The organism is Streptococcus xiaochunlingii (genome assembly GCF_006385805.1).
GTDB lineage: Bacteria > Bacillota > Bacilli > Lactobacillales > Streptococcaceae > Streptococcus > Streptococcus xiaochunlingii.
On the sequence record NZ_VFSG01000001.1, the window covers coordinates 689,488 to 920,173 of the forward strand.

General features: G+C 41.2%; 219 protein-coding genes, 9 pseudogenes and 1 other annotated feature (2 of these 229 running past the window's edge). Of the genes and pseudogenes, 86 read left to right on the forward strand and 142 right to left on the reverse strand.

Annotated elements, in window-relative coordinates:
- The 9 genes from galE to FJR71_RS03580 form a co-directional block, all read right to left on the reverse strand.
- Positions 1–742: the 5' portion of a UDP-glucose 4-epimerase GalE gene (gene galE / locus FJR71_RS03540; protein ID WP_023023679.1), read on the reverse strand. It extends 275 nt beyond the left edge of the window; the window shows 742 of its 1,017 coding nt (coding positions 1–742); its start codon is at positions 740–742; its stop codon lies beyond the left edge, outside the window.
- Positions 743–905: 163 nt separating this feature from the next.
- On the reverse strand, positions 906–1,976 hold the full coding sequence (locus tag FJR71_RS03545; RefSeq protein ID WP_140814113.1) for an ABC transporter substrate-binding protein: 1,071 nt from the start codon (positions 1,974–1,976) through the stop codon (positions 906–908).
- The gene (locus tag FJR71_RS03550; RefSeq protein WP_048687979.1) at positions 1,973–2,746 is read right to left on the reverse strand and encodes an ABC transporter permease; all 774 of its coding nucleotides are present in this window, start codon (positions 2,744–2,746) and stop codon (positions 1,973–1,975) included. Before FJR71_RS03550 ends, FJR71_RS03545 begins: the two co-directional genes overlap by 4 nt.
- A complete protein-coding gene (locus tag FJR71_RS03555) occupies positions 2,743–3,549 on the reverse strand; it encodes an ABC transporter permease (protein ID WP_048687974.1) in 807 nt (268 codons plus the stop codon). Before FJR71_RS03555 ends, FJR71_RS03550 begins: the two co-directional genes overlap by 4 nt.
- Positions 3,530–4,687, reverse strand: a complete 1,158-nt coding sequence (locus tag FJR71_RS03560; protein ID WP_048687968.1) for an ABC transporter ATP-binding protein — start codon at positions 4,685–4,687, stop codon at positions 3,530–3,532. The genes FJR71_RS03555 and FJR71_RS03560 overlap by 20 nt, the downstream gene beginning before the upstream one ends.
- Before the next feature lie 205 nt (positions 4,688–4,892).
- Positions 4,893–5,795 (reverse strand): UDP-N-acetylmuramate dehydrogenase, encoded by a 903-nt coding sequence (gene murB / locus FJR71_RS03565; protein WP_048687964.1) that lies wholly within the window; start codon positions 5,793–5,795, stop codon positions 4,893–4,895.
- Between the two features lie 133 nt (positions 5,796–5,928).
- A complete protein-coding gene (locus FJR71_RS03570; protein WP_048687963.1) occupies positions 5,929–6,855 on the reverse strand; it encodes a hypothetical protein in 927 nt (308 codons plus the stop codon).
- Positions 6,856–7,012: 157 nt separating this feature from the next.
- A complete protein-coding gene (gene thrB, locus FJR71_RS03575) occupies positions 7,013–7,888 on the reverse strand; it encodes a homoserine kinase (protein ID WP_048687960.1) in 876 nt (291 codons plus the stop codon).
- Between the two features lies 1 nt (position 7,889).
- Complete coding sequence (locus FJR71_RS03580; RefSeq protein WP_048687957.1) at positions 7,890–9,176, reverse strand: homoserine dehydrogenase; 1,287 nt, start codon at positions 9,174–9,176, stop codon at positions 7,890–7,892.
- Positions 9,177–9,422: 246 nt separating this feature from the next.
- Between FJR71_RS03580 and FJR71_RS03585 the strand changes: the two genes are divergently transcribed.
- Positions 9,423–10,313: a polysaccharide deacetylase family protein gene (locus FJR71_RS03585; protein ID WP_140814114.1), complete on the forward strand. Its 891-nt coding sequence runs from the start codon at positions 9,423–9,425 to the stop codon at positions 10,311–10,313.
- Positions 10,314–10,371: 58 nt separating this feature from the next.
- Here FJR71_RS03585 and FJR71_RS03590 read toward each other — a convergent pair whose 3' ends face one another.
- The 8 genes from FJR71_RS03590 to FJR71_RS03625 form a co-directional block, all read right to left on the reverse strand.
- The gene (locus tag FJR71_RS03590; protein WP_048687951.1) at positions 10,372–11,328 is read right to left on the reverse strand and encodes an ABC transporter permease; all 957 of its coding nucleotides are present in this window, start codon (positions 11,326–11,328) and stop codon (positions 10,372–10,374) included.
- 2 nt (positions 11,329–11,330) lie between these two features.
- Positions 11,331–12,386, reverse strand: coding sequence for an ABC transporter permease (locus tag FJR71_RS03595; RefSeq protein ID WP_048687948.1), 1,056 nt, complete (start codon positions 12,384–12,386; stop codon positions 11,331–11,333).
- Positions 12,379–13,911, reverse strand: a complete 1,533-nt coding sequence (locus FJR71_RS03600; protein WP_125335876.1) for an ABC transporter ATP-binding protein — start codon at positions 13,909–13,911, stop codon at positions 12,379–12,381. Before FJR71_RS03600 ends, FJR71_RS03595 begins: the two co-directional genes overlap by 8 nt.
- 137 nt (positions 13,912–14,048) lie before the next feature.
- On the reverse strand, positions 14,049–15,104 hold the full coding sequence (locus FJR71_RS03605; RefSeq protein WP_048687944.1) for a BMP family lipoprotein: 1,056 nt from the start codon (positions 15,102–15,104) through the stop codon (positions 14,049–14,051).
- A gap of 78 nt (positions 15,105–15,182) precedes the next feature.
- On the reverse strand, positions 15,183–15,572 hold the full coding sequence (locus tag FJR71_RS03610; protein ID WP_129269504.1) for a cytidine deaminase: 390 nt from the start codon (positions 15,570–15,572) through the stop codon (positions 15,183–15,185).
- Entirely contained in the window at positions 15,559–16,221 is a 663-nt protein-coding gene (gene deoC / locus FJR71_RS03615) for a deoxyribose-phosphate aldolase (protein ID WP_061564122.1), read from the reverse strand. The genes FJR71_RS03610 and deoC overlap by 14 nt, the downstream gene beginning before the upstream one ends.
- Before the next feature lie 22 nt (positions 16,222–16,243).
- Positions 16,244–17,521 (reverse strand): pyrimidine-nucleoside phosphorylase, encoded by a 1,278-nt coding sequence (locus FJR71_RS03620; RefSeq protein WP_125335879.1) that lies wholly within the window; start codon positions 17,519–17,521, stop codon positions 16,244–16,246.
- Positions 17,518–18,111 (reverse strand): class I SAM-dependent methyltransferase, encoded by a 594-nt coding sequence (locus tag FJR71_RS03625; protein ID WP_125335881.1) that lies wholly within the window; start codon positions 18,109–18,111, stop codon positions 17,518–17,520. Before FJR71_RS03625 ends, FJR71_RS03620 begins: the two co-directional genes overlap by 4 nt.
- 95 nt (positions 18,112–18,206) lie before the next feature.
- Between FJR71_RS03625 and coaA the strand changes: the two genes are divergently transcribed.
- The 3 genes from coaA to FJR71_RS03640 all read left to right on the forward strand — a co-directional run bounded on the left by coaA (position 18,207) and on the right by FJR71_RS03640 (position 20,079).
- The gene (gene coaA / locus FJR71_RS03630; RefSeq protein WP_129269509.1) at positions 18,207–19,127 is read left to right on the forward strand and encodes a type I pantothenate kinase; all 921 of its coding nucleotides are present in this window, start codon (positions 18,207–18,209) and stop codon (positions 19,125–19,127) included.
- Positions 19,128–19,234: 107 nt separating this feature from the next.
- Positions 19,235–19,483 carry a 30S ribosomal protein S20 gene (gene rpsT, locus FJR71_RS03635; RefSeq protein ID WP_023023719.1) on the forward strand — a complete coding sequence of 83 codons (249 nt, stop codon included), beginning with the start codon at positions 19,235–19,237 and terminating at the stop codon, positions 19,481–19,483.
- A 65-nt stretch (positions 19,484–19,548) separates the two neighbouring features.
- Complete coding sequence (locus FJR71_RS03640; RefSeq protein WP_140814115.1) at positions 19,549–20,079, forward strand: DNA topology modulation protein; 531 nt, start codon at positions 19,549–19,551, stop codon at positions 20,077–20,079.
- 26 nt (positions 20,080–20,105) lie between these two features.
- On the opposite strand, the gene FJR71_RS03645 is transcribed toward FJR71_RS03640, so the two are convergent.
- The gene (locus FJR71_RS03645) at positions 20,106–20,684 is read right to left on the reverse strand and encodes a TetR/AcrR family transcriptional regulator (protein ID WP_006596003.1); all 579 of its coding nucleotides are present in this window, start codon (positions 20,682–20,684) and stop codon (positions 20,106–20,108) included.
- A 127-nt stretch (positions 20,685–20,811) separates the two neighbouring features.
- On the opposite strand from FJR71_RS03645, the gene FJR71_RS03650 reads away from it, so the two are divergent.
- The gene (locus FJR71_RS03650) at positions 20,812–21,654 is read left to right on the forward strand and encodes a DegV family protein (protein ID WP_129269513.1); all 843 of its coding nucleotides are present in this window, start codon (positions 20,812–20,814) and stop codon (positions 21,652–21,654) included.
- A 235-nt stretch (positions 21,655–21,889) separates the two neighbouring features.
- Here FJR71_RS03650 and FJR71_RS03660 read toward each other — a convergent pair whose 3' ends face one another.
- The 4 genes from FJR71_RS03660 to FJR71_RS03675 form a co-directional block, all read right to left on the reverse strand.
- Positions 21,890–23,536, reverse strand: a complete 1,647-nt coding sequence (locus FJR71_RS03660) for a hypothetical protein (protein WP_140814116.1) — start codon at positions 23,534–23,536, stop codon at positions 21,890–21,892.
- Complete coding sequence (locus tag FJR71_RS03665) at positions 23,526–24,269, reverse strand: ABC transporter ATP-binding protein (RefSeq protein ID WP_140814117.1); 744 nt, start codon at positions 24,267–24,269, stop codon at positions 23,526–23,528. The genes FJR71_RS03660 and FJR71_RS03665 overlap by 11 nt, the downstream gene beginning before the upstream one ends.
- A gap of 105 nt (positions 24,270–24,374) precedes the next feature.
- Entirely contained in the window at positions 24,375–25,949 is a 1,575-nt protein-coding gene (locus tag FJR71_RS03670) for a M20/M25/M40 family metallo-hydrolase (protein ID WP_140814442.1), read from the reverse strand.
- Between the two features lie 120 nt (positions 25,950–26,069).
- Positions 26,070–29,162: a CocE/NonD family hydrolase gene (locus tag FJR71_RS03675; protein WP_140814118.1), complete on the reverse strand. Its 3,093-nt coding sequence runs from the start codon at positions 29,160–29,162 to the stop codon at positions 26,070–26,072.
- Between the two features lie 473 nt (positions 29,163–29,635).
- Here FJR71_RS03675 and FJR71_RS03680 point away from each other — a divergent pair, with 473 nt between their 5' ends.
- On the forward strand, positions 29,636–31,087 hold the full coding sequence (locus FJR71_RS03680) for an alpha-amylase (RefSeq protein ID WP_140814119.1): 1,452 nt from the start codon (positions 29,636–29,638) through the stop codon (positions 31,085–31,087).
- 365 nt (positions 31,088–31,452) lie between these two features.
- On the opposite strand, the gene trxA is transcribed toward FJR71_RS03680, so the two are convergent.
- The 12 genes from trxA to FJR71_RS03745 form a co-directional block, all read right to left on the reverse strand.
- The gene (gene trxA, locus FJR71_RS03690) at positions 31,453–31,767 is read right to left on the reverse strand and encodes a thioredoxin (protein WP_006595996.1); all 315 of its coding nucleotides are present in this window, start codon (positions 31,765–31,767) and stop codon (positions 31,453–31,455) included.
- Between the two features lie 93 nt (positions 31,768–31,860).
- Complete coding sequence (locus FJR71_RS03695) at positions 31,861–34,932, reverse strand: CocE/NonD family hydrolase (RefSeq protein WP_140814120.1); 3,072 nt, start codon at positions 34,930–34,932, stop codon at positions 31,861–31,863.
- A gap of 114 nt (positions 34,933–35,046) precedes the next feature.
- A complete protein-coding gene (locus FJR71_RS03700; RefSeq protein ID WP_048789164.1) occupies positions 35,047–37,047 on the reverse strand; it encodes a peptide ABC transporter substrate-binding protein in 2,001 nt (666 codons plus the stop codon).
- A 109-nt stretch (positions 37,048–37,156) separates the two neighbouring features.
- On the reverse strand, positions 37,157–37,942 hold the full coding sequence (gene trpA, locus FJR71_RS03705) for a tryptophan synthase subunit alpha (RefSeq protein ID WP_140814121.1): 786 nt from the start codon (positions 37,940–37,942) through the stop codon (positions 37,157–37,159).
- A 2-nt stretch (positions 37,943–37,944) separates the two neighbouring features.
- On the reverse strand, positions 37,945–39,147 hold the full coding sequence (trpB, locus tag FJR71_RS03710) for a tryptophan synthase subunit beta (RefSeq protein ID WP_140814122.1): 1,203 nt from the start codon (positions 39,145–39,147) through the stop codon (positions 37,945–37,947).
- On the reverse strand, positions 39,144–39,725 hold the full coding sequence (locus FJR71_RS03715) for a phosphoribosylanthranilate isomerase (protein ID WP_140814123.1): 582 nt from the start codon (positions 39,723–39,725) through the stop codon (positions 39,144–39,146). The genes trpB and FJR71_RS03715 overlap by 4 nt, the downstream gene beginning before the upstream one ends.
- Positions 39,712–40,479, reverse strand: coding sequence for an indole-3-glycerol phosphate synthase TrpC (gene trpC, locus FJR71_RS03720; RefSeq protein ID WP_140814124.1), 768 nt, complete (start codon positions 40,477–40,479; stop codon positions 39,712–39,714). The genes FJR71_RS03715 and trpC overlap by 14 nt, the downstream gene beginning before the upstream one ends.
- Positions 40,476–41,480: an anthranilate phosphoribosyltransferase gene (trpD, locus tag FJR71_RS03725; RefSeq protein ID WP_140814125.1), complete on the reverse strand. Its 1,005-nt coding sequence runs from the start codon at positions 41,478–41,480 to the stop codon at positions 40,476–40,478. Before trpD ends, trpC begins: the two co-directional genes overlap by 4 nt.
- Positions 41,481–41,544: 64 nt before the next feature.
- Positions 41,545–42,111, reverse strand: coding sequence for an aminodeoxychorismate/anthranilate synthase component II (locus tag FJR71_RS03730; RefSeq protein WP_140814126.1), 567 nt, complete (start codon positions 42,109–42,111; stop codon positions 41,545–41,547).
- Complete coding sequence (gene trpE / locus FJR71_RS03735; RefSeq protein WP_140814127.1) at positions 42,108–43,463, reverse strand: anthranilate synthase component I; 1,356 nt, start codon at positions 43,461–43,463, stop codon at positions 42,108–42,110. The genes FJR71_RS03730 and trpE overlap by 4 nt, the downstream gene beginning before the upstream one ends.
- Before the next feature lie 498 nt (positions 43,464–43,961).
- Entirely contained in the window at positions 43,962–44,999 is a 1,038-nt protein-coding gene (locus tag FJR71_RS03740) for a M42 family metallopeptidase (protein ID WP_140814128.1), read from the reverse strand.
- A 184-nt stretch (positions 45,000–45,183) separates the two neighbouring features.
- Positions 45,184–45,786 (reverse strand): hypothetical protein, encoded by a 603-nt coding sequence (locus tag FJR71_RS03745; RefSeq protein WP_140814129.1) that lies wholly within the window; start codon positions 45,784–45,786, stop codon positions 45,184–45,186.
- A gap of 236 nt (positions 45,787–46,022) precedes the next feature.
- Between FJR71_RS03745 and FJR71_RS03750 the strand changes: the two genes are divergently transcribed.
- Positions 46,023–46,718, forward strand: a complete 696-nt coding sequence (locus FJR71_RS03750; protein ID WP_140814130.1) for a VIT1/CCC1 transporter family protein — start codon at positions 46,023–46,025, stop codon at positions 46,716–46,718.
- Between the two features lie 183 nt (positions 46,719–46,901).
- Here FJR71_RS03750 and FJR71_RS03755 read toward each other — a convergent pair whose 3' ends face one another.
- From FJR71_RS03755 to FJR71_RS03875, 24 genes are all read right to left on the reverse strand, one after another.
- Positions 46,902–47,441 carry an NADPH-dependent FMN reductase gene (locus FJR71_RS03755; RefSeq protein WP_140814131.1) on the reverse strand — a complete coding sequence of 180 codons (540 nt, stop codon included), beginning with the start codon at positions 47,439–47,441 and terminating at the stop codon, positions 46,902–46,904.
- Positions 47,442–47,589: 148 nt separating this feature from the next.
- Positions 47,590–48,441: a VOC family protein gene (locus tag FJR71_RS03760; RefSeq protein ID WP_140814132.1), complete on the reverse strand. Its 852-nt coding sequence runs from the start codon at positions 48,439–48,441 to the stop codon at positions 47,590–47,592.
- A gap of 147 nt (positions 48,442–48,588) precedes the next feature.
- Positions 48,589–50,190 (reverse strand): type I restriction-modification system subunit M, encoded by a 1,602-nt coding sequence (locus FJR71_RS03765; RefSeq protein ID WP_140814133.1) that lies wholly within the window; start codon positions 50,188–50,190, stop codon positions 48,589–48,591.
- Between the two features lie 29 nt (positions 50,191–50,219).
- The gene (locus FJR71_RS03770; protein WP_140814134.1) at positions 50,220–51,041 is read right to left on the reverse strand and encodes a hypothetical protein; all 822 of its coding nucleotides are present in this window, start codon (positions 51,039–51,041) and stop codon (positions 50,220–50,222) included.
- Position 51,042: 1 nt separating this feature from the next.
- Entirely contained in the window at positions 51,043–51,429 is a 387-nt protein-coding gene (locus FJR71_RS03775; protein WP_246040093.1) for a hypothetical protein, read from the reverse strand.
- A 162-nt stretch (positions 51,430–51,591) separates the two neighbouring features.
- Positions 51,592–52,752: a restriction endonuclease subunit S gene (locus FJR71_RS03780; RefSeq protein ID WP_140814136.1), complete on the reverse strand. Its 1,161-nt coding sequence runs from the start codon at positions 52,750–52,752 to the stop codon at positions 51,592–51,594.
- A gap of 38 nt (positions 52,753–52,790) precedes the next feature.
- Entirely contained in the window at positions 52,791–55,016 is a 2,226-nt protein-coding gene (locus FJR71_RS03785; RefSeq protein ID WP_140814137.1) for a S8 family peptidase, read from the reverse strand.
- A gap of 3 nt (positions 55,017–55,019) precedes the next feature.
- Complete coding sequence (locus FJR71_RS03790) at positions 55,020–56,063, reverse strand: AAA family ATPase (RefSeq protein WP_140814138.1); 1,044 nt, start codon at positions 56,061–56,063, stop codon at positions 55,020–55,022.
- A gap of 140 nt (positions 56,064–56,203) precedes the next feature.
- Positions 56,204–56,737: a hypothetical protein gene (locus tag FJR71_RS03795; RefSeq protein ID WP_140814139.1), complete on the reverse strand. Its 534-nt coding sequence runs from the start codon at positions 56,735–56,737 to the stop codon at positions 56,204–56,206.
- Between the two features lie 19 nt (positions 56,738–56,756).
- Positions 56,757–59,750, reverse strand: coding sequence for a type I restriction endonuclease subunit R (locus FJR71_RS03800; RefSeq protein ID WP_140814140.1), 2,994 nt, complete (start codon positions 59,748–59,750; stop codon positions 56,757–56,759).
- A gap of 126 nt (positions 59,751–59,876) precedes the next feature.
- Entirely contained in the window at positions 59,877–60,242 is a 366-nt protein-coding gene (locus FJR71_RS03805; protein WP_140814141.1) for a TIGR02328 family protein, read from the reverse strand.
- Positions 60,243–60,620, reverse strand: a complete 378-nt coding sequence (locus tag FJR71_RS03810; RefSeq protein WP_048690044.1) for a YbgA family protein — start codon at positions 60,618–60,620, stop codon at positions 60,243–60,245.
- Between the two features lie 505 nt (positions 60,621–61,125).
- The gene (locus tag FJR71_RS03815) at positions 61,126–62,994 is read right to left on the reverse strand and encodes an ABC transporter ATP-binding protein (RefSeq protein WP_140814142.1); all 1,869 of its coding nucleotides are present in this window, start codon (positions 62,992–62,994) and stop codon (positions 61,126–61,128) included.
- Positions 62,984–64,732 (reverse strand): ABC transporter ATP-binding protein, encoded by a 1,749-nt coding sequence (locus FJR71_RS03820; protein ID WP_061564150.1) that lies wholly within the window; start codon positions 64,730–64,732, stop codon positions 62,984–62,986. The genes FJR71_RS03815 and FJR71_RS03820 overlap by 11 nt, the downstream gene beginning before the upstream one ends.
- Before the next feature lie 337 nt (positions 64,733–65,069).
- Complete coding sequence (locus FJR71_RS03825; RefSeq protein ID WP_246040094.1) at positions 65,070–66,752, reverse strand: glycerophosphoryl diester phosphodiesterase membrane domain-containing protein; 1,683 nt, start codon at positions 66,750–66,752, stop codon at positions 65,070–65,072.
- A 231-nt stretch (positions 66,753–66,983) separates the two neighbouring features.
- Complete coding sequence (locus tag FJR71_RS03835) at positions 66,984–68,129, reverse strand: FtsX-like permease family protein (RefSeq protein WP_140814143.1); 1,146 nt, start codon at positions 68,127–68,129, stop codon at positions 66,984–66,986.
- A 3-nt stretch (positions 68,130–68,132) separates the two neighbouring features.
- Entirely contained in the window at positions 68,133–68,813 is a 681-nt protein-coding gene (locus tag FJR71_RS03840; RefSeq protein ID WP_140814144.1) for an ABC transporter ATP-binding protein, read from the reverse strand.
- Positions 68,810–69,385, reverse strand: a complete 576-nt coding sequence (locus FJR71_RS03845) for a TetR/AcrR family transcriptional regulator (RefSeq protein ID WP_140814145.1) — start codon at positions 69,383–69,385, stop codon at positions 68,810–68,812. The genes FJR71_RS03840 and FJR71_RS03845 overlap by 4 nt, the downstream gene beginning before the upstream one ends.
- Positions 69,386–69,533: 148 nt before the next feature.
- Positions 69,534–70,457 carry an aldo/keto reductase gene (locus FJR71_RS03850; RefSeq protein WP_140814146.1) on the reverse strand — a complete coding sequence of 308 codons (924 nt, stop codon included), beginning with the start codon at positions 70,455–70,457 and terminating at the stop codon, positions 69,534–69,536.
- Positions 70,458–70,560: 103 nt separating this feature from the next.
- Positions 70,561–71,775: an ABC transporter permease gene (locus FJR71_RS03855; RefSeq protein WP_129269565.1), complete on the reverse strand. Its 1,215-nt coding sequence runs from the start codon at positions 71,773–71,775 to the stop codon at positions 70,561–70,563.
- Positions 71,772–72,665 carry an ABC transporter ATP-binding protein gene (locus tag FJR71_RS03860; RefSeq protein ID WP_140814147.1) on the reverse strand — a complete coding sequence of 298 codons (894 nt, stop codon included), beginning with the start codon at positions 72,663–72,665 and terminating at the stop codon, positions 71,772–71,774. Before FJR71_RS03860 ends, FJR71_RS03855 begins: the two co-directional genes overlap by 4 nt.
- A gap of 11 nt (positions 72,666–72,676) precedes the next feature.
- Positions 72,677–73,399 carry a DUF3169 family protein gene (locus FJR71_RS03865; protein ID WP_172605093.1) on the reverse strand — a complete coding sequence of 241 codons (723 nt, stop codon included), beginning with the start codon at positions 73,397–73,399 and terminating at the stop codon, positions 72,677–72,679.
- A gap of 53 nt (positions 73,400–73,452) precedes the next feature.
- Positions 73,453–73,662, reverse strand: coding sequence for a helix-turn-helix transcriptional regulator (locus tag FJR71_RS03870; RefSeq protein ID WP_003002675.1), 210 nt, complete (start codon positions 73,660–73,662; stop codon positions 73,453–73,455).
- A 12-nt stretch (positions 73,663–73,674) separates the two neighbouring features.
- The gene (locus FJR71_RS03875) at positions 73,675–73,983 is read right to left on the reverse strand and encodes a hypothetical protein (protein WP_140814443.1); all 309 of its coding nucleotides are present in this window, start codon (positions 73,981–73,983) and stop codon (positions 73,675–73,677) included.
- 234 nt (positions 73,984–74,217) lie between these two features.
- Between FJR71_RS03875 and FJR71_RS03880 the strand changes: the two genes are divergently transcribed.
- Complete coding sequence (locus tag FJR71_RS03880) at positions 74,218–74,688, forward strand: GNAT family N-acetyltransferase (protein ID WP_140814149.1); 471 nt, start codon at positions 74,218–74,220, stop codon at positions 74,686–74,688.
- 56 nt (positions 74,689–74,744) lie between these two features.
- On the opposite strand, the gene pheT is transcribed toward FJR71_RS03880, so the two are convergent.
- The 5 genes from pheT to trpX all read right to left on the reverse strand — a co-directional run bounded on the left by pheT (position 74,745) and on the right by trpX (position 80,734).
- Positions 74,745–77,150 (reverse strand): phenylalanine--tRNA ligase subunit beta, encoded by a 2,406-nt coding sequence (pheT, locus tag FJR71_RS03885; protein WP_140814150.1) that lies wholly within the window; start codon positions 77,148–77,150, stop codon positions 74,745–74,747.
- Between the two features lie 157 nt (positions 77,151–77,307).
- Positions 77,308–77,823: a GNAT family N-acetyltransferase gene (locus tag FJR71_RS03890; RefSeq protein WP_140814151.1), complete on the reverse strand. Its 516-nt coding sequence runs from the start codon at positions 77,821–77,823 to the stop codon at positions 77,308–77,310.
- A 2-nt stretch (positions 77,824–77,825) separates the two neighbouring features.
- Positions 77,826–78,872: a phenylalanine--tRNA ligase subunit alpha gene (gene pheS, locus FJR71_RS03895; protein ID WP_140814152.1), complete on the reverse strand. Its 1,047-nt coding sequence runs from the start codon at positions 78,870–78,872 to the stop codon at positions 77,826–77,828.
- 313 nt (positions 78,873–79,185) lie between these two features.
- Positions 79,186–79,605: a chromosome partitioning protein ParB gene (locus tag FJR71_RS03900; protein ID WP_140814153.1), complete on the reverse strand. Its 420-nt coding sequence runs from the start codon at positions 79,603–79,605 to the stop codon at positions 79,186–79,188.
- A 124-nt stretch (positions 79,606–79,729) separates the two neighbouring features.
- Positions 79,730–80,734 carry a tryptophan ABC transporter substrate-binding protein gene (gene trpX, locus FJR71_RS03905; RefSeq protein WP_140814154.1) on the reverse strand — a complete coding sequence of 335 codons (1,005 nt, stop codon included), beginning with the start codon at positions 80,732–80,734 and terminating at the stop codon, positions 79,730–79,732.
- A 132-nt stretch (positions 80,735–80,866) separates the two neighbouring features.
- Positions 80,867–81,101, reverse strand: a binding site (T-box leader).
- 179 nt (positions 81,102–81,280) lie between these two features.
- Between trpX and FJR71_RS03910 the strand changes: the two genes are divergently transcribed.
- Positions 81,281–82,942 carry an Rqc2 family fibronectin-binding protein gene (locus FJR71_RS03910; protein WP_135782538.1) on the forward strand — a complete coding sequence of 554 codons (1,662 nt, stop codon included), beginning with the start codon at positions 81,281–81,283 and terminating at the stop codon, positions 82,940–82,942.
- Between the two features lie 40 nt (positions 82,943–82,982).
- Here FJR71_RS03910 and budA read toward each other — a convergent pair whose 3' ends face one another.
- From budA to FJR71_RS03925, 3 genes are all read right to left on the reverse strand, one after another.
- Positions 82,983–83,699: an acetolactate decarboxylase gene (gene budA, locus FJR71_RS03915; RefSeq protein WP_048789215.1), complete on the reverse strand. Its 717-nt coding sequence runs from the start codon at positions 83,697–83,699 to the stop codon at positions 82,983–82,985.
- A 147-nt stretch (positions 83,700–83,846) separates the two neighbouring features.
- A complete protein-coding gene (locus FJR71_RS03920) occupies positions 83,847–85,085 on the reverse strand; it encodes a tetratricopeptide repeat protein (protein ID WP_140814155.1) in 1,239 nt (412 codons plus the stop codon).
- The gene (locus tag FJR71_RS03925) at positions 85,075–86,244 is read right to left on the reverse strand and encodes an AI-2E family transporter (protein ID WP_140814156.1); all 1,170 of its coding nucleotides are present in this window, start codon (positions 86,242–86,244) and stop codon (positions 85,075–85,077) included. The genes FJR71_RS03920 and FJR71_RS03925 overlap by 11 nt, the downstream gene beginning before the upstream one ends.
- A gap of 177 nt (positions 86,245–86,421) precedes the next feature.
- Here FJR71_RS03925 and FJR71_RS03930 point away from each other — a divergent pair, with 177 nt between their 5' ends.
- Positions 86,422–87,429: a lactonase family protein gene (locus FJR71_RS03930; protein WP_140814157.1), complete on the forward strand. Its 1,008-nt coding sequence runs from the start codon at positions 86,422–86,424 to the stop codon at positions 87,427–87,429.
- Between the two features lie 76 nt (positions 87,430–87,505).
- Positions 87,506–87,691 (forward strand): hypothetical protein, encoded by a 186-nt coding sequence (locus FJR71_RS03935; RefSeq protein WP_023023803.1) that lies wholly within the window; start codon positions 87,506–87,508, stop codon positions 87,689–87,691.
- 101 nt (positions 87,692–87,792) lie between these two features.
- Here the strand turns inward: FJR71_RS03935 and eno are convergent, their stop codons facing one another.
- Positions 87,793–89,097 (reverse strand): surface-displayed alpha-enolase, encoded by a 1,305-nt coding sequence (gene eno, locus FJR71_RS03940; protein ID WP_140814158.1) that lies wholly within the window; start codon positions 89,095–89,097, stop codon positions 87,793–87,795.
- 186 nt (positions 89,098–89,283) lie between these two features.
- Between eno and FJR71_RS03945 the strand changes: the two genes are divergently transcribed.
- Positions 89,284–89,727, forward strand: a complete 444-nt coding sequence (locus FJR71_RS03945; protein WP_140814159.1) for a DUF1694 domain-containing protein — start codon at positions 89,284–89,286, stop codon at positions 89,725–89,727.
- A gap of 309 nt (positions 89,728–90,036) precedes the next feature.
- Here FJR71_RS03945 and FJR71_RS03950 read toward each other — a convergent pair whose 3' ends face one another.
- From FJR71_RS03950 to FJR71_RS03985, 8 genes and pseudogenes are all read right to left on the reverse strand, one after another.
- Positions 90,037–91,170 (reverse strand): glycerate kinase, encoded by a 1,134-nt coding sequence (locus tag FJR71_RS03950; protein ID WP_140814160.1) that lies wholly within the window; start codon positions 91,168–91,170, stop codon positions 90,037–90,039.
- Between the two features lie 92 nt (positions 91,171–91,262).
- A complete protein-coding gene (ezrA, locus tag FJR71_RS03955) occupies positions 91,263–92,987 on the reverse strand; it encodes a septation ring formation regulator EzrA (RefSeq protein ID WP_140814161.1) in 1,725 nt (574 codons plus the stop codon).
- Between the two features lie 86 nt (positions 92,988–93,073).
- Positions 93,074–95,023, reverse strand: coding sequence for a DNA topoisomerase (ATP-hydrolyzing) subunit B (gene gyrB / locus FJR71_RS03960; protein ID WP_006595946.1), 1,950 nt, complete (start codon positions 95,021–95,023; stop codon positions 93,074–93,076).
- A 12-nt stretch (positions 95,024–95,035) separates the two neighbouring features.
- Positions 95,036–95,599, reverse strand: a complete 564-nt coding sequence (locus FJR71_RS03965) for an HAD-IA family hydrolase (protein WP_006595945.1) — start codon at positions 95,597–95,599, stop codon at positions 95,036–95,038.
- Between the two features lie 179 nt (positions 95,600–95,778).
- A complete protein-coding gene (locus tag FJR71_RS03970; RefSeq protein WP_006595944.1) occupies positions 95,779–96,336 on the reverse strand; it encodes a DJ-1 family glyoxalase III in 558 nt (185 codons plus the stop codon).
- Between the two features lies 1 nt (position 96,337).
- A complete protein-coding gene (locus FJR71_RS03975; RefSeq protein ID WP_140814162.1) occupies positions 96,338–97,582 on the reverse strand; it encodes an FtsW/RodA/SpoVE family cell cycle protein in 1,245 nt (414 codons plus the stop codon).
- A 16-nt stretch (positions 97,583–97,598) separates the two neighbouring features.
- Positions 97,599–98,606, reverse strand: a pseudogene (locus FJR71_RS03980) (YeiH family protein).
- A 1-nt stretch (position 98,607) separates the two neighbouring features.
- Positions 98,608–101,067: a bifunctional DnaQ family exonuclease/ATP-dependent helicase gene (locus FJR71_RS03985; protein WP_140814163.1), complete on the reverse strand. Its 2,460-nt coding sequence runs from the start codon at positions 101,065–101,067 to the stop codon at positions 98,608–98,610.
- 158 nt (positions 101,068–101,225) lie between these two features.
- Between FJR71_RS03985 and FJR71_RS03990 the strand changes: the two genes are divergently transcribed.
- Complete coding sequence (locus FJR71_RS03990; protein WP_061564175.1) at positions 101,226–101,867, forward strand: MBL fold metallo-hydrolase; 642 nt, start codon at positions 101,226–101,228, stop codon at positions 101,865–101,867.
- Between the two features lie 38 nt (positions 101,868–101,905).
- Here FJR71_RS03990 and ftsX read toward each other — a convergent pair whose 3' ends face one another.
- The 3 genes from ftsX to prfB form a co-directional block, all read right to left on the reverse strand.
- Complete coding sequence (gene ftsX, locus FJR71_RS03995) at positions 101,906–102,832, reverse strand: permease-like cell division protein FtsX (RefSeq protein ID WP_048789353.1); 927 nt, start codon at positions 102,830–102,832, stop codon at positions 101,906–101,908.
- Positions 102,825–103,517, reverse strand: a complete 693-nt coding sequence (gene ftsE / locus FJR71_RS04000) for a cell division ATP-binding protein FtsE (protein WP_006595938.1) — start codon at positions 103,515–103,517, stop codon at positions 102,825–102,827. The genes ftsX and ftsE overlap by 8 nt, the downstream gene beginning before the upstream one ends.
- A gap of 42 nt (positions 103,518–103,559) precedes the next feature.
- Positions 103,560–104,655 (reverse strand): peptide chain release factor 2 gene (gene prfB / locus FJR71_RS04005; RefSeq protein WP_129821903.1). Its coding sequence is split into 2 segments (ribosomal slippage): positions 103,560–104,582 and positions 104,584–104,655, totalling 1,095 coding nucleotides; the frame shifts between segments, so codons are not numbered across the junction.
- Between the two features lie 129 nt (positions 104,656–104,784).
- Here prfB and FJR71_RS04010 point away from each other — a divergent pair.
- A complete protein-coding gene (locus tag FJR71_RS04010) occupies positions 104,785–105,642 on the forward strand; it encodes a metallophosphoesterase (protein WP_140814164.1) in 858 nt (285 codons plus the stop codon).
- A gap of 56 nt (positions 105,643–105,698) precedes the next feature.
- Here FJR71_RS04010 and FJR71_RS04015 read toward each other — a convergent pair whose 3' ends face one another.
- The 3 genes from FJR71_RS04015 to FJR71_RS04025 all read right to left on the reverse strand — a co-directional run bounded on the left by FJR71_RS04015 (position 105,699) and on the right by FJR71_RS04025 (position 109,754).
- Positions 105,699–106,367, reverse strand: a complete 669-nt coding sequence (locus tag FJR71_RS04015) for an MIP/aquaporin family protein (RefSeq protein WP_006595935.1) — start codon at positions 106,365–106,367, stop codon at positions 105,699–105,701.
- Positions 106,368–106,490: 123 nt separating this feature from the next.
- Positions 106,491–109,175 (reverse strand): cation-translocating P-type ATPase, encoded by a 2,685-nt coding sequence (locus tag FJR71_RS04020; protein WP_140814165.1) that lies wholly within the window; start codon positions 109,173–109,175, stop codon positions 106,491–106,493.
- Between the two features lie 195 nt (positions 109,176–109,370).
- Positions 109,371–109,754, reverse strand: coding sequence for a YwiB family protein (locus FJR71_RS04025; protein ID WP_140814166.1), 384 nt, complete (start codon positions 109,752–109,754; stop codon positions 109,371–109,373).
- A gap of 110 nt (positions 109,755–109,864) precedes the next feature.
- Between FJR71_RS04025 and FJR71_RS04030 the strand changes: the two genes are divergently transcribed.
- From FJR71_RS04030 to FJR71_RS04045, 4 genes are read left to right on the forward strand one after another with little or no spacing between them, the layout of a single operon-like run.
- A complete protein-coding gene (locus FJR71_RS04030) occupies positions 109,865–111,175 on the forward strand; it encodes an HD domain-containing protein (protein WP_140814167.1) in 1,311 nt (436 codons plus the stop codon).
- Complete coding sequence (gene yidA / locus FJR71_RS04035) at positions 111,165–111,974, forward strand: sugar-phosphatase (protein WP_140814168.1); 810 nt, start codon at positions 111,165–111,167, stop codon at positions 111,972–111,974. The genes FJR71_RS04030 and yidA overlap by 11 nt, the downstream gene beginning before the upstream one ends.
- Positions 111,974–113,188: an aminoacyltransferase gene (locus FJR71_RS04040; RefSeq protein WP_140814169.1), complete on the forward strand. Its 1,215-nt coding sequence runs from the start codon at positions 111,974–111,976 to the stop codon at positions 113,186–113,188. Before yidA ends, FJR71_RS04040 begins: the two co-directional genes overlap by 1 nt.
- Positions 113,189–113,196: 8 nt before the next feature.
- Positions 113,197–114,372, forward strand: coding sequence for an aminoacyltransferase (locus FJR71_RS04045; protein ID WP_140814170.1), 1,176 nt, complete (start codon positions 113,197–113,199; stop codon positions 114,370–114,372).
- Between the two features lie 234 nt (positions 114,373–114,606).
- Here FJR71_RS04045 and tpiA read toward each other — a convergent pair whose 3' ends face one another.
- The 4 genes from tpiA to ftsW all read right to left on the reverse strand — a co-directional run bounded on the left by tpiA (position 114,607) and on the right by ftsW (position 121,130).
- Positions 114,607–115,365 (reverse strand): triose-phosphate isomerase, encoded by a 759-nt coding sequence (tpiA, locus tag FJR71_RS04060; protein ID WP_006595928.1) that lies wholly within the window; start codon positions 115,363–115,365, stop codon positions 114,607–114,609.
- A 163-nt stretch (positions 115,366–115,528) separates the two neighbouring features.
- Positions 115,529–116,725 (reverse strand): elongation factor Tu, encoded by a 1,197-nt coding sequence (tuf, locus tag FJR71_RS04065; protein ID WP_048689446.1) that lies wholly within the window; start codon positions 116,723–116,725, stop codon positions 115,529–115,531.
- A gap of 312 nt (positions 116,726–117,037) precedes the next feature.
- On the reverse strand, positions 117,038–119,863 hold the full coding sequence (gene ppc / locus FJR71_RS04070; protein WP_140814171.1) for a phosphoenolpyruvate carboxylase: 2,826 nt from the start codon (positions 119,861–119,863) through the stop codon (positions 117,038–117,040).
- A gap of 28 nt (positions 119,864–119,891) precedes the next feature.
- Positions 119,892–121,130 carry a cell division peptidoglycan polymerase FtsW gene (gene ftsW, locus FJR71_RS04075; RefSeq protein WP_140814172.1) on the reverse strand — a complete coding sequence of 413 codons (1,239 nt, stop codon included), beginning with the start codon at positions 121,128–121,130 and terminating at the stop codon, positions 119,892–119,894.
- 256 nt (positions 121,131–121,386) lie between these two features.
- Here ftsW and FJR71_RS04080 point away from each other — a divergent pair.
- The 3 genes and pseudogenes from FJR71_RS04080 to FJR71_RS04090 all read left to right on the forward strand — a co-directional run bounded on the left by FJR71_RS04080 (position 121,387) and on the right by FJR71_RS04090 (position 123,448).
- Positions 121,387–122,250 (forward strand): annotated as a pseudogene (locus FJR71_RS04080) (GH25 family lysozyme).
- Positions 122,251–122,336: 86 nt separating this feature from the next.
- Complete coding sequence (locus FJR71_RS04085) at positions 122,337–122,810, forward strand: aminoacyl-tRNA deacylase (protein WP_048689458.1); 474 nt, start codon at positions 122,337–122,339, stop codon at positions 122,808–122,810.
- A gap of 14 nt (positions 122,811–122,824) precedes the next feature.
- Positions 122,825–123,448: a histidine phosphatase family protein gene (locus FJR71_RS04090; protein WP_140814173.1), complete on the forward strand. Its 624-nt coding sequence runs from the start codon at positions 122,825–122,827 to the stop codon at positions 123,446–123,448.
- A 36-nt stretch (positions 123,449–123,484) separates the two neighbouring features.
- Here the strand turns inward: FJR71_RS04090 and lysS are convergent, their stop codons facing one another.
- The 4 genes from lysS to FJR71_RS04110 all read right to left on the reverse strand — a co-directional run bounded on the left by lysS (position 123,485) and on the right by FJR71_RS04110 (position 128,335).
- Entirely contained in the window at positions 123,485–124,975 is a 1,491-nt protein-coding gene (gene lysS / locus FJR71_RS04095; RefSeq protein WP_061564191.1) for a lysine--tRNA ligase, read from the reverse strand.
- Positions 124,976–125,158: 183 nt separating this feature from the next.
- Positions 125,159–126,499, reverse strand: a complete 1,341-nt coding sequence (locus FJR71_RS04100; protein ID WP_140814174.1) for an ABC transporter permease — start codon at positions 126,497–126,499, stop codon at positions 125,159–125,161.
- Complete coding sequence (locus FJR71_RS04105) at positions 126,499–127,194, reverse strand: ABC transporter ATP-binding protein (RefSeq protein WP_006595919.1); 696 nt, start codon at positions 127,192–127,194, stop codon at positions 126,499–126,501. The genes FJR71_RS04100 and FJR71_RS04105 overlap by 1 nt, the downstream gene beginning before the upstream one ends.
- Positions 127,178–128,335 carry an efflux RND transporter periplasmic adaptor subunit gene (locus FJR71_RS04110; protein ID WP_140814175.1) on the reverse strand — a complete coding sequence of 386 codons (1,158 nt, stop codon included), beginning with the start codon at positions 128,333–128,335 and terminating at the stop codon, positions 127,178–127,180. The genes FJR71_RS04105 and FJR71_RS04110 overlap by 17 nt, the downstream gene beginning before the upstream one ends.
- A gap of 200 nt (positions 128,336–128,535) precedes the next feature.
- On the opposite strand from FJR71_RS04110, the gene gorA reads away from it, so the two are divergent.
- The gene (gene gorA / locus FJR71_RS04115) at positions 128,536–129,885 is read left to right on the forward strand and encodes a glutathione-disulfide reductase (protein ID WP_048689474.1); all 1,350 of its coding nucleotides are present in this window, start codon (positions 128,536–128,538) and stop codon (positions 129,883–129,885) included.
- Between the two features lie 211 nt (positions 129,886–130,096).
- Here the strand turns inward: gorA and FJR71_RS04120 are convergent, their stop codons facing one another.
- Positions 130,097–130,828: a cyclase family protein gene (locus FJR71_RS04120; RefSeq protein WP_048689477.1), complete on the reverse strand. Its 732-nt coding sequence runs from the start codon at positions 130,826–130,828 to the stop codon at positions 130,097–130,099.
- Between the two features lie 338 nt (positions 130,829–131,166).
- Entirely contained in the window at positions 131,167–131,379 is a 213-nt protein-coding gene (locus tag FJR71_RS04130) for a YdbC family protein (protein ID WP_006597402.1), read from the reverse strand.
- A gap of 90 nt (positions 131,380–131,469) precedes the next feature.
- Here FJR71_RS04130 and FJR71_RS04135 point away from each other — a divergent pair, with 90 nt between their 5' ends.
- Positions 131,470–131,799: a hypothetical protein gene (locus FJR71_RS04135; RefSeq protein ID WP_172605094.1), complete on the forward strand. Its 330-nt coding sequence runs from the start codon at positions 131,470–131,472 to the stop codon at positions 131,797–131,799.
- Positions 131,800–131,841: 42 nt separating this feature from the next.
- On the opposite strand, the gene FJR71_RS04140 is transcribed toward FJR71_RS04135, so the two are convergent.
- Both FJR71_RS04140 and FJR71_RS04145 read right to left on the reverse strand, forming a co-directional pair.
- A complete protein-coding gene (locus tag FJR71_RS04140) occupies positions 131,842–133,128 on the reverse strand; it encodes a peptidase U32 family protein (RefSeq protein ID WP_048789336.1) in 1,287 nt (428 codons plus the stop codon).
- 162 nt (positions 133,129–133,290) lie between these two features.
- Positions 133,291–134,220 carry a peptidase U32 family protein gene (locus FJR71_RS04145; protein WP_048689487.1) on the reverse strand — a complete coding sequence of 310 codons (930 nt, stop codon included), beginning with the start codon at positions 134,218–134,220 and terminating at the stop codon, positions 133,291–133,293.
- 131 nt (positions 134,221–134,351) lie between these two features.
- On the opposite strand from FJR71_RS04145, the gene FJR71_RS04150 reads away from it, so the two are divergent.
- The gene (locus FJR71_RS04150; protein WP_048689491.1) at positions 134,352–134,648 is read left to right on the forward strand and encodes a DUF3270 family protein; all 297 of its coding nucleotides are present in this window, start codon (positions 134,352–134,354) and stop codon (positions 134,646–134,648) included.
- Positions 134,649–135,023: 375 nt separating this feature from the next.
- On the opposite strand, the gene FJR71_RS04155 is transcribed toward FJR71_RS04150, so the two are convergent.
- The 7 genes from FJR71_RS04155 to FJR71_RS04185 form a co-directional block, all read right to left on the reverse strand.
- Positions 135,024–135,455: a YtxH domain-containing protein gene (locus FJR71_RS04155; RefSeq protein WP_048689494.1), complete on the reverse strand. Its 432-nt coding sequence runs from the start codon at positions 135,453–135,455 to the stop codon at positions 135,024–135,026.
- Between the two features lie 15 nt (positions 135,456–135,470).
- A complete protein-coding gene (locus FJR71_RS04160; protein ID WP_006595909.1) occupies positions 135,471–135,854 on the reverse strand; it encodes a DUF948 domain-containing protein in 384 nt (127 codons plus the stop codon).
- 11 nt (positions 135,855–135,865) lie between these two features.
- A complete protein-coding gene (gene lgt, locus FJR71_RS04165; RefSeq protein ID WP_140814177.1) occupies positions 135,866–136,648 on the reverse strand; it encodes a prolipoprotein diacylglyceryl transferase in 783 nt (260 codons plus the stop codon).
- A complete protein-coding gene (gene hprK / locus FJR71_RS04170) occupies positions 136,645–137,577 on the reverse strand; it encodes an HPr(Ser) kinase/phosphatase (RefSeq protein WP_048689500.1) in 933 nt (310 codons plus the stop codon). Before hprK ends, lgt begins: the two co-directional genes overlap by 4 nt.
- A 243-nt stretch (positions 137,578–137,820) precedes the next feature.
- Entirely contained in the window at positions 137,821–138,096 is a 276-nt protein-coding gene (locus tag FJR71_RS04175; RefSeq protein ID WP_048689503.1) for a PspC domain-containing protein, read from the reverse strand.
- A gap of 60 nt (positions 138,097–138,156) precedes the next feature.
- A complete protein-coding gene (locus tag FJR71_RS04180; RefSeq protein ID WP_140814178.1) occupies positions 138,157–138,609 on the reverse strand; it encodes a SprT family protein in 453 nt (150 codons plus the stop codon).
- Positions 138,596–140,722, reverse strand: a complete 2,127-nt coding sequence (locus FJR71_RS04185; protein ID WP_140814179.1) for a Tex family protein — start codon at positions 140,720–140,722, stop codon at positions 138,596–138,598. Before FJR71_RS04185 ends, FJR71_RS04180 begins: the two co-directional genes overlap by 14 nt.
- Before the next feature lie 119 nt (positions 140,723–140,841).
- On the opposite strand from FJR71_RS04185, the gene FJR71_RS09950 reads away from it, so the two are divergent.
- From FJR71_RS09950 to FJR71_RS04435, 48 genes and pseudogenes are all read left to right on the forward strand, one after another.
- Positions 140,842–140,988: an SPJ_0845 family protein gene (locus tag FJR71_RS09950; RefSeq protein ID WP_172605095.1), complete on the forward strand. Its 147-nt coding sequence runs from the start codon at positions 140,842–140,844 to the stop codon at positions 140,986–140,988.
- Positions 140,985–141,890 (forward strand): permease, encoded by a 906-nt coding sequence (locus FJR71_RS04190; protein ID WP_140814180.1) that lies wholly within the window; start codon positions 140,985–140,987, stop codon positions 141,888–141,890. The genes FJR71_RS09950 and FJR71_RS04190 overlap by 4 nt, the downstream gene beginning before the upstream one ends.
- Positions 141,887–142,702: a TIGR03943 family putative permease subunit gene (locus tag FJR71_RS04195; RefSeq protein ID WP_140814181.1), complete on the forward strand. Its 816-nt coding sequence runs from the start codon at positions 141,887–141,889 to the stop codon at positions 142,700–142,702. Before FJR71_RS04190 ends, FJR71_RS04195 begins: the two co-directional genes overlap by 4 nt.
- Positions 142,703–142,867: 165 nt before the next feature.
- A complete protein-coding gene (gene zwf / locus FJR71_RS04200) occupies positions 142,868–144,334 on the forward strand; it encodes a glucose-6-phosphate dehydrogenase (RefSeq protein ID WP_140814182.1) in 1,467 nt (488 codons plus the stop codon).
- Between the two features lie 131 nt (positions 144,335–144,465).
- On the forward strand, positions 144,466–145,110 hold the full coding sequence (locus FJR71_RS04205) for an Imm43 family immunity protein (RefSeq protein WP_140814183.1): 645 nt from the start codon (positions 144,466–144,468) through the stop codon (positions 145,108–145,110).
- Between the two features lie 16 nt (positions 145,111–145,126).
- Entirely contained in the window at positions 145,127–145,810 is a 684-nt protein-coding gene (locus tag FJR71_RS04210) for a hypothetical protein (RefSeq protein ID WP_140814184.1), read from the forward strand.
- A 176-nt stretch (positions 145,811–145,986) separates the two neighbouring features.
- Complete coding sequence (locus FJR71_RS04215; RefSeq protein WP_140814185.1) at positions 145,987–146,391, forward strand: immunity 22 family protein; 405 nt, start codon at positions 145,987–145,989, stop codon at positions 146,389–146,391.
- 105 nt (positions 146,392–146,496) lie between these two features.
- A pseudogene (locus FJR71_RS04220) lies at positions 146,497–146,715 on the forward strand (RHS repeat domain-containing protein); the annotation flags it as partial.
- Between the two features lie 32 nt (positions 146,716–146,747).
- A complete protein-coding gene (locus FJR71_RS04225; RefSeq protein WP_140814186.1) occupies positions 146,748–147,032 on the forward strand; it encodes an HNH endonuclease in 285 nt (94 codons plus the stop codon).
- A 44-nt stretch (positions 147,033–147,076) separates the two neighbouring features.
- Positions 147,077–147,562 carry an SMI1/KNR4 family protein gene (locus tag FJR71_RS04230; protein WP_140814187.1) on the forward strand — a complete coding sequence of 162 codons (486 nt, stop codon included), beginning with the start codon at positions 147,077–147,079 and terminating at the stop codon, positions 147,560–147,562.
- A gap of 102 nt (positions 147,563–147,664) precedes the next feature.
- Positions 147,665–148,072 carry an RHS domain-containing protein gene (locus tag FJR71_RS04235; protein WP_246040095.1) on the forward strand — a complete coding sequence of 136 codons (408 nt, stop codon included), beginning with the start codon at positions 147,665–147,667 and terminating at the stop codon, positions 148,070–148,072.
- Between the two features lie 55 nt (positions 148,073–148,127).
- Positions 148,128–148,403 carry a hypothetical protein gene (locus FJR71_RS04240; RefSeq protein WP_140814188.1) on the forward strand — a complete coding sequence of 92 codons (276 nt, stop codon included), beginning with the start codon at positions 148,128–148,130 and terminating at the stop codon, positions 148,401–148,403.
- A gap of 524 nt (positions 148,404–148,927) precedes the next feature.
- A complete protein-coding gene (locus FJR71_RS04250) occupies positions 148,928–149,359 on the forward strand; it encodes a DUF4265 domain-containing protein (protein ID WP_140814189.1) in 432 nt (143 codons plus the stop codon).
- Positions 149,360–149,547: 188 nt separating this feature from the next.
- Entirely contained in the window at positions 149,548–150,048 is a 501-nt protein-coding gene (locus FJR71_RS04255) for a hypothetical protein (protein ID WP_140814190.1), read from the forward strand.
- Positions 150,049–150,130: 82 nt separating this feature from the next.
- Complete coding sequence (locus FJR71_RS04260; protein WP_140814191.1) at positions 150,131–150,604, forward strand: hypothetical protein; 474 nt, start codon at positions 150,131–150,133, stop codon at positions 150,602–150,604.
- 414 nt (positions 150,605–151,018) lie between these two features.
- Complete coding sequence (locus tag FJR71_RS04270) at positions 151,019–151,690, forward strand: growth inhibitor PemK (protein WP_140814192.1); 672 nt, start codon at positions 151,019–151,021, stop codon at positions 151,688–151,690.
- Between the two features lie 312 nt (positions 151,691–152,002).
- Positions 152,003–152,419 carry a CTP synthase gene (locus FJR71_RS04275; RefSeq protein ID WP_140814193.1) on the forward strand — a complete coding sequence of 139 codons (417 nt, stop codon included), beginning with the start codon at positions 152,003–152,005 and terminating at the stop codon, positions 152,417–152,419.
- A 257-nt stretch (positions 152,420–152,676) separates the two neighbouring features.
- Entirely contained in the window at positions 152,677–153,537 is an 861-nt protein-coding gene (locus FJR71_RS04280) for a hypothetical protein (protein ID WP_246040096.1), read from the forward strand.
- A gap of 154 nt (positions 153,538–153,691) precedes the next feature.
- Entirely contained in the window at positions 153,692–153,757 is a 66-nt protein-coding gene (locus FJR71_RS10080) for a hypothetical protein (RefSeq protein WP_236127928.1), read from the forward strand.
- A gap of 32 nt (positions 153,758–153,789) precedes the next feature.
- The gene (locus tag FJR71_RS04290) at positions 153,790–154,254 is read left to right on the forward strand and encodes a hypothetical protein (RefSeq protein ID WP_246040097.1); all 465 of its coding nucleotides are present in this window, start codon (positions 153,790–153,792) and stop codon (positions 154,252–154,254) included.
- Between the two features lie 84 nt (positions 154,255–154,338).
- Positions 154,339–154,953 (forward strand): RHS repeat-associated core domain-containing protein, encoded by a 615-nt coding sequence (locus tag FJR71_RS10085; RefSeq protein WP_281281318.1) that lies wholly within the window; start codon positions 154,339–154,341, stop codon positions 154,951–154,953.
- 9 nt (positions 154,954–154,962) lie between these two features.
- On the forward strand, positions 154,963–155,295 hold the full coding sequence (locus FJR71_RS04300) for a hypothetical protein (protein WP_048789323.1): 333 nt from the start codon (positions 154,963–154,965) through the stop codon (positions 155,293–155,295).
- Positions 155,296–155,727: 432 nt separating this feature from the next.
- Entirely contained in the window at positions 155,728–156,207 is a 480-nt protein-coding gene (locus tag FJR71_RS04305; protein WP_246040098.1) for a hypothetical protein, read from the forward strand.
- A gap of 152 nt (positions 156,208–156,359) precedes the next feature.
- Positions 156,360–156,512, forward strand: coding sequence for a hypothetical protein (locus FJR71_RS09955; RefSeq protein WP_172605082.1), 153 nt, complete (start codon positions 156,360–156,362; stop codon positions 156,510–156,512).
- Between the two features lie 4 nt (positions 156,513–156,516).
- Positions 156,517–156,846, forward strand: coding sequence for a hypothetical protein (locus FJR71_RS04310; RefSeq protein WP_140814195.1), 330 nt, complete (start codon positions 156,517–156,519; stop codon positions 156,844–156,846).
- A gap of 11 nt (positions 156,847–156,857) precedes the next feature.
- Entirely contained in the window at positions 156,858–157,205 is a 348-nt protein-coding gene (locus FJR71_RS04315; protein ID WP_140814196.1) for a hypothetical protein, read from the forward strand.
- Positions 157,206–157,479: 274 nt separating this feature from the next.
- The gene (locus FJR71_RS04320; protein WP_140814197.1) at positions 157,480–158,178 is read left to right on the forward strand and encodes a hypothetical protein; all 699 of its coding nucleotides are present in this window, start codon (positions 157,480–157,482) and stop codon (positions 158,176–158,178) included.
- A complete protein-coding gene (locus FJR71_RS04325) occupies positions 158,165–158,563 on the forward strand; it encodes a cytochrome C biogenesis protein (RefSeq protein ID WP_246040099.1) in 399 nt (132 codons plus the stop codon). Before FJR71_RS04320 ends, FJR71_RS04325 begins: the two co-directional genes overlap by 14 nt.
- A 148-nt stretch (positions 158,564–158,711) precedes the next feature.
- Positions 158,712–159,275 carry a DUF4303 domain-containing protein gene (locus FJR71_RS04330; RefSeq protein ID WP_006155751.1) on the forward strand — a complete coding sequence of 188 codons (564 nt, stop codon included), beginning with the start codon at positions 158,712–158,714 and terminating at the stop codon, positions 159,273–159,275.
- Between the two features lie 237 nt (positions 159,276–159,512).
- The gene (locus FJR71_RS10165; protein ID WP_216363962.1) at positions 159,513–159,899 is read left to right on the forward strand and encodes an RHS repeat domain-containing protein; all 387 of its coding nucleotides are present in this window, start codon (positions 159,513–159,515) and stop codon (positions 159,897–159,899) included.
- Between the two features lie 337 nt (positions 159,900–160,236).
- On the forward strand, positions 160,237–160,773 hold the full coding sequence (locus tag FJR71_RS04340) for a hypothetical protein (protein WP_246040100.1): 537 nt from the start codon (positions 160,237–160,239) through the stop codon (positions 160,771–160,773).
- 603 nt (positions 160,774–161,376) lie between these two features.
- On the forward strand, positions 161,377–161,661 hold the full coding sequence (gene relB, locus FJR71_RS04350; protein WP_033629679.1) for a type II toxin-antitoxin system RelB/ParD family antitoxin: 285 nt from the start codon (positions 161,377–161,379) through the stop codon (positions 161,659–161,661).
- Positions 161,651–162,004, forward strand: a pseudogene (locus tag FJR71_RS04355) (type II toxin-antitoxin system RelE/ParE family toxin). Before relB ends, FJR71_RS04355 begins: the two are co-directional and overlap by 11 nt.
- Before the next feature lie 397 nt (positions 162,005–162,401).
- Positions 162,402–162,977, forward strand: coding sequence for a DUF416 family protein (locus FJR71_RS04360; RefSeq protein WP_140814200.1), 576 nt, complete (start codon positions 162,402–162,404; stop codon positions 162,975–162,977).
- Between the two features lie 278 nt (positions 162,978–163,255).
- Positions 163,256–163,606 (forward strand): hypothetical protein, encoded by a 351-nt coding sequence (locus FJR71_RS04365; RefSeq protein WP_140814201.1) that lies wholly within the window; start codon positions 163,256–163,258, stop codon positions 163,604–163,606.
- Positions 163,607–163,794: 188 nt separating this feature from the next.
- Complete coding sequence (locus FJR71_RS04370; protein WP_048789313.1) at positions 163,795–164,247, forward strand: tetratricopeptide repeat protein; 453 nt, start codon at positions 163,795–163,797, stop codon at positions 164,245–164,247.
- Between the two features lie 92 nt (positions 164,248–164,339).
- Positions 164,340–164,651, forward strand: a complete 312-nt coding sequence (locus FJR71_RS04375) for a hypothetical protein (RefSeq protein WP_045615712.1) — start codon at positions 164,340–164,342, stop codon at positions 164,649–164,651.
- Positions 164,652–164,945: 294 nt separating this feature from the next.
- Positions 164,946–165,422 carry a hypothetical protein gene (locus FJR71_RS04380; protein ID WP_140814202.1) on the forward strand — a complete coding sequence of 159 codons (477 nt, stop codon included), beginning with the start codon at positions 164,946–164,948 and terminating at the stop codon, positions 165,420–165,422.
- 71 nt (positions 165,423–165,493) lie between these two features.
- Positions 165,494–165,811: a hypothetical protein gene (locus FJR71_RS04385; RefSeq protein WP_140814203.1), complete on the forward strand. Its 318-nt coding sequence runs from the start codon at positions 165,494–165,496 to the stop codon at positions 165,809–165,811.
- Positions 165,812–166,024: 213 nt separating this feature from the next.
- Positions 166,025–166,378 carry a hypothetical protein gene (locus tag FJR71_RS04390; RefSeq protein ID WP_246040101.1) on the forward strand — a complete coding sequence of 118 codons (354 nt, stop codon included), beginning with the start codon at positions 166,025–166,027 and terminating at the stop codon, positions 166,376–166,378.
- A 160-nt stretch (positions 166,379–166,538) separates the two neighbouring features.
- Positions 166,539–167,090, forward strand: a complete 552-nt coding sequence (locus tag FJR71_RS04395) for an RHS repeat-associated core domain-containing protein (protein WP_246040102.1) — start codon at positions 166,539–166,541, stop codon at positions 167,088–167,090.
- Entirely contained in the window at positions 167,090–167,368 is a 279-nt protein-coding gene (locus FJR71_RS04400; protein WP_140814205.1) for a hypothetical protein, read from the forward strand. Before FJR71_RS04395 ends, FJR71_RS04400 begins: the two co-directional genes overlap by 1 nt.
- 70 nt (positions 167,369–167,438) lie before the next feature.
- Positions 167,439–167,819, forward strand: coding sequence for an SEL1-like repeat protein (locus tag FJR71_RS04405; protein ID WP_140814206.1), 381 nt, complete (start codon positions 167,439–167,441; stop codon positions 167,817–167,819).
- A 416-nt stretch (positions 167,820–168,235) separates the two neighbouring features.
- Entirely contained in the window at positions 168,236–168,298 is a 63-nt protein-coding gene (locus tag FJR71_RS10100; protein WP_246040122.1) for a hypothetical protein, read from the forward strand.
- 197 nt (positions 168,299–168,495) lie between these two features.
- Positions 168,496–168,882 carry an ankyrin repeat domain-containing protein gene (locus FJR71_RS04415; protein ID WP_140814207.1) on the forward strand — a complete coding sequence of 129 codons (387 nt, stop codon included), beginning with the start codon at positions 168,496–168,498 and terminating at the stop codon, positions 168,880–168,882.
- 57 nt (positions 168,883–168,939) lie between these two features.
- Positions 168,940–169,233 carry a hypothetical protein gene (locus FJR71_RS10105; RefSeq protein ID WP_246040104.1) on the forward strand — a complete coding sequence of 98 codons (294 nt, stop codon included), beginning with the start codon at positions 168,940–168,942 and terminating at the stop codon, positions 169,231–169,233.
- Between the two features lie 681 nt (positions 169,234–169,914).
- Entirely contained in the window at positions 169,915–170,430 is a 516-nt protein-coding gene (locus FJR71_RS04425) for an SMI1/KNR4 family protein (protein WP_140814208.1), read from the forward strand.
- A 365-nt stretch (positions 170,431–170,795) separates the two neighbouring features.
- Complete coding sequence (locus FJR71_RS04435; protein WP_140814209.1) at positions 170,796–171,236, forward strand: SMI1/KNR4 family protein; 441 nt, start codon at positions 170,796–170,798, stop codon at positions 171,234–171,236.
- Positions 171,237–171,255: 19 nt separating this feature from the next.
- On the opposite strand, the gene FJR71_RS09960 is transcribed toward FJR71_RS04435, so the two are convergent.
- Entirely contained in the window at positions 171,256–171,519 is a 264-nt protein-coding gene (locus FJR71_RS09960) for a hypothetical protein (protein ID WP_172605096.1), read from the reverse strand.
- On the opposite strand from FJR71_RS09960, the gene FJR71_RS10240 reads away from it, so the two are divergent.
- The 6 genes and pseudogenes from FJR71_RS10240 (at position 171,500) to FJR71_RS04470 (ending at position 175,093) form a co-directional block, all read left to right on the forward strand.
- Entirely contained in the window at positions 171,500–171,787 is a 288-nt protein-coding gene (locus FJR71_RS10240) for a hypothetical protein (RefSeq protein WP_172605097.1), read from the forward strand. The two genes, FJR71_RS09960 and FJR71_RS10240, sit on opposite strands and share 20 nt — an antisense overlap.
- Positions 171,753–172,025, forward strand: a complete 273-nt coding sequence (locus tag FJR71_RS10200) for a YwqJ-related putative deaminase (protein WP_425471121.1) — start codon at positions 171,753–171,755, stop codon at positions 172,023–172,025. The genes FJR71_RS10240 and FJR71_RS10200 overlap by 35 nt, the downstream gene beginning before the upstream one ends.
- A 1-nt stretch (position 172,026) precedes the next feature.
- Complete coding sequence (locus tag FJR71_RS04450) at positions 172,027–172,527, forward strand: hypothetical protein (RefSeq protein WP_140814210.1); 501 nt, start codon at positions 172,027–172,029, stop codon at positions 172,525–172,527.
- A 296-nt stretch (positions 172,528–172,823) separates the two neighbouring features.
- A complete protein-coding gene (locus FJR71_RS04460; RefSeq protein ID WP_246040124.1) occupies positions 172,824–172,988 on the forward strand; it encodes an RHS repeat-associated core domain-containing protein in 165 nt (54 codons plus the stop codon).
- A gap of 69 nt (positions 172,989–173,057) precedes the next feature.
- Positions 173,058–173,333 carry a hypothetical protein gene (locus tag FJR71_RS04465; RefSeq protein WP_140814211.1) on the forward strand — a complete coding sequence of 92 codons (276 nt, stop codon included), beginning with the start codon at positions 173,058–173,060 and terminating at the stop codon, positions 173,331–173,333.
- Positions 173,334–173,787: 454 nt separating this feature from the next.
- A pseudogene (locus FJR71_RS04470) lies at positions 173,788–175,093 on the forward strand (transposase).
- Positions 175,094–175,568: 475 nt separating this feature from the next.
- On the opposite strand, the gene FJR71_RS04475 reads toward FJR71_RS04470, so the two are convergent.
- Both FJR71_RS04475 and FJR71_RS04480 read right to left on the reverse strand, forming a co-directional pair.
- The gene (locus FJR71_RS04475) at positions 175,569–176,885 is read right to left on the reverse strand and encodes a PrsW family glutamic-type intramembrane protease (RefSeq protein WP_140814212.1); all 1,317 of its coding nucleotides are present in this window, start codon (positions 176,883–176,885) and stop codon (positions 175,569–175,571) included.
- Between the two features lie 18 nt (positions 176,886–176,903).
- Positions 176,904–181,916 carry an SEC10/PgrA surface exclusion domain-containing protein gene (locus tag FJR71_RS04480; RefSeq protein ID WP_172605098.1) on the reverse strand — a complete coding sequence of 1,671 codons (5,013 nt, stop codon included), beginning with the start codon at positions 181,914–181,916 and terminating at the stop codon, positions 176,904–176,906.
- A 181-nt stretch (positions 181,917–182,097) separates the two neighbouring features.
- Between FJR71_RS04480 and FJR71_RS04485 the strand changes: the two genes are divergently transcribed.
- The gene (locus tag FJR71_RS04485; protein WP_140814214.1) at positions 182,098–182,406 is read left to right on the forward strand and encodes a helix-turn-helix domain-containing protein; all 309 of its coding nucleotides are present in this window, start codon (positions 182,098–182,100) and stop codon (positions 182,404–182,406) included.
- A gap of 199 nt (positions 182,407–182,605) precedes the next feature.
- On the opposite strand, the gene ftsY is transcribed toward FJR71_RS04485, so the two are convergent.
- The 9 genes from ftsY to yycF all read right to left on the reverse strand — a co-directional run bounded on the left by ftsY (position 182,606) and on the right by yycF (position 193,456).
- Complete coding sequence (ftsY, locus tag FJR71_RS04490; protein WP_140814215.1) at positions 182,606–184,150, reverse strand: signal recognition particle-docking protein FtsY; 1,545 nt, start codon at positions 184,148–184,150, stop codon at positions 182,606–182,608.
- Complete coding sequence (locus tag FJR71_RS04495; RefSeq protein WP_140814216.1) at positions 184,150–184,971, reverse strand: Cof-type HAD-IIB family hydrolase; 822 nt, start codon at positions 184,969–184,971, stop codon at positions 184,150–184,152. The genes ftsY and FJR71_RS04495 overlap by 1 nt, the downstream gene beginning before the upstream one ends.
- Positions 184,968–185,765, reverse strand: coding sequence for an HAD family hydrolase (locus FJR71_RS04500; RefSeq protein ID WP_140814217.1), 798 nt, complete (start codon positions 185,763–185,765; stop codon positions 184,968–184,970). The genes FJR71_RS04495 and FJR71_RS04500 overlap by 4 nt, the downstream gene beginning before the upstream one ends.
- Positions 185,755–189,300, reverse strand: coding sequence for a chromosome segregation protein SMC (gene smc / locus FJR71_RS04505; protein ID WP_140814218.1), 3,546 nt, complete (start codon positions 189,298–189,300; stop codon positions 185,755–185,757). The genes FJR71_RS04500 and smc overlap by 11 nt, the downstream gene beginning before the upstream one ends.
- Positions 189,291–189,992 carry a ribonuclease III gene (rnc, locus tag FJR71_RS04510; RefSeq protein ID WP_140814449.1) on the reverse strand — a complete coding sequence of 234 codons (702 nt, stop codon included), beginning with the start codon at positions 189,990–189,992 and terminating at the stop codon, positions 189,291–189,293. The genes smc and rnc overlap by 10 nt, the downstream gene beginning before the upstream one ends.
- Before the next feature lie 158 nt (positions 189,993–190,150).
- Positions 190,151–190,540, reverse strand: coding sequence for a YbaN family protein (locus FJR71_RS04515; RefSeq protein ID WP_006595894.1), 390 nt, complete (start codon positions 190,538–190,540; stop codon positions 190,151–190,153).
- 57 nt (positions 190,541–190,597) lie between these two features.
- Positions 190,598–191,407: an MBL fold metallo-hydrolase gene (locus FJR71_RS04520; RefSeq protein ID WP_048689535.1), complete on the reverse strand. Its 810-nt coding sequence runs from the start codon at positions 191,405–191,407 to the stop codon at positions 190,598–190,600.
- A gap of 8 nt (positions 191,408–191,415) precedes the next feature.
- Positions 191,416–192,762, reverse strand: coding sequence for a cell wall metabolism sensor histidine kinase VicK (vicK, locus tag FJR71_RS04525; protein ID WP_140814219.1), 1,347 nt, complete (start codon positions 192,760–192,762; stop codon positions 191,416–191,418).
- The gene (gene yycF, locus FJR71_RS04530; RefSeq protein WP_048789362.1) at positions 192,755–193,456 is read right to left on the reverse strand and encodes a response regulator YycF; all 702 of its coding nucleotides are present in this window, start codon (positions 193,454–193,456) and stop codon (positions 192,755–192,757) included. Before yycF ends, vicK begins: the two co-directional genes overlap by 8 nt.
- Positions 193,457–194,032: 576 nt before the next feature.
- On the opposite strand from yycF, the gene FJR71_RS04535 reads away from it, so the two are divergent.
- The gene (locus FJR71_RS04535; protein WP_140814220.1) at positions 194,033–195,082 is read left to right on the forward strand and encodes a DUF389 domain-containing protein; all 1,050 of its coding nucleotides are present in this window, start codon (positions 194,033–194,035) and stop codon (positions 195,080–195,082) included.
- 360 nt (positions 195,083–195,442) lie between these two features.
- Here FJR71_RS04535 and thrS read toward each other — a convergent pair whose 3' ends face one another.
- From thrS to ccpA, 5 genes are all read right to left on the reverse strand, one after another.
- Positions 195,443–197,386 carry a threonine--tRNA ligase gene (thrS, locus tag FJR71_RS04540; protein WP_140814221.1) on the reverse strand — a complete coding sequence of 648 codons (1,944 nt, stop codon included), beginning with the start codon at positions 197,384–197,386 and terminating at the stop codon, positions 195,443–195,445.
- A 56-nt stretch (positions 197,387–197,442) separates the two neighbouring features.
- Complete coding sequence (locus FJR71_RS04545) at positions 197,443–197,766, reverse strand: nucleoside triphosphate pyrophosphohydrolase family protein (protein ID WP_172605099.1); 324 nt, start codon at positions 197,764–197,766, stop codon at positions 197,443–197,445.
- 329 nt (positions 197,767–198,095) lie between these two features.
- Positions 198,096–199,418: a glycosyltransferase family 4 protein gene (locus FJR71_RS04550; RefSeq protein ID WP_125329073.1), complete on the reverse strand. Its 1,323-nt coding sequence runs from the start codon at positions 199,416–199,418 to the stop codon at positions 198,096–198,098.
- A 1-nt stretch (position 199,419) separates the two neighbouring features.
- Complete coding sequence (locus FJR71_RS04555; protein WP_006597024.1) at positions 199,420–200,418, reverse strand: LTA glycolipid anchor biosynthesis glycosyltransferase, IagA/BgsA family; 999 nt, start codon at positions 200,416–200,418, stop codon at positions 199,420–199,422.
- A 95-nt stretch (positions 200,419–200,513) separates the two neighbouring features.
- On the reverse strand, positions 200,514–201,518 hold the full coding sequence (gene ccpA, locus FJR71_RS04560; protein WP_006595886.1) for a catabolite control protein A: 1,005 nt from the start codon (positions 201,516–201,518) through the stop codon (positions 200,514–200,516).
- 160 nt (positions 201,519–201,678) lie between these two features.
- On the opposite strand from ccpA, the gene FJR71_RS04565 reads away from it, so the two are divergent.
- Positions 201,679–202,761, forward strand: coding sequence for a M24 family metallopeptidase (locus FJR71_RS04565; protein ID WP_061564210.1), 1,083 nt, complete (start codon positions 201,679–201,681; stop codon positions 202,759–202,761).
- A gap of 93 nt (positions 202,762–202,854) precedes the next feature.
- Positions 202,855–203,124 carry a cytochrome O ubiquinol oxidase gene (locus tag FJR71_RS04570; protein WP_231911649.1) on the forward strand — a complete coding sequence of 90 codons (270 nt, stop codon included), beginning with the start codon at positions 202,855–202,857 and terminating at the stop codon, positions 203,122–203,124.
- 95 nt (positions 203,125–203,219) lie between these two features.
- On the opposite strand, the gene FJR71_RS04575 is transcribed toward FJR71_RS04570, so the two are convergent.
- From FJR71_RS04575 to FJR71_RS04590, 4 genes are all read right to left on the reverse strand, one after another.
- The gene (locus tag FJR71_RS04575) at positions 203,220–203,669 is read right to left on the reverse strand and encodes an Rrf2 family transcriptional regulator (RefSeq protein WP_125329075.1); all 450 of its coding nucleotides are present in this window, start codon (positions 203,667–203,669) and stop codon (positions 203,220–203,222) included.
- 143 nt (positions 203,670–203,812) lie between these two features.
- A complete protein-coding gene (locus tag FJR71_RS04580) occupies positions 203,813–204,655 on the reverse strand; it encodes a metallophosphoesterase family protein (protein ID WP_140814223.1) in 843 nt (280 codons plus the stop codon).
- Between the two features lie 68 nt (positions 204,656–204,723).
- Entirely contained in the window at positions 204,724–207,441 is a 2,718-nt protein-coding gene (locus FJR71_RS04585; protein WP_140814224.1) for an FtsX-like permease family protein, read from the reverse strand.
- Between the two features lie 11 nt (positions 207,442–207,452).
- Positions 207,453–208,154: an ABC transporter ATP-binding protein gene (locus FJR71_RS04590; RefSeq protein ID WP_140814225.1), complete on the reverse strand. Its 702-nt coding sequence runs from the start codon at positions 208,152–208,154 to the stop codon at positions 207,453–207,455.
- A 544-nt stretch (positions 208,155–208,698) separates the two neighbouring features.
- Here FJR71_RS04590 and FJR71_RS04595 point away from each other — a divergent pair.
- Both FJR71_RS04595 and nt5e read left to right on the forward strand, forming a co-directional pair.
- On the forward strand, positions 208,699–209,259 hold the full coding sequence (locus FJR71_RS04595) for a TetR/AcrR family transcriptional regulator (RefSeq protein WP_048789594.1): 561 nt from the start codon (positions 208,699–208,701) through the stop codon (positions 209,257–209,259).
- A gap of 165 nt (positions 209,260–209,424) precedes the next feature.
- Entirely contained in the window at positions 209,425–211,593 is a 2,169-nt protein-coding gene (gene nt5e, locus FJR71_RS04600) for a cell surface ecto-5'-nucleotidase Nt5e (protein WP_140814226.1), read from the forward strand.
- Between the two features lie 81 nt (positions 211,594–211,674).
- Here the strand turns inward: nt5e and FJR71_RS10205 are convergent.
- Positions 211,675–212,229, reverse strand: a pseudogene (locus FJR71_RS10205) (transposase); the annotation flags it as partial.
- A pseudogene (locus FJR71_RS10110) lies at positions 212,218–212,324 on the reverse strand (IS30 family transposase); the annotation flags it as partial. The pseudogenes FJR71_RS10205 and FJR71_RS10110, both read right to left, overlap by 12 nt.
- Before the next feature lie 293 nt (positions 212,325–212,617).
- Here FJR71_RS10110 and FJR71_RS04610 point away from each other — a divergent pair.
- Positions 212,618–212,923, forward strand: a complete 306-nt coding sequence (locus FJR71_RS04610) for a rhodanese-like domain-containing protein (protein WP_048689571.1) — start codon at positions 212,618–212,620, stop codon at positions 212,921–212,923.
- Positions 212,924–213,017: 94 nt separating this feature from the next.
- On the opposite strand, the gene FJR71_RS04615 is transcribed toward FJR71_RS04610, so the two are convergent.
- Complete coding sequence (locus FJR71_RS04615) at positions 213,018–213,275, reverse strand: metal-sensitive transcriptional regulator (protein WP_048689573.1); 258 nt, start codon at positions 213,273–213,275, stop codon at positions 213,018–213,020.
- A gap of 86 nt (positions 213,276–213,361) precedes the next feature.
- Positions 213,362–213,967 (reverse strand): annotated as a pseudogene (locus FJR71_RS04620) (VOC family protein); the annotation flags it as partial.
- Here FJR71_RS04620 and FJR71_RS10210 point away from each other — a divergent pair.
- Positions 213,967–214,473, forward strand: a pseudogene (locus tag FJR71_RS10210) (transposase); the annotation flags it as partial. The pseudogenes FJR71_RS04620 and FJR71_RS10210 sit on opposite strands and share 1 nt — an antisense overlap.
- 99 nt (positions 214,474–214,572) lie before the next feature.
- On the opposite strand, the gene FJR71_RS04630 reads toward FJR71_RS10210, so the two are convergent.
- From FJR71_RS04630 to FJR71_RS04710, 17 genes are all read right to left on the reverse strand, one after another.
- A complete protein-coding gene (locus FJR71_RS04630; RefSeq protein ID WP_140814227.1) occupies positions 214,573–215,403 on the reverse strand; it encodes a PrsW family glutamic-type intramembrane protease in 831 nt (276 codons plus the stop codon).
- Positions 215,396–217,057 carry a C69 family dipeptidase gene (locus FJR71_RS04635; protein ID WP_048689579.1) on the reverse strand — a complete coding sequence of 554 codons (1,662 nt, stop codon included), beginning with the start codon at positions 217,055–217,057 and terminating at the stop codon, positions 215,396–215,398. Before FJR71_RS04635 ends, FJR71_RS04630 begins: the two co-directional genes overlap by 8 nt.
- Positions 217,058–217,269: 212 nt before the next feature.
- Positions 217,270–217,965: an LrgB family protein gene (locus FJR71_RS04640; RefSeq protein ID WP_048689583.1), complete on the reverse strand. Its 696-nt coding sequence runs from the start codon at positions 217,963–217,965 to the stop codon at positions 217,270–217,272.
- On the reverse strand, positions 217,965–218,336 hold the full coding sequence (locus tag FJR71_RS04645) for a CidA/LrgA family protein (RefSeq protein ID WP_061564218.1): 372 nt from the start codon (positions 218,334–218,336) through the stop codon (positions 217,965–217,967). Before FJR71_RS04645 ends, FJR71_RS04640 begins: the two co-directional genes overlap by 1 nt.
- A gap of 135 nt (positions 218,337–218,471) precedes the next feature.
- Positions 218,472–219,332 carry an SAM-dependent methyltransferase TehB gene (gene tehB / locus FJR71_RS04650; protein WP_048689588.1) on the reverse strand — a complete coding sequence of 287 codons (861 nt, stop codon included), beginning with the start codon at positions 219,330–219,332 and terminating at the stop codon, positions 218,472–218,474.
- 159 nt (positions 219,333–219,491) lie between these two features.
- The gene (locus FJR71_RS04655) at positions 219,492–221,237 is read right to left on the reverse strand and encodes a C69 family dipeptidase (protein ID WP_140814228.1); all 1,746 of its coding nucleotides are present in this window, start codon (positions 221,235–221,237) and stop codon (positions 219,492–219,494) included.
- A gap of 184 nt (positions 221,238–221,421) precedes the next feature.
- Positions 221,422–221,889, reverse strand: coding sequence for an SsrA-binding protein SmpB (gene smpB, locus FJR71_RS04660; protein ID WP_048689598.1), 468 nt, complete (start codon positions 221,887–221,889; stop codon positions 221,422–221,424).
- Positions 221,852–224,209 (reverse strand): ribonuclease R, encoded by a 2,358-nt coding sequence (rnr, locus tag FJR71_RS04665; protein ID WP_140814229.1) that lies wholly within the window; start codon positions 224,207–224,209, stop codon positions 221,852–221,854. Before rnr ends, smpB begins: the two co-directional genes overlap by 38 nt.
- Before the next feature lie 126 nt (positions 224,210–224,335).
- Positions 224,336–224,569, reverse strand: coding sequence for a preprotein translocase subunit SecG (gene secG, locus FJR71_RS04670; protein WP_048689602.1), 234 nt, complete (start codon positions 224,567–224,569; stop codon positions 224,336–224,338).
- 43 nt (positions 224,570–224,612) lie between these two features.
- A complete protein-coding gene (gene rpmG / locus FJR71_RS04675; RefSeq protein ID WP_081453577.1) occupies positions 224,613–224,762 on the reverse strand; it encodes a 50S ribosomal protein L33 in 150 nt (49 codons plus the stop codon).
- Entirely contained in the window at positions 224,752–225,951 is a 1,200-nt protein-coding gene (locus tag FJR71_RS04680; protein WP_281281321.1) for a multidrug efflux MFS transporter, read from the reverse strand. Before FJR71_RS04680 ends, rpmG begins: the two co-directional genes overlap by 11 nt.
- Before the next feature lie 16 nt (positions 225,952–225,967).
- Complete coding sequence (gene coaE / locus FJR71_RS10045; RefSeq protein WP_048689609.1) at positions 225,968–226,564, reverse strand: dephospho-CoA kinase; 597 nt, start codon at positions 226,562–226,564, stop codon at positions 225,968–225,970.
- Positions 226,565–227,389, reverse strand: a complete 825-nt coding sequence (gene mutM, locus FJR71_RS10050) for a DNA-formamidopyrimidine glycosylase (protein ID WP_048689612.1) — start codon at positions 227,387–227,389, stop codon at positions 226,565–226,567.
- Between the two features lie 45 nt (positions 227,390–227,434).
- Complete coding sequence (gene era, locus FJR71_RS04695) at positions 227,435–228,334, reverse strand: GTPase Era (RefSeq protein ID WP_048689615.1); 900 nt, start codon at positions 228,332–228,334, stop codon at positions 227,435–227,437.
- Positions 228,335–228,363: 29 nt separating this feature from the next.
- Positions 228,364–228,762, reverse strand: a complete 399-nt coding sequence (locus FJR71_RS04700; protein ID WP_048689618.1) for a diacylglycerol kinase family protein — start codon at positions 228,760–228,762, stop codon at positions 228,364–228,366.
- Positions 228,743–229,240 carry an rRNA maturation RNase YbeY gene (ybeY, locus tag FJR71_RS04705; RefSeq protein ID WP_048689623.1) on the reverse strand — a complete coding sequence of 166 codons (498 nt, stop codon included), beginning with the start codon at positions 229,238–229,240 and terminating at the stop codon, positions 228,743–228,745. Before ybeY ends, FJR71_RS04700 begins: the two co-directional genes overlap by 20 nt.
- Before the next feature lie 91 nt (positions 229,241–229,331).
- Positions 229,332–230,686, reverse strand: partial view of an ABC transporter ATP-binding protein gene (locus FJR71_RS04710; RefSeq protein WP_061564223.1) — the 3' portion only. 382 nt of this gene lie beyond the right edge of the window; 1,355 of the gene's 1,737 nt are visible here — the last part of the coding sequence; its start codon lies off the right edge, out of view; its stop codon occupies positions 229,332–229,334.

Genomic DNA, 230,686 nt, shown 5'->3' on the forward strand with positions numbered 1-230,686 from the left:
AAGCAGCAACGTGGCCTTTTGCCAGGTCAACTACGTGAATATAATCGCGTACACCAGTTCCATCAGGTGTTGGATAATCGTTCCCAAATACATTAACAGACTCTAACTTTCCTACTGCTACTTGTGTTACATATGGTAATAGGTTATTAGGAATACCATTTGGATTTTCACCAATATTCCCGCTTTCATGAGCCCCAATTGGATTAAAATAACGTAACAATACAATATTCCATGTAGAATCCGCTTTGTAAATATCCTGAAGGATTTCTTCAGTCATAAGTTTTGTTCTACCATATGGATTTGTAACAGATAATGGAAAATCTTCCAAGATAGGAACTGTATGTGGATCTCCATAAACAGTTGCTGATGAACTAAAGATGATATTTTTACATTGAACTTCTTTCATGACCTGAAGTAAAGTCAATGTTCCACTAATATTATTTTCATAATAAGTGAGTGGGATTTGTACTGATTCTCCAACCGCTTTTAATGCAGCAAAATGGATCACACCAGTCGGTTTTTCTTTTAGAAAAATTTCTAGAAGTTTTGATTTATTTCGAATATCTTCATGATAAAAAGTTATCGATTTTCCAATGATTTTTTCTACTTCTTGTATACTTTTCTCATTACTATTTACTAAATTGTCTATAATCACAACTTCATGACCTGCATTGACCAATTCAATAATAGTGTGGGAACCAATAAAACCCGCTCCACCAGTTACTAATATTTTATGCTGCATGTAATCTATCTCCCGACTGAATCAACTTTTTTTCATTATCCCACAATTAAAAAAAAATTTCAAAATTTTTCCTATAATAATTTTCTTCTTTTCACACAAAAAAGCAAGTTTTAATCCGGTTTTTACCGGTAAAAACTTGCTTTAGCTTTTGTAGAATTTTATCCTACTTCCGATACATCTTCACTTGTAGGTAGAGGTCGTTATAGACACCCAACCACTTCTTCCCAAGTTGTTCATAGACTTCTAAGTTCTTTAGCGTGTCATCACTTGGGTAGAAGGCCTGGTCCTCTTGGACCTCTTTTGGTAGCATCTTCTTAGCTACTTTGTTCGGTGTGGAATAACCGACATAGAGAGCGTTCTTATATGCATTTTCTGGGCGAAGCATGAAGTTGATAAAGGCATAAGCTGCTTCTTTATTCTTCACGGTCTTTGGAATGACAATATTATCAAACCAAAGGTTGCTGGCTTCTGATGGGACGACGTAACGAAGGTCCTCATTGGCATCCAGCATTTGACGAGCTTCACCAGAGAAGGTCACCCCAATAGCCGCATTGTTCTGGATCATGTATCCTTTCATTTCATCGGCTACAAGGGCCTTGATATTAGGCATCAAGGTATAAAGCTTATCGACAGACTCTTGCAATTGCTGAGGATCCTTGGAGTTGAGGCTGTAGCCTAAGCTATTGAGTCCAATCCCCATGACCTCACGCGCCCCATCGTACATCATAATGTCATTCTTGTACTCTGGTCTCCATAGATCAGCCCAGTGTTCTGGAGCCTTGTCGACCATCTTGGTGTTGTATATGATACCAAGGGTCCCCCAGAAGTAAGGAACTGAGTACTGATTGTCCGGATCAAAATCCAGGTTCAAGAAGCGTGGGTCGATATTGTCTAAGCCTTTCAGTTTAGACTTATCTAATTTTTCAAGCAGATTCTCGTCCATCATCTTGGCGATCATGTATTCACTTGGAATCGCTATATCGTAAGCTGTTCCCCCTTGCTTGATCTTGGTGTACATGGCTTCATTGGAATCAAAGGTATTGTATTGGACTTGAATGCCTGTCTCCTTGGTAAATTCCTTAAGCAATTCTGGATCGATATAGTCTCCCCAGTTGTAGATGACCAGCTTGTCACTGTCTTTTGGATTGGTCTTGGCTTCAAGACGGGCACTTAACCCTGCTAAAACAAGGATGACCACGACAATCCCTAGCAAGAATGAATAGAGTTTTTTCATACTGTCTCCTCCTTCTCTCTAGTGATGAAGTAATAGCCGACCACCAGTAAGATACTGAAGAGGAAGACCAAGGCAGAAAGGGCATTGATATTCAATGAAATCCCTTGACGAGCCCGTGAGTAGATCTCAACAGACAAGGTTGTAAAGCCGTTCCCTGTGACAAAGAAGGTCACCGCAAAGTCATCCAAGGAATAGGTAAAGGCCATAAAGTAACCAGCGATGATGGCAGGTGTCAAATAAGGAAGCATGATTTCCTTCAACATCTGTACCTGAGTAGCTCCTAGGTCATAGGCCGCATTGACCATATCACGGTTCATTTCCTTCAAGCGTGGCAAGACCATCAAGACCACGATTGGAATAGAAAAGGCCACGTGACTCATCAAGACAGAGGCAAAGCCCAGCTGGAACTTGATGGTCGTAAAGAGGATCAGGAAGCTAGCGCCGATCATCACGTCAGGTGCCACCATAAGGATGTTATTGATGGACAAAAATGGTCCTTCAAACTTCTTCTTAGACTGGTAAATGTAGATCGCCCCAAAGGTCCCAATAATGGTCGCAATCAAGGCTGACAAGAAGGCTAAGAGGAAGGTCTGTGAGAGGATCAACATGAGACGCGTATCCTCAAAGAGACTCTGGAAATGCTCCAAGGTAAAGCCTGTAAAAGCATTCATATCCCCGCCAGCATTAAAGGCATAGGCAATCAAGTAGAAGATTGGCAGATAAAGGAGAAGGAAAATCAATCCTAAATAGATACGTGAAATCTTTTTCATCGTTCACTCCTTTCTCTCGTTACCCACATGACTAAGAGCATAGCAAGGATCAAGACTACCCCAATGGTGGATCCCATTCCCCAGTTTTGCGTCGTAAGGAAGTGCTGCTCGATGGCAGTCCCCAGGGTAATAACTCGGTTTCCTCCAATCAAACGCGTCAACATGAAGAGACTCAAACTTGGAATAAAGACTGACTGGACACCGGAGCGAACCCCGTTCATAGACAGTGGAAAGACAACCCGACGGAAGGTATCCCACTTGTTAGCTCCTAGGTCATAGCTGGCATTGATGAGGTTTGGATCCAAATCATCCAAGACATTGAAGATAGGAAGGATCATAAAAGGCAACTCAATGTAACTAGCAACAAAGATGAAAGAAAAGTCCGTAAAAAGGATCTGTTGCGGACCGATTCCGATGAAACTCAAGAATTGGTTAATAGATCCCCCTTGACCAAAGATCCCGATAAAGGCATAAGCCTTGAGCAAGAGGTTGACCCAGGTCGGAAGGACAATCAGCATGAGCCAGAGTTGGCGGTGCTTAAGCTGGGTCAAAAAATAAGCTGTCGGGTAAGAAATCAAGAGCGTCACAAAGGTGACGATTCCAGCATAGAGAATGGAGTTAAAACTCATCTTGAGGTAGGTCCAATTCTGCGCTGTAAAAAAGGTTTGGTAGTTCTCTAAGGAACCCTGTCCCTGGACATTGACAAAGGATTGCCAAATAATCAAAACTACAGGAGCCAAGACAAAGAGGAGGATCCAGAGAAAGTAGGGAACCACAAAGAGGTTAGAGGTTGTTTTCTTCATCTCTTTCCTCCTCGATGGCATTGATCAATCCAGCTTCTTGCTCTTCCACTTCGACGTACTCTTCGATCCGAGCATCAAACTCTTCTTCCGTTTCATTGAGACGCATGACGTGGATATCTTCTGGCTCAAAGTCCAGACCGATTTCCTCTCCTACGATAGCCTTACGGGTTGAGTGAATCATCCACTCATTACCCAATTCATCATAGGCGATGATCTCATAGTGAACCCCACGGAAGAGTTGGGTATCTACTTTCACCTGGAGCTTACCTTCTTCGGGCAGGGTGATTCGCAAGTCTTCGGGACGAATGACGACTTCGACCGGTTCGTTTGCTCTCATCCCTCCATCGACCGACTCAAAGCGTTTGCCGTTGAACTCTACTAGATAGTCCTCTATCATGATCCCTGGAAGGATATTGGACTCACCGATAAAGGTCGCAACAAAATGGTTAATGGGCTCATCGTAGATATCAACTGGCGTTCCTGATTGGACGATTTCTCCTTCGTTCATGACAAAGATCCAGTCACTCATCGCTAGCGCTTCTTCCTGGTCGTGGGTTACAAAAACAAAGGTAATACCCAAGCGTTGTTGCAATTCACGGAGCTCATACTGCATGTCAGTCCGTAACTTCAAATCAAGGGCAGACAAGGGCTCATCCAAGAGGACTACTCGCGGTTCATTGATAATCGCCCGTGCAATGGCTACCCGCTGGCGTTGACCACCAGAAAGTTTCTGGATGGACCGTTTCTCAAAGCCTCCCAATTGCACCATCTTGAGGACTTCTGTTACTCGTCTCTCGATTTCAGACTTGTCAACTTTCTTCAAACGGAGAGGGAAAGCAACATTCTCAAACACATTCATATGTGGGAAAAGGGCATAGGATTGGAAGACGGTATGGACGTCCCGTTTATTGGTCGGTACATCATTGATCCGAACACCATCCAAGAGGACATCTCCTGTCGAAGCGTCTAACAAACCAGCAATGATGTTCAGAATCGTTGATTTACCAGATCCTGAAGCACCGAGGAGGGTATAGAATTTCCCTTCTTCCAACTCAAAGTTGATGTCTTTGAGAACCACTGTATCACTGTCTTCAAATACTTTTGAGACATTTCTAAACTCAATAATTGGTTTTTTCAATTCACATAAATTCCTTCTTTTTCATGCGTTTCCTTCTGAGACCAACCATTAGTCTCATAGGCTGACGAGCAGACTCGTCAGGCCACCAACACCTCTCGGGGACTTATAAGACTGCCCCACCTATTTTCGGTATCGATAGGCACTCACCCCCCTTCTAAAGTAGGAAGGGTCTACCCTAGAGTAGCCCCTATTCCATCTCGAACCGTTAAACTTTCCCAATAATACGGACTTCTCGCTCCAAGGTCACCCCAGCTGATTTTTCAACTGTCGCAATGACATGGGCAATCAAGTCTTCATAATCTTTGGCAGTACCATGATCAACGTTAATCATAAAGCCGGCATGCTTTTCAGAAACCTCCACACCACCAACTCGATGCCCTTTCAGTCCTGCTTCACTGATCAATTGACCCGCAAAGTGCCCGACTGGTCGTTTAAAGACCGAACCACAAGACGGGTATTCGAGGGGTTGTTTCATCTCTCTCAAATGCGTCAAACGAGCCATTTCTTGATCGATCTGATCATAATTACCAGGTGCTAAGGCAAACTTAGCCGAAATCACTACGTCACCGGTTTCTTGGATCTTGGAATGGCGATAGCCAAAAGCTAATTCTTCTACTGTTAAGGTTTTAATTTCTCCTTCTGGCGTCAAGACCTTACACGATTGGAGAATATGGGCAATCTCACCACCATAGGCGCCAGCATTCATATAGACTGCTCCACCGATGCTACCTGGAATCCCACAAGCAAATTCAAAGCCTGTTAAGCTATGGTATCGGGCTACATGAGTCACATCGATGAGCTTAGCTCCTGCCTCTGCTTCAATCACATAGCCATTGACACGGATGTCATGGAAATGATCAAACATGATCACAAAACCTTCAATCCCACCGTCACGGACGATAATATTGGAAGAATTCCCCAAGACCATCCAAGGAATTTCCTGAGCATTAGCAAAGGTGACAATTCGTTTTAATTCATATTGATTGCGAGGGAAGGCTAAATAATCTGCCGCTCCTCCAACCTTGGTATAGGTATATTGTTTAAGTGGCTCATTGAACAAAATTTCAATACCAGCCAACTCCTCTTTGATTTGCTTTAGGATTTCCATCTCACAACTCTCTTCTATACGTTATCTTATCCATTATAACAAAAACCAGCTCACTTTTCGACTCAGAAGTAAAAAAACAGAAGCAGTCAAAGGACCGATTCTGTTTTAATTTTTTTAAACAATTGTTAATTTATTAGCCAATCTTACGTGCAATGCCACGTGATTTTTGAGTAGACAAGGCTGAGCTAATCGCTCCCCATGCTCCAATACCCGTAAATACAGCCAGCAAGAGGAAGTTAATGAAATATTCTTGTGGAGCATCCCCATTTAAGACTGTCGCGTTAACCGCATCAAAAGAATCAGCGAAGCTCAATTCATATTCACTCATAAGATGTAGAGTATAGTCAAATTGGTGAACTAATACAATGGTCAACAACATCAGAACTGTTGAGATCACAGCACCTTTTTTGCTAAATTTCTTTCCTAAGATCTCATAACCTTTGACAACGCAGACACCCAGAACCAGGCCAGCGATATAGGATACATAGCCCATACGAGCGATAAATAGTGCTACTGCCCCTCCAATAATGGCCCCAATAAAAGCTCCTACTGTTCCAATAAGAACATTTTCTTTCTGACTATTATACGAATCGGTTTCGATCTTTAGTTGAGTACTTAACTCTTTAAAGCATTCTTCGTTCATCAAGAAGAGGGAGTCATCGATTTGGTAGAGACCAACCGGTCCTTTTTCACCAGAGTAGCCACAAACAGTGTAGAATCCATTGGTTTGTAGGAATTGCAATATTTCTGTTAAGGCTTGACGAATGTTTTCAATTGTTTTTGCTTTAGTCATTCCAGCTTTAGCAGTGAAAGTTGTGACATATTGGTTGAGGCTAATGCTCTTCAAAACAGAAGAGTCTTTCACCATTTGATGCAATTGAGCAGCTGCTTCTTCTGCATCATCACGCGACACAGAAAGCGCAATGGTAAAAACATTTTTTGTGTCTGTTTCTCTCAGTAAGAAGAAATAGCCAGAGTTTTCCCCATAAATAGATGATGTTTCAGGATCATACTGGAATCCAAGTTCCGTAGCAAGTTGATGACGTTCAAAGTCTTTCATTAGAATTACAATCTCCTTTACAATTCTATCTATCTTTCGAATAATTGTTTATTATCCTAAAATAATTTGATAGACAAATGATTTATAGAACTATTTTATCATAGATAAATAAAATTAGATAGACTAATTTAGCCTATCTAATCATTTTTTTATTAAATCAAGATTCGCTGTTCTCTACCTTCACACCAGTTGTGTCAATATTTAAAGAAAAGACCTGACCATTTAAGCCCTTAGATTTTAAGTCTTTGGCAAAGGCTTCTGCATGTTCAACAGGGAGCAAGGTCATAATAGTTGGACCTGCACCAGAAAGGTAAGTGGCATAAGCATCGTGTTGATGTGCAACTTCTTTCACCTGAGGGAACTCTGCAACCAACTGTTGGCGGTAGCGTTCATGGAAGCGATCTGCTTCAATAGCTTTTCCTGCGACTCTCAAGTCTCCCTTAGCAAGGGCAGCAATGGCCACGTTTGCGATTGAACTAGCTGCAACAGCCTCCTTATAAGTCCACTCACTTGGAAGGACATTTCGGCTATCACTGGTCTTGAGTTCGTAATTCGGAACAAAGGCTACCAAAGCACATTCAGGGAAGGGAAGGACCAAATGATTGGTCTGCTGATCCACATAGCTCGCTACGACCAGATTTCCAAAAATGGCTGGCGCTACGTTATCTGGATGGCCTTCGATTTTTGTCGCAATTTCTAGTTTATCTTCATCACTTAGGGATAATTTGCCCAGTTGATTGGCCAACTCAATCCCCGCTACGATAACAGAGCTGGATGACCCCAAACCACGCGCCAAAGGCACTTCACTGGTCATCTTGAGACGATGAGGAGGCATATCTGGCGCAACTTGGAGAGCAGTTTGAAGCAAGAGATTCTCTTCATTGCTTGGTATCTCCTCCCCCAAGTCATGTTCAATCCACCAGTTTTCTTGCGCTTCTAGCACATCAATGGTCAAATAGCGAGTCACGGCAATCCCAACAGAATCAAATCCTGGACCGACATTGGCACTGGTCGCTGGTACTGTAATTCTCATCTTATTCTCCCAATACTTTAAAGGTATTCAACAAGGTGAAGTCAGCTTCGGCATCAATTTTCTCAATGATATGGTGCAATTGTGTTTGATTCAATTGGTGAGTGATAATCACAACACGAGCCACAGAATCTTTGGCACCTGCTTGGAGAACCTGCTTAAAGGAAACATCTTCTTGGTTGAAAATTTGTGCCAACTTGAGCAATTGTCCCTTCATATCTGGAGTTTGAATAGAGAAGTAATAATCACTCTTCACATCTTCTGGTTTAGCCAACTGCACAGGACGGCTGTATTCGTTAAAGGCTTTTCCAATTGTTCCCTCATTGAGGCGACGAACAATGCGAATAATGTCAGCGACTACACTAGTGGCTGTTGGTTTTTGACCTGCTCCAGGACCATAGTACATGGATTCCCCGATTCCAATAGACTCCACATAAACGGCATTCATGACACCATTCACGCCAGCTAGTGGGTGTGCTTTTGGTAAGAAGGTTGGAGTTACTTCTGCTGAGAGACCTGAAGGAGTTTCTTCGATAGATCCCACCAATTTGATTACATAGCCTAAACTTTGAGCCACAGCAACATCCTCAGGAGTAATGTTGCGGATCCCCTTATGACCTACTTGGTCAAATTGGACGTTCATCCCAAAAGCAAATTGGCTCAAAATCACCATTTTGTAGGCTGCATCAATCCCATCTACGTCATTGGTTGGGTCACTTTCCGCATAGCCCAACTCTTGAGCCTTAGCTAAAGCATCTTCATAAGACCAGCCCTCTTCGACCATCTTGGTCATCATAAAGTTGGAGGTTCCATTGACCACACCGAGGACACGAGTCACCTTATCTGCAGCGAGAGAGTTAACCAAGGTCCGAAGAATTGGAATTCCACCAGCTACTGCTGCTTCATAATAGAGGGCAATGCCATGCTCCTTGGCAATCGCAATCAACTCAGCTCCATGAACTGCAAGCAAATCTTTATTAGCTGTTACGACATGTTTTCCAGCTTGAAGAGCACGTGTAATAAAGGTCTTAGCTGGCTCAATTCGACCCATCAATTCAACAACGATGGCAATGTCTTTGTCTTCAATGATCTCATCAACATTGGTCACAAAGTTATAGTCATGACCAGCAGCTAATAAGCGGGCTTTCTCTTCTTCATCTTTGACAAGAACTTTAGCTACTTCAATTTCAGACTGAGCAGCTTGGAAGATCTTATCACCATTTTCTTTTAATAGAAACGGCACACCACTTGCTACCGTCCCAAATCCTAGTAAGGCAATTTTTACAGACATGTTGGTCTCCTTAAAATCTAATATAGTCTATTATATCAAAAACTAGCCCCTTCTGACTAGTTCTATGGTTCTCTTCCACTAGAAGAATACTTCATTTTCAGATTTAAACCTCCACATCAACTCACTAGCAAACCATGCCTTCAAAAGTCAAGGAGATTTCCCAAAATTTTACTCTATTTGTTACTTTGTCTTGAAGAGATTTCCTGCCCCTATGATATAATGATAATGAATTAGAAAGGGGTCTCTATGAATCACCGAAAAAGACGTGTCCCAAAGAAAATACGATTGCTACTAATTTTAAATGCTTTTCTGCTATCCTGCATCTTTATTTTAGGCTTTCTCCTATTAAAACGAGCTACTAGTACTCCCGTTGCTGACAAGCAAGAAACAAATACAAGTCAGACTGTGAATCAGCAAGGCTCCACCACTAAATGGGTAAAACAAGATCAACCTGTAAAAATTCCAATTCTCATGTACCACGCTGTTCACACGATGGCTCCCTCTGAAGAAGCCAATGCCAATCTCATCGTGGCACCAGAAACTTTTGAGAGTCATCTCAAAGCTCTTAAAGAAGCCGGTTACTATACCTTGACGCCTGAAGAAGCTTATCGGGCACTTACTAAAAATGAACTGCCTGAAGGGAGAAAAGTCGTTTGGTTAACCTTTGATGATGGAATTGCAGACTTCTATACCATTGTCTATCCTCTCCTAAAAAAATACCAAATGACCGCAACCAACAATATCATTACTTCCTTTTCTGACGAAGAAAGACCCAGTGTTTTAACCTTCGATCAGATCAAAGAAATGAAAGCGCAAGGTATGACCTTTGAAAGTCATACGGTATCTCACCCAGACTTGGCTCAATCAGATAGCTCTCGTCAGGAATCTGAACTCGCAAATTCCAAACAAGTACTAGATAAGAAACTCCATCAAACCACTACCACCATTGTTTACCCTTCCGGCCGCTACTCTGATCTCACCATGGAACTAGCAAAAAACAATGGCTACAAAATGGGCTTAACGACCAATAATGGACTAGCCAGTCTAGACGATGGCCTCTACTCACTAAAACGCCTGCGGATCTTACCGACTACGACAGCAGAAAACCTACTTGCCGAAATGCAACCTTATCCATAAACATGTAAAAAGCACGAGTCCGAATGACTCGTGCTTTCTTTCTCCATAATGGAGGCTTTTATTTCGATTTGATGTAGTTCACACCATCTGCTTTCGGAGCAACCGACTTACCAAAGAAGGCTGCTAAGACGATGATGGTCAACACATACGGAGCAATACGGAGGTACACTCCTGGGATGTGGGCAAGGAAAGGAATCTGCGTAGACACAACCGCCAAGGCTTGTGAAAGTCCAAAGAATAGACTTGACAGCATGGCTCCGATTGGGCTCCATTTACCAAAGATCATTGCCGCTAGGGCGATAAATCCAGGTCCCACAATGGTAGTGGCAGAGAAATTGACAGAAGCAGATTGTGCATACAAGGCACCCCCAACTCCTCCTAAGAATCCAGAGATGAGCACACCATAGTAACGCATGAGGTAAACATTGATACCGAGAGTATCCGCAGCTTGAGGATGTTCACCAACTGAGCGAAGGCGAAGACCAAATTTCGTTTTAAACATGATAAACCATGCTACAAATGAAAATGCAATCGCTACATATCCCATTAAGCTAGTATTCTTAAAGAAGATATCGCCAATAACAGGAATATCAGACAAGAAAGGAAAATCAAATTTACCAAATGATAAATCGATATTGTTGGTTTGACCTTTTCCGTAGATGGCTTTTACCAAGAAGACGGCTAAGGCAGGAGCCAACAAATTCAATACCGTACCACTCACCACATGGTCAGCACGGAAGTTAATAGTCGCTACCGCATGGATGGCAGAGAAAATAAGACCAACCAAACCTCCTGCAAGGAGAGAAAGCCAGATTGTCATGCCTCCAAGAGAGCCAGCAAAAGTCAAGTTAAACACGACTCCTGTGAAAGCTCCCATAACCATGATTCCTTCCAAACCGACATTAACGACACCAGCATGTTCGGAGTAGGCACCTCCGATACTAGTGAAAATGAGGGGAGCAGCATAGACTAGCATATTCGATACAAGAATCGTTAGTATAGCAACAATATTCATCCTTACTCTACTCCTTTCATTTGTTTTTTAGGCTTGATGTATTTTTCGATAATATAGTGAGCACTTACAAAGAAGATGATCGAAGCTGTCACAATATTGACAAGTTCTGGTGGAATAGTCGCTGTGGTCATACCTGGCGCGCCTGTTTGCAAGGTTCCAAGCAAGAAGGCAGCAAAGACAATCCCAATAGGGGAATTGCTAGCAAGGAGAGCCACTGCCATCCCATTAAATCCAACAGCCAAGGAACCAGCTTGAACATAAACGTTCTGGAAGGTACCAATCCCTTCTACAGCTCCTCCAATCCCACAAAGGGCACCTGAAATCACCATGGAAAGGATGATGGTACGTTTAGCTGACATCCCTGCATAGTCTGAAGCATTCGGGTTAAGACCAACGGAACGGATTTCAAAACCAAGTGTTGTTTTCTTAATAATGAACCAAATAACTGCAACAGCAATCAAGGCGATAAAGATACCGATATTCATCCGTGACTTAGTCAATTCTGTCAAGAACCCGAGGCGGTAACTTGCATTTGCTCCTACTGTGATACTAGATTCAGAATCGACCATGAACTTTTTAGGGAAGTTCCGGATAATTTCATTTCCAGCAAACAGTACGATGTAGTTCATCATAATAGTAACGATGACTTCACTCGTCCCCAAAAATGCTCGCAGAAGTCCTGGAATTAAACCAATGAGACCACCGGCAATTGCAGCCACAAGGACCGTCAAAGGAATCATTAGGATACGCGGAATATCAGGGAAGGACAAAGCAAACCATACTGCCGCAATCCAACCAGCTAAGGCTTGTCCTGGTAAGCCGACATTGAAAAATCCAGCTCGACTGGCTACCGCAAATCCGAGAGCGATCAAAATCAGCGGCCCCATTGTACGGAAAATTTCACCCACATTTTTAATGGAACCAAAAGCTGTCTTGAAGAGTTCTTCATAACCCCAAAGAGCATCATAACCAAAGATCCACATGATAATGGCTCCGAGGATGATTCCTAGGATTACAGAAATAAAAGGAATAGCAATTTGTCTTGTATTTTTATTCATTTGAAGCCTCCTTGATTTCTCCACCAGCCATTAGAATACCAAGCTCTTGTTTGTTGGTCTCAGATGGCTTCACAATACCTTGGATTTTTCCATCATGAATAACAGCAATCCGGTCGGATAGATTTAGAATTTCATCTAATTCGAAGCTGACTACGAGGACGGCTTTCCCTTTATCACGTTCACCAATCAAACGTTTATGGATGTACTCAATCGCACCAACGTCCAATCCACGTGTCGGTTGGCTAACGATCAACAAATCTGGATTCCGATCAACTTCACGAGCAATAATGGCCTTTTGTTGATTCCCTCCTGATAGAGCACTTGCTGGCACAATCTCGTTAGCTGCACGAACGTCAAATTCTTCCATCAACTTGCGGGCATAGGAATTAATTTGATTGTAATTCAAAACACCATTTTTGCTAAGTGGTTCTTTGTAGTAAGTTTGAAGTGCGATGTTTTCAGAAAGCATCATTTCGAGCACAAGACCATCACGATGACGATCTTCAGGCACGTGGCTGACATTCATTTCAGTAATCTTACGTGGGGAAAGGCCAACAACTTCTTGTCCCTTAATTTTGATACTACCTGATTTGACTTTGCGAAGTCCGGTAATAGCCTGGATCAATTCACTCTGACCATTGCCATCAATCCCTGCAATCCCGACAATTTCACCTGCGCGAACATCAAGAGATAGCTCTTTAACCGCAGGGACACCACGGTTTTCATTCACGACCAAGTCAGAAATTTGCAGAACCACTTCTTTAGGCTGCGCTTCTTCTTTTTCTGTTACGAAGGAAACTGAGCGCCCAACCATCATTTCCGCCAAATCTTTATTGGTAGCACCTTCGATGCCAACGGTTTGAATGGATTTCCCACGACGAATAACTGTGACACGGTCCGCAACGGCACGAATTTCATCCAGTTTGTGAGTGATAAGGATGATAGATTTCCCTTCTTTAACAAGGGTTTTCATGATTTCCATCAACTCCAAAATTTCAGCAGGAGTTAGCACTGCTGTAGGCTCGTCGAAAATCAGAATATCAGCTCCGCGATAGAGTGTCTTCAAGATTTCTACACGTTGTTGAGCCCCAACAGAAATATCTTCAACTTTTGCTGTAGGATCCACAGCCAAGCCGTAGCGTTCAGATAACTCTAGAATATCTGCATTAGCTTTTTTCAAATCTAATACACCCTTGTTCGTTACTTCGCTACCAAGAATGATATTTTCTGCAACAGTGAAAGCTTCCACCAACATGAAGTGCTGGTGAACCATTCCAATTCCTAGAGAAGCAGCCTTAGAAGGAGAATCTAGTTTTTCAGACTTCCCATTGACCACAATTTCTCCGCTCGTTGGTTCCAAAAGACCAGCCAACATATTCATCAGGGTTGATTTCCCAGCTCCATTTTCACCAAGAAGTGCATGAATTTCACCTTTACGCAATTCGAGGTTGATTTTGTCGTTTGCGACAAATTCACCAAAGATTTTGGTAATTTCACGCATCTCAATGACGTTTTCGTGTGCCATTCGAATATTCCTTTCTAGAAAACTATATTTTATTTCAGTAGGACCTGCTAAACGAGTTAGTAAGTTCTATTGAGACAAAATGTCCCAACACCTCATAAAAAAGCGACCCAAGAAGGATGGATCGCTTCCGGAAGGTTTTATTTCTCAGGTGCTTTTACACTACCATCGATAATTTGTTTTTTAGCATCTTCTACTGCTTTTTTAGCATCTTCAGAAAGATTAGAAGTTGTCAAATCAACACCACCATCTTTCAAACCAAATGTGATCACTTTTCCACCTGGGAATTTGCCATCAGCAGTTTGAGTTGCGATTTCTTGAACAGTTTTACCAACTTGTTTTAAAGTTGAAGCCAATACGAAGTTAGATTCTTTACCATCTTTTGAAGTGTATTTACCTTCGTCGACTTGGTCACGGTCTACACCAATAACCCAAACTTTTTCGTCTTCATTTTTCTTCTCGTTCAAGTCTTTAGCTTCCTTGAAGACACCAGCTCCTGTACCACCAGCAGCTTGGTAAATAACGTCAGCTCCTGCAGCGTATTGTGTCGCTGCAATAGTTCTTCCTTTTTCAGGGTTGTTGAAGTCTTCAGCATATTGTACGTCTACTGAAATGTCTTTGTTTACAGACTTCACGCCTGCTTCAAATCCTTTTTCGAAACGAGTGATAACTTCACCACGTGCTCCACCGATGAAACCAACTTTGTTAGTCTTAGTTGTTTTGGCAGCAGCAACCCCTGCAAGGTAAGCAGCTTCATTATCCGCAAAAACAGCAGATGCTACGTTCTTTTTATCACCTACAACAGAGTCAATGATAACGTAGTTGATATCAGCATTTTCATCTGCAGCAGCTGTAACAGCTGGAGCAAGTTTGTAACCAACACCGTAAACTAATTTGTAGCCGTTTGTAGCAGCTTGGCTAAAGTTATTCGCAAAATCTGCTTCACTTGTAGATTGGAAATAAGTGAATCCGTTATCTTTAGAAAGACCGTTTTCTTTACCCCAAGCTTGTAGACCTTCCCATGCAGATTGGTTAAATGATTTATCATCAACACCACCTGTGTCAGTAACGATAGCAGCTTTTAAATCAGTTTTTGCATCTGAAGAATCTTTGCGAGACGCACGATTTCCACATGCAGCAAGTCCGATTGCAGCGACAGTTACTAGACCTAGGCCTAACCATTGTTTCTTGTTCATTTCTGAACCTCCTAAATAAGATATGCAACTAAGTTGCGGATTAATGAAAGGGTCAATAGACCGCCTTTACAGATGTTACTAGGTAAGATCTGTAAAGGAATATGGAAGCAATTCCTTGACCGTCATCACGACCGTCGATTTATCTTTGGCTACCAGAGTAACCGGTAGGTCTGGCTCGAAAAATTCAGCCATCACCTGGCGACAAGCACCACAGGGTGAAACTGGTTTTTCCGTCTGACCATAAATAATTAATTCCTTAAATGAACGCTCTCCTTCTGAAACAGCCTTAAAGATGGCTGTCCGCTCGCCACAATTGGTCAAGCCGAAGCTCGCATTTTCAATATTGACGCCTGTATAAATCTTCTCATCATCTGTCACAAGAACAGCTCCAATTGGAAAATGAGAATAAGGTACATAAGCATTCTCACTTGTTTTTACAGCTAGGTCAATCAACTCAGTAGTCGCCATGGGCTACTTCTCCCTTCATGATGGCTACTCCAGAGGAAGTGCCGATTCGGTTAGCACCCGCTTGGATCATGGCTTGTGCATCCTCATAGCTACGAGTACCTCCAGATGCTTTCACTCCCATATCCGGTCCAACAACCTGGCGCATGAGGGCAACATCCTCAACAGTTGCTCCTCCAGTAGAGAAACCAGTTGAAGTTTTGACAAAGTCTGCTCCTGCCAATTTGGCAATCTGGCAAGCCACTACTTTTTCAGTTTCAGTTAACAAGCAGGTTTCGATTATCACTTTTACCAAGCGATCACCACTTGCATCTACAACAGCCTGAATGTCCTCTTCTACTAATGTCAGATTTTTTGATTTCAAGGCACCGATATTGATGACCATATCAATCTCATCGGCTCCATTTTGGATGGCATTTTGAGTTTCAAATGCTTTAACAGCTGGTGTATTTGCGCCAAGAGGGAAACCAATCACTGTACACACTTTTACATCTGAATCCCGAAGTCCTTCTGCAGCGAAGTTGACCCAGGTCGGTTGGACACAAACACTTGCAAAATCATATTCTTTCGCTTCTTCGATCAAAGCCTCGATTTGTTCTTGTTGTGCATCAGGTTTTAATAATGTGTGGTCAATATATTTGTTTAATTTCATTAATAAATCTCCCCCAAATGAATTACGAAACAATTTCAATAATTTCTGAAACGCTTACAACCTTGTCTAGTATTTTAACATTTTTTTGGAATTCTGCAATGGTTTTTTGACTAATTTCTAAATTTGTATAAATAGTTGCAACAAGGTCGCCTTTTTGAACAGGATCCCCAACTTTCTTAGCAAAAACAATCCCTGTTTCATAATCTAAATCATCTGATTTGACTGCTCTGCCAGCCCCAAGACGCATAGCGAAGAGTCCGTGTTCCATCGCAGGCAAGGCTGCAATATAGCCATCCTCTTCTGCATAGACAGGCACTTGTTCTTTTACCTGAACTGGACGATAGAGATCGTCTAAATCTCCACCTTGAGCAAGGACCATTTCTTCAAACTTCTTCAGTGCTTTGCCGGCTGTCAGATGCTGCTTGATTTCTTCCAAGCTGGCCGTTACCCCGCCGAGTTCCAGCATAATTTGAGCCAATTCACAAATGAAGTGAGTCACATCTTCTCTGCCTTTGCCTTGAAGAATATCTAAGGCTTCAAGAATTTCGAGACGGTTCCCGATGCTGGTTCCTAAAGGCTGGCTCATATCTGTCAAAACAGCTATGGTCTTACGACCAACAGCATTACCAAGATCCACCATGGTACGAGCCAGTTCACGCGCCTCTTCAATGGTCTTCATAAAGGCTCCTTCTCCAACGGTGACATCGAGAAGGATGGCATCCGCTCCAGCCGCAATCTTCTTACTCATGACCGAGCTGGCAATCAATGGAATTGTATCAACCGTCGCTGTTACATCCCGAAGTGCATAGAGAAGCTTATCCGCCATGACCAATTGGTCCGACTGTCCAATGACAGAAAGACCAATCTCTTGTACTTGTTTAATGAACTCTTCCTGGGTCCGCTCAATTTGGAATCCTTTAATGGATTCTAGCTTATCGATGGTCCCCCCTGTATGTCCAAGACCACGACCGCTCATCTTGGCAACCGGGACGCCAAAACTAGCCACTAGAGGTGCCAGTACAATTGTTACTTTGTCCCCTACACCACCTGTTGAGTGTTTGTCCACCTTGATGCCTTTAATAGCGGAAAGGTCGAATTGCTCCCCTGTCTCCACCATCTTCATGGTCAAATCTGAAATTTCTCGGGTCGTCATCCCCTTGAAATAAACCGCCATGGCAAAGGCAGCCATTTGATAATCAGGTACTGTTCCAGCCACATAGCCTTCGATCAACCAATGAATCTCATCTTTACTCAACTCAATGCCATCACGTTTTTTCTGAATGATATCTACAGCTCTCATGTGACTTTTTCACTCCTTAAAATATAATAACCTTTGTCTTTTTTGAGAATTTCACAATTCCCAAAGACTTCCTCCATTTTGGCCTTCGCACTTGGAGCTCCCTGTTTTTTCTGGATGACAATGGTTAAGTCTCCACCAGGATTCAAATGGTCAAAACTCCCAGAAAGTACTTGATGGACTACCTTTTTTCCAGCCCGAATGGGAGGGTTACTGATAATATGATCAAAACTTCCCTCAACCTGATCATAAACATTGGATTGGAAGATCTTTGCTTCAACTTGATTTAAATCTGCGTTTTTCTGAGCTAGATCTAAAGCCCGTGTATTGACGTCTACCATAGTCGCATGGACCCCTTGGGCCTTAACCAAAGAGAGACCAAGTGGACCATACCCGCAACCAACATCCAAAACCGTCTCTCCTTGCTGGAAGGACAAACAAGATAAAAGGACCTGGCTACCAAAGTCGATCATTTTCTTACTAAAAACACCGGCATCCGTCAGAAATTTCATCCGCTCCCCTAAAAGAACCACCTGTAACTCATGGATATCATGTTGGGCATCTGGATGTTCGTCATAGTACATTTTACTCATATTAGCATTATAGCATAATTTAACCTATTTTTAAATCGTTTACAGAAGATCTCAAAACTGATATACTAAAGGTCACTATGGAGGAAAGGCTTGCAATGGATAAAGAATTTCTACACTTCGAAAAGATCAATCGACAAACTTGGCAAAATCTCCACCGGAAATCAACCCCTCCTCTATCTGAAGAGGAATTGAATTCAATCAAGAGTTTTAACGACCTCATTAGCTTGCAAGATGTAACAGATATCTACTTACCCTTGACACATCTGATTCAAATCTACAAAAAAGCGAAAGAGGATTTAGCATTCTCAAAAGGCATTTTTCTCCAACAGGAAAGTAAAAAACAGCCTTTTATGATTGGAATTTCAGGGAGCGTGGCTGTCGGCAAATCAACGACTAGTCGTCTCCTTCAAATCCTTCTTTCTCGGACCTTTTCAGATTCTACTGTTGAATTGGTGACCACCGATGGTTTCTTGTATCCCAACGCCACCTTGATTGAACAAAACATTCTCAATCGCAAGGGCTTCCCTGAAAGTTATGATATGGAGCTCCTTTTGGATTTCCTCAACCAACTCAAAAATGGTCAAAGTTATCAAATCCCCGTCTATTCTCACGAGATTTATGATATCGTCCCTGACCAGAAGCAAACCATCCAAGCTGCGGACTTCATTATCGTGGAAGGGATCAATGTCTTTCAGAACCCCCAAAACGATCGGCTCTATATGACAGACTTCTTTGACTTTTCCATCTATGTGGATGCTGAGGTTGCCAATATTGAGTCCTGGTATATCGATCGCTTTAAAAAGTTGTTAGACCGTGCGAAAGATGACCCAAGTAACTACTACCACCGCTTTACTAAGCAACCTGAAGAAGAAGTCCTCGCCTTCGCTCATCAGGTATGGGAGTCGATCAATCTCTTAAATCTAAAAGACTATATCGAGCCCACCCGTAACCGAGCCGAACTGATCCTGCACAAATCTGCCAACCATGAGATCGACGAAATCTATCTCAAGAGATAAGAGTTTTAAGACAAAATGATCTTTAAAAAAATAGCGATTCGAAGAAAAATTAGTTTGGGCTTGTCAAAAGAAAAGTTTTCAGATATAATAAGAGAGTTAGATTATCATTGGAGGTGAAAAAATTGGCAAACATTAAATCAGCTATCAAACGCGCTGAATTGAACGTTAAACAAAACGAAAAAAACTCAGCTCAAAAATCAGCTATGCGTACTGCAATCAAAGCTTTTGAAGCAAACCCATCTGAAGAACTTTACCGCGCTGCTAGCTCAGCTATCGATAAAGCAGAAACTAAAGGTTTGATCCACAAAAACAAAGCTAGCCGTGATAAAGCACGTCTTGCAGCAAAACTTGGCTAATCAAGCATTGCATACAAAATGAGCTCCTCGGAGCTTTTTTTGTTACTTCCAAATAAGGAGAAGAGATGAAAATTACGATAATCGGCTATTCTGGATCAGGTAAATCCACCTTGGCTAAAAACTTAGCTCGTTACTACTCCATTCCAAAGCTCCACATGGATACCCTTCAATTTCAACCGGGTTGGATAGACAGTGACCGGGATTGGATGGAGAAAGAAATGAAACAGTTTCTCAGCGAGCATAGAGACTGGGTTATTGACGGCAATTACTCTTGGTGCTGCTATGAGGAGAGAATGGAGCAAGCCGACCAGATCATCTTTCTCAACTTCTCACGTTGGAACTGCCTCTATAGAGGGTGGAAACGATACCGCCGTTATAAAGGACGCGTCCGTGAGAGTATGGCAGTAGGATGCCCTGAACGCTTTGACTGGGAATTCATCCGTTGGATTCTCTGGGATGGCCGAACAAAAACTGCCAGAGAAAGGTATCAAAATATCCACTCCACCTACCCCGAAAAATTCATCTCTCTCAAGAACCAAAAGGAACTGGACCGTTTCCTGGATAACGTAAAAAATGATCTACTGGAATCGAAGTAAACACTCGATCTAGTAGATCATTTTTCTTATTTTCTTTTCTTTTGAGGAAACAAGGGAAGACCTAAGGAAGCCATCTTCTCCGCCGGCACCTTCATGCCATCCTTAATCCACTTGGCTAGGACAGAGACAATAGCTGAGCTGAGGAAGGAATTCAAATAACTAGCTGGGCCTTGTGAGGATTTTTGACTTTTACTCCTCTTTTCCAGAAATTCATAAACGGCCTTGGTGAGCAGTTTCTCAAAATTATAATCGACGGCCAAGCTGATAATGCGGGCTTCCTTCTTGGCCTCTTTAAAGAGATAAACCCATATCTGGTACAAATCGGTCTTGAAATTATAGCCTTCCAAAGACTTGGTAATCTTCGAAACAGTTGATTGGAAGATGGATTCGAGCAATTCTTCTTTTGACTCATAATTTCGGTAAAAAGCTGCGCGAGAAACTCCTGCTCTCTCCACCAATTCTGAAATGGTAATCTTTTTCAAGTCCTTTTTATCCAACAACTGAAGTAAGGAAATCTCCAAGGATTCGCGTGTGATGGCATTGCTTTCTTGGTTAGACCGTTTTAAATTTTCTAAGGATTTTTCGGATATCTTTCTTTCTGCCATAACACTTACTTTCTATCTGTATCATCTGAATGTATCTGCTTTCAGAGAATGCAACTTCATGATATAATTGTAAAAAAAGACTAACTACTTGTCAATGTACAATTTTTTACATTTTGAGGTAATAAAAATGAAATGGAAAATTATTGCAGATTCTGGCTGTGATTATCGTACTTATGAAAGTGCTGCACCAGATACTAGCTTTGTTTCAGTTCCCCTTACCATCCAGATTGGTGAGACCATCTATACAGACGACGCCAACTTGGATACAGACAAAATGATGGAAGATATGTATGCTACTACTACTGCTTCCAAATCAGCTTGTCCTAGTCCTGATGACTATATGAAAGCCTTCGAGGGTGCTGATAATATCATCGTTGTTACCATCACTGGTACTTTGTCTGGTAGCCACAATAGTGCTCAGGTCGCTAAAAAGCTTTATCTAGAAGACCATCCTGCAAGCAATATCCATGTGATCGATAGTTTATCAGCTGGTGGTGAAGTGGATCTCCTCGTCCGCAAACTCCATCAACTCATTGCCCAAGACCTTGACTTTGATCAAGTGGTCGAAGTCATCACCAAATACCAAGAAAAAACCAAACTGATTTTTGTCCTGGCTAAAGTCGATAATTTGGTTAAAAACGGTCGACTCAATAAAATTATCGGAGCGGTTGTCGGCCTCTTAAACATCCGTATGGTCGGCCAAGCTAGCGACACTGGAACCCTTGAGCTCCTCCATAAAGCCCGTGGCCAAAAGAAAGCTATTTCCACAACTTTTGAAGAAATGCTCAAAGCAGGCTATAAAGGTGGACATATCACCATCGCTCACCGTCGCAACGATAAATTCGTAGAACAACTCTCAGCCTTGGTCCATGAAAAATTCGCCAATGCGGATATTGAAATTCTTCCGACCTCTGGCCTCTGTAGCTTCTATGCTGAAGAAGGTGGCCTCTTAATCGGCTATGAAATTTAACAACAAACTATAAAAGAGGCTGGGACAAAAGTCCTAGCCTCTCAATTGTCTTTGGATTATCGAGCAAGACGAAGTGGTTGAGTGGGCTCTACTACGCTGATTTCATCAGATTTTACAGCCCTACTCAACTGTGCGGAGGTGGGACGACGAAATCGAATTCTAACGAATTACCGATTTCTGTCCCACTCTCTTTTACCATAGAGATTCCCTTCGGTCAGGACCAGAGGGAATTTTTTTATTCACCAATCTCTTGGTTAAATTTATAAAAAGTATGTTTATATATATAAACAGTTGCAAAAGTTCCTATAGCTGCAATGAGAAGATAAATTACACTAGCAATCAAGGTGGTGAAGGCCACAGCGGATAGATAGAAAGCAAATCCTATCAAAATCAGCATGACGATAATAAAGATAAAGATTAATAATCCTCTCAGGGCAGCATTTCCTCTATTACGGTTCATCAGATCTGTCACAGTCGACCAATTGGTCGTTAAGAGCTTGTAGTCTCGTCTAAAAGCGATCACACTCAAACTCAAACTGGTCAAAAACCAAATCAAAAGCATGGCTAGAAGGGAAAGGGGATGGACTCCAAAGTAGAAAGATACCCCTACTAAGAGTACAATCGGCAAAGCAGACTGAACCGAAAAGAGGATCCAAAATTTTTTCAAACAATAGCGTTTAAAGTCAATCGGAAGGGCACGGAGATAAGCGAAATTTTCCCGCTCCAAGGAGATTCCAATACTGGTCAAGCTTTCCACAGAGTTGAAGACTCCAATCATAAAAGCAATCAGCGATAAAGGAAGCAGGTATTGGGGCGTGAGGTAGTTTTCAATTTGGAGGGAAGCTCGCGATGCTCCTAAAAACAAGCCAAATGTGAACAGATAAGGGAAAATTGCCATCATGAAGATAACCTGCGTCAGCAAGGTACCATCACTCAGAAGCCGTTTATGGTAGGAAACGGTAAAGCGATGAAAGGCCTTCTGATCTCCTAGCTTCATCTGACTGACCCGCTCCTTGACCGCATGGCTAGAAGAAACCTCAAGGGCAGCATCATAGAAATGAGGCAAGACCTGACTTTTTACCAGCCAAAGGAGGACTGCTAGAACCAATACCCAAGCCAACATCCCCACTAGTGCAGCTGAATCCAAAGGATTCAAGATAAAGGTATGGAAGACCTCTATCGGAGGAAAAATGCTGGGTTGAGTGACCAAATCACCAGCTACCGAGTGCTCTGACTGGAGCATATTGATATAGAGATAGGCTCCAATGGAAATGAGACTACTCAATCCAATGATGAGGTTAGACACCAAACTCGTGTGTTTCTTAAAGACAGCTGATTTGGTAATCAGATGGGATAGGAACAAGGTGCCTAAAAAGAGGATGGAGAGGAGAATCATGGCACAAAGAAGGCCAAGAAGGAGCCCCACCAAAACATTTCCCCCTGCTTGGATGGGCAGAATGATGAAATAACTGATCATTGGAAGCAGGGCCATCAAGAGCACTAAAATGACCGAGATGCTCTTTCCTGCAATCACTTCTGCATCCGAAAAGGCATAGGGACGATAAAATTGCAAATCCTTGCTCTCGTAAAAGACATTGTAAAAACTCATCAAACCTTGGGATATGGCTAAGAGCGCAAAGAGCGTAATCATATTGACAAAGGGACCAGGGCTAGAGACAAAATCATTGGTACTCGAGAGAATTCCAAAAAGGAAGAGATAAAGGAGACCGATAAAAATATAGGTCCGAATGGACTGAGCGGAAACATTGACTTTCCTAGTCGGATCCTTTTCCTGCTTCTTACGAAATTTCGCTAATTGGGCTGGCTGAGTAGCATAAATGATGTTGACATCCACTAGGCGACGAACCATCTTAAGACGCATCTGGACTCACCTCTTCTCTTCGACCAGCCAGTCCAAGATAGATGGACTCTAGGCTTTGTTCTGGGTGTTGCCCCTTCAGCTCCTCGATAGTTCCATAAAAGATGAGGTTCCCCTTCTTCAGAATGGCAATCTTATCACAGAGTTGCTCTGCCACTTCGAGGACATGGGTAGAGAAGATGACAGTGTTGCCCTTGTCCGCATGCTCCCGCATCATCTGCTTCAGATCGTAAGAGGCTTGGGGATCCAAACCAGTCATGGGCTCATCTAGAACCCAGATGTCTGGATCAGATAGAAGAGCCCCGATGACAAAGACCTTCTGCCGCATCCCATGAGAGAAAGACTCGATGACCTCATAACGATGACTAGCAAAGTCAAACAGATGCAACAACTGCTCCAAGCGGTCATCACATTCCTGCTGGCTCATATCATAAGAAGTAGCGACCAACTCCCAAAATTCATTGGCCGTCAATCGAAGAAAGAGATCTGGTGAGTCCGCTACATAGCCAATTTTCTTCTTTATTTCTAAGCGATTGCTATAGAGGTCCTTTCCATCTACTAGGATGCTACCGGTCGTCGGGGTGATGACACTGACTAGGCTCTTAATGGTCGTTGATTTCCCAGCTCCATTATGGCCGATCAAGCCGACAATTTGCCCATCTTCAATGGTTAAGTTCAAATGGTTCAATGCCAGTTGACCATCGTAATCCTTGGTGACTCCTTGAAATTCAATCATAGATTCTCCTTCTCCTATTCCACTTCCCTAATGAAAGAAAGTGGTTACTTATTTTGCCTATATTTTAGTCCTCTTTTCCTCATTTGTCAATGGAAAACTTAAGTATTAAAGCAATTCATCAAAGCGATAGAGAAGGCCAAACAGATAACTAGGAATGGTATCTAGGAGATCCTCCATAAAGACCCGTTCCCCTCTTTGATGGAGTTCCTTGCCCCAAGGTCCCAAATTGACTGCCGGCACTTGGATCTGGGCAATTTTTTCCAAATCCAACTCGTAGACTTGAGAAGGGGTCGCCAAACTATCCAAGACGACTTGATAGCTTGCTAGGTCTCTCTCCAAGGCGCAATAACTGGTGTCACAAATGCCCATGAAGTATTCCTCCACCTTCAGGCTCAGGCCACGTCTTCCTAAATAGTGGCGGTAATCATCCACCAGGGTGCCAATTTTGAGACTGGTGTTTGGTAAATAGCGACAGTTCATGGATGGGTAATAGGGAGGTGCAAAGCCAATAACGACCAATGGAGTCTTCTCCGCTAGGAAGTCTAAGTAAGCTTGGATCTGCTGGATGGCAATGGCCTGATAGCTGACTCCAGCTAAGAAAGCTTGGTAGGCCCTTTGCTCACATTGCTCTTGGAAGCTTGAAAATCCTTCCTTCTTTTGGCAACGATCCAGCAATTCTTGATAGCTGATCACCCTTGGTTGACCTATCACATGTTCTTGTCCTGCTTGGTCCTGGAGGGACAGGTATTTGGCATAAAACTCATCAACCGCTTCCTGGCTCAACTCCTTGATGCGTTGCAGCAATTCCTGAGGGGTCTTTTTCAGATGCAGCACACTGAAATAGCCAACAGCGTAGAGGACAGTCGATACATCATACTGGTCCTTCAAATCTCGCAGATAAGACCAAGAAGGGAGAGGAGACTGCTCTCCCAGAGCTTGGTCGGATAGGTCTGGATGGAGGTCCAATTTCGATGCGACTGCTATCAGAAGAGAGAGGGCGTTGATTCCTTTAAGTGGCTCCTTCATATGGGATAAGACCCCTTGGGCCACGACGACTGGCATGAGCTTGCCGACAGTACCGATGTGCAGGACCTTCTCCTTGTCACTAGTGGCTTCAAAGGGTTCTGAATCGACCGCTAAGACATAATCCAAGTCAAACTCATCTTTTAACTGACAGAGCAAAGCCAAGGCTCCTCTCATCCCACGTGAATAGGACTCCTCATCTCCCACAGAAAGGTAGAGGAGGTTGACCTGACCCCCTTCTGGATCGGAGGCGTAGGCTTCTAAGACACCCAGTTGGAGCGCTAAGGCCGCCTTCATGTCACAAGAACCTCGTCCAAATTGCCATTGGCCAGAATCTAGGTCCTCCTGCATTTCTGATCGAAAATCAATGCCCTTCAAGGCATGAACCAGTGCCTCGGAATCCAAAGCTATAGGGGCTAGGGGGCCGTAATCTTCTAGATCTACCGTATCGTGGTGGTGAAAAAGGATCACTGTCTTTTTCTTGCCCTTATCGACCAAGGCCCAATTGACACTGCGATGAAGATGGTCATTGGGAAGAGGGTAGCGACCAAAGTGCTGGGGGTGACTCTTGAAATATGGAATAGACCCAATTCGTTGGTCTAGATAGTCTTCTATCTCCCTTTCTGTCTCGGTATTAGTAAAGCTCGGTATGGACATTGCCTCTTGAAAAATGGTGGCAATTTGTTCTTGGAAATGTTCTATGGATCTCAATGGAAGCCTCCTTCTGATGGACTGGATCCTTTGATATGCTATCACCCTTGGGCGATCAGTCTGGTATTATTGATCTTCTTTGCGACGGTAGACAACTTTCCACAAGCTAGTCGCAAGGACGGTTAGCAAGCCATAAACTGTCCAGATATTTACTGTTTCTCCAGTTTCAGGCAAGTGAGCTTCCTCCTTTTCAGGCAAGCGAGCGACACTTTCCTCTCCTTGACTTTTGCTTTCGCTGACGTGTGCTAATTGAGCCAATTCTTCTTTCTGTTCTTTACGGAAGTCCATTTGGTCTCGTCCAACTGGTGGTTGTTGTTCCAGATGACTAGCTTGATCAACAACAGAGACCTTACCGGCTTCTTCCACTACAGTAGGCTTCTTCTTAGCAATTGGGAGAATACGATCTGCCAAGCTTGCATATTCAGTATCCTTTTCACTTGGCTGGTAGCGGAATAAGAGCGACCGACTAGCTTCGACAGTTGGGATGGTTGTTGAAATAGAGTCTGTCTTGAAGGTCACTTCATATGGATCCGCAAAATAGATATAATCCGGATCATAGGTGTGTAGGCTCAAGACCAGACGATGACCTTTCTTCACTGTGTACAAGTTTGGTTGCAAGTACATGGTGTAATCATGGAATTCATTTTCTTTGACATCAATAGAATGACTAGAACTTGCTGAGTCATAGCGAGATGCTGGATTAGCCAAATTCATCCAACCACGCGCAATCACCACACTCTTAACCTTGTGGGTCTTATAACGTTTGAGAGGCAGAGTCTCTAGGTTGCTACCGTTCCAGTAACCTGTCTCATCGATGGTTTCTTTTTCCAGTGTGCGCGTGCTGTAGCCATCTTTATCATAGGTGATTTCTTCCTTAACGACATCAAATTCCTCATCGGAAACATCCATCAGGGTCGCACTGACATGGGCATGGTTCTTGTCTCCCTTGACAAAAGCTGCGCTAAAATGCACCGGAATATGACCTTTAATGGTCGTATCTTGGTCGACGGTGGCTGCATAGGAAGCTGCCACTTCGGAAGAATGGAAGGCTGCATCCTGGTTGCGTGTGGTCCAGTTGTTTCCCGTGCCATAATAATCCCCCGTTACTGTTACCTCTTCCCGCTTAGAGTAGATCCGACCTGAGATAGCTTGATCCGTATCCCATTTGTCAAAACGGTGCCACTTGCTAGGATCCAAATTGTCCTGAGCCGTTACTTGTGGGAGATTTTCAATGCCATTTTCGATACCGTAGAGGTAATGGCTATACCAGAGATTCATCAGGTCATTAAAAGCTTGTCCTGCCACTTCTGTCCCTGACCAACGCGTGGATGGATAGATGTGATTGCCCTGGTGGAGCAAGACCTTGGGATCGATTCCTGCCTTCTTATAGGCTTCCAGCATAAGTTCGAAATGTTTAGGCTTGACGTTGTCATCATTGAGCCCTTGGATAATGAGAGGAGTTGCCTTTAAGTTGGCTGCGTTGAGCGTGTAGTCGCGTTTCGCATATTCTTCGTTATAATTATGACCATCCTTGTGTTGGAGTTCATTGAGCTTGGTGATGTAGGCTGCATAGTAATCCTTGACCTTGTCCCAATCTTCCTTGTCAAGGATACGACCAGAGGTATAGACAGATAACCAGGAAAGGTCATTGGAAGCACCTGTATCAAGGGGAGATCCTTGGCTGTTGAAATGGTCATACCAACTGGCAATCCCTGCTGCTGGCACAATGGTCTTGAGACCTTCCACTCCAGTAGACGCCACTCCAAAAGTTGTCGTACCTGCCCAAGACAAGCCTGTCATGGCTACATTTCCATTGGACCAGTCTGCCTTGACTTCATGGTTGCTAGTCTTATCTGAGTAGGCTTTACGTTTGCCGTTAAGCCACTCCACGATATTCTTGTAAGCTGCCACTTCAAGGTCTGAGCCGGTCGTATTGATCCCATCGGATCCTTTTGAGCCCAAGCCACTGCTGGTCACCACTGCATAGCCACGAACCAAGTAGTAATTGTACCAGTTGAGATTTTCATAGTCATAGTGTGTATAGTCATTCGAGCTTTCACGAGGATTGACATAGTACCATTCTTTTGGATCGGTCGCTTTGGCTACTTCTTCTGTCGTTACAGTTTTGCTGGCTTGGCGTTTGGCAGGTTTTTCATAGAGCTTGGCCATCTCGAAGTTTCCACCTTCTTTGAGACCAATTCCCTCTAAGGTACGCTCTTCGGTCGTCCCTGTTACATAAGGGCTAGCTTCAAAGATACTGGCAGCCTTATAGTCCCCATTGACAGCAGCTTTTGGCACCTGTACAAAGGTCTTGACTAAATCCGGTTTGCCATCTCCATCCGTATCATAGTCAGTTTCAACATAGACAATATAGCGGACGATGTCACTCTTATCATAGGAATAATGCTCAATATCATCCCCAGGTGAAAATGGGAAGATGGGCTGGGCTCGTCCATTCAAAAAGAGAGGTTTCTTCCGCTCTGCTCGGTATGCAGTATGGAGCTTTTTAGCCACTTCTACCATGCTGGAGAGATCCGTGACCGGTGCAGAACCCTCTACTCCCTCCTTGACCATTCCTAAGCTCTTAGCAAATGCCAATCGATCTTTATCGGTAGACCCGACTTGATTCTCCTTGGTCGAGGCCCAGTTCAAGAGCTGGTTGACAGCGTCTATCACTGTAGCTTCCTTCTTCACATCTGACTCTGCTACTGGTTGACCAGTCACTTCTGAAAGTTCTCCTAGAGTCACTTTAGGAGCGCTAGAAACTGGAGAAGGATTCTTCTCTGCAACAGACACTTCTGCTGATTGAGGAGCATCACTAGTAGGCTGGACTGGAGCTTTTTCTGCTACAGCAGTCTCCTTGGTCGGAGAGGATTCATTTCCCGTTGTCGGCTGAATCGTTGTAGGACCTGTTTCAGCAGTCGCTTGGTCCAAGTTAGGTTGATTCGTAAGCTCCTTCTTAGGAGACAGCTCCCCACTTGCTGGAACTGCATCTGAAATAGGAGTGGCTTCAGCTGTACTTGGCTGTCCCACCTGGGTAGTCAAGGCTGGTTCTACACCATTCGTAGCTACTTCCTCCGCCTGGACATGGCGCGCCAAAACAACTGGACTCAGTAACAAACTTGCAAAAACAATCGAAACAAGGCTAGATTTTTTCATATACAAACTCCTTTGAAAGGTGTCGTTTTAACGGTTTATCCGAAACGACAATAAGTAGACAAGATCATTTTTCAATAGATGCAGTAAAAACGAACCCTCCTTTCAACAACGGCATCTCCTCCTGTCCGCAAGCTAGAATTCCTCTCATTTGGTATACAGCTAGCTTTCAAACAGGATAACAACTTAACTGACAGCAGGGAAAATCCTACAGACATTCCTTCCTGTCAATCAAATGATGGAGACACTTCTTCGACTGATAGTCCCTTTTTAGACAGATTGAGCCAACTTGAACAAAACCGAAAAAAATAGTTCCTATTCATGAGGGCAAATTCCTCATTTTTCTCATGCGAGAGCTCGTTTCCAGCCCATTTATCCTTAATCCAATAAAGACAGCGTTTTCGAGAGTGCAAACCTTTGCCCTATCCTGTCATTTTTGGTAAAATAAGGCATTATTCACGAAAGATGAGAACAAAATGGAAAATCAAACCTTAATGCAATATTTTGAATGGTACCTACCCTCAGATGGCCAACACTGGTCCCGCTTAGCTGCAGATGCTCCTCACCTGGCAGATTTGGGCATTCGTAAAATCTGGATGCCACCTGCTTTTAAAGCAACATCTGCCAATGATGTCGGCTATGGCGTCTATGACCTCTTTGACCTTGGAGAGTTTGACCAAAAAGGGACTGTCCGCACCAAGTATGGATTCAAAGACGACTACTTGCAAGCCATTCAGGCCTTAAAAGAAGCTGGAATCCAGCCTATGGCTGATGTGGTCCTCAACCATAAGGCAGCAGCCGATGGTTTAGAAAAATTTGAAGTGGTCGAAGTGGACCCTAACGATCGGACCATTGTCTTGACAGAGCCCTTTACTATCAAGGGCTGGACCAAATTTACCTTTGATGGCCGAAATGGAGCCTACAATGACTTCCACTGGCACTGGTACCACTTCACCGGTACCGACTACGATGCTTCCCGCAATAAGAGTGGCATCTACCAAATCCAAGGGGAAAACAAAGGTTGGGCACAGGATGATCTGGTCGACAGCGAAAACGGCAACTATGATTACCTCATGTACGCTGATATCGACTTCAAACACCCAGAAGTGGTCGAAAACCTCAACCAATGGGCTGAATGGTTTATTGAAACAACTGGGGTAGAAGGCTTCCGTCTCGATGCGGTTAAACACATCGACTCCTTCTTTATGAAGAACTTCATCCAGCAAATCACGGACAAATATGGAGACGATTTCTACGTATTTGGTGAGTTTTGGAACGGGGATGAACAAAGCAACAATGACTACCTAGCTAGCATTGACTATCAGTTCGACTTAGTCGACGTTGCCCTCCACCAAAATCTTTTTAGAGCTAGCCAAGAAGGGGAAAACTTTGATTTAACCACTATTTTCAATGGTACGCTCGCAAGCAATCATCCAGAAAGTGCTGTAACCTTTGTCGATAATCACGATACCCAGAGAGGACAAGCTTTAGAGTCCACTGTTGGTGAATGGTTCAAACCTGCCGCTTATGCCCTCATTCTCCTCCGCGAGGCCGGACTTCCATGTGTCTTTTATGGAGACTATTACGGCATTTCAGGGGACTTTGCCCAGCAGGATTTCCAAGCGGAGCTTGATCAACTCCTTCGTATCCGCAAAGACTTATCCTACGGTGAACAAAGGGACTACTTTGACGATCCTAACTGCATTGGTTGGACTCGCTCTGGAACGGAAGAGTCTGCTCCTATCGCCTGCGTCATTTCAAATGCGGCTGCATCTGCCAAACGCATGGAAATCGGCCAAGCATATGCAGGACAGACCTACTACGATGCCCTAGGAAATTACCAAGAACCCGTTCAAATCCAAGAAGACGGCTGGGCTGATTTCCCAGTCTCAGAACGCTCCGTCAGCGTATGGATTTTAGCAGACTAACTAGAAAATTTAATTGACTGAAGAGGCTAGGACAAAAGTTCTAGCCTTTCAATTGTCTTTGGATTGTCGAGCAAGACGCAGTGGTTGAGTGGGCTCTACTACGCTGATTTCATCAGCTTTTACAGCCCTAATCAACTGTGCGGAGGTGGGACGACGAAATCGAATTCTAACGAATTACCGATTTCTGTCCCACTCTCTTTCTTATATTTTATGGCAAACCACAGGTTCATTCTAACACCTTAGGAAAGCGCTGTCAATTCCTTATCTTATTCTGTTAACAAATTCATAAAAAGAAAAAACTCGCCCACTTCCAACATCGGAAATGAACGAGTTTGATTCGCTAAGAAGCAAGGGCTTCTTTTATCTTAGCTTAATTCCGCAACAATCGCTTTGAGTTGTTCTTTGGTGTGAACACCAGCGACTTGTTTCACCACTTGGCCATCTTTTTTGAACAAGAGTGTTGGGATGGACATGATGCCGAAGTTACGAGCAGTGTTTGGATTTTCATCCACATCCATCTTAAAGATTTTCAAGTCATCTTCATGGATTTCTTCTGCTAACTGTTCCAAGATTGGGGCCTGCATCCGGCAAGGACCACACCAAGTTGCCCAGAAGTCCACCAAGACCAAGCCTTGGCTAGTTTCTTGTTCAAATGTTGCATCTGTTAGTACGTGTACCATAGTTCCTCCTTTGATCAGTGCTTTCCACTAATCTCTCATTGATAGTTCTATTCTACACCAAAATTCTAGTTTTTAGAAATATTTGCTACGTTCTCAGCCTTGGACATCTTCTTTCTTTTTCTTCCAGAAAAGAAGGCTAGACAAGAGGAGGGTACCTAACCCATAGAATCCTATCCATTCCTTTTCAGTGCCTGTTTGAGGAAGCTGACCTGCTTTTTCTTGCGCTGGAACTACTGCTTTACCCGTCTCATAGACAAATGTTTGTCCATAAGCAACAGATAGAGATTCTGGTTTTGCAGTTTCTTTCTCAGCCGTTTTGACGAGTGGACGAAGATTTGTACCAGCAGGAAGCTCTGATCTACCATATCTTTCAGGCTCTGGAAGGACTGGCAGATGGTATTCTTCGATGTAATGAACTGCTGGTTCTACCAATTTGGCTCCTTGAATCTCTGGAAGGGCAGCATATGCTGTATCAGCCGCGTTAGGAAGATAAGTAGCTACTTGCGAACGCGTCCCTTCTACAATCGGAATGGTCGCACGGATAGAATCTGTCTTGAAGGTGACTTCGTAAGGATTTTCAACGGTTAAGTCAGATGGATCATAGGTATTGAAGACTAGGGCTAATTTGTGGCCCTTTTTAACCGTATAGAGGTTTGGTTGGAGATGGACCGTATAGTCGTGGAATTCTCCAACTTTTGGCTCGATACTATTTCTTGAGCTGGCTGAATCATAGCCAGACTCAGGGTTGGCCAGGTTGATCCATCCTTTAGCAATGACCTTGTATTTAGTCTTAATGGTCTCAAACTCTGCTACAGAGAGATTAGAAAGGTTACTTCCCATCCAGAAGCCGTCTGCTTTTTTTTCTGCTTTGACGCCACCGTTGCCGACCACATCAAATTCCTCATCAGAGACGTCGACTAAAAGGGCATTGATCTGGAAGTTCTTGCCTTTCCCCTTAGCCAGGGCTGCCTTGAAGTGCACTGGGATATGCCCTTTGATGGTAGTATCTTCTGTCACTTCTGACACAAAGGTCATGTTGGCTTTTGAAGAACCTTGGCTCACAGTTTCGTTGCGTTTAGCAATCTCTATGCCAGCTCCTGCGTAATCACTTGAAATCGTCTCTTCCAAGCGTTTCGACTGGGCATTGAGGAAGAGGCGTTGTGAAGTCTTCCAGTTATCATAAGTGGTCCACTTGCTTGGGTCATAGTTGTTTTGAGCCAAGACAGCTGGTAATTTGTCAACTTGATTCTCTACCCCGTACAAGTAATGACTAAGCCAGGTATTCAAAAGATCATAGAAATCTTGGCCATTGGCCTGAATACCATAACCACGAGACATGGCTGCTGGATAGACGTGGTCTCCCTGGTGGAGATAGAGCTTGACATTTTGGCCTGCCTTCTTGAGGGCATCGTACATGAGTTCAAAATGCTTGGTTTTAACGTTGTCATCATTCAAGCCGTGAACCAAGAGGGCACTGGTCTTGAATTTTTCAGGATGAAGGGTATAATCCCGCTCCTTCCAGACATCGCTGTAATTGCGTTCGTGCGCATTTTGGTCCTTGTTTAGCTGGTTTATATAGTTGGCATAATTTTGCCAAATCCCTGCCCAATCGTCTTGATCCAGCATCCGCGTGCTAACATAGAGGGAGAGCCATGAAAGGTCACTATAAGGTGCATTGCCAAACTGGGTTCCTTGACTATTGAAATAATCATACCAAGAGGCGATTCCTGCTGCCGGAACGATAGTCTTTAGGCCTTCTACGCCTGTCGCTGCCACACCAAAGGTCGTGGTTCCAGCCCAGGATAGACCGGTCATGGCAACATTTCCTGTAGCCCAGTCTGCCTTGATTTCGACATTGCTAGTCTTATCGGTGTACGCCTTGCGTTTGCCATTGACCCACTCGATGATATTCTTGAAGGCATTGATTTCGAGGTCAGACCCTGTGGTGTTAAATCCTTCTGATCCCTTGGTACCAAGTCCTGCACTGGAGATAAAAGCATAGCCTCTGACCAAGAAATAGTCGTACCAGTTGAGATTTTCGTAGTCATAGATATACTCGTAGGGACTGTAGTAATACCAATCCGAAGCCTTGGCCTTCTTAGCTGCATCTACAGTTGACGAGTTTCCAACTGCTTGTCGTTTAGCCGGTTGCTTCCGCAATTTCTTCATATCATAGGAGCCATCTGTCGGCAAGCCCAAACTTTCAAGGGTCACATAGTTCTCATCCAAGGTTCCTGCTACATAAGGACGTGCTTCAAGAATGGTCGCTGCCTTAAAGTCTCCCCTGGCAACTGCCTTAGGCAACTGGACAATGGCCTTGACTAGGTCCGGCTTGCCATCCGCATCTGTATCGTAATCGGTCTCCACATAGACTGGGAAGCGGACGATTTCGCTATCCTCATAGTGGTAGTCTTCATCTGATTTTTCCCCAGTTGTATAAGGGAAGATGGGTTGAGCCCGCCCATTTAGAAAGAGAGGAGCTTTCTTTTCAGACCGATAGGCATCATAGAGTTTCTTAGCAATGCTATACATATTGGTCAGCTCTTCTTGACTGACCTTGCGGTTCAAGTCTTCTTGAGTACTGATCATTCCTAGACTCTTAGCAAAGCGTTCCCGATCCGCCGCCGATTGACCGACCTGTTTGGAATCCGTCGCAGCCCACTGAAGCAATTCATCAACAGCATTTTGAACCGTTAATTCCTTATCCTTGAGCTCACTATTTGCCAAGCTTCCTGTGTAAGAGGTTAAGGCTTGTCCTGTCGCTGGAGTTGATGTTCCCGTCGAAGCCACTGGACTAGTTGGGACACCTGCCCCCTGAGGTGCCTGCGGGAGGTTTGTTTTTTCAGTTACTGTCACGGTCTTTTCTTGTCCGACTGGCTGGTCAACCTTCTCCGTCTCTGCCGGAGCAATTGGACTCGGTCCTGCAGGTTCAGAAGTTTCTACTTCCTTCTTAGGTTCCACACTTGGAGCGGATGCAGACTGGTCTACTTGAGATGGGGAAGCTACCCCTTCAGAAGCTACAGGCTCCGGAGCCACCTGAGTCACCACGTCTTTCGTTGGAGCAAGCTCTGCTAGGTTCTCATCTGCTGCTACCACTTGATTTAAGACAAAGGGAGCTAGCAAAAGGCTTGAAGCCACCATGGACACCACTGTTTTCTTTTTCATAAAAGAGACCTCACTATTTTGTAATCAATACAGCTATTATACTATGTAAGCGTTTTTATAGCAAATTCTGAACAAGAAAAAAATCGAGGCAAATTTGCCTCGATCAAAAGATATTTATTTCACGTGATCTTTTAATTCTTCTTGAGCTTTTTGGTTAGACTCTGCTTGCTCTTTCTTCCATTTTTCAAGAGCTTTGTTGTAGTCTTCGGTTGTTACAGCCTTGTCTTGAAGTTCCATACCTTTGTAGACAACGTTGTCTTTCCCTTTACCACCGGTCCAGCCAAATGGTGCTGAGAATGGTACGACACGAGTCAAGAATGGACGACCAGTCTTAGAAGTGGTTGGGATGACCAAAGCACTATCCGTCAACCAAGCTTGAGCTGCAGCATATTTCTCATAACGTTTGTTAAGGTCTTGTGTTTCAGCTCCTGCTTCTGTTACCATCTTCTCAAAGTCGTACAAGCCAACTTTCTTAGCTGCCTCATTGTTTTCGCTTGGGTCAAATCCAAGGAAGGTACGAGTGTTTTCACCAGAAGAAGCTTTCAAGATATCAAGGTAAGTTGATGGGTCTTGATAGTCTGGGCTCCATCCGACGTTATCTGAGATATCCCAGTCTTCGTCTTCTGCTTTAGCAGCAAAGAGGGTTACGTTCAAGAGATCTTCTTTTGATACCATATGGATATCGACAACGACATTTTCTTTTCCAAGCGTACTTTCAACCGATTGTTTGAAGGATTGAGCACGTTGAACCTTAGATTGAGTCGTTTGGTCTACTGGCATATCCAAGTGGATTGGGAACTTCACGCCATCTGCTTCAAGTGCAGATTTCGCTTTGGCAAACTCTTCTTTGGCTTGTTTTTCGTTGTAAAGACCATTTTGACCATCGTCAAGATTTGCATCTTTCCACTCGTCTCCATAAGTCACCAACTCAGATTTAACCATCTCACCGAAGGTCTTACCATCTGCTTGAACGAATGTAGGTGGGATGTACAAGTTACGGATCAGTTTGCTTGCTCCATCTTTACCATTTGCTTGGGCAGCATAGGCTTCACGGTCAAAGGCAAAGCTGATTGATTGACGGAAGTCTTTGTTCAAAAGAGCTTTCTTAGTAGATGATTTTTCTTCATCTGTTGTTTTTGCAGTGTACTTGTAAGACTGACGGTCGATATTCACACCGATAACGAAGGTGCTGGCATCTTGAGGTGTGTAGATAATTTCATCTTTAAATTTCTTAGCTTGGTCTGTAAACCCAGGTCCAGTTGGGAACAATTTAGCAAGGCTAAGAGCATTGTCCTCAAATGAGTTCGCCAATTTACTTTGGTCTTGACCATCATAGTACTCGAGCTTAACATCTGTGATGTGAACATTGTCCTTATCCCAGTAGTTTTCATTCTTGCTCATCTCGATAGATGATTTAGAAGTGAAGCTCTTCAAGATGTATGGACCATTGTAAAGAAGAGAGCTAGTGTCACTTGCTTGGGCAAATTTATCCCCTTTTGATTCAACGAATTTCTCGTTGATTGGGAAAGTGATCCCAAGAGTCAACTTAGAATTCCAGAAAGGCTCTGCTTGGTTCAAAGTGATTTGAAGGGTATGATCATCAACTGCTTTAATGCCTACATTTTTGAAGTCTGAAGTCTTACCTTCAACATAATCATTCAAGCCCTTGATAGAGTTTTGAATGATGTAGAGCATTTCAGACTTGTGGTCAGCGGCATACTTGATCCCTGCAACGAAGTCATCTGCTGTCACATCCGCATACTCTTCCCCTTCTGAATCATACCATTTGGCATCATCACGAAGTTTGTAAGTATAAGTCAAGCCATCTTGAGAAACTGTCCAATCTTTAGCAAGTGAAGGAATCAAATTTCCATACTTGTCGTTTTCAAACAAACCATCAATCAAGTTTCCTGTGATTTCGTGGGTTGCAGCTTTACCAGATGTGATGTAGTTCAAGTTTTCAGGTTCTGTCTCATAGACGTAAGAGAATTTTTGACCTGCTTCACTTGATTTTGAGCTTGAGCTTGATGATTTAGAACCACCAGAACATGCTGCAAGAATACCTGCTGAAAGAAGAGCTACTCCTGCAAGAGCAATGACATTTCTTTTTTTCATTGTTTACTCCTAATAAATTTTTAAGGTTGTCTTAAGATTATACCACAAAGATTTTCAGAAGAGAAGTAATTTTCTGAAAATTTATTAAATTTTGTAATTTTTCTTATCCTTAGCATTTATTAAAGTGTGAACCATAGTCTACAAAGTCCTTAACATCGCTGGTTTTGCCCTCATGAAGGTCCCGAACAATTTTTGACCCCACGATGACACCATCTGATACCTGATTAAAGCGTTGGATATCTTCTTGGGTGGAGACCCCAAATCCTGTCAGAACTGGAATAGTGGCCAGGTCTCTCAAGGTCGCCAAGTGCTGATCCAAGTCGTCCCGGTAATTGCCCATCTTTCCAGTAACCCCATTGATGGCTACCGCATAGATAAAACCTTCTGCTTCTTGGATCAAGGCCTTTTGGCGTTCGATGCCTGTGGTCAAGCTGACCAAGGGTACAAGGGCAATATCACTCCCTTCCAAGTAAGGTGCTATCATATCCGCATGTTCATTTGGCAAGTCGGGAATGATCAAGCCTTTGACGGAGGTAGAAGCCAATTCTTTTATAAAAGCCTCTATACCATATTGGAAGACTGGATTGATATAGGTCATGATGACCAGAGGAATCTTGGTCTCTTGTTCTTGGAGTTTTTTTACAATAGCGGTTAAGGTCACTCCCTTGGCCAAACTACGTTGCCCAGCCATCTCGATGACTGGCCCATCCGCTACAGGATCCGACCAAGGAATCCCCACTTCAATAGCCGAAGCTCCACTTTCTTCCAAGAGCTGAATGGTGTCAAAGAGGCCATCCAGTCCCTTCTCATGATCCCCCGCCATAATGTAAGGGACGAAAATTCCACGCTTGCTGTCTTTAATAGCTTGTAAATGCTGAGTTAGTGTTTTGGTCATCTCTACTTCCCTTCTGCTTCAAACCGTTCTTTCACCTGCATGACATCCTTGTCTCCACGACCAGATAGGCAGATGATGAGATTTTGGTCCGGAGTCATTTTTGCTGCGACTTTTTGCGCTAGAGCGATAGCATGACTGGACTCCAATGCTGGAATGATTCCCTCCAAACGAGAGAGCAACTTAAATCCTTCGAGGGCTTCTTCATCCGTGATGGAATCATAGCTTGCCCGGCCAATTTCATTAAAATAGCAATGTTCTGGCCCCACACCAGGATAATCCAATCCAGCTGAGATAGAGAAAGCCTCCATAATCTGTCCATGGGCATCTTGAAGCACTTCCATCAAGGCTCCGTGAAGGATTCCTGGACGACCTTTGGCAAAGGTCGCTGCGTGTTTGTCCGTATCCAAACCAAGACCAGAAGCTTCTGCTCCGTACATGGCTACAGATTCGTCTTCTACGAAGGGGTAGAACATGCCAATGGCATTGGAGCCTCCACCGATACAAGCTAGGACCGCATCAGGAAGTTTTCCACCTGAGACTTCAGCAAACTGACGTTTGGCTTCCTTACCAATCACGGATTGAAAATCTCGGACAATCTCTGGGAAGGGAGCTGGTCCAAGGGCAGATCCCATGATGTAGTGAGTATCATCAATCCCAGCTACCCATGCACGAAGGGCGGCATTGACCGCATCTTTCAGCACGCGCGATCCGTCTGTCACACTATGGACTTTTGCTCCCAAGAGTTCCATCCGAAAGACATTGAGAGCTTGGCGTTTGACATCTTCTTCCCCCATGTAGATGGTACACTCCATCTCAAAGAGTGCTGCTGCCGTCGCTGTTGCAACTCCGTGTTGACCAGCTCCTGTCTCCGCGATGATCTTTTTCTTGCCCATCCGTTTAGCCAGCAAGACCTGACCTAGGGCATTGTTAATCTTGTGAGCCCCTGTATGGTTGAGGTCTTCCCGTTTCAGGTAGATTTGCGCTCCACCGATATGCTTGGAGAGACTTTTGGCGTGGTAAAGTGGAGTCTCCCGACCTACATAATTCTTGAGCAAATCATCCAATTCCGCTTGAAAGCTTGGATCTGCTTTGGCTTCTCTATAAGCCTTATCCAGTTCAATCACGGCTGTCATCAGGGTTTCTGGGACAAACTGTCCTCCAAATTTTCCATAAAACCCTTTTTCATCCGGTAGTTGATAGTTCATGCTTTCGCTCCTTCTATAAATGCTTTTATCTTTTCTATATCTTTGTGTCCGTCTGTTTCGACCCCCGAAGAGACATCCAGGGCATAGGGCTGAAAGGTCTCTCGAGCTTGGCGGACATTGTCCACTGTTAAGCCCCCTGCAATAAAGAAATCCTGCTGGATCTTCTGATCTTTCAGCAAATCCCAATCAAAGGTTTGCCCACTCCCAGCTACGGGAGCATCAAAGAGCAGATAATCTGCCTGGCTTGACACTTGGGCTTCCCCACCTCTGAGCTGGATGGCTCGAATGACGGGAACTGAGATCTTTGGAATCAGAGTTTCATCAAACATTCCATGAATCTGAACGATGTCTAAGGGAACCTGAGCAATGGCTTGCTCCAAGTCCTCTAGACTGGGTGAGACAAAAACTCCGACAATTTTGGTCTTGCCAGTCACCAGTTTTGCTAATTCGTGGGCTTGCTCCAGACTGACTTGTCGCTTGCTCTCAGCGAAAACAAAACCGATATAGTCTGCGCCTGCTAGGACAGCCGTCTCCACTGCTTCCACTGTAGACAGGCCACATATTTTAACCTTTGTCAATTTGCAACTCCTTGACCTTTTCTGCTACATCCCCTGCTGTCATGAGGGCAGTCCCTACCAAGATCCCATTAAAGTAGGGAGCGACTAGAGCCGCATCTGCACCATTAAAAATAGCGGACTCCGATATATAAACCGGCTGGTCTTTAAAATGTGTAGACAATTCAAGACTAGTATTCAGATCCGTTTCAAAGGTGACCAGGTTCCGGTTGTTGACTCCGATGATGTCAGCCCCGATCCGATGAGCTATTTCGAGCTCGGGTAAGTTATGGGTCTCTACCAGCACCTCCAAACCAAGTCCCGTCGCAAAATCATAAAGCTCCTTGAGCCGGGCTTCTGGCAGAGCTGCTACAATCAAGAGAATAACCGTCGCTCCGGCATTACGAGATCGGATAATCTGTTTCTCATCAATGATAAAATCCTTGGCCAAGGTTGGAATCGTCACCTGGGAAGAAATCTCACGAAGGTAGTCTAGATCTCCCTTGAAGAAAACTTGGTCCGTCAGAACCGAGATCATGGCTGCCCCATTTTCTTCATAGGTCTTGGCTTGGGCGACAATATCTACATCCAGATTGATATCCCCCATACTAGGACTTGCCTTCTTCACCTCGGCGATGATCTGCAAGTGCTCTTGATGGCTCTTGAGAAAATCATAGAGGCGATAGGTCTGACGGAGAGGCTGGAGATCTTCCATGACCATTTGCGCCACTTCTTTTTCTTTTTGTTCTAGGATCGTCGGTAGAAAGGCTTTACTCATACTTGAACCTCTTGTAAGTGTTGCAATTTAGCAAGGGCAGAACCATCTGCAATCAATTGACGTGCCAGCTCTACACCTTCTTTGATGGTTGTGACTTTTCCATTTGCATAGAAACCAAGACCTGCGTTGAGAACCGTTGTTTCCAGATAAGGGCTGGCTTCATTCTTCAAGACACTAAGGAGAATCGTAGCATTTTCCTTGGCATCACCACCAGTAATTTCGGACAACTCCACCTTGTCCATACCCAGATCTTCATAGGTAAAGGTATGCTGGCTGATCTTGCCATTTTCTAGCAGGGTGTAGGTATTGGTTCCATAAAGAGCCGCTTCGTCCATATTGTCAGGACCTGTGATAACGACGGCACGTTTACGTCCCAACTGTTGAATGGCACGTGCGACAATCTCTTGCAATTCGGCACGATAGAGACCCATGAGTTGCGTTTCTAGATCCAACGGATTAGCGAGAGGGCCGACCAGGTTCATAATAGTTGGAATCCCCATAGCTTGGCGAGCTGGGCCAATGAAGCGCATAGCCGGATGCATGGTCTGCGCAAAGATAAAGGCTAAACCAACCTCATCCAAAGCTTTCGAAAGGATCTCTGGTGAGGCAGCCACGTTGATGCCAAGTTCTTCTAGGACATCTGCAGAGCCCGACTTAGAAGAAACAGAGCGATTGCCGGCCTTGGCCATGCGGATCCCCCCAGCAGCCAAAACGAAGCAAACGGTCGTTGAAATGTTAAAGCTATAGGATTGATCGCCACCAGTCCCGCAGTTGCACATAGCATCTGAAAAGGTCTCGGGTAAAACCGTTGCATGGGCCTTTAAGGCGCGAACGATCCCCGTAATTTCGTCTGCTGTTTCCCCCTTGGTTTTGAGTCCCATCAAAAAGGCAGCGATTTGACTTTCTGATAGTTGGTTCTGCAAGATTTGATCAAAGACTTCTTGGACTTGCTCTTGCGTCAAGTCTTGGCGATTAGAGATTTGTAAGAATAGTTCTTTCATAAGGGTTTCCTCTTGTCTTTTCTACACGATTCAATTGAAATTTTATCTGGTTGGAACTGCTGGTCTAGTCTAGGACGAGTTTCACAAAATTTTCGATCATTTTTAGACCATCTGGACTACCGATACTCTCAGGATGATACTGAAGTCCGTAGATGGGCAGGCTCTTGTGTTGGATAGCCATGATTTCTTGGTCGTCCGTGGTAATGGCTGTTACCTCAAATTCTTCTGGCATTTGGTCAACGACGATAGAATGGTAACGCATGATGGGCACATCATTCTCAATATCCTCGAAAATAGGAGATGGTGTTTCAAAGGTAATCTGGCTTTGTTTGCCATGCATGACATTCTTAGCCAGGCGCAACTTGCCACCAAAGGTCTCCGCCAGGGCCTGGTGACCTAAGCAAATCCCCAACATAGGTTTCTTACCTGCAAAGTCTTTGATCATGGCTTCCATTTTCCCAGCATCTGCTGGCCAGCCTGGACCTGGGGAGAAGACGAGGGCATCTGCCTTTTCCGCTTGCTCATACAAGCGCTCATCATCATTTCGCAAGACCTCAACCTCTGTAAAAGTTCCCAAGTATTGGGCCAAATTATAGGTGAAGGAATCGTAATTATCCACTAATAAAATCATTGAACATCTCCTATTCTTGTCATTGATTTTGCCTTGTTAATCGTTTCGTAAAATTCATTCTCCGGAATACTGTCGTAGACAATCCCTGCTCCTGCTTGGACATAGGCCTTTTGATTCTTGAGGATCATGGTCCGGATGGCAATGGCAAAGTCCATATCTCCAGTCGCTGAGAGGTAGCCGATAGCCCCTGCATAGACACCACGTTTTTCCTGTTCCAATTCATAGATCCGACGCATGGCCCGAATCTTAGGAGCCCCAGAGACTGTCCCAGCTGGCAAAGTGGATTTGAGTGCATCGAGAGCTGTTAGGTGTGGCAGGAGTTGCCCCTTGACCACACTGGTCAGGTGCATGACATAGCGGAAATACTCCACTTCCATATACTTGGTCACTTCGACCGTCCCGTTTTGAGCGATTTTCCCGATATCATTTCGTCCCAGATCCACTAGCATGCGGTGCTCGGCTGTCTCCTTGATATCGTGAAGGAGTTCATGAGCCAGGGCTTGGTCCTCTTCTTCCGTCGCTCCACGAGGTCGGGTTCCAGCGATTGGATTGGTGGTCACCTCTCCCTTCTTCACCGATACCAGGCTTTCAGGACTGGCCCCAATAATCTGATAGTCGCCAAAGTCATAGAAATAGAGATAGTTGGATGGGTTGGTCACGCGCAAATTCCGGTAATAATCTAAAGGATCTCCCTCGAAGTCTGCAGAGAAGCGTTGACTGAGGACACATTGGAACATATCGCCTTCACGGATCAGCTTCTTGGCCTTCTCCACCATCTCCATAAAGACTTCCTTCTCGATATGGTTGGTGAAGTGGAGGGCCTGCAAGGCCTGAGGGGTGAACTCGTTGGGTGCTTGGGTTTGCAGATTGGTCACCACTTGCCCCAGTGATTGGCGGACCGCATCATTGCTTCGACCAGAGTAGATATTGTCTTCCACCACATAGACTTTTTCCTTCTTGTGGTCAAAAATCACATAGGACTCGTAGATGAAGAAATGCATATCTGGCGTCCCGATGGTGTCCTGAGGAATGGATCCAATCTCCTCATAGACTCCAATCATATCGTAACCTGCAAAACCGATGGCCCCACCAGCGAAAGGAAGATCAGACGTCAGCCCCTTGACCGTTACCTGGTGGAGGTAGTCAAAAGGATCTTGCTCCAGCACCTTGCCATTCTCATACAGGATGCCATCCTGATAGGTCACCTCAAATACTGGATTGTAGGCCACGATAGAAAAGCGGGCATTCTCCTTCTCACGCGGGATCGACTCAAGGATGACCTTATGGTCTCCTTGGACACGCATGTAGGCTAGAATGGGGGTTAAGGTATCAGCTGGTAAAACTTTTTTCATAGGAATTCCTTTCTTTTCCTAGGGACTAGGGACAAAGCGATGCAAGTCCTGATCCAAGCACATCCAATACTCTTCGAAGTTAGCAAGCTGACCCAACTTCAACAGAATACAAAAAACCTCACAGAGTAACACTCTGTGAGGGCATTAAATCGGGTTTAACACGGTACCACCTCAGTTAATGGTCAAAAGGGTAGAAAGCGACCATTATCTCTATCTCCTCTAACAAGGAGTTGCACGATAAGGGGTGCCTACCGAGAAGAATATGTGTTATCCTCTCCTAGTCTAAACAATCAGCCCAATGTTCACTAATCCCGACTACCTGCTCACAATACCCGCAGGCTCCCTGAAAATCTTAAACTAGTTACTTTCTGATTTACTACATATTTTACTACATTTTTTAGGCTTGTCAAGAATTTTTTGACAGTTTCTCCTAAAAAATCTGCCTAGACTACTTGACCAGGCAGATTCCATCCTATGTTTTAATCTTGAAAACGAAGCTTATTTGACCAAGTCACTCTTGAGATAAGCATCGACCATGCGCTCTGTCGCCACGACAGAATCCACGTGGGTCCGCTCATAAGAGTGGCTAGACTCGATCCCTGCTCCGAGAAGACCATGTTTGACTTCTGCACCTGCGCTCATGGCTGCAGAGGCATCTGAGCCATAGAAAGGATAGATATCCAGTTTGTAAGGGATGTTTTGCTCCTTGGCCAAGGCCACCAAGTGCTGGCGGAAACCATAGTGGTAAGGACCAGAAGCATCTTTGACACAGATAGAAACCGTGTACTCATCTGTCTGCTGGTCATCTCCCATAGCCCCCATGTCTACTGCCAGGTATTCGACCGCTTGAGCTGGGATGCTGGAATTGGCCCCATGTCCCACTTCTTCAAAGACAGAAAAGGCAAAGTGAGTCGTCACTGGTAGGGTCACGCCTTCTTCCTTGTAGACGCGAAGGAGGTTAAGTAAGATGGCAGCGCTGACCTTGTCATCCAAGTGACGAGACTTGATAAAGCCTGTATCTGTGACGATGGTCCGAGCATCAAAGCTGATAAAGTCTCCGACTTCAATCCCCAAGTCACGGGTTTCTTTTTCAGAGGTCACTTTTTCGTCCAAGCGCACTTCCATGTTGTCCTGGGTCCGCTCCACAGTTCCCGCATCCTTGTAGACATGGCAAGAGGTTTGGTGGACAAGGATAGTACCCGAATGAGTCTTTCCTGTATTGGCCACATGGACGGTACAGTTTTCCCCTTCAATCATGTTCCAAGGGAAGCCCCCGATGCGATCCAGTTTGAGACGGCCATCTGGCTTAACTGCCCGTACGATCGCTCCAAGCGTATCCACATGGGCTGTGATGTAGCGGTGTTGCTCGTCATTTTCACCCTTGAGAATGACTGTCACGCCTCCCTTAGCTGTCCGAACAGGACTGTATCCCATGTCTGTCAAAGTCTTGACCAAGTAAGCTGCCACTTCTTCCGTATAGCCTGTCGGTGATGCGATGGCTGTGAGTTCTTTTAGATATTCAACTGTTTGATTCATGAATTTCTCCTTCAATAATCTGCTAGTACGATTATAGCACGACTGCCTTTAAAAGACTAGCAAAGCAAGACAGCAAAAAAGAGTCAGCAGATGGAAATTGCAATCTGCTGACTCTTTTCTTACTTTCGATCTTGATCCAATCTATAGCTGCAGAAACTGAGTCCCCACAGAGAAGACAGAAACCTTAGCTAGTTAAACCTCCAACCAACTTATAAGCAGTTACCAAAGCATTTGTCATGGTATCACGGGTTGCTTTAAAGGATTCAACAAAGGCAGCACGGTGCTCATCTGGGAAAAGCGTTGTATCGTCTCCAAATTGAGCAAGAGTTTCATTCAAAGAAGCCAACTCTTCATCCATCTTCTTGATACCAGGTTCCAAGGCCTTGAAATAAGATTCTTGTTCAGATTTTGGCAACTTTTCTCCCAATTCATTGGCATGCTTCTTATAATTTTCAGCTAGTTTAGCATAAAGCGCCTTGATTTCACCGATTGTTTTCGCATTTTCAATTTCTTGATCTGTTACCAAAACAACTTCTGGAGCTGTTGCTTGAGCGCCAGATCCTGATGAAGATTGACTGGAAGAACTACTTGTATCATCCGTCAACTCGAATTTCTTTGAAGAAAATGATTTCTTCTTAGATGAGGAAGACTTCTTAGAAGAAGATTTCTCCACCTTGCTTGAAGACTTCTCTGAAGAAGCCTTTGGTTTTGCAGTTTGATTTCCCGAACATGCGACCAAGGTTAAGACCGAGAGAAGGGTAATACCGCTTGCGACTAATTTTTTCATGGTTGACTCCTATTCATAATTCATTTATAGAATTATATCTAAAATTATTTCGAATGTCAAAGCATTATAATATCTTAGCTCCTTCTGCTGACGGTACATTTTTTAGAATGAGATAAACCTTCTACCCTCCATAGTTCTTTCTTAAATTGTCGGACTTTTATAATTTGACACAAAAGACTTGCAAACTGATGAATATTTAATTATAATCATTCTAAATAAGAAATCAGGAGACAAGTATGACTGAAACAAAACATGGGGTTGATGCCTCTTTTAACGACCGCTTAAATATCTTACGGGCTGGAGTGCTCGGTGCCAATGATGGCATTATCTCAATCGCTGGAGTTGTCATTGGGGTTGCCAGTGCGACCAGTAACCTCTGGATCATCTTTCTATCTGGCCTTTCTGCAATTCTAGCTGGTGCCTTCTCTATGGCAGGTGGTGAATACGTGTCTGTATCGACTCAAAAGGATACAGAAGAAGCCGCTGTGAGCCGAGAACAAGCCCTTCTGGACCGCGATCCAAAAGCTGCACGCGACTCCCTCTACGCAGCCTATATTCAAAATGGGGAATGCGAAACAGCTGCTCAAATCATGACCGAGCGGGCCTTTCTCAAACACCCTCTCAAGGCCTTGGTGGAAGAAAAGTATGGCCTGGAGTTTGAAGAGTTTACCAATCCATGGCATGCGGCTATGTCTAGCTTTGTTGCCTTTGTCCTCGGATCTCTTCCTCCCATGCTGTCCATCCTTCTCTTTCCCAAAGAAATCCGAATTCCCGTAACGGTGATCATCGTAGCCCTTTCCCTTCTCTTTACTGGCTACACCAGCGCCAAGCTAGGAAAAGCCCCAACCAAGCAAGCCATGATCCGTAACTTGGTCATTGGACTACTTACCATGGGTGTTACCTATCTCTTTGGACAATTGTTTAGTATCTAAAAAGAGGCTGGGACAAAAATCCTAGCCTCTCAATTGTCTTTGGATTGTCGAGCAAGACGCAGTGGTTGAGTGGGCTCTACTACGCTGATCACATCAGCTTATACAGCTCTACTCAACTGTGCGGAGGTGGGACGACGAAATCGAATTCTTACGAATGACCGATTTCTGTCCCACTCTCTTTTCTTATGCTTCCAATAAAGCTTGGGCTTGTTTTTCCAATCCTGCGATTGCTTCGTCTGTCAAGACCAATTCGCCTGTTGCCCAGGCTTCTGGGTTAACGGTTGTTCCAGTGAAGTCTCCCACTACTTGGGTACGAACGAATGGTAAGAGAGCTTGGTAGGCTGCAAACATTGGCTCGTATCCAGCATTAGCGACTGAAGAGACTGTTACGATCTTGTCTTGAAGAGCAGATGGGCCACGAGTTTCTGAAAGATCAAGGGCACGGCTGAGCCAGTCGATCAAGTTTTTCACCACACCTGGAATGGCAAAGTTATAGACTGGTGAGAAGATCCAGATGGCATCCGCTGCAAGGACTGCATCACGCGCCGCTTGCACTGCTGGCAAGGTTGGTGTTTCCAAATCTTGGTTCATCATAGGGATGTCCTTGTAGTCCAAGTAAGTCACTGTTGCTTTTCCTTCAAGAAGGCTTTCTGCTTTCTTAGCCATTTGGTGGTTGAATGATCCTTGACGAAGAGATCCGACGATAAATAAAATGTTTTTCATAGATGTTTCTTCTTTCTGTTGTAAGATTATTTATTACAAGTACTATTCTACACGACCCAGATGTAAAGTCAAGAATTACATCTTGAATATTACTAATTATTATTATTTTTTTATCTCTTCTCTCAAAAAGACAGATTTATCAAGCTTTCTAACCCTTTCTGACACGTGTTACAATCCCATCTGGGTCTGTAAACTCGAGCTCGCTTGAGGTCAACCATTTGACAGCTGCCTCCTGCTCTTTTGCTCGCTCTGCGATGGCAACCAAGTCTTCTTTCTTTTCTACTTGGATGACGTAATAGGCAAGTCCAGGAAGCTGGGCTTCTCGTTTGGCCAAGTGCTTGCCACCCCACTCATTGACTGCCAGGTGATGGTGGTAGTCTCCAGAAGCGATCCAGCTAGCTGATGGAATGGTGAACTTATCCGATAGGTCTAGCACAGCTTGGTAAAAGACTGACGCTACTTGGCTATCACTCACCGAGAGGTGGATATGCCCCATGCGGGTAGCGGACGCTATCTGGAAAGGCTCCACCTTGCGGCCCATCTCATAGATCTCTTGGGCAGAGAGCTCCTCCGTCACCCCAATGATGCGACCATCCTCACGGATATCCCACTCCGCCACTGGCTTATCCCGGTAAAGCTCAATGCCGTTGCCCTCTGGATCTTCAAGATAGAGAGCCTCACTGTAGCCGTGGTCGGCAGCTCCGACAAAGGGAAACTTCAGCTCAGCGATATGCTTGAAGACATCCGCTAGGTCCTCCCGACTAGGTAGGAGAATGGCCATGTGATAGAGACCATAGCTAGCCTTAACAGACTCAGTCCTATCCGTTTGGATCAGGTGCACCAAGGGATTGCCTCCAGCCCCAAGAAGGACTTCCTCCTCAGTCTGAGACAAAATCTCCAAACCCAGAATCTGGGTGTAAAAAGCTGTCTGGCGAGCCAGATCCTTCACATTGAGGACTGCTTCTGCTAGGTAAATCTTGCTATTGTAGGCGTAGGTCATAGATGACTCCTTTTCGGTTTTGTTTTGTTGTAACTTTTTGTATTACATCATTATACACTCTTTTTCCAAGGAAGCAAGAAAAACAACTCGACAAAAAACCCTCCTTAGAAAACTAAGGAGGGAATTGTCTGTTAAATGTATTAAGAACTAACCCTTAAACTCTTGGACAAATTTCTTGAGTTCGGCATCGGATTCTGGTGTCGTTCCATGAAGCTGGCTGAGCATGTCTAGAAGAGAGGCTGTCTGGGCCTCAATGGTTGCGTTGGTTTGGTTGATCTTAGCCACGATCTCTGTCAGTGGCTCCACTTCTTCTTCCTCAAAGGTATCCACATAGCGTGGGATATTGAGGTTGTAGTCATTCTCGACGATCTCCTCAAAACTAGCCAGATGGGCAAACTTATCCATGTTCTCTCTGCTCTTATAGGCCTTGAGGATCTTCTCGATATGGGCATCCGTCATGATGTTCTGGTTCTTGCCCTTGTCAAATTCCTTAGAAGCATCGATAAAGTAGACGTCCCGATTGGTCCGGTTCTTCTTGAGAATAATGACCGTCGTTGGGATGCTGGTATTGAAGAAGATATTGGCAGGAAGACCGATCACCGTATCAATGGCTCCTTCTTCTAACAAGGCCTTGCGAATGGTTCCTTCAGCATTGCCACGGAAAAGGACTCCGTGAGGAAGGACGATGGCCATGACTCCTTTGTCCTGCTTGAGGTGGTAATATCCATGCAAGAGAAAGGCAAAGTCAGCCTTGGACTGGGGCGCCAGTTTCCCAAAAGGAGAGAAACGAGGGTCATTCAGGAATCCAGAGCTTGCTGACCACTTGGCAGAGTATGGCGGGTTCATGAGAACACCGTCAAAGTTAGTCGGCTCTTGAGTCGGCCAGTCTTCATCCAGTGTATCGGCATTGTGGAGAAATTGATTTTCAACCGGAACGCCATGTAGGATCATGTTCATCCGAGCTAGGTTATAGGTCGAGGTATTGAGCTCCTGACCAAAGTAGACAACTGTCTGCGGTTTATTAGAGTATTTTTTTGCATTGAGCAAGAGAGAGCCAGACCCCATAGTCGCATCATAGATGGTAAAGCCCTCCTGGTCTTCACGACCTAAAAAGGCAATCTGAGTCATGAGCTTGGCAACAGGTTGAGGTGTATAGAATTCACCAGCTTTCTTGCCCGAGTCAGTCGCAAACTGACCGATCAGATACTCATAGGCATCCCCCAGCATATCACCAGCATGACCAGCCACATCTAGCACAGCCAACTCTTTCATAACTGCTGCCACCGTTTGGTTTTGCTTTTGTGGAGTTGCCCCTAGCTTTTTAGAGTAGAGGTCGATATCTTCAAAGAGATTTTCATAGAGGTCGTCATTCTGCTCGATATCACGAAAACCTTGAGCCAAATCTTCCAGCTGGAAAGTCCCCTCATTGACACGTGCTACCAGAGCCGTAAAAGTCAAGTCAGGCTTGATGATATAGTTGAGCTCATCGTTCATGACAGAGAGCAGATCCTCATGAGTATCCGCATCCTCGTAGTAGTTGCGATAGACCTTAAGGGCATCCTCAAGACTATCTGTTCCCTCTTCCATAGTCTCAGCCACGAAAAAGAGCATCTTGTCTGACAGATACTTATAAAAGACCATACCCAAAAGATAGGACTTGTAGTCGTTGGCATCCATCTTAGAGCGGAGAACATCCGCTGAGTTCCACAGGGCTTGATAGAGCGACTGGGAAGTTTGTGTTGTTTCCATAGTGTTTCTTTCTAAATCATTTTCTTACTTTAATTTAATTTTTTTGCATGGTTAGCTTCCATTTTATGGTGGGTTATTGGATTAGTATATAGCCGTCCAAGTGCTAACTTTAGTAAACATGTTAATTTTCTATTACTATCAATTATGAAATTTTGATTATCGTCTAACTCAAACTCTTGATTAGGATACTGACTGTACGTTCTCAACAAAGTATTTTTAACAGCTATATCATTCAAATCTATTCCATAATCTTTTAAAACAGCTAACATCTTTAAATTATTGGTTTTTATCTTAAATTCCTTAATAAAACGTACTAGATTAAATTCTTTAAACTCATCAACTTCTGCCTGACTTGCTATACGATAGTAATCATCAATCCCCTTAAATAAGCTACGAATCGTTCTAAAATTTTTGAAATACAATTTATCATTTCCATCAAAATAGGCATCGTTCTCAGATTTTAATTCTATACCATTTTCAATAATTGTTCTTTCAGCTCTTCTATGTCTCCATTTCAAGATTGACTTATCAACCAGTCTCTTTGATTGTGTAATTTTTTGAAAAACTAACCCATCATTTTCAACTTTACGAAAAATCAACTCAATTTTCGAGAACTCTTCTTCATTCACATCATTTAGACCCGCAGTATTTAAAAACTTGTCCCCATATTCTTTGACCATAGATATATGAACATCATCAAGTTCAATATAGAACCATTCCTCATGTTCTAACTTTATTTCTGGATCAAATTCTCTACTATTTTCAGGATCAATCTCCGGAGCAACTAATTCAGAAATATCATCCGTGTTATCCAATTTTCTATACGTTCGACCTACTTTTACTAAAAACATACTATTCCTTCTCCAAAAAAGTAAAATTATTTATTCTAACTAGTCCTTTTATAGTCCCAGTTTCTTTAACATCTTTTTTCTTGCTATAAATAATAAAGACATTACCGTTTTTATCAGTGACTCTGTAATAACGATACGAGAGTAACCATATCAAATTGAAATAATACGATCTCTCCATAAGAATCCACCATATTAGAAAAATGAGGACTATTACTACAATCTGATATAAGAAAGTTAATTCACCTAAACCCAGCATAATTACAAAAAGGCCTAAGTAAGTTGGAATGATTTCATTTTCTACCGGCTGTATACTTTCAACTTGAGCAGTATCATTTGCTTCTTTAAATCTTATCAAATACTGCAAGACTCCAAAAGAAAAAGAAAGCATCAGGAAAGTCAACACTCCTATTTTTAGAAAACTACATACATAAGTATCATGTGAGGGAAAAATGTCTATCGTAAATAGATACAAGACTAAACCTGGCGAAAAAGAACAAATTGATAAACAAAATGACAAACATAATCTTTTAAATTTTTTCATAACAAAATTTTATATAAACATATCCTGCAAGAGTTTCTTTTTCAGTGTTTCTAGCTGAGAAATTTTTTCTTGGTGAGAGTTAATGAGGTTATCGAGGTTTGAAAAAAATGAGCCTATGGCTTGTTGTTCAGCAATTGTTGGTAAATAAAATGGAATCTCCGAAAAAGTTGGAAACTGTACACGTTGTTTTTCAATTAAAGTTCCTGTAGCAAACTGTTTATATTGATAGATTGCGTACGTAGTTTTCAATAGAATTTTTAAAAAATCATTATCGAACTTTTCTATATCTATATTTTTCATCACAACATAATAGCCAGAAACCGAAATAGTAACGTCATTATTGTTTAGATCTAAGGCACCTAATGTAAGATTCATTGGATTATAAACAAACTCATTTACATCAACCTTTTTAAATTTATCATTCTTTTTTACCAAAAAATCTCTTTTATAACGTTCTGTTTTAGGTGTTAATCCCTTCTCAACTGTTAAACTCCATAACTCGTTTTCTACAGAAGGTTCAATATAATTTGATACTTGTTCAAAAATATCACCTAGGTAATACTTTCCCCACTCACCTTCAAATCCATCCAAACGAATCTCAGGAACCGTCTGACCAGCTTTGGGAAACATTTTGGTAAGCATGGTCGCCTTGAGAGATTGGTAGTTGGCAAGATTATCCTTGTAGCTAGCAAGAAGGTCGTCGAGGGTACGGAAGAGGGAGCCGATGGCGGATTGTTCGTCAATTTCGGGATGATACACTTTATAGTTTCCAAGTTGAGGAGCTGTCAGTTGAGGAACACCCGTAGATTCATTTAAAATTCTCATTGAATTAATCTGATTTTCAAGATAATCAACATCAATATTATCTGATTGAAGAGTCAAAAGTCTTACAATTGGAGTAAAATTTTCATGTCTTGCCACTGCATATCCAACATCTCCACGACCTGTAACAGTCACTGCAGGAGCTTTCACTTTATAATCGTCATAAAAGCCAACGATTCCTTTGTTTGTCAAAGAATTTGCAACAACGGGATATTTCCCACTTTCCTTCAATCTTTCTTTATCTACATCACCACCAGCAGATATTTTGACAATATCTGTAATTTTATTTTCTGTCCAAGCACCTTGATAGGAATAAAATCTTATTTTAGGAATATCTTGCTTTATCATATTTTTATCTAACCTTCATCAAGCTTTTTTTAATAAAATTAATCTTCAAAATGAATTTCTCCCTCAGCAACATTATAAATATCAATCATTTCCTGAATGTCAATTCTATTCACAAGCCAACCACGCATAGAACATTGACTAATGAAATCAGAAATCCTATTTATCCCTTTCATTTCTTTAAGTGTTACAACTATTCCAAACCTAAGTTCTCTACCATCACCATTGTTAAGTCGTTCCTTAGTTTTAAGACTAAACCCCCACAAACCATCACCATATGCCTTTTTAGCTCGCCCATTTGGCTTAACGTACTCTATAATTGATTTGATATTATCCCATTTTCTAAACAATCCTCGAGCATCTGTTTCAGAAAGAGACACATTATCATTTTGTTTATTATCATTCACAGTAATTATTTTCTGTCCATTAAGTCTACCAAAATAAATATCTAATTCTGTATTTGTATAATCAACTCCTTGATTCCTAGAACACTTGGGAAAATAACACAACGTTGCTTTAGCAATGTAAGGGTGCTTATCATCAACAACAGGCACTGGAAGATTATAATTGTATGTATCAAACATGATTGATTCTCCAGATATAACAAACTTAATCTCATCATCTTGGGCGTTAAGCACATTTTCGATTTTTTGAGGTACTACACCATACCCGATTAAATTCATAGAACTATTTGGTTTTGACCATGATATTGCAGAATCAATAATTAAAGCTTTCGCTACCTCCCTACTTAACCCTATCTTATGAATTAAATATGCCATTTTTCTAGTAATCCAAGGTGCTGCAAAAGATGTTCCTGCTACAAAATATTCTCCTGTAGGCATACAAACTCTTATTTTGTTTTTCCCATCCCCTCCAAAATAAGAAATGTCAGGTTTATTAAAGAAGGACAACACTTTACCTTCTCTAGAGTATGTCGCTGGTTTATTATCCTTATCAACGGCATTCACAACTAGAGAATTTATTGAATCTGCTGGTGCCCCTATTTTCATTCTAGCTTTATCGCTCACTCTTTTATTTGTTCCTGCTATCACAAATATAACATCAAATTCATATTGTATTTTATCTAACAAAGCAGCTTCTGGAGAAATGAAATTTTTTTGAATTTCTAATGCTGAACCTAATGATAAATTCCATACCTTAATATCTCTATTATCTGCAACTATTTCTTTAATTGACTTAAGTATAGAAAATGAACTAAACTTGCTACCCCTTGCAACTCCAAAATGTTTAACTCTAAAACGGCCACAACCATCATCTAATTCTGGATTAATTGAAGCACCGTCAACTATTAACGAAGATACAGCTGTACCGTGTTCATAATCAGTTGAATTAATTGGAATATCGGCATTTACCTTATCTTGAAATGTCACCCATTCGGAAAAATAAACACTAGTATCAAACATAGTATCAATAACTCCGACTACCGGTTCATCAGCAGGTGAAGGAATTGTCATTCTATGCCCGCTATCAAAAATCTCAAAATTCTGAGTATCCAATTTCGATAAATCGGTAGTAGCCATAGAAATCAGATAAGGAGCCTTTTCATTTAAGATTTCTAACTGATCCGGAGTCAATAATATCGTTGTCTCATCAATCACTCTGTAATCAGGAACATTTAAACCAACCCTCTTTAACAATTCACTTGTAGGTACTTTTGTATCAAAGATACTAATAATTGATGTTTTTAGTTCATCAAGTTCATTTTTGGGTATTGCAAAATTTTCAATCGAACTAATGTCTACAATAGCTTGTAAAAATTTTGTTCTAGCAATTATTCCTGGTTCATAATTATCTGTCCTGTCACTAATCGAATTTAATTTTTCTGTAGAAATTTCTCCATTAAAATCTTTAATAAGTAATGATGCAACTATATTCAAAGTATTAATCGATTCATCCAAAACATCTAAATCTACGTAGTAAGTAATAACATGTTGCTTCTCTGTAGAAGTTTTATCAATAAATTTAGCTCCAACAACGCAATCATTTGGTTGAATTCTACTATTTTTTTTAAACAATTCTCTCATTCTTCTACTTTTTGCAACAACATCTACATAAGTTACTGAAATTAAAGCTCCTTCAAAATATGAGATATTTAACCAATATTCTTTAAGTTCTTCGAGCTCTTTTTTTAATTTTAATATTTTTTTTTCACTTACAATTTGATTAGCCAACAACTTTGGAGAACCTGGTCGACCACTACTTGATTTTTGCTCAAAACGCCCCTTTAATTGCAATAATTCATTCATTCTTTAACATCCTTTTAACTCTCTTGAAACCTGACTTTTTGAAATACCTTTCAAAATCTCTATTTCACGTACTGTGAAACCAAGCTCTTTTAATTCTTCAATTGAAACTTCATCTATCGATTTATATGCATTTGTAAAGATTCGCCTCAAATAATCGTATTTATCAGTTAAACTGCTAAAAGCTACTGCACTCTTTAAAATATTCTTTAGTTCACCTGGATAAGGAATAGGTTTCATCAGAGAGATAATCTTTCTCAATAATTTACTATTTTTCCCAGATTGTTTAAAATCTTTTAAAATATCACTCATTAAAACAATCGAAATATCCAATAAATCATCTTGACTATAATTATTAAAATTAATTACCGCATCAAAACGTCTTATTAAAGCCTTATCAAAAACATCAAACAGATTAGTCGTGGCAATTAAAACAACCTCATCGTTTAGTGAGTCGATTCCCTTCAATATCGCAGAAGTTGCTCTCCCCATTTCTCTCAAGTCATTGGTATCTAATCTATTTAAAGCGATAGCATCTATTTCATCAAACAATATAACTACTCTGTTTGGTTTAGAAAAACTATTTATTTCCTTAAAGAGTGAAGCAATATTCTTTGACGTTTGTCCTAATTTACTATCAACTATTGTTTCAAAATCTACAATATATAGTTCTCGTTCCAATAAGCGAGTTATTTGTTTTGTTGTCTCTGTCTTCCCAGTCCCTGGTGCCCCTTCAAAGAGAAACTTATTTACTCCAATATTCCTCCGAACAGCATTCACGATTCCAATCACATCTTTAGAGATAGGTTCTGGCAAAGGCAATGATTCTAAATTCAGCAGTGATACCTTCCTTAACGATTCAATATCTTCTTCATTCATTTGTGGAACAAAAGTATTAGCATCTGAAAGTAATGCCATTATATATTCAGCTAATTGATAGTCTCCATTTTTATCAAAAGATTTTGCTATCTCATACGCTTCGGTCCTGAATCCCGACTCATTCTTCTCTGTAAAATACTTAATTAAGTTAATCACTTGCTTTTTTTTCATTGCTAGACCTCCATTTAAAATACTAAACTAAGTATAACACTATGGGACAAAAATGTCAATTTAGGGACAAAAAAATAAAAATAACAGGTGTTGTACTTTACTATACAACACCTGTTATTTTATAACTTTGAGAACTTAAATTAGTTCTCCACCTCTAGTTTTGCTTTCACCCATTCCTCTTTCATATAACAAGAAAATTTATCAGAAACTATATTCAGCATAGCTTTATATTGTTCAGGCACATCATATCTTTGCAATTCCTGAAAACTTGGTACAAACTCCGAAAAAGTGATATCTCTATAGGAATACTCTAATTTTTCTTCCAGAAAATTAACTAATTCATTAAATATACTTACAATCTCAGAGTTTCTTCCATCACTGTCTTTTTTTGGGAAATAAGAAATTAATTGATAATAACTTGACCACAAATTTCCCCTCACCATATTAAAATTTTTTTCGTTATCACAAACTCTTAAAAACAATAACTCATTATGAAACTCTGTACTTAATTTAATAAAATTCGAGTAGATTTCTCTAACTTCCTTAATCCACTGAACACGAGAACTTGAGATAATCTGGGCTTGTATTTGAGCCTTATTATTTCTAATAGTTACAAAAACATTCACAAGTGAAACAAATGCAGCAACTCCTGCAAAAATCGTAGTCCAATTCATACTTTTTCTCCAAAACTACCTACCTCCCCACTCTCAGTGGTTCAATCACCTCTTCGATCAGTTGGGTATAGGCTTCTTTGATTTGTTTTTTGTAGCTGAGTGGGTTGAGGGCGTCTGCTACTTCTGCCTTGTAGTCTTTGTAGCGTTGGCTCTTGGTCAGCTGGCTTTCACCGGCTTGTTTTTTAGCACCTTTGCGGTAGTGTTGGATATAGTAGCGCAGCTCGTCGGCTCCGATATACCATTTTTTGGCAAAGCTTACGATATGGCTATCGATGATGGATTCGATCATCTGGTCCAAGACTCCGGTGATGGATTGTCCTCGGTAGCGTTCGGGCTCTTCTTGGACTTGGGTCCAGAGGTTTTGGATGATCTCGGCTAGGCTTGGATTGGTCCGGTTCAGGCTCTCGATATAGCTATCCACAGTTGCGATATCCTTGTCACTCAGGGTCTGCTCGTCATTTTCCTCCTGCTGGATCATACTCTGGATCAGCATCAGGATATAGGCATAGTTGATCTCATCGACTTGGACAGACTCTAGCTCATAGTGGATGTCCAACTCGTCTTGGCTGTCCACTTCTAGATCCCTGCTCTTGATCTCCGCCAGGATATTTTGATAGAGGCCTAGATAGGCTTCGAGCTGGCTGTCGCTGAGACCTGTTTCCCGATAGATCTCTTCCTTATCATACTCTGAGTAGACGCGGATCGAGGCTTGGTACTTGTCAAAGACCTGATAGGCTTTAGCCACCTTTCGGAGCTGGGCTGTTGGAGCCTGCTCGAGGGCGACTCCTTCTTCTTCAAAGTCTGTGACTTGTCCTTTAAACTCTGCCCAGGCTTTTAAGAAGTTGCGCTTCTCTTCTTCCCAGCTTGGTGCTAGGACCTCATTTTCTCCTCCATTGGAGTAGAGCTTGAGGGCATTGTCGACTGCTTCCTTGAAGGCTTGAGGACGCTGGAAGGTGATGATATGGCCGAAGTGCTTCTTGTCATCAAAGATCCGATTGGTCCGGCTAAAGGCCTGGATCAAGTCCTGTGGGCGCATGGGCTTGCGATCAATAAAGAGCGTAGAAAGACAAGGAGCATCAAAGCCGGTCAAGAGACGGTCAACCACGATGACCAGGTCCAACTGCTCATTGCGGTAGAGGTACTTGTCCTGCTTTCTGGCCAGGCGATTGTTGACATCAGTGTTAAAGCCCCGCAGATCCGCTAGGCTAAAATGCGTACCAAACTCTTGATTGTAGTCCTCCATGACCTGCTTCATGTGGTCTTGGTAGCCGATGGACTCTTCCTCATTTTCAGACACTGAGTAGGTGATGGTGAATTTTGGAAAATCTGGCAAATGGCGTTTGACCCGCTCGGAGACCTTGACCCGCTCCTTGCCAGCGAGAATGCTTTTGAGCAGATTATAATAGGCCTGTGCTCGTGGGATGGACTTAACCGTCAAGATAGCTTCATAGCTCTTTCCGACCCCTTTTGGGATATTAAGCTGTTGCTGACTCTTATTGAGGATGGCATCGAGAACTTCTAGCATGTGCTCCTTGTCCTCATAGGCCTGGTCTGGGATCTCTTCTTCTAGCAGATCAGAAATGATGGTGTTGCGGTAGTCAACCTTAAAGCCCAGAACCGCTCCATCATGGATAGCTTCCTTGACGGTGTATTCATGCAGGCGATCACCATACTGTTGGTGGGTAGTCTGAGCCAGGTCTCCCACTTGCTTGCGTTTGTTTTCCTTAAAGATCGGAGTCCCTGTAAAGCCATACCAAAGAGAGTTCTTGAAGTAGGCCTTGATCTCTTTTTGCGTCTGTGGGGTGACCGCCCGGTGACACTCATCCACAACAAAAGCCACGCGCAGGTCCTTGATCTTCCCAGCATCCCGCTGGTACTTCCCTTCTTCAAACTTGCGCATCATGGTTGTAATTTTCTGGATGGTCGTCACCACCACGCGCTTGTCATTGCCCCCTAGGCGCTTGACCAGTTCATGGGTATTGTCCGTCTCGTCGATGTCGATGACATCATTGGCCGCATAAGAGAGGAAAGACGAAGTCGTCTGCTGGTCTAGGTCTCTGCGGTCGACGACAAAGATGGTCTTTTGGATAGCAGGGATCTGCAAGAGATTGCGCGCTACCTTGTAAGAGGTTAGTGTCTTACCTGATCCGGTTGTATGCCAGATATAGCCCGACTCTTGACGACGAGAGGCTTCCTGTACAGCCTCGATGGCATGGATTTGATAGGGACGCAAGAGGATGAGGGCTTTCTTGCTATCGTCGATGACCGAGTACTGCATGACCATCTGGTGGGCCCGAGGAATAGAGAGGACCTCATGCGCAAAGCTATTGAGATCGATCATGGGTTGGTTGTCCTTGTCCACCCACTTGGTCAGGAATTGCTTGTTTAGCTTGCTTTCACGGGCTGCAGCGATATAGCGTGTGTCGATCTTATTGGTCACGACAAACATCTGCAAGCTGGAGTAAATCCCCCGGAACTTGCCTTCACGGTCGTACTTTTTGATCTGGTGAAAGGCATCTAGAAAGGCTACTCGTGGGCTCTTGAGTTCGATATGGATGAGAGGCAGCCCATTGATCAGAAGGGTCGTATCGAGCCGTCGATCCTGGTCTAGTGGATAGGCCTTGTCGCGTTCGACTTGATTGACCACTTCATAGCTTGACTTACCAGCAGCGATATTGTCCCGCCAGATGACCGCGAGACGGATGGTGCCTAGACTGGCATCCTCACGTTGAACTTCAACCTTGGCGATGCCATTTTCACCAGCAAGCCACTTGGCTGCTTCATAGTAGCTGACAAAGTTGAGCTGGTTCTTGATCTGGCGCTTTTCTTGGTCGGTCAAGGGATGGTCCGCTAGTACGGTGACATTGTTTTGCGCCAGCTTGTCAAAGAAATTGTCCCACAACTGGTCTTCATTCTTGAGATCCTCGCGGTAGGTCCACTGACTCTCTCCTGATGTCAACTGCTGGATCAACTGTCTTTCGATCTCAAGTTCTGGAGTTGCTACTGCCTTCATCCGTCTATCCTTTTCCTGTACATAATCTCCTATTATTATAGCATGTTTGGGAAAGAAATTAACGCTTTCAAAGCATTTTGTTGGTTTTTCGCGCAAAAAAACGAACCTGGTTTGGTTCGTCTTTTCTTAGTCAAGTTGAATCCCTTTTTCTGCTAGATTGTCTAAACATTCTTGGAGGTAAGTAGTCCGGTGCTCGGGATAGATGGGAGTATTCAAAACTTCTTCTTCTAGCTCTGGGTAGGCTGGGCAGGTTTTGCCTCGGTAGGTCGGCTCCCACCATTCTGGGCTGACCTTGTAGCCACGAGCGGTCATCTCCTCCATGATCAGGCGGTGATAGGCATAGAGGCGATAGGGCGAGTAGTCAAAGACATAGTTGACCGTCGCGTGCTTCTTGCCCCAGCCATTGCCTCGAAGGGCGCAGCATTCCCGGTGTTGCCCTAGGAGCTGGGGTCGAGGGAGTTTGGGAATCAAATCTTGGTGCCACAGTCTCATCTATTGACCTCCTAGTAGTGTAGAGTCTTGCAAGTAGTGATTGGGGTAGCGCTCAAGGAGCGTTTGGATCCCCTTGATGAGATCTTCTTGGCTAACTTGCCCATGCTGGTATTTCTCAAGTAGCAGCATGAAGTCAGCCTTTTCCTCAGGAGTCGCCTGCTTTTTGAAATAGCCCCAGATATGCTGGAAGGCATTGGAGACCTGGCCACGATTTTCCGGCAAGGCCAGCGCTTGCTGGATCAAGTCCTCGACGTGACTGACCTCAACCTGGTCTTGCTTGAGGTATTCCCGGATCTCCTTGTAAATGTTGCTGGAATGACTCAGCACCAGGTATTTATTTTTCGCCCATAGGACTTGGCAGTGATGTTTTTGATCCACTCGTATCTCCTTTTGATCTTCTCTATCAATAGTCCTCCCATTATACCATGGAAATGAGTTAAGTCATAGAAAAAGTAGACCTACAAGGCCCGTTTTTCTCTCTGTTTTATTTATCAAAGGGAGGCTTTTAACTGTTCCAGCCTGAGACTAGAAAATAAAGAGGAAGGGGCTCAAAACGAATTGAACACGGGTGCGGATTGTGTAAAAAGCGCAAAATACATTATTACTATATCCAAGACAGACTAGCTGATTGAATCCTTCTCTCTCCTTTTAGCTCGGAAGAATCCTAATCAGCCTTGTGGGTGCAGGACAACGAAGCAATCCCATACAATAGTGCTTCTGTCCTGCTCCCTATTTTGACTTTATCCGCAGGCGCCCTTTGTATCTTGATTTAGTCATGGAACTTCTTCGAAGTTCGCTGACGTCCGATCTCACCTAAGGAAAGTTTCAAAGACAACATTATCCATAAGCAAAAAAGCCTGAGACCCGCTCAGACTTTTTTGTATTAATCAATTTCAAGGCCACCGGTGTAGAGGCGGTAATAAGTCCCACGTTCTGCCATCAAGGAAGCGTGGTTGCCTCGCTCGATGATGCGTCCCTTGTCCATGACCATGATCACATCCGAGTTGACGATGGTTGAGAGACGGTGGGCGATGACAAAGACAGTCCGTCCTGCCATCAGGCGATCCATCCCCTCTTGGACCATCTTCTCTGTCCGTGAGTCGATTGAGGAAGTCGCTTCATCCAGGATCAAGACTGGCGCATTGGCCAAGGCTGCACGCGCAATAGCGATCAGCTGACGTTGACCGTTTGAGAGACCGGCTCCATCATCGTTCAAGACGGTATCATAGCCTTGGTCCAAATGTTTGACGAAGGAATCCACATTGGCAATGCGGGCTGCTTCCAGGATTTCCTCCCGGGTCGCATCTGATCGACCATAGGCGATATTTTCTGCGATAGTTCCAGTGAAGAGGTGGGTATCCTGCAAGACGATCCCTAGCGAACGACGGAGCGAATCTTTCTCGATCAGCTTCACATCGATCCCATCATAGGTGATAGATCCTGATTGGATATCGTAGAAACGGTTGATCAAATTGGTAATGGTGGTCTTCCCTGCTCCTGTCGCGCCGACAAAGGCCACCTTTTGCCCCTTGTCCGCGTAGAGGTTGATATCGTAAAGGATTTGGTTCTTATCATTGTAGGAGAAGTCTACATTTGTAAAGACGACATTTCCGACCAGTTTGACCAGTTCGTAGTCGCCATTTTCCCGAGGGTGTTTCCAAGCCCAGAGGTTGGTCTTCTTATCAGTGATGACCATGCGACCATCGACCTCTTCATAATTGACCAAGGTGACTTTCCCTTCATCCACTTCGACTTCTTCATCCAAGAGATCAAAGATCCGATCTCCCCCAGCAAGAGCCATGAGGACAAAGTTCAACTGTTGCGATACTTGGGTGATAGGACCGTTAAAGGAACGGTTGAGCTGAAGGAAGGCCATGAGTCCACCAATGGTAAGGCCACTGATGCCATTCAAGGCGAAGATCCCTCCGACCAGCGAGGTCAAGACGAAGGAAACATTTCCCAGGTTCCCCAATATAGGCATCAAGACATTGGCATAGCGGTTGGCCTGATAAGATGACTCAAAGAGTTGGTCATTGATCCGCTCAAAGGCTTCAATGCTTTCTTCTTCATGGACGAAGGCCTTGACCACCTTTTGACCAGACATCATCTCTTCGATAAAGCCGTTTTCAATCCCTAAGTTCTTTTGCTGATCGGCGAAATAGCGACCAGATTTGCCAGAGATATCCTTGATGACATAGGCCATGACTCCGACCATCAAAAGAACGAGAAGGAAAAGGAGAGGGCTGATCATGATCATGCTGACTGCTACCCCGACAATGGTGATAGCAGATTGCAAGAGCTGCGGGATAGACTGCTCGATCGCTTGGCGAAGAGCATCGATGTCATTGGTGTAGATCGACATAATATCCCCGTGTTGGTGGGTATCGAAGTACTTGACAGGGAGCTTTTGCATGCGGGCAAAGAGCTGGTTCCGTAGCGAGCGAAGCGTATCCTGAGAGACTGTCGCCATAATGAGGGAGAAACCATAGTTGGCCAAAACTCCCAAAATACCAACTACTGCTAGCATCATCAAGAAGCTGAGGAGAGGACCAAAGTCCCTGCTTCCAATATCCAACATGGGTTGGATGTATTGGTCCACCAAGGCCCGGATAGAGGAGGTAATATAAACCGTAGAGAGGGAGGCTGCCACAATAAGGACTGCTGCTAAGATGAGAACGAACTTATATTGTTTCCACATATAGTCTAGCAAGCGCACGAGAGAGCCCCAGCTGGCTTTTTTCTTATTCTTCATCTGCTTGTCCTCCTTTCCCTTGGGTTTGCATGTCATAGACTTCGCGGTAGATGGCATTAGTCTCAATCAGTTCTTGGTGAGTACCGATCGCATCAATCTTCCCATCATTCATGACCACGATCCGGTCTGCATCTTGGATAGAAGAGATCCGTTGACCAATGATGATCTTGGTCGTGTCCTTGAGACTAGACGCTAGACCTTGACGGATCAGGCTATCCGTCTTGGTATCGACAGCTGAAGTCGAATCATCCAAGATCAGAATCTTTGGATTCATCAAGAGGGCGCGGGCGATACAGAGACGTTGGCGCTGACCACCTGAGACATTGGCTCCACCACGTTCGATCATGGTATCATAGCCATCCTTAAAGTTCTGGATAAATTCATCTGCTTGAGCGATCTTACAAGCTTCCACGATTTCTTCGTCCGTCGCGTCCTTATTTCCCCAGCGCATGTTTTCCTTGATGGTACCAGAGAAGAGGACATTGGTCTGAAGCACCATGGCAACTTGCTTGCGCAAATGGTCTAGATCATAGTTTCGCACATCTTGACCAGCTACCTTGACGCTACCAGACTCTACATCATAGAGACGAGGGATGAGCTGGACCAGACTAGACTTACCAGAACCAGTCCCCCCAAGGATTCCGATCACTTCACCAGAGCGAATGCTGAGGTTGATATCGGACAAGACATGGGCCTTGTCGCCATTTTCGTCTGTGTAGGCGAAGTTCACATGGTCGAAGGTAATAGACCCATCTGCTACTTCTGTCAGACCATTCTCAGGAGAGACGATGGTTGACTCTGTCCCAAGCACTTCATTGATCCGCTCCACAGATGCCATAGAGATCGAGAGCATGACGAAGATCATCATAAACATCATGAGAGACATGAGGATGGTCATAACGTAGGCAAACATAGACGTCAGCTCACCTGTCGTAAAGCTTCCAGCCACGATGAGTTGGGCCCCGATCCAAGAGATCAAGATAAAGGAAGCATACAAGGACAGCATCATGGCTGGACTACTCAAGATCACGATGCGAATGGCCTTCATGAACATGTTGTAGATCAAGCGAGAAGCCTTCTTAAACTTAACCGTCTCTTCTTCTTCTTTGACATAGGACTTGACCACGCGCATGTTGGTGATATTTTCCTGGATGCTATTGTTCAAGTTATCATAGGCCTCGAAGACCTTGGTAAAGAGTGGATAGACAATCTTAGTGATTACACCCAAAACCAGCCCCAAGAAAAGAGTGATTCCGACAAAGATCATGGCCATCTGCGGATTGATCAGATAGCTAGCAACAATAGCAAAAATCAAGTTAAGCGGTGCACGCACACAGATCCGGATGACCATCTGATAGGAGTTCTGCACATTGGTCACATCCGTCATCATCCGGGTTACCAGACCACCTGAGGAGAAGCTATCGATGTTTTCAAAGGAGAAGGTTTGGATCTTTTTAAAGATCGCCTTCCGTAGATTCTTAGCAAATCCGGCTGATGCAAAAGCCCCGTAGCGAGCCGACTGCATCCCACAGAAAAGAGAGAGAAAGGCGAAGACCAACATGAGGAGACCATAGGTCAGAACCGTGGTCATATCCCCCTTCTGAACCCCCTTGTCCAGAAGCGTCGCCATGATAAAGGGAATAGAAATCTCAAACATAACCTCAAACACCATATAGAGTGAGGCCAGAACTGAGGGTTTCTTATATTCCTTGATTTCAGCAATCAATGACTGAAGCATAGATACCTCCTAAAATACTAGTTAGTACAGTTTTCGTCAGCAAGACGTCCATTCCTAAACAAAGAAAAAATCATTTGAACAGAATCAGCCATCTCTGCATGCGAAAGCTATAGAAAGAGAAAGCGCCCTGACAGCGTGACTGTAGGGACGACTTTCGTTATTTGTAATAGTTATTATAGCTTAACAATGGATAAAAATCAAACTTTTAGTCAGTCCTTACCAAATAGACTGACATTCTTCTGGAGACAAGTTCCTACTCTTCATTGGTACTGAGAGACACCAAGCTCAGGAAGCGATCAAAGTAGGTCTTATTCTTCTTCAAGTTTTTCTTCAGGCTTTATGCCTCTGCTACTTCATCCGTAATGATTCCATCAACCGGTCGTTGAAGGTAGGCCGTTAACTTTTGCTCATCATTGATGGTCCAGACATAGAGCTCTTTTTTCATCTCATGGGCCTGGGTTACCAAATCCTCCTGATAAGAAAAGTCTTCGATTGCAAAGAAATCAACCGGGTAGTCCTCAAACTGTCCAAACTGAATCGGAATGACATAGCCGGTCTTAATCTCCGGGGCTTTCTTTTCCACCTTTTCCATCACCGACAGATCCAAGGACATGGTTGGATAGTCATTTTCAACTCCCAACTCCTTCATCTTTTGGACGAAGAGATCTACGTAATTTTCCGGTTCTGCACCATGAGGCTTGAGCTCGACCAAGAGGGGCATCTTCAGCTCCTTGGCCCGGGTGACAAACTCCTCAAAGGAGGGGATATGACTGGTATGACCATCCTGTTGGATCTTTAATCCCTGCACCTCAGCCAGCGTCATATCTTTGACATCCTTGTCCACTCCAGCCAAGCGTTTGAGATTGTAGTCATGCATGACGACGAATTGATGGTCCTTGGTCAAGAGGATATCCATCTCGACATAGGAAGCCTTCTCCTTGGCAGCTGCCTCGAGTGCTTCAAGGGAATTTTCTACACCCTTGGCCACATAGCCACGATGGGCTACGATTTTTACCTGGTCATTGACCTCTAAGGCCGCTAAGTCAAATGCTGCCATTCCTGACTGAGCCAAGAGGAAAAGAAAGGTCAGGACAAAGAGCCCCTTCATCTTGCGTGAACCTCGAGTCTTGATGACCGAACGACTTGGAGCCTCCCATCCATTGTCTAGGATGATTCCAAAGGTTCCCAGTTTAGACATGACAGAAAAGAGGAAAATGTAGAGGCGGATCAAGACCAAAAAGATAGTCTGCACCCAGATATGCTGGCCCGTTTTGTCCAGCTGACTAGACGCAAAGACCAGGCCAAGGATCAAGAGAATGCCCGTTACAGAAAGGATAAACTCAAAGGAGAAGATCCGCAGGATAAGGCGGATCCCACCCTTCTTGGTCATCTCCCAACTCTTGCGCATGGCAGCCCCAAAAGGAAGCTCTTCAATCACGATATTGGGTACCGTATAGATGAGACGCAGATTGAGATAGATTAGAAGCACTTGAACTATGAAGAGGCCGATGGTCCCAGCGGTCGTCTTGCTAAACTCCCCTGTGATAAAGTTAGGAATATAGAGACCGTCCGTCAGAGTGGAACCAATGAAGAGACCCGCTACAGGCAGAGTCAGAACCATATAAAAGAGAAAATGCAACAGATTCCAACCGCTAAAATCCTTTAAGCGACCAAAAGACTGGCGAAAGACCTTATTAAAAGATAGGTGCTGATCCGTACGAGACAGATAGATCAGGGCAATCATGGTCCGCATCTCCAGCATAAAGAGAAAGGCGAAGACGATGGCAAAGAGAATCAAAGCCACTAGACTCAATGGATTGGTCAAGGTCGTGAGGATATTGTTCTTGTCAATGTTGGACGCACCCGATAAGAGGAGAGCCAGTTGAAAGACCCAACTCAAGGCCGCAGCCCCTATACCAACCACAAACTGCAAAAGAATCCCCACAGAGATAAAGGACCATTTGTTGCGCCAGATCAAGTAAAAGGCCCCTTTCAGGTCCTGCCAATAACTCCGTTTCATGCTGTCTCTCTTTCATTTCTTTTATTCCCCTAGAATAGCGGAAAAGCCTCTCCCTGTCAATGATTCTACAAAAAAGGCTGGGACAAAAATTGTCGAGCAAGACGCAGTGGTTGAGTGGGCTCTACTACGCTGATTTCATCAGCTTTTACAGCCCTACTCAACTGTGCGGAGGTGGGACGACGAAATCAAATTCTAACGAATTACCAATTTCTGTCCCACTCTCTTTTCTATTTATTCTGCTAAGAGCACTTCTTTAATCGTTTGTTTTTGGAGTTTTCTGTTGGATAGATAAAAGAGGCTTTCGTAAACCACCACAAAACCGATCAAAGTCCAAAAGCACACATTCCCATCAAAGTGATGCTCAATCTTTTCAGGAACCGTATCTTTGATCACACCGATCAAGATTTCCATGATGCCATATTGATAAGCTGTCCCAAAAACAAATCCTAGATAGGCCCAAAAACGATAGGGAGCGAGAATATGACCTTGACATTCCCGATTGGTGTAGCCAAAAGCCTTCATAAGAGCCAAGGTTTCACGACTTTCTGAGACCACAATCCCCAATGACAACAAGAGAATCGAGAAAGAAAGGATCAAACCAATCATAATCATCATGGTTTGGATGATGTCATCTGTGTAATCCTTGAGGCCAAAGGACAATTGAACCATGGCCGCAAAACACATGGAGCCAAAGACCACAAAAAACAAGATAGATTTTCTCCCCCATATCAGTGACGAAGACAGCTCTTTTAGGAAGGCCTTCTCTTTCTTGGGAGCCTTCTTTCTCCTTTTGACCTTGATAGGACTTGGGGATTTTTTCAATAAGCGAAGTGCCGGCGTTTGGAGTTGTCTTCTAGCATAACCAATCGCGAGAAGCATAAAAAATGTCGTTGGCAGGATCACCAAAGCAAGCAAGAGCTGCCAATGAAAATGAATGGTGATTTCTGGCAGGATCCCCTTCTCATTACGAAAGTCATAAAAATGTCCCATCATGAGAAATGAAGCGAGATAGCCAAGAAGCGCTCCAGCTCCAAAACTGAGCCCAAAGGCCCAAAACCGTTTAGCCAACTGGCCATTGCTATAGCCCAAAGCCTTTAAAATCCCTAATTGTTCCTTGTGGTCATCGACAAATTGTTTGATATAAAAACACATGAGAAGGACCGACGTCAAAGACAAGACGACCCCACTGACCATGGCTACCATCCAGGAAAGCGAAACCTGGGCATCATAGTAGGTCTGAATCATGGGATTGGTTTTCGAAATCTCTAATTGCTCGATGTCCAAGTAAAAATTCAAGAAGAGATTGGCCACAAAGACCGCACAAGCCCCAATGATACTGACGACAACTAATTTTCGAATATCTTTTACTGAAAACATAGCTTACCATCCGATCTCATAGGCAGTCTGAGGTTGTTCATTGGTCACAACTTCTGTAATCTTGCCACTATTGACACGAATGATGGTTCTAGCCATATCCGCAATATTTTGGTTGTGTGTCACCATGATGAGGGTAAAGCCCAGCTTTTCCTTCAATTTCCAGATATAGTCGAGAATCTTGCGCCCTGTTTCTTCATCAAGGGCTCCCGTCGGCTCATCTAAGAAGAGTATCTCTGGCTTTTTGGCCAAAGCCCGAGCAATAGAGACTCTCTGCTGTTCCCCACCCGACAATTCACTCGGATACTTGTCTAGCTTATCGCCAAGTCCCAAATCTTCTATGATCTGCAAAAAATCATGATTGTTTGCCAGGTCAGCACCCATCTTTACATTCTGTCTGACCGTCAGATTCGGCAATAAATAATACTGCTGGAAGATAAAGGCAATCTTCTCACGTCTAAAGGCTGTCAATTGAGCATCCGTGAGTTGTGATAAATCTTGTCCTTGAATGAGGATATGCCCCTCGTCAACCTTTTCTAAGCCTGATAACACATTTAAGAGAGTTGATTTTCCCGATCCAGAAGGACCAAGGATAACCACATCATCCTGGTCTTGAATCTGCAAACCAATCCCCTTTAAAACCTTGGTTTGGCCGTAACTTTTGTGCACATTTTCTAGTTGAATCATTTCTTTCCTACCATTTCTTTGATGAGAGATTGACAAACCTCTGTCAGTAATCCAATCACTTCTTCCATGCTGAACTGGTAAATACCAGAAGCAACCATTGAGGCCATCCCGTGTGAGTAGATAAATAGATGCTGGTACAAGCGACCAGCCTCCTCAACAGTCAAAGGATAGTCTGCGACGATCGAATCCAGAACCAACTGGTAACTATGATCCTTCATGGGAAGAAAATCTTGAAAGCGACGAATCGGCTCTTTGCTAGGATTTTGGAAAAGCAACTGAAAAAGTTGGGGCTCTTTTGAGGCGAAAAGGATATAAGCAACCCCAACAGATCGAAAAGGCTTCTCATCTTCTAAGGCCTTGCGAATATACTCCACCACGACCATCTCCGCAGCACCAATAACCTCTGCTTGTAACTCAGCCATATTGGCAAATTGCCCAAAAATGACTCTCGGTGTGGCTCCTAGTTTCTCTGCTAATGCTCGAGCAGTTAAACTAGCCATGCCCTCTTCTCTCACCAATTGTAAAGCTGTCCCAATGATAGCCTCTTTACTGAATTTAACCTTTGGTGGCATAAGACTCCTTTCACGCAACATTTGTTGCGCAACACTTGTTGCATAAAGAATACCATAAAAAAGAAAGACTTGTCAAGAAAAATCTGAAAACTACAAAACAAAAAACCAGTCCACCGATAAGAGTGGAATCTGGTTTACTAACAAGATTCTAAGGCAAATCATTTCCCGCCACCAAGTAGATTTGGTACCATTCCTTGCGGGTCAAATTCACCTCTGCTGCTTTCCCTGCTTCAAGGACATGCTGGGGCTTGGTCGTTCCGATGACAGCCTGCATCTTACCCGGATAGCGGAGGACCCAAGCAAGGGCGATGGCTGTCGGAGTGACCTGGTATTTCTTCGCCAAGTCATTAAGGACATGATTGAGGGCCGCAAACTCTTCCTTACCGACAAAATTCCCCTTGAAATAGCCATGCTGGAGGACAGACCAAGCTTGAATCACCGTATCGGTTAAGCGACAATACTCAAAGACACTGCCATCTCGCACAGCTGCTTTTGGCCCTTCCATGTTGACATGAAAACCAGCTTCAAAGCTTGGTGTAAAGGCGGCACTCAACTGCAACTGGTTGACCTTGAGTGGTTGTTTGACAGCCGTTTTGAGCAATTCCATCATCATAGGATTTTGATTGGACACCCCAAAATGACGGACCTTGCCCGCTTGCTCCAAGTTATCAAAAGCTGCCGCCACTTCTTCCGGCTCCATGAGGGCATCCGGTCGGTGAAGGAGGAGACTATCTAAGCGCTCGATCTGCAGACGCTCGAGGATGCCATCGACGGAATCCAAAATATAGTCCTTCGAAAAATCAAAATAGGTAAAGCCATCTTTGCGAATCCCACACTTGGACTGGATCCACATCTGATCCCGAAGATCCGGACGGCGCTTGAGAACCTTCCCCAGTAGGACCTCACACTGGCCATCGCCATAGATATCCGCCAGATCAAAAGTGTTAATTCCAATCGACAAGGCTGCTTCCACCAAGGCCTCCACCTCATCTTCACTCATCTGACTGATCCGCATCATCCCAAGGACAATCGTGGACAAACGCTCATTTTCAGCAAACTCAATATAGTTCATGTCCGCCTCCTTTTCATTCTTCCTTCATTATAAAGGAAAGAAGATCAAACAGCAATGATTTCACAAAGTAAAACACCTTCAGCATCTACTGAAGGTGTCTCTTTTAACGATAGCTCAAGGCTTTTTTAACTGTTTTGACCAAGCCTAGGTCATCCGTTTGTAAGATGAGGCTAGAATAGATTTTTCCAATGATCATGGTGCCGAGGAGCGTGAAGGCCAAGGCGATTCCGAATGAACCCCATGATTCAAGTCCACTTGCATAGCCATTGATCGTACGGAATGGCATGAAGAAGGTTGAAATGAATGGAATGTAGGATCCAATCTTCAATAGTGGGACATCTCCTGCGCTACCCAAGGTAGTCACTCCAAAGAATCCAACCATCACCAACATCATCAGAGGAGAGAGGGCCTTCCCTGTATCTTCTGGACGAGCAACTGTTGAACCTAGGAAAGCTGAGAGTACCACGTACATGAAGATTCCAAGAATGATAAAGAAGAAGGTATTCAAGGAAATGGATTGTCCAATATGTTGAGTAATAGGAGAGTCTGGAGATAAAACATCTTTCACAAGCGGAATGGAATCTCTAAAGATCCAAACGCCTCCCAAACCTACTGCATAGATACCAATATGGGTAAAAATCACTCCGAATAGACCAATCATACGAGCATAGAAATAGTGAGTTGCGCGAATGCTTGAGAAGACCACTTCCATGATCTTGGTTCCTTTTTCACTGGCTACCTCTTGGGCAGTGATACTTGAATAAAAGATTAGAATCATGTAGAGAAGAAAACCGATTCCTCCAGCTACCATGGTCTGCACCATTTTCAATCCTTCTTTTTTCTCATCAATTTTTTCAGTCAATGAGACCTGTTGAGAAAGGGCTGTTAACTGCTCCTGGCTTAAGTCTGCCTTAGAAACATTGAGCATTTGTTGCACCTGACTCAATTTTGCCATGACGATTGATTTGAAATCTGGCTTCATGGCATCCTCACTCTGGTAGCGAGCCTCTAGCTGGCCATCCTTTTCTTCAACTGTGAGGATTCCCTTGATTTCTTCCTCTTTCATGGCCTTTTTAGCTGCTGCTTCGTCCTTATAGTCAAAGGTCAAGCCATCGGTGTCTTTCAATCCTTCCTTGACAGGAGCTTGATCTGTAATCAAGGCGATGTTGCTTTTAGCAGAGGTAGAAGAGCCAACGAAGTAGTTTATTCCAATCGTCAATCCAATGAAGAGAAAGGGAGAAAGAACCATCAGGAAAAAGCTCCATGATTTCACTTGGCGTAAATAAGTTTCTTTGATAACAATCAGCATCTGTTTCATACTTCTACTCCTGATTCTAATTTAAAGATTTCATCAATGGTTGGGGCTTGTTGGTCAAAGGTTGCTAGATAGCGACCCTTGGTCAACTGGTCAAAGAGGTCTGGACCTGCTGTCTCATCATCCAATACCAACTTCCATAGACCTTGCTTAGTCATAGTTACTTTAGTCACATGAGGCAAGGCTTCCAACTCCTCTTTACTGAAGTCATTGGATACGAAGAGACGAGTCTTGCCAAAGCTATTACGAACTTCTTGTACGGGACCTGAGAGAATCACTGATCCATCACGGATCATGACCAACTCATCACAGAGTTCTTCTACATTGGTCATGACATGGTCTGAGAAGATAATAGTTGCACCGCGTTCTTTTTCTTCAAAGATGACCTGCTTGAGGACTTCTGTATTAACAGGATCCAGTCCACTAAAAGGCTCATCTAGGATGATCAATTTCGGCTCATGGATCATGGTAATAATCAATTGAACCTTTTGTTGATTCCCTTTTGAGAGGCTCTTAATCTTATCGGTTAATTTTCCTTTTACTTGAAGTTTTTCCATCCAGATTGGAAGTTTCTCTTTGACCTCAGCAGTTGACATGCCTTTGAGATTAGCAAGGTAACGGACTTGCTCATAGATGGTCAACTTAGGCATGAGACTCCGCTCTTCTGGTAGGTAGCCAATTTCCTTGTAGGTTTCTTGACTGATTGCTTTGCCATCCAATTGGATATCGCCGCTGTAGTCAAGGAAGCGGAGGATACTATGGAAGATGGTGGTCTTCCCTGCTCCGTTCTTCCCGATCAAACCTAAGATGGATCCTTTTTTCGCAGTCAAGTCAATGCCGAACAAGACTTGCTTTTTGCCAAAGCTCTTTTCTAAATTTCTGATTTCTAACATAGAAAACTCCTCTACTCTTTATAGTAACGTTTGGTAATCTTGTACTGAGAGACCAAGATATAAACATAAATCAGTGATACAACTACTAATGCTAACAAGATATCTGCCTGGAAAGCAATGCCAACTAAGAATATCACCATCAAGGAAATCGGTAAGACATAATTGCTTAACTTGAAGACAATATCGTAATTCTCCTCATAGCAAATTTGTATCTCTGCCTCATCTATCATGCTCATTATTAGTTCACGGACTTCTGCCCCACTAGCATTGCGTGGGATTGCTTTTCCATAAATCTGTTTGAAGGTTTTTCGAAACTGATGTTCTAGCCCAAAAGTAAGAAGGAGCAAAGCAAGAAAAATAAGCGGGATGGTGTATTTCCCAAAAGCACCTGTTAGTTTTTCTTCATAGACTAGTTTTTGGCAAGAGAAGAAAATCACTAATAGATAGGGAACAATCATGACGCCTTTGAACATCGTAGCCAAGTCATAGATTCTTCTCGTTTGGCTTTCATAACGGTAGGCTTCGTCTTCATCTTCTGCCTCCTCCATCATCTGATAAGACTGGCGCGATGAGATGAGGTAGGTAGACACAATCCCGAAAATCACCAGATATAAAATGATTGACCCTATATAGAGCATATCTCGATCAAATAGCTTTTGGAATTCAATAGGATGGTCTGAACCAAAATAACCTGTCAAAAAACCAATGATTAATCCTGATAGGATCATGGCCATGTTTCTCCAAAAACGAAAACGGGCTGACCTCTCTTTTAATTTCTTTTTCACTTTTATTCCTCTCCCTCTACTAGACTAAAGACATTCTCCACCGGTTCCTTGAAAATTTGGGCGATGGTGATGGCAATAATAACCGAGGGGGTGTATTCCCCCCGCTCCAAGAGACTGATGGACTGGCGCGAGACCCCTGCTAGCTTGGCTAGCTCGGATTGATTGAGCCCATCACGCGCCCTCAGCTCTTTCAGTCGATTTTTTAAGATCATGGCTTTCGCCCCCTATAGTTGAATACCTTGAATATCTTCAATGCGAACTAATTTTGTCTCTCTTTGTTGTTTATTATTCACACGAGTCAGTTTGACCCAATCTTCGTCGATATCCAAAATTTCATACTCGAATCCAACACCACTCACTGTAACAGTGGCCGTTTTTCCTTTCAATTCTTCTAAAATTCTAGACATGTCTTGATTTCCTTTCACTTGTTTATCTAATCGTCTAATGCGTTTGTTCAACCTTTTTATCTTCTTTTCTGAGCTTGCATAAATGATAATCATAAAAGGGATAAAAAGAATCCACATGCCTCCCATAAGAAAACCTTCCCTTCTTTCAACTAAAATCATTGTAACACTTCTTTTTCTTTTTGACAAGTATATTTATCAAAAAAATAAAAATATTTGTCAAAAATAGAAGGATGGTTGACAAGATTATTTGAGGCAAAAAATTAAAAGCCTGCATTTGCGCACCTTTTAAGAATCCTTTTTCATTGACAAGCTCCATAAAAAATTTTTATAATGAAGAAAATACTACTAAGGAGAACCTAGATGTCGATTCGTTTAGCTCAACCAAAAGATATTCCCGACTTACTTCGCCTCTTGGAACAGATTCTTTCCGTTCACCACCAAGCTCGTCCAGATATTTTCAAAGGTAGTGGCGGTAAATATAGCGAAGAAGAATTGGAAAAGTTAATGGAGCAAGACAAGACACCGATTTTCGTCTATGAAAATGAAGATGGCCAAATCCTAGGGCATCTCTTTGTCACTATTAAAGAAGTATCTGACAATCCTATCCTTCATCCTATTAAAACCCTCTTTATCGAGGACTTGTGTGTCGAACAGGCAGCGCGTGGGCAAAAGATTGGCGATCAACTCTATCAATTCGCTGTCAGCTATGCGAAGGAGATCGGTTGCTACAACCTAACTCTTAATGTCTGGAATGACAACGAGGGAGCCCTTCGCTTCTACCAAAGACAGGGCATGAAACCTCAAGAAACCGTCATGGAAACAATTTTGTAAAATGAATTTTAAAAACCGTTGATGCATCTCATCAACGGTTTTTTTCTATACATATTTTAGCGCACTTCTGCATTGACTTTTTCTTCAAGTGAAGCTTGGATTTTTTCCATATAGCGAGCGACTTCTTCGTCGGTCAAGCTATCTTCTGGATTTTGGAAAGTCAAGCTGTAAGCCATAGATTTCATTCCGATACCCAGTTTTTCACCTGAGAAGACGTCAAAGAGTTTGATGTCTGTCAAACGTTTCACGCCCGCAGCTTGAATGGCATCAACCACCTCTTGGTGAGTCACTTCTTCTTTGAGGAGAAGGGCGATATCACGGCTGACTGCTGGGAACTTCGTAATTTCCACAAATGGAGCAGCTGGTTGAAGGGCTGCTTCGATAGCTGAAAGGTTAAGCTCGGCTACATAAGTTTCTGGAATATCATAAGCCTTAGCCGTCACAGGGTGTACTTGACCGAGGAAACCAAGAACTTGATCCCCGAGTGAAATCAAGGCTGTACGTCCTGGATGGAGGCTAGCGATTTCAGAGGTTGCTGTATAAGTCACTTCAAGACCCAAGCGAGCAAAGAGGGCTTCCAAGATTCCCTTAGCATAGAAGAAATCAACTGGAACAGCTGGAGTCTGGAAGTCTTTTTCAGCAACTAAGCCAGTCAAAGCAAAGGCAAAGCTGTTGATTTCATTTGGCAAGTCTTCTTTTGGATTACCTGTTTGCTCGAAGACTTTTCCAATCTCATAAAGAGCCAAGTCTTTGTTCTTACGCGCTACGTTGTAGGCAACTGTATCAAGGATACCAGAAACCATATTTTGACGGAGAACTGAACGGTCCACAGTCATTGGCCACATGAGCTCAGTTAAGTTGCTTGGTGCAGTCGTAAATTCAACGGCTTTTTCAGGAGTTGTCAGAGCGTAGGTAATGATTTCAGTCAAGCCTGCTCCTTCAGCAATCGTCCGAACTTGACGACGGAGTTTTTGAGTCGCTGTCAACTCACCTGCTGTCCCATCATCTTTTGGTAGACTAGTTGGCAAGCGGTCATAGCCATAGATACGAGCGATTTCTTCAAAGAGGTCCGCTTCGATAGTGATGTCCCAACGGCGACGAGGGACGCTGACAGTAAAGCTATCCGCATTTCCAGAAAGGCCAAATCCAAGACGACGGAAGACATCTTCGATATCTGCGTAGGAAAGCTCTGTACCGAGGACACGGTTAACGTCTGCAAGAGTGGAAGAAACTTCTACATCTGAAGTATCAAGCTGGCCTGCTGAAACAATACCTTTACGAACAGTTGCTCCGGCAAGTTCAGCAATCATGCTGGCTGCCGCATCAAGGGCTTCATTGACAGTAGCCACATTGATGCCTTTTTCAAAGCGAGAAGATGATTCAGAACGAAGGTTGAGACGACCGCTGGTCTTACGGATCGATTTGCCATTGAAGACAGCAGCTTCAAGGACGACACGACTAGACTTTTCAGAGATTTCTGTAGCCTGACCACCCATGACACCGGCAAGGGCTACTGGTTTATCAGCGACAGTGATGACGAGATCATTTGTTTCCAACTCACGCTCTTCCCCGTCCAAGGTCACCAATTTCTCACTAGCATGCGCTTCACGGACACGGATGTCAGTCCCTTCAAATGTATCCAAGTCAAAGGCATGCATAGGCTGACCAAAGTAAAGTAGGATGTAGTTGGTCACGTCAACGACATTGTTGATCGGACGAATACCTTCGTTCATGAGGAGGTTTTGCAACCATTGTGGACTTGGTGCGATGGTCACATTATCCAGGATACGGGCAGCATAGTAAGGAGCCTTATCTGTGTCAATGCTGACTGAAAGAGCATCCGCTGCAGCTTGGTCTGTTTCTGTTAAACTGAATTCCTTAAAGTTGACTTCCTTGTCATAGATAGCAGCTACTTCGTGTGCTACCCCACGCATAGAAAGAGCGTCTGCACGGTTAGGAGTGATGGAAAGTTCGATAATTTCATCATCCAAGTCGAGATAAGAGAAGACTTCATCCCCAGGAACAGCATCTTGAGGCAAGATTTGGATCCCATCTGCAAATTCTTTTGGTACAACTGAGTCAGAAATCCCTAATTCACCAAGGGAGCAGATCATTCCGAGTGATTCTAAACCACGGATTTTCCCTTTTTTGATCTTGTAGTTGTCCGCGATACGAGCACCTGGAAGAGCCACCATGACCTTGATGCCAGCGCGCACATTCGGTGCACCACAGACGATTTGACGGGCTTCTTCTTCACCCACATTGACTTGGCAGACATGCAAGTGTGTTTCTGGCACATCTTCACAAGACAGGATTTCTCCGACGACAATTTTTGAGAGACCGGCAGCTGGTGATTCCACACCTTCTACTTCGATCCCTGTGGTTGACATTTTTTCAGCCAACTCTTGTGATGGCACATCAATGTCCACCAATTCTTTTAACCATTTATAACTAACTAACATATGTAAGATACCAAGGGCCATGCTGAAATCTAGATAGCTTTCCTAAATCTCCATCCACCCTCGTTTTGATCCTTTCATTTTGTGTTTTCCAGCTCGAGGCTGGCTTAGGAAGGTCTAGTAACCTCCCCATCTCTAGAATAGAAGTTTCTCATTCCTTCTAGGTCAATTTCTTTCTCAACAACCAGTCAATATCAACCGTATCACCGGTAGGATACTCGTGTTCACTAAATCGTTCAAATCCAAAGCGGTAGTAAAAATCTTGTGCCTTAAAGTTGCGTTCCCAGACACCTAGCCAGGCCCACTCAAAGCCACGGCTCTTGGCTTGATCCAGCGCAAAGAGAAACATTTCCTTGCCAAAACCAGCCCCATGCCATTCCTTTTTGACATAGATCCGTTGGATCTCAAAGGACTTGTCCATCTCTACTGGCTCGGTCTGCGCTTGACCCCAGTTAATCTTGAGAAAACCACAGATTTCTTGATCTTCATTGAGGACAAAATAAGTTTCGGACTCTGGATCTAGCAGATCCTTCTCGACTTGCTCCAAAGAGAGCACGGTAGAGAAGTAATCTTCCAAATCTTTCTCAACAATATAGGGACCAAAGGTATCCCGGTAGGTCTCCACCTCTAAGTCACGCAGGGTCTGTGCCTGATCGATTTTTACTCTAACTAACATGATTATTTAAACTGTTCTGAGAAGCGAACATCTCCTTGATAGAAGCCACGGATATCATTGATTCCATAACGAAGCATGGCTACACGCTCCTGACCAAGTCCGAAGGCGAATCCTGAATAGACTGTTGAATCAATGCCACTCATCTCAAGCACGCGTGGGTGAACCATACCGGCCCCCATGATTTCGATCCAACCGGTCTTCTTACATACATTACATCCCGCTCCACCACATTTGAAGCAAGAGACATCTACTTCAACAGATGGCTCTGTAAATGGGAAGTAAGAAGGACGCAGACGGATTTGGCGTTCTGCACCAAACATCTTTTGCACGATCAACTGAAGCGTTCCTTGGAGGTCTGCCATAGAAATATTCTTCCCAACGACCAAACCTTCGATTTGATGGAACTGGTGGCTGTGGGTCGCATCATCTGTATCCCGACGGAAGACCCGCCCTGGAGAGATCATCTTCAAAGGCCCCTTGCTAAAGTCATGCGCATCCATAGCACGCGCCTGAACTGGTGATGTGTGGGTCCGAAGCAAGATTTCTTCTGTGATGTAGAAGGTGTCCTGCATATCCCGCGCTGGGTGATCTTTTGGAAGGTTCATGCGTTCAAAGTTGTAGTAGTCTTTTTCGACTTCAAACCCATCGACGACTTGGTAGCCCATCCCGATAAAGATATCTTCGATTTCTTCACTGGTTTGGGTCAAGACATGACGATGACCACTTGCGACTGGACGTCCTGGTAGGGTCACGTCGATACTCTCACTAGCCAATTTAGCTTGGACTTTCTTTTCTTCCAAGAGTTTAGCTGTTTCTTCAAAGGCAGCCGTCAAGACATCACGCGCTTCATTGACGTACTTTCCGATAACCGGACGCATTTCAGCAGAGACATCTTTCATCCCTTTAAGGATTTCAGTAAGGGAACCTTTTTTCCCAAGGACAGAGACGCGTAACTCTTGCATCTCTTTTTCGTTTTCAGCAGAGATCTGCTTCAAAGCTGCCAGCGTTTCTTCCCGAAGCGCTTTTAATTGTTCTTCAATCGTTGACATATTTCCTCCATCATGGTCTTCACTCAGACATAGAAAAAACCACGCGCCACACCCATATTCGGAGCGTTGACACGCGGTACCATCCGTCTTTTATCTGAAACTCAGACCTTAATTTCTAAATCCTTGCGCAAGTGAATTCACTCAGCTTTCATGCAAAGAGCTTTCAGTCACGGCTCTTCTCCCTGTTGCACTTCCCTTGAGGTACTAGTCTTGCAGATTTCTATTCAATTACTTTCTAGTTTATCAGATTTTTAGGTAAAAAACAAGTTAGATGAGACTAATTTCAATAGACAAAGGAACAAGACGCAGGGCATTATCTATTTGCCTTGTCTGTTTCATCTGCTTTCCTTTTCAATAGAAGAGTTGCTGCTTGGTTAAAACCATCACACCAGTTATACCATTTTGCTTCATACTCATCTTGAGGTAAGATATGATGTTTTAAATCCATAACAGAGGATATCTTTCTTTCCTCACAAGCTTGCGCATAGAGATGATAAATTTCATCACCACCATCTTTATCAAACTCAGCAGAAATCGTATCCCGACCTGCCAATAAAGCCTGATAAGCCCTGTGATGCCCGTCTGTAATCAAGAAGCAATTTCCAAACGCAAGAATACTAATTGGATCAACATTGATGATTTCCGCCGATTGATCAAGCATCTGGATATCATGTAACTTCTTTTCTGATAAATATAGTTGGGTCGGATGAAGATCTGTTATTTTGATTTTCAATTCTTTCTCCTCTACCAAGAGTAAAATAAGCTGGTCCTGGGCACTGGTGAACATTTTTAAAGGTCAGGATTTAAAGACCTGCCAAAGCCAAATTCCTCTGCCGTTCTTGTTATTCAATTTGTTTTTATTCGATGACTTGTCCAGCTTCTTTCAAGACAGATTCTGGAATGGTAATGCCTAATTCTTCTGCCACTTTTTTGTTGATGACAGATTTACCATCTGTAAAGATTTCGACTGGTGTATCCGCTGGTTTTTGACCTTTCAAGATTTTCGCAGCCATTTTACCAGTTGCCACTCCAAGATCGTGTTGGTCGACAACGACTGAACCTAAACCACCAGCTTCGACCATGGCTGTCGCACTTGGGAAGATTGGTTTTTTAGCTGTTTTGTTTGCTTCGACTACCGTTGAGAAGGCTGAAGCGATGGTGTTGTCGATTGGAACCCAGATGGCATCTACTTTACCAGTCATGACAGAAACCGTTGAAGCAATTTCATTTGTAGAAGGGACTGAATAAGGAACTACTTTGTAGCCTGCTTTTTCAGCCAATTTTGTAAATTCTTCTACTTGCGTTTTAGAATTATCTTCACTGGTTGAGTAAAGGACACCGATTGTTTTCACGTTTGGAGTCAACTCTTTGATCAACTTCAACTGTTGTTCCGTTGGGTTGTGGTCAGATACTCCTGTGATATTGCCACCTGGTTTTTTCAAATCTTTGACCAAGTTAGCGCCGACTGGGTCTGTGATAGCACCCATGATGATTGGTTTGTCCTTGGTTGCACTAGCTAAACCTTGCGCGGATGGGGTTGCGATTCCGATCAAGACATCGTTGTTGTTTTGAACCAATTGTTTACTCATGGTAGCAACCTTGTTTTGGTCCCCTTCTGCATTGAGGAATTCGATCTCAATCTTGTCCTTGTCATAGCCTTCTTCAGCCAAGCCATCTTGAATCCCCTTGTAGATTTCGTCTAGCGATGGGTGGCTGACCAACTGTAAGACACCGACTTTTACCTTTTTAGTTCCATCTGCTTTATTGGCATCATTTTTATTGTTTAACATTGGATAGACTACTGCTACTAAAATAATAGCTAGCAAAGCACCGATCATTCCCAATACACGTTTGTTTTTCATATTTTTCACCTCAATTATTTATTTTTTTCGTTTTTTCGCATCTTTGTTAAAGACTGAGTCGCCATCGTTTCTTCATCTTCTTTTCTCCCTTCTTTTTGAAACAAAAAACACGCCCACACATAGCTATAGCTATGTGAGGACGTGTCATCGCGGTGCCACCTCACTTATGGGAAAATGGATAAACTCCTCCCATCTCTCTGTCTTGTCTAGCAACAAGTTGCACGATAAGGTGTGCCGACCGAATTTTTATTGTTTCAAATTCATCTCATCATTAGTCCAATTTCATAAATGTCCACTACCCACTTCCACCAACCGTGAGCTCTCTAATAAATTTTCATTTATTACTTTTCTAATTGAATCCATTGTAAATGTTTCCGTAAGCCTTGTCAATACTTTTTTATGTTTTTTTTGAAAACGTTCGTCATTTCCTGAAATTCATTTTCTAACGGATGCTTTTACAAGGATTGAAAACCGCCTTCTTACTGGGTTTTCAGGCACTTTTTTGATATAATTTACTAGAATTAGTCTAGAATGTTGAGGAACCCCATGTCTTTTGATGGATTTTTTTTACACCATATGGTGAATGAATTACAAAGCGAACTCCTAAATGGTCGCATCCAAAAAATTAACCAACCCTTTGAACAAGAGTTGGTTTTACAAATTCGTAGCAACCGCAAGAATCAAAAACTCTTGCTCTCTTCCCACTCTGTTTTTGGTCGGATCCAACGGACCCAGACCAATTTTGAGAATCCTGCCTTCCCTAATACTTTTATCATGGTCATGCGCAAGTATCTCCAAGGGGCAGTCATTGAGCAGATTCAGCAACTGGAGAATGACCGTATTTTAGAAATTGCCGTCTCTAATAAAAATGAGATTGGAGATGATATATCTGTGACCCTGATCATCGAAATCATGGGCAAGCACAGCAATATCATTCTTCTGGACAAGACGACTGGAAAAATTATCGAAGCGATCAAGCATGTGGGCTTCTCTCAAAACAGCTATCGGACCCTCTTGCCAGGTTCTACCTATGTAGCTCCTCCAAAAACCGAAGCGGTCAACCCCTTTACCATTAAAGACGAAGCCTTATTCGCCTTTCTTCACCGAGAAGAGTTGACACCTAAAAACCTTCAAACCCATTTCCAGGGTATTGGTCGAGATACTGCTCAAGAATTAGCCAGTCGATTAGAAACGGGAGAAAAATTAAAAACCTTCCGAGCTTTCTTTGAAGCTCCAACAGATCCCCGTCTAACGAAAAAATCTTTTGCTGCTCTCGCTTTTGCTGATAGCCAGGAGGAGACCTTCGAGACCTTATCGGATCTACTTGACCACTACTACTTGGACAAGGCTGAGCGCGACCGGGTCCAACAACAAGCTGGGGAACTGATCCGCAAGGTGGACAATGACCTAGAAAAGAACCGGAAAAAATTGGCCAAACAGGAAGCCGAACTGGCAGCGACAGAAAATGCCGAAGAGTTCCGTCAAAAAGGCGAACTGCTTACTACTTTCCTCCATCAAGTCCCAAATGATCAAGACCAAGTCACCTTAGACAACTACTATACCAACCAGCCTATTACCATTGCCTTGGATAAGGCCTTGACCCCCAGTCAAAATGCACAACGCTACTTCAAGCGCTACCAGAAGCTAAAAGAAGCCGTCAAACATTTGACCTCTCTTATCCAAGAAACCAAGGAAAGCATCTCCTACCTGGAAACAGTCGAAACTGCTCTTGCCCAAGCCAGCCTTTCTGAAGTAGCCGAGATTCGCGAAGAGCTGATCCAAACAGGCTTTATCAAACGACGCAACCGAGAAAAGATCCACAAACGGAAAAAACCAGAGAAGTACTTAGCCTCAGACGGCAAGACCATTATTCTGGTCGGCCGGAATAATCTTCAAAACGAAGAATTGACCTTCAAAATGGCTAAAAAGGACGAACTCTGGTTCCACGCTAAGGATATTCCAGGTAGTCACGTGGTCATTACAGGTAACCTCAACCCTTCCGATGAGGTCAAAACCGATGCAGCTGAGCTGGCAGCCTATTTCTCTAAGGGACGCCTCTCCAATCTGGTCCAAGTCGACATGATTGAAACCAAAAAACTCAACAAACCAACCGGAGGAAAACCTGGCTTTGTAACCTATACCGGTCAAAAAACCCTACGGGTCACCCCTGAAGAAGAAAAGATCAAATCTATGCGCATCAGCGAGTAGACAACGTAAAAGGACTGAGATTCATCTCAGCCCTTTTGTTTTATTCTGATTTGTGGATATCCTCTTTGACCTGGTCAACATTAAACTTGGCAAAGAGATACTGGCGGTCCTGGACAGGAAAGCGTTGGTCCAATTGATCAATGGCTCCAACTTCGACGATGCCCTCTTTGATGACAAAATCCATGACATGCCCCCCGAAGGTATGGTCATCTGAGATAAAGTGAAGGTGATAGCCTGCTACACTGACCCCATGAAACATCTCTGGCGTCCAAAAACCAACAATGGTTCCTGTAACATTTTCTCGTGTAAATTCTGGCTGATGGGTCGCCACATCTGCAAATTTGGTTTCCGAGGTCGATTTGGGAATCATGCGCACATGCATTGTGGCAAAATCACCATGAATCTTAATCGAACGAAACAGATTTTCACCATCGTAATAAGATTCAATGCGAGCCTCTAACTCCTCATCTGTCATTTCAAAGCGTTGCCGAAAAATCACTTCGGCCTGATGGGGAACAATGGCCGCATAAGGAACGGTCGCATCTGGAGATACTTCCACAATCTCCGGCTCCTCTCCTGAACCCTTAGCTTGATAGGCCTTACCATCTAAGACAATCAATTCGCCATCGATTGAGTCCAAGGTCCCAATTCCTAAATCTCCATGCTCCAGTAATTCTTTAATGGTAAAGGATCCCCCATAGAGACCTGCCATCAAAGCCCCCAAGGTATTGTATTGAAACAATTTCACCGGTTCCATTTTTTCTCCCTCATTCATCTTGTCTTCTTTTTAGCCCTTCCAGTATACCATATTCTCAGGGACAATAACAGAAAGACTGATTAAAAAGAGTGGGATAGAACAATGATAAAACTTGTTCCTAGTCCCACTCCCACAAGAGCCAAACTCTTATTCTTCTAGCAAGCTCTCATAGAAAGCTTGCATTTGCCCATCATCTGGCACTAGCTGCAAATAGCCTTCTGCTACTTCCCGGGCTTTTGCAATATCCCCCAACTCTCTCAAGAGATAGCTATAGCTTTCTAAGAACTCTGGATTTTCTTTCAAATCTGGGTAGAGCTCTTCATAGATTGGATCTGCTTTTTCAACCTCTTCGAGTGCTACCAAGGCACGAGCAATATTCCAGCGGGTGACGACATTCTCCACTTCCACTTCTTGCCATTCAAGGACGTCTTCATAGCGTTCCTGTTCCAAATAAAGGGTTGTTAGGCGAAGGGCGATATCTTCGAGGTCCTCAGCTACTTCTTTGGCTTCTAGCAGATAATTTTCTGCCTTTTCTGGCTGATGTAACTCGTAGGCCAACTGGGATGCTAGAAGGAGGAGGTAAGCGTCAAAAGGATTCTTTTGGATCCCTTGCTCTGCGATCGCTAGCGCTGTTTCTCGGTCATTCTCAGCTTGTAGAGCCAAGGCATAGCCATATTCATATCCTTCAAAGTCTGGTGACAGTGTGTCAATCTGCTTGAAGTAGATCAGCGCCCGTTGATACTCTTCTCGGTCATAGAGAAGGGTTGCCAATTCAAAGGCAATCTGGTCATCAAACTCGATTTCCAAGGCCTTTTCTAAAAACTCAATGGCAGCCTCAAACCGACCTAGATTGGCATAAGCATAGCCGATCCGCTGATAGGTGGAAATGCCTGTTTCTTCTAAAATGAGACGGTTGTCTAATTGAGCATATTCTTGAATGGCTTCTTGGTAATTTTCGAGTTCCAGATCAATCTCTGCCAAGCCCAGCTGAATGATTGGATCATCTGAAAGCGTCGCTGCTTCCATCAGCTTTTCCCGAGCCACATCTGCAAGCCCCTCACTTTGGTAGAGATCTGCCTTGACTAGGAGACTGGCTAGATACCATTCCGAACTTTCAGGGATTTCTTCCAGATAAGCAAATGCTTCTTCCATAAGACCATCCTCGGCTACAATGGTCGCCAGACTCAGATAGACCTCTGGATAATCATCTTTTAGATGCAAGTAGGTTTGCTTGGCTTCAGGATAAAAGCCGATACTTTCAAAATACTGACCCAATTCTAACAAGGTTGCTGGATCGTCCTCTACCAAAGCCTTCTCCAAATAAGCTGGTAGGCGATCTAGCTCTTGTTTCTCAATTGCTTCTAGAATTTTTTGACTATTCTTCACGTTGAATTTCCTCAATTTCGTCCTTTTCGTACAAGCCACTGACATCTTTGTACCACTCAAATAGAGCACTGATGACTACTTTAGCTGAAGCGTAAACTGGGATTCCTAAGAAGACTCCCCAGATTCCAAACATAGAGCCAGAAGTAATCAATACAAACAGAATCGTGATTGGGTGGATATTGAGCTGACTACCCAAGACAAGTGGGGAGACGAAACGTCCCTCGATGGTTTGCTCAACAATAAAGACAATAACGACTTTGACAAACATCTCTGGTCCTGCTACCAGGCCTAAAACTAGGGCTGGGAGCATGGCCAGAAAGCTTCCTAGATAAGGAACCAGATTTAAGAATCCCGCCGTCACTCCTAAAGTCACTGCATAGCGTAAACCAATGATTTTAAAGAAGACAATGAACATAAGAGCCACTACAATAGCCACTGTAATCTGACCTCTGACATAATTGGCCAATTGTGTATTGACATCAGACAGCACCTTGCCTGCTGATTCACGAATCTTGGTTGGTAAAAAGCGAATGATCTGCCCTTTCAGGTTCTTTCCATCTCTCAAAAGGTAGAAGACGATGAACGGCATGATAATTAAAGCGATAATAACCTGAGAGGCGACAGCAATCAGATTGCTGACCCAGTTGACTGCACGGGCAGAGAAGGAACTCGCCCAACTAGTAATATTCTCTGACAACTGGCTGGTCCATTCATCCAGTTGAGGCTTGATTTCTGGCGACACTTTGTTGTCTAAGAAATCATCAATGGTCATATTGGCCTTTTCCAAGTAATCTGGCAGATTCTTCATAAAACTGAGCACCTGACGCTGAATGGCTGGAATAGCGACGGCCAAGCCCCATAAAATGAGAAGGGCAATCAAGATGAAGACGATGGAAATCGCAATAATCCGCTTAACTCGGTGCCTTTCCAAAAAGTCAACAATTGGATTTAACAAATAATAGAGGAGGCCTGAAATAATGACGGGTAGCATGACCGCTGCTCCAAACTCTAACAGCGGTGTAAAAATAAAACTAATCTTGCTCAGAACTAAAATATTTAATCCCATTAGCAAGGCTACTAGGAAAACAGTAATGGCCTTATTATCAACAAACCATTTAAAAAACCAGGATAAACTAAAATCTTTTTCTTTATGTTCCACAGGAATCTCCTTCATTTTCAATCTGTTTTTATTTTAGCATTTTTATTCTATAATTTCACGGTATAGCTGAATGTGAGCTTGTTTTTAATTCTTAACTTGTCAATCCTTCACCTAATCGTTTTCCATCCCCTTCTTTTCTGATATAATGGAGCTATCAACAAAGTCGAGGTGCATGTAATGCAAGATATTTATTTCGGAACCTATACCAAACGCGACTCCAAAGGAATTTACAAAGCTTCCTTCGATGAAAGAACTGGTCAGCTTAGCGACTTACAACTAGTCGCGCAAGAGCCAAATCCAACCTATCTTGCTTTTTCAAAAGCTGGTTTCTTATACAGTGTGGGAGCCGAAGAGGGTCTTGGTGGCATTGCGAGCTTTAACCCTGACCACCAGTTGATTAATCACGTGGTAGATGAAGGAGCTCCCCTTTGTTATGTCTCTGTTGATGAAGCGCGTGGATTGGTCTATGGAGCTAACTATCACAAGGGGCAAGTCCTCTCGTATCGCATTCATGAGGATGGTCATTTGACCTTGATCGATCAAGCGACTCATCAGGGTTCTGGACCTCACGAAAACCAAGCCAGTCCCCATGTTCACTATGCAGATCTCACTCCTGATAAACTGCTTATTACTTGTGATTTGGGGACTGATCAAGTAGTGGTCTACCAAGTCGATGATTTTGGAAAACTGACACAAGCTCAAACCTACCAAACTGCTCCAGGTGCTGGTCCGCGTCATATCATTTTCCATACTCATTACAAGACGGCTTACCTGATTAATGAATTAAACGCCACCATCGATGTCCTTTTCTATGATGGACTTGGCTACTTTGAACATTTCCAAACCATCTCCACCCTACCAGAAGATTATGAAGGTCAAAAATGGGCTGCTGCTATTCGCCTCTCCGAGGATGGGAAATTCCTCTATGCCTCAAATCGAGCTCATAACTCCATTGCAGTCTATGAAATCTTGGCAGATGGTAGCCTAGTGCTTCTTGAAATCGTTCCAACCAATGGACTCAATCCACGCGATTTCATTCTTAGTCCTGACCAAGAATACCTCATTGCAGTTCATCAAGATTCAGACAATGCCACTGTTTTTAAACGTGACAAAGAAACTGGTCGATTGACTGAATTGAGCCATGATTTCTACGTACCAGAGGCAGTTTGCGTCCTCTTCAACTAAGAATCAAAACGCTTGCTAGTTTGGTTGAAAAATGATTAAATAGTGATATTAATAAATAGTTTATAGGAGAAGCCTCATGAACCCAATGGATTTGTTTAACCAAGTCAAAGAAATGATCGAAAAGAAAGATTTCGATGCTGCTAAAAAATTTATTGATGACAACAAGGATAACCTTGGTGACTACTTAGAACAAGCCAAAGCCCTTGTTGCTGGAAACGATCTCGTCAGCGGTGCTGTTGATAAAATCAAAGGCTTGTTCTAATCAAACGATTCCTCAACTAGCTAGTTGAGGATTTTTGTTTGGCTCGATAACAAAAAAATCCTTGAGAAAACTCAAGGATCTTTTGTATCTAGTTAACTAGATTATTTCTTAAGGTTGTAGAATGATTTCAATCCACGGTATTCAGCTACTTCACCAAGTTGGTCTTCGATACGAAGCAATTGGTTGTATTTAGCGATACGGTCAGTACGTGAAAGTGAACCAGTCTTGATTTGTCCTGCGTTTGTTGCAACTGCGATGTCAGCGATTGTTGAATCTTCAGTTTCACCTGAACGGTGTGATACAACGGCAGTGTAACCAGCTTCTTTAGCCATTTCGATAGCTTCGAAAGTTTCAGTAAGAGTACCGATTTGGTTAACTTTGATAAGGATTGAGTTAGCAGCACCTTCTTGGATACCACGTGCAAGGTAGTCAGTGTTAGTTACGAAGAAGTCGTCACCAACCAATTGAACTTTCTTACCAAGACGTTCAGTAAGAGCTTTCCAACCTTCCCAGTCGTTTTCATCCATACCATCTTCGATAGTGATGATTGGGTATTTGTTAACCAATTCTTCAAGGTAGTCGATTTGTTCTGCAGATGTACGAACAGCAGCGCCTTCACCTTCGAATTTAGTGTAGTCGTAGACTTTACGTTCTTTATCGTAGAATTCTGATGATGCACAGTCAAATCCGATGAATACGTCTTTACCTGGTACATATCCAGCAGCTTCGATCGCAGCAAGGATAGTTTCAACACCATCTTCAGTTCCTTCGAAACGAGGAGCGAATCCACCTTCGTCACCTACGGCAGTTTCCAAACCACGTGATTTAAGGATTTTCTTAAGAGCGTGGAAGATTTCAGCACCCCAACGAAGAGCTTCTTTGAATGTAGGCGCACCAGCAGGTACGATCATGAATTCTTGGAAAGCGATTGGAGCATCTGAGTGAGAACCACCGTTGATGATGTTCATCATTGGAGTTGGAAGAACTTTAGTGTTGAATCCACCAAGGTAGCTGTAAAGTGGGATTTCAAGGTAGTCAGCAGCAGCACGAGCTACAGCGATAGACACACCAAGGATTGCGTTTGCTCCCAATTTACCTTTGTTAGGAGTACCGTCAAGAGCGATCATTGCACGGTCAATAGCTTGTTGATCACGTACATCGTAACCGATGATAGCTTCAGCAATGATGTTGTTTACATTGTCAACAGCTTTTTGAGTTCCAAGACCACCGTAACGAGATTTGTCACCGTCGCGAAGTTCTACTGCTTCGTGTTCACCAGTAGAAGCTCCTGATGGAACCATACCACGTCCGAAAGCACCTGATTCAGTATACACTTCTACTTCAAGTGTTGGGTTACCGCGTGAGTCTAGGACTTCGCGAGCGTAAACATCAGTAATAATTGACATTTCTTACTCTCCTTATGAGTTAAATTTTTTACACCTCTATGATACCTTAAAAATACGCGTTTTTCAAGAAAAAACGTTATCTTTGTGCAGATTTTCCTTAACTCCAATAAGAAATCGCTTTCTTTTTGTTTGGATCAGCCTTTATTCGTTTGGCATTTTCAACCTAAAGTATGATATACTATTCTTATGACTGATCTATCTAAAGAAATTATGGAAAAGGCAAACGGTGGCCTAAAATTAAATCCTGATGAACAACGTCGCTTTCTAGGTACGTTTGAAGAGCGCGTTCTAGGATATGCCGATTTAAAAACAAGCAATAGTCCTCAGCTTCAGAAGGGCTTTTTGAAGGTGCTGAAAAGTTTGTGTGAACAAGCTAGCCCTCTCTTTGTAAAGATCTCTCCAAATGTTGATTCTAGCGTCCAGTTGAGCTATCTAAAACAAGCAAAAGAATTTGGTTGCCAGGCTACTATTGTTTCGGAGGAACACGACTCCTCTCCTTTTGGGCTCGTGATTCATACAGATGCACCAGTGACCACTACTGACAAGGACCTCCGAACTGCTTTTTCGGATCTCTGGGAGGAAGAAAAGAAGCTGACCAAACCTTCTCTTTGGAAAAAATGGTTTGGGTAATCAGATCTGTCCCTTAGACATTTTATTAGTATTAAACATCAGATGGAAAAAAGCGGTTTAACCGCTTGAGTATGAAGACAAGCTATTGTTTTACATAAAACAGTTAGATGTTTATCAAAAAATGACTTTTAATTTTTAGTTATTTACGAAGATCAAAAACTTTCCGCTGTGAGAAAAATGCCTGAAACATAATTGTTTCAGGCATTCGGAATTATTGAGACCTTAGGCTCAATAATTAGTCATGGAACTTTGAAAAAGTTCGCTGACGTCCGTACTCACCTAAGGAAAGTTTTTCTGAAGACTTTATCTTCAATTTGAAGCGGTTAAACCGCTTTTTTCTATGCTTAATAGATTTCCGATATTTCTAGCTGTAAAGAGAAGATTTTCCCTCGCATTCTTCAGAAGTTGCTCTAAACTATCGGGATATTTCGTAATAGAAAAGGCACCGACTATATTTTCAAATGGGAGACTTGGTAAATCATCTGAAAGACTACCACAAATGGCTATTACTGGGATCCCCTTTGGGGTTCGTCTCGCAACCCCTATCGGAGCTTTTCCGGATAGACTCTGATGATCCAGTCGCCCTTCACCGACAATGACCAAGTCTGCATTAGCTACTTTGGAGTCAAAGTCAATCAAATCTAAACAGCTATCAATCCCTGATACCAGTCTTGCTTGCGCGAAGGCACAGAGTCCAGCAGCAAGACCTCCACCAGCTCCCATCCCTGCTTGAGTCAAAATACTTGGACAATGCTTTTCGTAAAAGCTGTTAATAGCTTGATCCACTTGTTCAAACATATTGGGACTGAGCCCCTTTTGTTTTCCAAAAATATAGGTCGCACCATCTAGTCCACATAAGAGATTGGATACATCTGCTAAGATCTGTATCTGGACATCATCTGGGATCTTGAACGCTTTCTCTTTACGGATGGAATCCCATTCTAAAAGACTTTGTCCACAGGCCTTTAATTCTCTTCCTTCTCGATCATAGAATTGGTAGCCTAGTCCTACTGCAAGTCCCAGGCCCCCATCATTGGTCGCTGTTCCTCCAACCCCGATATAAATCTCCTTTTTTCCCTGTTTGATTAAATAACAAATCAGTTCACCAATTCCTCGGGTTTCTAAGTCAAGTGGACGGCGTTGATCAACTGGAATCTTTCCTAAACCAATCAAGTCTGCTACTTCAAAGAGAGCCAGAGAATCCTTCTCCATATACCGCATTTCTACCGGCTCCCCAAATGGACCTGTGACAAGGGTATAAGTTTCCTTCAATCCCAATGAGTAGCTGATGGCATCCACTGTCCCTTCCCCACCATCTCCAACAGGACAGGTGAGCGGTTCTACATCGAGGAGAGACTGACGCAAGCCTTCTACAATAATTTCCGCTACTTCTTTCGCAGGTAAGCTTTCTTTGAATGAATCTGGAGCAATTAAAACTTTCATGGACTCATCTCCATTTTTCTATCCTTCCCTTTCCCATCACAGCTTCATTTCCATAAAAAAACATCCAGGAATGTTCTCCTGGATGTTTTGGATTAGAATCGGATGGATTCTCTTGTTTTTTCAAATGAGGTAACAAATCTCTCTGTTACTCCTGGTTCTACTGTTTCCAATGCTTCTGAAATGACTTTGAATGAAGCAGGATAGTCATACTCTTTTTCAAAGATATACAAAGCTTCATCAAACGCTGCTTGGACATGATCGTCGAATGAACGATAGCGATTTGAGTATTGAAGCAACTGCTCTGTTAGAGTAGCATATTGTACTAATTTGTAGGTTTCTTCCTCTAACTCTGTCATATCGTTGGTCAAAATATCCAGGAGACGGTTGGCGTTTTCAATATTGACACGACGACCTTCTAACTCAGCCAAGAGAGCTTCTGTGTTATCACTTGCAGTGAAGAAGATAGTAAGGAAGGATTGAGGAATTCCAGGTAAGTTACGCTTATCCATGTAACGCTTAATGGCATGTAAACGATTTGCGTAGATATTTACCTTTTGACGAGCATTGGTGTCGTCTTTCTCAATCTTAGACAAGGTTTCGCTCAATGCAATTTGATCATCTTCAATCTCTTTCAGACGTTCTTCAATCGCTTCTAACTCTTCTTGAAGGATAGAGTAGGCTTTTTGAGTTTCAGATGTATCCTTCAAGGCATCTTCTACAACGAGCTCTTGAGCTGTTAATTCAGCTTCTAACTCCTTCAAATGATTTTCCTTGAGTTCTTTGCTTTCAAATGTTTTGCTGAGACGTTCAACTTCTTCTGCTAAACGCTTGTTATTTTCCTTCGCATGGGCAAGGTAACCTGGTAAGGCTTTGACCAATTTTTCAACAACTTTGTGCGATTCAATTTCACGAGTGAAAATATCATACAAGGCGTTGATTTCTTCTTGAATCTGCTCATTTTCATAGAGCGCATTATCTAATTCAAGAGCAGCAACATTTTGTAGATTGGCTTTCAAAGCTGCATGCAATTGTTGGAAACGTGCTTCCAAATCAGTCTCTGTAAAATGATAACCAGATTCCAAAAGTTTGCGATGACCAGCTTCCAAATCTTCCAATTGATCAGGAAGAGTTGTTTGGACATCCTTCACAATTGCAGGAACTTTTTCAACAATATGCGTCAAGGCTACAATGTGGTTTTCAGCTGTATCCAAAATTTCAGCAGCTTCAACAGGGTCACCTGATGAATTCAAGGTTACAAATTTTGAAAACTCAACTTGAATATTTTCAGCTTGCTTCTCGATTTCGGGAAGCGCTGGGCCGTATGCGTCCGGATCAGAAGCTACTTGTTTTTGCAAGTTTTCAAACATATCCAAGGCATGAACAACCCGTCCACTATTCTTCTCTTCTTTTTCTTTTAATTCAGATAAAGCTTGACGGATGGCCTTGATGTCTTCATCAATCAATTGAACCTGACTCTCAATATTTCCAATCGCTTGCTTTGCTTTTAAGAAGCGGAAAGAATTGTTGTAGCCTTCTGCTTCAAAGAGGTTGTTCTCGATATCAGCAAAAGAATTGAGGGATAGGTCCACCCATTTTTGATTCCATTCACGAAATGCAACTTGACTTTGACCAATCAAATGCATATTCTTCACAGCCTCTACTTCATCATTTACCGGAAGGTTATACAACTCTTCTTTCCGTTCTTCCAGAGATGCCAGTAAGGCTTCGTTACGCTTTCTCAATAAGACTGCCACTACATATCCTAAAACCAAGAGGACCCCAATGACAATAATGAGAATAATTAGTCCACTAGACATATAAAAACTCCTTCATTAAATTACTTGAAAGTAATCGTAGTTATTATATCATAAATATTCGAATAATTGGCAAATATCGCAGAATTTTATACATCAAGTGTACTATATTCGGCATTTTCTTCGATAAATTCACGGCGAGGTTCTACTCGATCCCCCATGAGCATATCAAAGATTTTATCTGCTTCTGCTGCATCATCAACTGTCACACGCGCCATGAGGCGGTGTTCTGGGTTCATCGTTGTTTCCCAGAGCTGATGATCATCCATCTCACCCAAACCTTTGTATCGTTGAATCGTTGGTTTGGAACGACCTTCAGAATAGCGCTCCAAGGCTTCAGCCAATTCTGCTTCTTGGTTGGCTCCTGGTTGGATGTATTCTTTGATCTCACTACCGACTTTTACACCATAGATTGGTGGTTGGGCGATGTAAACATAGCCTGCCTCCAAAACTGGTTTCATATAGCGATAGATCAAGGTCAAGAGGAGGGTTCGAATATGAGCTCCATCGACATCGGCATCTGTCATGATGACTAATTTTTGATAACGAGCTTTCGATACGTCAAATTCTGCACCAAAACCGGTTCCCATAGCTGTGAAAAGGCTACGAATTTCTTCATTGGCTAAAATCTTGTCCATGCTGGCTTTTTCAACATTGAGGATTTTCCCACGAATAGGGAGAATTGCCTGGAATTCGCGGTTTCGACCTGATTTAGCAGATCCTCCGGCAGAGTCTCCTTCGACGATGAAGAGTTCTGTCTCAGCTGGATTGTTAGATGAACAGTCTGCTAATTTACCAGGAAGGTTTGAGATTTCTAAACCAGATTTCTTACGGGTGACTTCACGGGCGCGCTTAGCAGCAACACGTGCTTTGGCAGCCAAAATTCCCTTTTCGACAATTTTCTTGGCAATCTGCGGATTTTCCAACAAGAAATCAGAGAAGGCATCGCTGAACAAGCGGTTGGTAATCTTCACCACTTCAGAGTTTCCAAGTTTGGTCTTGGTTTGTCCTTCAAACTGTGGATTTGGGTGTTTGACAGAAATCACTGCTGTCAATCCTTCCCGGACATCTTCCCCTGTTAGATTTTCTTCATTGTCCTTGAGAAGCTTATTCTTACGCGCATAGTCGTTGATAACACGGGTCAAAGCTGTACGGAAACCTTGTTCATGAGTTCCCCCTTCATGGGTATGGATGTTATTGGCAAAACTCATAACGGTTTCGTGATAACCAGTCGTGTACTGCATGGCTACTTCAACCGTGATATCATCCAATTCTCCATCGGTATAAATCGGAGTTTCGAAGATGACATCCTTGTTTTCGTTGATGTATTCTACATAACTTGCAATCCCACCCTCATAGTGGTAATCTTTCGTTTGCTCCTGCCCTTCACGCTTGTCCGTGATCGAGATCCGTAAGCCACGGTTCAAGAAGGCTAATTCTTGAATCCGTTTGTTCAACTTGTCAAAATCAAAGACGGTTGTTTCTGTGAAAATCTCTGGGTCTGGAGTAAAATGAACGGTTGTACCAGTTCGATCAGTTTCACCGATCACTTCAAGATCTGCAACGACTTGCCCACGTTTGTATTCTTGGTAATGAATTTGGCCATTCTTATGGACGTGAACATCTAACTGAGTCGACAAGGCATTTACGACGGATGATCCAACTCCATGGAGTCCACCAGACACCTTGTACCCGCCACCGCCAAATTTTCCTCCCGCATGGAGAACGGTAAAGACAGTCTCAACCGCTGGACGGCCCGTTTTTTCTTGAATATCAACCGGAATACCCCGTCCATCATCGACGACTGTAATCGAATTGTCCGCTTCGATAAAGACTTCGATATGGCTAGCAAAGCCTGCAAGGGCCTCATCGATTGAGTTATCGACGATTTCCCAGACCAAATGGTGAAGACCTTCTTTAGAAGTGGATCCGATATACATCCCCGGACGCATCCGAACTGCTTCTAAACCTTCTAAAACCTGAATCTGACTGGCATCATATTCTTGACCAGTCGTTTCTTGCTTCAATTCTTCTGTCATTCTTTCCCTTTTCTAATTAAAAATATAGGCACTTAATTGATCCATTGAGTCGAACAAATAGGTCGCCATGCCAGCTCTCTGACCAGCTTCGATATCAATCGGGCGATCTCCAATCACCAAGCCAGACTCAATCGCATACTTGTCTTTTAGATACAACATGGACGTAGGATCTGGTTTACGTGGAAAACCATCATCAGCAGTCACAACTTCTGTAAAGTAATGACGAATCCCTGTTTTTTCTAAGATGGTCTCTACATGATGGTCACGGTGAGAAACCAAAAAATGACGGGCTCCTACAGCTGTTAGACGATGCAATAACTCCTCAGTCCCCTCGAATAAGCAGGGGATTTCAAGAGCTTCTTTCTCTCGCTGTTTATACTCTCCCAAAAAGTCTGGAAGGTCTGAGGCAAACTGCTGAACAGCATAATCCGTGGAAACCTTTAAAGCTGCATAAACGGAATCATGATCAGCCTCCCTTTGGAAATACTGTAAGGTCGCTACAAAAGCTTTTGTAGAGGTCTCATAATTGTCCAATAAAGTCCCACCAAGATCCCATATAAAATCATGATAATCCATAGCTTCAATTATACCATAATTTTCAAAAAATTGCTTGTAAAGTCAATGTTTTCACGGTTTTTTTACAGTCATCTCCCACCTGTTTTACTTTCATTCAAAAAGCATTTATATTTTGACAAAACTAGCCTATAAAAAAATGAAGACAGGAATTTTCCTACCTTCATTTTTCTTCTCAACAACTAAGGGGCCGATGTTCCAAAAACATCTTGATAGAGCATCCCTTCTCTCAATGCTGTGGCATCTCCACCAAAATGGTTGACCAGGGCATAGGAAAAAGCAAGTGCTGTCGCAGGACCCCGACTGGTCAAGATGTGACCATCCTGAACCACTGCTTCCTTCACATAATGCTCTCTTCCAATTTCTTTTTCGAAGCCATCATAGCAGGTATAGCGTTTTTCATCAAGTAGTCCAGCTCGATCCAACACAATCGGAGCTGCACAAATAGCTGCTAGACTTTTTCCTTGTTCATGGGCTTCTTTTAAAGACTGAATCAAGCCCTCATGGTCGCGTAGATTTGCTGCTCCCGGCATCCCTCCTGGAAGGACAATGCCATCAAAATGATCCAACGAACCGGACCAGACCTCATCTACCTTCACTGTGATCCCATGGGAACCTGTCACTTCTGGATCAAATCCAACCATCAAACACTCGATTGCTGCTCTTCGCAAAACATCGACAACGGTCAAGGCTTCGATTTCCTCGAAACCATTTGCTAACATCACTGCTACTTTTGTCATATCAAATTATTCCTTTCTCGTGTAGTCGACTCAATTGTTTCTGTCTCAATAGTCGACTTTCTTTTTTCCGTTCTTCACTCACCCTATTTTGATGGCTCATGGATAATAATAAACCAATCCCAATAAGGTTACTCACAATAGCGGATCCTCCTTGTGAGATAAATGGCAAGGGAATTCCAGTGAGAGGCAAGATCCCCGTTACAGCCCCAATATTCTCAAATATGTGGAAGACCAGCATCATGATGAAACCAGTTGAGATATAGGTGTAAAATTGATTATTAGATTTCAGGGTAATGCGCAACATCTTATAAACTAGAAACATGTATAAGAGAAGGAGGCACAGTCCTCCTACAAATCCAAAATCTTCCGCGATGACCGTAAAAATCATATCACTCTCCCTGACCGGGATCAACAGATTAGATACATTAAAACCTTGCCCCAATAGACCACCGCTGGCAATGGCCAGCTGTCCCTGAGCCTGTTGGAAGGTCATGGTTTGTGCATAATCAAAAGGATTCAACCAGGCTAAAATGCGGTTCATCTGATAGGTGGGCATCCCCAGAGTTTGATGGAGAAAGGCCCGCCCACCGTCGGATAGAAAGACGGCCAAAAAGAGAGCAATTCCACCTGCGAGGGTCAAAAAGACTGGTAAAATGATTTTCCAAGAGACCCCTGAAATAAGGACTACTCCTGAGAAGATAGCCATAAATACCAAGGAGGTTCCAAAATCATGTTGAAAGGCTAGAAGCCCTAGGACCGGTATGGTATAGGCAGCAATTTGGAGAATGAGAAAAAAGTCTTTTTTTAGCGTCCGATCTTCTTCCCTATTGTTTCGTAAAAAATGAACAATCGCACGAGAGACCATCAAGATATAAGAAATTTTCATAAACTCTGATGGCTGAAAAAGGCTGATCCCCTTGTAAGCCACCCAGTTTTTAGAACCGGTCGAAGCAACCAGGTTTGGGTTGTAAAAATAAAGGGGCAAGACCATTAAGACCAAGCCAAAGACATACAAATAGGGCGTTACTTTCCATAAAAATTCTGTATTAAAGAGCATAACGACAAAACTAATCATACATCCTAAAACAATCCAGGCAACCTGTTGGCCTAAAATAGACCAAACCAAGTCAGGATAATCATTCGAAACTGCAATGTAGACTGACACCACACCAAATGCTAATAATAACAAAACAGTGGTGATCAAGGAGAAATCTCCTTTAAGTTTGAAAGACTGACGTCTCTTCATTTTATCTCCCTTTCATTTAGATTCCTAAAACATGTTGAAGTAGCAAACTAGAAATGGATACAGCTACCCAGGCCACAAGGCCGATGAGGAGAGGAGCACCCCCCTGCTTACGGAAGGCCTGAATAGACACTTGACTTCCAATGCCAACCAAGGCCATAGCCATCAAATATTGTGACAACCATTTACAGAAGGGAATCCAAGAACTTGGAAACCAGCCAAAGGACGTCACTAAAGAAGCCAAAAGGAAGTAGAAAATAAACCAAGGAACAATTTTACTCAATGCCACTTGCTTGCCTTCTCGATCCTGTTACGACCGTCCTAGAAGTTTTAGTCCCAACATCCCAAAACAGATAGGAATTATCATCAGAGCTCGGGTCAACTTCACAACCGTAGCCACTTCACCCGCTGCTTTACTATAGGAAAATGCGGCCGCTACAACAGATGAGGTATCATTAATAGCTATTCCTGCCCAAAAACCAAATTGCCGATCCGTCATAGCAAGGAGGTGACCAAAGAAAGGAAAGAGGAAAACCGCTAGGATATTAAAGAAAAAGATGGTCGACATAGACAGAGCAATGTCATTTTCATCAGCTTCTAGAACAGGAGAGGCTGCCGCTATTGCAGAACCTCCACAAATAGCTGTCCCCATTCCAACCAAGGCTGTTAAGATCTTCGGAGCTTTTAAGAGGTAGCCCATTGCAAAAGCAGAGAAAAAGGCAATACTGATGGTCGGTAAACTAATGACCAAAGAAGATAGTCCCAATTGAGTCACCTTTTGAAAAGACATGGTAAAGCCCATCAAGATAATGGAATATTGCAAGAGTTTTTTCCCTGAATAGGCTAGTCCCGGCCTGCTATTTTGAGGCAAGAGTTGACTAGCATTCAAGAGGATGCCACATAGGATAGCAAAGAGACTAGAGCCAAGGATAGGTACTGCTTTTCCTAACACCATAGATAGTCCTGCTGTGAGAGCGGCTAGCAAGACACCGGGAACATACTGAGTTCCATTGGGTTTTTGATTCATGTTAACTCCTAAATTGTTCAACAACTTCTTTTACTTCTCCTGTCTTAGCAATGACAAGAGGAGCTATTTTCTCTAAACTAGCTTGAATCTGCGAACCATATTGACGATTTAATAAGCGTTGATCTAATAAAATGACCAGAGATTCTTGCTCGCTCGAACGACTCGAGCGTCCAAGAGCCTGTTTCAAGCGTAAGATAGCTAGTGGCAAACTATAATCATAGAAAGGATTTTTCCCTTCTAGACGCAAGGTTTCATGCAGCTTTTGCACGAAGAAATCACTTGGATTATCAAAAGGAATGCGAGGAATGACTTGAATGATTTTTGCTTGCTGGGCAAAATCGACCCCTTCCCAAAAACTACCGGATCCTAAAAGGACGGAAGCTTCCCCTCTATCAAATCGGCGTTTAATAGTTGCTGCTTCACCATTCTTATACTGAGCCAGATGACCCACTGTCATCAGCTGAGAAGTTGCTAAAAGCAAGTCCTTGGAAGTGAACAAGGCAAAGAGAGGCAAGCCAGTAGCTGCTAGATCATCCAAATAACTTGCTAAAGAGCCAGCTAATTCCTCTTGCGTCAAATTGGTCAAATCAGGAAATTCTCGATCGATGAAGATGGTTTGCCCTTGATGGTAGGACAGTTCTTTCCCAATGAATTGGTAATTCTCAATTCCTAAAATCGAGGCTAGATTGACCTTTTTACTAATGGATAAGGTAGCTGAGACCAAGAGAAGTCTGGTAGTTGTTGGAATAAAGTCTTGAAGGGAAACCAAGCCCTCTCTACCAGACTGCAAGCGAATTATCGGATGCTGATTCTCTTGTGTACGATCAATCCAAAAAATTTGAAAACGAGGATCAAAGACCGTTTTTAATGCAGCCAAGACTGGACTATCTAGTTCAGATAAATCCTGGCGAATTTTTTTCACCTGTTCCGGTGTTAATTCGACCTTTCTGCTACCTAATTCAAGATGTTTGAGTAGAGCATTCAATTCAAATTGGAGACTCTCAAGGATCCGTCGTTTCAACAAGGATTTTTCTATTTCAATCTCCCGTTGCAGATCTAGCATGAAATCCGATAAGGATAAGGAAGCCCTTGAAAACTGCTCCAATGAAAAATAAAGTTTTTGTGCTTCATCCACCACTAGAGTCCGATTTTCTACTAGAGAAGGATCATCCTCTAATCGAGTCAATAAATAGGCATGATTGGTGAGCAAGACTCGACTCATTTTGGCTTTTTCTTGACCGAGACGCCAAAAATCTTCTGTGTAAAATAAAGATTTTTTTGATAGTTTCCCATCATGACGGATTCGTTGAACAAAATTCCCGTAACGATGGAGCTGTCCTACTTCGTTTAGATCACCCGTCCTTGTTTGGGTCAACCAGACTAGCAATTGCATTTTGAACCGATTCCATAGACGATTTTCCTCTGGTTCATGCAAGATTCGAAAGAACTCATCCAGTTTTAAATAATTTTGAGGACTCTTTAGGCTATGAAAAGAAGTCTGAAAAACGTCCTCAATCGTCTTAGCTTCCTGTTGCATGATTTGGTCTTGTAAGACCTTGGTTGGAACACTGACAACAATCTGGTCCTTTGTATGCGCTAGTAAGGTAAGGAGGTAGCCATAGGTTTTTCCAATCCCAGTAGGTCCCTCGATAAAGGTTGCTACTTCTCTTGAAGACTGAAGACTTTCTTCAATTGACTGGGCAAACTCTTGCTGCAAGGGACGGGGTTCCATGCCCATTAACTGGATATTAATAGCAAACTGATCAGAAAAATTCTTGGCATCTCTTTTGATCAGAGGCTTACGAAGAAAAATCCCATGGTGAGATGTCAAGTCCTCTTTATGAAAAGCTCCCGCATCCTCGAATGTATCCTCTATCAAGAGTCTCGACTCGTAAATCAGATTATCAGAAAATGATAGCAAGGTTTCAACCAATTCTCTTGGTAAGGAAGCAATCGTTTCACGAAGCTTAAGAAATAGCTGGGCGGTTGCTTGCGCATCTGAGATAGCTGAGTGAGCATGGTCTAGAGGAATCGCCAATTCTTCACACAGGCTACTTAAATTGTATCTTTCTAATGTTGGGAAAAAGACTTGGGCCAATTCAACTGTATCGATCCGGGGGGTTATGAGCTCAAAGCCTTCCCAAAACAATGATTCTGCCAAGAGATTGGCATCAAATTTGACATTATGAGCCACAAAGACAGCATCTTCAATCAGTTCGTATACTTGTCTGGCCACCTGTGAAAAGTCAGGGGCCTTCTTTAGTTGCTGATTGGTAATCCCAGTCAGTTGGCGAATATGTTCGTCTAGTTCCTCATGCGGGTTGACGTCTGTCTCATAGGTCTCTACAATCTGCCCATCTTGAATGATGACAATCCCGATTTGAATAATTTTTGCATTGCTGCTTGCACTGGTCGCTTCCAGGTCCACGACAGCATATTTTCTTTTAACATTCGTCGTCATAGCACTTAAAATTATATCATTTTCCGACTCGCTTTGCTTGGTATTTTATGACATTGAAAGGACCAAATCCAGCCAAGCGACGATTCTTCGGTTTCAAGAGGCGTTTTAGTCAGCTATTTTACAATATTTTTGATAGACTAATAGAGAAAGGAGCTCTTATGAAAATCCACCGCATTGTCAATCCCATCGCTTATGAAAACACCTACTTGCTTGAAAACGAGGACTATCTTCTGGTCGTTGATCCTGGGAGTGCTTGGGAACAAATTCGCAGCCGCATCGATCAACTCGCAAAACCAATTGCTGCTATTCTCCTCACCCATACCCACTACGACCATATCATGAGTTTAGAGAAGGTGCGGGAAACTTATGGCCATCCACCTGTTTATGTAGATGCTCATGAAGCAGCCTGGCTTCAAAGTCCCGTAGACAATCTTTCCGGTTTAGACCGCCATTCTGATTTAATGGATGTGGTCTGCCAGCCAGCCGAAGAGCATTTTGACTACCGAACAGATTATCAATTAAAAAACTTCCATTTTTATGTTCTTCACACACCAGGACATTCCATCGGAGGGGTCTCCTTGGTCTTTCCTGATGACCACCTTGTCTTGACAGGAGATGCCCTTTTCCGAGAAACCATTGGACGGACCGATTTGCCAACAGGAAGCGGTCCCCAACTCCTTGAAAGTATTGAGACACAATTGCTCACTCTTCCATCCTCTTACGCAGTATACCCAGGACATGGGAATGATACCACTATCGGTCATGAAAAAATGTTTAATCCCTTCTTTCGAAATCGATAAAAAAGGAAGTTCATCTGAACTTCCTTTTTTGTATATTCTTAAATCTTCAAGAAACGTCTCATTGAAATAGAAGAGCCAATCGCTCCAATTAAAATACCGAGACCAAACAGTCCTCCGACCATAATCGGAACAAGAAGGTTTGGACTATATAAGAACAATTTCTGATCTTGTAGAGTATTGTACATAGACTTGTAGACAATATTATAGACATAATAAAGCAAGAGAGCTGGTGGAATTGCACCAATCAAGCCAATCCAGGCACCTTCCAAAAGGAATGGAGCACGAATATAGCCACTCTTAGCACCTACCAGACGCATAATCTTGATTTCTCGACTTCGTGAAATAATGGTAATCCGAATCGTATTAGAAATCAAGAAGACCGCGATAAAGATTAGTAAACCAGCACCAATCAAGCCCCAAATACGGATGAAGTTTCCGAGAGCAAAGAGACGTTGAGTATCAACTCCCCCATCTTTTACTTCAGATACCCCTTCGATCTTCTTAGCGGCTTTAGAAACTTCTTTTACGTACTTAGGAGCCGTTGTTTCTACAAAATAGGCATCATAGAGTGGATTGGCATCCCCGTCAAAAATTTTCCAGTTGTTACCGGCAGTCTTGATCAAGTTTTCATATTGTTCTTCCTTGCTGGAGAACTCAACTTTATCAACATTCTTCATGGCTGTCAACGCATTATAGACTTTCTTGTAGTCCTCATTATCAACCATCTGGCCTTCTTTTTCGATCTGCTGGCTTTGATCTTGGATATCCTTGCGCATATAGACAACAATCCGTACACTATTTTGAATATCATCTGATAGCTTGATCGTATTCGCAATAACTGAGGCAAAAATCGCTACAAGTCCAAGTGTAATCATCACCGAACTAACCGCAGCAATGGTCATCCAGCCATTCCGTTTTAAACTTTTAAATGATTCAATGAGATGGCGGAAAAATCTTCTAATCATCGTATCCGTACTCTCCTTCCGCTTCATCCCGTACAACACGGCCATTTTCAATGGCGATAACGCGGTGACGAAGTGTATTTACAATTTGGCTATTATGAGTCGCCATCAAAACAGTGGTACCTTGCAAATTAATTCGCTCTAAGAGGTTCATAATTTCCCAAGAGTTATCTGGGTCCAAGTTCCCTGTTGGTTCGTCCGCAATCAATACTTTAGGATTGTTGACGATGGCACGCGCGATAGCGATCCGTTGTTGCTCACCACCTGAAAGCTCATTTGGGAATGAACGAACCTTGTGTTTCAAACCAACAAGGTCTAAAACTTCCATTACGCGTTTTTTAATGTTGCGACGACGCTCTCCGATTACTTCCATTGCGTAGGCAATATTTTCATAAACGGTCTTTTTAGGAAGCAATTTGTAATCTTGGAAGACTACCCCAACGTTCCGACGCAACATCGGAATATCGCGTTTTTTGATTTTATCTAAATCAAAACCAGCAACTTTCAAGCTACCTTTATCATGCTTCACCTCACGGTAAAGCAAGCGAATAAAGGTTGATTTACCTGCACCAGAAGGTCCTACAATATAGGCAAATTCTCCTGGTTCAATATGAACGGTCACTCCTCGAAGAGCTGTCGTTCCGTTGTCATACTTTTTGACAACATCTTTCATTTCAATCATTGACATGTATTGAAAATTCCTTTCCACATTTTATATAGAAGGAGGACTTTAATTGAGACGCCATTTTAAATAGGCATCAATAAAGCCATCAATATCTCCGTCCATTACTTTATCAACTTGGGCTACTTCATAGCTTGTACGGTGATCCTTCACCATGGTATATGGTGTAAAGACGTAGGAGCGAATCTGACTTCCCCAGGTGATTTCTTTTTTATCACCCTTTAAGGAGTCCACTTCAGCTGCCTTCTTTTCTTGTTCCAATTGATAAAGTTTCGCCTGCAACATTTTCATTGCACGGTCACGGTTTCCGTACTGAGTCCGGTCAACCGTCGAAGCAACTACAATCCCTGTTGGGATGTGAGTCAAACGAACACCTGTAGAAACCTTGTTGACATTTTGTCCACCAGCTCCACCCGAACGGAAGGTATCCATCTTGATATCATCATCTCGGACTTCCACTTCAATGGTATCATCCAATTCTGGCATCACTTCAACTGACGTGAAGGATGTATGGCGACGTTTAGCTGAGTCGAATGGCGAAATCCGTACCAAACGGTGAACGCCCATTTCAGATTTCAACAAGCCATAGGCATGCGGTCCTTCAAAAGACAAGGTAACGGATTTAATCCCAGCCTCGTCTCCTGCCTGATAGTCCAAGACTTCCACCTTGAAACCATGAGCATTTCCGAAGCGGGTATACATCCGAAGAAGCATATCTCCCCAGTCCTGAGCCTCAGTACCTCCAGATCCCGGATGGATTTCCAAGATTGCATTATTATTATCATAGGGTTCTGATAAGAGAAGCGTCATCTCATAACTGGTCATCATCTTATCCAACTCTGTCAACTTCTCTTCTAGCTCTTCGTGAACGGATTCATCTTCTGAGAGAAACTCAAGAAGGATTTCGGATTCATCAAACAAGTCTGTCATTTGATGGAAATTCTCATAGGTTTGTTTCAACTCATTTAATTCCTGGGACGTTTTTTGCGCCGCAATATTATCATCCCAAAAATCAGGTTCTGTCATTTTGTTTTCCAAAATGGCAATTTCTTCTTCCAGACCCTCTAAGTCAAAGAGACCCCCTGAAAGAAGCTAATTTTTCACGATTCGCGTCAATTTTCTGACGGATTTCTGAAATATCCATAAGTACCTCTTTCTAAGTATCAGTCTATTATACCACAAACCCCGTCATTTGCACATAGTAAGAGATTGTTAGATTTGTTACATGTTGGTTACCTTTCTCTTTCTGATCAACTTATGATACACTAGTGATATGACACGTATTGGTTTTATGAGTGACCTGCACCTGGATTCCAATCAGTTGGGCGAGGCCGAACGCATGCAACTCCTGCAGGTCCTACAAGAAGAACAAATTGACCACCTTCATCTAGCTGGAGACATCTCTAATGACTTTAAACAGATAAGCCTTCCCTTCATTCAGGACCTCCAAAGACAGCTTCCTGTCTCCTTTAACCTGGGCAATCACGATATGCTATTTCTTTCAGAAGAAGAAATCAAACAGTACGATTTTCAGGTCCAGACCTTTGGGGATAACCATTTAGTATCTCTTGCTGGATGGTACGATTATAGCTTTGTTCCTGAAAAGAGCCAGGAGGCCCATCTACGTACCAAGAATACTTTCTGGTTTGATCGAAGATTGGAACGTCCTTTAGATGATCCAACCATCACCCAAGAAGTTCTCTTCCGATTGGATCAGGTCCTCGCTTCTTTAGATGGTAGAATCATCGTTGCTCTTCACTTTGTCCCCCACAAGGACTTCCTCGTTAGCCACCCCTACTTTCAGAAATTTAATGCCTTCTTAGGTAGTCAAGCTTTTCACGATCTCTTTGTAAAGCACGAGGTAGCGGATGTCGTCTTCGGACACTTGCATCATCGCCATCCTTCCAGAGCCATCGATAATCTCCATTATCACATGCGGCCTCTTGGCTATATTCGAGAATGGCAACTAACAGAAGACTTTTTCAAGGTCTATCCACAGTACAAGATCCCTCACATGTATCGTCTTCATAAACGCTACAACACTGTGAAAGACTTACCTGAATTTCATCAATACAAAAGACAGCAGTTAGCAAGCGAATTTCGTCAGGCTTTAACCATCCTTGACTGCTAAAAAGAAAAAGATTTCGACCCCATAGGGAATCGAAATCTTTTTTTCGTTAAAATGGCTTAAGCTTCTGTTTCAAGGAGATTCTTTGCAACAAGCGCTGCCAAGACACCACCAACAATTGGAGCAAGGATAAAGATCCAAATTTGTTGGAGGGCTGCACCACCTACAAAGAGTGCAGGAGCCAAGCTACGAGCTGGGTTAACAGAAAGACCTGTAATGTTCAAACCAACAAGAATAATCAAGGTCAAGCTCAAACCGATGACAAGACCAGCGATTTTCCCGTTTCCTTTAGAAGCTGATGTCACTGTCATGATGACCAAGATAAAGATAAAGGATGCAATCACTTCAAACAAAAAACCGCCAAATGGAGTTACTCCTTTAGCCAAGGCATTTTCACCAAGACTAGCGGTTGACATCCCTGAATTAGACAAAAGGAAGAAGACAGAAGCAGTCGCAAGGAAAGCTCCTACTACTTGCGCTACAATGTAGTTAACCAAGTCTTTAGATGACAAGCGTTTGTTGACAAACATAGCAATCGAAACAGCAGGATTCAAGTGAGCACCAGAAACAGTCCCAATAGAGTATGCAGCTGCAACAATGGACAAACCAAATGCCAAGGCAATTCCTAAATGCCCAAGACCTTCAGTCCCATTTCCAAAAACAACGGCGCCAGTCCCGATAAAGACGAGCATAAATGTGCCGATTACTTCAGCAAAAAACTTTTTCATAATATAAGTTTCCTTTCTTCAAACTGTTGTCTAGTGTATCAAAAATCTAGTCTTGCCTCAAGAAATATGCCCAGACATTTCTGTACACAAAAAAGCCATCCGAAGATGACTTTTGATACGCGATTAAATGGCGTTTTTATCCTTACCAAGTGCACGTTGAACGGCTTTGACAATCTCAACCAAAACAACAATCATAAGGGCACCTACAGCGACCACCATCCATTGAGTCAAACTCAAATGTGAAACGTGGAAGAGATTATTAAATCCAGGAACCAAAATTGTCACCACAAAGAGGACGAAGGCAACTGGGATAGACCAGTTAAATGTCTTGTTCTTGAAGAGCCCCACTTTAAAGATCGATTGGTAAACGGACTTGACGTTAAAGGCATGAAGCAATTGGATCAATCCAAGAGTCGCAAAGGCCATCGTCAAAGCATCTGCATGAATTTCTGCCCGAGTAGAGTGTTCAGGAGAAATCAAAGCCCAGCCATAGACACCAAGAACCAGCATAGTTTGGAAGATCCCTTGATAAAGAATAGCTCCGAAGACCCCACCGTCAAAGAAGTTAGATTTACGGCCACGAGGTTTGTGGGTCATGACACCTGGCTCAGCTGGTTCCACACCAAGAGCGATGGCTGGAAGCGTATCGGTTACCAAGTTGATCCAGAGAAGATGTACTGGTTGAAGAACATCCCATCCAAAGAGGGTTGCAAAGAAGATGGTGAAGACTTCAGCCATATTGGCAGACAAGAGGTATTGGATAGATTTTTGGATATTGGAGAAGACCTTACGTCCTTCTTCTACCGCTACGATAATAGTGGCGAAGTTATCATCGGCAAGGACCATGTCAGAAGCACCCTTAGAAACCTCTGTACCTGTAATCCCCATACCGATACCGATATCAGCTGTTTTAAGCGATGGCGCATCGTTAACCCCGTCACCAGTCATGGCAACAACTTTGCCTTCTTTTTGCCATGCTTTTACGATCCGAACCTTGTGTTCAGGTGATACACGTGCGTATACAGAGAATTGCTTGAAGACTTTTTGGAATTCTTCATCAGTAAGTTCATTCAACTCAGCACCCGTGAAGACATGGTCTTCTGTATCATTTGGATCGATGATTCCAAGACGTTTGGCAATAGCTTCTGCTGTATCTTGGTGGTCACCCGTAATCATGATTGGACGGATACCTGCTTCTTTAGCGACACGAACAGCTTCTGCAGCTTCTGGACGCTCAGGGTCAATCATGCCGACCAAACCTGAGAAGATGAGGTCAGATTCAACAATTTCAGATTCCAAGGTTGGGATTTCCTTGCTTGTCTTATAAGCCATCATCAAGACACGAAGGGCTTGTTTGGCCAAGTCTTTGTTGATTGCAAGGATAGCTTTCTTGTCTTCTTCTGTGATAGGGCGAACTTCCCCATTTACTTCAATACGTGTCACACGCTTGAGCAATTGGTCAGGCGCACCCTTGACAGCGATAAAGTATGAACCATCTGCTTCCTTGTGGATGGTAGACATGAGTTTACGATCAGAGTCAAATGGCAATTCAGCCACACGAGGCTCATCCTTCAAGACTTCACGAACGTCAAAATTGTGGTCCAAACCAAACTGAACAAGAGCTGTCTCAGTTGGATCTCCAATCAACTTGCCAGATGGGTCCACCTTGGTATCATTGGCAAAGTTCATGATACGAAGTGTATTGTTGCTAGCAGCAATTTCAGCTGCCGAACTTTGCAATTGACCGTTGGTATAGACTTTTTCAACCGTCATTTGGTTCATGGTCAAAGTACCTGTTTTATCAGACGCGATGATTTCTGTTGAACCAAGTGTTTCAACGGCTGGCAATTTACGAACGATTGAATTGCGTTTAGCAAGGGTTGTCGTTCCCAAAGATAGAACGATAGTTACAATGGCAGGAAGTCCTTCTGGAATCGCCGCAACCGCAAGGGCTACCGCCACCATCAAGCCTTCTAATGGATGCTCTCCACGAACGAAGACACCAACCAAGAAAGTGATAACTGCAATCACAACGATTAAGTAAGTCAGAGTCTTAGACAATTGGGTCAAGCTTTGCTTCAACGGTGTTTCCGTTTCATCGGCATTGGCCAACATGTCCGCAATCTTACCAACTTCTGTATACATACCAGTGTTAGTTACGACACCAATACCACGACCGTAAGTTACGTTTGAGTTTTGGTAACCCATATTGACGCGGTCTCCGATACCTGCATCCGCTTCGACAAGTCCTGTCACATCTTTTTCTACTGGGACTGATTCCCCTGTAAGAGCTGCTTCTTCGATTTTAAGGGAAGCTGCTTCAAACAAGCGCATATCAGCAGGTACAACATCCCCTGCTTCTAGCAAGACGATGTCCCCAGGCACCAATTCTTTTGAGTCAATCTCAATGACATGACCGTCACGACGAACACGAGCCATCGGGCTAGACATATTTTTCAACGCTTCAATAGCTGCTTCAGCTTGCCCTTCTTGGTAAACACCAAAGGCTGCATTCAGGACAACTACGGCCAAGATGATAATGGCATCTGTTAAGCCGTCCATTCCTTCTGTAATGACAGAAAGTGCCGCAGCCGCAAGCAAGATAATAATCATCAAATCCTTAAATTGATCAAGGAATTTAGCTAGTAGGCTACGTTTTTCGCCCTCTTCCAACTCATTTCGACCATAAGTCGCTAAGCGTTCTTGAGCTTGAGCAGTTGACAAACCTTCGATAGATGAGTCCAAATTCTTTAGGACTTCCTCAGAAGATTGCGTGTAAAACAAATCTTTATTTTGTTCTTTTGACAAAACAGTCTCCTCCTTTTTTGGTCTCTTTTTACAAAAAAAGAGACCTGTTTTTTTAAAAAAACAAGTCTCGCTGTTTAATATAGTGCCGGAAATAATTCGGAATGACGACACTATCGCGGTTAACCGCCAGCTACTCCCTTGAGTAGTTTCATTATACCACACCTTGTAAAAATATCAAGAAAAACTACTGATAAACTAGTCTCCCCATGTCAATTCTAAGCGATAGGTTGCGAATTGTTGACTTCCATCTGCCGTTAACAACTGATAGGACAAACCAAGCTTATTTTGCTCCAATCTATATTCCTGAGTATCAATCACAAACTGCTGCATGCCTAGGGGAGTTGGAATGAGCGCATGACCTTTCTCTGAAGCTATAAATTTCATGATGGATTTTGGCGTTGAAAAGCGAGTCATGGTCAATTCTTGATCATGAAATTTCAAAGCGACTTTTTCTCCTTCTTCGTTAACGTAAAGCAGATAGTAATAGCCGCCTTTTTCCTTCCATTCCCCTTCGTAATATTGGTCCATCACTTCCAGTTGATCATCAAATTGAATCTGATTTTGTATTCTAATCTTCAAAAGTTGCCATCCTTTCCCTCTTTCCTTTATTTTACCAAAAACTTCTTTCTTTTTCCTATTGCAACCATCTCTCGATACCAATTTAGGCCGTTTTCTGCTATAATAGAGGCATGAATGAAAAAGTATTTCGGGATCCTGTGCACAACTATATTCACGTGGATCACCCAGTCATTTACAAGCTCATTAATACAAAAGAATTTCAACGACTACGTCGCATCAAACAGTTAGGAACCTCTGGGTTTACCTTTCATGGGGGCGAGCATAGTCGTTTTTCGCACTGTCTAGGAGCCTATGAAATTGCTCGGCGCATCCTATCAATCTTTGATGAGAAATACACCGACCAATGGGACTCAAGCGAATCCCTTCTCACCATGGTTGCCGCCTTGCTCCATGATATCGGACACGGCGCTTATTCGCATACCTTTGAAGGGCTATTTGATACTGATCATGAAAAAATGACCCAGGAAATTATTACCTGTCCTGAAACAGAAATCTACCAGGTATTAATTCAAGTAGCACCAGACTTCCCTCAAAAGGTAGCCAGTGTTATCGACCACACCTACCCTAACAAACAGGTGGTGCAGTTAATCTCTAGTCAGATTGATGTCGATCGCATGGATTACCTTCTAAGAGACGCCTACTTCACTGGGGCTTCTTACGGTAATTTTGATTTAACTCGTATATTGCGTGTCATTCGCCCAGTAGAAAACGGAATTGCTTTTCAGGTAAATGGGATGCATGCGGTTGAAGATTATGTTGTTTCTCGCTACCAAATGTATATGCAGGTCTACTTTCATCCAGCCACCAGAGCAATGGAAGTCCTTTTGCAGAACCTGCTCAAGCGGGCACGTCATCTCTACCTTGCGCATAAAGAGTTCTTTCAAGTGACTTCTCCTCGACTGATTCCTTTTTTTGAGCACCAAGTTAGCCTGGCCGATTACTTGGCTTTGGACGACGGCGTTATGAATACCTACTTTCAATCTTGGATGGAGAGTCCTGACTCCGTACTCTCTGATTTGGCCCAGCGTTTTATCAATCGCAAGGTTTTCAAATCCATTCTCTTTCAAGATAAGGATGAAGAACAATTAGCTGCTCTCAAACAATTGATTCAAGAGGTCGGTTTTGATCCAACCTATTATACGGCTATTCATCGAAACTTTGACCTTCCTTACGACGTTTACCGACCAGATTCAGAAAAACCTCGTACTCAAATTGAGATCATCCAAAAGGATGGAAATTTAGCTGAGCTATCCCTTCTTTCTCCTATCGTTGCTTCCTTAGCCGGTAGCAGACAAGGGGATAATCGCTTCTATTTCCCAAAAGAAATGTTGCTTGAAAATAGCTTGTTTACACCTCAACTACAATTATTCCAGTCCTATATTGTTAACGATACCTTTACAGGAGAAAAAGATGAACATTAAACTCGTTGCACTTGATATCGATGGGACCCTTTTAACATCTGACGGCCAAGTAACCCCCGAAGTTTTTCAAGCCATCCAAGATGCCAAAGCCCAAGGGGTCCATGTTGTCTTAGCAACTGGTCGTCCTCGTTCGGGTGTTCTTCGATTGTTAGAAGAACTTCATTTGAATCAACCAGGTGACCTCGTCATCACCTTCAATGGAGGACTGATTCAAGACGTCCATACTGGCGAAACGCTCTATGAGGAACACCTCTCCTACAATGACTATTTAGATATTGAAGCACTCGCTCGTAAATTAGCGGTTCCTATGCACGCTAGTACCAAGTCTGGCATTTATACAGCCAATCGTAACATTGGTACCTATACCGTTCATGAAGCCAAATTGGTCCACTCAGATCTTTTCTACCGGACTCCTAAAGAAATGGAGCAGCATACGGTGCTCAAATGTATGTATGTCGATGAACCGGAAGTCTTAGAAAGAATCATCTCCTCTATTCCAGATAGTTTTTACGACCGTTTTACGATTGTTCGTTCTGCACCTTTTTACCTTGAGATTTTGCCTAAAACAGTTGATAAGGGTCAGGCCCTCTTACACTTAGCGTCCAAGTTAAACCTAAGTCCAGAACAAGTGATGGCGGTCGGCGACCAAGAAAACGATCAGGCCATGCTAGAAGTTGCTGGTCTCCCAGTCGCGATGGACAATGCTAGTCCTGAATTAAAAAAGATTGCGAAAGTTGTTACGCGATCCAACGATGAGTCGGGTGTTGCTTACGCCCTTAGAAAGTGGGTACTCCATTAATGTATACTTACAAAATCGGCATTACTGCCGAAGAACATGATGAATTCGTTAAAACTAGCCCCCAAACCAATTTGCTTCAGAGCGCCGATTGGGCAAAAATCAAGGACAACTGGGGCAATGAGCGCCTTGGCGTTTACCAAGATCACAAACTAGTCGCTGTCGCAAGTATTTTAATCCAGCCACTTCCACTTGGTTTTACCATGCTCTATATCCCACGTGGACCTATTATGGATTACCAAAATAGCGAATTAGTAGCCTTCATGCTCCAATCCATCAAAACTTATGCTAAAAGCAAGCATGCTGTCTTTGCCAAGTTTGATCCCTCTCTTTTCCTAAGAAAAGGATTAATCGGCCAAGAAACAAGTGATCAAGAGGCCACTTTAGCGATTATCCAATCCTTAAAAGAATGTGGAGCGGAATGGGTTGGACGGACAGAAGACATGGGAGAAACTATTCAACCACGTTTCCAGGCCAATATCTACAAGGAATACTTCACTGAGGACCAACTGTCCAAATCCACCAAGCAAGCCATTCGGACTGCTCGAAATAAAGGTGTCGAAGTCATCTTTGGAGGCACTGAACTCTTAGACGAATTTGCAGCTCTGATGAAAAAGACAGAAGCACGAAAAGGCATCCATCTTCGTGGAAGAGACTATTATGAGAAACTGCTAACAACCTATGCAGGACAATCTTATATCACTCTATCAAGAATTAACTTGGCTCAACGTCTTGCTTCACTCAAAGAACAGCTGGAAAAAAACCAAGCCGAAGCTAGTCGTTTTAACGAAAAAACAAAACCAGGCAAGATCGATAATAACCGTCAAGAAAAAGAACGCTTAGAAGAAGAAATCCAATTTCTCCATCAAGAGCTAAAAGCAGGCCAAGAGATTGTTTCTCTTTCTGGAACTTTAACTCTTGAATTTGGAGGCACTTCAGAGAATGTCTACGCAGGAATGGATGAGAACTTCCGCCGCTATCAACCAGCTATTTTGACTTGGTATGAAACAGCCCAGCATGCCTTTGACCGTGGAGCTACTTGGCAAAATATGGGAGGAGTTGAGAACCAGTTAGATGGAGGACTCTACCACTTCAAGTCAAAATTTAATCCAATGATCGAAGAATTTGTTGGCGAATTCAACCTCCCAACTAGCATGCTATATCCCCTTGTTAACAAGGCCTATCAATTACGAAAAAAACTAAGAAATAAACAGTAAGGTGACCTATGACATTCAAGATTATTAGTAGGGAAGATTTTTACCAACACTCTCTTACTACTTCCAATCACTCTTTTTTACAGAGTATTGAAATGGCTGATTTGCTTCATAAAAGAGGCGCAACCATTCACTATATTGGATGGGAAGAGCAAGGAACATTAGCTATCTCTGCCATTTTATACAGCCTACCTATGACGGGAGGCCTGCATTTCGAAATCAATAGCGGGCCAATCGTTACAGATACTCGTTACCTACCAGATTTTTACAAAGCAGTACAGGCTTATGTAAAAGAAAATGGTGGCATCGAATTCATTTTAAAACCCTATGACCACTATCAAGTTTTCGATAGCAATGGCAATCCGACTGAAGAAGAGCAAAAACAGCTTCTCCAATCATTACTGGATCTTGGCTATCAATTTGATGGCTTACAAGTTGGCTATCCTGGAGGAGAGCCTGTTTGGCATTATCTGAAGGACCTCACTAATTTCGATGCCAAATCTCTCCTAAAATCCTTCAATAAGAACTGTAGCCGGAATATCACGACTGCCCTCAACTATGATATTTCCATTCGAAATATTAGGAGAGAGGAAATCCCTCAGTTTAAACAAATTATTGAGGAAACTGGAAAACGTCAAGGCTTTGAAGACAAGAGTCTGAACTACTACTACGATCTCTATGATACCTTTGGAGATAAGGCAGAATTTCTCATTGCTGAAATCAATACAGCTGATGCACTCGCTTATTTAGACCAGAAGATTTCCTTGCTCAATCCTTCATCCAAACAATATGAGCAACAATTGCAAAAATTAGAGAAACAAAAGACAATTGTCCGGGAAACCTTGGCTAACGAAACAGTTGAAACAGTGCCCTTGGCCTGTGCCCTGATCATTTATAATCCATCAGAAGTGACCTATTTGTTTGGCGGTTCGTATACCAAATACCAGAAATTCTCTGCAGCCTTCTTGATTCAATACCATGCCATGAAGCGTGCCCTAGAAAAAGGAATCACCTTATACAATTTCCTAGGTATTCAAGGGGTCTTCGACGGCTCAGACGGCGTTCTTCGTTTCAAACAGAACTTTAATGGCTACGTAGTCCGTAAGATGGGAACCTTCCGTTATTACCCAAATCCTCTGAAATTCAAAGCCTTGTCCCTGATCAAACGAATCTTAGGACGCTCATAAAAAACAAAGAGGCTGGGACAAAAGAAGTCCTAGCCTCTCAATCGTCTTTGGATTGTCGAGCAAGACGCAGTGGTTGAGTGGGCTATATACGCTGATTTCATCAGCTTTTACAGCCCTACTCAACTGTGCGGAGGTGGGACAACGAAATCGAATTCTAACGAATTACCGATTTCTGTCCCACTCTCTTTTAATACAAGAAAAAGACGAGAAATCTCTCGTCTTATTCTTGTTCGATTAGTTTACGAAGTTCAACAATGCCAAGAAGCTTTCTGGATCAAGTGATGCACCACCAACAAGAGCTCCATCAACGTCTGGACAAGCCATGTATTCAGCAACGTTTTCAGGTTTCACTGAACCACCGTATTGGACACGTACTTTGTCAGCTACTTCTTGACCGAAGTCAGCAGCTACAACGTCACGAACCACTTTACACATTTTTTGTGCATCGTCTTGTGATGCAGATTTACCAGTACCAATCGCCCAGATTGGCTCATAAGCGATAACAGATGCAGCTACTTGCTCAGGAGTCAAACCAGCCAAAGCAGCAGATACTTGAGCACCTACGAATTCAGCCGCTTTACCAGCTTCGTAAGTTTCAAGACTTTCACCACAACAGATGATTGGAAGCAAACCATTAGCAAAGATAGCTTTTGCTTTTTTGTTGATGTCTTCGTCTGTTTCGTGGAAGTAATCACGACGTTCTGAGTGACCGATTACCACGTAGTCCGTACCGATTTCTTTCAAAACTTGTGGGCTAGTTTCACCAGTGAAGGCACCAGCGTTTTCAAAGTAACAGTTTTGAGCAGCAACTTTAAGGTTTGAACCTTTAGCAGCAGCAAGAACAGTTGTCAAGTCAAGTGCAGGAGCTGCAATCCCAGCTTCAACAAGATCAGATGAAGGAAGTTTTGATGCTACTGCTTCAACAAATGCTTTTGCTTCTTCTGGGTTTTTGTTCATTTTCCAGTTACCAGCAATAAATGGTTTACGTGACATTTCACATACCTCGTTTTTCTAATTTTATACTAACTATTTTACCATAATTTTCGTGATAATGAAAGGTTGCACAAACTCTTTTACTTTTTAAAACAATAAAAACCCCGTCTTCACGGGGTTTTCTGTCTGTCTATATAATTGTTAATCTGGGAACTAGATCGAATTAAGCTTCGATTTCAGTAACCATACCTGAACCAACAGTACGTCCACCTTCACGGATAGAGAATGTAGTACCTTGTTCAACGGCGATTGGGTGGATCAACTCAACGTCGATAGTCACGTTATCACCAGGCATTACCATTTCAGTACCTGCTGGAAGTTCGATAGATCCAGTTACGTCAGTTGTACGGAAGTAGAACTGTGGACGGTAGTTGTTGAAGAATGGAGTATGACGTCCACCTTCTTCTTTAGAAAGGATGTAAACTTCACCTTTAAATTTAGTGTGTGGGTTGATTGAACCTGGTTTAGCGATAACTTGTCCACGTTCGATTTCATCACGTTGGATACCACGAAGAAGCACACCAACGTTGTCCCCTGCAAGACCTTCGTCAAGTTGTTTACGGAACATTTCAACACCAGTAACAACCGCTTTTTGGATTTCTTCTTTAATACCAACGATTTCGATTTCGTCGTTGACTTTAACGATACCACGGTCGATACGTCCTGATGCTACAGTACCACGTCCAGTGATTGAGAATACGTCTTCGACTGGAAGAAGCAATGGCTTGTCAGTATCGCGTTCTGGTTCTGGGATGTACTCATCAACAGTGTTCATCAAGTCCATGATGATGTCTTCGTATTTAGCATCACCTTCAAGAGCTTTAAGAGCTGAACCTTGGATAACTGGAAGGTCATCACCTGGGAAATCGTATTCTGAAAGAAGGTCACGGATTTCCATTTCAACCAACTCAAGCAATTCTTCATCGTCAACCAAGTCAACTTTGTTCATGAAGACGATCAAGTGTTTAACACCAACCTGACGTGAAAGAAGGATGTGCTCACGAGTTTGTGGCATTGGTCCGTCAGTTGAAGCTACTACAAGGATAGCTCCGTCCATTTGAGCGGCACCAGTGATCATGTTTTTAACGTAGTCCGCGTGTCCTGGAGCGTCGATGTGAGCGTAGTGACGTTTTTCAGTTTCGTACTCAACGTGCGCAGTGTTGATAGTGATACCGCGTTCGCGTTCTTCTGGAGCAGCATCGATAGACGCATAGTCTTTAGGTTGGTTAACTGATGAAGGCAAGCGACGTGCCAAAACAGTTGTGATAGCTGCAGTTAGGGTAGTTTTACCGTGGTCAACGTGTCCGATAGTACCAATGTTAACGTGTGGTTTACTACGATCGTATTTTTCTTTTGCCATTTGAGTAAAAGCCTCCAATAAAATATATTTTATAGATAGACAGTAGGCAATACAGTCTAACTTTCCTTACTATTTTATCAAATTTCGTCTAAATTGCAAGTGTTTTACTAGCTTTTTTTCTTATTTCTTTTTTCTTAAAGGAATTTATCCAAATGAAAGTTTGTGAAATCTCCTTTCCACTTCTTTTTTGAAATAAACAGCTAGATATTTCATTATTTGTGACCTATTTTACGTGTTTTTTCACAATCATTTTCACTTTATTCCAGTAAAAAACCAATCCCTTTAATCGAGATTGGTTTTAAGGGTTCACGATTAACCAGAATTACGCAATCCTGTCGCGACACCATTGATCGTGATATGAATCAATTTGTCCTGATCAGTAGGCAATTCGCCACGTCTCTGGCGTTTAATTAATTCTAATTGAATATAGTTCAGAACATTAAAGTATGGCATACGATAATCTAAACTATCTTTTAGATAAGGGTTCTCAGCTAAGAGTTCATCATGACCTTCAATCTGTAAAATAACATCCTTAGTCAATTGCCACTCGTCCAGGATAATATTGAAGATGTCACGAACCTTCTCTTCCTCACACAGCTTGGCGTATTCAAAAGCAATGTTCATATTGGCTTTTGAGAGCACCATGTCTACGTTTGAAAGAAGAGACTTGAAGAATGGCCATTTTTGGTACATATAACGCAAGGTTTCAATGTTTTCAGGATCTGCATCAATAAATTCTTTAAAGCTAGACCCTACACCGTACCAACCAGGGAACATCACCCGGCTCTGTGACCATGAGAAGACCCAAGGAATGGCACGCAAGCCACCGATTTCTTTGATAGTCTTTCGGGCTGCTGGACGGGAACCAATATTGAAACTAGAAATAGCCTTAATCGGACTGGATTCGAAGAAGTAATCATAGAAATGGTCATTGCCAAACACCAGTTCACGATAAATATCGTAGCTACGATTGACAATCTGATCCATTATCTCATTGTACTGATCGGACATGCTCTTTTCACTCTTCTGCTTAGCAATCATCCGGTTAATCGTTGCAGATACCAACATTTCCAAGTTGTAATAAGCTGCATCCTTGTTCCCATATTTATTGCCAATAACCTCACCTTGCTCCGTCAAACGAATGCGGTCATTAATGGATCTCAATGGTTGGGAGGTGATGGCTTCATAAGTTGGACCGCCCCCACGACCAACTGTTCCACCACGGCCATGGAAGAAGGTAATCTTCACACCAAACTCGTCACCAATCGCTGTTAATTGTTGCTGGGCCTTATAAAGAGTCCAACAAGAAGATAGATAACCACCATCTTTGTTACTATCTGAATAACCAAGCATAATTTCTTGGTAGTTATTCTTAGAAGCAATCCAGCGTTTAGCAATTGGAAGTGATAGATACTTTCTCATTGTATCTTCAGATTGATCCAAGTCTTCGATGGTCTCAAAGAGGGGAACAATTTGCACACGTGCGCTTTCCTTGTCAATTAGTCCCACTTCTTTCAACATGATAGCCAACTCAAGCATATCCGATACACTGGTTGCGTGAGAAATAATGGTTTGGCGAATGACATCTTCTCCTAAGCGGTCTTTTAATTCACGCGCTGTTTGGAAAATAGCTAATTCTTTTTCAAGCAATTCTGATTTTTCTGCATGGGTAGCAGATAAAATCCGAGGATCTTCTAACAACTCTTGTAAAAGCAACTCGCACTTTTCGTCTTCTGACAAATCACTATAATGGTCATTGATTCCAGCTTCTTTGAGAAGTTCCGCAACACAGGCTTCATGGACACTCGAATCTTGACGCATATCGATCGAAGCCAAGAAGAATCCAAAGACTTCTACTGCTTCTAATAACTCAGCAAACTCACCTGAGATTAAAGCCTCTGCCTTATTTTCAATCAATGATTCTTGAATAAGGTTCAAATCCTGTTTAAATTCTTCAACTGTTTCGTAATAAGGAGGACGATCTTCTGCCAACTCTTGGATAGCTCCACTGATGCGATTACCAATATAATCAGAAACCACTCCTTGTTGATGGGTGTGAGCACCGAGAAGACGTTCAACCGGATGACGGTCATCTACTGTTGAGCCAACGACAGACCATTCCTTAATATTCAATAAGGTTTGGACCAACTTGGATTGAATATAATGGAAGGCCCGACGGTAAGGCTCCTTCTCTCTAAAGACAGATGTATCACTGGAACGGGCTGCCATCTCTTCAACCGCTTGACTGGTTTTTGAAAGATTGGTAGAGAGGGAGAAGTTCCGATAAAGACTAGAGATTTTCTGAATATAATAGTTCAGAATGACTTCACTTTGAATCGTAGCTGATCGCTTCAAGGTCTCTGCAGTTACAAAAGGATTCCCATCCCGGTCTCCACCGATCCACATTCCCATCGTAATCGGTTTGGGGTGTTGCAACTCAATCCCTTGCTCTTTGGCAAGACGTTTGTATTCCAACATTAAGTTGGGAACAGCCTGAAGGAAGGAGCTATTATAGTATTCCATGACGTTGGTAATCTCATTGGTTACCTTGAGTTTCTTTTCACGGATCATATCGGTTTGCATCATAATTTCAATATTACGACGCAAATTATTGTACCATTTGGTCTCGTTCATCAAGCCAGCTTTTACATCCCGGTGTTGGCGCAAAAGACTGTGAATGTGAGTGGTTAAGTCCAACATGGTTTTCCGTTGTACTTGAGTCGGATGAGCGGTCAATACCGGTACCACATTGAGGTGTTCCAAGATTTCCTGAGCATTTTCAGTCTCAGCCACCTGGCGAATGGTGGACGACAGTTTTCCAAGATAGTCTTGACCCACATTATTTTGATGATTGATTTCAAAAGCCAAATCGACATCTTCAGAGATATTAATCAACAAGGGGAGAATGGCAAAGTAGCGAGAAATCACGGTCATCTCTTCATTTGATAGCTCTTTGACAATTTGATCCAATTTTAAATAGTCTTTTGAAACAGATAGTTTTTTCAATTCAAGAATCTTATCAAAGGTTTCTGGACTCACCAAATTTTTAGCAATATCTTCTAAAATAGTGGTTAAAATCTCTGCTTCTTCTTTGATAATTTCTTTGTTGGTATAGCTCTCTAGTTTTTGTAAAGTCATGATAACTCCTTTCTTTACTCACACCGGTTTAGTAATAGCTTTGAATTTTCTGAGGCTTCTCGTAAGAAGGGGCCTCTTGAGTAGCTAGGGCGCGCTTTTCACTCGCATCAATATTCAAGACAAGGGCAATCGCAATGGATAAGACCCACAAACTATTTCCTCCTTGTGAAAGGAAGGGGAAGGTCACCCCTGTCGAAGGAATCAGCCCAGAAATCCCACCAATGTTGATGAAAGTTTGGGTCAGGAGCATCCCTCCTATACCAATCGCCATCATCGAATTAAAAGGATCTCTTGCCCGAATCCCGACAAGAATAATGCGCAAAATTAAGAAGAACAACAAGGCTAAGATGAGACTAGCTCCCACAAAACCAAGTTCTTCAATAACGATTGAAAAGACAAAGTCTGTATGAGCTTCTGGCAAGTACCCTTGCTTTTCAATCGAATTTCCAAGTCCAAGGCCAAACCAGCCCCCATTACTCATGGCGTAATAAGAATTGGCTAGTTGATGTCCCGAATCTGATAAATCATTAAAGGGGTTGTAAAAAGCACTGAATCGTTTCGCTACATATCCAAAGACAGGGATTTTAGAGAAACTCTCTACCCCGATAAGCTGAATAGAATAAAGAAGAACGGTTGAACCTCCTACTAGGATAGCTAATAGGCTTGAAAACCAGCGGTAAGCTATCCCACTTGCACTAATCATAATTAAGGTTGTCAGTGCAAGAATGGTCGCATTTCCTAAGTCTGGCATGATGACCACAATAGCAATCAGGAAGAGCACCATCCAACGCCAATCCGACAAATCTCGAGGAAGCCATTGATTGTGGGTTAACGCTTGGTAATCATATCGTTGAATTTCTTCTTGCTTTTTAGAGAAGACCAAGGCCAAGTACCAGACGATGATAATCTTCAAATACTCAGCTGGCTGAATAGAGAAACCTCCAAAACTCAACCATCCATGCGCACCATTCACCGTATCTGTGATGAAACGCGATAGCAAAAGAAGGATCGTCTCAGCTATAATGAAAATTCCGATGAAGCCCTTTTTCTTAAGGACATTTAATTTCACCTTATAGGTAATCAGAATAGTGATCAAACTTAGAACAAAAAAGATCCCCTGGCTTCTGATCATCCCGAAAGGACTAAGCCCTTTTTGGATGGCTAAGGCACTCGTTGTCGAGTAGACTACTATCAATCCCAATACTGACAAAAGGAGGTAAGGGATCAGGATCGAATAGTTTAAAAAATGACGTTTTTCTAATTTCATGTAACACCCATACTTCTAATTTTCAAATTTCATTATATCACCTTTCAATAGTAAAAAAAAGGAAAGACCAAATAAGATTCGGTTTTCACTTTCAAAAGATGATCAAACAAACCAGTCTGACTCTTATTTCTACTCCAACTATTGTGAGGAAGCAAAGAAAATCGATCCTCTGATTCACTATCATATCATCTTGTTTTTCCTGTTTTCAGGCCCTTTGTTTTGCCTTTTTCCGTCTTTTACGGTAAAATGATTCTGTATGAGAAAAAGGATTAAACCAATTGTCCTCTTTGTCTTTTTCGCAAGTATCTTTTCCTTTTTGGTAATTTCTAAAACAGTAGCAGATATCCAAAGAAATCAACTTGCTAAAAACAAGACCCTACAAGAGGCAAAGAACACCAATCAAACAAAAATCCCATCTTCCTCTTCTTCTGACTCAGTTGAAGAATTAGATCAAGAATTTTTGAATCGACCAATTATCGATATCTCTGGTTGGCAATTGCCAAGCGAGATTGATTATGATCTTTTAGCACAAAATGTTTCCGGAGTCATTGTTCGAGTTCATAGTGGAGCTCAAGCTAAAAAAGAAAATGCCGCGACTTATTTAAATGGAATAGACAAATAATACGAAACTCATATTAAAGAGTTTCAAAAACGAAATATTCCAGTTGCGGTATATGCTTACGTAGCTGCCAAGGACAAAAAAGAAATGGAAAAGGAAGCAGAAGAGTTCTATCAGGCATCCAAAAAATACAAACCAACCTATTATTGGCTGGATGTAGAAGAAAAAACGATGGGTGATATGAACGCTGGCGTGGAGGCCTTCCGTGCCAAGCTAGAATCATTGGGAGCCAAAAATATCGGAATCTATATCGGGACCTATTTCATGGAAGAACATAGTATCTCCACTGATAAATTTACCGCCCTCTGGATTCCAACTTATGGTCATGATGACGGCTACTACAATGCAGCACCATCTACTGATGACGAGTATGATCTTCATCAGTACACCTCTCAGGGACAATTGAATGGTTTCACCCACTACTTGGACTTGAACCAGATTGCTCCTACACAAAATCGAGAAAAAATCTACCGAAAACTATTTACTGTAGAAAAGAATTAAAAGAGGCAACTGCCTCTTTTTCTCTTGAACGGAAACTCAAATAGTATGATATAATGTTAGGAAATTAAGAGAAAGAGAAGAGTGAGATGGCAAAAAAACAAAAAGTAAAAAAAACATTGGTTGAACAAATACTGCAGAAAGCGAAAATCGACCATACAGGATTGCAAATCAATGCTCTTGAGGGAATCATCCCAGAAGGAATTACGACTGATCAAATCTATAAGACACTGGCTCTAACAGGTGATAAAACTGGTCCCGTCATTGGGATTGTTCCCATCTCTGCCCACTTATCCGAAAAAAAATTGGCTAAACTATCTGGCAATAAAAAAGTTAGTATGATTCCGCAAAAAGACTTAGAAAAGACGACGGGCTATGTTCATGGGGCCAATAATCCTGTTGGTATCCGACAAAAACACAACTACCCTATTTTTATTGACCAGTCTGCCCTGGAACTCGATCAGATGATTGTCTCTGCAGGTGAAGTTGGTCATAGCATTCAAATCAAGGCGCAAGATTTAGCTGATTTTGTCAAGGCTAGCTTCGAAGACTTAGTCGAGTAAAGGATAAAACCAATATGAAATTATATTTTGTCCGTCACGGACGTACTGAGTGGAATGAAGAGGGACGTATCCAAGGGGCAAATGGTGACTCTCCGATTTTAGAATCTTCCATCCAACAGTTAAAAGCCTTGGGCCAGCATTTATCTCAAACATACTTTGATGCAGCTTATTCAAGTGACTTGCCTAGAGCTGTCCATACTGCTCAAATCATTCTCGAGCAAAATCAACATCCTATCTCCCTCCAAGAGACTCCTGCTCTACGGGAATGGTGGCTTGGTAGGTTAGAAGGTAGAAAAATTGTGGAGTTGAAGGCTCTCTATCCGGAGGAAATGAAGGCCTTTCGTCATAATTTAGCTGAGTTTCACCACGATATTTTCGGAGCAGAATCCGTTGAAGAAACCACCCAACGGACCGAAAATTTTATCAAAAGTTTAAAAGACAAGTCTGGCGAGGCCATTCTAATCGTTGGCCATGGCGCTAATTTAACCGCTTCTATTCGGACTCTTCTAGGCTATAAACCAGAGGAACTCCGTAAAAATGGCGGACTCAATAATGCTAGTGTGACGATTCTAACAACAGATGATTTTGAGCACTATCACTTAGATACTTGGAATGATACTTCTTATTTAAAAGACTAAAAAACACTGATCTTGCGATCAGTGTTTTCTTTTATTTTATTTCATAGTTGGGAAGAGCAATACGTCACGGATAGTAGTCGTATCAGTAAGGAGCATGCAGAGACGGTCGATACCGATTCCCAATCCTCCTGTTGGTGGCATACCATATTCAAGAGCTTCTACATAATCGTAGTCAATTCCAGTTGCTTCGTCGTCTCCCAATTCTTTGGCGCGTGCCTGCGCTTCGAAACGTTCCAATTGGTCGATTGGATCGTTCAATTCTGTAAAGGCATTAGCATATTCCTTTGTCATGATGAAGAGCTCGAAACGATCTGTGAAACGAGGATCTTCGTCATTCTTCTTAGCCAATGGTGATACAGCTACAGGGTGTCCATAGACAAAGGTTGGTTGTGTCAAGGTTTCTTCCACATATTCTTCGAAGAAGGCATTGATAATATGCCCCACTTCAGTGTAGTGTTTTTCAACTGGCACATGTTTTTCTTTAGCAAGGGCTACTGCTTCTTCAAAGCTCATTTCCTGCCAGAAGTCAACACCAGCAATTTCCTTGATCGCATCCACCATGTGGACACGTTTGAATGGTTCATTGATCTTGATTTCAGTTCCCTGATAGTCAACTGGACCATCCCCATGAATGGCTTTCGCAGCATGTTGGATAATCCCTTCCGTCAAGTCCATAATATCTTGGTAGTCAGCGTAAGCTTGGTAGACTTCGATGGAAGTAAATTCTGGGTTGTGGGTAGCATCCATTCCTTCATTACGGAAGATACGTCCGATTTCATAGACGCGTTCCATCCCACCAACGATCAAGCGTTTCAAGTGAAGCTCGGTCGCAATCCGAAGTACCATGTCAATGTTTTGAGCATTATGGTGAGTGATAAACGGACGCGCAGATGCTCCACCAGCTTCATTGTGAAGAACAGGGGTTTCTACTTCAAGGAAGCCTTGACCATCCAAGTAACGACGGATTTCTGAAATGATTTTCGAACGGGTTACAAAGCGGTTAAAGCTTTCACGGTTCGAAATCAAATCCAAGTAGCGTTTGCGGTAGATGGTTTCCACATCAGACAAGCCATGGAATTTTTCAGGCAAGGGACGAAGGGCTTTAGACAAGTGTGTGATGTGAGTAGCTTTGATGGAAAGCTCACCCATATCGGTCCGCATCACTTCTCCTTCTACCCCAAGGAAATCTCCAAGGTCAGCCTTTTTGAAAATTTCATAATTTTCTTCACCGACCGCATCTTTACGAACGTAAATTTGGATTTGACCTTCACGGTCTTGAAGGTGGGCAAAGCCAACCTTCCCTTTCCCACGTTTGGTCACGAGACGGCCTGCAATAATGGCCGTTTCGTTCAAGTCATGAAGTTGTTCTTTATCTAATTCTGAATATTTTTCTTTCAATTGACCAGAATCTGCAGTTCGTTCGAATCGCTTTCCAAATGGGTCGATTCCTTGTTCACGAAGGGCCGCCATCTTTTCGCGACGGACAATCTGCTGGTCATTTAATTCTTCCATATGTTCAGTAGTCATTTGGAACCTCCTAAGTTATTCTCCCCTATTTTATCATATTTGACGGGGAAATACACTATTCTTGAGCAGGAAAAATGAAAAAAGGAATGGAAGGAAAGGGTTCCTTCCCCCTTTTCCATCACATTCCATTCATTCATAATCAAATTTTACTTCATCCGAGTCAAGCATGTAGGGCATCCATCCTTATTCATAGCGAAGAGCTTCAATCGGATCGAGTTTTGATGCCTTGCTTGCTGGTAGGATACCGAAGACAATTCCAACGCAAGCTGAAAAGATGATACTTCCGATAGCCACTGACATGGAGACGACTGGTGGTCCTTCTAGAGCACCTGCGGCAGCTGTGGCGATGAGGGCATTGACACCATAAGCCAATCCCAGACCGAGAATTCCTCCCATCATGGTCAAGACCATGGATTCGATGAGGAATTGAATCAAGATTTTTCCACGAGTAGCTCCAAGAGCTTTTCTCAGACCGATTTCACGTGTCCGCTCGGTCACAGAAACCAACATGATATTCATGACCCCAATCCCACCAACGAGAAGGGAAATTCCTGCAATCGCACCAATGACTGTTGTCATAATACTGAGCATTTGATTGGTCTGCTCCAAGATACTATCCATGTTAAAGATTTGGAACTCTCCTTGGCGAACTCCCGACAACTCGGTTAATTTTTTCGCCGCTTCTATCCCAGTTGGTTTAATCTGTTTGACATCTGGGATATGCACCACAATAGTAGAAATTTCTTCTGTTCCAAATTCTGAAGCTACTTGGGTATTGGCCATCAAGGCACTTCCTCCAGAAGAAACCCCGTATAATGCAGATCCAGCATTTGGATCCTTGAAGATCCCTACCACCCGATAGTTGTTGTCTCCGACAGCAACCACTTGGTTGAGGGCACTTTCCGTCCCAAATAAGGTCGAAGCTAAACCTTCATCCAACATGATGACCCGTGAGAAACTCTGATAATCTGAAGGATTTAGTTTTCTTCCTGAAACCAATTCAAATTTTCTTACTGAGAAATAAGTATCATTGACCCCCATGATATTGACCCCTTCAGATTTTTTCTTCTGATAGGAGATAGTGGCATTGGCCGTATTTCCAACATAGTAGCCATCAATGCCAGGAATCTTGGTCAATTCCTTGACCCATTCTTCTTGAACGACGGGTGGTGTTTCAAGGATTGGGTTGTCAACGTCCTCGCTAGTTTCCTCTCCATAGCCAGCTGGCGGTGACATTCCTTGGTCTCCTTCACTAGCAACACCGCCTTCACCACCACCTTCTTCTGAGACAGGTTCTGGCCCAAGATTAAAACCAGTCATGTAGCCACTCTTTCGGGCGGAATAGGAAATCTGAACATATTGTTGATCCTTGGTAAAGGTCTTAGTCACTCCCGCTTTCATCCCATCTCCGAGAGCCATGATGACAACGACTGAGGCAACCCCGATGATAATCCCTACCATGGTTAAGAACGATCTCATTTTATGTCCCATAATGGAACTAATAGCGAATTTCCAGTTCTGCATCAGGCCCTCCTTTCATTACGGCTATCCGAAGATATCACTCCATCTCGAATGACAATCTGACGTTTGGCATAGGCAGCAATCTCCGTTTCGTGGGTCACCATGATGATAGTTTTCCCTTCTTGATTGAGGGCTGTCAAAAGCTCCATAATCTGATCGCCGGTCTTGGAGTCAAGAGCTCCTGTTGGTTCATCCGCTAAGATAATAGAAGGATGATTGACCAAAGCACGCGCGATGGCCACCCGTTGTTTTTGCCCTCCGGACAGTTCCGAAGGAAGGTGGTGCATCCGCGTATCTAGCTCAACTTTCTTTAAAAATTGTTCAGCTAATTCCTTTCGTTTAGAAGGATTTACTCCTGCATAAATCAAAGGAAGCTCGACATTTTGAAAAGCATTGAGTTTCGATAGAAGAAAGAATTGTTGGAAGACAAAGCCTATTTGCTCATTGCGAACCTGGGCTAATTTCTTCTCACTAAGATTTCCTACTTCTTCCCCCTCTAGCCTATACTCACCGCTGGTCGGACGATCCAGAAGACCAATGATGTTCATTAGGGTAGATTTCCCAGACCCGGAAGGTCCCATGATAGCTAGAAATTCCCCTTCTTCCACATCTAAATGGATATCCTTTAATACCTGTAGGGTTTGATCGCCATTTTGATAACTTTTATTGATGTTTTTCAGCTCAATCAATTTTGTCATATTTTCCGACCTCTTTCCCATCTTCCAAATCGCCAGAAGGGTTGGTGATGACTTGAGCATCCTTGTTCAAACCAGATAAGATTTCTTGATTTTCTGCATCTGCATTTCCTAAGGTAACATTGACTTTTTTAGCCTTGCCAGCTTCAATCGTCCAAACATAGCTTTGATCGCCGTCTGATAAGACACTTGTCACAGGAACCAAAGGATGGATGGTTGAACTTTTTACTTCAATATTGACAGAGAAACCTTGTTTCAAATCACCAATCTCACTGGTAATATCTACCGTAAACGGATACTTAGCTCCCCCTGTTCCTTGTCCAGAACCTGCGGCATTTGCACCAGCCTGACCAGCTTCTGTCGGATAATTGGCAACGTAGCTAATCTTTCCAGTCCATTTTTTCCCAGGATAGACCTTAGAGGTTAAGGTCACTTCCTGACCAACTGAAATGTTGGCTAGATTGTACTCAGACAACTCACCTTTTACTTGAAGGTTACCGTTGCTGACAATATGAACAAGGGTTTGGTTGGTTCCGGTTGTTGATTTGGAGACATCTTTATTGACTTCTACAACCGTTCCATCTGTACTACTTTTTACAGTTGTAGCATCCAACAAAGCTTTAGCTTTTTCCATATTGGCTACAGCATCCGCACGGGCATCGCGCAAATCACCCACTTGTGTGTCCAAAGAGCGTTGGGCTTGAGAGGCTGATTTGCCATCTGCTTCCTCATCCCCTGTTGTATCAATGGTCACTCCATTGGTCATGAGATCGTTCAATTGACGATCTGCCTTATTGACCGCACGTACCGCCGCGTCATAGGCAGATTGCGCTTCTGTACTACTATATTGAACAATAGCTTGGCCGGCGGTTACTTGATCCCCGACATTCACTAGGATGGATTGCAAATCTCCTTTGGTTCCGTCAAAATAAATATATTGTTCTTGATTGGCTGTGACCTTACCTGTCAATAAAACAGAGGAAGCAATCGAACCTTCTTTCACGGTTTGTACCATAGGTGTCATATTGACCATTTCTTCAGGGCCACTACCTGATTTTCCAAAAGCAAGCCAGCTCCCCATTCCTACAACTGCTATAGCAGCACCAGTCGCTGTAATAATTTGCCATTTTTTAAATTTCTTCATTTCTTTCCTCCAATATTCGAAAGCGTTTCAAAGTATAAGTTTAGTATATCATATTTCCTCATTTTTCAATTCAGAATCATCTGTTTTGCACGTTTTTTTTGCTATCTTGTTTTCTCCTCCTATTCAACGATGGCAATTTCTTGATTTTTGTAACCTTTGTTGTTACAATGAAAGTGTAAATCAACAAAGGAGTACTAACCATGAAAGAATTTGATATTATCTCCATTGGTGGAGGTAGCGGAGGGATTGCTACCATGAACCGAGCTGGAGAACATGGAGCCCGAGCTGCTGTTATTGAAGAAAAGCAACTAGGTGGGACCTGTGTCAACAAAGGATGTGTCCCTAAAAAAATTATGTGGTATGGCGCCCAAATTGCTGAAGCCATTCGTGATTACGGTCCAGATTATGGGTTTACTTCTGAACAGACCAATTTTGATTTTGCGACCTTAAGAAAAAATCGCGAAGCTTATATTGATCGGGCTCGTTCTTCTTATGATGGCAGTTTTAAACGAAATGGTGTGGAGTATATCCAAGGTCGCGCTCGCTTTGTCGACGCCCATACAGTCGAAGTCAACGGGGAAACCATCAAGGCTAAACACATTGTGATCGCTACAGGGGCTCATGCTTACATCCCAGATCTACCTGGAGCAGACCTAGGAGAAACCTCTGATGATGTCTTTGCTTGGGAAGAACTACCAAAATCAGTTGCCATTATTGGCGCTGGCTACATTGCGGTAGAACTAGCCGGTGTGCTACATGCCCTTGGTGTTAAGACAGACCTCTTCGTTCGAGGTGATCGTCCTTTAAGAAAGTTTGATTCATACATTGTCGATGGCTTAATGGAGGAGATGGATAAACAAGGATTGCCTCTCCATCCTCACAAGGTTCCTGTCCGACTCACGAAGGAAGAAAATGGTCAAGTCCGAGTCTATTTCGAAGATCAATCATCTTTTGTCGCTGATCATGTCATCTGGGCAACCGGCCGAAAACCAAACGTCCAAGACCTCGATCTAGAAGCTGCAGGCGTCACCTTAAATGAAAAAGGATTCATTGCAGTGGATGAATACCAGAATACGGTTGTTCCTGGCATCTATGCTCTTGGAGATGTCACGGGCGAAAAAGAATTAACTCCTGTCGCTATCAAGGCAGGGCGTACCCTATCCGAACGTCTCTTTAATGGAAAAACCGATGCTAAAATGGACTACGCAACCATTCCGACCGTTATCTTTTCCCATCCCGCTATTGGTACAGTCGGTCTCACTCAAGAAGAAGCCGAAAAACAATATGGAAAAGAAGCTATCAAGGTCTATACTTCAAGTTTCGCCTCTATGTATTCAGCTGTGACCCAGCATCGTCAGTTGGCTAAATTTAAACTCATCACTGCAGGACCGGAAGAAACCGTTGTCGGTCTCCATGGTCTTGGGTATGGGGTAGATGAAATGATCCAAGGATTTGCCGTTGCTATCAAGATGGGAGCGACAAAAGCTGATTTCGATGCGACCGTCGCTATTCATCCAACTGGATCCGAAGAATTCGTTACCATGCGCTAACATTAGAAAAGGTTTGTCTGACAAGCCTTTTTCTTCTGTTTAAATTTTAATGGATCATCATTGGAGCTACCATAGTCTAATCTTTCATTTTAACTTTCTTTCCTTACATTTTTGTAAGATAACAAGGTTTGATAAGATAACCATCAGATTCAAAAATAGATTTCAACATCCATATAAAAGAGCCTGAAGATTCGCTTCAGGCTCTGTTTTTTTAAGGCAAGATAGCAATGGCACGGACAGGTGAACCAGTTGCCTTGTCCCAGTGAGGGAAGGCAATTGAAATCAAGGCACCTACTGCTGGCACTTGATCCAAGTGGTTTAAGACTTCTACTTGGTAGATATTTTGCTCCAAAAGGTAGTATTCATTGACCAAGCCATGCTCTGCTGCTGGAATACCAGCATCTGTGTCGAAGGTTTCATGGCCCACAGCCTTGACATGGCGTTCATGAATCAAGAATTCCAAGGCTTCACGGCTCCATCCTGGACTTTGTTGAACCCCATTTTCATCCAGATTACGCATAGCATCTTGATCTGGCCAACGTTTTGACCAATCACTACGGAAGGCAACAAAAGCACCCTCAGCAATTTGTCCATGTTCAGCTTCAAAATCCAAAATATCTTGTTTGCTCAAGATAAAGTTTGGATTGGCTGCAACTTCTTTAGACTTGTCGATAACATAGAGTGGCAAGAGGAGATCTTTGAGGTCAATCTCATCCAACCAACGACCACCTTCAACAAAGTGAATTGGTGCATCAATATGCGTTCCGTATTGACCAACCACTGTAAATTTTTGAACATGGAAGCCATCTTTTAATGTGAAGAGGTCTTCTTGTTGCAAGGCAGGAAGAGCTGGGAAGTGTGGACTTTCTGCATTAATTTGGTGACTCAAGTCCACCCATTTTTTAGCTTGCAATTCTTTATAAATACTTAATAAATCTGACATATGGATTCCTTTCCTATAAGTGCTACATGAGATAAACGAATAAGGTTATTATAACAGTCTATCCCATCATCCACAATGATTTGCGTTAATCTTGTTTTCTTGAATGGGATATAGTTTCAAACTATAATTATAGAAAGCAGCAAAAAAGAGGCTGGGACAAAAGTCCTAGTCTCTCAATTGTCTATGGATTATCGAGCAAGACGCAGTGGTTGAGGGGGCTCTACCACGCTGATTTCATCAGCTTTTACAACCCTACTCAACTATGCGGAGTTGGGACGACGAAATCGAATTCTAATGAATTACTGATTTCTGTCCCACTCTCTTTCTTACTCAGCCTATTACTGTTTAAATGCATCTAGCAGAACTTGGAATTCTTCATTGGTGAGCGTGATCCCCTTGCCCATCTTCGTATGGTCTGGGCTCCAAGTTCGGATATCATACTTGGCAGGTGCTCCATTAAAGCTAACCCGGTTTAACTCCTTGGTCCATCCTTTTTCATTTTCAGATAAGACCAAGAGTTGTTCTTCAATTTCAAAACTAAAATCTGCCATTTCATACTCCTTTCAATGTCTTTCACCTTAATAATTCGTAAAAAATTTTACAAAATGAATGAAATTTTCTATAATATATTGTATCAACTTATGGAGAATTATGCTATGAAAAGATTTCTTGAGCTTCTCAAGGACCGAGCCAATGTATTTTTCAACGATAAAACCTCTCAACCAGCTCCTTTAGAGGATGGTAAAACGATTCAAATTATTGAACTGGCCCTTCGAAAAAAACAAGGAGTCCATGTCATCTTCCAAAATAAGAGTTTTACAGGCGATATCGTGAAATATGATCAGGAACGAAAACAACTCATTGTCAAGAATTTTAAAAAGAGTATGTCAACTATCATTCGAATTTCAGACATTCAAAAGATTAGTCTCGTTCCACATACGATTCGAATCGCACAACAAAAAACACCGTAAACTTCCAAGCTTGGGAAGCATGCGGTGTTTTTTTTTTACGTTTTATGCACGAACTGTTTGACTAGTTCCATCTTCTTTATAGAGGTTGATCAAGCCTTCTTTGAGTGCACGGATCATATCACCTGGTTCAACTGGTGTTGGCATATGTATAGTCAATAACTCCATTGGATTTGGAGCCCGATCAATTTTATTACCCTTGGCATCATGCAAATCTTCAATGACTGTTTCAAAATGACGGAACCCAGGTCCGTAAAATTCTACTTGGTCTCCTTCATTGATGACATTCCGTTGTCGAATGGTCGCAATTTGCTTGTCCGCATCATAGGCTACCACTTCTCCGACAAACTTGTACTCTGGAATCTTCCGACGAGCCCCAAACAGTTGCTCGTTTTCAGATGGTGTTCCGTAATAGAATCCTGTAGCCAACTCACGTTGGGCTACCTTCCACATTTCATCTACTAGATCTTGCTTAATCGCTTCAAACTTCTCAGGACTTTCCAAATAAGCATCAACAGCTGCCTTGTAGCAGTTCGTTACGGTAGAGACATAGTGAATGGACTTCATCCGACCTTCAATCTTGAGGCTGTCCACTCCATTTTCAATCATATCAGGGATATGGTCAATCATCGACATGTCCACAGCTGACATCGAGAATTCTTCAGGGATTTCCCCTTTGAGACTCTTACGTTCTTGGCCAAATGGCATATCGTAGAGATCGTACTTCCAACGACAAGATTGGGAACATCCTCCACGGTTGGCATCACGCATACTCATATGATTGGACAAGGTACAACGGCCAGAGTAGGAGATACACATTGCTCCGTGAACAAAGGCTTCAATTTCAACATCCGTCCGCTTACGAATTTCCGCTAGTTCTTCCATTGAAACTTCCCGAGCCAAAACGACCCGTGTCAAGCCCAAGTCTTTCCAAAACTCTAGAGTTTCATAGTTGGTGGCACTAGCTTGGGTAGAGAGGTGAATTTCCAAACCAGGTGCTTCTGTCGCTGCGATGGTAATCAGGGCAGGGTCTGATACAATGACCGCTGCGATTCCGATATCCCGTAAGCGACGGAACCATTCACCAGCTCCAACTTCATTTCCTTCATGCATGACCATATTGGCTGCAACATAGACCTTGGCTCCATACTTGGCCGCAAATTGGACACCTTCTTCCATTTGCTCAAAGGTGAAGTTTCCTGCACGGCTACGAAGACCATAGGCCTGACCACCGATGAAGACTGCATCCGCACCATAGCGCACAGCAACCTTTAGTTTCTCAAGTGTTCCCGCAGGTGATAGAACCTCAGGACGTTTCAATTGTTTTGTCATCATATCTCCTAGTATATTACAAGTATATTAGTTAGATTATCAATCTTGTCTATTTTATAGCAAATCCAGTCGAAAGGCAATGGTTTGGGAATTGTTTTGACAATTCTCATTCTTTACCATCACCAAAAAGGAAGGCCCGCACTCTTGGCAGGCTTTTCTCCTTTATTTAACCATGTCTGGATCGTAATCATAAAATCCAGTGTCAAGGAAACGATTCTTAGGATGCAATTGGTGAATCTGTTCATCCAATAAGAAGGCTTGATCAGATGTGAAAGTCCCAGCTTCTAGAAGCTCACGCGCTTTCACAAAACACTTGGCAATTTCCACAAAGTTTTGACCAGGTGTATAAATCCCCTCTAACTTCCAGTGGGTGAAATCATGCTCGACTAACTCAGAGAGTTTGGTCATCAAATCCAGGTCATTATTGGCAAAAATATGAGTTCCATGCTTGTCCTCAAAGATAGAATAGTGGCTTTCTGGATCTCCTGGTTCTGCCAAAAAGAGATCGCGCTCTCTCGTCTTTTCGTCATCGATGTGCGTAAAATTGTAGTAATTCTGCAAAAGAGGGCGTTTGGAATGGTGAATCACACTAGCCCCATAAACCAATACCTCAGCAGGAATCTCTAAGATTTCTGGCATCTTGAAAAGCTCTGCAGATGGGATTTCTCGAGCAAGAACAGCTTCTGAAGCACCAGCCTTTTGTCCCCAGAAATTAATCTGACGGCTACTTGTCACCATAGTTGAAGCATCATAAATGGTTTTAAAGCTGTAGCCATCCCGCTTCAATACATAAAAGACGCCTGCATCTCCTACCGTGATATAATCGACGTTAATCGAAGCAAGGAAATCTAAAAATGGTTTGATACGATCCATCATGTCTTGGTGCATCAAGGCATTGACAGCCACTGTCATTTCCTTACCTGCCGCATGGACTAGATCAGAAATTCGACTTAATTCGTCATACGAGAAAGTGTGAGGAAGTCGTAATCCAAATTCCTTTTCTCCGACATAAATACGGTCCACACCTACTTCTAGAAGGGCTTGAACCTGTTCAATACTTTCAGCTGTAGCTGTAATAATTATCTTTTTCATGAAAACTATTATACCAAAAAAGTCATTTTGCTCTCTAAATTTCTTAATTTTGTAAAAATTGTAACAGTTTTGTAACATTTCTATGCTTGAAAACGTGTTAAAATAATAGAGTACTGTTAGGAGAGAGAAATATGCCCGCAAGAAAACTTAGAGTTGTTGAAGAATACGACTATGTCGAAGTCCCTCTTCAACAAGAGAATACAACAACTAATTATGATTTTAACCTTGATACTGAACCAGCTCCGCAATTAAGTGAGCTACTATTTTTCCTTAATATTGCTGTGTTTTGTGTCTTAACTGTTTTATTTAGTTTCGTCTTTTTATCAATGAAGATGAATACCTTCTTTGCTTTTGCCTCAGCAATTGCTTGTAGTTTGGGAAGTATCCAAGCTTTCCGCATTTTCCAGTTAAAACGGAAACAGGACTAAGATTACATTTTTAGCCTCCTTCGGGAGGCTTTTTGGCATTTCCCATCCTCGTTTGTCATTTCATAAAAGAAATCCCTCACCATTGGTGAGGGATTATTGAATATTGACTAACCATTGTGTTACATAAAACAGCTTAACGATTTTCAAAAAATGACTTTTACTTTTTTAGCCATTTGAGAAGATTAAAAACTTTCCGCTGTGAGAAAAGTGCCTGAAACAAAGTTGTTTCAGGCACTCGGGAGTTTTGAGACCTTAGGCTCAAAACTAAGTCATGGAACTTCTTCGAAGTTCGCTGACGTCCGTACTCACCTAAGGGAAGTTTTTCAGAAGACTTTATCTTCAATCTGAATCCCTCACCAATGGTGAGGGATTATTTTATTCTTCTTCTACAGCTGTTTCTTCTAATTCAAGGACAATCTCTTCACTTTCTTTTTCCTGTTTAGGCTGAAAAGGACTTGCTTGATTGCCGGTCTTTTGCTGGATTTTTTCCTTAATCGTTTGGATAGCATCTTGTGAAAATTCTACCACATCCTGCGTCTTATCTTTCACTGTCTCGATAACAGTGTCTTTGTTGATCTCGCCACTTTCAACTTTTTCTTTGGTTTGCTGAATAGCGTCTGATGCTTGCTTGGATAGCTCCATTGCAGATTGTTTCACTGAATCATGAACTTCTTGTGGATTTTCTTGGTATTCTTTTACAAAACCTTTGACTTTCCCAGTCAACTCTTTCCCTTTTTCTGTTGTCAGGAAGTAGGCAACAGATGCGCCAGTGATCGTTCCAATTAACAATGATGATAAACGTCCCATAATGTACCTCTTTTCTTATTTAAATAATTTCATAGCCATGCGAGCTGCTTTTAATCCGACAGATGTTTTAACGGTTTTCCCACCAACTACGACAGCTTTTTTGCTAATCTGACGCGCTTGATCATTCAGATCTGATACAGATACAGACAAATCTGCCACTGCAGTGAAGAGTGGATCAATGGTTGCAACTTTTTGATTCAAATCTTCTGTCAAAACATTCACTTTTGCTAACAACTCATTGGTTTGGTGTAAGGTTACATTCACATCTGATGTCAAGGTCTTAATCGTTACCTGAGTCTCATCTACAACTTTTCCAATCTTTGAAAACAAGATAATCAAGTAGATGACCAAAACTACTAAAGCTAACCCTAAAAGCCCATAGGCAATTTCAATAAACATTTCTTTTCTCCTTAATCTATTTCCGTTCTATAAAATGGTGCATTCTTTTTTCGTTGATAGATCATGATGTTGATTCCAAGTAGGATGAGGATCAGGGAAAGCCATTGTGAAACTCGAATTCCCAAAAACATCAAGCTATCTGTCCGCATTCCTTCAATAATCATTCGACCAAAGCCATACCAGATCAGATAGAAAGCAGTAACTTCGCCCTTTCTCAAAAGTTTCGGACGACGACGCAAGTAAAGAATCAGCACAAAACCAAGCAAGTTCCAACAAGATTCATATAAGAAGGTCGGTTGGCGGTAATGTCCATCAATAAACATCTGATTCCGAATGAAAGAAGGTAAATAATCTAAATTCTTAACAATGGCTCCGTAGGCTTCTTGGTTAACAAAATTGCCCCAACGGCCAATACTTTGAGCAATCATGACACTCGGTGCAGCGATATCTAAAAAATCAACTGGATCAATCAAACGACTGCGTGAAAATAGGTAGAGGACCAGAGCTCCTGCCAGGAGTCCACCATAGATAGCGATCCCACCGTTCCATACGGCAAAAATCTCTCCTGGATTTTCCCTGAAATATGACCATCGAAAAATAACATAGTAGAGACGGGCCCCTATGATCGCTACTGGAAAAGCAATCAGAATGAAATCAATGATATCGTCTGACTCTATCCCTTTACGAGGTGCTTCTTTCATAGACAGGATGACTGCCAAAAGGAGACCGAGGATAATACAAATCGCATACCAACGGATACTAAAGGGACCGAGTTGAATAGCTACTGGATTCATACTTTCACCTCATTTTGATCAATCAACTGGGTCAATCGATCTTCAAAGGTTTTAGTAGCATCATATCCCATTTCTTTGGCGCGGTAGTTCATCGCTGCTGCTTCAATGACAACGGAAATATTACGACCTGTCTTAACAGGGATGCGAATTCTTGGAATAGTCACTCCACAGAACTCAATTTCTTCCGCATTGTTGCCAAGACGATCGTAGGTTTGTTCCTTAGTGTAGTTTTCCAAGTAAACCGCGATTTGAACTTGAGAAGAATCTTTCACTGCACTAGCACCATAGAGACTCATAACATCAATGATCCCTACTCCCCGAATCTCTAGCAGATGGCGTAGAATTTCAGCAGGCTCACCCCACAAGGTCATCTCATCACGGGCGAAGACATCTACCCGGTCGTCTGCTACCAAACGATGGCCTCGTTTGACTAGCTCTAACCCAGTCTCACTCTTCCCGATTCCGCTATCTCCTTGGATCAGAACCCCCATACCATAGATATCCATCAAGACACCATGGACACTGGTTCTTTCCGCAAGGAGAGAATCTAGGTAGCTTGATAGTTCACCAGACAATCGACTAGTGGGAACGCGACTGCTGAGAATAGCGATTTGCTTTTCCTCAGCGGCGAGAAGCATTTCTTCGGGAACCTCTAGATCCCGCGCGATGATGAGTACCGGTGTTTCCGGCTGGAACATCTTTCTCAAAACTTGGTGACGATTGTGGGAGGTCATTTTGATGAGGTAAGACCACTCTTTCATCCCAACCAATTGAATTCGTTCTGGAGTATAGTAATCAAAATATCCTGTCATTTCAAGTCCAGGACGTGAAATATCTGCCGTTGTGATTTCTTTTTCAAATAGGCTTTCATTGCCGTACACAACCTTCAAACGAAGCTTATCAATTAAATCTCGGACTGTTATTGCCATAGGCTTCTCCCTTTTTGTTTTCTCTTACTATTATAGCAAATTATCCCAGGTAAGACTTGCTCAAGCATCTTTTTTTGGTATCGAAACTGATGCTATTATTCTCACACTTATTCCAGTACTCTTTGATGTTTCTCTTTATCCTTGTTATCCCATTTTTCCATCGTCCTCTTTTTTAGTTAAAAAAACAAAGATGGAGAAAGGCCAAGCCCTTCTCCACATTCTTATTTGATTCATGAAAATTCTTTAAAAGAATGGATCATCGTCTTTGATTACTTGTGCATCCTTCCGTTTACGAGGTCCGAGGCCATACTTTTCTCTTTCAAGGTCTTCTTTATACGGCAAGGAGAAGGCACACAGGCAATAAATAGCCAAGCCTACAAGCCCATAAGCATGAAAGATACTAAAGAGCACAAAGAGAAAACGCAATAGGTTTGCATCGAGCCCAAATCGATCCGCTAGTCCAGCAAATACTCCGAAAACGATTCTGCCTCGACGTAATTTATAAAAAGTTGGATTCAAGGGCCTACCTCCTATTATTTTAGAACAGTATATCCCGAAATCAAGTCACTGTCATCCGACTCAAGGCCGATTTCCTGGATCAATTGTCCCTTGATACTTAAGTAGTCCTCGACACCGCCCACAGCGGTACTTTTGCAGATCAATCTGCCACTTTCTCCTGAATTCTTGCCCACAGCTCGTACAAATATAAATCTTATAGTTTCCCTTATCAACTGAAGGGGCATACCGCAAGCCGTCTACCTTTTTGAGCAAGGCCTTGAAATCTTGATCCTGATGGCGATAGCCCTTCTTCATATAGTAGAGATGGTAGTGACACAACTCATGGCGGACAATCTTTCGAAAAATCTCCCAGCCAAATCTTTCTAGGATTCTGGGATTGAAATCCAGATGACCATCTTTAGGAAAGAAGCGACCGCCAGTCGACCGCAAGCGAGGGTTCCAGATGGCTTGGTGAAGAAAAGGGCGACCAAAATCTTCCAGCGATACTTCTTGAACGTATTTAGTCAGATTCATGTGGTGCCAAGAGGGAAAGATTTACTTTTTCCCGTTCTAAATCAATCTTGTAGACCCAAACGGTCACTAGGTCACCAACTGAAACAACTTGACTTGGATGCTTGATAAATTGCTGACTCATCTGTGAAATGTGGATCAAACCATCTTCATGAATCCCAATATCGACAAAGGCTCCAAAGTCAACAACATTGCGGACAACTCCTTCTAGTTTTTGACCAATCTTCAAGTCTTTCAAATCAAGAACATCCTGACGAAGGACAGGAGCATCAAAAGAATCACGTAAATCGCGACCTGGTTTGAGAAGATCTGCGACAATATCTTTCAAGGTTTCAGGGCCAATTTCAAGTTCCTGGGCCATAGGAACCGTGTCAATTTGTTTCAATTTAGCTTGGGCCTCTTCATCCATTTCTCGAATCCCTAGTAAGGTAAAGAGCTTCTTCACTGCAGGGTAACTTTCTGGATGGACCCCTGTCCGATCGAGGAAATTCTCACTTTCTGGAATCCGTAAGAAACCAGCTGCTTGTTCAAAAGCCTTGGCTCCCAGACGAGGAACCTTTTTAATCTGTGCCCGAGAAGTGATCAACCCTTCTTCTTCCCTGTACTTCACGATGTTCTCAGAAATGGTTTTATTGAGACCAGCCACATGGGACAAGAGGGCTGGACTAGCAGTGTTAATGTTGACACCAACTTGGTTTACCACGGTATCGACTACGAAATCAAGGCTTTCAGATAATTTCTTCTGGCTGACATCATGCTGGTACTGGCCGACTCCAATTGATTTTGGATCAATCTTAACCAACTCAGCCAGTGGATCCTGCAACCGACGGGCAATGGAGATGGCTGAGCGCTTTTCAACCGTCAGTTCTGGAAACTCATGGCGAGCCAATTCACTAGCTGAATAGACAGATGCCCCGCTCTCGTTCACAATAACATAACTGACATTTGGAACTTCCTTGAGAACTTCCGCAACAAAGGCTTCGCTCTCTCGACTAGCCGTCCCGTTCCCGATCGCAATGATTTCCACGCCGTATTGACGAATCAACCGTTTCAGTTCTTCTTTGGCCGCTTCAATTTGTGCTGGTTTAGCCGGTGCAACAGGATAAATCACCTGAGTGGTTAACATCTTTCCTGTTTGATCGACAACAGCCAATTTGGCTCCTGTCCGGAAAGCTGGGTCAAAGCCTAAGACCACGCGCCCCTTGAGGGGAGCAATCAGCAAGAGGTGACGAAGATTTTCAGAGAAAAGCTGAATGGCCCCATCTTCTGCCACTTCTGTCAATTCTGTCCGAATTCGACGCTCCATAGCTGGTAGCATTTTCTTTTTCAGAGCTTGGTTAATAACTTCTTCGATGTAGCTATTCTTCGATTTAAATCGAGCTTCAAAGTGACGAATCAAACGGTCTACAGGATGCTCAAAACCAACCTTTAATACCCCCAATTTTTCTCCACGGTTTAAGGCAAGTGTTCGGTAGCCCTGCATGTTTGCAATCTTCTCAGAAAAATCATAATAGATTTGGAAGACTTGCTTCTCGTCTTTGCTCTCATCCTTCAAGCTAGAAGTGATTAAGGAGTGTTTGCGAATCTCCTGGTAGGTAAGGTTGCGCAATTGCGGATCTTCTGCAATCGCTTCGACCAAAATATCGATAGCACCAGAGATTGCGTCCTTTACAGTTGGAAATCCTTCAGATAGGAATTCTTCTGCTACTGTTTCCAAGTCCTTTTGATCTTGCAGAATCATCCGAGCAAGTGGGAAAAGTCCTGCCTCACGCGCAATGGTTGCCTTGGTCCGGCGTTTTTCCTTATAGGGAAGATACAATTCTTCCACATCCGCCAATTTTTCAGCTTGCTCAATCGCTTCTTTTAAGGCTGGAGTCAGTTTCCCAAGCTCTTCAATCTTAGCGAGAATAGTTTCTTTCCGATCGGCTAAGGCTGTTAAAGACTTGTCCATGTCGATAATAGCTTTGATGGCTACTTCATCTAAATTACCCGTAGCATCTTTCCGATACCGAGCGATAAAGGGGATGGTGGATCCCTCTGCTGTTAAGGTCAAAACAGTATCAATTTGTTTGAGACTGACACCCAATTCTTGGGCTATTTTTTCATATTTTTCCATAGCTTCTATTATACCATAGAAGGCCTTCTATACTGCACTTACATCCTCTTTTTGAACTTGATTTTCCCCTCTTTTTTGAGAATTTGATATAATGAGAAAAAAAGAAAAGGAGACCTATCATGGCGATTAGATTTTCAAAAACAGATGATTTAGACAAACTCTTTGAGGAATTTGCTGTCTTCCCAGATCCCCCTCAAGTCACTTTACCAGATGACAAGAAGAATGAAACAGCAGGGGAAAAAGTGCAGAAGGATTCTAACAAATGAGTTTCTTCCAACAGTTGCCAACCAGTGTCCTTCAGGCTGGAGCGATTTTTCTTTCGATTATGATTGAAGCCCTTCCCTTTGTTTTAATTGGAAGTATCATTTCAGGGGCGATTGATGTCTACATCACCCCTGAAAAAGTTTACCGAGCCCTTCCCAAAAATAAATGGGGGAGAATTCTATTTGGGGCCTTGATTGGCTTTATTTTCCCTTCCTGTGAGTGTGGTATCGTCCCCATCATCAATCGCTTTTTAGAGAAGAAGGTGCCTAGCTATACAGCTGTGCCCTTCCTAGTGACAGCCCCGGTTATTAACCCCATTGTCCTCTTTGCCACTTATTCTGCCTTTGGCAATTCTATTCAAATGGCTCTCTTACGGGCGATCGGCTCTATCTTGGTGGCGACTGTTCTGGGAATTTTCCTAGGTTTTTTCCAAACAGCTTCTATTCAACGGGCCAACCGCAAGGAAGTCCATATTCATGACTTTTCAAAACTATCTGCCGGTCAACGCTTCTTCCAAGTGTTTGTGCAGGCCATTGACGAGTTTTTCGACACTGGACGCTATCTGGTCTTCGGTTGTTTATTTGCCAGTGTGGTTCAGGTTTATGTGCCAACTCGCGTGCTGACTTCTATTTCAGCGACGCCACTCCTAGCCATTCTCCTCCTTATGCTTCTCTCCTTCCTCCTCTCCTTGTGTAGTGAGGCGGACGCCTTTATCGGCTCTTCCCTTCTCTCGAGTTTTGGCTTAGCTCCCGTTTTAGCCTTTCTGGTTATCGGACCTATGTTAGATGTCAAGAACCTCTTGATGATGAAGAATTATCTGACCAATCGCTTTATTGTCCAATTCATTAGCATCGTCAGTCTCGTTGTCTTGGTTTATGCTTGGTTTGTGGGGGTGGTCCTATGATTCGATTTCTCATTTTAGCAGGCTATTTCGAAATTACGATGTATTTGCAGCTTTCTGGTAAGCTCAACCAATACATCAATATGCACTATTCCTATTTAGCCTATATCTCTATGATTCTTTCCTTCCTCTTGGCTGTCGTCCAGCTCTATATTTGGATGAAGAATCTGCCCGTTCATAATCACCTTGCCAGTAAAAAAGCCAAAGTCATGAGTATTCTTCTGCTCCTGATTCCCTTGATTGTAGGGATTGGCTTCCCGACAGTGACCTTGGATTCCCAAACGGTTTCAGCCAAGGGTTATCATTTCCCCATTGCGGCTGGCTCTTCCAAAGATATTCAAATTGATGAGGGCACAACCAGCCAATACCTCAAGCCAGATACCAGCAGTTATTTTACCAAGTCTGCTTATGAATCTGAGATGAGGGCTGCAGCCAAGAAGTACCTCAAGCAAGAACATATCCAGATCACGACAGAAAACTATATGGAAGTCATGGAAGTGATCTACGACTATCCCGATGAATTTGCTGGAAAAACCTTTACCCTAACCGGCTTCATTTATAAGGATCCCCAGGATCCAGGCAGTCAGTTCCTTTTCCGTTTTGGAATTATCCACTGTATCGCCGACTCAGGAGTCTATGGTTTGTTAACCAAAGGATCCTCCCAAACCTATGACGATAATACCTGGGTCCAGGCTACTGGAACTCTCAAGATCCAATACCATAAACAACTTGGTCAAACCCTTCCTATCCTAGAAATAAAGGAAGCCCACTCAGTAGAAAAACCTACGAATCCTTATGTCTATCGGGTCTTTTAAAGGCTGTTAAACATCTCTCGGTTGTGACCTTTCGGTCCAACCTTTTTTTATAGCGTCATACATTTAACCTGCAAAATGAAAGTCCGAATACTTTTACTTTCAAAGGGAAATTATCTGAATTTTATGGTAAAATATGGTTTATCAAGTTAGAAAATAGGTATGAACATGTCATCTAAAGTTATTGTAACAATTTTCGGTGCTAGTGGAGATTTGGCTAAACGCAAGCTCTACCCTTCACTCTTTAGACTTTACAAATCAGGTAATCTATCTGATCATTTTGCTGTTATTGGAACTGCTCGTAGACCATGGAGTAAAGAGTATTTCGAATCTGTTGTTGTCGAATCTATCTTAGACTTGGCAGATAGTGCAGAAGAGGCTCAAGCTTTTGCTAGTCATTTTTACTACCAAAGTCACGATGTTAATGACACTGAGCACTATATCGAATTACGCAAGCTTCAGGCTGAGTTAAATGAAAAATATCAAACTGAACACAACAAGCTCTTCTTCCTCTCAATGGCACCACAATTCTTTGGTACCATCGCCAAACACCTCAAGTCAGAGCAAATCGTTGACGGTAAAGGCTTTGAACGTTTGATTGTTGAAAAACCTTTTGGAACAGACTATGAGACTGCAAGCAAACTAAACGAAGAACTCCTAGCTACTTTTAACGAAGAGCAAATCTATCGTATTGACCACTATCTCGGTAAGGAAATGATTCAGAGCATTTTTGCCATTCGCTTTGCCAATATGATTTTTGAAAATGTTTGGAATCGTGAGCACATCGATAACGTACAGATTACCTTTGCAGAGCGTCTAGGTGTTGAAGAACGTGGTGGCTACTATGATGAATCTGGTGCCCTTCGTGATATGGTTCAAAACCATACCCTCCAACTTCTGTCACTCCTTGCTATGGACAAGCCAGCAAGCTTTACCAAAGATGATATTCGAGCTGAAAAAATTAAGGTCTTTAAGAACCTCTATCATCCAACAGATGAAGAACTCAAAGAACAATTTATCCGTGGTCAATATCGTTCTGGTAAAGTTGATGGCATGAAATACATCTCTTACCGTAGCGAACCAAATGTCAACCCTGAATCTATGACAGAAACATTTGCTTCAGGTGCATTCTTTGTAGATACTGATCGCTTCCGTGGTGTACCTTTCTTCTTCCGTACAGGTAAACGCCTAACTGAAAAAGGAACACACGTAAACATTGTCTTCAAACAAATGGATTCCATTTTCGGTGAACCTCTAGCGCCAAATGTTCTGACCATCTATATCCAACCGACTGAAGGTTTCTCTCTTAGCCTTAACGGTAAGAAGGTGGGTGAAGAGTTTAGTCTTGCGCCAAATTCTCTTGACTATCGAACAGATGCGACTGCTACAGGTGCTTCACCAGATCCATATGAAAAACTGATCTATGATGTTTTAAACAATAATTCAACCAACTTTAGCCACTGGGATGAAGTGAGTGCCTCATGGAAATTGATTGACCGTATTGAGAAACTTTGGGCAGAAAATGGTGCTCCACTCCATGACTACAAAGCTGGTAGCATGGGACCTCAAGCTAGCTTTGATTTACTCAAAAAATATGGTGCTGAGTGGACTTGGCAACCTGATACAAAGCTCTAACCAAAGAAGCGACGTCCTCCATTACGTCTACGACAAAATCGGACAGATTCAAAAAACGTTTGAGTAAGTCCGTATCTGTCGGAGGATGTTCATCTGTCAACTCACCAAAACGATTATCTTAAGAGGGTATTATGAAAAAGTTATTAGTATGGGGATATGCTCTGCAAAGTATGGATAAAGCAGGAAAAATGGGGTTGCCACGAGTAAGTAGTGGAGTCCTAGGGATATCAGAGGAATTCAACCCTAAAAAAACGCATCCTGATTTTGACTTTCCATGGAGTTGGTTCGTAAAGGGGCAAGAAATTCCTCCGATGCCTGAAAAGGTTTATGTCTGCTTAAAGAAAGCAAGAGGTGTTACTTTTGATTTTCTTCCATATAATGATTTCTTTATCATGTCAGCGCGCTTTTTGGAATTTATAAAAAAATATGGGTTTGATCATGATTTTGGTATGAGCAAGGCAATTATTGTCAATACAAAAGGTGAGCTATTGACGAATGAAGTCTATTATTTGGTAAGAATAGTTAGCTGGGAAATTGAGGATGAAATTGTTTATCCAGATTTAGGAAGAGATGAAAAAGGTTTTTCGCTGGAGGCATATACTAATTCAGATAAGGATATTTTGCTGTCTACCAATTATAATTATTCAGGAACGCTTTTGGTCTCAGAAAATTTAAAAGAAAAAATATTGGAAATGTTCTCCTTACCTTTTCTTTATACTTTGAAGGAATGGAAGGAGCAAAATTATTATGAATTTATTGGATTTGATGAATTATAGCAAAAAGGAAATTTAAATGTCAAAATTACTTTTTACTTCTTCTAAAACACCACATAGTATTGGTTATATTGGAGGAGGAGCCGAACATATTCCGTTAGAATTATGGCCTAAAGTTCCAAATTCTGATGCCTATCAAACGCATCTATTTACTCTTTATTCTGACTTTTTACCTGAAAATGTATTCCCTCGTAGAAATTATTATATCTCTGTTTTTATTTCTATAGAGGAGCATGTACTGGGAGGAGTAAAAGACTCTATTTCATCTAAATATACTGTTAATTGTCAGGATGATTTGATTTTACTAAATGATGGTTTTAGTTGCGCTATCCTTTATGAAAGGGAACAAGCTATCAACAATCAAGATTTGGGAAATATTTCTTTGGAAAGAAAATTTTTTGAAAGGCTTGATGAAGTTGATAAAGAAGCTGATGCAAAATACAATGAAGATGAACATTTATTCTTTGAAGATAAAGGGATGGGCTTGGATGTATCCAAAATTTTTGGTAATCCTTATTTTGAACAAGATATAATATATCCTTCTCCTAAGTTTAGTTTTTGCTTGCAATTATTAGAAGAAGATATAAATAAAAAGTTACATATTTTTCAGAATGGTATTGGTTATTTTTATTATGACCAAAATATTAAGAAAAAACTTCTATCTGGAAGTCAAGCAGGTATTTTCTTTATTCAAAATACTTAATAATTAATATGAAACCTTCAGTTTCAACTTAGCAAGCCGTAGCCTGCAAAACCTCAAATCCCGACGTGGGGTGTGAGCGGTACGCACGCACGCGGCTTTTTTTGGTTTATTAGACGGCCTCTGTAATGAAATAAATTTTAAATTAAATTTTCAATAACTGAGAAAGGACGATTAAAATGCTTGATTCAGATACAAAAAATATGATTTCTGTATGGATAGGAACATCAAATAAGACGTTAGATGAATTTAATAAATACACTGAAGGAATGGAAGATTCAGATTCTCAATGTCCAGCATTTGCAGATTTTGGGGTTTCATTTATTGATTCAGACTTTTTTGTAGCTTTTCGTACCAAAAACGGAGAGATTGTTCCAATTGAAATTTTAGCTGAAGAAATTGGTACGCATTCGAAAAAAGCCACAGAAGAAATTATAAGAGCATCTAAAGAAAAAGGTGGGAATGAAGGGAATTCTTTGTATTATTATGCAAACGCTACTTTTAAACCCGATGATCCAGAAAAACTTTATAATGACTTAAAATTTATAGGAACGTTTAAAGATCCTAGAAAAAAATATCGCTAGTGATTGTGAAACATTAGTCAGGATAAAGGCCGTCTGAAAAAGAACGAGCGCGTTTACAAGAACGACCATCAGACGTTCAGATTGCAAAACTAATACTTTGATGAAGAGACCGGACTGCATTACAACTTCTTCAGGTACTATGAGCCTGATGCGGGTCGGTTTGTGGATCAGGACCCGATTGGGTTGTTGGGTGGGGAAAATCTTTATTCGTTTGCTCCGAATATGCAGGCTTGGGTGGATTGGTTAGGCTTGCGATTTGCCAAACCTCACATCATTAAAATTAACCTATTAATTCCAGTTATGCTGGTACTACGTATCATTTAAGTGGGAAACTAGGAGGAAAATATCCTCATGGTGTGCCATTTAATATGTTTGGATTACCTGATTTTAGTCGTTACTATGTGAAAAACTTTAATATTGGTAAACCCGTTAGTGATTATAAAGATTTTAAGAAAGCAAATATATTGGCTTTTGGAAAAAATAATCCTTTTGGTGCAGAAGCTCCTCCAGGTTTTGTTTGGCATCATGATACAGGAGGGGTGATGAGACTGCTTCCTGAAGACATACATAACTCTGTGAAACATACAGGCAGTGCGGCCCAACATCAAACACGGAAGAGAAAAAGAAAAGGGAAGTGTTAAATAACTTAACCAAGTTAGTAATAAGCAATAGGAGTGATTTAAAAGTGAATATTAAATTTAAAAAATTTGGTTTGAGCCCAGATGACATACAGCAGATGAAAAATTATGGAATTTTGCCAGATAAGAGGACTTTACAAAGTCTAAGTAAAGCATATAATTCAATCAACCCTAGCATCGAAGATATTATTGAATTTCAAGATAAATTAGGTTTTAAAGTTGATACAGATTATGTTGATTTTTTACTTAGAAATAATGGAGGGGTTCCATCAAAGGTTAGAATAAAAGGTAATAAGATAGTTATTGATCATTTTTTGTCTTTTAAGTCTGATTATAAACTTAATTCGATTATTGATATATATTCCGATTTTCAGCAATATGGATTACCAATTGCAAACACTCCTTCTGGAGATAGTATTATTTTGTCCTCAGATGGGAAAGTTCGTTTTTTTAATCATAATATTTTTTCTATTGATGAAGAAGTCGGTGTGATTGCAAATAATTTTTTAGAATTGCTTGAGAAATTATATTAGTAAACTGTGGCTAGCTGAAATCTTACCTTCAATCATTGCATAGAGTATGTACAGTATGCACGCGGTTTCTGTTTTTCAGACGACCTCTACCTAAAAGAACTGGTGCGCTACGACTACGACGGCTACGGCCGCATTACCGTAGAACGCGACCCGTTCGGACGCGAAAGCCGACAACAAACCCACTACTTCCACTGCGACCAAATCGGTATCCCTAGGGAGTTGACCGATAAGGACGGTAATTTGCTGTGGTTCGGCAACTACACTGGTTGGGGCCGTCTGAAAGAGGAAAAACGAGTAACGGACAGTGCTTACCAACCCTTCCGCCTTCAGAACCAGTATGCCGACCGTGAAACGGGGCTTCATTACGACTTCTTCAGGTATTATGAGCCTGAGCCTAATGCGGGTCGGTATGTGAATCAGGGAAAAATTATGCTATGGATAAAGCAACAGGACGGTGTAAAGGACATGATGATCCACAAGGAACAGGACATGGAAAATATCCGCATATAAATCTTAGACGTCCGGATGGGAAACAAGTGCGTATTGATATTATAGGAAAATAGATATGTTAAATTTAACTAATTTACAAACAAAAGGATATGATGAACTTATTGAAATTGATGGAGAGGTTGTTTATCAAGTATTTGCTATTAAGAAAAATAATGGAACTTATTGTACATATTACTATACGGTACCAAAAAATAAATTGGATCAGGCTGAAGATTATGAGATAGAAGAATTTAATGAATTTAATGAACTTGAATTAGCTATAAAACATATTCAATCAAAAGGAGCTAATCTATCAAGATTTAATATATTTAAAGGTAACAAGCCTCTTTAAGACCTTTTTTAGACCATAGGTTGGGTCGAGCCCCAACAAAACATCAAGGTCGTCTAAAATCAATTCTCAGACGGCCTTTTCCATATGCATTATTTATTATTAATTCGACTACAACGACAACGGCCAAATCATCGGCCAGCACCAATGGAAAGTACCGATTAAGGAAGAGAACGCCCGAAACGGTTTGCCCGAAACCGACTGGCACTATGCGCAGTACGATATGCTGTATCTGCCTATTACCGAAAACATCTGCCACCACTACGACTTCAACGGCAACCGTACTGCCATGACTTGTCCCTCTCACAAGCCTCAGAGAGGTCAAAAGGAATGGTTGACATATCTGACTCAAGAGGATATTCTTTTTTCAAAGACAAAGAAATAAATATTTGCCATGAAAATGGTAGTTATTTGGAAGAATTAATGGTTGATTCTATAAAGAATATGACTAAAGTTTAACTTAAGAAAGTGCGAATTGTTAAATCAAGATCCTACAGTAGGTAGCAAGGTTATATAAGGTAATTAAAATGAAAAAGCTTTTTTTAAATCTAGAAGTAATTGATGGTTATCCTCCAGTATCTATGGAAAGCATTTGGGCAGAAGTGACTGAAGAAGGCTATCTTATAATAAATAATATTCCTTTTTATAGCAAAGAAGTCTCTTTTGGTGATATTGTTAGCGTAATACAACATGAAGAAAATTACTTATTATATGATAAAACTATAATTCATAGTAAAAATAGTACATTGCGGATTATTTTCTTTAATGAAAATCAGAAATTTAAAGATAAAATATTAACTAAACTAATAGATCTTGGATGTGAGTCTGAAGCATTTAATGCAAATTTCCATGCAATAAACATACCAATTCAAGTAGATATAGAAGAAATATATATTTTCTTAGATGAGTTTGTGGAAACTGGCGATTTAGATTATGACACAGGGTATTTGGCACAATAATTTGTACAAGCTATAACTTGCGTAATATCGTAATATGTAGAAAATTCTATCATTGTTTACGTAGTAGAATTTTTAAGACTATGCGAAGGCAGCCATCTGTTACAGGAGAAAAATTCAGACGGCAGATATACCTTCCTGTAGCCACGTATTAAAAAATCTTGGAATTCGTGACAGTAATGGAGGTTTAAATGACTGAAGTAAATAGACCTGATGTTATAGCAGGACGAAAATTAACCGATACATTTGATATTGATGCCATGAATTATCATGACATTCAGATAATTACGCATGATTTTATCAAAAACGTACTTTTATCTAGTCCTTGTATTCATAATCAAATACCTGATACTTTAATAAAATTAGCAGAAAATACATGTCGTAAAATTCTATTGAATTTATCCAATGCCTTATCAAATGATGAATTGAAGAAGGAGCGCATAAGAGTTTGGAAAATTTATGATTCACAAACATCATCACATGAAAGAAACTTTACTCAACTTATACTAGGAGGGTTATCAGATGAGGAACAATTCACTAATGCACTTGAGAACTACGCTACAGTATCCGATATACTACTTCCCACTTTCTTTAATGTGTATAAATTATGCGGAGAGGAACTTTGTAAAAAATATCTAGAGTTTCTATTGAATCATCCTATTTTAAAGAAATATCGTGTTGAACATGTTTGAACCAAAAGTTGGATATAATGATTGAATTTCCCAAATAATACGAGAGATTTCGCTACTACTTTAAAAGCATTAGGAGGATAAAATGGCAGCTATAATTTTTAAAATAAGAGATTTTTTTAAAAACGGTACTTTTTTAAAGGATCTCTCAACCGAAAATATATCATGCTTCCTAAAAGATAACAGCATTGAGTCTTTTGGAAAGGATATTGTAATGTATTACTTTTATTTTAAGGGATATGATATATCTTTTATATACGATGAAAGTAAAGGTGTACTTAATGGGGAGCAAATAGAAATCTCTAACTATAAAATAATTAAGAGTAAAACAATATCTTCTATATTAACATTTGAAAAATTGAAATTAAGCAAATTGAATGGGGATATACATTCTATCTATCAAGATGATGATGAGCTTGTCGTTTTTCTTCAAAATGGATTAAATCTCTACTACAACAAATTTAATAAGAAAAAATTTCTACTTACAAAAATAATTAGCCCAGACGAAAATTCTAGAAACTTAGTAAAATCCACTATGAATATATATTCTGAATATTAAACGTTATAAACTAAGCGTAGCAAGCCATCCTGAGTATGCAGGTTGTGTTCGGCGTGCACACAATTTCTACTTTTCAGACTACCTCAATCCTTTTTCGAGGTAGTCTGAATAATCTCATTATCGTTCACTCTTACTCTATATCTTACCTACGAATACGGCCTAATATAGTCGCAATGAAAGATGGGGAAATCTATTTTATTGAGGTAAAAAATAATATAGACGATTAACGAAAGGTCAAAAGAGATCAGGGCTATTCAATTTGAAAAAACCGCACAATGCTAGGGGAGAATGACCGAAGGCTGCATATATGGTTTCAACAAAAAATAAGGATAAGCAAACGGATGTGGGTTCCTCCAAAGGTGTTGCTCGCTTTATGACTTTAGTATTCAAAGATTGATTTTAAGAAGGATAATTATGAAAAGTAAAGAATTTATTCAAGGTCTTATTGAATATTTAAAAAATAATTTAAATATTCCTGATGCTATTTTTCTAAAAGATAGGATTAAATTTAAAAAAGGAAAATATGTTTATGGTGAAATATCCTTTAGCAATTCTCGTACTTTCGAGGGGGTCATACTTCACCTATATGCATATAATTCTGAAATGGGAAATTTTTTCTCCCAAAATGTTCCTCCTTATGATAAATCGTCAAATCCATATGATTCAGTATTTGTACAACCATCTATCTCGCAGGCGCATTTTTTCAAAGCTCCCCCTATTACCTCATTTCCTTATGGAGATGCCATTAAATTACCTGAATCTGAGAATGATGCAAAAAACATCTATCCAGATGTATTAAAGCATTTGCAGCAAAATCATATTCCAATCATTATGGCCTTCCATTCCGGTAGCAAAGAAGTTTTAAAATATTTAGCACTTTATCCAGAGGCTTTTCGTTTTAAAGCATTAACCGCTATTTTTATTATAAATAAGAATGAATTACCACTAAATGATCCTTTAATACAGAATATTTTATTGTTTGATAAAAAAGTATTAGAAAATGATAATGGATTGTTTAGCAAGCATGATTTGATCTTCCTGGAAAATTCTTTTGACCAAAAATTAAAACAACAAATTATGCAATAATTAGTCCTTGTAACAAGCTGTAGCCCGCACAAAACCTTCAGTCCTGACGTAGGCTGTGTGTGGCACGCACGCGGTTTCTGTTTTTCAGACGGTCTTCATCTTATTTTGTTAAAAATGTGCGCACGAAAGGGGTTTTATATCATACTGCTGCCTTTGAAATAGAATATAAAGCGTATATAAAACCATGTGGGAGAATGATTTAAGAAACTAAACGGCAGAAATTTATTTCTAGGAAACAGGCAACAAGATTTCGTAGAATTATTGGTAAATGTTCCTAATTTTATTAATGTAAATATATTGGAAAGGGTTAATATGAACTACTTGATTAAGCCATATGAATCAATTGGTGATTTTGTATTTGGTACTTCTCTTGAGGAAGTACAAGAAAAATATGGAAGACCAGTGAGAATGGTTGAAGATAATATTATGAATAATAAGGTGGAATATAGGAATGCTTGTGAGTTAGTTTATGAAAATGATAAACTGGTTTATGGATATTGCTTAAAAGATTCTAATCCCATATTAGGAGATATTGATATATTTAAAAATTCAATCGAAGACCTTAAAGCCATCGATTCAGAATTTATTGAAGGAAAAAAATATATTCTTTTTAAGAACCTCGGAATTTGCATAGGAGGTATGACAGGGAAAAAAATTCCTGAAGGCAAGTTATTAATTGCATTCGATAAAAATCACTTTGATTTTTTTGAATGTTTTATCGAGGTGTAATCGAACTGTAGCCAATGAAACTTCCAATTACGATGTAAAGTAAGTCGTAGCCTGCACAATGCCTTCAGTCCTGACGTAGGGGGTGTGTAGTACGCATGCGGTTTTTGTTTCCAGACGACCTCAATACCTTCTTTGAGGTCGTCTGAGTTATTTGTTCGTAAAAATCTTATTAACATTAGCAAGGTATTCTATCTAGAGGCCGTTTTTCCCTGATAGCTAAGAAGCTAATTGACATAGACAAATATAGGAAAAGATATATGTTTAACATGTTGAAAATATCAAATAATTCGTTAAATGAGATTGTATTGGGTCAGAAAAAGGCTGACTTTGATGATGTTACTTTAAATAATCCTAATTATTCATTAGAGTTTGATAGAAAACACAAGACACAATCTGATTCAGAATTGATTACTGTATCCTCCTTGAGGAATTGTGATGAATTTTGCTTAAATGGAAAAGTTATTAACTTTTCAAATCTTGAAAAATTTTTAGAAGAGGAGGATCCTCTAATAGAAGTTTCAGATGAAGAAAATTATTTTTATATTTTTCCAAAATATAATTTAGTTTTATATGTTAACTATAAGGATAATTTGTTTCTGCAGATATTAATTTACGATGAGAGTATAAGAGATTTATATGATAATAAAGGTAAAAAGTACTCAGACTTTCAAAAAAGTAAACTTAAAAACCTAACTTTAAATCATGATAAATTAATATTTATTCCTTATAAGAGTATAGGCGATTTTGAATTAAATTGTTCTCTATCAGATGTTATAAGAAAATATAACATATCAAACAATGTTATCCCGAAGGTAAAAAATATTATAGAGATTAACAATTTTGTACTAAGGTTTGATAATGAAAAGTTAACTGAGGTTACAATTTTCAATGATAAGAAAGTAGAGCTTGCAATATACTATAATGAAATGGATATAACATCAAAAAAAGGGTTTGCTGAGCTATTAAGTCAAAATGATGTCATTGAAAGAACGAAATCTAAATATCTTTTCAAAGAATTAGGTCTAGTTGTAGAAAAAGATCTGTCCGAATTTCGTTTTTTTGAACAATCATTATTAAAGTTTTGGGCAAATTTGCATAGACCTATTACTAGCTGGTAATCATAAGTAAGCCATAGCAAACCGTAGCCCACACAAAACCTTCAGTCCTGACGTAGCACGCGGTTTCGCCTATCAAAACCACATCAACGAAGACGAAGAAAGTTGCCAGCAAACCCACTACTTCTACTGCGACCAAATCGGCATACCGCGTGAGATGACCGATAAGGACAGCAACCTCTTGTGGTTCGGCGAATACACCTCATGGAAAAATCAATATTAATGTAAAAGTTATCTAAGACAATGGAGGTAAATATGCCCTTCCTAAAAATTACCTACAGAGATTACCCTAAAAAAGGATTATTCAAAAAACTTTATCGAGAAAACATCTATAAAATAGAGGAATTTAAAGATGAATTTAAGTATTACGAATATACCCCAATAGAGAAAATTATTATTGATGAACATAATTTAGTACCATTCATCTTTTTTTCACCAGAAGGAATAAATTATTTAATGCCTAAAATTATTGATAGCATCAGCAATGGCATTAGAAATGATGATATTCCAGTAAATATAGAAGAATTTATTATAAATATACCTACCGCAGAAAACATCACTCATGCTTTAAATCTCTTAAAAAAAGATGAGCTTATAATTCTTAAAAAGTATTTAGAAAGAATATTATTTGGGAGCTCATCAAATTTGATACAGCAAATAGGTGAACATTATTTATTCAGAAGTATTGAATATCTCGAAAAGTTAATAAATAATCCCTAAGCCTACTTATTATTTTGTTAATCGAATACATAAGCTAAAGGTTTCTAGAAAAATAGCCGTAGATTGGTTAAAGGTCTAACAATCTTGCAAGGTCGTCTAAAAGAGGAAACCAAGGTAACGGATAGCGCTCACCAATCCTTCCGCCTGCAAAACCAGTATTGCGACCTTGAAACGGGGCTGCACTACAACTTCTTCAGGTATTACGAGCCTGATGTAGGTCGATTGGTGAATCAGGACCCGATTAGGTTGCTGGGCGGAGAGAATTTGTATCAGTTTGCGACGAATGCGCAGGGGTGGGTGGATTGGCTTGGATTACATTCTGATCCAGATTTATTGAATAGAATTAATAAAGTTGCTGCTGCAATGTCAGAAGGAGATAGGTCTCGTACAACTTATGCTTTGGCGAGAGTGACAACAAGTTCTGGTCGTAGCGAAATTTGGATAGTATCAGCGGGGAAAAAAGGATGGGTATCAAGGGCACTTCAAAGAATAGCTGGTTCTGATGAAGTAATTAATAATGTACACCGAAGTAATAAAAATCATTTAAATGATGCAGAACGTAAACTAATGAGGGAAGCAAGAAAAAGAGGAGCAAAAATTGAATCAATAGGAGCTACTAGACCAATGTGCGGTAGATGTCAAAAAGGCGCAAGAAGTATGGGAATTTTGCGAAGAGTAATTACAGCTTTAAAAAGATAGGAATTAACTATGGAACCTCAAGAATTAACTAATGAAATTTTATTAGAAAGTATTTTGGATTGCACTGATTTTGTATCAAATGAAGTTCCTAATCTATACAAATCGGTAAAAAAATCTCTGCCTAAAAGCGATGAAATATTTTTTATGAATTTTGTTGAAGATGAAAACAAAGAGGATAATTATTATGGATATGTCTATGATAAAAAAAATACAGTAATGTATGAATATTCTTTTCAAGATAGTAAACTATTGAAAAATAGTAAATTGTCTCTTATTGAAAAGGATGTTAGTAAGTTAACTACAAAAGATATTCTTGAGTTGCCTGCACTCAATTTATTGTAGTAAGCCGTAGCCCGCATGATACCTCCAATCCTGACGTAGGATATGTGCGTTACGCACGCGGTTTCTGCTTTTCAGACGACCCCAATCCTTTTTCGAGGTCGTCTGAAATATTTCTTAAATAACAATCTAAGCCAAGACCGCCTACAAATACGGCCAAGGCGGTTTGCCGACCCAACACGCCAAAAGGAGGAGGAACTATTTTAACTTCTAAAGGCAAAGTTGTTAATGCAAATGAAAGAGATATAACATTTATTTTATTGAGGTATAAAAAATGAAGAAAAAAATATTAAATAGCTTCTGCTCATATTTAGAAGCTAACCATATTTCATTTAAAAAACACGATTGTATTATTTCACTTTTTTTTAATGACATTTTTTTTGGAAAAATTAATTTCCAATTTAAAAAAGGTAAGCATGTAAAAATTGGGGCATTATGCTCATTTTCTATCGTTTCTTATATAAACGAGAAAAATATTCTAGACCAAAATTTATAGAATTAAGTACAACTATCCCAAAATTTTATCCTGAAATAAACGATATTTTTGATGAGGATGACACACCAAGTAATTTTAAAGTACATGGCTCAGAACTTGGAAAATTTGATTCTATTTTTAAAGATTTTGGCATTATTTCTTTATATCCAAAAACATCCGAAAATGAAATAAATGAGATAATTATTGCTATATTCGATAATTATGTATTACCAATGAAAAATTATTATTTCGGAAGTAATTTAGCAATAGAGGATATTTTAAAAAATCCTTCCTCATATAAATACCCACTATCTACAATTTTACTAATAAGTCATTTACACAACTTGGAAATTAATAATTTCGTAAACATAAAAAATCCTAGAAAATTCCCTGACTCAAAGAATATATCTAAAATTTTAGATTTATTATTCGCACATTAAAATAATATTGAGATACACAATGATAACAATAGTAAAAATGACCACTAGATTGAGTTAGTATGCGTAGCCCGCATGAAACTTCCAATCCCGCGGGATTCGATGTAATTATGCAATCTAAATCCATAAGGCCAAATAAAAAAGGAAAAACATATATGACAGATAAAAATATGACACCATCGCATGTAGAAAGAGATCTTATGAAAAAATCCGGTCAATTTAAATTATGTGAAGAGTTGCAACTGATTCTAGATAAAGAATTAAAAGCAGGAAATACTTTACTCGAATCGCCATGTTCTACGAAATAAAATTTTGGGTGATTCTCGAGAAACCAAAGCTCTGAGAATTTTAAAAGATAAAATTAAAGGTACTAATGCTAAAATTGAAAGAGAAAGATATTTAAGAGATTGTAAGACAGGAAAATCTGTTAGAGATAAATTTGGTTCTAGACGAAGAATTGATTTTGTCATAATTGAAAATAATTTTGGAAAATGTTATGAGGTAACTGGTCCAGAGACTGATAAAACTAAACAAATGGCAAAAGAGAAAGAAATTAGAAAAAAAGGAGGAATTTGTATTAAACCAAAAGGTTCAAAAGAATTAATTGAAGTATCAATGTCTCAAATTATGTGTATTATTTAGAAGGTTGTATTATGAGTAATGAAATTTTTAATTTTAAAGAAGCTTTTGAGTACAATGCGATAGCTCCTAAGGAATTATCCGAGTACTTGGATAAAGATTTATATATTGAAGCTGGAGATAGAATCACAAGAAAATATAAAGAAATTTATTATTTTTATGATAAACACAATCTTTCAAAAGTAAGGTTGTGTGATGATTTAGGGGAAATTATACATGACCCCGTGTATGAGAATGATTTAACTGAAAAAGGTATTATATTTTCTGAAATAGCTTATCATTGGATTGACAAAATAAAAGGGGCTAATAAAAATCCACCAGATATTAAATATTTGGAAAAAAAATTAAAAGAAATTGTATAAGTTAAAGATACGCCTACATAACGAGCAAGCGTAGGTTGGGTCTAGGCCCAAGGCACGCACGCGGTTTCTTGTTTCAATGGCTTACCAGGCCGTCTGAAAAACTTTTCAGACGGCCTAAGTAATCGTGTTCTTTAATAACCCGATTTCCACGGCTGCTGCCGCAACGGCTATTAGGAACAACTATTATTGAAGGTAAAGCTGCACCTCAAGGTTTGGGGTTGCCTAGTGGACAAACACAAAAATATATGAATGACTTAGAAGGGTTAATAAGACAATGAATCAGGAGCAATTTAAAAAAAAGATTAATATAGTTTTAGTCGAAATTGATAAAATGATTAATAATTGCGATGAATATAGTTATACAAATAAACAGCAGTTTATTTCTATAAAAAATGAACTATACGACATGATTAATTATCTAAATTCAGACAGTATTTTTCAACAAAAAAAAGGAAAAGAATTTTTATTGTCTCGGATAGTAATTGATTCTTTGCCATTTAATAATGAGGTGGGTAAACTCCTTGTAGAAATAGAAGAAGATTTCAATTCTTTGACAAGAAAAAATATAAACATGTCTAAGTTAAAAATTTTTCTTGAAACTCCTTTAGACTTTCAAGAAAAAAATTTTTTTGACAAATGGGAAGTCAGTTACCTTGATTTGATGGAAGTTAATCAAGGTTCTCCCCTTGTTGGAAGTCTATCCATTAACGGTCAAGTTATTATTCAAGAACAGGGGTTTGGAGGGCCGTTGTTGTATTTCAATAGAAAAATATATATTCCAGTTTTCATTAGACGATTTTGCGTTGTTGGTTTTAGGCTTGCAATATTAAATTTAGATGATTTATCAATTGAGTATATTGGAGGTATCGAAGACTTGGTTTATCTGAAAGAGATAAAAGATAATAGAATTTATTTCTATACAGATATATATAAAAGCACAGAAAAGAATTTAACTTTATATGAACAAATATAACTCAAGGCTATGCTGTAAACATCGTAGCCAAAGGACTTCCATATTAATTAAATTTAAAGAATTTATTCAAAAGTATTGGATAAGTATTTTAATTTCTTGGTTTTTCATTTGGTTATGGATGGCTTATTATGGGGATAACACGATAGTTAAGTTGGTCGTGTTTCCGATTATCTCTTTCTTTCTAGTTATTTTATTTCATTTAGAATTAGAAAGAAAAAATATTAAATATCTATCCATATTTCAAATGTTAATTGGGATGTTGCTGGGATTAGCTATTCAAATCAAAAGAGAGAATTTTATGCTCCTTGAAGGATTGATATTCGGAGGAATTTGGGGCTTAACAACACCCTTTTGGGTAAAAATATTAGTTATTTTAAAAAAATAGGAAATTAAGTATAACAATGCTCAAACAGATAGATACATGAGTAAGTAATTAACTAGAAGTGCTGGTAAGGTTTTTGGAAAATACGGATCACGTAGTAAATGTGCATAGAAACTGATTGATAACAAAAATTTATAAAAGGAAAATTAAAATGAGTATTTTAAGTAATTATATAATTCAAGATTTAATCCAGAATGTATCTAAAGGAGTTACAGAGACATTTAAATTTGTATTAGAAAGATATAATTCTAATGAAGTTTTTGCCTATACATTATATATTGATGACTATTGTTCATATCTGGGTTGGGCTGCTAACACTATTTCTCACTACGAAATAGAAAAAGTAAACTACCCAAAAGAAGATCAGCCTTTTATTAAATGGTATTACCCTCAATTTGCAATAGGACTTGGAGAGGTTCCTGAGAAAATAGATAGTGTATTCAATAATGAGATTCAAAATATTCTTAATGATGCAAATACATTAATATCAGAAGGTAATTTTGAGCAATATCAGGCGGAAGTATATGATTCAATTATAGAAGGATTTAAAAAAGCAATAGAAAATATAGATAAGAAAAAAACAAAGAATGTCATATTTTTTGTTTCTATTGTAGATAGTGATAATGCTGAAATTATGGAAAATTATTCTGCTGAACAACTAAATTCATATGATAAATTTCTTACGTTCAAAAATAGATTTCAAAGCAAGCCGTAGCCCGTATGAAAGCTCCAATCCCGACGTAAAGTCTTCGGGGTACGCACGCGCTTCTGCTTCTCAGACAGCCTCGAAGAGGAAGCCGGATTCGTTTAGGACGGCAGATATATCTATATCTACACCAATCTGGATTCCTACGATCCTTTAGCACAGGTTCGCGATTGGACAACCGAAGACGGAGAAGGCGTCCAACAAGCCCACTACTTCCACTGCGACAAAATCGGCATCCCGCGTAAGATGACCGATAAGGACGGCAATCTGTTATGGTACGGCGAATACACCGCCTGGGAGCGTCTGAAGGAGGAAACCAAGGTAACGGATAGTGCTTACCAACCCTTCCGCTTGCAAAACCAGTATGCCGTCCGTGAGACGGGGCTGCATTACAACTTCTTCAGGTATTACGATCCTGATGCGGGTCGGTTTGTGAATCAGGATCCGATCAAATTAAAGGGTAGGAATAATCTTTATCAATTTGCGCCGAACGTGCAGGGATGGGTTGATATTTTTGGTTTATATAATGCTCAGAAATGTGCATCAACTGCAGCTAGAATAGAAAATCTTAAATACGAAATATACTTAAAACGTATTCCCGCACTTGAGAGTAATCCAAATTATTTACCGTGACGAATTGGTCCAGGAGAAGCTCTTAGAGATACTGTCCGAGGTCATGTAAAGCTACTGAATGCTGCGTATAGTTAACTAGCTAAAGCCGAGTGGGTAGATAATGGTTGCGACAAACCTCCTCCTCCTTCTTCTCCCGTAACAAAATACACTAATTGCTCCACTGAAGACAAAACATCTACTAATAATGATGCTTTAACAGCAATCGCCCTTGTTGGAACTGTTGTGCTAGTTAGTGTTTGTATATATTCAACGGCGGGAGTATGTGGTGCTTTTGTGGTAGGAGGAAGTCTTGTAGGAGCAATGTGAAGTTTAACATTGATATAGGAGCATGATAATTATGCGCAATAGTGATTTTTATATACAAAATATGATTGAATCTTCTTTAGAACAAGAAGATTTCAGTCAAATAATTATACTACTAGATTCGCTACCATCTAAAAAAATACGTAGAGCATTGTATTTATTATCAGAAATATTCCCAAATAAAATAGAAATTACTGAGAATGAATTTAAATTTATTAAATATATATTATCCAATAATAAATTTATAGTAGTTCAAAGCATCTCTGATTTTCTGAGAGCAATATCTATACTTAACTTTAATGACCTACAAAAACAGGAAATTGCTGATTTGATTTTTCAAAATCTAAATATTTTAAGCAAAAATTGTGATTTTGAGTTAAATGTACTAATAACAAAATTAATAGAACCCAATAAATTTTTTATGCTAATTGAGAAAATTAAAAATAATTTAGATGATTATTCAAGAAAATATTTATTAGATTTTATTTTTTATGAGAGAGAATATCTTGAAAATAGCTTTAATGAAGATGAAATAAATGATTTCATAAAATTTTTGAGCTACCCTAGATAAAATAGCAAGCCGTAGCCTGCATGAATTTTCAAAAACACAGGTATGGTACAGCGAATGCACCGCCTGGGGGCGTCTGAAAAAAGATGAGTGGGTTTATAAGAACGCACATCCCAAGAGGTCCTTATAAAAAATTCATCTCAAGGATAACTATAACATCCATCTAATACAAAAATCGCCTTATATTCTTCTTGTTATTGAGGATATTGATACCTTTAAAACTGGAGTTATTAACCTCTTTAATGACTTACTTGATCCTGATAAAAAGTACCTGATTTATCGTGATTTTATCAAATCATATCGCAATATGACTCCGATTGAAAAAATCGAATTTTTCAAAAAGAGGACCGTCGAGGAAATCGCAGCTAAAAAATAAGCTGTGGTATATATTTAGTGATGAGGCAGCGCTATGAGAAAAACACTTTTTGGTTGGAGGCTCGCATTTTCTGTATTATGCTTTCTTGACCGCTCAGTACGTCAGTCAACTAAAGTACTACGACGTCTATTGAAATAACTTAGTTCTGTCATCAAACAGAACTTCTTTTTTTGATTAAAATCTATATCTAATATATAATCAATCTATAACGTATAGAACGGAGCTATATCATGGCTATAACTTTATCGAAACAATACAATTTTAAACTGAATGAAGCCACTATGGAACAAGCTCGAAAAATTATCAAGGAAAAGGGCATGACAATGACAGATGCTATTTCTTTATTTGTGGAGCAAATAGTCCTGGAGCAAGATTTACCTATTAAGACGGCCGAAGATCTACATAGAGAACAGTTAATTGAAGAATTACAAGCCCAATCTGAGCGTGCCTTGAGAGAATACGAGGCAGGCGAAGGAACTTCCCTAGACGATATGAGGGTACGTTATGGCTTATAAAGTGATTGCTTCAAAAGAGGTCGAGGAAGCTATCGACAATATACACGACTATATAGCTACGGTACTTCTATCCCCTCAATCCGCCAAAAATACTGTGGCTAAAATCTTAGACAGCTTAAAAAGTTTAGAGATTTTTCCTGAAGCATGATTTGACGCTGATGAGAAAATCGGAGTAAAAATTAACAGCAAGTATCCCTCACGAGGAAAAATTATAGACCAATATGTTTTGCTTTACTTCATTGACCAAAACCGAAACACTGTTTTTTTATCTCACCTATTCCACACTAAAAGTGACTACGTCACTTTGTTACAAAAAGAAAATAAAAAAAGGCCAAATACTTGAGACAACTTTCTTAAGTTTATAAGCTCCGAAACCTTAATTTTTGGTACCGTCTTGGTTTAACAATACGGTATATATGAAATATTTTACAGCTATATCCCCTTTAGAAACGTTGATTTAATAAAGATTTAAACACTATAGACTATATCTTTGTAAAATAATATACTACCTAAGGTTCAGAGAACTTGAGCCGAGTCTAAAGGTATTACTGTTATAAATATTAAAGATGCTCACGCAGAAGAATCTTTAATCAAGTCAGAAAAAAGAATTACAGAAATTGAGACCTCAGGTCCTGTATGTCTTGATTTTAAAGATTTGATGAATGAAAAAGGTGTTAAAAGTAAAACTCCTCGTTCTAGTAAGAAAAGTAGATAAAGACGTAACATAGGAAGGTGCTAATATGGAAAAATATGAAGAAAATGTAAAAAAGGAATTGGAAAATTTAACAAATACACAAAGATTACTTTTTGGAGCATGTTGCATCGATAGAATTTTACATTTCATAGCAGGTTTTGATTATTTTTTAGAAGAGAATCATATTAAAAGAATAACTAAAGAGCCATATCTTTCTTTATGTACTGATTGGCTAGATAGTATCTTTTTATATGTTAATATATATAAAAATATTTCTTCTGATGAAATTGAAATGACTCTGAATACATTAAATAAAATCATCCCCGATACAGAGGAGTTTCCAGATAACGTAGTTATCTTTACACAAAATTCTATGATAGGGTTATCATATCTATACGAGTTTATAAATAAAAATGAACTAATTTTTATTACGAATTGTAGTGATAAGGTAATTGAAACCATTGATGTTATGTATTACGAAACAGATTATGAACGGCTTGATATACATTATGAAGAAGATTACAAAATACAATTTAATTGTATTGAAATGATTAAAGCAGGGAAAGACATAACTGAATTACGTAAATATAATCAATTAACTAGAGTGAATAACAAGCCATAGCTCGCATGAAGCCTTCAATCTCGAAGTAGGATGTGTGCAGTACGCACATTTTCAGACGACTTCAAACCTTCATCAAGATCGTTTGAAAGATTTGTTTTTTGACAATCTCATTAATAAAAAAATACAGAAACTTCTGGATATAATTTACGAAATAGGCAGTCTGCTAGTCTTGCATATGGGGCAAGTCAAGCTGCTGATATTAAAGAAATGAAAATGTCTGGTTGGGTTACTCCTGCTTCGTTAGCTAAGAAAATAATAAATTAAATGGTAAATAAATTATGAAATCTACTTTAAGTTCAATTTTATCTCTAATAGTATCCTCCTCTTCTAAATTACCTTATGTTTCACATTACTCGTATGATTTTCAACATGGCTGGTTAAATATAATTGTATCAGAATATAATAGTCAAAAAACTTGTGGAGACATAGGTATAAGTAATAATGAGTTACAATATAAGCTTTTTTGTGGGAAAGAAAATAGAAAAGGAAAGATTCCGTTAAGTAAAATAAAATTCAAATATGAGAAAGATATTTTTTCTGCTCAAAGTATTATAAGTGGAAAAATATTTTTCTCAGTTAAATGTACACAAGATCAATACAGATATATTGAAAAATATATTAAGAAATAAAACGGCAAAAAGACAATTAAATTCTGTACAAATATAGAATTTGTAATAATCTGAAGCAATCCGTAGCCATTATGAAACCTCCAAGATATAAAGTGTGTGCGTTACGCGCGAACCCTTGGCACAGGTACACAACCGGACCAACATGGTAATAAATACTCTTTAAAAAATGCACATAAGAAGGAGAAATTATGTATTTAGATCAAGTAAATTATGAATTAAACAAACAAATCAATGATTTTGTATGTAACTCAAATGATGCTACTACGCCGGAGGAACGCATTGATATTCTGAATCAAGCATGGGAACTTTTACCTAAACCAGCCACTCAATTCGTTGAGCCTACTTCAGCAATCGCCTGTGGTGTTTCAGAAAATTATAAAAAATTAGGTGATTATCAAAAAGCCCTTGAGTGGATGTTAATTGCACTTGAGGCACGAAAAGATGAACCTGCAGCAGGTGTGTTTATATGGACAGGAATCGTTTATTACGAATTGGGTGATATGGAAAATGCTTATAAATATTTTGACCTAACTTATAATGAGCTACGTTACACACCTTTTTCTATGGAAGACAAAAAATATTGGCAATTTTATAAGCAACGTAAAGAAGAATTAAATCCTAAGAAAAAAACCAAAAAGTAAGATTCGATATTTTTAGACGATCTTTTTTGTACCGTACTTAACCGCTGCTACGCCTACGACCCGGATGTAGTATAACTAGAGGGAAATATACTATGAAATATCATATTGAAGATTTAAGAGACCAATTACATAACCATAACTGGATTGTTTTGAAAGAATCAGAAGGAAATGATTTAGATATATCAGAATTTTGGACTATTCGTCATAGATACCAACCAAACAAAACTTGTACTCTAGCTTTTGAAGGAATGGATGACTTGGAAGTTTTACCAATCGAAAAAAGTTATGCATGTTTTTTATCTGAAGAGCCAGCTATATCATTATACTTTTCTAAGAGCATTAAGTTATGGAAGAGAGATTTAAATACATTCATTTTAAATCTGAATTCTTTTATAATTTGCTAATTTTAAATCCTTCAAACTATATAAAGCTAATCAAAATCCAAATAACTGTAAATGTTCCTAGCAAGCGTAGGTTGGGTCAAGACCCAACAAAATATCAAGGTCGTCTGAAAAAGATGAGCGAGTTTACAAGTATGCGCACCAGCCGTTCAGATTGCAAAACATCCTTGTCCACGCTGGCATGTAGCTACTGCCAAAACGGATGGAAATCTTAGTCAAAAAGAAATAATGGGAATGGTACATTTTCTTGGGAGTAATACAAAGAAAATGTAACCGTACAACATAGGAAATAATATCATGACAACTTTAGAAGATAAGATCTTTACTTTAAAACAGAATCATTTAATGAAAAAAATGAAAGAAATTCATTTTTTAAATAATTTAATTTCAGATTCTGAAAAAATCATTCCATATCCACTCTCATGTGAAATAATAAATCGTACTTTTCCCCCCTATAGAAATATAGAATTATCAAAGGAAAATTTTAGTTTATCGATAAAAAATGAAATATTAAATTTTCTTGCACCAGAGGAAAATGACATTGCTTATGTATACTTTTATGGAGGAATAAATGATTCGGCTAAAATACCAATAGAAGTATTCCCCTTGTTTATTATCAAAATAAAAAATATTAGCAATTGGCTAGAATTAATAAACAAACCTAATTTTTATTGTTTAAAATTCTTTAGTCATAAAATAGATAAAGTTATCGATATATCTCTACTCGACAATGAGGAAGATGTGTTATCTATTTCTATTGGAATGAATGCTTAACTATTTTAAAAATAAATAAACTATTCCAGCAGAAGCAATCCTTTGCTTTGTATAACTGAAAGGTATTTAGCATGAAAGAATTATTAGAAAAACTTGAAAATAATAGTTTTATTTATAAGGTCAGAATGGATCTTGAATTCGATGTAAAGGACTATCAAAAATTATTAAAAATTTTAAATGAAATAAAGTATTATACTCATAATCATAATCTAATTGAAAAAAGACTAGCATCTATTTTATATGAAATACCGAAATTAACACATATTTGGTATCTCAATTTAAAAGACGATCCAAATAAAAATGAATCTTCTATTGTTAATCAACTTGAAGATGCATGGATAGAGTTAGATTCAATAATTGGAGAAGAAATTCTTGGTCAAGGACAATAAACTCCTCTTAACAAACATAGAAACTCTAAATTTAGCAAAAGATAACCGTTTTGGGAAACCAAAGCATGCATGTGCAACATCTAACCCTTTGCTAGCTATATTAAGAATTACTGCAACAAGTGGATAAATAAGAGAAATCAGATGGAAAAATAATTCTTAGAAATTATCAATTTATTAATTGATAATAATACTGAACAAATTTATAGAAAGATTATGCTTTCTATATTAGATATTATTATAGAGAATCCAATTTTATGTATAAGTATCTATAAACCTTATGTTGATAGCGCAGAAAATTATTGGAGATATTATGATGAAACTGTTGATAACTTAGAAAAATACCGAAAGGAAGTTATTGAGATTGCACTATTAAAAAAATGGTCAACTTTAAATAAAAAAGATAAAAAAAATATAGAATTAAATTATATTTATCGTTTGATTCTTACTCCATTTAAATCAGAAGAATTAGATAGAAATTGTGATAATCTATATTGGTTTATTGAGTGTATAAACCATTATGGTATAAGCTCTTATAAGGCAATAAATTATTTCAAAAGATACTTTTAATACTCCTATCTTTGCTAGAAGGCAGTAAAAATAACGAGGAGATGGTTTTATTAGTTTAGTAAGAATCCTGATAATGTCTGAAGAGGCCTTCGTCTATGATATTACTGGCCTCCTAAAAGGGCTGGGAGCCTTTAGATAGCCCACCGGATTGGTCCACCTCTTGCAGGAAATCCAACCGGACGGCAGATATACCTATATCTACACCAATCTGTATTCCTACAATCCTTTAGCACAAGTTCGCGATTGGACAACCGAAGACGGAGAAGGCGTACAACAAGCCTACTACTTTCACTGCGACCAAATCGGTATCCCGAGAGAAATGACTGACAAGGACGGTAATTTGCTGTGGTTCGGCAACTATACCGACTGGGGGCGTCTGAAAGAGGAAACCAAGGTAACGGATAGCGCATACCAGCCCTTCCGCCTGCAAAACCAATATGCCGACCGTGAGACGGGGTTGCATTACAACTTCTTCAGGCATTATGAGCCTGATGCTGGGCGGTTTGTGAATCAAGATCCTATCAAATTGAAGGGTGGGAAAAATTTTTATCAATTTGCACCAAATACAACGAAATGGAATGATCCATTAGGACTAATGAACAAATGTGATAATTGTTCAAAAACTGGGGTGGACATAAACCTTATGCAAGATGAAGCAAAAACTTACGTTGATAACATCCCGAGAGAAAATTTTCCCGAAGGTGATTTTTAGTGGGAGCACATGGTAATAGTAGTATTGTAGCCACTAATGGACCCAATCAAAATTTGTTTACCCTAAGACAATTAGCAGAGTTAATTAAACAACATCCCCAATATTCTGAAGGGAAATCAGTAACATTAGTTGCTTGTCAAACAGGGAAAGGGGACAATTCATTTGCTCAAAAATTGGCTAATGAATTAAAAGCACCTGTACGTGGTGCAACAGAAAATGTTAGTGCAGTTACAGGAGAAGTATTAAATGGAGGTAAATATGTTACATTTAAGCCATAAAATCCTTAAATTTATTTTTTAAAGTATTTTTCTAACGTCTTATAATAACTCATACAGTAAGGATAGAGACATGAAATCTAATGCCAACATTTCAATAAATGACAGTATGTATATTTCTAAAACTGATCTGGAAAAGTTAAAAATTGATGCTTCCTCTGGCAATAGTCAAGCAGCATCAAAATTAGCTAATTATTTTGCTTTTTATGAATTTAACAATGATAAATTTATATTTTGGTTAATTCGATCAGCCGAATTAGGTAATACTCAAGCACAATATGATTTGGCCTATATATTCTTTGATCATTACCAAGACAGTAAAGACAAAAACAAATTAGACGAAGCGGAAAAATGGGCTCTACTTGCTCAAAAAAATGGGATGTCTATTACTAACCTACTCACTGATATACATAATGAAAAGCAGAATTCCAAAAATAAACATGAAAACAAATAGTTAAAATAAAAAACTAACCAAGCTAGCGTATAAATCCCTGAGTAAACGTGGGGTGAATCAAACAAGCCGTAGCCCGCATGAAACCTCCAATCCCGACGTAGGGTGCGTGCGGTACGCACGCGGTTTCTGTTCAAATGACCTCAGTCTCTTCGGATTACCTGAAAAAGTACAGGCTACTTCGACCCCGCGCACAATATCTTGTCCGACAACAATAGCCCTACCGTCCCGGACAACCGCCTGAAAACCTACAACGGAACAACCTATTACTACGACCACTTCGGCAACCTGATCCACCGCGAACTGACCGACGACGAAGTGCAGAACTATTTCTACGACCTGCATGACCAACTGGTTAAAGCCGAAATCTTCAAGAAAGTGGCCAACAACCCCACTACTTCCACTGCGACCAAATCGGTATACCGCACGAGATGACCGATAAGGATGGCAATCTGGTTTGGTTCGGCAACTACACCGGCTAGGGTCGTCTGAAATATTTATTCCGTAACAATCTAAGCCAAAACAGCCTATGAATACGGCCAGGACGGTCATGCTCAAAAAATACAAGAACGTAAAAACAGATTAAACAATAAAAAAAGAACATAAAGAAAATTGCGTCACGTGCAATAAATAAGATCAAGATATTAAATTTATCAATTTACAACTATAGGTATTATTAATGGAAAAAGAATTGTTATGTATTTTAAAAAAATATGAAACGCATCCTGATTTCTTGGGTGACACTATTGAAGATATAAATCAAGTAGGAGGTATGGATGATACAGTTTTGCATATTGCTGCCAGAAATAATTCTTTAAATGATGCTCTTGTATTTCTTCAAAATGGAGCATTGATCGATCTTAAAGGGGACTTAGGATATACACCCCTACATTATGCATGCATGTTTGGAAATATAGAAATGGTGAAAATACTCCTTGATAATGGATCTGATAAAAATATACAAAATGAATTTGGAGAAAATGCCGTTAGAATTGCAATTAACTCATCCAGCGAAAATAAAGAGAAGATAGTAAAACTATTAAATAATTTTAAAAAGCGTAAATAAAAAATAGATAATAAATCAATCAAATGGTGCCATACCTTAAAATGTAGAAAGTAAGACATGAAAAAAAACAATCTAATTCTATTAATTAAAAATCAAATGTCAGATAAACAAAAAAATGAAAATGCCTTACATTTAAATACACTTTTACTAAGTTCAATAGAAAACCCTAGTATGGATAATGATAGTTTCATAGAATTATTTAGCTATTATTCTAATATATCCCAAGGAGAAGTAAGTGAACTATTTGATTTACTGCAATCTTTAACCCAAGATGAAATCAATATAATTTATGATTTTTTAGAATATATTTCAAAGTTTGTCAAAGACTTAGGAGTATATTGTGAATTTTAAAAATTTCTTACGGAGGTAAACTATATACAAGAACGAAATTATCTAGAGGAAAAAATTAGGACTACTTTTCCAATTTTCAAAGTTGATAAAAACAATATCATAAGTTTTGATGATAGTGATAACTTTTATATATTTTCTATAATGCAACTATCTACTAAAACTTGGATTGAGATAACATACGATGATTTTCTCTCAATACTTGAATCACTAGAGTGGCAAGCTTATACTAATAAGGCTATATTATATTTTACTCCCTGCTGTTTAAAATATATTTTTTCTAATTTATCTAAATTTTATTTATATGGTTACGTTGTTGAATTTTTATATATTGCTCTAAGAAACAAAAGTACGACATTTAACACTAGTCAGATCAACTTAATCATTGATTTTTTAAAATTAATCCAAAATTTTAACCAGGAAATTAGTGTTGAAACACAAAAGAAAATAACAAGTACTATCCAACTTTATATATAATTTCCCGGCCGTAAAGGGGGCGGTTGGCGTCGGTCGGCCGGTGAATCCGATACATGGTTTGAAATTTTTGGAGGGTGAAACCGACTTTGCTTTTGAAGGCATTTTGCCATTAAATTCAAAAGCAGTGAGAAGAATGAAAAATATTAACGATATAGTATTGAAGGAAATATCTTTCTATCAAGCAAAAAAATTATGGAGTATACTTTTATGTTCAAATCAAAATTATTTCCCGAGGATTTTTTTAATATATGTATTAAGCGTAAAGTAGAAATTAAAAAGTTAGATAAACTTCCTAAACTGGATAATAACTATTTGTTATTTATTACTAAATATCAGGAGGTAGAGATAATACCTGATATTTCTCTTTTTAATTATGAAGAGGCTTTAAATGAAAATAGATACTTAGAGTGTAATTATCCCGAAATATCAAGGTGTTTTTGGAGTATTGGACAAGCAGGACAGGGAGATGGATGGTTTCTAAATAAAATAGATAATACCATTTTTCATTATAATCATGATACTGGAGAATATACCAAATCTGGATTTACAAATTTAGGGATAGGTTTCTCACAATTTATCCAATTGGCTTTGTTATACAGAGATTTAGAGCACCTATTAGATGAAGGAGAGACACTTACGGATAATATAAAAACTGAGTTTATATATTCAGTAAATAGTATAAGTAATAATTTATTTAATGTTTATCCATTTAAGTATTTTTAATTGAAATATTCAATAAATTTATTAAACAAACCGTAGTCCCGCACAAAACCTTCAGTTCTGACGTAGGGGGGGACCGCACGCACGCTGTTTCTGTTTTTCAGACGACTTCGAAGAAGTAACCGGATTCGTTCGAGACGGCAGCCATCTACTGCAAGAAGTCCAGTCGGACGGAAGATATACCTATATCTATACCGATCCCGACAGCTACGAACCCTTGGCACAGATACACAACTCTTTATTACAGAAAGTTTTCATAGAGATAAAGCACAAGCTGAGGTGCACGATAAATTTCGTGAGACCTATTGGAAAAACGTGCACGGGATTATATTGAAAGTTGTAAAAAACTCATATTGAAAGGACTAATCATGAAAGAATTATCAAGCATAGAAAGAAATTTAAACATCTTATTTCCTCAGTCATATAAAAATACCCTTGATAAATTTAAGTTGTTTATGGAAATAGAATTTAAAGATTATGAAATTGATTTATTTAATAATAATTTATTGTTTGACGAGTTGAATTCTTTTCCAAGATGGAATTATATGGAATATTTAGTTGAAATAAACAAGAAAAAACAAAAGGCAGAAAATATTGTACAAAGGTATGACTCCACAGAATTTGTAGACTCTGAACGCGTAAAAAAAGGTTTTATGTTTGGAGCTTCTTCAAATGGGGGACGCTTATATTTTGATTTAAATGATAATCTATCAATCTGGGAATATTGGCTAGATGATGGAAGTGTTGGAAAAGTAGCAGATACTTTTGATGAAATTCTTGAATATGGAAAAATTATAGATTTCGAGTAAATGTAAATTGTATCAAGGTTTAACATACCCCTAAGGTTGTCTGAAATATTGGTTCTTTAACAACCTCATCAGCATCACCGCCCCCGTCTGTTACACCACAAGCTACAGCTACAACGCCCAATGGCTGCCCGAAATTATTACCGACAATTACAATACAATAGCTACGACTCCTTGGCGCAAGTCCACGACTGGACAACCGAAGACGGCGAAAGCTGACAACAACCCCACTACTTCCACTGCTACCAAACGGTATTCCAAAAGAGATGACCGATAAGGACGGCAACCTCTTGTGGTTCGGCAACTACACCGGTTGGGGTCGTCTGAAAAAGGTCGGTCGGTTTGTGAATCAGAATCCGATTGGGTTGTGGGGTGGAAATAATTTCTATCTATATAGCTTGAATTCTTCCGTATGGATTGATTTTTTAGAGTTGACTGGTGCTAGAGTTACATGGACTGGACCAAATGTAGTACCCGGAGGAACAATAACTGGCCTTAGCACTGGAGAGGGGGAAAGGTATTACTCATCCCGTTGTTCAAGAAGCATACGATAATGTCCCCAATGATAAACGTTCTGATCCTCGTATGCATGGTAGATGTGCTGAAGCAGAGGCTATCAATAAAGGGGCAGAAAAGGCAAATATTACCAATATGGAAGAGCTTAGAAAATTAGCAAAAAATTCCATCTCTACAGCAAACAGAAACGACAAAAAAGGAAAACCTATGCGTGCATATCCTTCCTGTAGCCACGTATTAAAAACTCTTGGAATTCGGGACGGTAACGGAGATTAAAATGACTAAAGTAAATAGACCTGATGTTATAGCAGGACGAAAATTAACCGATACATTTGATATTGATGCCATGAATTATCATGACATTCAGATAATTACTCATGATTTTATCAAAAACGTACTTTTATCTAGTTCTTGTATTCATAATCAAATACCTGATACTTTAATAAAATTAGCAGAAAATACATGTCGTAAAATTCTATTGAATTTATCCAATGTCTTATCAAATGATGAATTGAAGAAGGAGCGTATAAGAGTTTGGAAAATTTATGATTCACAAACATCATCACATGAAAGAAACTTTACTCAACTTATACTAGGAGGGTTATCAGATGAAGAACAATTCACTGATGCACTTGAGAACTACGCTACAGTATCCGATATACTACTTCCCACATTCTTTAATGTATATAAATTATGCGGAGAGGAACTTTGTAAAAAATATCTAGAATTTCTATTGAATCATCCTATTTTAAAGAAATATCGTGTTGAACATTTTTGAACCAAAAGTTGGATATAATGATTGAATTTCCCCAAAGCAAGCCACAGTCAGCACACTTCCTACAATCTAGAGGTATGAAGTGTGCGGTACACACGAACCTTTAGCACAAATCCGCTATTTGACAACCGAAGAAAGCGGAAGCCAGCAACAAACCCACTACTTCCACTGCTACCAAATCGGCATCCCAAGAGTTAACCGATAAAGACGGTAACCTCTTGTGGTTCGGAAACTACACCGGCTAGGACCGTCTGAAAGAAGAAACCAGAGTAACGGATAACACAACCCAGCCCTTCCGCCTGCAAAACCAATATGCTGACCGTGAGACAGAGCTCCACTACAACTTCTTCAGGTACTATGAACCTGATGCGGGGCGGTTTGTGAATCAGGAAAAGATTATGCTATGGATGAAGAAACGGGGCGTTGTAAAGAACATGATAATCCAAAAGGAACAGGACATGTAAAATACCCGCATATAAATATTAGATTCCGGATGGAAAAGAAGTACTTATTGATATTATAGGAAAATAGATATGTTAAATTTAACTAATTTACAAACAAAAGGATATGATGAACTTATTGAAATTGATGGAGAAGTTGTTTATCAAGTATTTGCTATTAAAAAAAGTAATGAAATTTATATTACATATTACTATACGGTTCCCAAAAATAAATTGGATCAGGCTGAAGATTATGAGATAGAAGAATTCAATGAATTTAATGAATTTGAATTAGCTATAAAACATATTCAATCAAAAGGAGCAAATCTATCAAGATTTAATGTATTTAAAGGTAACAAGCCTCTTTAAGACCATTTTTAGACCATAGGTTGGGTCGACGAGACCCAACAAAACATCAAGGTCGTCTAAAATCAATTCTCAGACGAGCTTCCCTATGATTTTTATCCAAAAAATACTGACAAAGGTATGCCTGAGAAAATAGTCGGTTAGCCATCACCAATGAAAACAGTGCGTGCTACCGCTTTGACTACGACGTACTCGACCGCCTGAAAACCTACAACGGCACGACCTATTACTGCGACCATACCGGTAACCTGACCCACCGCGAACTGGCCTGCAACCAGATATCGTCTATCGTGAAGATGGTCGATTAGAATAGAAAAACATCCTGTAAGAATTCGGCTCTATAATTTCTGTAGTGGGTAAAACCACCACAGGAATTACAGAGCCTATTTTGTTGTAGAAAAAAAGTCCCATAAGACCTATAATGAAAAGTGATCAAACCATCATTAGAAAGAATCCTATGGAACAATTAAATTTTATCACAAACTTACTAGGAATTAAAGATATGAACATCATAATCTTGGATTATCTAGATTCTATAACACATAAAGAAATTATCGCTAAGCTAGATTATCCTGCACCTAAATGTCATCACTGCCTAGGACAAATGGCCAAATATGACTTCCAAAAAAATCTAAAATCCCCTATCTAGAGTGTGCAGGATATAAGACGCTCATTCCATTGAGAAAACGTCGTTTTCTTTGTAAAATCTGCGGGAAAATGGCTGTCGCAGAGAGTTACTTAGTCAAAAATAAGCACCAAATATCAACAGTCGTCAACCAGAAAAGCACTCAAAAATTAATCAAGAAAGTCCCTATGACAGCTATCGCAGAAAGTCTATCTGTCTCTACTTCGACAGTCATTCGTAAATTGAAAGAATTCAAATTCAGGACAGATTTATCTTTCCTTCCAACTCACATGTCTTGGGATGAGGACAGCTTCAAGAAAGGGTTGATGAGCTTCATTGCACAGGATTTTGATTCCAGAAAGATCGTAGCTATCTTGGATGGGCGGACTCAAGTAACTATTCGCAATCATTTCCTTCGTTTTTCTAGACAGGTAAGAAGTCACGTGAAAGTCATTAACATGGATATGTTTAGCTCCTACTACGATATTGCTAGAAAACTTTGCTTTCGAATTTCTTGGCTCAGGCTGAAACAGTCTCCCAGACTGTTTTACTCCCTAATGCTATAATCGTTCTGGATCGTTTTCACATTGTACAACATCTAAGTCGTGCTATGAACCGTCTTCGCATCCAAATCATGAATCGTTTTGATAGAAAATCGCACGAATATAAGTCACTAAAACGTTACTGGAAACTCATTCAAGAGGATAGCCGTAAAGGCAACTCTAAACGTTTTTATCAAACAACTTTTCAATCACACTTGACCAATAATGAGATTCTCGAAAAGATACTTGCCTACTCTCAAGAACTTAGACAGCACTACAACCTCTATCAACTCTTACTTTTTTATTTTCAAGAGAAACAAGCTGACCATTTCTTTGAACTGATTGAAGATACGATTTCTTGTGTAAATCCTATTTTTCAAACTGTTTTTAAGACTTTTTTGAAAGATATGGACAAGATCATGAACGCACTGGAGTTGCCATACTCAAATGCAAAACTAGAAGCTACCAATAATCTTATCAAAGTCATCAAACGAAATACTTTTGGCTTCCGGAACTTTGACAACTTCAAAACTAGAATCCTTATCGCTTTGAACATTAAAAAGGAGAGAACCAAGTTGGTCCTCTCCATGTTATAACTTTTCATCAACCCACTACAGTTGACAAAGAGTCTAAAAAACTATGAAATATTATTTTTTATCTAGAAGATGATACTTTGTGAAATAATACTTCAAAGAAATGTCCTTCTTCTGGACTATTTGGGTTAGCTTTAAAGTACAAATAATCAATTTCTCTTTCTGAAGGTACTTCAACGTAAATCTATTTTCTTATCTCTCCATTTATCGAAATTCAATCAACATAAAATATATTGTCTATAACTTCCCAAGGCCCAGTGCTATTATCTGAACTACTTTCTTCGCTGTACATAACTTTATGATCTGATGGCAAAACTATTGTCTGATCTTCGTCGTCGGAAATATAGGTTCCTGGAATCGAATCTTCATTACCAAATTCAGATAGCAATATAACAAGCAGTATAATTAAGATCATAAAAATCTAATTTCTTAATTTCATAACTATTTCATCTCCCAAATAATTTATATTACGAGAACATTATTCATTTTCAACAAAATTAACACTGGGATTATTTTCAACACTTAAATCATTAATTTCTTTTAGGGCTCTATTAATAATAATAAAAATTATAATCCATGCTAATATTCCCAAGGCTATGTACTGAAGGTATAATGTTGGAATAATATTTGTATCCCAAGCCCCATGCAGTATAATTACCAGAATTAGGAATCTTAAACTTTCTCCCGTAAATATAGAACTCCAATTAAATTCTTGTTGCTTTTTCAAAACCATCATTATTCCTGCACCAGATATCGCTGCCCAAGCTACATGACCACCAAAGGCCAATAAACCTCTTAAAATAGCATTTGTCACAGCATTTTGGGGATTCATATTAAATACATGGATTAATTGATCTTCCATTTGAAATGGTAATAATGATGCATTAAAAATATAACCTGCTGTTTCAAATACTGCAAATCCAGCTCCAACTGCTCCTCCAATCAATAAACCATTAAAAATATATCGCTTATATTTAAATTTACTAATAAAATAACCTGTTGCTAATATTTTCGCAAGTTCTTCGATCAATCCAGTCATCATAGATGGGATCAACTCTCCAGCACCACTTGGAAAAATTGTAGTTAAAACGTGCGTTATTACTAAAGACAATATCCCACCAATAAAAAATATTTCAAAAACTGTCATGATATCAATATTTCTAGGTGAGTTACATTCAAAATAGAAAAACAGTACTGGCATAGCTCCCGTAAGGGCGGCAACAAACATTAATCCTGGAAAAGCAATTCTATTAAACCATGTAACATATATAAAATATAACATAAAACTTGATACCAAGAGTAACAAAAATACTCTAGCAAAATACCATGGTTTAGGCCATTCTTTTGAAATGTTTTCAGGTAGGGGTGTAGTTGTTTTTGAACCACAAGCAAAAATATTTTCCGCCTCTTCACGTGTATGTTTTTTAAAAACTTGACTAAATAAGTCCCTCATTTTTAACTCAACAACACCCTCACCACCGGTAAAACTGTTAATTCTATCTGCAATAGAACCAGCAATATTACTAGCAGTATTTATCATCCCTGTTCCGTCCATTTTCGTACCACAGTTAGGACAAAATATTGAACCATTTTCATTTTTACAATTACATTTTGGACAGACCGTATATGTTGAATTTGAAACTGTGCTGTTTGCTTCTTCTAAATTATTGACTTTATTAATTGATTCAATATGTATTGAGAATTCACCTTTTTCTTTTGCTTCTTGAAACTCTTGAGCAGTTGGAATTCTACCATTTACTGCTTCGAAAAATTCAACCCATTCCTCTTTTGTCATTATGAACCTCCCATTCCTCTATTTTAATTTTTTTTTTGCTACTAAACCAAATCCTGCTAGTATAACTCCTAAACTGAGTATCATTAGATTTTCTTCTGAGCCAGTTATTGGAAGTGTCGGAATTACCTCATATTTAGATTTTGACCCTTGATAAATATAACTACTTTTTGAAACATCATTTATCGTTCTATGGATTACTTTTTGATTAATATTATAACGAGTGTATTCATCAGTAGGAGTATGGCATGAAAAAGTTTGATGGTTTACTATTTGTGCCTTCTGATATGCAAGTAAAACAGCCTCATACTGAGCTTTGGCATCCAATTGGTTTTGGAGGAGAGTGTTTAGTTTTGCTTGTTCTGCTTCAAGAGTTTGAAGAGCTAGGCGGTGTGCCTCAAGAGCTTTTTCGTACTCTTCTTTTGTGACTTCGTAGTTCTCAGAAGCGTGGATTAGGCTATCAAGGAGAGTTTCCATCTCTTTGATGCTGTCTTCGATTTTAGCAATCTCTGCACGAACTGCCTCTTCTTGAGCTTTCAAGTCGTCTAATTGAGCTTGGATAGTTACTAGAACTTCTTCCTCTTGGGCTTGTTTTGCTTTGAGTCCTTGAAGGACAAGCTCTTCTTGTGCAAGTTCAGCTTGTGCTTGTGCCAAAGCTTCTTGTTTAGTCTTGACATCAGCAGTTAGGTTGGCAACGGCTACTTTAGCATCTGCCAATCGTTTTTCAGCAAGTTTTTCAGCTTCAAGAGCCTCTTGGTAAGCTTTTTGAGCATCAGGAGTTAAGTCCTTGGTTGCTTCTAGTTTCGCAATCACTTTACGAGTAGCTGTAAGCTCATCATCAGCTTTCTTATAAGTAGCTTGTGCCACTTCAAGTTCAGCTTGTGTTGTTTTAACAAGACCTTCAGCATCTTTCAAAGCTTGAACGGCATCTGCCAAGGCTTGGCGTTTTTCTTGCAAGCTTGCGTTTAGGTTAGCAACCGCTGTTTCCGCATTTTCCAAGCGAGTTTGAGAAGCCTTGTAGGCTAAATCTGCTTGGTCGAATGTAGCTTGAGCTTCAGGTGTCAAATCCTTAATTGCAAGGAGTGAAGCAAGACCTTTTTTGATGTTTGTAAGCATGCTTGTCGCTTTAGCATGTGCTGTTTCTGCATCAGTTTTCTTAGTTTGAGCAGTAGTGTTAGCTTTCTCAGATTCTTTAAGTGCTTGAATAGCATCTGCCAAAGCTTGGCGTTTCACTGCAAGAGCAGCGTTTAGGTTGTTGACGGCAGTTTCCGCATTTTCCAAACGAGTTTTAGCTGTATTATAGGCTTGTTCTGCTTGGTCAAATGTAGCTTGTGCATCAGGAGTCAACTCTTTAATGACATTTACTTTATAAAGAGCATCTTTTGCGGCATCAAGCGCTTTAGAAGCATTGTCTTTAGCAGAAGTTGCTTCTTTAAGAGTAGTTTGTACATCCTTGTCAGTTTGTTCTGCTTGGCGTAATTCTGACTTAGCTGTGTCGAGAGCTTCACTTTTTGCCTTGATTTCGTTATTAAGGTCAACCAAAGCTTTCTCAGCTCTTGTAAGTCGTTTTTCAGCGGCTTGATGTTCTGCTTGTGCAGCATCAAATTTAGCTTGTGCATCAGGAGTCAAGTCCTTGATTGCTTTTGTGCGTTTGATAGCGTCTTTAATGCTGTTTAGTTTATTAACCGCATTGTCGTGTGCAGTCGTTGCTTTTTCAAGACTTTCTTGTGCAACCTTGTTAGCGATTCGTGCTTTAGACAAAGCTTTTTCTGCCTCTTTGTGAGTAGCACGTTTGTCTCGAATCTCTTTTGTGAGATTTGCATAGGCAGTGCTTGCGTTTGTGTTACGCAATTCAGCTTGGCTTAATTCTGACTTAGCAGTATTAAGAACACGCTCTGCATTAGGTGTCAAATCTTGCGTGTTAAGCAAGGTGTTAAGACGGTTTGTAGTAGTTGCAAGTTCAGATTTTGCAGTTTCATCTGCACGTTTAGCAGAAGCCAAACGATTTTGAGCATTGTTATTTGTCGCAATGGCAGAAACTTGAGTTTTCTTAGCTTGCGCCAAGTCTTTTTCCATCTTGCTAGTATCAAATGGAGTTGGGAGTGGTTTTGCGATACCCTTGTCGTAGTAATCGTCAATGTAAACAGAAGTACGTTCCCCAGTTGCAGAGTTAACGGTTGTTTCTGTATGAGCATTTTTACCTGCGAATTGAACAAAATGAGTACGCCCAACTTTATCTTTAGTGTAACTAATATTACCCCCAACTGCACTTGGATAAGTTGGTTTAACACGCCCTACCATTCCTTTCATGTGTCCAAAGTTGGCATGGATGTCATTAGTCATAAAGTCGATAACAGAATCATAAACTTCACGATAGAGCTGAGACATAGTAGCCTTGCGAGTTTCCCTAACATTGCCACCACCCAAATCATGTGATGTTGCTAAAATCCATGCGTAATTCATTACTTCGCCATAATACTTAACAGCTTCTACTCCATGGTTATTTAAAGCTGTGTGGCTATGTCCACTGTCGTAAGATTTGTTTTCATTGGCATAATTCTTGGCAATATTTTTAATTCCTTGAACAGATTCTTCAGTAACGATGAAGTTATGTGTTCCCCAAATTTGGTCTTGGAGGTTGTTTGCCATAAGCACATAGTAGTGACTCAAGGCTTTAATTTGTTCATCAGTGATGTTGTCTAAATCGACTAGAGTATCATCGATTGGAAGAACAATGTTATTGTTGTCCCAACCAGTAAAGATGTTCTTCTTAGTCTCTGGATTCCAAACAAATTGTGGTTTTCCAAAATCATACTTGCCACCCTTGTACCATGCTTGAATAGCATTGTTCAAAGCATGTTTGTTTGCCTCACTATCATCATTCAAGTAGGTCTTGTAAGCCGCAATGACATTTTGTGGCAATTGAGGAATGGTCAAGTTTTTAATAGCAGAGATTTGTTTTTCAAGAGTTTCAACAGCTTTATCTGCTTCTTTTTTCGCATTCTCAACATCCTTAGCGACAGATGTTGCCTCAGACAATTCTTGAGCAGTCGCACTTTTAGTAGCTTCTTGTTGACTTTTTAAAGTCTTCAAGTCTTGGATGCTAGAGCGTTTTTGAGCATCTGTGTTTTTAGCCTCCTCTAACTTACGTTCCGCATTGTCTTTAAGAGACTCCTTAGTTGCTAAGTCAGACTTGACATTGTCACGTTCTTCTGCAACACCTGGCAAACGATTTTCAGATGAAGCAAGACTGTCTTTCGCTTCTTGTTCGTTTTGAGTTGCTTCTGTAAGTTTTTTCGAAGCTAGATTTGCTCCACCTTGAGCCTTAGTCAAAGCTTTTGCAGTTTTAGCTTCTTCATCTTCAGCCTGAGTTTTAGCTTTATCTAACAAAGCAAGTTGTTCTGCTTTTTTAGCATCCGCACTCTTTGCTTCATTCAAGTTCTTTGTAACACTTGTAAGGGTAGCTTCTTTTTTAGCTAAATCAGACTTAGCATCGTCACGCTCATTTGTAATGCCAGCTACTTTCCCTTTAGAAGCATCCAAGGTTGATTGAGCTGTTTGTTCCGCTTTTTTCTTCTTCTTCAAGTCGTCAGAAGCTTGGTTTGCGGCAGTTTGAGCGTTGAGTAAATCACCTTCTGCTTGCTTCAGCGTAGCAGTCGCTTGTTCTAAGTTAGTTGTAGCTTGTTCCAATTGTTCAGCTTTCTTAGCATCTGCACCTTTCGCATTTTTCAAAACTTCAGTCGCGTTTTTAAGATTTGCTTCTTTAGTAGCCAAATCAGTCTTCGCACTGTCACGTTCGTTAAGGATAGCTGTTGTCCCAGTTCCATTGAGAACAGATTGAGCATTGTCCTTGTTTTGTTTGGCAACAGCGAGGGCTGATGCAGTTTCATTTGCTTTATCAGTTGCATCTTGAAGTTTTTTAGCAGTAGAAGCGTTTGTCTTTTCGGCATCTACCTTTCCTTCTTCCAACTTAGCAATATCCCCAGCCTTTTTAGCATCCATCTTCTTGGCATCTTCCAATTTCTTAGACGCATCTGCAAGACTTGCTTCTTTAGTAGCTAGGTCAGCTTTGGCATTTTTACGTTCATTAAGGATAGCTGTTGTCCCAGTTCCATCTAAAACAGCTTGGGCGTTGTCTTTATTTTTTTGAGCAACAGTTAAAGCTGAAGAAGCTTCATTGTGAGCCTGCGTTGCATTTGAAAGAGCATCAGTTGCTTGGTCAAAAGTATTTTTTTGCCCTACTTCACGTTCTTTTGCATCACTCAACTTGCGAGCTTTCGTAGCATCTGCGTTTTGTGATTGTTCAAAAGCTTTCTTGGTATCTTTCACAATAGCTTGTTTAGCTTCTAAGTCTTTCTTAGCATCTTTTTCTTCTTTGATAACTTTATCAGCACCAGTTTCATTTAAAGTATCTTGAGCGTTCTGAACTTTCTTCTGGGCATCAGCAACTTTATCAACTTGCTTATTTGTAGCTTTCGTAGCATCTTTTACAACAGCTTCTTGTGCATTTTTCTTTTCTTGCACTTGATTTTGTTGTTCTTTCAAAGATTCAATTTTTTCTGTGTGTGTCGTTACTTCTTTCTTAGAAGCGTCAATCGCATTTTTTGTTCCTTCAATTGCTTCAGGAGTTGCGGCATTTTTCTTCTGTTCAGCTTGTTCAAGAGCTTGTTTGGCAGAGTTTTCTGCCCCTGAAGTTGCATTTTCTTGTTCTTTAGCTTTTTCAACAACAGGAGTCTGAGTTTCGACAGCTTGGTCAGCTTGATCTTTAATTTCTTTTGCTTTTCCAACAACTGCTTCAGTTGGTGTTTTTGTCACAAGAGCAGTTCCATTTGAAACTTCAACACCCTCAACTTGAGTGATAGATGTTGTAGACGAATTTTGTAGATGTTTCTCTTCAGCTACTGTATTGTTTGTCGATTTCACATCAACTTGTTCATCTGCTTTTACAGATAACGTTGAGAAACTTGTTAATGCAACTCCTGCCGCTAAAGCAATAGTTATTTTTTTATTCTTTTTGCTTTTTCTTGATTTCATTTTTACCCACATAAATTTGAAGCGTATCTGCTCCAAACCCAAGTCCTTTACATAATATTACAAACGCTCTCATTATACCATCTTTATTTACTATTGTAAATTATATTCCTTTTTTCTAATACTATTGTTTATATAAATATCAACAAAAAATATATACAATAATTAAAAGGAGAATTTGTAAATGAAGATTGGAGAATTAGTCAGAGAATATCGACTAAGTAAAAAGCTAACTCAGCAAGAGCTTGCTGAAAAAAGTGATCTTAGCTTGCCTTTTATTAATCTAATTGAAAACAATAGAAGAAATTTATCTGTCGATACTCTACTAAAAATTTTATCTGCCATGGAAATAGATCCTTCTGATTTTTTTAGACCACTTTCCGAAACATCAGATGATAATCTTCAACTTTTAATTGAAAAAATTCAACTCAATAAAAATCGTACTGAAATTATTGAACTTTTTCTCAACATACTAAATCTAAATGAAAAATAAAAAAAGTAGGTAAGTACCTACTTTTTTCTTCAAAACCTTGTCACTACGTGTTTTTTAAAGATTCTGGGACAATAGTCCTTTAGCTCCAAAAATGATGATGGAGCAAAATATTTTTGAAAATACAACAAAAAGACAAACGCCAAAAATGATGTTTGTCTACATTCAAAAAACTCATCTCAATGAAGATGAGTTCTTTTGCTTATATTAAGCCTTCTAACAAGCCACGCATAAAGTTCTCAGAGTTGAACTCACCGATATCATCAATTTTTTCACCAAAACCAATTAATTTTACAGGAATATCCAACTCTTCCCGAATTGCAAGGACCACTCCTCCTCGAGCTGTTCCATCAATTTTAGTAAGGACGATTCCAGTAATAGGCGTGATCTTAGAGAATTCCTTGGCCTGGACCAAAGCATTCTGTCCTGTAGAAGCATCTAAGGCCAAGAAGGTTTCATGAGGGGCCGTAGGGTCTACTCGCTTGATAATACGACCAATTTTTTCCAACTCAGCCATCAAGTTTTCTTTGTTTTGCAAACGACCGGCTGTATCAATCATCAAAATATCGACTTGCTCTGCCACAGCCCGTTTCATCCCATCAAAGACGACACTTGCAGGATCTGACTTTTCAGGACCAGTGACAACAGGCACATCCACACGGCGTCCCCATTCTGCTAACTGAGCAACGGCACCTGCTCGGAAGGTATCTGCTGCGACTAGCATCACTTTTTTCCCTTCCTTCTTGTACTTATGAGCTAGTTTTCCAATAGAAGTGGTTTTCCCAACGCCATTCACTCCGACGAAGAGCATGACGGTCAAGCCGTCCTTAAAGTTGATTTGCTCATTGTATTGGCCATCTTTTTCATAGAGATCCACCAATTTTTCAATGATCACTCGACGCAAGGCATCCGGTTTTTTGGCATTTTCCAAGCGTGCTTCATAGCGGAGCTCTTCGGTCAGATTCGAAGCGACTTGGACTCCGACGTCACTCATGATCAAGAGTTCTTCTAAGTCTTCAAAGAATTCTTCATCGACAGAACGGAAGTTAGCAAAGAATGCATTTAGGGCAGCACCAAAGCCAGTCCGAGTTTTCTTCAAGCTTCGATTGTATTTTTCTTGAACCGTTTCTGTTGGTTGAGCAATTTCTGGCTCACTTGTCGTTTCTTCTACTTCAGTCTCTTCTTCAACTTCTTCTGAAATTTCAGTAGTTGCTTCTTCAATTACTTTCTCAGGTTCTTTGGAAAAAATTGAAGTCTCATCTTCTGTTTCATTTTTTACAAGAACTTCTTCTTCAAGGACTTCTTGGACAAGATCTGATGAAGAATTCAGGTGCACTTCATCAAGACTCTCTTCTTGTAACGTTTCTACTTCTATAGTCTGTTCTTCAGGAACAGGAGCAGGTTCGGTTACTTCCTCAGGAGAGGTAGCTTGCTCTAGTGGAGAAGAGCCCTCTTCCTCGATAGCTGTTTCCTGATTTACAGGCTCTTCTGTAGGAACTTCTTCTTCAATGGATGCTGTCGACTCTTGCGATGATCGCGCTGATTCGGCAGCCATTCGCTCTTTTAATTCTGCATAGTAGGCTTCCATTGCCGAGATCTTAGCTTCATCACTTTGTGAAGCCTTTTGTGATACAGGTGCAGCTGGGGAACTTACTTTCTCAGGGCTTTCCACAAGCTCTTCTGTAAGATCCTGAACTTGTGGTTTTGTTTCTTCTTTTCTTCCAAATAGTCGGTCAAATAATCCCATTATTGACCCTCCTTCAATACATATTCTTCAATCGCTCTTCCGACTGCATCTTCATCATTGGTGTAGTCCGAGACTAGAGTGGCAATCTCCTTCACCTCATCCACCGCATTGGCCATGGCGATTCCTAGTCCTGCCCATTTTAACATGCTGGCATCGTTGGCTTCATCTCCACACGCCATGACTTGGCTAGCATCAATTCCTAAATACTCCACCAAAGCTTCCAAGCCTCGATCCTTTTGAACGCCTTTGGGGCACCATTCCAAGAGCATGTCTCTGGATTTAAAAATCTCAAAACGCTCCCTTAATTCAGGAGAAATCTTTGGAATAGCGCCATCCAAATAGTCCTGTTGAAAGGCCGTTACACACTTATTGTAGGAAATCTGACTGGACAAATCTTCAATAGAAACGGGAATAAAGTTCAAGTAAGGATTATAGAGAGGGTAAAGAGATTCTTGATCAGATACAAGTGTATAAACAACCCCTTCGCTGATGGCATCTAGGGGCAAACCAAGGGCCTCTGTCTCCTCATAAATGCGGACGACATCATCACGAGAGAAAACTGTCTTCGCAATGATCTCCCCTGTATTCTTTTGTACCAAGCCTCCATTAAACGTAATGGTGTATTCATCTGACAAGCCGGCAGTCCCAATCTCTTGAAGCAGAAAATCCATAGCCTTGAGGGGACGACCCGTCGTCAAAACTACCTTGACCCCTTTTTCTTGAGCTGCACGAATGGCAGCTAAGTTCCGAGGGGAGATTTTCTTCTCTGAGTTTAAGAGAGTACCGTCCAAGTCTAGTGCGATAACCTTAATCTGACTCATAATTCTTCCTCCATGAAACGAAGGACAGATCCTGTCGAATGGTGAGCTAATACTTTTTCAGCCAATTCCAAAATCTCTGGACGGGCATTTTCTGGCGCAATTGGATGGCCAACAACCTGCATCATATGAAGATCATTGAGGTTATCCCCAAAAGCTAGGACTTGATCTCGGCAAATGCCTAGCTGATCCATTAGGGCCTGGATGGCGACTCCCTTGTCCACATAATCCAAGACAATATCAATGCACTCATAACCAGTGGTCATAGCCTTAACACCCTCAACATTTTGGGTAACCCAGGCTTCCCCTTCCGCTAATACTTCTTGGTCAAAATTGGTGGTCATCTTAAAGACAAGATCATCAATTTCTGAAAAATCAGACACCATTTGAATATTTTCATTGTAGTTTTGCGAAGCAGCTAGATAGTCTGGATCAACGGTCTTTAAAACATAGCTACCGCGTTTTCCCGTTAACAAGCACTTATTTTTATCGAAATAAGGACTTTCTTGTAACTTGGCAAACAGAGCTTGGTAAAATTCAGGACTCATGGTCGCTTCATAGACATCTTCACCATGAAACTCAACAACACTGCCGTTTTCAGCTATAAAAATAATTTGATCCTGAACCTCTTTAAAGATTGTCTTCAAAGAGAGGAGAGACCGACCACTTGCTGCGGCAAAGTAGATCCCTTTTTCTTGAAACTTCTTTAATACCTTTAGGAATAAAGCTTGATCAAATTGATGATTTTCATCCAAAAAGGTCCCATCCATGTCTGTTGCGACTAATTTAATTTCCATTATCCATTCCTTCTATATCTTTCAGCTTCACAGATACAATCTTAGAGACTCCAGATTCTTGCATGGTTACTCCATAGATGGAATCTGCTGCAGCCATGGTTCCCTTACGGTGGGTGACCACAATAAACTGACTTTCCTTATCAAAACGATTGAGGTAATCCCCAAAACGTTTAACATTAGCCTCGTCTAGAGCCGCTTCTACCTCATCCAAGATGACAAATGGAATAGTCTTGACACGAATGATTGAGAAGAGCAGCGCCAATGCTGACAAAGCTTTCTCCCCACCACTCATCAAATTCAAGGATTGAATTTTCTTACCAGGCGGTTGAACAGAAATCTCGACCCCAGCTGACAAGAGATCCCCATCCGTCAAGATGAGATCAGCGGATCCTCCCCCAAACATCTGTTTAAAGGTTACTCGGAAGGATTCACGAATCGCTTCAAACGTAGACTTAAAGCGTTCTTTCACCTCATCATTCATGTCATTAATGGTTTCAAGAAGAAGATTCTTCGCTGCCAAGACATCTTCTCGTTGACCGGAAAGGAAATCAAACCGAGTCTTGACCTCATCGTATTGTTCGATAGCATCAATATTGACAGGGCCTAAGGCTTTAATCGCTTTCTCTAAGTCTTTTAAGACTTGCTCAGACTGGGCTAGATTTTCTAGTTCGTTGGCCTGATTAGATGCCTCTTCAAAACTCATCTTGAATTCGTCTGTCAGTGCCAACATGAGTTTATTCAATTTGTCTGCCAATCGATCGCGATTGGATTCTGCTTTGGCCTGTAGGCGAATCCACTCCTCATTTTGACGACGGGCTTGCTCCATATGACCCGCTACATCTTCAGACTGGCCTTCCAAATCCTCTAATTCAAATTGCTTACGAATCACAGCTTGCTCCAGAGCAGTTTTCTCTTGAAGGGTTGCTTGCAATTGTTTTTCAAGGACAGAAACATCGATTTGCTCATGTCGATCTTCTCCCTGCTCAATCGCATATTGGAGAGCTTGGATTTCCCGTTCAGTAGAAGCCAACTCTTGCTGCAAGCGTTCAGCATCTGTTTGGTCATAAGTCAATCGACTCTTCAACTCTGTTTTCTGTAATTGGAGCTTGGCAATGGCTGCTCGTAAATTTTCAATTTTCTCGACAACGACATCTTTATTGAGCTTGACTTCTTCAATCTCAGCAGTGACTTGCTCTTTTTCCGCCTCAATTTCTTTCAGTCGCGCTTGCAAGTGATCCCGTTTTTGGAGAAGCTCCTGGTCGCTACCTTCATCCAGCTCTGTACGGATAAGTTCTAACAGTTCTTGGGCATCCAAGAGTTGCTGGTGAGCTTGCTCAAAAGCCAATTGAAGGCGTTGCTCTTCTAGTCGCGCCCCTTCTCCTTGGCCTTTCAAAGATTCTAGTTTTTCTTGTGATTGGCTCACTTGGTCCTGTTGCTCTTGAACCTGCCCTTCTACTTCTCGCAAATTCTTCTGAAGAGAGGCCAATTCTTGGTGCAAGCGATCCAGTTCTGGCTTAATAAAAATCGAATTATTGCTTCGATTTGCACCCCCTGCATAGGAACCACCTGTGCGCAGTTCAGTTCCATCCAGCGTCACGATACGAACTTGGTAGGCAACCTTGCGAGCAGCCGCCTTGGCGTGCTCAATCGTATCAAAAATAGCTGTGACACCTAAAAGGTTTTGGAAAATCGACTCGAGGGAAGGATCATAGTCCACCAAACTGCTAGCCATCCCTAGGAATCCTGGACAGGCTTCAATCAGTTCTTGATTCTTTCCTGCAAGGTAGCGTGGTTTAATGGTTGTCAATGGAAGGAAGGTTGCCCGACCCGAGCGATTCTTCTTCAGATGTTCGATTGCCCGTGTTGCTGCTCCTTCGTCTTCTACGATAATATGCTGACTGCTAGCTCCTAGAGCAATCTCTAAGGCAGTCTGATACTCTGGTGAGAAGGAAAGTTTTTCACTGACAGCTCCCACGATTCCACCTAAGCGAGACGCTTCTTGCAAGACACTCTTTACGCCCGCATAAAAATTACTATGATTTTTTTGAATCGCCTCTAAACTGTTAATGCGAGCCTGTTTTTCCTTGCTTTGATCCAGTAAATCAAACATCTTGGCTTGCGCTTCTTGATAAGCTTGGTGAGCTTCCTCAAACCGTTTTGCCTCTGATTGATAGGTCTCAAGCAAGTGTTTCAGATGCTCTTGAGCTCCTTGATAAGCTTCTTGAGCAACCTGCTCTTTTTCCTGCAATTCTGTCACCATTTGGATTTGATTTTGGTAATCTTCCTTTTTACTTTGTGACAATTGAGCTGAGGCTTCCAATTGATTTTCAATGGTTGTTAATTCGTTTGATCGCTCCGCTTCATCCTGCATCAAGGCCACGTATTTTTCACGTAAATAATCGATCACCTGATCTGGATCTTCTGAGAAGCTGGCCAACTCTTTCTCCAAACCTTCCAGAGCTACTTGGCTCTTTTGTAGTTCTTCTTGAAGACTCTTTGTATTAGCTTGTTTTTCTTCCAACTGGGTCCGAAGAACTTGTAGACGCTCTTCCAGACTATTGACCCGCTCTTGATTTTCCTGACGACTTCGAGCGACCTGTTGCGACTCCAAGCGTGCCAATTCGATTTGTTTCTCCAAATCACTTAAGAGACGAGTCAATTCCAAGAGGCTAGCTTGATCATCTGACAATTGGTGTTGAAGGGTCTGGCGACTCTGTTTCAATCGGAGACTTTCCGCCTCATACTCTTCTCTTTTCTGGTAATAAGCCTTTAATTGCTCTTGAATGGAGGCTTCTTCCTGGACAGCTTGATCATAGTCTTTTTTATTGACTTCAATTTGTGCAATCAAAACATCCAAATAAAGAACTTGGCGTTGTTGATCCAATTCTAAGAAACGTTTGGCCACAAGGGCTTGCTTCTCAAGAGGTTTGATTTGCCCCTCTAACTCAAAAATAATGTCTTCCAGACGGTCCAAATTATCCTGGGTCTGAACCAACTTAGATTCTGTTTCCTTGCGACGCGTTTTAAATTTAAGAACCCCAGCGGCTTCCTCAAAAATAGCCCGTCTCTCTTCTGGTTTGGAGTTGAAGATTTCTTCAACCTTCCCTTGGGAAATAATAGAGAAAGAATCTCTCCCCAGTCCAGTATCCATAAAGAGATCATGGACATCTCTCAAACGGACTTTCTTGCCATCAATCTTGTATTCACTATCACCCGAGCGATAAATATGACGCTCCACTCGGATTTCTTTAGCAGCTTGTTTGATAAAGCCATCCCGGTTATCCAGTACTACCGTTACGCAGGCGTAGTTTAAGGGTTTCCGAGTTTCAGTCCCTGCAAAAATCACATCCGGCATCTTGCCACCACGAAGGCTCTTGACACTCGATTCCCCTAAGGCCCAGCGCAGACTTTCCGTAATGTTCGATTTTCCAGATCCATTAGGGCCAACCACTGCGGTTACCCCTTGGTCAAAGATGACTCGGGTCTTATCTGCGAAAGACTTAAATCCTTGAATCTCAATTTCCTTTAAATACATGAGGGATCCACCTTATTCTCCACTGCTTTTTTTGCTGCTTCTTGCTCTGCAGCCTTTTTAGACCGGCCATGTCCTTGACCGATGATTTTCCCATTGACAGACACTTGCACTTCAAACTCCTTGGCATGAGCCGGTCCTGATTCACTCGTCACCTCATAGGTAATCAAGACATCCCCATGGATTTGAAGGATTTCTTGCAAGCGCGTCTTATAGTCAATCACTTGCTCAAATTGACCTGCCTCGACTTTAGGAATCATGACTTGCTGAATGAAGTTCCGCACCATCTCCACTCCCTTATCCAAGAGTAAAGCGCCTAAAAAAGCTTCAAACAAATCTCCTAAGATGGTATCTCGGTTACGTCCACCAGATTTTTCCTCTCCCTTGCCAAGTTTGATAAATTGATCGAAACCACAATCACGTGAAAAACCTGCCAGGCTTTCCTCACGAACAATCATGGAACGCATTTTTGACAAATCTCCCTCTGGTTTACTTGGGTAGAGGGCAAATAAATATTCGGAAATCACTAACTGGAGAACAGCGTCTCCTAAAAATTCCAAACGTTCATTATGTGAAATTTTTAAGAGGCGATGCTCATTCGCATATGAGGTATGTGTAAAAGCTGTTTCCAACAATTCTGTATCGTCAAAAGTCAGCCGAAATTTCTCAGCAAGAAGGTTATATAAGGCTTGCATCACGTTACTACTTTCTTTCTTCATTTATGCATCTGGATTGAATCCTGTGACCTATTCCGTCCAAAAGATACACCCTTCTATTATATCAAAAAAGAGTGCGTCTCGCACTCCTTTCCCTTGTTTTCACGATAGGATTTAGGACCTATTCTGTCCTTATATCATTCTTCCTTATCCGGAATCACTTTGAACAAATAATAACTGATAAAAATAGTTAATCCCAGTAGACCTAATTTCACAAACCAGAGTGGTGCCAGGTAAATGGAAATCCCCATCAAAAGATAAATTTGTAGAATAATTCTTTTTTTCCGCTTTTTAGAGATCGACTTGGTTTCCCGATAATCCGCTACATAAGTTTGGTACAACTTGGTCCCATGCAACCATTTTTCAAAGCGTTGAGAACTCTTGGCAAAACAAGCCATAGCTAATAAAAGAAACGGGGTCGTTGGTAAAATAGGTAATGGAATCCCAATAATCCCTAATCCTAAGGAAATAAACCCTACTGTTATATACACATATTTCAAACTAACTGCTCCTATCCTTCCACTCATTTTAAGCCTACACTACTGACCTAAAAAGGAGATGAGCTCATCTCCTCTTTTAATCATTTAGATATCTACTAATGGAGTCGCTGTATCTGGAGATGTATCCAAGACGTCAAAATCGTGCCCCACTGCTAGATCTGCTCGAGCCAGTTGATTAACCATGGTCATATGGGCCAATTCCTTGATATTGTTTTCCTTGGATAAGTGGCCCAGATAAATCTTTTTGGTCTTATTGCCTAGGGTCCGAATCATGGCATCTGCACCATCTTCATTAGAGAGGTGACCCAAATCGGATAAGATCCGTTGCTTTAATCGCCAAGCATAAGAGCCTGCCCGTAGGATTTCTACATCGTGATTGGACTCGATCAAATAGCCATCTGCATTTTCAACAATCCCTGCCATTCGATCACTGACATAACCTGTATCCGTCAGCATGACAAAACTCTTCCCATCTTTCATGAACCGGTAGAACTGGGGAGCCGCAGCATCATGGCTAACACCAAAACTTTCCACATCCAAATCCCCGAAGGTTAAGGTCTTGCCCATTTCAAATAAATGTTTCTGGGAATCATCGACCTTCCCAAGGTACTTGCTTCCCTCCATGGCCTTCCAGGTAGCTTCATTGGCGTATAGGTCCATCCCGTATTTACGAGCTAGCACACCAACGCCATGAATGTGATCCGAATGTTCATGTGTGATTAAAATAGCATCAAGATCTTCGGGTTTGCGATCAATCTCTGCAAGCAAACCTGTAATTTTCTTCCCGGACAAGCCTGCATCTACTAGAATTTTCTTCTTAGGAGTCTCTAAGTAAAACGAATTACCACTCGATCCTGAAGCTAAAATACTATATTTAAACCCTTTTTCATCCATTAGTTTTCTTATTCATCCTCATTATCCCATCCATCATCCAGGATAGCATCTTTATCATATGGTAGGACAATCGTGAAAGTAGATCCTTTTCCATATTCACTCTTGGCCCAGATAAATCCTTTGTGTTGCTTGATAATTTCCTTGGCAATGGCCAGTCCTAAACCAGTCCCACCTTGGGCGCGACTGCGTGCCTTATCCACACGATAAAAGCGGTCAAAAATTCGTGGGAGGTCCTTTTTAGGAATCCCTAATCCCTCATCCGAAATCGAGATAATCAATTGGGCATCTGTCGTTTTCATTCCCACACGAATTTCCCCACCATCTGGGGAATATTTGATAGCGTTATTTAAGATATTGTCTAAGACCTGTGTCATCTTGTCTGTATCAATTTCAACCCAGACAGGCGAAATTGGATAATCACGAACAATATCATATTTCTTCTCGCCAGCCTGGTTCTTCATCTTATCAAAGCGGTTCAAAATGAAGGTGATAAAGGCTGTAAAGTTGGTCAATTCAACATCCAATTGACTGGTTTCATTATCGATCCGTGAAAGACTTAATAGATCCGTCACCATCCGCATCATCCGGTTGGTCTCTGTCAAAGACACTTTGACAAATTCCGGTGCAACTGGCTCCGAAATGGCTCCGTCATCCAAGGCTTCCAGGTAAGATTTAACACTGGTCAGTGGTGTTCGGAGTTCATGACTAACGTTGGATACGAATAAACGACGTTCCCGCTCTTCCTTGTCCTGTTCGGTTGTGTCATGCAAGACGGCAACCAGACCAGAAATAAAACCAGACTCTCTCCGGATCAAAGCGAAGCGAACCCGTAAAGAGATGTACTCCCCATTTTCATCCTGCGAATCGATAGTCAATTCTGGAACATTGGTAATCAAGTCACGCAGTTCATACTCTTCACTAATGCCAAGCAGATCTAGAATACTGATGTTCATGACCTCTTCGACCACAACATTGAGTTGTTTTGCCGCCATTTCATTGACCAAGATAATCTGCCCCCGACGATTGGTCGCTAAGACCCCATCTGTCATATAGGAAAGAATACTGGTCAAGCGCTTGGTTTCTTGTTCCAGATTTTCATGCGTCAAACGAATCACTTCAGATAAATCATTGATACTGTTGGAAATCTCTGTTAGTTCTGGACCCCCTTGTAAATCAATGATATCGGAATACTCTCCAGCAATCAAACTCTTAATTTTATCATTCAATAAGCGTAGCTTCATGTTGTCTCGCCGATTTTCCAGGATCAACAAGGCGACAACAATAATAAATCCAAGAGTAATTAGGACAAAGATAAAATTATAAGAGGTTATGACTTCTTTGATGTAATTAATCATTGTTTCTCATATAGTAACCGACACCACGGCGCGTTAAAATATACTCCGGACGACCTGGAATATCTTCGATTTTTTCACGCAAACGTCGAATCGTTACGTCCACTGTCCGAACATCACCAAAATAATCGTAGCCCCAGACTGTTTCCAGTAAATGCTCACGAGTCATGACTTGGCCTACATGGGTCGCCAAGTGATAGAGCAACTCAAATTCGCGATGGGTCAACTCAAGCTCTTTGCCTTTTTTCTGAGCAAGGAAGGCATCCGGAATGATTTTCAAATCCCCAATCACAATCTCTGAATCTGATGTAGACTCTGTTTGTGATTCTACCGTTAATTCTGTCCGACGCAACAGGGCTTTGACACGCGCTTGCAGCTCACGATTTGAGAATGGCTTGGTCACATAGTCATCCGCCCCAATTTCAAGACCGATGACCTTATCAAATTCTGTATCTTTTGCAGATAAGACAATAATCGGTACATTACTGGTCTTTCGAATGGTACGCGCTACTTCCAAACCATCAATTTCAGGAAGCATGAGGTCCAAGATCAAAATATCTGGGCTCTCAGCTTCGAAAACAGCCAGTGCTTCTTTCCCATCGAAGGCAGTCAAGACTTCATAGCCTTCTTTTGCCATATTGAATTTTATAATATCCGAAATCGGCTTTTCATCATCTACAACAAGAATTTTCTTCATACATGTACCTACTTCTATTTTTTTCTTTGCTTCTTCAAATCTCTGTCCTTTCATTATAGCAAATTTCTTTGAAAAATGGGAGTTATACTTTGATTTGTAAAGAAAGAGAAAGAAAAAGGTTGTGCAATAAAAAAATGATAATCACAACATAGAAGTCACTAAAATAGTGCTTGAATAATTATTTTCAATCCACAAAAAAGCTAGGTTTGAAGCCTGACTTTTCTATCTGTTATTTTCTCAACACGGGATTTGTTGGCGATGTCAGCTAGGATTGCTACAACACACTCATCATGTTTAAACATTAATACGGTATCTTCTTTCAGAGGAGACACCGTTCTTCCTTCTTTGAATAAGGAATCTAAAATTTCTGACTTTCTCTATCTGTTCAACTGATAGATTTCTTCAGAAAAAGGCTGTAAAATTTTTGATATAATGTTAAGGATGGATTGATGGATATTTAAAAGATAATGTTCAAAAGAATTACAAATGAGAATTAAAAATATGTCAAATTGGACAGAAGTTTCTCTACCATCATCCATTCAGAAACAAGATTATATGAAATAAAAGGAGTAACCAATGACCAGGAACTATTCAACACGTGAATTCCGCGAGAAACTATATGATGACCTTCATGTTCGATTAAGAGATACAGTGATTTTGATGTGTTCGATTTTTATTGCCTCTATAGGTCTAAATATGAATTCAACAGCTGTCATTATTGGAGCCATGCTGATTTCCCCTCTTATGACACCGATTATTGGACTGGGGTTTGGTTTAGCTATTTTTGATACGCGTTTAATCAAGCAATCTCTAGGGGTTTTATTTACTCAAGTATTGGTCAGTTTGCTTGTCTCGACTCTATATTTCTGGATTTCTCCCTTATCTTATGCAAGTAGCGAATTGATTGCACGAACCTCTCCAACCATTTGGGATGTTCTCATTGCTATTGCTGGTGGGATAGCAGGCTTTATTGGTTCAAGGAAAAAAGAAGCAAACAATATCGTGCCAGGAGTAGCCATTGCAACTGCTCTAATGCCACCTATCTGTACTGCAGGTTATGGTTTAGCTAATGGAAATGTACGGTTCTTATTTGGAGCTCTCTATCTTTTCTTGATCAACTGTGTCTTTATCATGCTAATCAACATTGTTGGAACAAGAATATTGATGAGAAAATCTCCCTTAAGTTCATTTAATGAGCTAAACATTAAAATGAAAATTGGGTTGATATCCTTGATTGTATTATTGGTCCTTCCAGCCAGCTATTCAGCAGTCACTCTGACGATGGATCAAGCGCGAAAAGAAGGGATCAAACAGTTTGTAGGAAAAGAGTTCGCTAATCATACGGTCATTAATCAAGTCTACAAGTCGAGGAATAATGAATTGGTCTTGACGGTTGTTGGAGATCCGATTTCAGAAGAAGAATTAGAAACCATTCGCCAAAAACAAGCCTCTTACGGTATTCAATCTGTTCAATTGAAAGTCAATCAAGTCCATAATTCGACAAAATTAGATAGTGAGACGACCAAGGAATTTTACGAAAACATTGACAAGTATATCGATCAAAAACTCTCTGAAAAAGATTCACAAAACGATCTCGTAAAAGAAAATGAGGCAAACAAGGATTGAGGATAGTCAATTTATCTAACTCATGGAAGCAAATCTTGGGGGGATATCCTATATCCAAAAGTTAATGGATAGAAAGGATTGTTGATGAGGATACTATTTGTGGTGGTTTGACCAATCACTACTAGCTCAGGTTAAACAAAATATAAAAAGGCGGTGGGACAGAAATCGATAGACAAAGTCTCGATTTCGTAGTCCCAGCCCAGCGAGGATGATTAGGAGCTTTTTGGAGTCTAAAAGACGAACAAAAAGTTCAATCAGCTACCGCGTCAAAGTTTGATTGCTAATAAAAAGTGAGGTCGGGATCTTTTGTCCCAACCTCTTTTTTAGGTAGCTGGAATTTTTATCCCAGGTTTTATCGTTTTATTTCTCAATACGAGATTTGTTGGCGATATCAGCAAGGATTGCTGCTACAAACTCATCTACTGACACAGTGTTTGTTTCTTTTTGTCCATAGCGACGAACGTTGACAGTTCCGTCTTCCATTTCCTTGTCACCAACGATTAATTGGTAAGGAATCTTGCTAGTTTGTGATGCACGGATCTTGAATTGCATTTTCTCATTGCGTTCATCCACATCAGCACGGACACCACGGTCACGAAGCTTCTTCGCTACTTCCCAAGCGTAGTCCACGTGTTTTTCGTTAGAAACTGGGATAAGAGTCACTTGGTGTGGTGCAAGCCATGTTGGGAAGGCACCCTTGTAGTTCTCAATCAAAATCGCTGTGAAGCGTTCCATGGTTGAAATAACTCCACGGTGAATCATAACTGGGCGATGTTCTTCACCATCAGCTCCAATGTATTTAAGGTCAAAGCGTTCTGGAAGCAAGAAGTCAAGCTGGATCGTAGAAAGGGTTTCTTCTTTTCCAAGGGCAGTCTTCACCTGGATATCCAATTTTGGTCCGTAGAAGGCTGCTTCCCCTTCAGCTTCAAAGTAGTCAACGCCCATCTCATCAAGAGCAGCACGAAGCATGGTTTGGGCATTTTCCCACATTTCATCGTTATCAAAGTACTTGTGAGTATCTTGAGGGTCACGAAGAGAGAGGCGGAAACGGTACTCGTTTAGGTTGAAGTCTCCGTAAACATCGATAATCAACTGAAGGGCACGTTGGAATTCTTCTTGGATTTGTTCAGGAGTTACAAAGAGGTGACCGTCGTTGAGAGACATTTCACGCACCCGTTGAAGACCTGTCAGGGCACCAGATTTCTCATAGCGATGCATCATTCCGATTTCAGCGATACGGATTGGCAATTCACGGTATGAGTGAACATGGTGTTTAAAGACTTGGATGTGGTGTGGGCAGTTCATTGGGCGAAGGACGAATTCTTCCCCATCTCCCATATCCATAGTTGGGAACATGTCTTCTTGGTAGTGATCCCAGTGACCAGAAGTCTTGTAAAGCTCTACAGAAGCAAGTGGTGGAGTGTAAACGTGTTGGTAGCCAGAAGCTAACTCCTTGTCGACAATATAGCGTTCCAATTCACGACGGATTGTCGCACCATTTGGCAACCAGAATGGTAGACCTTGACCAACTTCTTGAGAAATCATGAACAAATCAAGCTCTTTACCAAGTTTACGGTGGTCACGTTCCTTAGCTTCTTCACGCATTTGAAGGTAGTTTTTCAAGTCTTTCTTGTCAAACCAAGCTGTACCATAAATCCGTTGCATCATAGCATTGTCGCTATTTCCACGCCAGTAAGCACCAGCTACATTGAGAAGGTGGAAGATTTGGATACGGCCTGTTGATGGGACGTGTGGCCCACGGCAAAGGTCTACATATTCACCTTGACGGTAGATGGTCAAACCACCTTCGTCTTCAGAGTGTTCTTCAATCAATTCCAACTTGTATGGATCGTTTTTGAAAATTTCACGCGCTTCATCCTTAGTCACTTCCTCACGGATTGATGGGAAGTTTTCTTTAACGATCTTTTGCATTTCTTCTTCGATACGAGGCAGGTCTTCGTTAGAGATTTGACCAGCTTGGTTGTCTGTATCGTAGTAGAAACCATCTTCAATTGCTGGACCAACACCCAAGTGGATGTCTGGGAAGAGACGACGAGCTGCTTGGGCAAACAAGTGAGCTGCTGAGTGACGCAAGATTGGAAGAGCGTCTTCGTGATCAGGTGTCACGATTTCGATGCTTCCATCTTCAGTGATAGCACGAGTAGTGTCAATTAATTTGCCGTTAAATTTACCAGCAAGAGCTTTTTTAGCTAGGGAATTGCTGATGGATTGAGCAATGTCAAAAGTTGTAACGCCAGATTCGAATTCACGAACAGCGCCATCTGGGAAAGTAATTTTAATCATGGTTTTCTCCTTTTTTGTGTTTCATAGTTTCTATGCATTGACTTTTTATTAGCTGACTACTTCCTAGTCTGAATGTTCAACTGCTTTTCTTTATCAGAGAGGAAGTTTTCCATTTCCGTCAGGATGTCTATATCCAAACGTTGAGAAAGTTCTACTAGCCACCAGATATTTTCTGAAAGTTTATGTTCCAGTGTGTAAGGTGTTTCATCATAGTAGCGTCCTTGCTTGGTCATCACTAATCGTTGGAAATTCCCAATATCATTCGATAAAGCCAAGAGGTCTTCTTCTACCGTCCACTTGGAATCATGATGCTTAACTTCCAGATCGTGATAAGCTTGTCGGATCGCCCAACTGCGCTCCACTAATTCTTGCAACTCCATAGTAAGTCTCCTCATAAAAAAATTGCGACATCCTAAAAAGGACGTCGCAACGTGGTTCCACCTTCATTTATGTTCCTCAAAAAAGAGGAACACCTCTGATTGGCTCTAACGTGGCCACCGTTTTATGTTTGCATAAAAAGTTCACCGAGTAGTCCCAAACCTATCCTCTACGCGATTTCCAGCCCCACGCGTTCTCTATAAGATTTCCTAGATTTGATATGTCTCTGACTAGTATTATAGCACGATTGAAATATTTTGCAAGAGGAAAAAGCTTCCTATCCCCTATGCCAGGAGCATTTCTTTAGGACCCCTAGCTTTTGAGATGAACTCTAATCCAATAGCTTGGTAATGTTGCGTATCTTTTTCACCTGTTTAAAGGAGCCCTTCATGATTCTCACAGACCCATTCACAGGCATAGCGATAACCTTTTGCGGAATTTTCACAATAGACTTGGTCACCCGTTTGGTACGGCTTTCCTCAGGATGACGTTCATTGTAAAAATCTTTCGATATAATAGCGTCTAGATAGAACTCATAGACCCTGCGACCAAAATTTGTCGAAGAAATTTCATAAAGCTTCTCCTCCCACTTAGCCTCATCCTTCTCTGGTGTGGCTAAGGTCGCTTCTAAAATAGCTGCTGCCAAATCTTCTTCCTGGTCATACAAGATTCCGAACATCCGATCATTGATCACATTATCTAAGTAAGGATTACTCTGAGCAATTAGGGGTGTCCCACTAGCGATACTCTCTAAATAGGTCAAGCCTTGCGTCTCACTAGTCGAAGCTGAAATGAAGAAATCTGCTGCTTTATAGTACAGAGCTGTTTCGTTTGGTGGAATCATCCCTGTGAAGACGACCGTATCTGATACACCAAGCTTGGCCGCTTGTTTTTTTAAATCATCCAGATAAGGCCCATCTCCAGCCACAATCAATTTAATATGCGTATTTTCTTCTAGCACTTTAGGCAAAGCCGCAATAACGGCTTGGATATTTTTCTCGTAAGAAACCCGTGACAAGCTCAAGAGCATAATTTCACCCTTTTGAATCCCTAATTTTTCACGAAGGGCTTGCGTCTCCACTTGTGTGATTTCAGGTCGTTCAAACTTCGCCAGCTCGATTCCTGTTGGAATAATCCGCTTTTCAGCCTTGACCTTGTATTTCAGCAAGAGATCATAGACAATCTCACTCGGACAGATGACCCCATCCAAGTCATTCATATAACCACGAACAATGTATTTGACCATACTTGGTCGGATAACCATCCCCTTGGCAATATAACGCACATAATCTTCATACTGGGTATGATAGGTATGAATTACTGGAATCCGAAGCTCCTTAGCAATCCAAACCCCGAGTAGTCCTAAAGAAAACTCCGTCTGTGTATGGATCATATCCAGTTTGTATTGTTTGGCAATGGCCAAAGCCTTGGTAAAGCCGCGATAAGCAATCCGCCGATCCTTAAAAGCAAAGAAAGGGATACTTGGAATGCGGATAATTTGCCAGTCTTCATAGCGGTTGACATCCTTATCCGTCGTCGTAAAGATAAAAACAGTATGTCCCAACTTCTCCAATTCTGTTTTCAGGGTTCGAATACTGGTCGCAACCCCCGATACCTGTGGAAAATAAGTATCTGTAAATAATCCAATACGCATATTACATCTCCAATACTTGCTGATAGGCTTTCACTAGTTGATCCGCTACCAAATCAATTGAGCGACTTTGAGCTACTCGATCCCCTGCATCGCGCTTGTCCACTTGACCAGACAAGACTTTTTCAAGAGAGTCCACAAACTCATCCACTGAATGACACAATTCTGCTGACTCTTGGTCCACCCAACCATGATAAACTGGAATATCCCGGAGAACGACATGCTGGTGACCCGCTAAGGCCTCTAGGACAACAATTCCTTCCGTTTCCTCGTAAGACGGGAAGAAGAAGGCATCCGCACCTGTCATGGCCCCTTGGAATACAGCTCCCTTAAAATAGCCAGGGAATTCAACATTGCTCGGATGATCTTTCTCGACCAGACGACGAATAGCCCGAGGAATCAACCATTTATTAATCGATCCCAACCAAATAAAGCGGACATCTGGCATCCGACGAGCCACTTCTACAAAGTCTTCAATCCCTTTTCGTCTAAAGTATAGACCCGCACATAAAACGACCTTCTCTCCTTCTTGGATATTAAAGTGCTTCCGAAAAACCTCTTCTTTTTTGGGATCTTTTTTATATTTAGACAAATCAATCCCATTGGAAACAGCGACAATTGGAGTCTTGACCCCGTAAGACTGAATCAGCTGTTTCGAATACTCTGAAGGGGTTATAATAAAATCGGCTTTTTTATACATATGAGCCAAGTATTTGCCAAATAAGGGAGCAAATAAATTGGACCCGATAAATGAATTTTGGAAATCTTCCCGTGTGGAATGTCCATGCATAATGACCTTTTTCCCCCGACGTTTGGCAGCATGCAATAGCAACAAACTCCGAGGACCATAGGTATTAATATGAACGACATCGTAGTCCCCTAAAATATCTGTGGTGTAGGGGATTCCAGCCAAATCCAAGGCATGCATCTGGTGTTGGAGGGCACGACCGATCCCCGATTTTTGTAAAACGGATTTTCCTTCTAAATACAGTAATACTTTCATACCCTCTATTATACCTAATTTAGCAGGCCCCTTCAAGTTTTACCGGAGATTCATACTGAGACAAGAAAAAAGGAAGCCTTGGCTTCCTTTTGTTTTTACTTCTTCGTAGTCCCACGATGATTGATGGTATGGGCAAGAAGAACTTCTCTTTCTTCCAATTCTTCCTTATGCATAATTTTTGTCAGCATCCGCATACTGATAGCCCCCAAATCATAAAGTGGTTGGCCTACAGTTGAAAGATTTGGACGAGTGTAGCGTGTAATTTGTGAATCATCACTGGTAATCAACTCAAAATCTTCCGGTACGTTCACACCTTGATCAGCTAGACCATTAAGCAAACCTGCTGCCAATTCATCCCCAGTTACAAAGGCTGCTGTCGCTTTAGATGCAATGATGCGTTCAGCCAAGTTATAGCCTTCTTCATAGCGGTACTTAGACTCAAAAACCAAGCCTTCACTGTAAGACAATTTTTTTGCTTTCAAAGCATCTTTGTAGCCAGCCAAGCGAATCTTACCGTTGATATCATCTACTAATGGTCCACTTACAAAAGCAATCTTTTTATTTCGTTTAGCCAATAGTGTAACCGCGTCTACTGTCGCTTGCTTGTAATCAATATTGACACTTGGCAATTGATGTTCGACATCAACTGTCCCAGCAAGGACCACCGGTGTCCGAGAACGAGAGAATTCTGAACGAATCTTTTCTGTCAAGTGATAACCCATGAAGATAATCCCATCGACCTGTTTTGAGAAAAGAGTATTGACAACAGAAACTTCTTTATCATCGTCTTCATCGCTGTTGGCAAGGACGATGTTGTACTTATACATTTCAGCAATGTCATCGATCCCCTTTGCCAGAGTAGAGAAATAACTATTGGTAATATTTGGAATCACAACACCTACGGTTGTGGTTTTCTTACTCGCAAGTCCACGAGCTACTGCATTCGGACGATAGTCCAAACGTTCAATGACTTCCAATACTTTTTTACGAGTATTTTCCTTAACGTTCTTATTTCCGTTCACGACACGGCTAACAGTCGCCATTGAGACACCCGCCTCTCGGGCAACGTCGTAAATGGTTACAGTATCGTCTGTATTCATAATACTTCCTTTCTTTATTGAAAATTTCGTTTTCAGTCTTCTATAACAACTATTCTATCACTTATTGTAAACACTTTCAAGCATTTTAACATCTTTTTGCAAACTCTTGATTTTTTAGGGAAAATCTGACAAAATATTATCAATAGAAAGAAGGTAGCTTATGTCTAAATTAGATCAAATTGTAGCATTTCTTGAAACTGAAAAAACAGAGGTTGCTGTTGTATCCGATCCTGTCACTATCAATTACCTAACTGGATTTTACAGTGATCCCCATGAACGTCAGCTCTTCTTGTTCGTCTATCCAGACCACGAACCGCTTCTTTTTGTCCCTGCTCTTGAGGTAGAACGGGCGACTGCAGTTGTGGATTTCCAAGTGGTAGGGTATGTGGATTCTGAAAACCCTTGGGAAAAAATCAAAGGGGCTAGCGCTAATCCAGAAGCCAAAAAGGTCGCTTTGGAATTTGATAATTTGATTTTGACCAAGTACCATGGGCTTCGTTCAGTCTTTGAACAAGCAACATTTACCAATCTCAGCCCTCGAATTAACCGCATGCGCTTGATCAAATCTGCTGATGAGATCCAAAAAATGTTGGTTGCCGGTCAATATGCGGATAAGGCTGTCAATATGGGATTTGACGCCATCTCTCTGGATAAAACCGAGACTGATATCGTCGCAGAAATTGACTTTGGCATCAAACGCTTGGGCTATGAAATGAGCTTTGAAACTATGGTCTTGACTGGTAACAATGCAGCCAACCCTCACGGCATTCCTGGAAGCAACAAAATTGAAAAAGATGCTCTTCTTCTCTTCGACTTGGGCTGTATGGTGAATGGCTATGCTTCAGATATGACGCGAACAGTCGCTGTTGGAAAACCAGATGATTTCAAAAAAGAAATCTACCACTTGACTTTAGAAGCTCAACAGGCTGCCCTAGATATGATCAAACCAGGTGTAACAGCACATGACGTAGACCGTGCTGCCCGGAGCGTTATTGAAAAAGCAGGATACGGCGAATACTTCAACCACCGCCTCGGACACGGTATCGGAATGGATGTGCATGAATTCCCTTCTATCATGGAAGGAAATGACATGGTCATCGAAGAAGGCATGTGCTTCTCAGTCGAACCAGGCATCTACATTCCTGGAAAAGTCGGGGTTCGAATTGAAGACTGTGGCTATGTGACAAAAGATGGCTTTGGCCTCTTTACCGAAACCAGCAAAGACTTGCTCTATTTTGATTAAGATAGGAAATAAGGAAATTATTTAATTATTGTTTGGCTTGGTAAAGGCTTGCTCGTTCCCCATGGTCTTATGATTGGAGGAGCTTTGGCGAATATGATTTATTCCTTCCTGCATCTTAATGTAAATAAGAGTACAGATAGTATCATCTTAGGATGTATGTTGGGGATTCTTGCTGCAGCAGTCAATTATTTGCTAACAAAAAAATTTGTTTCCGATCAGGTTCGGTATATGATTGATGAGGAAACAGGGCAACGCATTGCTTTGCGCGATCGTTCTTCCTTTATGTTCATTCCTAATCGTTACTGGACATGGATTTATGCAATTGGATTTATTCTAGTTAGTGTCTTATTTATTAAAAAATAAAAATTAGATAAACTTTAAATCATTTCATTCAACAAAAAAGGCCTTTCAGTATATACTGAAAGGCCTTTTTACATCACGTTTCTTACAAACTCAAATCAAGAAACGGTTGCTAGCTCCATTTGTTTCTTGGTTTGCTCCACCACTTCTTTGAGGCTGGTCTGAGACATTTCCTTTTCCATAGCTAACTGAATCTCTTCCAGCCTCCCATCTAGGACGCCATGGATGCTATTTCCAATCGGACAAGCTGGATTTGGATGCTCGTGGAAGCCAAATAATTGACCAGTCCTCCCAAGGCATTCAACCGCCTGGTAGATATCTAACAAACTTATGTCTTCCAATTCTTTGGCCATCTCGGCCCCACCTGTTCCACGCGCCACATGGATCATGCCTGCCTTTTTTAATTGAGACAAGGTTTTCCGAATAATGACCGGGTTCACCCCAACACTGCCAGCAATCATATCACTGGTCACCTTGGTGCAATCTCCTTTTAAAGCAATCATGACTAATACATGGGTTCCAATGGTAAAACGACTTGAAATTTGCATGGATACTCCTCTCTTCCATCTAGATAGGGATGTCTTAAACTGGATCTAAAACCATCAGTAACTAGATACATTTACTCTTCAGACGTTAAAGTTCTTTCTTTTAGTCTATTATACCCTTATTTGTTGTAATGTCAACTGTTACACTAATTGAAAAAGTCTCTCAACCATGCGTCTACTTCTACATTGTGTCCCTCTCGCTGGGCTATTTCATGTAGAAGCTCATGATTATGAGTATGGTGGACCCCATTGACTAAACTTTCATAGTAAACTTGGAAGTAAGGGAGTTTCAGATCCTTAGCGAGTTGGAGTTCTTTCTCAATGTCATAGGACACCCGCCGAAAGTCAACATCTTTCAAACCCGATTCATCAAACTCTAGAATAGCATACATGGCCCGTAGATCCTTTCGAAGATTGGCTTGCAAAAAGAAGGGTTGGCCGATAGACCCCGGATTCAAGATGAGCTCTCCACCACTTCCATATCGGAAAAATTGTTGGTGGATATGACCATAGACTGCTATATCACAAGGGGGATTGGTTACGAGGCGATCAAAATCTTTCTGGTCTCCTATATGAATTAATTCGCGTCCCCAGTTTTTGTCTGGCAGATGATGGGTGATGCCCAATCTTAAGCCCGAGACTTTCCGATGCACTTGCATGGGCAGACTTTGCATGGCCTCTATTTCTTCTGGACGAATTTCTTCTAAGATATACTGACAATGGCGCATCAAATAGCGGTGACTAGCCCTTGATGGATCCAGCATCCCCTTCATCGCTCGCCACAAGCTATCTTCCCAATTTCCTAAAATCTGTACGGTGATGGGCAATTCTTCAAGTAGGTTCAAAAGATGTCGTCTACCAGTCCCCGGCATAAGGACATCCCCTAATAACCAGTATTCTTCTACACCTGCCCGCTTGGCATCTTCAAGCACAGCCTCTAAAGCAGTTGTATTCCCATGTATATCCGAAAGCAAAGCAATTTTTGTCATGTCTCTTCTCCTTCTTTCATTATACCAAAGCTCTAAAAAACTTCCACCCTAGGGTAGAAGTTTCTTTTTTATTCAACAGATTTCAAAGCCTCCAGCATGTCTACCTTGCGAAGATGATGATTAACCAAGATTCCTAAGCTAGCTAGGATCAGAATGACGCCAGCGATAGGATAAAGATAGACACCAAGGGCCACCCGCGGATAAAAGAGAATGGCATCTGGGGCAATCATGGCGATCAAAAAGCGATGGAGATAAAAACCTCCTAGTAAACCCAATCCTATCCCTACAAGAGACAAGAGGATGGTTTCTCGATAAATATAAAGGGTAACTTCTTGATGATGAAAACCTAATACCTTAATGGTGGATAACTCACGGATTCGTTCTGCCACATTGATATTGGTCAAATTATACAAAATAACCATCGCTAGCAAAATAGATACCAGAACTAAAATCATCATGGTCTTATTCAATGATTGGGCTACAGAACTGAAGAGAGAAATCAAGGAAGTATTTTGCGTAACAGCAAGCACCGCCCCTTCTTCCATCATGTCCCGACTGACCTTCTGGACGAACTGCTGATAAGAAGACTGTAATCGGACCAAATAGGCATTCATCTTAGCACTTTTTCCATAGGTTTTCTGATAGGTCGCTTGATTCATATAGACAAAATGGCCTACATAATTTTCGGTAATCGCAGCCACCCTAATCGTATGGCCATCTATCCGCAATTCATCCCCAACGCCCACCTTGGCCAGCTGCGCTAATTTACTGGTAATCACCGCCCCATTGGATAGGTCGAGTCTTCCCTCTTCTGAGCGGAGATTGATAAAGGGTTCCAAGCTGTCTTTAGAGGACACCATTAAGGTCATGCTTTGTTTTCCACGTCCGGAAGGATAAGAAGCCTCCACTTGTTTGGTAAAGATGGCTTCTGTCTCTTTAATATCTGCTTGCTTCAAGCGCTTCTTCAAGGATTCTTCCTCTTCGTCTGTCAGACTGGATTTTGTTGAGAGAATCATATCATACTTGAGGATTTCCCCAAACTGGCGTTGGGGCACACCACCGACTGAGGATTGAATACCCAGACCCGCAAAGAGAAGAGCAACCGAACCAGCAACACCAAAAATGGTCATCACCATCCGCTGTTTGTAGCGAAAAATATTTCTAGCGGTCACCTTTTGGGTGAAACTCAGACGTTTCCACAAAAACGGAAGGCGTTCGAGCAAAATACTGGATCCGGAAACTGGCGGTTTTGGAAGGAGGAGGTGACTGGCTTCTTCCTTCAACTCTCTCTTAGCGACTAGATAAGCTGGAAAGACGCTAGAAAGAAGGGAGAGCCCCAAGGCTAATAAGCTATAGGACCCATAAAAAAACTGTTTACTAGTTCCTACGACCATCCCCTGCGTAATAATTTGCGAAATGGTTCCAGATAAAACATAATGACCGAGAAGAGTTCCGATGCCTGTCCCAACTGTTCCAGCAACCAAGCCATACAAGAGGAACTTTGCCAAGATATCTTTTGTTCGATAGCCCAAGGCTTTGAACAAGCCCGCATGGCTCCGTTCTTCGTCAACAAAACGAGTCATGGTCGTAAACGTGACCATGGCAGCGACTGCGTAGAGTACCACAGGAAATAGATTGCCTACGGCGGAGATACTGGCACTGGCATTACTATACATGAGGTAACCCTGGCCACCTGGAATGGTTTTTCGATCATAGACATGATAGTTTGGTTGCTCTAGATTTTTCAGATCTTCCTTGGCCTTTTCCAGGTCCTTCTGTTTAGTTGCTAGTTCCGATTCACCTGTCTGAATGTTGACCAATTGCTGATCTAGTTGCTTTTGAGCTTTTGCCAACTCGAGTCGCCTTGTTTCTAGTTCTTCCTTGGGCAAGAGTGTAGACAGTTGATTCAGTTTATTGGATTGCTCCGTCAATTGTGTCTGTGCTTGACCTGCCTTTTCGCGTGCGTCTGCTAACTGTTTGTTGGCAGCATTAAGTTCTTCTTGCCCTTTTTGGATCTTTTGTTTCCCATCAGCCTGTAGCTTTCGATAGCGCTCCTGACCATTTCCAGCTAAGAGTTCTTCCAGGTCCTTTTGATGGGAGGCAAGACGATCTTGATAGCTGGTTGAGAATGGATTGAACCCCCTCAAATCATCAAACCGAATCCGAGCAAGGCTATAAACAGGACTAGTAAAGGCTTCTTTTGAGAGGACACCATAGGCATCCAAGGAACCACTCCCACTCGTAGCTTGGCCCAAGTCTTTTTCGGACCACATCTCAGCAGACTTTACAAAGCCAACAATTCGATAGTTTTTTGTCTTTAAAACAGATGGACTTCCAGCTTTTTCATGTATCCTTAGCTGATCCCCAATCTGGTAACGATCTTTCCAAAACGCTGCTAGAGCGACCTCATCTTCCTTCTGCGGAAGCCGTCCTGAAGTCAGCAGAAAGCGTGAGATGGTTTCTGGATTGGAAAAAAGTCGAACAGCTTCGTCCTTTCCGTCAAGCGTCACATCTGTCAGGTAGGAAAATTCCAAGCTGGCCCCCGTCAATCCTTGTAGCTCTTCTTGGTCAGTCTTATCCAAACCAAGATCTCCCATGACAGCGAGGTCCAGCATCTCTTGTTGGTCTATAAAGCGCTGGGCAGTCCGATGCATATTTGGGGTCGTTACTTTTAAACCGACCAGGGCTAAGGTACCCAGCATCATCAGCGTTAAAATGGACAAAAAGCGCCCTTTGGAACTGGTAAAGGAATGACATAGATCTTTCCAATATACTTTTTGCTTCATGAACAACCTCCCTAATACTCTAGGCTATCAATATCTAGTGGAGTGTTATGGATGGTCACCGATTTTACTTGGGCATCATGCATCTGAATGACACGATCGGCTATTGGCGCTAAAGAAGCATTATGAGTGACGATAATCACTGTTGCCCCTTTTTTACGAGACATGTCCTGAAGAATCTTTAAAACCTGTTTACCGGTTTGGTAGTCTAAAGCCCCTGTTGGTTCATCACAAAGGAGAATCTTAGGATTCTTCGCCACTGCGCGCGCAATGGCTACCCGTTGTTGTTCCCCACCAGATAGCTGGGCTGGGAAGTTGTTCAAACGCTCACCCAATCCAACCTCTCTCAAGACTTGTTCAGGGTCTAAGGCATCAGAAACAATTTCAGAAGCCAGCTCAACATTTTCCTTGGCTGTTAAATTAGGGATGAGATTATAAAACTGGAAGACAAAACCAACATCATTTCTGCGATAATCCGTTCGTTGGTGCGAGGAGAAGCTTGAGATGGCTTTCCCATCCACTAGTACCTCCCCTTCATCATTGGTATCCATACCTCCCAAAATATTGAGAACTGTTGATTTTCCTGCGCCTGATGCCCCCAAAATAATGACCAATTCGCCTTTATCAATTTCAAAAGTAACATCTTTATTGGCAATGATGTCAGTTTCTCCTGACGGATAGCGTTTATAACTATGTTTCATTTCAATATAAGCCATATCTTTTCTCCCACTTAAACACAAGTTCCTATCTTTATTATAGTCCTTTTTTACCGGAAGACCAAGAACAATCAATCCCTTAAAACTACTAAAAAACAAGAAATTTGTGAGGGATGCATTTCCTCTATTTTATGAATAAAGCCATCCAAGAAACTAATACTTTTCTATGCAAAAATAGACAAGGAAAAAGCTTGGTCTTATCTAGTTCCCGATATAGAAATCTCCAAGCATCATCTGCCCTCCTCTCCTTAGTTTGTGATATAATAACAAATAAGTATGAATGATTATTTGCGTTTAAATAACTGATATTTCAAGTTTTTCTTTCATTTTTATATAATAGCCCCTTTGAAAGTAGATCTGGGAAAAAATTTTATAATCCTTCCAAAATGGCTTTCACAGTATAAGAATAAGACCTGATTTTAAGCTATTTAGACTTATAGAATGATACTAAAATTTTATTCTGTTGATGAATAAATTTGATTTCTGTATAATATGATGATTAGTGAACAACATTTATACCAAACTACATGATAAAGGAGGAACTATGACCCGAAAAAAGAGAAAAACGAATTCTAAAAATGCTATCCGAAGCGCCCTATCACGCCTGCTTCTTGAACAGTCACTTGAAAGCCTTACAATTAGCCAACTAACAAAGGAAGCCGGCATTAATCGAGGTACCTTTTACCTTCATTATGTAGACAAACAAGATATGTTCAACCAGCTAAAATCTGAACTTTTAGGCGAGTTGGGAGAACTTTTCGCTACAAGCACCGTCAATCGAGCAAATTTTCTTGCCTCACTTCAATATATTCAAGATAATTATGACTTTATCTATGCCTTGATGCAGATGGATTACCAAGAATTTCATTTTCTAATGAAAAATTTCACCCTGCAACTTCTTGACGATACTCCACACGCCAAAGACCACTTGGTTAATAAATTCCAAGTTCCTTATAAGTATGCTGTTGAGATTTTTGCAGCTACGATTGAAGCCGTAATCACAAAATGGTTGTCAACTGGTGCAAAAGAAGAGCCGATCGAAATCGCGACAGTCGTATTAAGTGTGACTGACTTTACCACTTGGAACCAACCCATAACAGAATAAGAAAATGAGAAAACGAAAGTTTTCTTTTTTTATGGATAAGAGCAACTAGCTGGAACCTCAACGCTCTCACAAGATTATTTGCCCAACTATCAGAAAACGTTTTCCTTTTCTTTCCTTTTTAGCTATAATATTTAGTATGCAATAAAATAGAAATGAGGACCGTTTATGAAAAAGAAGAAACTTCTTTTGCCGATCTTATTGCTTGCTCCTGCCTTCCTAGCTTCTCAGGTAGCTGCAGATGAGCAAACAGCTACAGAAACTAACCTTGAAGCAGCTGCTACTTCCACAAATGCTACAGATGCTGCTACTCCTGCTTCAACAGAAGCTAATACAGCTACTTCAGAAGGTGCTACAGAGAGTTCAGCTGACTTACCTGAAGCAAATATCCTTCATACCAACGATGTTCATGGTCGGATCGTCGAAGAAAAGGGTGTGATTGGTGATGCTAAATTAGCCGCAGTCATCGATGAAGAACGTGCGAAAAATCCATCTACTTTGGTCGTAGATGCTGGAGATGCCTTCCAAGGACTACCGATTTCAAATAGTTCTAAAGGTGAAGAACGAGCTAAAATTTTGAACGAAATTGGCTACGATGCCATGGCAGTCGGAAACCATGAGTTCGATTTTGGTCTGGATGAAGCTAAAAAGTACAAAGAAATCTTAAATTTCCCACTTCTCAGCTCCAACACCTACATCAACGGTGCTCGCTTATTTGAGGCTTCCACCATCGTCGATAAAGATAAGAATGTCGTTGGGGATGAGTTTGTCGTCATCGGGGTGACAACGCCTGAAACAGCCACTAAAACTCACCCTAAGAATGTCCAAGGTGTTACCTTTACAGATCCTATTTCAGAAGTAAACAAGGTCATTGATGAGATTGAAGCACGCGCGACTGCTGAAGGCAAGACTTACAAAAACTATGTTGTCCTTGCTCACTTGGGAGTAGATACTACTACACCAATCAAATGGCGAGGATCTACCTTAGCTGAAGAACTTTCTAAAAACTCAAAACTGAAAGGAAAACGTGTCACCGTTATTGATGGGCATTCCCATACTGTTCAATCAACTACATACGGAGAAAACGTGACCTATAACCAAACTGGTAGCTACCTGAACAATATCGGTAAAATCACCTACCAGGCTAACCAATTGCTTGGAAACCCTCAACAAATTTCAGCAGCTTCAACAAAAAATGTCGTGCCAAATGCCAAAGTAGCTGCCATGGTCCAAAAGATCAAGGAACAATACGATGCTGAGAATGCAAAAATCGTTCGTGACAATAGTCCGGTAGAACTAAACGGTCAACGGGAAAATGTCCGTGTCCGTGAAACCAACCTAGGAAATGTCGTGGCAGATGCCCTCTACGAATATGGTCAAACTGGTTTTAGCCATAAGACAGACCTTGCTGTAACCAACGGTGGTGGCTTACGCGAAACCATCGCTAAAGACAAGCCAATCACCAAAGGAAGCGTCATTGCTGTTCTTCCATTTGGGAATACCATCTCTCAAATTAAAGTAACTGGTCAGGATATTGCTGATATGTTTGCTAAATCTCTTGGATCCATTTTACAAGAAAAAGATGGCAAAACCGTTCTTGACGAAAACGGTCAACCCCTTCTTGAACCAAGCGGTGGCTTCCTCCAAGTCTCTGGAGCAAAAGTTTATTACGATACAACCCTACCAGCTGAAAAACGCGTCCTCTATATCGAAATTAAAAACCCAGAAACTGGTCAATATGAACCGCTCAACCTTGCTAAAGATTATTACTTGACTACTAATGACTTCTTAGCAGCAGGTGGGGATGGCTACACCATGTTAGGTGGAGCTCGTGAGGAAGGTCCTTCCATGGACGTTGCCTTTGCAGATTACCTTGCTAAGGCAGATCTCACAGCCTATGCAACCATCAATCCAAATTCTCGTACCATTTCTATTTCTGCTAGCAAAGATACAGATGGAGATGGTGTGGCAGATATTGAGGAAATCAAACAAGGAACAGATCCTGCTAATCCTAAGTCCTACCCAGGAAGCAATAACCAACCAGTTATCCCATCTACCGGTAAAATGGATCAAACATATATTCCAGCTCTAGTTGGTACGAATTCTCCTAATCAACTAGCTAGCCAAACAAAGAATACTTTTACATCTGCTAAGGACGATACACAGATCAAGGCCAACAACCATCACCTGTCCTTCACCTCAGCAAAAACATTTAAACCAGCAGCTGCTACTCTACCAGAAACAGGAACTTCCGACTCTCCTGCTATCTACATGCTCGCTCTGTTGACATCCGTCTTAGCCTTCTTTGGTCTAAAGAAAAAAGAAGAAAACGAATAGTCACTGTAAAAAATAGTCTGGGACAACATTGTTCTCAGCCACAAAAAAGCTAGAGATTTCCAATTATGGACCTCTAGCTTTTTAATTTTGAGTAGTTTTCTTATTGTATTTGAGGAGATTATTGGCCATGAGTACTAATCCCATGTCATTTATTACCTGACGCTTGGATTTCTTTTACTTTTAAGAGCTGATACCTCTCATTCACATAGAGCCCCTTTTATGGAGCCAAGTCAGCTTGTTCTGCCTTATAAACCATATTTTCCTGTCTAAAACCTGTTGTGCTATGCCTATGTTTGAGGTGATCAAACTGGTATACCCAACTCTCTGGATGGGTGTAGGTATCAGTTGTTTCATCGTAAGTCCAATTATCCAGATTCATATCAGATTCTTTGTATTTTTCTTCTGTTCCTTGTCAAAAAGACTATATTTAATAAAATGCTCAATACCCATCCTATCTAAGGTAAGAAGAATCTCCACGCTACCGTATCCCGCATCGGCGACAGCTCTTTTTAACTCATGTGTATAGGTTTCTAAAAATGGCAACAGCGTTCTGGTATCTGTTGGATTTTGATAGATGTCATCGTGAAGGACGAACTGATTTTCAGTAGCGATTTGTAGGTTGTAAGCAGGTTTGAGTCCTACGCTTAAATAAGCTTCAATTTCCCTCGTTCAGCTTCAGATAAGTACTTGTAGGATTGATTTGTGGTAGGATAATTAGCAGACATGTTCATCTTCCTTTATACTGTTTTTCGAAACTCTAGTATATCAGATGAACATGTATTTTGTGTTGCACTTCATTTTACAACAGAGCATGTGGTCTGTTTTCAGAAAAGGTAATTTTCTAGACAAGTAGTTGTTGAATAAATAAGACAGGTTCTATTCATTAACCTATCAACCAACTCTTTAGTTTGTAAGTTGGCATCTTGTATACTGAAAAAGAAACAATACTAATCAATTCAACTTACTTGACAAAAGCGTTGCTTAGTGGTTTAATATACCCCATAAGGGTATATCGGAGGTGCCTATGTTTCACTTATTTACAAAAATTGATAGTATTTCTACCAGCGAATTAGAAGCTAAACTCAAGGAACCAATTCAGCTACTGGATGTGCGGACGCCTACGGAATTCCGTAGAGGCCATATCAAAAACGCCAAGAATGTTCCTCTAACCGAAATCGGAGCTTACACACCTGCGACAAATGAAACACTTTATGTCATTTGTCATTCCGGTGTTCGAAGCAAGATGGCTGCTAAAAAGCTCAAGAAAAAAGGCTATGATGTTATCAACGTCCGAGGTGGTATGAGCGCTTGGCCTGGTGATGTTGAATAAATAAAAATCAAAAAGAGCAATTGGTCTAATTTCAAGAAAACCAACTGCTCTTTTAATCATTTGTTCACTATTTAAGAGAAACGTATGTTTTTTATTACTTGCGTTTAATCAAGTATTTAACCGCCTTTTCCAATCTTTCCTTCTGTGCTTGAGGATCCTCTAAAGGGTCGTTAATACAAGTTGTTAAATTCTCCGTTATCATCAGTTCAATAATACGATCAACACTGGACCGCACTGCTGTTAATTGAGTAATGATATCAATACAATCACGCTCTTCCTCCATCATTTTTTGAATACCTCGCAATTGACCTTCTGAGCGTTTGAGGCGTGTAATGTACTTTGATCTTGTCATATCTTTATCCTAAAACGATTTTTCTACATTATATCTCTAATACAGTCCTTTGTCAAAAGGAGCATTTATCTTAAAGACAAAGACTTCTAGTTCTCCACTCTGACTCTCGTTATAATTCCATCTTTATCTGTAATGGAGAATTCAGAAAGAGAAATCCAGTGGGTTCTAGCCTTGTTTCTCTGAGCTTGCGTAAGCAAATTGACCAAAAACTCTTTATTCTCAACTTCAACCAAATAGTAGGCAAGACCTACCATTCCATTCTCACGAGGAGCTAAGTTTTTACCACCCCATTCATTTACTGCTAGATGATGGTGATAATTCCCTGATGCTATCCAACTGACATGTGGAATCGTGAATTTATCCTCAAGACCTAGAGACTCTTGATAAAATGCATATGCCTCTCGGCTATTTTTAACAGATAGGTAAACATGGCCCATGCGAGTGCCTTCTGCGATCACAAAAGGATCAAGTTCTTTGCCTAATTCATAGATTTCTTGCGCAGACAGCTCTTCTGTGATTCCAGTAATTCGACCATCCTCACGAATATCCCACTCGTTCACAGGCTTGTCTCTGTTGAGTTCAATGCCATTGCTCTCTAAATCTTCTAGATAGACAGCTTCACTATAGCCATGATCAGCTCCGCCAACTAGTGGAACCTTTAGGTCTAACAAGCGTTTAAAAATATTTGCCAGATCTTATCAACTTGGATAGGATGGGTATTGAGCATTTGATTAAATATAGTCTTTTTGACAAGGAACAGAAGAAAAAACACAAAGAATCTGATAGGAATTTGGATAATTGGACTTACGATGAAACAACAGATACCTACACCCATCCAGAGAGTTGGGTATAGCAGTTTGATCACCTCAAACACAACCATACCACAACAGATTTTAGACAGGAAATTAGGGTTTATAAGGCAGAACAAGCTGACTTGGCTTCACAAAAGGGGCTCTATGTGAATGAGAGGTATCAGCTCCTAAAAGTAAAAGAAAGCCAAGCGCTTTTATCTGTCGAAGGCAGTCACATCTTTGCCCAACGCAAGGTTAATGTGGAACCTGTCTTTGGGCAGACAAAGGCTTGTTTGGGTTACAAGAGATGTAATCTAAGAGGCAAATGACAGGTTAAAATTGACATGGGATTGGTTCTCATGGCCAATAACCTCCTCAAATACAATAAGAGAATGACTCAAAATTAAAAAGCTAGAGTTCCACAATTGGAAATCTCTAGCTTTTTTGTGACTGAGAACAATGTTGTCCCAGACTATTTTTTATTTCCTGACTACCAAATCCATCTCTTACTGTTTCTTTAAAAGGTTTAGATTCGGATTTTTATGAGTAAAGAGCACGACCTCAATAAAGGTTCCCACTTGGAAGGCAAAGAGCAAGCCTACCAAAATATTGACCCGATGGTCTGTTTCATAGAATGGGGAATTCCATAAGAAGTGATTGGTCACCGTGGAAACTACACACCAGAGACCAAAGAGCTTTTCTTTTTGCTTGGTGCACTGAGACAGGATGAGAAAGGCTCCAACAGATACAACAGCTGTGTAGACTGCATGAGATGCTAAACCACCAGAAATGCGGTTCACTGCCTCTGTTACTGCTGAGAGGTCTCCAGTTCGCGTTTGACGCGCCACATAACCTAGATCTTCAATGATTTGGAAACCAAGACCAGATCCAAAGCCGGCAATTAAAATCGATTTCAAATCCTTACGACCCAAAATCAAGAGGATCCAGAAGGCCACCAGAGCTTTGAAAAATTCTTCAGAAAAAGGTGCTGTCAAAGCATCTGTCCATTTATTAAAGGTACTAACATCCTGAATGAGATGACTATTGAAATGGTCAATGAGGCTGTTCCCTGAAAAACTGAGCCAGCCAGCAACAAAAGCACCACCAAACATGGTCGCCCACAAAACAAGAAGAGGAACCTCAAATCTTTTTGCAAGTCGCTTAATAAAGAGATAAAGAGGAACGACAATCACCGCTAAAACGAGCAGATTTAATACCAAATCTCTTCCTGCTACTTGTTTAAATTCTTGTTGAGAGAGAGAGCCTAGCTCAAACTCCATCCCAATCCCTGCTAAGACCAAAAATAGGAAGAGCAATATTCGTTGAAACTTATTCATCCTTCTTACCTCCCTTTGCTTTCTTTGATTTAATGAAGAAAATTCCTACTCCTATCACTGTCACAAGGGCTAAGCCAATCGTGATGACGAAGTCATAATCAAATGGTACCAAATTGATTTCTTCTTCTTGGTTTGCATCTTCTTCATCTGTTAAATCGTCAATAGCACCTTGTCCATATTGAGCAATCACCTTTTCTTCTGCTTCTTGACGAATTTCTTGCAGACGATCGAAGGTCTTTTGAGCTCGAGTCATGCTCGTTTCTGTCGCTTTTAGGCTCGCCTGCTCTGGCTGCGAAGCGAGGGCAATTTGTTCTTGGTCACTGATTTCTTGCTCAGCCATCCATTGAGATTCTAGGCGTTCCATTTCAGTACGGATGGCTCCATCTCCGAACAAATCAGGATATTTGGCAACTAAATCATTAATGCGAGACATGGTCCAATACCAAGATTGGGGATTATAGGCTGTCCCTAATTCTTGATAGGCTTGGTAGGTATTGGTGATATTGCCATAGTAAGGCAGGTAAGGAGCATTTCGTGGGCTTCCCATCGCTAACCACATAGTTCCCCCACCAGCACTATCAGGAACATTGTCCTTTAATTGGAAAATATGGGCTTCCATGACATTCGGGTTCGAAATCGGGTATTTATAGACTTCATCAAACTTCCCTTTTTCTGGAATCCCTTTTCCATCTAACTCCATTTGATCTTGTGGTTTGAAGTCTGTTCCTTCTAACCGATTGCGTTGGAGATTCATCGCATCACGTAGCGTCAATTTCCGATCCGTTGTATGCATCAAGTCAAAATACTCGTCATCGTAGTTCACATCTGCATCTGGATCCAGTGACTTAATACCAGACCAAACACGAGAACGATCTGCCTCATGCAAAGGTGGATTGTAGGATTGAGACACATGGAACTGGCCATCGATTTCTTTATAGGTTCCTGCATCACGGGCGACTTTTTCAACATCCTTCGAGGCAATAGTCCGTTCCTTATCTGAAAAATCAACATGTCCTAAGAAGAAGGTATTTGGAAAGACTGCATAGCGATCTTCTGGGAAGAGAATCGCTACATATTGGTGACCAGAAAGGATCTCCATGTACCAGATACCTTCCTTGTCCGCGATCGTCACAATATTTCCTTCTGCTGCCCCTTTTTCTTCCACAATTTTCGCAATGAGCTCGACTCCTTCACGAGCCGTTTTGACACTTGGAAGAACGACAGTGGTGAGGGCAGACTCAGCCAAGCCGTCCTCTACATAAGGATCGACCTTTTTAATGTTGTCATTTGCTGAAGCTGAGACGGTCGCCGAGATGGACACACCATGCTCATTAAAACCAGCTTCATCAAATACACCCTGTTCTGGTGTAACATCTGGGACAGCTGTATATTTATAACTTACTTCTGGGAGCTCATACTTAAAGCCATTGGTGGCATCTTCAAAGACCTCCCCTTTCTTGTTATAAGTTCGTTCTCTGACCACAAAGTTCTTATTGTGGTTTGGTTCTAAGTCCTCCGTACGTCCGTACAAAGCATTCCCATCTGCTGTTAACTTTTTACCGATGATAAAACCTGTACAGGCCTCTACCGGTTGGGCAAAGAGGAAGAGAGCAGTGATCAAGCCCAAGGCTGATCGAGCATAACGTTTCTTCATATTGAACTCCTTTAACTAGATATTAACCGTATAACCTCTTTTAGTATACCTTTTGAACCAAAGTTTGGCAAGCGCTTACAACGACTGTAATCAATTAGTAATCTATCTGAAAATTGTTTGACCTTCAAATTATTAAACAACCTTCTCTATCTAACTGTATACAAAAAAGCTCGGAACTTCTTCCAAGCTTTTTCTGAATACTCTCTACCTTTTTAGGAAAGAATCAGGCTCGCGACAAGGGGACTTATAAAGACGTAGAAAACGCCAGTTATCCCAATTGCTAAGCCACCCATAGCTCCGGCTACTTGACCATACTGAAAGGCTGTACCAGTCCCCACCGCATGACCTGTACCCCCAAGGGCCAAACCAATGGCAACAGGATCCTCTACTTTTAGGAACTTAAGAATCGTTGGTCCTAGGACACTTGTCAGGATACCTGTCGCTACAACGACAACTAGGGTAATGGTAGTTATTCCCTGCATTTTTTCAGAAATCCCCACTGCCATGGCTGTTGTCACAGACTTAGGAAAGAGGGAAATAGCTAGAAAGTACTTCATCCCAAAAAGCTTAGCCAAGACAGCTGTAAAAAGCGTGTTGACTACTACTGCTAGAAAACTACTAAGAAGAATACTCTTGGCATGGTGCTTCATCAAATGGAAACTCTTATACAAGGGAATTCCCAGGACAACCGTTGAGGGCACAATCAAATTACTGAGGTAGGTCCCGCCAATATTATAGGCCTTATAGGAAATCCCTGTCAGCTTTAAGAAACCAATGATCAAGACCGTTGCAACTAAGAGGGGGGTCGTGATGGGATGGGGAAAACGACGAAAAATCATCATCCCAATCAGATAGGCAAAGACTGATAAAGAAATCCCAAAGAGAGGATTTGACCACAAACTTTCCATTATTTTTTCCCTCCTTCATAATCCCCCTCATACCTTGTCTTGATAAAACCGACAACTAAGGCAATAAGGGTTACATTGATGATGATAGCCCCTAAAATAATCAATACGATGGGCAATAAATAAGGCTGGATAACATCAAACTTATCCATAATCCCAACCGCTGGAGGTAAAAATAAAATCGTCATATTGGCTAAGAGAAAAGATCCGACCAGATTCACATGGCGGATACGAAGCCATTTCAACTGCAAGCAAAGAAATAAAATCAGTAGACCGATAATACTTCCTGGAATTGGCAAATGAAAGAGGGTCGATATCCCTTCCCCAATCAAAGAGATGGTAAAGATAATCATCAGTTGAACATATAGTTTCACGCGCTTCTCCTCAAAATTCTTGAAAGATACACTAACAGTCTACTCCTTTTCTGTAAAAAATCAAGTATTTTCAGAAAGTTTTCAGATATAAAAAGACAAGGACGACTGCAAGGGTGTCCTTGTCTAGAGAGCTATTTATATTTTCTTGGCTAGCATGGTCGCAAAGCGTAAGGCAATTCGATTGCCATTTTCATCACGTCGGTGCAGATGCCCTGGATTTTCATTGTATTTAACGAGTTCCCAATCTTTGTAGTAGTCTGCTAGCTCGCCTTCCTTAAAAGTAAAGGAGAAAGGAACCTGGCAAGGATAGTCCTCTGTATCCATGGCACAAACGATCAAGTTATAGCCACCTGGATTGGTCTGGTCTTGCATATTTCGAATAATCGCCGGAATGCGATCCGCTTGCAAGAACATGAGGACAACCGTTGAAACAATCAAGTCATAACTTTGTTTTAGGTTCGCTGAGTTGATATCATAGAGTCCCACAGTCATTTCCAAATCTTCTTGCTCTACAATACTTTGTAGGATCTCTAGGGCCAATTCATTTTGATCGACTGCTGTCACTTCAAAGCCATGTTGGGCTAAAAAGAGAGCGTTTCGTCCTTGTCCACACCCCAAATCCAAGGCCTTGCCTGGAGAAAGGGACTCCATGGCTTCTAGCACTTCTGAATGGACGGGATTGCTATTATATTTTTTGGGAAAATAATCTTTGGGTTCACAGTAGAATTCCAAAAACCATTCCACATCATCTGTAAGGGCCTCTACGCGGTGCCAAGCTTGAGGTTGTGCCATCGGGTTATCCGCACCTGCCTCAAACACATGGCTGGCTACTTCTTCCCCATCTTCCGTCAGCTCAACAAACTTGAGTTTTCCTTTGAGAACGGTAATCTTTCCCCAAGTACCTACTTTGGTATTGTGTTTTCTTTGGACTGCTTCAGGCATGGTATCCTTGGTCCACAAAGGCATCCGTTTATAAGCAATTAATTTTTCAGGCATCCGTTTCTTCTCCTTCTTTCTATCTATCCCTATCATACAAAAATTGCATGCAAATAACAATAAAAAGAGTGGAATTACAAGCTTCTTTTGTGAAGACTTCTATTCCACTCTCATAGAATCCAGTTGAGGCAGGATGCTGATTTAGCAGTCTCAGTCTACTTATTCTTCATTTTCATTCTTTTTTGATTTTTTAAAGTAGAAACCTGCCAAGCCAAATCCTGCAATAGCCAAAACTCCTAAGACGGCAGATAAACTGCTGTTTGAATCACTTGCCTTGCTAGATGATTGACTAGAAGCTGTTTCTTCCTTCTTTTCTGTCTCTTTCGATGCATCTTTTTTAGCTTGAGCTGCTGCGACCAGATTGGCCTTGTTATAGCCATCATAAACAAAGTCTGCTTCCAAACCTTTTTCTGTACGAATCTTATCTTCCATCTCACTTTCAACTTGCTTGATTTGTTTGAAGATAGTTTCCGCACGTTTAAGTGAGTCACTTGTTACTTCGTCTGCAGTAGCTTTCGCTTGGTCATCAGTGAGTCCACTGTATTTTTGATCCAAAGCTGCTTGTTCTTTGATCCAGCCTTTTTCCAATTCTTTCCACTTCTCTTGGATGCTATTACCAAATAGATCTGGGTATTTCATGACCATTTGGTCAATATGCCAAACAGCCCAATACCAAGAAGTTGGATCATATTTGGCAGAGCGAACTTTGAATGGTGCGTAGGTATCGTTGACAATACCATAGAATGGCACATAAGGCGTGTTCCGGCTTTGAGCGAGACCTAACCAAACAACACCACCAAATGGTGTTGGCAAGTCCTTCTTAATTTGGTATACGTGGGCGTTAATGACGTTTTCATTTCCCAAAGCATATTTGTATTTATTGGTATCGACTTCTTTACCTGGTTCCACTAAGTCATCTGGTGTGTATTGTTTGAGGTGTTCGAACCGGTTCCGTTGTTCAGCGAAAACATCTTCTAGACTATACTTTTTAGAAGGATCCGTTGGTTTGTGCAAGAGGTCAAAGTGCTTATCATCATATTTGATGTCCGCTTTAGGATCCATCAAGGTAATCCCTGCATAGGTCCGTGAGCGGTTGCGTTCGGTATATTCATCTGGACCATATGAGTCTGCAATATGGAAGTTACCATCTTTATCAGTCTTGTAGTGGTCTGCCTTTTTAGCAACTGCTTCCACATCTTTTGAAGCAATGACATTGTCCTTGTCCTTGAAATCCACATGTCCTAGATAGTAGGTATTGGCAAAGATGGCATAGCGGTCTTGAGGGAATTTAATGGCTACATATTGGTGACCAGAGAGGATTTCCATGTACCAGAGTTCATCTTTATCTGCTACGACAATGATGTTTCCTTCGGCAGATCCTTTTTCATCAAGTACCTTGGCAACCAACTCAATTCCTTCACGAGCTGTTTTGGCACGTGGGAGAACCAAGTCTACCATAGCAGCTTCAGCCAAGCCATTTTTCACAAGTGGATCTGCTTCCAAAATCTTATCGTGTGGGGTTGCAGATACGGTAGAAGTCATGGAAACGCCCGCTTCGTTAAAGCCGTGTGCTCCGAAATTCCCGTTGGAACCATCTCCATGGGCTGCATCATAAGTTGCGGTATATTTCATTTCATGACTCAAGTGGGGATAAGCAAAGCCGTTGGATTCGTCCTCCAACATATCCCCATCCTTATAGTCTTTGGCAGGTACCACTTCGTAAGTTTTATTGTGGCGACCACCATCGGGAGCATAAGGATAGTCTTCAGTCCGCCCAAAGAGCATGGAACCATCTGTCGTGAGTTCCTTCCCAACAATGAAGGCTGAGCAGGCCTGCGCAACTTGAACTGGAATCAAGGCAAAGGCCATCAAAGCAATCATCAGTTTGACCAGTAGTTTTCTCATAGTCGATCTCCTTTATGACTACAAAAGAGGCTAGAAAATCATTTTCAAGCCGACGAAAAACAACTATACCAACGCTACCTTCAGTATACTCTTATCCAGATAATAATGCAAGCGGTTTCAAGAAAGGAAATTTAAAAATAGGAACAGTTTTCAGCCCTTGCTTCAGCTGTTCCTATTTCTTACTTTAACGCGTATTGTATTGCTTCATGACACGAGCAATGTCACGATTTTGCTCCCGCCGTTTGATGGATTCACGTTTGTCATAATCGTGCTTCCCTTTGGCTAAGCCCAGCAAGAGCTTGGCGTAGCCATCCTTAAGGTAAACCTTAAGGGGAACTAGAGTCATCCCTGTTCCTTTAGTCTCCTGCTCCAACTTTTGAATTTGCTTCTTATGCAGCAAGAGTTTGCGACGACGCTCTGGGTCTTGGTTCCAGATATTGCCTTCCTCATAGGGAGCAATATGAACATTGCTGAGCCAGACTTCCCCATTTTTGACTTGGGCAAATCCATCCTTGAGGTTGATACGAGCTGCTCGAACACTCTTGATTTCTGTACCAGTCAGGACCATTCCTGCTTCAATGGTTTCAACAATTGTATAATCGTGGCTTGCTTTCTTATTTTGTGCGACGACCTTTCCCTCGCCCTTTGCCATGCTTAGCTCCTTTCTTAGCTACTTCCTTGTAAAAAGGTTTCTTACTCTTTTTCTTCTTGTCTTTTGAAGAATGCTTGCGCTTGTTCTCTCTAATGCCTCCTTGCTTTCGTTCTTCTTTCTTAGAAGAAGCGCGCTTAGAGTGTCCATTTCGATCTTTACGACCCGATGTTTTAGTGACTTTTTCAATCAAATCCAGCTCACTTGGGATATAAGAAAAATCAATCTCGCCAGTCATCTTATCCGCTCTTTCGACCCTGATTCGGATCTCCTGACCGACACGGAAGGTCACGCCTGATTTTTCCCCACGCAAGGTCAAATCTCGCTCGTTAAAATGATAAAAACCAGGTAAGGTGGTGATGTGGATCAAACCTTCTACGGTATTTGGCAATTCAACAAAGAGACCAAACTTGACGACACTGGACACCAAAGCATCGTACTCTTCGCCAACATAGTCTTCCATGTACTCTGCCTTCTTCATGGCTTCTACTTCCCGTTCGGCATCAATGGCGCGGCGTTCCCGACTAGAGGATTGGCTAGCAATATCTGGAATGACCTGTTCAAAATGACTAGCTACTTCAGAATCTTTTCCATACTCTCGCACCATGCGGTGGACTAATAAGTCTGGATACCGGCGAATCGGACTGGTGAAGTGAGTATAGAACTCAGCTGCTAGCCCATAGTGGCCGTGGTTGTGCTCGGAATAACGCGCTTGTTGCATGGAACGAAGCAACATCATAGACAAGACATCAGCATAGGGTTCCCCTTCTACCTTCTTCATGATGTCCTGCAAGGTTTCCTGACTCATGGAACTAGCTGTCCCATAAATTGGAAGGCCAAAACTAGAAGCATAATCGATAAACTTTTGCACTTTCTCTGCTTTGGGTTCTTCGTGAATCCGGTAAATAAAGGGAAGTTTTCGTTTGGCAAAATGCTCTGCTACTGTCTCATTGGCGATCAGCATGAAGGATTCAATCATCCGTTCTGCAACCCCACGTTGGCGCAAGACGATGTCTACTGGTTTTCCTTGAGGATTGACTAGGATTTTTGCTTCACTGGTATCAAAGTTCAGAGCTCCTCGTTTTTCCCGCATTCCTTCTAAGATCTGATGAAGAGCAACCATGGCTTCGATACTTGGCACAATAGCTTGGTATTCCTCACGCTTCTCCTGGTCCCCAGCAATGATCTCATTGACATCGCTATAGGTCATACGGAAAGTCGTTTTAATGACCGTTTGGGTGATCTGGTAGCGAAGGACCCGACCACGCTGGTCGATCTCCATAATGGCTGATTGGGTCAAGCGATCCACTTGAGGGTTTAAGGAACAAATCCCGTTTGATAGACGCTCAGGTAACATGGGCACGACCCGGTCTGTGACATAGACAGAGGTCGCGCGGTTGAGGGCTTCCTTGTCCAAGGCAGAACCTTCGGTTACATAATAAGAGACATCTGCTATGTGAACGCCAAGCTCAAAATTCCCACCTTCCAAGCGCTTGATGTGAACCGCATCATCCAAGTCCTTGGCATCGGCACCATCAATGGTAAAGATGATTTCATCTCGAAGGTCCAAACGTCCCTCCATATCCTTCTCACTAGGCTGGTCTGGGATGCTTTCTGCTTCTTTGAGGACTGCTTCTGGAAATTCTGAGACGATATCCATAGACTCTAAAACTTCCAAGACATCGATCCCAGGATCTGTCACATGCCCAACCACATCTTGTACTGAGGCTATAAAGTAGTTGTGCTTCCGACTTGGATACTGTTCAATAGCTACCTTGAGAACTTCCGTTCCCTCTAATTGTAGGGCAGGTTTTTTCACGTAAATGAGTTGACTAATCTTTTGATTCTTTGAAAGGATGTAGCCTGCATATTTGGGTTTTTCCTCATCCAAAACGATTTGGCCGACGACTGTTTGGAGGCTGTGCTCCAAGACATCAATGATTTTCCCCTCTGCCGCGGTCCCCTTTTGCCGATCGGCTACCTTGGTGATGACAACCTCAACTGTATCCCCATCAATGGCATGGTTGACATCATTTCGTCCAATAAAAAGGTCCTCTTCTTCCCCCTCTAAGCTGACAAATCCAAAGCCACTCTTATGAGCATGGAAAATCCCTTTCACAGTAATGACGCCTTTTGGCTTGGCATCAAGGAGACTTAAAAAACCATTTTCTTCAAAGGTTAGTTGACGACGTCGCTCCATCAGCGAAATGGTCTTAATCAGTTCACGAAAACCTTTGGCGTCAGTACTCCCAATGGCTTGAGCCAATTGATCAACCTGAGCTTTTCCCTCCTGTTTTAAATAATCAATAATTTTACTTTTCATATCTTGTGCTGGTCACCCAGCCTCCTTTATTTTCTTTCTTTCAGAGAGATTTCTTTACAAGTGACAAACTCCCTATCAAACGACCCATAGATGAAAAAATAGGCAAAGACAATGTCTAAGCCTATCTTATTTACTGGATAATACCATTAGAATCATCGCAATCAGTAACCAAAGGAAAATCATGACTCCTGTTAAACGTTGCATGACTGCTTCGAATCCACGAGCTTTTGAACGTTCGAATAAGTCATTTGAGCTTGCATCGAATACGTTGCTAGATTGATTTTTAGTTGGTTGCATGAAGATAGCAATAACAATTAATACAGATAGTACCAATAAAATAGTAATCAACGGTTTAGTCATAATTAAAAAACTCCTTAAAATCTTATCTATTTTACCATAAAAATCATTTTGTTTCAAGATGTAATGTCACTTTTCTCTCTTTGGGACAATACTTCAAAACTTCAATTTTTTCAGGGTGTGTCTTCATATTTTTACTTGTCAAATAATTCTGACTACCACAGCTCGTGCAGGTTAGTTGTACTTTAATGCGCACTGATTTCTCTCACTTTCAAATACTTTCTAAAGATGAATAAAAGGAAGGCCAAATCTATAAAGGCTAGGATAGCAGTCCCATAGAATACCCAATGGTAATTGACATGCATGGCAATACTAGAGCCCATCAGGGGACCAAGAACTCCCCCAACATAAAAGAAGAGCTGATTGTAACTAAAAATCCGAGAAATTCCTTCCTTGGGAGTCATGCGGTTTAAGAGAGCCGTCACTCCGGGCATTAAGGCTCCTGTTCCAATTCCAAATAGGAAGCGAAGAAGGCCTAATTGAAAAGGGGTCTGAGCAAGGGCACAGAAGATGTAGAGGATGCCACTATAGAGAAGAGATAAAAGTAAGAGGCGATGGTTGCCAATTTTATCTCCGAGCTTTCCCATCCATCCCGATGTTAGGATACTGGAAATCCCCATCGCTGATACGATCAGTCCAGATACAAAAATAACATTGTCGCTCTGGCCAAGTTCTCTCACATAGAGTGGAAGAATGGGAGAAATGGACTGACCGATCATCTGAATGGTCATACTGGTCAAAAAGAGGCCCAGTAAAATGTCCTTATGCTGGATAGAAGCCAGTAATTCCCAGCTTGAAAGGTGCTCCTCTTTCGATATTTGTTGGTAGTCTTCCTCAATGCCCCACCAAGTCAAGACAGAGACAAGAAAGAGGAAAAAACCAACGAGGAGAAAGACATTCCGCATACCAAATTGCTCTGCGATCAATCCCCCCAACAAGGGGCCCATCAAGGTACCGGCAACGGTTCCCGTCGATAAGGTTCCTAGAGCATATCCAGATTGATTCTTTGGTACCTGACTGGCAATGAGAGCCGTGCTATTAGGCACAAAGCCTGAGAAGACACCATTTAATAAGCGTAGGAGCAGCAACCAAAAGACGGAAGGGACAAAAGCAATTCCTCCCATGGTCAAGGTCATAGCAATCGAGGCTCTCAACATCATGGGTTTCCGACCATAACGGTCCGCCAAACTCCCCCAGATTGGGGCCATTAGAGCGGAAGTCAAAGAGGAGGAGGCGACTGCAATCCCAGCATAAAAAGGAACTGCCGGACCTTTCACCCCCAATTCCTCCACAAATAGAGCCATAAAGGGAACCACTAACGAAAGACTAGCACCTACGAAAAAGCAGCCAATCCAGGCAATAAAAAGATTTTTACGCCAATTGATTTCCAGTGAAATAGGATCATCTTCTTTCTATTTGTTCTAAAGCACGATCGATTTCCTGATAGAGGTGATCACGCTGGCTATTGTTATCGATCACGAGATCGACAAGAGTTTTTTTCTCATCTAGAGGCATCTGGGCTGCTAAACGATCGCGCGCCTGGACCTCTGTTAAGGCATTGCGCTCCATCAAACGTTCTAACTGAGTATCTTCCGTCACATATACCAGCCAGACTTGGTCAAACCAGTCCAGATATCCCTGCTCGATTAACAAGGGGATATCCATGAAAAAGATGTCTTCTGTTGCAGCTTGTCGGTCCCGTTCTCGCGCCAGAGCTTTGCGAATGATGTCCCCTTGTACTTGGTTGGACCAGGCAATCTCTTTCTGGCTTGAAAAGATGCGTTGAGCCAGAGCAGGACGATTCAAGTCTCCTGTATCTAGAAGGATGTCCCTTCCAAAATGATCTACCAAAGCTTGATAGAGTTCTCCACCTGGTGCCTGCAAATCATGGACTACTTGATCAGCATCAATGACAGGATATCCTTTTTCTCTCAAATAGGAGGTGACAGTAGACTTTCCTGAAGCAATTCCTCCTGTTAATCCGATGATTCTTGCCATCTAGTTCTCCTTTTGACAGTGGGGGCAAAAATGGGTTCCGCGTCCCCCCAGCTGGATTTTCTCAATCGGAGTCCCGCAGCGCAAACAAGGCTGGCCTGTTTTCCCATAGACCTGGTGTTCTTCCTGCATGGTGCCATCCTCACCAAATGCATTGCTGTAGGAGCGAATGGTGGAACCACCCTTTTCAACAGCCTGAGCAAGCACGGCAATCGTTTCTTTGCGAACGGCTTTGGCTTCTCTAGCAGTCAAGCTTTGACCCAAACGGGCTGGATGAACCTTGGCTCGATAAAGAACCTCATCCACATAAATATTGCCCAAACCAGCTACTAATTTTTGGTCTAAAAGAGCTGATTTAATGGGTTTCTTTGATTTTTTAAGAGCTGCTTGGAAGGCTGGGTCTTTAAAATCCGCTTCCGTCGGCTCTGGACCAATTTTTTTCGCCAAAAAATAGCTGTCGACAAGCTCAGGTACTAGGACTTCCATGGTCCCAAACTTGCGGACATCTTCATAGACCAGAGTGCTACCATCTGTAAAATGAAAGAAGACATGGGCATGCTTGCGAAGAGGAACCTCGTCTGGATAAAAGAAATACTTGCCTTCCATCCGCAAATGCGAGATGAGGACCAGATCCGTCAGATAAAATAAAAGGTATTTCCCACGGCGCCCCATGGCCCGAATTTCTTGACCTGGAAGATCTTGACAAAAAGCATCTAGATCCGTATGAATCATCTTTGGATACTTTACTTCCATTGACTGAATGGTTTTTCCAAGAATTAATTTCTCAAGACCGCGTCGGACAGTCTCTACTTCTGGTAATTCAGGCATAGAACTCCTTTCAAAAACAAGAAGCAGGCTTCTGCCCACCTCTTTTTAATATTCTTTTTCGTTGTATCCGAAATCGGCAAGATCCAATTTCTTATCCCGCCAATTTTTCTTGACCTTGACCCAGGTTTCTAGGAAGACCTTATCCCCTAGCATGAGCTCGATATCCTTACGCGCAAGGGTCCCGATCTTCTTGAGCATGGCCCCACCTTTTCCGATGACAATGCCTTTTTGGCTATCGCGCTCGACCATGATGGTTGCACGGATATGAACCTTATCTGTCTCTTCATCCCGCTTCATAGAATCCACCACTACGGCAACAGAGTGGGGAATTTCTTCCCGCGTTAAATGCAAGACCTTCTCACGGATCATTTCAGAGACCAAGAAACGCTCTGGGTGGTCAGTGATTTGATCAGCAGGGAAATATTGGAAACCTTCTTCTAAGTTTTCGCTCAAAATATCAATCAAATGCGAAACATTGTTTCCTTGAAGGGCTGAAATCGGCACAATTTCTTTGAACTCCATCTGACTACGGAAGTCATCGATTTGCGCCAAGAGTTGGTCAGGGTGCACCTTGTCGATCTTGTTGACCACCAGAATAACCGGCACCTTAGCAGCCTTGAGGCGCTCGATGATCATGTCATCGCCTTTCCCACGTGGCTCATCTGCTGGCACCATAAAGAGAACGGTATCGACTTCTCGAAGGGTGCTATAGGCCGACTCTACCATGAAGTCTCCAAGCGCTGTCTTGGGTTTGTGAATCCCTGGGGTATCGATAAAGACGATCTGTTCCTTATCGGTCGTGTAGATTCCCATAATCTTGTTGCGCGTTGTCTGCGCTTTATCACTCATGATGGCAATTTTTTGCCCCATGACGTGGTTCAAAAAAGTTGACTTCCCGACATTGGGACGTCCTAAAATGGCTACAAAGCCTGATTTAAATGTCATAGTTTCCTTTCATGAGGGAAGTCTCCCTCTTATCCAAATACCAAAGCCCACAACTTGGGCACAAATATGATGAGACCTGTCACAAAGGCAAAGCCCGAAATAACGAGAACCGCTCCTGCGGCCATATCCTTGGCATTCTTTGCCAGCATGGAGAAATGGTAATCACTCGCCAAATCCACTACATTTTCAAGAGCAGAATTCATGATTTCAAAGGCAATGACCAAAGAAACACTTAAGAGTAGAAAGAGCCACTCTGTTGCTGAAATGCCAAAAAGGAAGCCTGCAACAATCGCTAAGATAGCTGAAAGTGCATGCTTACGCATATTTCGTTCCTCTTTAAAGGCTGTGAAAATCCCTGTTAAAGCAAATTCAAGACTGGCAATCAGTTCTCGATTTTTCCATTTTCGTTTATTGTCTTGTGAGTCCATAGGCTGTCAAAATCTCTTCCTGTAAGCCAAACATTTCCTTCTCTTCTTCCGGCGTATAGTGATCATAACCGTTGATATGAAGGAAGCCATGCACTGCTAAAAAGCCCATCTCGCGCTCAAAGCTATGGCCATACTCAGCAGCTTGCTCACGCGCCTTGTCTACAGAAATAAAGAGCTCTCCAATATAGGTATCAAACTCTGCCATCATTTCTGCCAATTCTGGATGGTCTTCTAAATCTTCTTCCGAAAAAGCAATGTCCATCTCTGGTTTGTATTCCAGACTGATCACATCCGTTGGGCGATCCGTATCCCGGTATTCCAAGTTCAATTCATGGCTACGTTCGTTGGTTACAAAGGTCACTGCCATTTCCTTGTCTTCTTTGCCCAATTTTTTTGCAGCAAATTCTAAAATTTCCTGGGTTTGTTTGATCATTTCTTCAGAGACTTGACCGGTCTCATCAACCATTTCAATATACATCTTGGATCACCTCACTATCATTTCAATTATAGCATAAAAATAGCGTATATACTAGAATACACGCTACTTTTACTATTTGAAGAATGCCCTTTTATTCAACCGTCTGTTGGATAGCTTGCATCTGGGCATAGATACCACCATGGGCAATCAAGTCTGCATGTTGGCCCCGTTCGACAATGCGTCCTTCTGATAGAACCAAGATCTGATCCGCATCTTGAATGGTCGATAAGCGGTGGGCAATGATAAAGGTCGTCCGGCCCTTTTGCAGGACTGCCATAGCCTTCTGAATAATCTCCTCTGTCTCCGTATCAATGTGAGAGGTCGCTTCATCCAGAATCAAAATTTTCGGATTCATGTAAAGGGTCCGCGCAAAGGAAATCAATTGACGCTCCCCACTTGAGAAGGCAGATCCCTTTTCAACCACTGGATGGTCAATTCCCTTTTCTAATCTCTGGATCATAGGCAGGGCACCGACCTGTTTTAGAGCATCCAAGACGCGATCACGGTCGATATCTGTTTGACTCATGGCCACATTGCTAGCAATGGTCCCTGAGAACAGATAGGGATCCTGTAAGACAATTCCCATATGGGACCGAAGACTCTCCCTAGAGAAATGGCGAATATTCTGGCCGTCGATCCGGATTTCCCCCTCCTGCGGATCATAGAAACGATAGAGCAAGTTCATGATAGAGGATTTACCCGAACCGGTATGGCCAACCAAGGCAAGGGTCTGACCCGGACAGGCTTGGATGGAAATGTCCTTCAGAACTGGCTTGCCTTCTTCATAGGCAAAAGTGACATGATCAAACTCCACTGCCGCCCGATCTATTTGAATCTCCTTTGTCGCATCTGCCTCTACCTTTTCATCTAGGAAAGTCAAGACTCGCTCCCCTGTTTCCAGAGAGCGTCGGATATCCGGTAGACGACGGATCAAATTGGCCATGAGATCAAAGAGCTGAATAACATAATTGAGATTGATAAACAAGAAACCTGCAGTCATCTCCAAATCTCCCCCAAGATAGGATAGGCCTGCAATGGTTAAAATTCCTGCAATGACGATGTATTTCAAGAATTCTGTCAGGCTCCAAGAGGCAATGGAGTCTGCTAGGACCAAACGATCATAAGCCACAGTCATCTTCTCAGTCGTCTGATCAAACTCCTCAATTACGCGCTCCTCTTGTCCGTAAAGTTGGATCATACTAGCTCCATGAAGCAGTTCATTTACCTGGGTATTGATCTCACTTCTGGAATCAAAGAAGTCCTTCATGGGCTTGTCCGTCATGCGCTTATACAAGGACTGAATCCCGTAAAAGATAGGGAAAATCAAGCATAAGAGGAGACCCATCATGGGATTGATAGTAAAGAGAACCCCCATGATAAAGAAGAAACGCATCAAATGAATGACCAAATACATACAGGAATTGTAAAATTGAGTCCGTAAGGTCT

What these genes read in the sequence shown, in the direction of transcription:
- FJR71_RS03545 (WP_140814113.1), bottom strand. Translation starts at nt 1,976, where the DNA reads ATGAAAAAACTCTATTCATTCTTGCTAGGGATTGTCGTGGTCATCCTT.
- FJR71_RS03550 (WP_048687979.1), bottom strand. Translation starts at nt 2,746, where the DNA reads ATGAAAAAGATTTCACGTATCTATTTAGGATTGATTTTCCTTCTCCTT.
- FJR71_RS03555 (WP_048687974.1), bottom strand. Translation starts at nt 3,549, where the DNA reads ATGAAGAAAACAACCTCTAACCTCTTTGTGGTTCCCTACTTTCTCTGG.
- murB (WP_048687964.1), bottom strand. Translation starts at nt 5,795, where the DNA reads ATGGAAATCCTAAAGCAAATCAAAGAGGAGTTGGCTGGTATTGAAATT.
- FJR71_RS03570 (WP_048687963.1), bottom strand. Translation starts at nt 6,855, where the DNA reads ATGAAAGACTTTGAACGTCATCAACTTGCTACGGAACTTGGATTCCAG.
- thrB (WP_048687960.1), bottom strand. Translation starts at nt 7,888, where the DNA reads ATGAGAATTACAGTACCAGCGACCAGTGCCAATGTCGGTCCAGGATTT.
- FJR71_RS03580 (WP_048687957.1), bottom strand. Translation starts at nt 9,176, where the DNA reads ATGTCTGTAAAAATTGCCTTACTAGGATTTGGGACGGTAGCAAGTGGT.
- FJR71_RS03585 (WP_140814114.1), top strand. Translation starts at nt 9,423, where the DNA reads ATGAATCACCGAAAAAGACGTGTCCCAAAGAAAATACGATTGCTACTA.
- FJR71_RS03590 (WP_048687951.1), bottom strand. Translation starts at nt 11,328, where the DNA reads ATGAATATTGTTGCTATACTAACGATTCTTGTATCGAATATGCTAGTC.
- FJR71_RS03595 (WP_048687948.1), bottom strand. Translation starts at nt 12,386, where the DNA reads ATGAATAAAAATACAAGACAAATTGCTATTCCTTTTATTTCTGTAATC.
- FJR71_RS03600 (WP_125335876.1), bottom strand. Translation starts at nt 13,911, where the DNA reads ATGGCACACGAAAACGTCATTGAGATGCGTGAAATTACCAAAATCTTT.
- FJR71_RS03605 (WP_048687944.1), bottom strand. Translation starts at nt 15,104, where the DNA reads ATGAACAAGAAACAATGGTTAGGCCTAGGTCTAGTAACTGTCGCTGCA.
- FJR71_RS03610 (WP_129269504.1), bottom strand. Translation starts at nt 15,572, where the DNA reads ATGGCGACTACTGAGTTGATTGACCTAGCTGTAAAAACAAGTGAGAAT.
- deoC (WP_061564122.1), bottom strand. Translation starts at nt 16,221, where the DNA reads ATGAAATTAAACAAATATATTGACCACACATTATTAAAACCTGATGCA.
- FJR71_RS03620 (WP_125335879.1), bottom strand. Translation starts at nt 17,521, where the DNA reads ATGAGAGCTGTAGATATCATTCAGAAAAAACGTGATGGCATTGAGTTG.
- FJR71_RS03625 (WP_125335881.1), bottom strand. Translation starts at nt 18,111, where the DNA reads ATGAGTAAAATGTACTATGACGAACATCCAGATGCCCAACATGATATC.
- coaA (WP_129269509.1), top strand. Translation starts at nt 18,207, where the DNA reads ATGGATAAAGAATTTCTACACTTCGAAAAGATCAATCGACAAACTTGG.
- FJR71_RS03640 (WP_140814115.1), top strand. Translation starts at nt 19,549, where the DNA reads ATGAAAATTACGATAATCGGCTATTCTGGATCAGGTAAATCCACCTTG.
- FJR71_RS03645 (WP_006596003.1), bottom strand. Translation starts at nt 20,684, where the DNA reads ATGGCAGAAAGAAAGATATCCGAAAAATCCTTAGAAAATTTAAAACGG.
- FJR71_RS03650 (WP_129269513.1), top strand. Translation starts at nt 20,812, where the DNA reads ATGAAATGGAAAATTATTGCAGATTCTGGCTGTGATTATCGTACTTAT.
- FJR71_RS03660 (WP_140814116.1), bottom strand. Translation starts at nt 23,536, where the DNA reads ATGCGTCTTAAGATGGTTCGTCGCCTAGTGGATGTCAACATCATTTAT.
- FJR71_RS03665 (WP_140814117.1), bottom strand. Translation starts at nt 24,269, where the DNA reads ATGATTGAATTTCAAGGAGTCACCAAGGATTACGATGGTCAACTGGCA.
- FJR71_RS03670 (WP_140814442.1), bottom strand. Translation starts at nt 25,949, where the DNA reads ATGTCCATACCGAGCTTTACTAATACCGAGACAGAAAGGGAGATAGAA.
- FJR71_RS03675 (WP_140814118.1), bottom strand. Translation starts at nt 29,162, where the DNA reads ATGAAAAAATCTAGCCTTGTTTCGATTGTTTTTGCAAGTTTGTTACTG.
- FJR71_RS03680 (WP_140814119.1), top strand. Translation starts at nt 29,636, where the DNA reads ATGGAAAATCAAACCTTAATGCAATATTTTGAATGGTACCTACCCTCA.
- trxA (WP_006595996.1), bottom strand. Translation starts at nt 31,767, where the DNA reads ATGGTACACGTACTAACAGATGCAACATTTGAACAAGAAACTAGCCAA.
- FJR71_RS03695 (WP_140814120.1), bottom strand. Translation starts at nt 34,932, where the DNA reads ATGAAAAAGAAAACAGTGGTGTCCATGGTGGCTTCAAGCCTTTTGCTA.
- FJR71_RS03700 (WP_048789164.1), bottom strand. Translation starts at nt 37,047, where the DNA reads ATGAAAAAAAGAAATGTCATTGCTCTTGCAGGAGTAGCTCTTCTTTCA.
- trpA (WP_140814121.1), bottom strand. Translation starts at nt 37,942, where the DNA reads ATGACCAAAACACTAACTCAGCATTTACAAGCTATTAAAGACAGCAAG.
- trpB (WP_140814122.1), bottom strand. Translation starts at nt 39,147, where the DNA reads ATGAACTATCAACTACCGGATGAAAAAGGGTTTTATGGAAAATTTGGA.
- trpC (WP_140814124.1), bottom strand. Translation starts at nt 40,479, where the DNA reads ATGAGTAAAGCCTTTCTACCGACGATCCTAGAACAAAAAGAAAAAGAA.
- trpD (WP_140814125.1), bottom strand. Translation starts at nt 41,480, where the DNA reads ATGAAAGAACTATTCTTACAAATCTCTAATCGCCAAGACTTGACGCAA.
- FJR71_RS03730 (WP_140814126.1), bottom strand. Translation starts at nt 42,111, where the DNA reads ATGATTTTATTAGTGGATAATTACGATTCCTTCACCTATAATTTGGCC.
- trpE (WP_140814127.1), bottom strand. Translation starts at nt 43,463, where the DNA reads ATGAAAAAAGTTTTACCAGCTGATACCTTAACCCCCATTCTAGCCTAC.
- FJR71_RS03740 (WP_140814128.1), bottom strand. Translation starts at nt 44,999, where the DNA reads ATGAATCAAACAGTTGAATATCTAAAAGAACTCACAGCCATCGCATCA.
- FJR71_RS03745 (WP_140814129.1), bottom strand. Translation starts at nt 45,786, where the DNA reads ATGAAAAAATTAGTCGCAAGCGGTATTACCCTTCTCTCGGTCTTAACC.
- FJR71_RS03750 (WP_140814130.1), top strand. Translation starts at nt 46,023, where the DNA reads ATGACTGAAACAAAACATGGGGTTGATGCCTCTTTTAACGACCGCTTA.
- FJR71_RS03755 (WP_140814131.1), bottom strand. Translation starts at nt 47,441, where the DNA reads ATGAAAAACATTTTATTTATCGTCGGATCTCTTCGTCAAGGATCATTC.
- FJR71_RS03760 (WP_140814132.1), bottom strand. Translation starts at nt 48,441, where the DNA reads ATGACCTACGCCTACAATAGCAAGATTTACCTAGCAGAAGCAGTCCTC.
- FJR71_RS03765 (WP_140814133.1), bottom strand. Translation starts at nt 50,190, where the DNA reads ATGGAAACAACACAAACTTCCCAGTCGCTCTATCAAGCCCTGTGGAAC.
- FJR71_RS03770 (WP_140814134.1), bottom strand. Translation starts at nt 51,041, where the DNA reads ATGTTTTTAGTAAAAGTAGGTCGAACGTATAGAAAATTGGATAACACG.
- FJR71_RS03775 (WP_246040093.1), bottom strand. Translation starts at nt 51,429, where the DNA reads ATGCTTTCTTTTTCTTTTGGAGTCTTGCAGTATTTGATAAGATTTAAA.
- FJR71_RS03780 (WP_140814136.1), bottom strand. Translation starts at nt 52,752, where the DNA reads ATGATAAAGCAAGATATTCCTAAAATAAGATTTTATTCCTATCAAGGT.
- FJR71_RS03785 (WP_140814137.1), bottom strand. Translation starts at nt 55,016, where the DNA reads ATGAATGAATTATTGCAATTAAAGGGGCGTTTTGAGCAAAAATCAAGT.
- FJR71_RS03790 (WP_140814138.1), bottom strand. Translation starts at nt 56,063, where the DNA reads ATGAAAAAAAAGCAAGTGATTAACTTAATTAAGTATTTTACAGAGAAG.
- FJR71_RS03795 (WP_140814139.1), bottom strand. Translation starts at nt 56,737, where the DNA reads ATGAATTGGACTACGATTTTTGCAGGAGTTGCTGCATTTGTTTCACTT.
- FJR71_RS03800 (WP_140814140.1), bottom strand. Translation starts at nt 59,750, where the DNA reads ATGAAGGCAGTAGCAACTCCAGAACTTGAGATCGAAAGACAGTTGATC.
- FJR71_RS03805 (WP_140814141.1), bottom strand. Translation starts at nt 60,242, where the DNA reads ATGAGACTGTGGCACCAAGATTTGATTCCCAAACTCCCTCGACCCCAG.
- FJR71_RS03815 (WP_140814142.1), bottom strand. Translation starts at nt 62,994, where the DNA reads ATGAAGAATAAGAAAAAAGCCAGCTGGGGCTCTCTCGTGCGCTTGCTA.
- FJR71_RS03820 (WP_061564150.1), bottom strand. Translation starts at nt 64,732, where the DNA reads ATGCTTCAGTCATTGATTGCTGAAATCAAGGAATATAAGAAACCCTCA.
- FJR71_RS03825 (WP_246040094.1), bottom strand. Translation starts at nt 66,752, where the DNA reads ATGAAACGGAGTTATTGGCAGGACCTGAAAGGGGCCTTTTACTTGATC.
- FJR71_RS03835 (WP_140814143.1), bottom strand. Translation starts at nt 68,129, where the DNA reads ATGTTTTCAGTAAAAGATATTCGAAAATTAGTTGTCGTCAGTATCATT.
- FJR71_RS03840 (WP_140814144.1), bottom strand. Translation starts at nt 68,813, where the DNA reads ATGATTCAACTAGAAAATGTGCACAAAAGTTACGGCCAAACCAAGGTT.
- FJR71_RS03845 (WP_140814145.1), bottom strand. Translation starts at nt 69,385, where the DNA reads ATGCCACCAAAGGTTAAATTCAGTAAAGAGGCTATCATTGGGACAGCT.
- FJR71_RS03850 (WP_140814146.1), bottom strand. Translation starts at nt 70,457, where the DNA reads ATGAACTATATTGAGTTTGCTGAAAATGAGCGTTTGTCCACGATTGTC.
- FJR71_RS03855 (WP_129269565.1), bottom strand. Translation starts at nt 71,775, where the DNA reads ATGAAACAGATGCTGATTGTTATCAAAGAAACTTATTTACGCCAAGTG.
- FJR71_RS03860 (WP_140814147.1), bottom strand. Translation starts at nt 72,665, where the DNA reads ATGTTAGAAATCAGAAATTTAGAAAAGAGCTTTGGCAAAAAGCAAGTC.
- FJR71_RS03865 (WP_172605093.1), bottom strand. Translation starts at nt 73,399, where the DNA reads ATGGCCATGATCCTATCAGGATTAATCATTGGTTTTTTGACAGGTTAT.
- FJR71_RS03870 (WP_003002675.1), bottom strand. Translation starts at nt 73,662, where the DNA reads ATGATCTTAAAAAATCGACTGAAAGAGCTGAGGGCGCGTGATGGGCTC.
- FJR71_RS03875 (WP_140814443.1), bottom strand. Translation starts at nt 73,983, where the DNA reads ATGGGAGGCATGTGGATTCTTTTTATCCCTTTTATGATTATCATTTAT.
- FJR71_RS03880 (WP_140814149.1), top strand. Translation starts at nt 74,218, where the DNA reads ATGTCGATTCGTTTAGCTCAACCAAAAGATATTCCCGACTTACTTCGC.
- pheT (WP_140814150.1), bottom strand. Translation starts at nt 77,150, where the DNA reads ATGTTAGTTAGTTATAAATGGTTAAAAGAATTGGTGGACATTGATGTG.
- FJR71_RS03890 (WP_140814151.1), bottom strand. Translation starts at nt 77,823, where the DNA reads ATGTTAGTTAGAGTAAAAATCGATCAGGCACAGACCCTGCGTGACTTA.
- pheS (WP_140814152.1), bottom strand. Translation starts at nt 78,872, where the DNA reads ATGTCAACGATTGAAGAACAATTAAAAGCGCTTCGGGAAGAAACGCTG.
- trpX (WP_140814154.1), bottom strand. Translation starts at nt 80,734, where the DNA reads ATGAAAAACAAACGTGTATTGGGAATGATCGGTGCTTTGCTAGCTATT.
- FJR71_RS03910 (WP_135782538.1), top strand. Translation starts at nt 81,281, where the DNA reads ATGTCTTTTGATGGATTTTTTTTACACCATATGGTGAATGAATTACAA.
- budA (WP_048789215.1), bottom strand. Translation starts at nt 83,699, where the DNA reads ATGGAACCGGTGAAATTGTTTCAATACAATACCTTGGGGGCTTTGATG.
- FJR71_RS03930 (WP_140814157.1), top strand. Translation starts at nt 86,422, where the DNA reads ATGCAAGATATTTATTTCGGAACCTATACCAAACGCGACTCCAAAGGA.
- FJR71_RS03935 (WP_023023803.1), top strand. Translation starts at nt 87,506, where the DNA reads ATGAACCCAATGGATTTGTTTAACCAAGTCAAAGAAATGATCGAAAAG.
- eno (WP_140814158.1), bottom strand. Translation starts at nt 89,097, where the DNA reads ATGTCAATTATTACTGATGTTTACGCTCGCGAAGTCCTAGACTCACGC.
- FJR71_RS03945 (WP_140814159.1), top strand. Translation starts at nt 89,284, where the DNA reads ATGACTGATCTATCTAAAGAAATTATGGAAAAGGCAAACGGTGGCCTA.
- FJR71_RS03950 (WP_140814160.1), bottom strand. Translation starts at nt 91,170, where the DNA reads ATGAAAGTTTTAATTGCTCCAGATTCATTCAAAGAAAGCTTACCTGCG.
- ezrA (WP_140814161.1), bottom strand. Translation starts at nt 92,987, where the DNA reads ATGTCTAGTGGACTAATTATTCTCATTATTGTCATTGGGGTCCTCTTG.
- gyrB (WP_006595946.1), bottom strand. Translation starts at nt 95,023, where the DNA reads ATGACAGAAGAATTGAAGCAAGAAACGACTGGTCAAGAATATGATGCC.
- FJR71_RS03965 (WP_006595945.1), bottom strand. Translation starts at nt 95,599, where the DNA reads ATGGATTATCATGATTTTATATGGGATCTTGGTGGGACTTTATTGGAC.
- FJR71_RS03970 (WP_006595944.1), bottom strand. Translation starts at nt 96,336, where the DNA reads ATGACAAAAGTAGCAGTGATGTTAGCAAATGGTTTCGAGGAAATCGAA.
- FJR71_RS03975 (WP_140814162.1), bottom strand. Translation starts at nt 97,582, where the DNA reads ATGAAGAGACGTCAGTCTTTCAAACTTAAAGGAGATTTCTCCTTGATC.
- FJR71_RS03985 (WP_140814163.1), bottom strand. Translation starts at nt 101,067, where the DNA reads ATGACGACGAATGTTAAAAGAAAATATGCTGTCGTGGACCTGGAAGCG.
- FJR71_RS03990 (WP_061564175.1), top strand. Translation starts at nt 101,226, where the DNA reads ATGAAAATCCACCGCATTGTCAATCCCATCGCTTATGAAAACACCTAC.
- ftsX (WP_048789353.1), bottom strand. Translation starts at nt 102,832, where the DNA reads ATGATTAGAAGATTTTTCCGCCATCTCATTGAATCATTTAAAAGTTTA.
- ftsE (WP_006595938.1), bottom strand. Translation starts at nt 103,517, where the DNA reads ATGTCAATGATTGAAATGAAAGATGTTGTCAAAAAGTATGACAACGGA.
- FJR71_RS04010 (WP_140814164.1), top strand. Translation starts at nt 104,785, where the DNA reads ATGACACGTATTGGTTTTATGAGTGACCTGCACCTGGATTCCAATCAG.
- FJR71_RS04015 (WP_006595935.1), bottom strand. Translation starts at nt 106,367, where the DNA reads ATGAAAAAGTTTTTTGCTGAAGTAATCGGCACATTTATGCTCGTCTTT.
- FJR71_RS04030 (WP_140814167.1), top strand. Translation starts at nt 109,865, where the DNA reads ATGAATGAAAAAGTATTTCGGGATCCTGTGCACAACTATATTCACGTG.
- yidA (WP_140814168.1), top strand. Translation starts at nt 111,165, where the DNA reads ATGAACATTAAACTCGTTGCACTTGATATCGATGGGACCCTTTTAACA.
- FJR71_RS04040 (WP_140814169.1), top strand. Translation starts at nt 111,974, where the DNA reads ATGTATACTTACAAAATCGGCATTACTGCCGAAGAACATGATGAATTC.
- FJR71_RS04045 (WP_140814170.1), top strand. Translation starts at nt 113,197, where the DNA reads ATGACATTCAAGATTATTAGTAGGGAAGATTTTTACCAACACTCTCTT.
- tpiA (WP_006595928.1), bottom strand. Translation starts at nt 115,365, where the DNA reads ATGTCACGTAAACCATTTATTGCTGGTAACTGGAAAATGAACAAAAAC.
- tuf (WP_048689446.1), bottom strand. Translation starts at nt 116,725, where the DNA reads ATGGCAAAAGAAAAATACGATCGTAGTAAACCACACGTTAACATTGGT.
- ppc (WP_140814171.1), bottom strand. Translation starts at nt 119,863, where the DNA reads ATGACTTTACAAAAACTAGAGAGCTATACCAACAAAGAAATTATCAAA.
- ftsW (WP_140814172.1), bottom strand. Translation starts at nt 121,130, where the DNA reads ATGAAATTAGAAAAACGTCATTTTTTAAACTATTCGATCCTGATCCCT.
- FJR71_RS04085 (WP_048689458.1), top strand. Translation starts at nt 122,337, where the DNA reads ATGGCAAAAAAACAAAAAGTAAAAAAAACATTGGTTGAACAAATACTG.
- FJR71_RS04090 (WP_140814173.1), top strand. Translation starts at nt 122,825, where the DNA reads ATGAAATTATATTTTGTCCGTCACGGACGTACTGAGTGGAATGAAGAG.
- lysS (WP_061564191.1), bottom strand. Translation starts at nt 124,975, where the DNA reads ATGACTACTGAACATATGGAAGAATTAAATGACCAGCAGATTGTCCGT.
- FJR71_RS04100 (WP_140814174.1), bottom strand. Translation starts at nt 126,499, where the DNA reads ATGCAGAACTGGAAATTCGCTATTAGTTCCATTATGGGACATAAAATG.
- FJR71_RS04105 (WP_006595919.1), bottom strand. Translation starts at nt 127,194, where the DNA reads ATGACAAAATTGATTGAGCTGAAAAACATCAATAAAAGTTATCAAAAT.
- FJR71_RS04110 (WP_140814175.1), bottom strand. Translation starts at nt 128,335, where the DNA reads ATGAAGAAATTTAAAAAATGGCAAATTATTACAGCGACTGGTGCTGCT.
- gorA (WP_048689474.1), top strand. Translation starts at nt 128,536, where the DNA reads ATGAAAGAATTTGATATTATCTCCATTGGTGGAGGTAGCGGAGGGATT.
- FJR71_RS04120 (WP_048689477.1), bottom strand. Translation starts at nt 130,828, where the DNA reads ATGTCAGATTTATTAAGTATTTATAAAGAATTGCAAGCTAAAAAATGG.
- FJR71_RS04130 (WP_006597402.1), bottom strand. Translation starts at nt 131,379, where the DNA reads ATGGCAGATTTTAGTTTTGAAATTGAAGAACAACTCTTGGTCTTATCT.
- FJR71_RS04135 (WP_172605094.1), top strand. Translation starts at nt 131,470, where the DNA reads ATGGAGAATTATGCTATGAAAAGATTTCTTGAGCTTCTCAAGGACCGA.
- FJR71_RS04140 (WP_048789336.1), bottom strand. Translation starts at nt 133,128, where the DNA reads ATGACAAAACAATTGAAACGTCCTGAGGTTCTATCACCTGCGGGAACA.
- FJR71_RS04145 (WP_048689487.1), bottom strand. Translation starts at nt 134,220, where the DNA reads ATGAAAAAGATAATTATTACAGCTACAGCTGAAAGTATTGAACAGGTT.
- FJR71_RS04150 (WP_048689491.1), top strand. Translation starts at nt 134,352, where the DNA reads ATGCCCGCAAGAAAACTTAGAGTTGTTGAAGAATACGACTATGTCGAA.
- FJR71_RS04155 (WP_048689494.1), bottom strand. Translation starts at nt 135,455, where the DNA reads ATGGGACGTTTATCATCATTGTTAATTGGAACGATCACTGGCGCATCT.
- FJR71_RS04160 (WP_006595909.1), bottom strand. Translation starts at nt 135,854, where the DNA reads ATGTTTATTGAAATTGCCTATGGGCTTTTAGGGTTAGCTTTAGTAGTT.
- lgt (WP_140814177.1), bottom strand. Translation starts at nt 136,648, where the DNA reads ATGAATCCAGTAGCTATTCAACTCGGTCCCTTTAGTATCCGTTGGTAT.
- hprK (WP_048689500.1), bottom strand. Translation starts at nt 137,577, where the DNA reads ATGGCAATAACAGTCCGAGATTTAATTGATAAGCTTCGTTTGAAGGTT.
- FJR71_RS04180 (WP_140814178.1), bottom strand. Translation starts at nt 138,609, where the DNA reads ATGAATCTGACTAAATACGTTCAAGAAGTATCGCTGGAAGATTTTGGT.
- FJR71_RS04185 (WP_140814179.1), bottom strand. Translation starts at nt 140,722, where the DNA reads ATGGAAAAATATGAAAAAATAGCCCAAGAATTGGGTGTCAGTCTCAAA.
- FJR71_RS09950 (WP_172605095.1), top strand. Translation starts at nt 140,842, where the DNA reads ATGGCGATTAGATTTTCAAAAACAGATGATTTAGACAAACTCTTTGAG.
- FJR71_RS04190 (WP_140814180.1), top strand. Translation starts at nt 140,985, where the DNA reads ATGAGTTTCTTCCAACAGTTGCCAACCAGTGTCCTTCAGGCTGGAGCG.
- FJR71_RS04195 (WP_140814181.1), top strand. Translation starts at nt 141,887, where the DNA reads ATGATTCGATTTCTCATTTTAGCAGGCTATTTCGAAATTACGATGTAT.
- zwf (WP_140814182.1), top strand. Translation starts at nt 142,868, where the DNA reads ATGTCATCTAAAGTTATTGTAACAATTTTCGGTGCTAGTGGAGATTTG.
- FJR71_RS04205 (WP_140814183.1), top strand. Translation starts at nt 144,466, where the DNA reads ATGAAAAAGTTATTAGTATGGGGATATGCTCTGCAAAGTATGGATAAA.
- FJR71_RS04210 (WP_140814184.1), top strand. Translation starts at nt 145,127, where the DNA reads ATGTCAAAATTACTTTTTACTTCTTCTAAAACACCACATAGTATTGGT.
- FJR71_RS04215 (WP_140814185.1), top strand. Translation starts at nt 145,987, where the DNA reads ATGCTTGATTCAGATACAAAAAATATGATTTCTGTATGGATAGGAACA.
- FJR71_RS04240 (WP_140814188.1), top strand. Translation starts at nt 148,128, where the DNA reads ATGTTAAATTTAACTAATTTACAAACAAAAGGATATGATGAACTTATT.
- FJR71_RS04250 (WP_140814189.1), top strand. Translation starts at nt 148,928, where the DNA reads ATGAAAAAGCTTTTTTTAAATCTAGAAGTAATTGATGGTTATCCTCCA.
- FJR71_RS04255 (WP_140814190.1), top strand. Translation starts at nt 149,548, where the DNA reads ATGACTGAAGTAAATAGACCTGATGTTATAGCAGGACGAAAATTAACC.
- FJR71_RS04260 (WP_140814191.1), top strand. Translation starts at nt 150,131, where the DNA reads ATGGCAGCTATAATTTTTAAAATAAGAGATTTTTTTAAAAACGGTACT.
- FJR71_RS04270 (WP_140814192.1), top strand. Translation starts at nt 151,019, where the DNA reads ATGAAAAGTAAAGAATTTATTCAAGGTCTTATTGAATATTTAAAAAAT.
- FJR71_RS04275 (WP_140814193.1), top strand. Translation starts at nt 152,003, where the DNA reads ATGAACTACTTGATTAAGCCATATGAATCAATTGGTGATTTTGTATTT.
- FJR71_RS04280 (WP_246040096.1), top strand. Translation starts at nt 152,677, where the DNA reads ATGTTTAACATGTTGAAAATATCAAATAATTCGTTAAATGAGATTGTA.
- FJR71_RS04290 (WP_246040097.1), top strand. Translation starts at nt 153,790, where the DNA reads ATGCCCTTCCTAAAAATTACCTACAGAGATTACCCTAAAAAAGGATTA.
- FJR71_RS04300 (WP_048789323.1), top strand. Translation starts at nt 154,963, where the DNA reads ATGGAACCTCAAGAATTAACTAATGAAATTTTATTAGAAAGTATTTTG.
- FJR71_RS04305 (WP_246040098.1), top strand. Translation starts at nt 155,728, where the DNA reads ATGCTCATTTTCTATCGTTTCTTATATAAACGAGAAAAATATTCTAGA.
- FJR71_RS09955 (WP_172605082.1), top strand. Translation starts at nt 156,360, where the DNA reads ATGACAGATAAAAATATGACACCATCGCATGTAGAAAGAGATCTTATG.
- FJR71_RS04315 (WP_140814196.1), top strand. Translation starts at nt 156,858, where the DNA reads ATGAGTAATGAAATTTTTAATTTTAAAGAAGCTTTTGAGTACAATGCG.
- FJR71_RS04320 (WP_140814197.1), top strand. Translation starts at nt 157,480, where the DNA reads ATGAATCAGGAGCAATTTAAAAAAAAGATTAATATAGTTTTAGTCGAA.
- FJR71_RS04325 (WP_246040099.1), top strand. Translation starts at nt 158,165, where the DNA reads ATGAACAAATATAACTCAAGGCTATGCTGTAAACATCGTAGCCAAAGG.
- FJR71_RS04330 (WP_006155751.1), top strand. Translation starts at nt 158,712, where the DNA reads ATGAGTATTTTAAGTAATTATATAATTCAAGATTTAATCCAGAATGTA.
- FJR71_RS10165 (WP_216363962.1), top strand. Translation starts at nt 159,513, where the DNA reads ATGACCGATAAGGACGGCAATCTGTTATGGTACGGCGAATACACCGCC.
- FJR71_RS04340 (WP_246040100.1), top strand. Translation starts at nt 160,237, where the DNA reads ATGCGCAATAGTGATTTTTATATACAAAATATGATTGAATCTTCTTTA.
- relB (WP_033629679.1), top strand. Translation starts at nt 161,377, where the DNA reads ATGGCTATAACTTTATCGAAACAATACAATTTTAAACTGAATGAAGCC.
- FJR71_RS04360 (WP_140814200.1), top strand. Translation starts at nt 162,402, where the DNA reads ATGGAAAAATATGAAGAAAATGTAAAAAAGGAATTGGAAAATTTAACA.
- FJR71_RS04365 (WP_140814201.1), top strand. Translation starts at nt 163,256, where the DNA reads ATGAAATCTACTTTAAGTTCAATTTTATCTCTAATAGTATCCTCCTCT.
- FJR71_RS04370 (WP_048789313.1), top strand. Translation starts at nt 163,795, where the DNA reads ATGTATTTAGATCAAGTAAATTATGAATTAAACAAACAAATCAATGAT.
- FJR71_RS04375 (WP_045615712.1), top strand. Translation starts at nt 164,340, where the DNA reads ATGAAATATCATATTGAAGATTTAAGAGACCAATTACATAACCATAAC.
- FJR71_RS04380 (WP_140814202.1), top strand. Translation starts at nt 164,946, where the DNA reads ATGACAACTTTAGAAGATAAGATCTTTACTTTAAAACAGAATCATTTA.
- FJR71_RS04385 (WP_140814203.1), top strand. Translation starts at nt 165,494, where the DNA reads ATGAAAGAATTATTAGAAAAACTTGAAAATAATAGTTTTATTTATAAG.
- FJR71_RS04390 (WP_246040101.1), top strand. Translation starts at nt 166,025, where the DNA reads ATGCTTTCTATATTAGATATTATTATAGAGAATCCAATTTTATGTATA.
- FJR71_RS04405 (WP_140814206.1), top strand. Translation starts at nt 167,439, where the DNA reads ATGAAATCTAATGCCAACATTTCAATAAATGACAGTATGTATATTTCT.
- FJR71_RS04415 (WP_140814207.1), top strand. Translation starts at nt 168,496, where the DNA reads ATGGAAAAAGAATTGTTATGTATTTTAAAAAAATATGAAACGCATCCT.
- FJR71_RS10105 (WP_246040104.1), top strand. Translation starts at nt 168,940, where the DNA reads ATGAAAAAAAACAATCTAATTCTATTAATTAAAAATCAAATGTCAGAT.
- FJR71_RS04425 (WP_140814208.1), top strand. Translation starts at nt 169,915, where the DNA reads ATGTTCAAATCAAAATTATTTCCCGAGGATTTTTTTAATATATGTATT.
- FJR71_RS04435 (WP_140814209.1), top strand. Translation starts at nt 170,796, where the DNA reads ATGAAAGAATTATCAAGCATAGAAAGAAATTTAAACATCTTATTTCCT.
- FJR71_RS10240 (WP_172605097.1), top strand. Translation starts at nt 171,500, where the DNA reads ATGACCGATAAGGACGGCAACCTCTTGTGGTTCGGCAACTACACCGGT.
- FJR71_RS04450 (WP_140814210.1), top strand. Translation starts at nt 172,027, where the DNA reads ATGACTAAAGTAAATAGACCTGATGTTATAGCAGGACGAAAATTAACC.
- FJR71_RS04465 (WP_140814211.1), top strand. Translation starts at nt 173,058, where the DNA reads ATGTTAAATTTAACTAATTTACAAACAAAAGGATATGATGAACTTATT.
- FJR71_RS04475 (WP_140814212.1), bottom strand. Translation starts at nt 176,885, where the DNA reads ATGACAAAAGAGGAATGGGTTGAATTTTTCGAAGCAGTAAATGGTAGA.
- FJR71_RS04480 (WP_172605098.1), bottom strand. Translation starts at nt 181,916, where the DNA reads ATGAAATCAAGAAAAAGCAAAAAGAATAAAAAAATAACTATTGCTTTA.
- FJR71_RS04485 (WP_140814214.1), top strand. Translation starts at nt 182,098, where the DNA reads ATGAAGATTGGAGAATTAGTCAGAGAATATCGACTAAGTAAAAAGCTA.
- ftsY (WP_140814215.1), bottom strand. Translation starts at nt 184,150, where the DNA reads ATGGGATTATTTGACCGACTATTTGGAAGAAAAGAAGAAACAAAACCA.
- FJR71_RS04495 (WP_140814216.1), bottom strand. Translation starts at nt 184,971, where the DNA reads ATGAGTCAGATTAAGGTTATCGCACTAGACTTGGACGGTACTCTCTTA.
- FJR71_RS04500 (WP_140814217.1), bottom strand. Translation starts at nt 185,765, where the DNA reads ATGGAAATTAAATTAGTCGCAACAGACATGGATGGGACCTTTTTGGAT.
- smc (WP_140814218.1), bottom strand. Translation starts at nt 189,300, where the DNA reads ATGTATTTAAAGGAAATTGAGATTCAAGGATTTAAGTCTTTCGCAGAT.
- rnc (WP_140814449.1), bottom strand. Translation starts at nt 189,992, where the DNA reads ATGCAAGCCTTATATAACCTTCTTGCTGAGAAATTTCGGCTGACTTTT.
- FJR71_RS04515 (WP_006595894.1), bottom strand. Translation starts at nt 190,540, where the DNA reads ATGAGTGGAAGGATAGGAGCAGTTAGTTTGAAATATGTGTATATAACA.
- FJR71_RS04520 (WP_048689535.1), bottom strand. Translation starts at nt 191,407, where the DNA reads ATGGATGAAAAAGGGTTTAAATATAGTATTTTAGCTTCAGGATCGAGT.
- vicK (WP_140814219.1), bottom strand. Translation starts at nt 192,762, where the DNA reads ATGATTAATTACATCAAAGAAGTCATAACCTCTTATAATTTTATCTTT.
- yycF (WP_048789362.1), bottom strand. Translation starts at nt 193,456, where the DNA reads ATGAAGAAAATTCTTGTTGTAGATGATGAAAAGCCGATTTCGGATATT.
- FJR71_RS04535 (WP_140814220.1), top strand. Translation starts at nt 194,033, where the DNA reads ATGACCAGGAACTATTCAACACGTGAATTCCGCGAGAAACTATATGAT.
- thrS (WP_140814221.1), bottom strand. Translation starts at nt 197,386, where the DNA reads ATGATTAAAATTACTTTCCCAGATGGCGCTGTTCGTGAATTCGAATCT.
- FJR71_RS04545 (WP_172605099.1), bottom strand. Translation starts at nt 197,766, where the DNA reads ATGGAGTTGCAAGAATTAGTGGAGCGCAGTTGGGCGATCCGACAAGCT.
- FJR71_RS04550 (WP_125329073.1), bottom strand. Translation starts at nt 199,418, where the DNA reads ATGCGTATTGGATTATTTACAGATACTTATTTTCCACAGGTATCGGGG.
- FJR71_RS04555 (WP_006597024.1), bottom strand. Translation starts at nt 200,418, where the DNA reads ATGAAAGTATTACTGTATTTAGAAGGAAAATCCGTTTTACAAAAATCG.
- ccpA (WP_006595886.1), bottom strand. Translation starts at nt 201,518, where the DNA reads ATGAATACAGACGATACTGTAACCATTTACGACGTTGCCCGAGAGGCG.
- FJR71_RS04565 (WP_061564210.1), top strand. Translation starts at nt 201,679, where the DNA reads ATGTCTAAATTAGATCAAATTGTAGCATTTCTTGAAACTGAAAAAACA.
- FJR71_RS04570 (WP_231911649.1), top strand. Translation starts at nt 202,855, where the DNA reads ATGATTTATTCCTTCCTGCATCTTAATGTAAATAAGAGTACAGATAGT.
- FJR71_RS04575 (WP_125329075.1), bottom strand. Translation starts at nt 203,669, where the DNA reads ATGCAAATTTCAAGTCGTTTTACCATTGGAACCCATGTATTAGTCATG.
- FJR71_RS04580 (WP_140814223.1), bottom strand. Translation starts at nt 204,655, where the DNA reads ATGACAAAAATTGCTTTGCTTTCGGATATACATGGGAATACAACTGCT.
- FJR71_RS04585 (WP_140814224.1), bottom strand. Translation starts at nt 207,441, where the DNA reads ATGAAGCAAAAAGTATATTGGAAAGATCTATGTCATTCCTTTACCAGT.
- FJR71_RS04590 (WP_140814225.1), bottom strand. Translation starts at nt 208,154, where the DNA reads ATGGCTTATATTGAAATGAAACATAGTTATAAACGCTATCCGTCAGGA.
- FJR71_RS04595 (WP_048789594.1), top strand. Translation starts at nt 208,699, where the DNA reads ATGACCCGAAAAAAGAGAAAAACGAATTCTAAAAATGCTATCCGAAGC.
- nt5e (WP_140814226.1), top strand. Translation starts at nt 209,425, where the DNA reads ATGAAAAAGAAGAAACTTCTTTTGCCGATCTTATTGCTTGCTCCTGCC.
- FJR71_RS04610 (WP_048689571.1), top strand. Translation starts at nt 212,618, where the DNA reads ATGTTTCACTTATTTACAAAAATTGATAGTATTTCTACCAGCGAATTA.
- FJR71_RS04615 (WP_048689573.1), bottom strand. Translation starts at nt 213,275, where the DNA reads ATGACAAGATCAAAGTACATTACACGCCTCAAACGCTCAGAAGGTCAA.
- FJR71_RS04630 (WP_140814227.1), bottom strand. Translation starts at nt 215,403, where the DNA reads ATGAATAAGTTTCAACGAATATTGCTCTTCCTATTTTTGGTCTTAGCA.
- FJR71_RS04635 (WP_048689579.1), bottom strand. Translation starts at nt 217,057, where the DNA reads ATGAAGAAACGTTATGCTCGATCAGCCTTGGGCTTGATCACTGCTCTC.
- FJR71_RS04640 (WP_048689583.1), bottom strand. Translation starts at nt 217,965, where the DNA reads ATGGAAAGTTTGTGGTCAAATCCTCTCTTTGGGATTTCTTTATCAGTC.
- tehB (WP_048689588.1), bottom strand. Translation starts at nt 219,332, where the DNA reads ATGCCTGAAAAATTAATTGCTTATAAACGGATGCCTTTGTGGACCAAG.
- FJR71_RS04655 (WP_140814228.1), bottom strand. Translation starts at nt 221,237, where the DNA reads ATGAGAAAACTACTGGTCAAACTGATGATTGCTTTGATGGCCTTTGCC.
- smpB (WP_048689598.1), bottom strand. Translation starts at nt 221,889, where the DNA reads ATGGCAAAGGGCGAGGGAAAGGTCGTCGCACAAAATAAGAAAGCAAGC.
- rnr (WP_140814229.1), bottom strand. Translation starts at nt 224,209, where the DNA reads ATGAAAAGTAAAATTATTGATTATTTAAAACAGGAGGGAAAAGCTCAG.
- secG (WP_048689602.1), bottom strand. Translation starts at nt 224,569, where the DNA reads ATGACTAAACCGTTGATTACTATTTTATTGGTACTATCTGTATTAATT.
- coaE (WP_048689609.1), bottom strand. Translation starts at nt 226,564, where the DNA reads ATGGCAAGAATCATCGGATTAACAGGAGGAATTGCTTCAGGAAAGTCT.
- mutM (WP_048689612.1), bottom strand. Translation starts at nt 227,389, where the DNA reads ATGCCTGAATTACCAGAAGTAGAGACTGTCCGACGCGGTCTTGAGAAA.
- era (WP_048689615.1), bottom strand. Translation starts at nt 228,334, where the DNA reads ATGACATTTAAATCAGGCTTTGTAGCCATTTTAGGACGTCCCAATGTC.
- FJR71_RS04700 (WP_048689618.1), bottom strand. Translation starts at nt 228,762, where the DNA reads ATGGACTCACAAGACAATAAACGAAAATGGAAAAATCGAGAACTGATT.
- ybeY (WP_048689623.1), bottom strand. Translation starts at nt 229,240, where the DNA reads ATGTATATTGAAATGGTTGATGAGACCGGTCAAGTCTCTGAAGAAATG.